Annotated in this window: 209 protein-coding genes and 2 pseudogenes (2 of these 211 only partly in view); 118 read left to right on the top strand and 93 right to left on the bottom strand. The window is 72.7% G+C overall.

Annotated elements, in window-relative coordinates:
• Positions 1–179: the 5' portion of a L,D-transpeptidase family protein gene (locus ACZ3IL_RS03550; protein WP_467386138.1), read on the bottom strand. 529 nt of this gene lie to the left of the window's left edge; the window shows 179 of its 708 coding nt (coding positions 1–179); it begins with the start codon at positions 177–179; the stop codon falls past the left edge of the window.
• 112 nt (positions 180–291) lie between these two features.
• Positions 292–1,551 (bottom strand): MFS transporter, encoded by a 1,260-nt coding sequence (locus ACZ3IL_RS03545; RefSeq protein WP_467386136.1) that lies wholly within the window; start codon positions 1,549–1,551, stop codon positions 292–294.
• Positions 1,552–1,613: 62 nt separating this feature from the next.
• Between ACZ3IL_RS03545 and ACZ3IL_RS03540 the strand changes: the two genes are divergently transcribed.
• Positions 1,614–2,585, top strand: coding sequence for a LysR family transcriptional regulator (locus ACZ3IL_RS03540; protein WP_467386134.1), 972 nt, complete (start codon positions 1,614–1,616; stop codon positions 2,583–2,585).
• Between the two features lie 46 nt (positions 2,586–2,631).
• Here the strand turns inward: ACZ3IL_RS03540 and ACZ3IL_RS03535 are convergent, their stop codons facing one another.
• The 3 genes from ACZ3IL_RS03535 to ACZ3IL_RS03525 form a co-directional block, all read right to left on the bottom strand.
• Entirely contained in the window at positions 2,632–3,405 is a 774-nt protein-coding gene (locus ACZ3IL_RS03535) for an alpha/beta hydrolase (protein WP_467386132.1), read from the bottom strand.
• Positions 3,406–3,493: 88 nt separating this feature from the next.
• A complete protein-coding gene (locus ACZ3IL_RS03530; protein ID WP_467386130.1) occupies positions 3,494–4,282 on the bottom strand; it encodes a GNAT family N-acetyltransferase in 789 nt (262 codons plus the stop codon).
• A 509-nt stretch (positions 4,283–4,791) separates the two neighbouring features.
• Entirely contained in the window at positions 4,792–5,523 is a 732-nt protein-coding gene (locus tag ACZ3IL_RS03525; protein ID WP_467386128.1) for a DUF7873 family protein, read from the bottom strand.
• A gap of 183 nt (positions 5,524–5,706) precedes the next feature.
• Between ACZ3IL_RS03525 and ACZ3IL_RS03520 the strand changes: the two genes are divergently transcribed.
• Both ACZ3IL_RS03520 and ACZ3IL_RS03515 read left to right on the top strand, forming a co-directional pair.
• On the top strand, positions 5,707–6,861 hold the full coding sequence (locus ACZ3IL_RS03520; protein WP_467386126.1) for an adenosine deaminase: 1,155 nt from the start codon (positions 5,707–5,709) through the stop codon (positions 6,859–6,861).
• A gap of 187 nt (positions 6,862–7,048) precedes the next feature.
• Positions 7,049–7,426 (top strand): hypothetical protein, encoded by a 378-nt coding sequence (locus ACZ3IL_RS03515; protein WP_467386125.1) that lies wholly within the window; start codon positions 7,049–7,051, stop codon positions 7,424–7,426.
• An 88-nt stretch (positions 7,427–7,514) separates the two neighbouring features.
• Here ACZ3IL_RS03515 and ACZ3IL_RS03510 read toward each other — a convergent pair whose 3' ends face one another.
• From ACZ3IL_RS03510 to afsQ1, 5 genes are all read right to left on the bottom strand, one after another.
• Positions 7,515–7,715 carry a PspC domain-containing protein gene (locus ACZ3IL_RS03510; RefSeq protein ID WP_467386123.1) on the bottom strand — a complete coding sequence of 67 codons (201 nt, stop codon included), beginning with the start codon at positions 7,713–7,715 and terminating at the stop codon, positions 7,515–7,517.
• A 90-nt stretch (positions 7,716–7,805) separates the two neighbouring features.
• Positions 7,806–8,387 carry a VanZ family protein gene (locus ACZ3IL_RS03505; protein ID WP_467386121.1) on the bottom strand — a complete coding sequence of 194 codons (582 nt, stop codon included), beginning with the start codon at positions 8,385–8,387 and terminating at the stop codon, positions 7,806–7,808.
• A 130-nt stretch (positions 8,388–8,517) separates the two neighbouring features.
• Entirely contained in the window at positions 8,518–9,177 is a 660-nt protein-coding gene (locus ACZ3IL_RS03500) for a hypothetical protein (protein WP_467386119.1), read from the bottom strand.
• Complete coding sequence (locus ACZ3IL_RS03495; RefSeq protein WP_467386117.1) at positions 9,174–10,703, bottom strand: ATP-binding protein; 1,530 nt, start codon at positions 10,701–10,703, stop codon at positions 9,174–9,176. The genes ACZ3IL_RS03500 and ACZ3IL_RS03495 overlap by 4 nt, the downstream gene beginning before the upstream one ends.
• The gene (gene afsQ1 / locus ACZ3IL_RS03490; protein WP_017239746.1) at positions 10,700–11,377 is read right to left on the bottom strand and encodes a two-component system response regulator AfsQ1; all 678 of its coding nucleotides are present in this window, start codon (positions 11,375–11,377) and stop codon (positions 10,700–10,702) included. Before afsQ1 ends, ACZ3IL_RS03495 begins: the two co-directional genes overlap by 4 nt.
• A 171-nt stretch (positions 11,378–11,548) precedes the next feature.
• On the opposite strand from afsQ1, the gene ACZ3IL_RS03485 reads away from it, so the two are divergent.
• A complete protein-coding gene (locus ACZ3IL_RS03485) occupies positions 11,549–12,295 on the top strand; it encodes a SigE family RNA polymerase sigma factor (RefSeq protein ID WP_467386115.1) in 747 nt (248 codons plus the stop codon).
• A gap of 155 nt (positions 12,296–12,450) precedes the next feature.
• Here the strand turns inward: ACZ3IL_RS03485 and ACZ3IL_RS03480 are convergent, their stop codons facing one another.
• Positions 12,451–13,083: a uridine kinase family protein gene (locus tag ACZ3IL_RS03480; RefSeq protein WP_467386113.1), complete on the bottom strand. Its 633-nt coding sequence runs from the start codon at positions 13,081–13,083 to the stop codon at positions 12,451–12,453.
• Between the two features lie 117 nt (positions 13,084–13,200).
• Here ACZ3IL_RS03480 and ACZ3IL_RS03475 point away from each other — a divergent pair, with 117 nt between their 5' ends.
• Positions 13,201–13,599: a hypothetical protein gene (locus tag ACZ3IL_RS03475; RefSeq protein ID WP_467386111.1), complete on the top strand. Its 399-nt coding sequence runs from the start codon at positions 13,201–13,203 to the stop codon at positions 13,597–13,599.
• A gap of 61 nt (positions 13,600–13,660) precedes the next feature.
• Here ACZ3IL_RS03475 and ACZ3IL_RS03470 read toward each other — a convergent pair whose 3' ends face one another.
• The 3 genes from ACZ3IL_RS03470 to deoC are packed head-to-tail and all read right to left on the bottom strand — an operon-like array spanning position 13,661 to position 16,951.
• The gene (locus ACZ3IL_RS03470; RefSeq protein ID WP_467386109.1) at positions 13,661–14,557 is read right to left on the bottom strand and encodes an aldehyde dehydrogenase family protein; all 897 of its coding nucleotides are present in this window, start codon (positions 14,555–14,557) and stop codon (positions 13,661–13,663) included.
• Positions 14,550–15,986, bottom strand: coding sequence for an aldehyde dehydrogenase family protein (locus ACZ3IL_RS03465; protein WP_467386107.1), 1,437 nt, complete (start codon positions 15,984–15,986; stop codon positions 14,550–14,552). Before ACZ3IL_RS03465 ends, ACZ3IL_RS03470 begins: the two co-directional genes overlap by 8 nt.
• A 5-nt stretch (positions 15,987–15,991) precedes the next feature.
• Positions 15,992–16,951: a deoxyribose-phosphate aldolase gene (gene deoC / locus ACZ3IL_RS03460; protein WP_467386105.1), complete on the bottom strand. Its 960-nt coding sequence runs from the start codon at positions 16,949–16,951 to the stop codon at positions 15,992–15,994.
• Positions 16,952–17,213: 262 nt separating this feature from the next.
• On the opposite strand from deoC, the gene ACZ3IL_RS03455 reads away from it, so the two are divergent.
• The 3 genes from ACZ3IL_RS03455 (at position 17,214) to ACZ3IL_RS03445 (ending at position 20,012) form a co-directional block, all read left to right on the top strand.
• A complete protein-coding gene (locus tag ACZ3IL_RS03455) occupies positions 17,214–18,476 on the top strand; it encodes a hypothetical protein (RefSeq protein ID WP_467386103.1) in 1,263 nt (420 codons plus the stop codon).
• Between the two features lie 194 nt (positions 18,477–18,670).
• The gene (locus ACZ3IL_RS03450; RefSeq protein WP_467386101.1) at positions 18,671–19,306 is read left to right on the top strand and encodes a class F sortase; all 636 of its coding nucleotides are present in this window, start codon (positions 18,671–18,673) and stop codon (positions 19,304–19,306) included.
• 34 nt (positions 19,307–19,340) lie between these two features.
• Positions 19,341–20,012: a PH domain-containing protein gene (locus tag ACZ3IL_RS03445; RefSeq protein ID WP_467386099.1), complete on the top strand. Its 672-nt coding sequence runs from the start codon at positions 19,341–19,343 to the stop codon at positions 20,010–20,012.
• A gap of 95 nt (positions 20,013–20,107) precedes the next feature.
• On the opposite strand, the gene ACZ3IL_RS03440 is transcribed toward ACZ3IL_RS03445, so the two are convergent.
• The 3 genes from ACZ3IL_RS03440 to ACZ3IL_RS03430 all read right to left on the bottom strand — a co-directional run bounded on the left by ACZ3IL_RS03440 (position 20,108) and on the right by ACZ3IL_RS03430 (position 23,363).
• Positions 20,108–21,769 (bottom strand): phospho-sugar mutase, encoded by a 1,662-nt coding sequence (locus ACZ3IL_RS03440; protein WP_467386097.1) that lies wholly within the window; start codon positions 21,767–21,769, stop codon positions 20,108–20,110.
• Positions 21,770–21,861: 92 nt separating this feature from the next.
• A complete protein-coding gene (locus ACZ3IL_RS03435) occupies positions 21,862–22,665 on the bottom strand; it encodes a purine-nucleoside phosphorylase (RefSeq protein ID WP_467386095.1) in 804 nt (267 codons plus the stop codon).
• A 260-nt stretch (positions 22,666–22,925) separates the two neighbouring features.
• Positions 22,926–23,363, bottom strand: a complete 438-nt coding sequence (locus ACZ3IL_RS03430) for a gamma-glutamylcyclotransferase family protein (protein ID WP_467386093.1) — start codon at positions 23,361–23,363, stop codon at positions 22,926–22,928.
• Between the two features lie 197 nt (positions 23,364–23,560).
• Here ACZ3IL_RS03430 and ACZ3IL_RS03425 point away from each other — a divergent pair, with 197 nt between their 5' ends.
• Together ACZ3IL_RS03425 and ACZ3IL_RS03420 are read left to right on the top strand one after the other, a co-directional pair.
• Complete coding sequence (locus ACZ3IL_RS03425) at positions 23,561–25,000, top strand: NAD(P)H-quinone dehydrogenase (protein WP_467386091.1); 1,440 nt, start codon at positions 23,561–23,563, stop codon at positions 24,998–25,000.
• A gap of 223 nt (positions 25,001–25,223) precedes the next feature.
• Positions 25,224–26,153 carry a DeoR/GlpR family DNA-binding transcription regulator gene (locus ACZ3IL_RS03420; RefSeq protein WP_467386795.1) on the top strand — a complete coding sequence of 310 codons (930 nt, stop codon included), beginning with the start codon at positions 25,224–25,226 and terminating at the stop codon, positions 26,151–26,153.
• A gap of 55 nt (positions 26,154–26,208) precedes the next feature.
• Here the strand turns inward: ACZ3IL_RS03420 and ACZ3IL_RS03415 are convergent, their stop codons facing one another.
• Together ACZ3IL_RS03415 and ACZ3IL_RS03410 are read right to left on the bottom strand one after the other, a co-directional pair.
• On the bottom strand, positions 26,209–26,754 hold the full coding sequence (locus tag ACZ3IL_RS03415) for a TetR/AcrR family transcriptional regulator (protein ID WP_467386089.1): 546 nt from the start codon (positions 26,752–26,754) through the stop codon (positions 26,209–26,211).
• 76 nt (positions 26,755–26,830) lie between these two features.
• On the bottom strand, positions 26,831–28,585 hold the full coding sequence (locus tag ACZ3IL_RS03410) for an acetyl/propionyl/methylcrotonyl-CoA carboxylase subunit alpha (RefSeq protein ID WP_467386087.1): 1,755 nt from the start codon (positions 28,583–28,585) through the stop codon (positions 26,831–26,833).
• A 372-nt stretch (positions 28,586–28,957) separates the two neighbouring features.
• Here ACZ3IL_RS03410 and ACZ3IL_RS03405 point away from each other — a divergent pair, with 372 nt between their 5' ends.
• Positions 28,958–29,455 carry a hypothetical protein gene (locus tag ACZ3IL_RS03405; RefSeq protein ID WP_467386085.1) on the top strand — a complete coding sequence of 166 codons (498 nt, stop codon included), beginning with the start codon at positions 28,958–28,960 and terminating at the stop codon, positions 29,453–29,455.
• A 141-nt stretch (positions 29,456–29,596) separates the two neighbouring features.
• Here ACZ3IL_RS03405 and ACZ3IL_RS03400 read toward each other — a convergent pair whose 3' ends face one another.
• The 3 genes from ACZ3IL_RS03400 to ACZ3IL_RS03390 form a co-directional block, all read right to left on the bottom strand.
• Entirely contained in the window at positions 29,597–30,202 is a 606-nt protein-coding gene (locus tag ACZ3IL_RS03400) for a nucleoside triphosphate pyrophosphatase (protein WP_467386083.1), read from the bottom strand.
• Positions 30,203–30,298: 96 nt separating this feature from the next.
• The gene (mmpB, locus tag ACZ3IL_RS03395) at positions 30,299–30,427 is read right to left on the bottom strand and encodes a morphogenic membrane protein MmpB (protein ID WP_467386081.1); all 129 of its coding nucleotides are present in this window, start codon (positions 30,425–30,427) and stop codon (positions 30,299–30,301) included.
• 202 nt (positions 30,428–30,629) lie between these two features.
• Positions 30,630–31,022, bottom strand: coding sequence for a TetR/AcrR family transcriptional regulator C-terminal ligand-binding domain-containing protein (locus ACZ3IL_RS03390; protein ID WP_467386079.1), 393 nt, complete (start codon positions 31,020–31,022; stop codon positions 30,630–30,632).
• Here ACZ3IL_RS03390 and ACZ3IL_RS03385 point away from each other — a divergent pair.
• Positions 31,021–31,299, top strand: a complete 279-nt coding sequence (locus tag ACZ3IL_RS03385; RefSeq protein ID WP_467386077.1) for a hypothetical protein — start codon at positions 31,021–31,023, stop codon at positions 31,297–31,299. The genes ACZ3IL_RS03390 and ACZ3IL_RS03385 overlap by 2 nt on opposite strands.
• A gap of 84 nt (positions 31,300–31,383) precedes the next feature.
• Here the strand turns inward: ACZ3IL_RS03385 and ACZ3IL_RS03380 are convergent, their stop codons facing one another.
• Positions 31,384–31,596, bottom strand: a complete 213-nt coding sequence (locus ACZ3IL_RS03380) for an acyl-CoA carboxylase epsilon subunit (RefSeq protein ID WP_467386075.1) — start codon at positions 31,594–31,596, stop codon at positions 31,384–31,386.
• A gap of 26 nt (positions 31,597–31,622) precedes the next feature.
• Entirely contained in the window at positions 31,623–33,224 is a 1,602-nt protein-coding gene (locus ACZ3IL_RS03375) for an acyl-CoA carboxylase subunit beta (protein WP_467386073.1), read from the bottom strand.
• A 134-nt stretch (positions 33,225–33,358) separates the two neighbouring features.
• Between ACZ3IL_RS03375 and ACZ3IL_RS03370 the strand changes: the two genes are divergently transcribed.
• The 5 genes from ACZ3IL_RS03370 to hutH all read left to right on the top strand — a co-directional run bounded on the left by ACZ3IL_RS03370 (position 33,359) and on the right by hutH (position 39,587).
• The gene (locus ACZ3IL_RS03370; protein ID WP_467386071.1) at positions 33,359–34,213 is read left to right on the top strand and encodes a biotin--[acetyl-CoA-carboxylase] ligase; all 855 of its coding nucleotides are present in this window, start codon (positions 33,359–33,361) and stop codon (positions 34,211–34,213) included.
• A 283-nt stretch (positions 34,214–34,496) separates the two neighbouring features.
• Positions 34,497–35,639, top strand: coding sequence for an adenylate/guanylate cyclase domain-containing protein (locus tag ACZ3IL_RS03365; RefSeq protein ID WP_467386069.1), 1,143 nt, complete (start codon positions 34,497–34,499; stop codon positions 35,637–35,639).
• A 68-nt stretch (positions 35,640–35,707) separates the two neighbouring features.
• Positions 35,708–36,496: an enoyl-CoA hydratase/isomerase family protein gene (locus tag ACZ3IL_RS03360; protein WP_467386067.1), complete on the top strand. Its 789-nt coding sequence runs from the start codon at positions 35,708–35,710 to the stop codon at positions 36,494–36,496.
• 92 nt (positions 36,497–36,588) lie between these two features.
• The gene (locus ACZ3IL_RS03355; RefSeq protein ID WP_467386065.1) at positions 36,589–37,782 is read left to right on the top strand and encodes a GGDEF domain-containing protein; all 1,194 of its coding nucleotides are present in this window, start codon (positions 36,589–36,591) and stop codon (positions 37,780–37,782) included.
• A gap of 263 nt (positions 37,783–38,045) precedes the next feature.
• Complete coding sequence (gene hutH, locus ACZ3IL_RS03350) at positions 38,046–39,587, top strand: histidine ammonia-lyase (RefSeq protein ID WP_467386793.1); 1,542 nt, start codon at positions 38,046–38,048, stop codon at positions 39,585–39,587.
• 211 nt (positions 39,588–39,798) lie between these two features.
• On the opposite strand, the gene ACZ3IL_RS03345 is transcribed toward hutH, so the two are convergent.
• The gene (locus ACZ3IL_RS03345) at positions 39,799–40,068 is read right to left on the bottom strand and encodes a hypothetical protein (protein ID WP_467386063.1); all 270 of its coding nucleotides are present in this window, start codon (positions 40,066–40,068) and stop codon (positions 39,799–39,801) included.
• A gap of 111 nt (positions 40,069–40,179) precedes the next feature.
• On the opposite strand from ACZ3IL_RS03345, the gene ACZ3IL_RS03340 reads away from it, so the two are divergent.
• On the top strand, positions 40,180–40,521 hold the full coding sequence (locus ACZ3IL_RS03340; protein ID WP_467386061.1) for a hypothetical protein: 342 nt from the start codon (positions 40,180–40,182) through the stop codon (positions 40,519–40,521).
• A 182-nt stretch (positions 40,522–40,703) separates the two neighbouring features.
• Positions 40,704–41,972 carry a L,D-transpeptidase gene (locus ACZ3IL_RS03335; protein WP_467386059.1) on the top strand — a complete coding sequence of 423 codons (1,269 nt, stop codon included), beginning with the start codon at positions 40,704–40,706 and terminating at the stop codon, positions 41,970–41,972.
• Between the two features lie 55 nt (positions 41,973–42,027).
• Here ACZ3IL_RS03335 and ACZ3IL_RS03330 read toward each other — a convergent pair whose 3' ends face one another.
• The gene (locus ACZ3IL_RS03330) at positions 42,028–42,894 is read right to left on the bottom strand and encodes a helix-turn-helix domain-containing protein (protein WP_467386057.1); all 867 of its coding nucleotides are present in this window, start codon (positions 42,892–42,894) and stop codon (positions 42,028–42,030) included.
• Positions 42,895–43,022: 128 nt separating this feature from the next.
• On the opposite strand from ACZ3IL_RS03330, the gene ACZ3IL_RS03325 reads away from it, so the two are divergent.
• Complete coding sequence (locus ACZ3IL_RS03325) at positions 43,023–44,075, top strand: NAD(P)-dependent alcohol dehydrogenase (RefSeq protein WP_467386055.1); 1,053 nt, start codon at positions 43,023–43,025, stop codon at positions 44,073–44,075.
• A 210-nt stretch (positions 44,076–44,285) separates the two neighbouring features.
• Positions 44,286–44,636, top strand: coding sequence for a DUF1330 domain-containing protein (locus ACZ3IL_RS03320; protein ID WP_467386053.1), 351 nt, complete (start codon positions 44,286–44,288; stop codon positions 44,634–44,636).
• A gap of 7 nt (positions 44,637–44,643) precedes the next feature.
• Here the strand turns inward: ACZ3IL_RS03320 and ACZ3IL_RS03315 are convergent, their stop codons facing one another.
• The 4 genes from ACZ3IL_RS03315 to ACZ3IL_RS03300 all read right to left on the bottom strand — a co-directional run bounded on the left by ACZ3IL_RS03315 (position 44,644) and on the right by ACZ3IL_RS03300 (position 49,166).
• Positions 44,644–45,954, bottom strand: a complete 1,311-nt coding sequence (locus ACZ3IL_RS03315) for an HNH endonuclease signature motif containing protein (protein WP_467386051.1) — start codon at positions 45,952–45,954, stop codon at positions 44,644–44,646.
• A gap of 39 nt (positions 45,955–45,993) precedes the next feature.
• Positions 45,994–47,193, bottom strand: a complete 1,200-nt coding sequence (locus tag ACZ3IL_RS03310; RefSeq protein ID WP_467386049.1) for a Shedu anti-phage system protein SduA domain-containing protein — start codon at positions 47,191–47,193, stop codon at positions 45,994–45,996.
• 132 nt (positions 47,194–47,325) lie between these two features.
• Positions 47,326–47,985, bottom strand: a complete 660-nt coding sequence (gene msrA / locus ACZ3IL_RS03305; RefSeq protein ID WP_467386047.1) for a peptide-methionine (S)-S-oxide reductase MsrA — start codon at positions 47,983–47,985, stop codon at positions 47,326–47,328.
• Positions 47,986–48,056: 71 nt separating this feature from the next.
• Positions 48,057–49,166 carry a hypothetical protein gene (locus tag ACZ3IL_RS03300; RefSeq protein ID WP_467386045.1) on the bottom strand — a complete coding sequence of 370 codons (1,110 nt, stop codon included), beginning with the start codon at positions 49,164–49,166 and terminating at the stop codon, positions 48,057–48,059.
• Positions 49,167–49,238: 72 nt separating this feature from the next.
• Here ACZ3IL_RS03300 and ACZ3IL_RS03295 point away from each other — a divergent pair, with 72 nt between their 5' ends.
• A complete protein-coding gene (locus ACZ3IL_RS03295; protein ID WP_467386043.1) occupies positions 49,239–50,393 on the top strand; it encodes a cystathionine gamma-synthase in 1,155 nt (384 codons plus the stop codon).
• Between the two features lie 108 nt (positions 50,394–50,501).
• Here the strand turns inward: ACZ3IL_RS03295 and ACZ3IL_RS03290 are convergent, their stop codons facing one another.
• Genes ACZ3IL_RS03290 through ACZ3IL_RS03275 form a run of 4 tightly spaced genes read right to left on the bottom strand, consistent with a single transcriptional unit; the run spans position 50,502 to position 52,011 of the window.
• Positions 50,502–50,690 (bottom strand): DUF1059 domain-containing protein, encoded by a 189-nt coding sequence (locus tag ACZ3IL_RS03290; RefSeq protein ID WP_467386041.1) that lies wholly within the window; start codon positions 50,688–50,690, stop codon positions 50,502–50,504.
• A gap of 55 nt (positions 50,691–50,745) precedes the next feature.
• Positions 50,746–50,997, bottom strand: a complete 252-nt coding sequence (locus tag ACZ3IL_RS03285) for a hypothetical protein (RefSeq protein WP_467386039.1) — start codon at positions 50,995–50,997, stop codon at positions 50,746–50,748.
• A complete protein-coding gene (locus ACZ3IL_RS03280) occupies positions 50,994–51,440 on the bottom strand; it encodes a sigma factor-like helix-turn-helix DNA-binding protein (protein ID WP_467386037.1) in 447 nt (148 codons plus the stop codon). Before ACZ3IL_RS03280 ends, ACZ3IL_RS03285 begins: the two co-directional genes overlap by 4 nt.
• Positions 51,441–51,471: 31 nt before the next feature.
• Complete coding sequence (locus ACZ3IL_RS03275) at positions 51,472–52,011, bottom strand: MarR family winged helix-turn-helix transcriptional regulator (RefSeq protein WP_467386035.1); 540 nt, start codon at positions 52,009–52,011, stop codon at positions 51,472–51,474.
• A 295-nt stretch (positions 52,012–52,306) separates the two neighbouring features.
• Here ACZ3IL_RS03275 and ilvA point away from each other — a divergent pair, with 295 nt between their 5' ends.
• The 3 genes from ilvA (at position 52,307) to ACZ3IL_RS03260 (ending at position 55,679) form a co-directional block, all read left to right on the top strand.
• Positions 52,307–53,536, top strand: coding sequence for a threonine ammonia-lyase (ilvA, locus tag ACZ3IL_RS03270; RefSeq protein ID WP_467386033.1), 1,230 nt, complete (start codon positions 52,307–52,309; stop codon positions 53,534–53,536).
• A gap of 212 nt (positions 53,537–53,748) precedes the next feature.
• Positions 53,749–54,825, top strand: coding sequence for an ATP-binding cassette domain-containing protein (locus ACZ3IL_RS03265; protein ID WP_467386031.1), 1,077 nt, complete (start codon positions 53,749–53,751; stop codon positions 54,823–54,825).
• Positions 54,822–55,679 (top strand): ABC transporter permease, encoded by an 858-nt coding sequence (locus tag ACZ3IL_RS03260; protein WP_467386029.1) that lies wholly within the window; start codon positions 54,822–54,824, stop codon positions 55,677–55,679. The genes ACZ3IL_RS03265 and ACZ3IL_RS03260 overlap by 4 nt, the downstream gene beginning before the upstream one ends.
• A gap of 109 nt (positions 55,680–55,788) precedes the next feature.
• Here the strand turns inward: ACZ3IL_RS03260 and greA are convergent, their stop codons facing one another.
• Positions 55,789–56,286 carry a transcription elongation factor GreA gene (greA, locus tag ACZ3IL_RS03255; protein WP_467386027.1) on the bottom strand — a complete coding sequence of 166 codons (498 nt, stop codon included), beginning with the start codon at positions 56,284–56,286 and terminating at the stop codon, positions 55,789–55,791.
• Between the two features lie 190 nt (positions 56,287–56,476).
• Complete coding sequence (locus ACZ3IL_RS03250) at positions 56,477–56,878, bottom strand: DUF4307 domain-containing protein (protein ID WP_467386025.1); 402 nt, start codon at positions 56,876–56,878, stop codon at positions 56,477–56,479.
• 107 nt (positions 56,879–56,985) lie between these two features.
• On the opposite strand from ACZ3IL_RS03250, the gene mca reads away from it, so the two are divergent.
• On the top strand, positions 56,986–57,867 hold the full coding sequence (gene mca / locus ACZ3IL_RS03245) for a mycothiol conjugate amidase Mca (RefSeq protein WP_467386791.1): 882 nt from the start codon (positions 56,986–56,988) through the stop codon (positions 57,865–57,867).
• Positions 57,860–58,102 carry a hypothetical protein gene (locus tag ACZ3IL_RS03240; RefSeq protein WP_467386023.1) on the top strand — a complete coding sequence of 81 codons (243 nt, stop codon included), beginning with the start codon at positions 57,860–57,862 and terminating at the stop codon, positions 58,100–58,102. Before mca ends, ACZ3IL_RS03240 begins: the two co-directional genes overlap by 8 nt.
• Before the next feature lie 191 nt (positions 58,103–58,293).
• Here the strand turns inward: ACZ3IL_RS03240 and ACZ3IL_RS03235 are convergent.
• From ACZ3IL_RS03235 to ACZ3IL_RS03205, 7 genes and pseudogenes are all read right to left on the bottom strand, one after another.
• A pseudogene (locus tag ACZ3IL_RS03235) lies at positions 58,294–58,475 on the bottom strand (hypothetical protein).
• Positions 58,476–58,702: 227 nt separating this feature from the next.
• Positions 58,703–59,449 carry a type I-E CRISPR-associated protein Cas6/Cse3/CasE gene (locus tag ACZ3IL_RS03230; protein WP_467386021.1) on the bottom strand — a complete coding sequence of 249 codons (747 nt, stop codon included), beginning with the start codon at positions 59,447–59,449 and terminating at the stop codon, positions 58,703–58,705.
• A complete protein-coding gene (gene cas5e, locus ACZ3IL_RS03225) occupies positions 59,446–60,330 on the bottom strand; it encodes a type I-E CRISPR-associated protein Cas5/CasD (RefSeq protein ID WP_467386019.1) in 885 nt (294 codons plus the stop codon). Before cas5e ends, ACZ3IL_RS03230 begins: the two co-directional genes overlap by 4 nt.
• Positions 60,327–61,688: a type I-E CRISPR-associated protein Cas7/Cse4/CasC gene (locus ACZ3IL_RS03220; protein WP_467386017.1), complete on the bottom strand. Its 1,362-nt coding sequence runs from the start codon at positions 61,686–61,688 to the stop codon at positions 60,327–60,329. The genes cas5e and ACZ3IL_RS03220 overlap by 4 nt, the downstream gene beginning before the upstream one ends.
• Before the next feature lie 55 nt (positions 61,689–61,743).
• Entirely contained in the window at positions 61,744–62,304 is a 561-nt protein-coding gene (gene casB / locus ACZ3IL_RS03215) for a type I-E CRISPR-associated protein Cse2/CasB (protein ID WP_467386015.1), read from the bottom strand.
• Positions 62,297–63,835: a type I-E CRISPR-associated protein Cse1/CasA gene (locus ACZ3IL_RS03210; RefSeq protein ID WP_467386013.1), complete on the bottom strand. Its 1,539-nt coding sequence runs from the start codon at positions 63,833–63,835 to the stop codon at positions 62,297–62,299. The genes casB and ACZ3IL_RS03210 overlap by 8 nt, the downstream gene beginning before the upstream one ends.
• A 771-nt stretch (positions 63,836–64,606) precedes the next feature.
• Positions 64,607–64,783 carry a hypothetical protein gene (locus ACZ3IL_RS03205; RefSeq protein WP_467386011.1) on the bottom strand — a complete coding sequence of 59 codons (177 nt, stop codon included), beginning with the start codon at positions 64,781–64,783 and terminating at the stop codon, positions 64,607–64,609.
• Positions 64,784–65,007: 224 nt separating this feature from the next.
• On the opposite strand from ACZ3IL_RS03205, the gene ACZ3IL_RS03200 reads away from it, so the two are divergent.
• From ACZ3IL_RS03200 to ACZ3IL_RS03185, 4 genes are all read left to right on the top strand, one after another.
• On the top strand, positions 65,008–68,925 hold the full coding sequence (locus ACZ3IL_RS03200; RefSeq protein WP_467386009.1) for a hypothetical protein: 3,918 nt from the start codon (positions 65,008–65,010) through the stop codon (positions 68,923–68,925).
• 121 nt (positions 68,926–69,046) lie between these two features.
• Positions 69,047–71,074, top strand: coding sequence for a thioredoxin domain-containing protein (locus ACZ3IL_RS03195; protein ID WP_467386007.1), 2,028 nt, complete (start codon positions 69,047–69,049; stop codon positions 71,072–71,074).
• An 862-nt stretch (positions 71,075–71,936) separates the two neighbouring features.
• The gene (locus ACZ3IL_RS03190; protein WP_467386005.1) at positions 71,937–72,170 is read left to right on the top strand and encodes a chaplin; all 234 of its coding nucleotides are present in this window, start codon (positions 71,937–71,939) and stop codon (positions 72,168–72,170) included.
• Positions 72,171–72,408: 238 nt separating this feature from the next.
• Positions 72,409–73,902 (top strand): glycoside hydrolase family 26 protein, encoded by a 1,494-nt coding sequence (locus tag ACZ3IL_RS03185; protein ID WP_467386003.1) that lies wholly within the window; start codon positions 72,409–72,411, stop codon positions 73,900–73,902.
• A gap of 60 nt (positions 73,903–73,962) precedes the next feature.
• On the opposite strand, the gene ACZ3IL_RS03180 is transcribed toward ACZ3IL_RS03185, so the two are convergent.
• From ACZ3IL_RS03180 to ACZ3IL_RS03145, 8 genes are all read right to left on the bottom strand, one after another.
• Positions 73,963–75,099 carry a GNAT family N-acetyltransferase gene (locus ACZ3IL_RS03180; RefSeq protein ID WP_467386001.1) on the bottom strand — a complete coding sequence of 379 codons (1,137 nt, stop codon included), beginning with the start codon at positions 75,097–75,099 and terminating at the stop codon, positions 73,963–73,965.
• A complete protein-coding gene (locus ACZ3IL_RS03175) occupies positions 75,096–75,758 on the bottom strand; it encodes a YveK family protein (RefSeq protein ID WP_467385999.1) in 663 nt (220 codons plus the stop codon). Before ACZ3IL_RS03175 ends, ACZ3IL_RS03180 begins: the two co-directional genes overlap by 4 nt.
• 30 nt (positions 75,759–75,788) lie before the next feature.
• Complete coding sequence (locus ACZ3IL_RS03170; protein ID WP_467385997.1) at positions 75,789–76,952, bottom strand: glycosyltransferase; 1,164 nt, start codon at positions 76,950–76,952, stop codon at positions 75,789–75,791.
• A complete protein-coding gene (locus tag ACZ3IL_RS03165; RefSeq protein ID WP_467385995.1) occupies positions 76,949–77,755 on the bottom strand; it encodes a polysaccharide deacetylase family protein in 807 nt (268 codons plus the stop codon). Before ACZ3IL_RS03165 ends, ACZ3IL_RS03170 begins: the two co-directional genes overlap by 4 nt.
• Positions 77,649–79,388 carry a murein biosynthesis integral membrane protein MurJ gene (gene murJ, locus ACZ3IL_RS03160; RefSeq protein WP_467385993.1) on the bottom strand — a complete coding sequence of 580 codons (1,740 nt, stop codon included), beginning with the start codon at positions 79,386–79,388 and terminating at the stop codon, positions 77,649–77,651. The genes ACZ3IL_RS03165 and murJ overlap by 107 nt, the downstream gene beginning before the upstream one ends.
• Before the next feature lie 415 nt (positions 79,389–79,803).
• The gene (locus tag ACZ3IL_RS03155) at positions 79,804–81,156 is read right to left on the bottom strand and encodes an O-antigen ligase family protein (protein WP_467385991.1); all 1,353 of its coding nucleotides are present in this window, start codon (positions 81,154–81,156) and stop codon (positions 79,804–79,806) included.
• A gap of 2 nt (positions 81,157–81,158) precedes the next feature.
• On the bottom strand, positions 81,159–82,607 hold the full coding sequence (locus ACZ3IL_RS03150; RefSeq protein WP_467385989.1) for an exopolysaccharide biosynthesis polyprenyl glycosylphosphotransferase: 1,449 nt from the start codon (positions 82,605–82,607) through the stop codon (positions 81,159–81,161).
• A complete protein-coding gene (locus ACZ3IL_RS03145) occupies positions 82,604–83,740 on the bottom strand; it encodes a glycosyltransferase (protein ID WP_467385987.1) in 1,137 nt (378 codons plus the stop codon). Before ACZ3IL_RS03145 ends, ACZ3IL_RS03150 begins: the two co-directional genes overlap by 4 nt.
• Before the next feature lie 452 nt (positions 83,741–84,192).
• On the opposite strand from ACZ3IL_RS03145, the gene ACZ3IL_RS03140 reads away from it, so the two are divergent.
• The 5 genes from ACZ3IL_RS03140 to ACZ3IL_RS03120 all read left to right on the top strand — a co-directional run bounded on the left by ACZ3IL_RS03140 (position 84,193) and on the right by ACZ3IL_RS03120 (position 87,491).
• Complete coding sequence (locus ACZ3IL_RS03140) at positions 84,193–84,432, top strand: chaplin (RefSeq protein WP_467385985.1); 240 nt, start codon at positions 84,193–84,195, stop codon at positions 84,430–84,432.
• 512 nt (positions 84,433–84,944) lie between these two features.
• Entirely contained in the window at positions 84,945–85,262 is a 318-nt protein-coding gene (locus ACZ3IL_RS03135) for a hypothetical protein (RefSeq protein WP_467385983.1), read from the top strand.
• Positions 85,263–85,490: 228 nt separating this feature from the next.
• Entirely contained in the window at positions 85,491–86,249 is a 759-nt protein-coding gene (locus tag ACZ3IL_RS03130) for a hypothetical protein (protein WP_467385981.1), read from the top strand.
• Positions 86,250–86,365: 116 nt separating this feature from the next.
• Positions 86,366–86,869, top strand: a complete 504-nt coding sequence (locus ACZ3IL_RS03125) for a hypothetical protein (RefSeq protein ID WP_467385979.1) — start codon at positions 86,366–86,368, stop codon at positions 86,867–86,869.
• Positions 86,870–87,209: 340 nt separating this feature from the next.
• On the top strand, positions 87,210–87,491 hold the full coding sequence (locus ACZ3IL_RS03120; RefSeq protein WP_467385977.1) for a chaplin: 282 nt from the start codon (positions 87,210–87,212) through the stop codon (positions 87,489–87,491).
• 66 nt (positions 87,492–87,557) lie between these two features.
• Here ACZ3IL_RS03120 and ACZ3IL_RS03115 read toward each other — a convergent pair whose 3' ends face one another.
• On the bottom strand, positions 87,558–88,424 hold the full coding sequence (locus ACZ3IL_RS03115; RefSeq protein WP_467385975.1) for a tyrosinase family protein: 867 nt from the start codon (positions 88,422–88,424) through the stop codon (positions 87,558–87,560).
• Positions 88,408–88,821 carry a tyrosinase family oxidase copper chaperone gene (locus tag ACZ3IL_RS03110; RefSeq protein WP_467385973.1) on the bottom strand — a complete coding sequence of 138 codons (414 nt, stop codon included), beginning with the start codon at positions 88,819–88,821 and terminating at the stop codon, positions 88,408–88,410. The genes ACZ3IL_RS03115 and ACZ3IL_RS03110 overlap by 17 nt, the downstream gene beginning before the upstream one ends.
• A gap of 174 nt (positions 88,822–88,995) precedes the next feature.
• On the opposite strand from ACZ3IL_RS03110, the gene ACZ3IL_RS03105 reads away from it, so the two are divergent.
• Genes ACZ3IL_RS03105 through ACZ3IL_RS03095 form a run of 3 tightly spaced genes read left to right on the top strand, consistent with a single transcriptional unit; the run spans position 88,996 to position 91,192 of the window.
• Positions 88,996–89,499, top strand: coding sequence for a DUF5949 family protein (locus ACZ3IL_RS03105; RefSeq protein WP_467385971.1), 504 nt, complete (start codon positions 88,996–88,998; stop codon positions 89,497–89,499).
• A 27-nt stretch (positions 89,500–89,526) separates the two neighbouring features.
• Positions 89,527–90,174 carry a vitamin K epoxide reductase family protein gene (locus tag ACZ3IL_RS03100; protein ID WP_467385969.1) on the top strand — a complete coding sequence of 216 codons (648 nt, stop codon included), beginning with the start codon at positions 89,527–89,529 and terminating at the stop codon, positions 90,172–90,174.
• Position 90,175: 1 nt separating this feature from the next.
• The gene (locus ACZ3IL_RS03095; RefSeq protein ID WP_467385967.1) at positions 90,176–91,192 is read left to right on the top strand and encodes a glycoside hydrolase family 26 protein; all 1,017 of its coding nucleotides are present in this window, start codon (positions 90,176–90,178) and stop codon (positions 91,190–91,192) included.
• Here ACZ3IL_RS03095 and ACZ3IL_RS03090 read toward each other — a convergent pair.
• Positions 91,158–91,772, bottom strand: coding sequence for a TetR/AcrR family transcriptional regulator (locus ACZ3IL_RS03090; RefSeq protein ID WP_467385965.1), 615 nt, complete (start codon positions 91,770–91,772; stop codon positions 91,158–91,160). The two genes, ACZ3IL_RS03095 and ACZ3IL_RS03090, sit on opposite strands and share 35 nt — an antisense overlap.
• 18 nt (positions 91,773–91,790) lie before the next feature.
• Positions 91,791–92,477, bottom strand: a complete 687-nt coding sequence (gene trhA, locus ACZ3IL_RS03085) for a PAQR family membrane homeostasis protein TrhA (protein WP_467385963.1) — start codon at positions 92,475–92,477, stop codon at positions 91,791–91,793.
• Positions 92,478–92,671: 194 nt separating this feature from the next.
• On the opposite strand from trhA, the gene ACZ3IL_RS03080 reads away from it, so the two are divergent.
• Positions 92,672–94,495: a phosphoenolpyruvate carboxykinase (GTP) gene (locus ACZ3IL_RS03080; protein WP_467385961.1), complete on the top strand. Its 1,824-nt coding sequence runs from the start codon at positions 92,672–92,674 to the stop codon at positions 94,493–94,495.
• Between the two features lie 346 nt (positions 94,496–94,841).
• Here the strand turns inward: ACZ3IL_RS03080 and ACZ3IL_RS03075 are convergent, their stop codons facing one another.
• The gene (locus tag ACZ3IL_RS03075) at positions 94,842–95,243 is read right to left on the bottom strand and encodes an SCO4983 family protein (protein ID WP_467385959.1); all 402 of its coding nucleotides are present in this window, start codon (positions 95,241–95,243) and stop codon (positions 94,842–94,844) included.
• Between the two features lie 123 nt (positions 95,244–95,366).
• Positions 95,367–96,578 carry a pyridoxal phosphate-dependent aminotransferase gene (locus tag ACZ3IL_RS03070; RefSeq protein ID WP_467385957.1) on the bottom strand — a complete coding sequence of 404 codons (1,212 nt, stop codon included), beginning with the start codon at positions 96,576–96,578 and terminating at the stop codon, positions 95,367–95,369.
• Positions 96,579–96,693: 115 nt separating this feature from the next.
• Here ACZ3IL_RS03070 and mptB point away from each other — a divergent pair, with 115 nt between their 5' ends.
• Together mptB and ACZ3IL_RS03060 are read left to right on the top strand one after the other, a co-directional pair.
• Positions 96,694–98,166, top strand: coding sequence for a polyprenol phosphomannose-dependent alpha 1,6 mannosyltransferase MptB (gene mptB / locus ACZ3IL_RS03065; RefSeq protein WP_467385955.1), 1,473 nt, complete (start codon positions 96,694–96,696; stop codon positions 98,164–98,166).
• Between the two features lie 11 nt (positions 98,167–98,177).
• Complete coding sequence (locus ACZ3IL_RS03060; RefSeq protein WP_467385953.1) at positions 98,178–98,621, top strand: glutaredoxin family protein; 444 nt, start codon at positions 98,178–98,180, stop codon at positions 98,619–98,621.
• A gap of 157 nt (positions 98,622–98,778) precedes the next feature.
• Here ACZ3IL_RS03060 and ACZ3IL_RS03055 read toward each other — a convergent pair whose 3' ends face one another.
• From ACZ3IL_RS03055 to ACZ3IL_RS03045, 3 genes and pseudogenes are all read right to left on the bottom strand, one after another.
• Complete coding sequence (locus ACZ3IL_RS03055) at positions 98,779–100,386, bottom strand: N-acyl-D-amino-acid deacylase family protein (RefSeq protein WP_467385951.1); 1,608 nt, start codon at positions 100,384–100,386, stop codon at positions 98,779–98,781.
• Between the two features lie 29 nt (positions 100,387–100,415).
• Positions 100,416–100,481, bottom strand: a pseudogene (locus tag ACZ3IL_RS03050) (hypothetical protein); the annotation flags it as partial.
• Positions 100,482–100,505: 24 nt separating this feature from the next.
• Positions 100,506–101,846, bottom strand: a complete 1,341-nt coding sequence (locus ACZ3IL_RS03045) for an alanine racemase (protein WP_467385949.1) — start codon at positions 101,844–101,846, stop codon at positions 100,506–100,508.
• Positions 101,847–101,969: 123 nt separating this feature from the next.
• On the opposite strand from ACZ3IL_RS03045, the gene ACZ3IL_RS03040 reads away from it, so the two are divergent.
• Genes ACZ3IL_RS03040 through ACZ3IL_RS03030 form a run of 3 tightly spaced genes read left to right on the top strand, consistent with a single transcriptional unit; the run spans position 101,970 to position 104,448 of the window.
• Positions 101,970–103,283 (top strand): sugar kinase, encoded by a 1,314-nt coding sequence (locus ACZ3IL_RS03040; protein ID WP_467385947.1) that lies wholly within the window; start codon positions 101,970–101,972, stop codon positions 103,281–103,283.
• Complete coding sequence (locus ACZ3IL_RS03035; protein ID WP_467385945.1) at positions 103,280–104,041, top strand: IclR family transcriptional regulator; 762 nt, start codon at positions 103,280–103,282, stop codon at positions 104,039–104,041. The genes ACZ3IL_RS03040 and ACZ3IL_RS03035 overlap by 4 nt, the downstream gene beginning before the upstream one ends.
• A complete protein-coding gene (locus ACZ3IL_RS03030; protein WP_467385943.1) occupies positions 104,038–104,448 on the top strand; it encodes a RidA family protein in 411 nt (136 codons plus the stop codon). Before ACZ3IL_RS03035 ends, ACZ3IL_RS03030 begins: the two co-directional genes overlap by 4 nt.
• Positions 104,449–104,569: 121 nt before the next feature.
• Here the strand turns inward: ACZ3IL_RS03030 and ACZ3IL_RS03025 are convergent, their stop codons facing one another.
• The gene (locus tag ACZ3IL_RS03025; protein ID WP_467385941.1) at positions 104,570–105,523 is read right to left on the bottom strand and encodes a helix-turn-helix domain-containing protein; all 954 of its coding nucleotides are present in this window, start codon (positions 105,521–105,523) and stop codon (positions 104,570–104,572) included.
• A 91-nt stretch (positions 105,524–105,614) separates the two neighbouring features.
• Here ACZ3IL_RS03025 and ACZ3IL_RS03020 point away from each other — a divergent pair, with 91 nt between their 5' ends.
• The gene (locus ACZ3IL_RS03020; protein WP_467385939.1) at positions 105,615–109,844 is read left to right on the top strand and encodes a S8 family serine peptidase; all 4,230 of its coding nucleotides are present in this window, start codon (positions 105,615–105,617) and stop codon (positions 109,842–109,844) included.
• 164 nt (positions 109,845–110,008) lie between these two features.
• Here ACZ3IL_RS03020 and ACZ3IL_RS03015 read toward each other — a convergent pair whose 3' ends face one another.
• Positions 110,009–111,364 carry a M14 family metallopeptidase gene (locus tag ACZ3IL_RS03015; RefSeq protein WP_467385937.1) on the bottom strand — a complete coding sequence of 452 codons (1,356 nt, stop codon included), beginning with the start codon at positions 111,362–111,364 and terminating at the stop codon, positions 110,009–110,011.
• 129 nt (positions 111,365–111,493) lie between these two features.
• On the opposite strand from ACZ3IL_RS03015, the gene ACZ3IL_RS03010 reads away from it, so the two are divergent.
• A complete protein-coding gene (locus ACZ3IL_RS03010; protein WP_467385935.1) occupies positions 111,494–113,023 on the top strand; it encodes a serine/threonine-protein kinase in 1,530 nt (509 codons plus the stop codon).
• A gap of 234 nt (positions 113,024–113,257) precedes the next feature.
• Here ACZ3IL_RS03010 and ACZ3IL_RS03005 read toward each other — a convergent pair whose 3' ends face one another.
• On the bottom strand, positions 113,258–114,976 hold the full coding sequence (locus tag ACZ3IL_RS03005) for a chitinase (protein ID WP_467385933.1): 1,719 nt from the start codon (positions 114,974–114,976) through the stop codon (positions 113,258–113,260).
• Positions 114,977–115,435: 459 nt separating this feature from the next.
• Here ACZ3IL_RS03005 and ACZ3IL_RS03000 point away from each other — a divergent pair, with 459 nt between their 5' ends.
• The 15 genes from ACZ3IL_RS03000 to ACZ3IL_RS02930 all read left to right on the top strand — a co-directional run bounded on the left by ACZ3IL_RS03000 (position 115,436) and on the right by ACZ3IL_RS02930 (position 128,374).
• Positions 115,436–116,569 (top strand): hypothetical protein, encoded by a 1,134-nt coding sequence (locus ACZ3IL_RS03000; protein WP_467385931.1) that lies wholly within the window; start codon positions 115,436–115,438, stop codon positions 116,567–116,569.
• Positions 116,570–116,681: 112 nt separating this feature from the next.
• Positions 116,682–117,389, top strand: coding sequence for a Flp pilus assembly protein CpaB (cpaB, locus tag ACZ3IL_RS02995; RefSeq protein WP_467385929.1), 708 nt, complete (start codon positions 116,682–116,684; stop codon positions 117,387–117,389).
• Positions 117,390–117,396: 7 nt separating this feature from the next.
• Positions 117,397–118,662, top strand: a complete 1,266-nt coding sequence (locus ACZ3IL_RS02990; RefSeq protein WP_467385927.1) for an AAA family ATPase — start codon at positions 117,397–117,399, stop codon at positions 118,660–118,662.
• Positions 118,663–118,665: 3 nt separating this feature from the next.
• A complete protein-coding gene (locus ACZ3IL_RS02985; protein ID WP_467385925.1) occupies positions 118,666–119,049 on the top strand; it encodes a TadE/TadG family type IV pilus assembly protein in 384 nt (127 codons plus the stop codon).
• Complete coding sequence (locus tag ACZ3IL_RS02980) at positions 119,046–119,606, top strand: TadE/TadG family type IV pilus assembly protein (protein WP_467385923.1); 561 nt, start codon at positions 119,046–119,048, stop codon at positions 119,604–119,606. The genes ACZ3IL_RS02985 and ACZ3IL_RS02980 overlap by 4 nt, the downstream gene beginning before the upstream one ends.
• Complete coding sequence (locus tag ACZ3IL_RS02975) at positions 119,603–120,946, top strand: CpaF family protein (RefSeq protein ID WP_467385921.1); 1,344 nt, start codon at positions 119,603–119,605, stop codon at positions 120,944–120,946. Before ACZ3IL_RS02980 ends, ACZ3IL_RS02975 begins: the two co-directional genes overlap by 4 nt.
• 28 nt (positions 120,947–120,974) lie before the next feature.
• Complete coding sequence (locus tag ACZ3IL_RS02970; protein WP_467385919.1) at positions 120,975–121,916, top strand: type II secretion system F family protein; 942 nt, start codon at positions 120,975–120,977, stop codon at positions 121,914–121,916.
• 11 nt (positions 121,917–121,927) lie between these two features.
• Positions 121,928–122,815 (top strand): DUF5936 domain-containing protein, encoded by an 888-nt coding sequence (locus ACZ3IL_RS02965; RefSeq protein WP_467385917.1) that lies wholly within the window; start codon positions 121,928–121,930, stop codon positions 122,813–122,815.
• Between the two features lie 327 nt (positions 122,816–123,142).
• Positions 123,143–123,361, top strand: coding sequence for a Flp family type IVb pilin (locus tag ACZ3IL_RS02960; RefSeq protein WP_467385915.1), 219 nt, complete (start codon positions 123,143–123,145; stop codon positions 123,359–123,361).
• A 14-nt stretch (positions 123,362–123,375) separates the two neighbouring features.
• Entirely contained in the window at positions 123,376–123,999 is a 624-nt protein-coding gene (locus tag ACZ3IL_RS02955; protein WP_467385913.1) for a pilus assembly protein TadG-related protein, read from the top strand.
• Between the two features lie 14 nt (positions 124,000–124,013).
• Positions 124,014–124,586, top strand: coding sequence for a hypothetical protein (locus tag ACZ3IL_RS02950; protein ID WP_467385911.1), 573 nt, complete (start codon positions 124,014–124,016; stop codon positions 124,584–124,586).
• A 9-nt stretch (positions 124,587–124,595) separates the two neighbouring features.
• Positions 124,596–125,228 carry an OmpA family protein gene (locus ACZ3IL_RS02945; protein ID WP_467385909.1) on the top strand — a complete coding sequence of 211 codons (633 nt, stop codon included), beginning with the start codon at positions 124,596–124,598 and terminating at the stop codon, positions 125,226–125,228.
• Between the two features lie 138 nt (positions 125,229–125,366).
• Positions 125,367–125,741 carry a DUF7674 family protein gene (locus tag ACZ3IL_RS02940; protein ID WP_467385907.1) on the top strand — a complete coding sequence of 125 codons (375 nt, stop codon included), beginning with the start codon at positions 125,367–125,369 and terminating at the stop codon, positions 125,739–125,741.
• A 195-nt stretch (positions 125,742–125,936) separates the two neighbouring features.
• A complete protein-coding gene (locus ACZ3IL_RS02935; protein ID WP_467385905.1) occupies positions 125,937–127,010 on the top strand; it encodes a hypothetical protein in 1,074 nt (357 codons plus the stop codon).
• Positions 127,011–127,183: 173 nt separating this feature from the next.
• Positions 127,184–128,374 carry a hypothetical protein gene (locus ACZ3IL_RS02930; RefSeq protein WP_467385903.1) on the top strand — a complete coding sequence of 397 codons (1,191 nt, stop codon included), beginning with the start codon at positions 127,184–127,186 and terminating at the stop codon, positions 128,372–128,374.
• Here the strand turns inward: ACZ3IL_RS02930 and ACZ3IL_RS02925 are convergent.
• The gene (locus tag ACZ3IL_RS02925) at positions 128,346–128,720 is read right to left on the bottom strand and encodes a DUF192 domain-containing protein (RefSeq protein WP_467385901.1); all 375 of its coding nucleotides are present in this window, start codon (positions 128,718–128,720) and stop codon (positions 128,346–128,348) included. The genes ACZ3IL_RS02930 and ACZ3IL_RS02925 overlap by 29 nt on opposite strands.
• Positions 128,721–128,761: 41 nt before the next feature.
• Between ACZ3IL_RS02925 and ACZ3IL_RS02920 the strand changes: the two genes are divergently transcribed.
• Positions 128,762–129,499, top strand: coding sequence for a prepilin peptidase (locus ACZ3IL_RS02920; protein ID WP_467385899.1), 738 nt, complete (start codon positions 128,762–128,764; stop codon positions 129,497–129,499).
• Between the two features lie 166 nt (positions 129,500–129,665).
• Here ACZ3IL_RS02920 and ACZ3IL_RS02915 read toward each other — a convergent pair whose 3' ends face one another.
• Both ACZ3IL_RS02915 and mgrA read right to left on the bottom strand, forming a co-directional pair.
• The gene (locus ACZ3IL_RS02915) at positions 129,666–130,262 is read right to left on the bottom strand and encodes an SMI1/KNR4 family protein (RefSeq protein ID WP_467385897.1); all 597 of its coding nucleotides are present in this window, start codon (positions 130,260–130,262) and stop codon (positions 129,666–129,668) included.
• Between the two features lie 764 nt (positions 130,263–131,026).
• On the bottom strand, positions 131,027–132,064 hold the full coding sequence (gene mgrA / locus ACZ3IL_RS02910; protein ID WP_467385895.1) for an L-glyceraldehyde 3-phosphate reductase: 1,038 nt from the start codon (positions 132,062–132,064) through the stop codon (positions 131,027–131,029).
• Positions 132,065–132,191: 127 nt separating this feature from the next.
• Between mgrA and ACZ3IL_RS02905 the strand changes: the two genes are divergently transcribed.
• From ACZ3IL_RS02905 to ACZ3IL_RS02885, 5 genes are all read left to right on the top strand, one after another.
• Positions 132,192–132,953, top strand: coding sequence for an isoprenyl transferase (locus tag ACZ3IL_RS02905; RefSeq protein WP_467385893.1), 762 nt, complete (start codon positions 132,192–132,194; stop codon positions 132,951–132,953).
• A gap of 397 nt (positions 132,954–133,350) precedes the next feature.
• Complete coding sequence (locus ACZ3IL_RS02900) at positions 133,351–134,676, top strand: PhoH family protein (protein ID WP_467385891.1); 1,326 nt, start codon at positions 133,351–133,353, stop codon at positions 134,674–134,676.
• Between the two features lie 373 nt (positions 134,677–135,049).
• Positions 135,050–135,772 carry an aggregation-promoting factor C-terminal-like domain-containing protein gene (locus ACZ3IL_RS02895; RefSeq protein WP_467385889.1) on the top strand — a complete coding sequence of 241 codons (723 nt, stop codon included), beginning with the start codon at positions 135,050–135,052 and terminating at the stop codon, positions 135,770–135,772.
• 149 nt (positions 135,773–135,921) lie between these two features.
• Complete coding sequence (locus ACZ3IL_RS02890; protein WP_467385887.1) at positions 135,922–137,289, top strand: AI-2E family transporter; 1,368 nt, start codon at positions 135,922–135,924, stop codon at positions 137,287–137,289.
• Positions 137,286–137,957: a hypothetical protein gene (locus ACZ3IL_RS02885; protein ID WP_467385885.1), complete on the top strand. Its 672-nt coding sequence runs from the start codon at positions 137,286–137,288 to the stop codon at positions 137,955–137,957. Before ACZ3IL_RS02890 ends, ACZ3IL_RS02885 begins: the two co-directional genes overlap by 4 nt.
• A gap of 105 nt (positions 137,958–138,062) precedes the next feature.
• On the opposite strand, the gene ACZ3IL_RS02880 is transcribed toward ACZ3IL_RS02885, so the two are convergent.
• Both ACZ3IL_RS02880 and ACZ3IL_RS02875 read right to left on the bottom strand, forming a co-directional pair.
• On the bottom strand, positions 138,063–138,596 hold the full coding sequence (locus ACZ3IL_RS02880) for an alkyl hydroperoxide reductase (protein ID WP_467385883.1): 534 nt from the start codon (positions 138,594–138,596) through the stop codon (positions 138,063–138,065).
• Between the two features lie 6 nt (positions 138,597–138,602).
• Positions 138,603–139,157, bottom strand: a complete 555-nt coding sequence (locus ACZ3IL_RS02875) for a peroxiredoxin (protein ID WP_388693357.1) — start codon at positions 139,155–139,157, stop codon at positions 138,603–138,605.
• Between the two features lie 134 nt (positions 139,158–139,291).
• On the opposite strand from ACZ3IL_RS02875, the gene ACZ3IL_RS02870 reads away from it, so the two are divergent.
• Positions 139,292–140,272 carry a hydrogen peroxide-inducible genes activator gene (locus ACZ3IL_RS02870; RefSeq protein ID WP_467385881.1) on the top strand — a complete coding sequence of 327 codons (981 nt, stop codon included), beginning with the start codon at positions 139,292–139,294 and terminating at the stop codon, positions 140,270–140,272.
• A 116-nt stretch (positions 140,273–140,388) separates the two neighbouring features.
• Here the strand turns inward: ACZ3IL_RS02870 and ACZ3IL_RS02865 are convergent, their stop codons facing one another.
• Genes ACZ3IL_RS02865 through ACZ3IL_RS02855 form a run of 3 tightly spaced genes read right to left on the bottom strand, consistent with a single transcriptional unit; the run spans position 140,389 to position 143,962 of the window.
• The gene (locus ACZ3IL_RS02865) at positions 140,389–142,761 is read right to left on the bottom strand and encodes an FtsX-like permease family protein (RefSeq protein WP_467385879.1); all 2,373 of its coding nucleotides are present in this window, start codon (positions 142,759–142,761) and stop codon (positions 140,389–140,391) included.
• A complete protein-coding gene (locus ACZ3IL_RS02860) occupies positions 142,758–143,441 on the bottom strand; it encodes an ABC transporter ATP-binding protein (protein ID WP_467385877.1) in 684 nt (227 codons plus the stop codon). The genes ACZ3IL_RS02865 and ACZ3IL_RS02860 overlap by 4 nt, the downstream gene beginning before the upstream one ends.
• Entirely contained in the window at positions 143,438–143,962 is a 525-nt protein-coding gene (locus ACZ3IL_RS02855; protein WP_467385875.1) for a PadR family transcriptional regulator, read from the bottom strand. Before ACZ3IL_RS02855 ends, ACZ3IL_RS02860 begins: the two co-directional genes overlap by 4 nt.
• A gap of 254 nt (positions 143,963–144,216) precedes the next feature.
• On the opposite strand from ACZ3IL_RS02855, the gene ACZ3IL_RS02850 reads away from it, so the two are divergent.
• On the top strand, positions 144,217–146,445 hold the full coding sequence (locus ACZ3IL_RS02850; RefSeq protein WP_467385873.1) for a transglycosylase domain-containing protein: 2,229 nt from the start codon (positions 144,217–144,219) through the stop codon (positions 146,443–146,445).
• A 144-nt stretch (positions 146,446–146,589) separates the two neighbouring features.
• Here the strand turns inward: ACZ3IL_RS02850 and ACZ3IL_RS02845 are convergent, their stop codons facing one another.
• The 3 genes from ACZ3IL_RS02845 to ACZ3IL_RS02835 all read right to left on the bottom strand — a co-directional run bounded on the left by ACZ3IL_RS02845 (position 146,590) and on the right by ACZ3IL_RS02835 (position 151,035).
• Complete coding sequence (locus tag ACZ3IL_RS02845; RefSeq protein WP_467385871.1) at positions 146,590–148,524, bottom strand: SpoIIE family protein phosphatase; 1,935 nt, start codon at positions 148,522–148,524, stop codon at positions 146,590–146,592.
• A 311-nt stretch (positions 148,525–148,835) separates the two neighbouring features.
• Entirely contained in the window at positions 148,836–149,501 is a 666-nt protein-coding gene (fomD, locus tag ACZ3IL_RS02840; protein WP_467385869.1) for a cytidylyl-2-hydroxypropylphosphonate hydrolase, read from the bottom strand.
• Between the two features lie 133 nt (positions 149,502–149,634).
• Complete coding sequence (locus ACZ3IL_RS02835; protein ID WP_467385867.1) at positions 149,635–151,035, bottom strand: class II fumarate hydratase; 1,401 nt, start codon at positions 151,033–151,035, stop codon at positions 149,635–149,637.
• A 106-nt stretch (positions 151,036–151,141) separates the two neighbouring features.
• Between ACZ3IL_RS02835 and ACZ3IL_RS02830 the strand changes: the two genes are divergently transcribed.
• On the top strand, positions 151,142–152,674 hold the full coding sequence (locus ACZ3IL_RS02830) for a ricin-type beta-trefoil lectin domain protein (RefSeq protein WP_467385865.1): 1,533 nt from the start codon (positions 151,142–151,144) through the stop codon (positions 152,672–152,674).
• A 66-nt stretch (positions 152,675–152,740) separates the two neighbouring features.
• On the opposite strand, the gene ACZ3IL_RS02825 is transcribed toward ACZ3IL_RS02830, so the two are convergent.
• Positions 152,741–153,376 (bottom strand): lipoprotein, encoded by a 636-nt coding sequence (locus ACZ3IL_RS02825; RefSeq protein ID WP_467385863.1) that lies wholly within the window; start codon positions 153,374–153,376, stop codon positions 152,741–152,743.
• A 191-nt stretch (positions 153,377–153,567) separates the two neighbouring features.
• Here ACZ3IL_RS02825 and ACZ3IL_RS02820 point away from each other — a divergent pair, with 191 nt between their 5' ends.
• Positions 153,568–154,119: an SRPBCC family protein gene (locus ACZ3IL_RS02820; protein WP_467385861.1), complete on the top strand. Its 552-nt coding sequence runs from the start codon at positions 153,568–153,570 to the stop codon at positions 154,117–154,119.
• Positions 154,120–154,236: 117 nt separating this feature from the next.
• Here the strand turns inward: ACZ3IL_RS02820 and ACZ3IL_RS02815 are convergent, their stop codons facing one another.
• The gene (locus ACZ3IL_RS02815) at positions 154,237–155,904 is read right to left on the bottom strand and encodes a fumarate hydratase (protein ID WP_467385859.1); all 1,668 of its coding nucleotides are present in this window, start codon (positions 155,902–155,904) and stop codon (positions 154,237–154,239) included.
• A 231-nt stretch (positions 155,905–156,135) separates the two neighbouring features.
• On the opposite strand from ACZ3IL_RS02815, the gene ACZ3IL_RS02810 reads away from it, so the two are divergent.
• Positions 156,136–156,858, top strand: coding sequence for a DUF1707 SHOCT-like domain-containing protein (locus tag ACZ3IL_RS02810; RefSeq protein ID WP_467385857.1), 723 nt, complete (start codon positions 156,136–156,138; stop codon positions 156,856–156,858).
• A gap of 165 nt (positions 156,859–157,023) precedes the next feature.
• Complete coding sequence (locus ACZ3IL_RS02805) at positions 157,024–157,395, top strand: WhiB family transcriptional regulator (protein WP_467385855.1); 372 nt, start codon at positions 157,024–157,026, stop codon at positions 157,393–157,395.
• A 126-nt stretch (positions 157,396–157,521) separates the two neighbouring features.
• On the opposite strand, the gene glpX is transcribed toward ACZ3IL_RS02805, so the two are convergent.
• Entirely contained in the window at positions 157,522–158,553 is a 1,032-nt protein-coding gene (gene glpX, locus ACZ3IL_RS02800) for a class II fructose-bisphosphatase (protein ID WP_467385853.1), read from the bottom strand.
• Positions 158,554–158,670: 117 nt separating this feature from the next.
• Between glpX and ACZ3IL_RS02795 the strand changes: the two genes are divergently transcribed.
• Complete coding sequence (locus ACZ3IL_RS02795) at positions 158,671–159,204, top strand: DUF4245 domain-containing protein (protein WP_467385851.1); 534 nt, start codon at positions 158,671–158,673, stop codon at positions 159,202–159,204.
• Positions 159,205–159,344: 140 nt separating this feature from the next.
• Here the strand turns inward: ACZ3IL_RS02795 and ACZ3IL_RS02790 are convergent, their stop codons facing one another.
• The 4 genes from ACZ3IL_RS02790 to ACZ3IL_RS02775 form a co-directional block, all read right to left on the bottom strand.
• Positions 159,345–159,935, bottom strand: a complete 591-nt coding sequence (locus ACZ3IL_RS02790) for a malonic semialdehyde reductase (RefSeq protein WP_467385849.1) — start codon at positions 159,933–159,935, stop codon at positions 159,345–159,347.
• Positions 159,936–160,138: 203 nt separating this feature from the next.
• The gene (locus ACZ3IL_RS02785; protein WP_467385847.1) at positions 160,139–160,411 is read right to left on the bottom strand and encodes an exodeoxyribonuclease VII small subunit; all 273 of its coding nucleotides are present in this window, start codon (positions 160,409–160,411) and stop codon (positions 160,139–160,141) included.
• A 142-nt stretch (positions 160,412–160,553) separates the two neighbouring features.
• Positions 160,554–161,771, bottom strand: a complete 1,218-nt coding sequence (gene xseA / locus ACZ3IL_RS02780; RefSeq protein ID WP_467385846.1) for an exodeoxyribonuclease VII large subunit — start codon at positions 161,769–161,771, stop codon at positions 160,554–160,556.
• 86 nt (positions 161,772–161,857) lie between these two features.
• On the bottom strand, positions 161,858–163,228 hold the full coding sequence (locus tag ACZ3IL_RS02775; RefSeq protein ID WP_467385844.1) for an APC family permease: 1,371 nt from the start codon (positions 163,226–163,228) through the stop codon (positions 161,858–161,860).
• A 105-nt stretch (positions 163,229–163,333) separates the two neighbouring features.
• Between ACZ3IL_RS02775 and ACZ3IL_RS02770 the strand changes: the two genes are divergently transcribed.
• Both ACZ3IL_RS02770 and ppgK read left to right on the top strand, forming a co-directional pair.
• Positions 163,334–164,380 (top strand): 4-hydroxy-3-methylbut-2-enyl diphosphate reductase, encoded by a 1,047-nt coding sequence (locus tag ACZ3IL_RS02770; protein ID WP_467385842.1) that lies wholly within the window; start codon positions 163,334–163,336, stop codon positions 164,378–164,380.
• Positions 164,381–164,546: 166 nt separating this feature from the next.
• Positions 164,547–165,299 carry a polyphosphate--glucose phosphotransferase gene (gene ppgK / locus ACZ3IL_RS02765; RefSeq protein WP_467385840.1) on the top strand — a complete coding sequence of 251 codons (753 nt, stop codon included), beginning with the start codon at positions 164,547–164,549 and terminating at the stop codon, positions 165,297–165,299.
• 175 nt (positions 165,300–165,474) lie between these two features.
• On the opposite strand, the gene ACZ3IL_RS02760 is transcribed toward ppgK, so the two are convergent.
• Positions 165,475–165,972 carry a DUF6542 domain-containing protein gene (locus ACZ3IL_RS02760; RefSeq protein WP_467385838.1) on the bottom strand — a complete coding sequence of 166 codons (498 nt, stop codon included), beginning with the start codon at positions 165,970–165,972 and terminating at the stop codon, positions 165,475–165,477.
• 422 nt (positions 165,973–166,394) lie between these two features.
• Here ACZ3IL_RS02760 and ychF point away from each other — a divergent pair, with 422 nt between their 5' ends.
• The 6 genes from ychF (at position 166,395) to ACZ3IL_RS02730 (ending at position 169,848) form a co-directional block, all read left to right on the top strand.
• The gene (gene ychF / locus ACZ3IL_RS02755; protein WP_467385836.1) at positions 166,395–167,483 is read left to right on the top strand and encodes a redox-regulated ATPase YchF; all 1,089 of its coding nucleotides are present in this window, start codon (positions 166,395–166,397) and stop codon (positions 167,481–167,483) included.
• 331 nt (positions 167,484–167,814) lie between these two features.
• The gene (locus tag ACZ3IL_RS02750; RefSeq protein ID WP_467385834.1) at positions 167,815–168,006 is read left to right on the top strand and encodes a hypothetical protein; all 192 of its coding nucleotides are present in this window, start codon (positions 167,815–167,817) and stop codon (positions 168,004–168,006) included.
• Positions 167,990–168,535 carry a DUF6879 family protein gene (locus ACZ3IL_RS02745; protein ID WP_467385832.1) on the top strand — a complete coding sequence of 182 codons (546 nt, stop codon included), beginning with the start codon at positions 167,990–167,992 and terminating at the stop codon, positions 168,533–168,535. The genes ACZ3IL_RS02750 and ACZ3IL_RS02745 overlap by 17 nt, the downstream gene beginning before the upstream one ends.
• Positions 168,532–169,362 carry a helix-turn-helix domain-containing protein gene (locus tag ACZ3IL_RS02740; RefSeq protein WP_467385830.1) on the top strand — a complete coding sequence of 277 codons (831 nt, stop codon included), beginning with the start codon at positions 168,532–168,534 and terminating at the stop codon, positions 169,360–169,362. The genes ACZ3IL_RS02745 and ACZ3IL_RS02740 overlap by 4 nt, the downstream gene beginning before the upstream one ends.
• A gap of 94 nt (positions 169,363–169,456) precedes the next feature.
• Entirely contained in the window at positions 169,457–169,627 is a 171-nt protein-coding gene (locus tag ACZ3IL_RS02735) for a hypothetical protein (RefSeq protein WP_467385828.1), read from the top strand.
• Positions 169,627–169,848, top strand: coding sequence for a DUF7848 domain-containing protein (locus tag ACZ3IL_RS02730; RefSeq protein ID WP_467385826.1), 222 nt, complete (start codon positions 169,627–169,629; stop codon positions 169,846–169,848). The genes ACZ3IL_RS02735 and ACZ3IL_RS02730 overlap by 1 nt, the downstream gene beginning before the upstream one ends.
• Here ACZ3IL_RS02730 and ACZ3IL_RS02725 read toward each other — a convergent pair.
• Together ACZ3IL_RS02725 and ACZ3IL_RS02720 are read right to left on the bottom strand one after the other, a co-directional pair.
• Complete coding sequence (locus tag ACZ3IL_RS02725) at positions 169,819–170,109, bottom strand: hypothetical protein (RefSeq protein ID WP_467386838.1); 291 nt, start codon at positions 170,107–170,109, stop codon at positions 169,819–169,821. The genes ACZ3IL_RS02730 and ACZ3IL_RS02725 overlap by 30 nt on opposite strands.
• A 232-nt stretch (positions 170,110–170,341) precedes the next feature.
• Positions 170,342–170,737 (bottom strand): hypothetical protein, encoded by a 396-nt coding sequence (locus tag ACZ3IL_RS02720; RefSeq protein WP_352095708.1) that lies wholly within the window; start codon positions 170,735–170,737, stop codon positions 170,342–170,344.
• A 318-nt stretch (positions 170,738–171,055) separates the two neighbouring features.
• Between ACZ3IL_RS02720 and ACZ3IL_RS02715 the strand changes: the two genes are divergently transcribed.
• The 5 genes from ACZ3IL_RS02715 to ACZ3IL_RS02695 all read left to right on the top strand — a co-directional run bounded on the left by ACZ3IL_RS02715 (position 171,056) and on the right by ACZ3IL_RS02695 (position 180,726).
• Entirely contained in the window at positions 171,056–173,491 is a 2,436-nt protein-coding gene (locus ACZ3IL_RS02715; RefSeq protein WP_467385823.1) for a type I restriction-modification system subunit M, read from the top strand.
• A gap of 281 nt (positions 173,492–173,772) precedes the next feature.
• Complete coding sequence (locus tag ACZ3IL_RS02710; RefSeq protein ID WP_467385821.1) at positions 173,773–174,720, top strand: restriction endonuclease subunit S; 948 nt, start codon at positions 173,773–173,775, stop codon at positions 174,718–174,720.
• Complete coding sequence (locus tag ACZ3IL_RS02705) at positions 174,717–177,809, top strand: type I restriction endonuclease subunit R (RefSeq protein WP_467385819.1); 3,093 nt, start codon at positions 174,717–174,719, stop codon at positions 177,807–177,809. The genes ACZ3IL_RS02710 and ACZ3IL_RS02705 overlap by 4 nt, the downstream gene beginning before the upstream one ends.
• Before the next feature lie 34 nt (positions 177,810–177,843).
• Entirely contained in the window at positions 177,844–178,524 is a 681-nt protein-coding gene (locus ACZ3IL_RS02700) for a M48 family metallopeptidase (RefSeq protein ID WP_223828493.1), read from the top strand.
• A 207-nt stretch (positions 178,525–178,731) separates the two neighbouring features.
• Positions 178,732–180,726 (top strand): ATP-binding protein, encoded by a 1,995-nt coding sequence (locus ACZ3IL_RS02695; RefSeq protein ID WP_467385816.1) that lies wholly within the window; start codon positions 178,732–178,734, stop codon positions 180,724–180,726.
• A gap of 169 nt (positions 180,727–180,895) precedes the next feature.
• On the opposite strand, the gene ACZ3IL_RS02690 is transcribed toward ACZ3IL_RS02695, so the two are convergent.
• The 3 genes from ACZ3IL_RS02690 to ACZ3IL_RS02680 all read right to left on the bottom strand — a co-directional run bounded on the left by ACZ3IL_RS02690 (position 180,896) and on the right by ACZ3IL_RS02680 (position 182,499).
• On the bottom strand, positions 180,896–181,036 hold the full coding sequence (locus ACZ3IL_RS02690; RefSeq protein ID WP_391901029.1) for a hypothetical protein: 141 nt from the start codon (positions 181,034–181,036) through the stop codon (positions 180,896–180,898).
• A gap of 222 nt (positions 181,037–181,258) precedes the next feature.
• Positions 181,259–182,218, bottom strand: a complete 960-nt coding sequence (locus ACZ3IL_RS02685) for an AAA family ATPase (RefSeq protein ID WP_467385813.1) — start codon at positions 182,216–182,218, stop codon at positions 181,259–181,261.
• Positions 182,219–182,334: 116 nt separating this feature from the next.
• The gene (locus ACZ3IL_RS02680; protein WP_159024987.1) at positions 182,335–182,499 is read right to left on the bottom strand and encodes a helix-turn-helix domain-containing protein; all 165 of its coding nucleotides are present in this window, start codon (positions 182,497–182,499) and stop codon (positions 182,335–182,337) included.
• 139 nt (positions 182,500–182,638) lie between these two features.
• Between ACZ3IL_RS02680 and ACZ3IL_RS02675 the strand changes: the two genes are divergently transcribed.
• Both ACZ3IL_RS02675 and ACZ3IL_RS02670 read left to right on the top strand, forming a co-directional pair.
• Positions 182,639–183,205 (top strand): hypothetical protein, encoded by a 567-nt coding sequence (locus ACZ3IL_RS02675; protein WP_150171767.1) that lies wholly within the window; start codon positions 182,639–182,641, stop codon positions 183,203–183,205.
• Positions 183,180–184,364 (top strand): tyrosine-type recombinase/integrase, encoded by a 1,185-nt coding sequence (locus ACZ3IL_RS02670; protein ID WP_467385811.1) that lies wholly within the window; start codon positions 183,180–183,182, stop codon positions 184,362–184,364. Before ACZ3IL_RS02675 ends, ACZ3IL_RS02670 begins: the two co-directional genes overlap by 26 nt.
• 254 nt (positions 184,365–184,618) lie before the next feature.
• On the opposite strand, the gene ACZ3IL_RS02665 is transcribed toward ACZ3IL_RS02670, so the two are convergent.
• The 3 genes from ACZ3IL_RS02665 to ACZ3IL_RS02655 all read right to left on the bottom strand — a co-directional run bounded on the left by ACZ3IL_RS02665 (position 184,619) and on the right by ACZ3IL_RS02655 (position 185,977).
• Complete coding sequence (locus ACZ3IL_RS02665; RefSeq protein ID WP_467385809.1) at positions 184,619–184,882, bottom strand: type II toxin-antitoxin system RelE family toxin; 264 nt, start codon at positions 184,880–184,882, stop codon at positions 184,619–184,621.
• Positions 184,875–185,144, bottom strand: a complete 270-nt coding sequence (locus ACZ3IL_RS02660) for a type II toxin-antitoxin system Phd/YefM family antitoxin (RefSeq protein ID WP_019434848.1) — start codon at positions 185,142–185,144, stop codon at positions 184,875–184,877. Before ACZ3IL_RS02660 ends, ACZ3IL_RS02665 begins: the two co-directional genes overlap by 8 nt.
• Positions 185,145–185,335: 191 nt before the next feature.
• Complete coding sequence (locus tag ACZ3IL_RS02655; protein WP_467385807.1) at positions 185,336–185,977, bottom strand: hypothetical protein; 642 nt, start codon at positions 185,975–185,977, stop codon at positions 185,336–185,338.
• A 340-nt stretch (positions 185,978–186,317) separates the two neighbouring features.
• Here ACZ3IL_RS02655 and ACZ3IL_RS02650 point away from each other — a divergent pair, with 340 nt between their 5' ends.
• The 9 genes from ACZ3IL_RS02650 to ACZ3IL_RS02610 all read left to right on the top strand — a co-directional run bounded on the left by ACZ3IL_RS02650 (position 186,318) and on the right by ACZ3IL_RS02610 (position 198,531).
• Positions 186,318–186,683, top strand: a complete 366-nt coding sequence (locus ACZ3IL_RS02650) for a VOC family protein (RefSeq protein ID WP_467385805.1) — start codon at positions 186,318–186,320, stop codon at positions 186,681–186,683.
• 391 nt (positions 186,684–187,074) lie between these two features.
• Positions 187,075–189,720, top strand: a complete 2,646-nt coding sequence (locus tag ACZ3IL_RS02645) for an AfsR/SARP family transcriptional regulator (RefSeq protein WP_467386789.1) — start codon at positions 187,075–187,077, stop codon at positions 189,718–189,720.
• Between the two features lie 144 nt (positions 189,721–189,864).
• Positions 189,865–190,638: a DUF4232 domain-containing protein gene (locus ACZ3IL_RS02640; RefSeq protein ID WP_467385803.1), complete on the top strand. Its 774-nt coding sequence runs from the start codon at positions 189,865–189,867 to the stop codon at positions 190,636–190,638.
• A gap of 959 nt (positions 190,639–191,597) precedes the next feature.
• Positions 191,598–193,172 (top strand): S8 family peptidase, encoded by a 1,575-nt coding sequence (locus ACZ3IL_RS02635; protein ID WP_467385801.1) that lies wholly within the window; start codon positions 191,598–191,600, stop codon positions 193,170–193,172.
• A gap of 221 nt (positions 193,173–193,393) precedes the next feature.
• A complete protein-coding gene (locus ACZ3IL_RS02630; protein ID WP_467385799.1) occupies positions 193,394–194,146 on the top strand; it encodes a GntR family transcriptional regulator in 753 nt (250 codons plus the stop codon).
• A gap of 283 nt (positions 194,147–194,429) precedes the next feature.
• Positions 194,430–194,609, top strand: a complete 180-nt coding sequence (locus ACZ3IL_RS02625; RefSeq protein ID WP_467385797.1) for an SPOR domain-containing protein — start codon at positions 194,430–194,432, stop codon at positions 194,607–194,609.
• Positions 194,610–194,749: 140 nt separating this feature from the next.
• Entirely contained in the window at positions 194,750–195,235 is a 486-nt protein-coding gene (locus ACZ3IL_RS02620) for a (deoxy)nucleoside triphosphate pyrophosphohydrolase (protein WP_467385795.1), read from the top strand.
• Between the two features lie 143 nt (positions 195,236–195,378).
• Positions 195,379–195,801: an ATP-binding protein gene (locus ACZ3IL_RS02615; RefSeq protein WP_467385793.1), complete on the top strand. Its 423-nt coding sequence runs from the start codon at positions 195,379–195,381 to the stop codon at positions 195,799–195,801.
• A gap of 144 nt (positions 195,802–195,945) precedes the next feature.
• Positions 195,946–198,531 carry a SpoIIE family protein phosphatase gene (locus ACZ3IL_RS02610; protein WP_467385791.1) on the top strand — a complete coding sequence of 862 codons (2,586 nt, stop codon included), beginning with the start codon at positions 195,946–195,948 and terminating at the stop codon, positions 198,529–198,531.
• Positions 198,532–198,569: 38 nt separating this feature from the next.
• On the opposite strand, the gene ACZ3IL_RS02605 is transcribed toward ACZ3IL_RS02610, so the two are convergent.
• Entirely contained in the window at positions 198,570–200,369 is a 1,800-nt protein-coding gene (locus tag ACZ3IL_RS02605; protein ID WP_467385789.1) for a TPM domain-containing protein, read from the bottom strand.
• A 504-nt stretch (positions 200,370–200,873) separates the two neighbouring features.
• On the opposite strand from ACZ3IL_RS02605, the gene ACZ3IL_RS02600 reads away from it, so the two are divergent.
• The 17 genes from ACZ3IL_RS02600 (at position 200,874) to ACZ3IL_RS02520 (ending at position 223,707) form a co-directional block, all read left to right on the top strand.
• Entirely contained in the window at positions 200,874–203,345 is a 2,472-nt protein-coding gene (locus tag ACZ3IL_RS02600; RefSeq protein ID WP_467385787.1) for an ABC transporter family substrate-binding protein, read from the top strand.
• A 272-nt stretch (positions 203,346–203,617) separates the two neighbouring features.
• Entirely contained in the window at positions 203,618–205,519 is a 1,902-nt protein-coding gene (gene typA, locus ACZ3IL_RS02595; RefSeq protein ID WP_388693474.1) for a translational GTPase TypA, read from the top strand.
• A 513-nt stretch (positions 205,520–206,032) separates the two neighbouring features.
• On the top strand, positions 206,033–207,673 hold the full coding sequence (locus tag ACZ3IL_RS02590) for a peptide ABC transporter substrate-binding protein (RefSeq protein WP_467385785.1): 1,641 nt from the start codon (positions 206,033–206,035) through the stop codon (positions 207,671–207,673).
• 170 nt (positions 207,674–207,843) lie between these two features.
• Positions 207,844–208,776: an ABC transporter permease gene (locus tag ACZ3IL_RS02585; RefSeq protein WP_467386787.1), complete on the top strand. Its 933-nt coding sequence runs from the start codon at positions 207,844–207,846 to the stop codon at positions 208,774–208,776.
• On the top strand, positions 208,769–209,722 hold the full coding sequence (locus ACZ3IL_RS02580; protein WP_467385783.1) for an ABC transporter permease: 954 nt from the start codon (positions 208,769–208,771) through the stop codon (positions 209,720–209,722). The genes ACZ3IL_RS02585 and ACZ3IL_RS02580 overlap by 8 nt, the downstream gene beginning before the upstream one ends.
• 14 nt (positions 209,723–209,736) lie before the next feature.
• Complete coding sequence (locus tag ACZ3IL_RS02575; protein WP_467385781.1) at positions 209,737–210,795, top strand: ABC transporter ATP-binding protein; 1,059 nt, start codon at positions 209,737–209,739, stop codon at positions 210,793–210,795.
• A complete protein-coding gene (locus ACZ3IL_RS02570; RefSeq protein ID WP_467385779.1) occupies positions 210,788–211,900 on the top strand; it encodes an ABC transporter ATP-binding protein in 1,113 nt (370 codons plus the stop codon). Before ACZ3IL_RS02575 ends, ACZ3IL_RS02570 begins: the two co-directional genes overlap by 8 nt.
• 221 nt (positions 211,901–212,121) lie before the next feature.
• A complete protein-coding gene (locus tag ACZ3IL_RS02565; protein ID WP_467385777.1) occupies positions 212,122–213,747 on the top strand; it encodes a peptide ABC transporter substrate-binding protein in 1,626 nt (541 codons plus the stop codon).
• A gap of 102 nt (positions 213,748–213,849) precedes the next feature.
• Complete coding sequence (locus ACZ3IL_RS02560) at positions 213,850–214,773, top strand: ABC transporter permease (RefSeq protein WP_467385775.1); 924 nt, start codon at positions 213,850–213,852, stop codon at positions 214,771–214,773.
• Entirely contained in the window at positions 214,766–215,752 is a 987-nt protein-coding gene (locus tag ACZ3IL_RS02555) for an ABC transporter permease (protein WP_467385773.1), read from the top strand. The genes ACZ3IL_RS02560 and ACZ3IL_RS02555 overlap by 8 nt, the downstream gene beginning before the upstream one ends.
• A 6-nt stretch (positions 215,753–215,758) precedes the next feature.
• Complete coding sequence (locus tag ACZ3IL_RS02550; RefSeq protein WP_467385771.1) at positions 215,759–216,742, top strand: ABC transporter ATP-binding protein; 984 nt, start codon at positions 215,759–215,761, stop codon at positions 216,740–216,742.
• Positions 216,735–218,132, top strand: a complete 1,398-nt coding sequence (locus ACZ3IL_RS02545; RefSeq protein WP_467385769.1) for an ABC transporter ATP-binding protein — start codon at positions 216,735–216,737, stop codon at positions 218,130–218,132. The genes ACZ3IL_RS02550 and ACZ3IL_RS02545 overlap by 8 nt, the downstream gene beginning before the upstream one ends.
• A gap of 177 nt (positions 218,133–218,309) precedes the next feature.
• Positions 218,310–219,242, top strand: a complete 933-nt coding sequence (locus tag ACZ3IL_RS02540) for a hypothetical protein (RefSeq protein ID WP_467385767.1) — start codon at positions 218,310–218,312, stop codon at positions 219,240–219,242.
• Positions 219,243–219,765: 523 nt separating this feature from the next.
• Entirely contained in the window at positions 219,766–219,960 is a 195-nt protein-coding gene (locus tag ACZ3IL_RS02535) for a hypothetical protein (RefSeq protein WP_384558319.1), read from the top strand.
• Positions 219,961–220,041: 81 nt separating this feature from the next.
• Positions 220,042–220,932, top strand: coding sequence for an N-acetyl-1-D-myo-inositol-2-amino-2-deoxy-alpha-D-glucopyranoside deacetylase (gene mshB / locus ACZ3IL_RS02530; protein ID WP_467385765.1), 891 nt, complete (start codon positions 220,042–220,044; stop codon positions 220,930–220,932).
• Positions 220,929–221,360, top strand: a complete 432-nt coding sequence (locus ACZ3IL_RS02525) for a DUF6113 family protein (protein ID WP_467385763.1) — start codon at positions 220,929–220,931, stop codon at positions 221,358–221,360. Before mshB ends, ACZ3IL_RS02525 begins: the two co-directional genes overlap by 4 nt.
• A 175-nt stretch (positions 221,361–221,535) precedes the next feature.
• Complete coding sequence (locus tag ACZ3IL_RS02520) at positions 221,536–223,707, top strand: peptidoglycan binding domain-containing protein (protein WP_467385761.1); 2,172 nt, start codon at positions 221,536–221,538, stop codon at positions 223,705–223,707.
• Between the two features lie 165 nt (positions 223,708–223,872).
• Here ACZ3IL_RS02520 and ACZ3IL_RS02515 read toward each other — a convergent pair whose 3' ends face one another.
• Entirely contained in the window at positions 223,873–224,838 is a 966-nt protein-coding gene (locus ACZ3IL_RS02515; protein WP_467385759.1) for a transglutaminase family protein, read from the bottom strand.
• Complete coding sequence (locus tag ACZ3IL_RS02510; protein WP_467385757.1) at positions 224,835–225,836, bottom strand: GNAT family N-acetyltransferase; 1,002 nt, start codon at positions 225,834–225,836, stop codon at positions 224,835–224,837. Before ACZ3IL_RS02510 ends, ACZ3IL_RS02515 begins: the two co-directional genes overlap by 4 nt.
• 112 nt (positions 225,837–225,948) lie before the next feature.
• Between ACZ3IL_RS02510 and fdxA the strand changes: the two genes are divergently transcribed.
• Positions 225,949–226,269, top strand: coding sequence for a ferredoxin (gene fdxA / locus ACZ3IL_RS02505; protein ID WP_351792596.1), 321 nt, complete (start codon positions 225,949–225,951; stop codon positions 226,267–226,269).
• Positions 226,270–226,386: 117 nt separating this feature from the next.
• Positions 226,387–226,399, top strand: the start of a protein-coding gene (dapC, locus tag ACZ3IL_RS02500; RefSeq protein ID WP_467385754.1) for a succinyldiaminopimelate transaminase. Its footprint extends 1,082 nt past the window's final position; only the first 13 of its 1,095 coding nucleotides appear in the window; the start codon lies at positions 226,387–226,389; its stop codon lies beyond the right edge, outside the window.

The following is a 226,399-nucleotide window of genomic DNA, read 5'->3' as shown; positions in this document are numbered from 1 at the left end:
CCGTCCACCGGCCGGCCCAGGAACTTCTCCACCTGCTTCTGGTACGGCCCGGTCGTCACGTTGCAGGACGCGGCCTCCGCCGTCCCCGCGCCGAGCGCCACCGTCAGCGGCACCACGAGCGCCGTCAGACCGGCCGTGACGGCCGCCCTCCGGCCCGTCCGCCGTATCGCTTCCTTCATGATCCTCAACACCCCCTGGAGTTCTGCCCGTGAAGACGTACGGGGGAGTCTCGCGGTTGCGGTCCGCCCGGGGAAAGGGGGCGGTTCCCGCCGCCCGGCACGGGACGGCGGGTCAGGCGGCCGCCGGACGGAGCCGCCGCGCCTCCACCCGCGCGCTGTGCGTGCCGTACAGGGTGACCGAGACGACGCCGAGGACCGCGACCAGGCCGACCAGGACCGTGCCCGCCCAGCCGCCGGCGTGGAAGGCCACCGCGCCGAGCGTGCCGCCCGCGCTGGAGCCGAGGTAGTACGCGGACTGGTAGAGCGCGGAGGCCTGCGCCCGGCCCGTCTTCGCCGTGCGGCTCACCGAGGAGGACGCGACCGCGTGGCCCGCGAAGAAGCCGGCCGTGATCAGGACCAGGCCCGCCAGGACCGCCGGCAGCGCGTCGGACAGCGAGAGCAGCAGACCCGCCGCCGTGGTGGAGACCGCCAGGTAGAGCGCCCCGCGCCGTCCGAGCCGCCCGACGAGCTTCCCGGCGGCGGCCGAGGAGACCGTGCCGACCAGGTACACCAGGAAGACCGAGCCGATCACGCCCTGCGGGAGCGAGAACGGGGCCTCCACCAGGCGGTAGCCGATCACCGTGTACACCGCGCCGAACACCGTCATGAACAGCGCGCCGATCACGTAGAGGCGCAGGAGCAGCGGGTCGGCGAGGTGGGCCCGCACGGTCCGGGCGAGGGCGTTCGGGTTCAGCGTGCCGGGCGTGAAGTGCCGGGCCTTCGGGAGGAGCGCGCGGAAGGCGAGCGCGCACACCAGGGAGGTCAGGCCGACGGCGGCCAGCCCCGCGCGCCAGCCCCACATCTGGGCGATCCAGCCGGACACGATCCGGCCGCTCATGCCGCCCACGGAGTTGCCCGCCACGAAGAGGCCGATCGCGCCGACCAGCGCCCGGGGCCGCACCTCCTCGGCGAGGTACGCCATCGCGGAGGCGGGGAGCCCGGCCAGCGCCGCGCCCTGGAGCGCGCGGAGGACGACCAGGGACTCCAGGTCCGGGGCGAACGGCACCAGGAGCGCCAGGGCGACCGCGACCGAGAGGGAGGCGGTCATCGTCGCGCGCCGGCCGAAGCGCTCCGAGAGGGCGCTGAACGGCAGGACGCACAGGGCCAGGGCGCCGGTCGCGGCGGAGACCGTCCACGAGGCGGCGGAGGCGGTGGCGCCGAACCCGGCGGAGATCGCCGGGAGGAGGGCCTGCGTGGAGTAGAGGAGGGTGAAGGCGGCCAGTCCGGCGGCGAAGAGCGCGAGGCTCATGCGGCGGTAGCCGGGGGCTCCGGGGGAGAGACGGGTGTCGGCGGACGCGGGGACGGCGGCCGCCCTGGTACTGGCGGAAGGCATGTCACGAACGTAGGACGGCGGCTTTCATGCGTCCAATGCACGAAACTGCTGTAATCGTTCCCATGGCGCATGAGTACAGGTCACAGCCCCGGCTGTCACCGAACAGTAACGAAGAAGACATGGGACCGCTGCTCGCGCCCCGGCTCGCCTACTTCGCGGCCGTCGCCCGGCACGAGCACGTGACCAGGGCGGCGGCCGAGATGGGCGTCCCGCAGTCCACGCTCTCGCGGGCGATGGTCCGGCTCGAACAGGACCTCGGCGTGGCCCTCTTCGCCCGCCGGGGCCGCACGGTCTCCCTCACCCCGGCGGGCCGCCGCTTCCTCGCCGCCGCCGAACGGGCCCTCGCGGAGGTGGAGCGGGCCGCCGACACCGTACGGGCCGACGCCGACCCGGCCGCCGGGCGGGTCGCCTTCGGCTTCCTGCACACCATGGGCTCCGAGACCGTCCCCGGGCTCATCCGCGCCTTCCGCGTCGACCATCCCCGCGTCCGCTTCACCCTGGTCCAGAACTACGGCGAGGCCATGATCGAACGGCTCCGGGCCGGGGACCTCGACCTCTGCCTGACCTCGCCGGTGCCGGACGCCCCCGACCTGGTGGCCCGGCGCCTCGACGAGCAGCGGCTGCGGCTCGTCGTGCCCGACGACCACCGGCTCGCCGGACGCAAACGGGTGCGGCTCGCGGAGGCCGCCGACGAGACCTTCGTGACCCTGGAGCCGGGGTACGGGCTGCGCCGCATCACCGACGACCTGTGCGCGGAGGCCGGGTTCAGGCCCCGGGTGGCCTTCGAGGGCGAGGAGGCCGAGACCCTGCGCGGCCTGGTCGCCGCCGGCCTCGGCGTCGCGCTGCTGCCCCCGCCGGCCGTCCCCCGCCCCGGTGTCGTCGAACTGACCGTCACCGCCCCGCGCGCGGTCCGCGAGATCGGCGTCGCCTGGCTCGACGGCCACCCGGACACGACCCCGGTGGCCGCCTTCAAGAAGTTCCTGCTCGGCAGGCGCGGCCACCTGCTGCCGAAGGAGCCCCCGCCGCCCCCGTGAGCGGACGCCCCGGCTCACCGCCGCTTCCGTGAGCGGACGCCCCGGCTCACCGCCGCCGCGCGCTCCCGAACCCCGCCGCCAGCGGCATCCGCAGGCCGAGCGGCGGGGGCGCCGCCATCGCGTCGGTCAGCGGCCGGGCGACCGGCCGGGCGAAGAGGGAACCGAGGACGAAGTCCGTGGCCAGGGCCCGTACCTCGGCCGCGTACTGGCGCAGCGCGTGGCCGTCCGCGTGCACCTCGAAGCGGCAGGTTTCCCGGTTCGCCTTCTTGGCCCGCTCGGCGAACCGGAACGACAGCTCCGGGTCCCTCCGCGCGTCGTTCGTGCCGTGCACCAGCAGCACCCGGCGTCCCACCAGCTGCCGCACCGGTTCGGGCTCCGCCGCCACGTCGTCCTCCGGCAGCCACGGCGCGAGCGCCAGGACCGCGCCGACCGCCTCCTGTCCGGCCGCCCGCAGCGCCGCCCGGCCGCCGAGCCCGTGCCCGGCGAGGCAGACCGGGACGTCGCCGTAGAGCCGTACCGCCTCCGCGACCGCCCAGGCGGCGTCCGCCGCGAGGTCCGCGTCCGCGCCGTTCCAGCCGCGCGCCCGGTAGCGCACCACGTGCGCGGCCAGCCCCTCGGACCGGCCGGCCCGCACCAGGGCCCGCCCGAGCGGGAGCATCGCCGCGTGGGCCCGTACGGAGGCCCGCCGCCCCGACGCCGGCTCGCCGTCCGGCAGGAGCAGCACCACGCCGCCCACCGCCGACGTGCGGGAACCTCCAACAGGCCGTCCGAGCCGGGGTCTCCGTGCGTCGGGCGGCCCCACGAGTGCGAAGTGCGCCATGACAGAACAGTCTCAGAATCGGAGGTGTACGCCAGTGGTACGCGCGATCTCTGTTACGTATCGTCCGGAGAGCGAACGCCCGTGCGCCTCAGTCCCGTTCGAAGACGGAGACGCGGCCGATCGTCCCGAACCCCCTCCGGGCGTACCAGCGGTGCGGCCAGTCGTCCGGACGCGCGGTCAGGAAGCGGAGGGCGCAGCCCGCCCCGGCGGCGAGGTGCAGCGCCGTGTCCAGGACGGCCCGGGCGTGCCCCCGTCCGAGGTGGTCCCCGTCGGTGACCAGGTCCTCGATCTGCGCCACCCCGGCCGCCGGTTCGAGGTAGAGGTCGGCCCAGCCGGCCACCGCGCCGTCCGCGCCGCGCGAGGCGAGGAACCGGACGTCCTCCGCGCCCCGCCGCCGGGCGGCCCGCCGCTCCACCAGATCCCGGACGTGCGCGGCGGAGGCGTGCGGGGCGAGGCGGTGCCAGGACGCGGTGACCGGCCCGCGCAGCGCGTCCAGGTCCACCTCGCGGGCCCCGCCGTGCTCCGGCACGGGGCCGGTGTGGCCCATGAGCAGCGAGACCGAGTGCCGGTACCCCGCCCGGGCCATCGGCTCCCGGCAGGCGGCGGCGACCTCCTCGCGCAGGACGTGGACGCTGCGGTACGGGAGGTGGCCCATCAGCGCCTCGACCCGGGCGGGCAGCGCCCCGGGGTCGGTCTCCCCGTCGACCAGCACGTGGTTGTTGCCCCGGGACAGCGCGTACGCGTCGTCGAACACGGCGAAGCCGCCGGGGAAGGCGGCGGTGCGGGCCGCCTGGCGGCGGTGGAAACCGGACAGGAAGGCGTGGACGCGGTGCGGTGCGGCGCGGTGGGCCCCGGAGGCCGGTATCGGGGTGGTCATGGACGCAGGCTAGTGCCGTGACCGGGAGGGCTTCTCCGGCTCCGGCTACGGCTCCGGCTCCGTCGCCGGGCCGGCCGGGTACGCGCCCGACGCGCGGCACGGGTCGCGGGCCGGGACGTGACGGAGCCCGGGAGCATGTCCAGCTCCCGGGCTCCAGTTTGCCACCCATGTGCGCACACCGGACGCGTTCAAGACCGCGGGTCATCTTGAGATCGACGTGCTCTGCCTTTGAGCTACAGCGCCACGGGAGAGGCGCCGGAGGGACTTGAACCCCCATCCGTGGATGTCCGCCCGCGTTCGGTCGTTCCGGTGTTCGGCGGCGAATACTGAGACTGGAGCGAGAATCTGAGATTCACGGGGGCCGCCTCCGCCGGGCCCGGGTCCTCCCCCGCACCTGGTGCGGGGGAGGGGTCCGGACCCCCGGCTGCCACCCCTCCGTCAGCTTCGGCATCAGTTTCAGCCTGCGCTCATCGCGCACCCTCCGCTCGCGACGGAGGGCGTGTGTGGGGCTACCGGAAGAGGTAGCCGAACACCGCGTCGCCGACCCGCTGGTCGGTGACCTCGGTGCCGTTCGCCTCCTCGCGGGCGAACTTGACGGCCTGCTGGAGCTTCTCGACGCGGTCGAGGATCTCGTTGACCCGCCGGGCGGGCAGCGCGCCGGAGAACTTCACCGTGGTCCAGTAACCGACCGGGACGTCCTCGTAGTACACCTCGACCTGAGCCGGGTGCTTCTCCGTCGCCTCGGCCTTCACGTGGTTGCGCGGAACCTTCTTCGTGCGGATGGTCCGCACCGGGTCCGTCTTCCACGAGTCCGTCGAGGGGTCCAGGTTCCACGACTCGGAGGCGTCGAGCACCGGCAGCTTGCGCACGAAGGCGTGCAGATCGGTGAGCTGCTTCTCCAGGAACAACAGGTACGGGACGGGCACCTGGGGCAGCAGCACCGCACCGTCGACCACCACGTCCGCCGCCGCGGACCGGTTCGCCCAGTCCTTCGTCGCGGTCACGTCGAAGAGCCGCGTCAGCGTCCCGGCGGTCGCCCGCAGGGCGTCCTCGGCCTTGATCTGCACCCGCGTGGACTCGGGCGGCAGCTGCTCGCCCTCCTCGTCCTTGGGCTGGTAGGTCCGGGAGATGCCGGCCAGCAGGGCGGGCTTCTGCACGTCCTGGTGCGCCTGGGCGAGCTCCTGGAGGGCCCTGGACTTGACGCCCTTTTCGACGGCGATGATCTGATTCAGCTTCGGCACACGGCGAACCTAACAACCCCGCGCCGTACGCACATCCGATTAAACGTCCACCCGCCCCCCTTCCCTTCCGGCCGGAAAAAGGGCGGGCGCGCGCGAGCCCGGGCCGGGACGCACCGCCGGGAAACCGCTACGGGCCCGGCGCCGCGAGGCGCTCTCTACGCGCGTAGGGGCTAGAGTGCCGAAATGACGAGCCAGACCCCCAACGTCCCCACCGCGGACCAGATCCGCCGTGCCCCGAAGGTGCTGCTCCACGACCACCTCGACGGCGGACTGCGCCCCGGCACGATCATCGAACTCGCCCGGGAGCAGGGCTACGGACAGCTCCCCGAGACGGAGCCCGACAAGCTCGGCGCCTGGTTCCGCGAAGCCGCCGACTCCGGGTCCCTGGAGCGGTACCTGGAGACCTTCGCGCACACCTGCGCCGTCATGCAGACCCGGGAGGCCCTCTTCCGCGTCGCCGCCGAGTGCGCCGTCGACCTCGCCGAGGACGGCGTGGTGTACGCGGAGGTGCGCTACGCCCCCGAGCAGCACCTGGAGGGCGGCCTCACCCTCGAAGAGGTCGTGGAGGCCGTCAACGACGGGTTCCGCGAGGGCGAGCGGCGGGCCAGGGCCGACGGGCACCGCATCCGGATCGGCGCCCTGCTCACCGCCATGCGGCACGCGGCCCGCTCCCTGGAGATCGCCGAACTCGCCAACCGTCACCGGGACTCCGGCGTCGTCGGCTTCGACATCGCGGGCGCCGAGGCCGGTTACCCGCCCACCCGCCACCTCGACGCCTTCGAGTACCTCAAGCGGGAGAACAACCACTTCACGATCCACGCCGGAGAGGCCTTCGGGCTCCCCTCCATCTGGCAGGCGCTCCAGTGGTGCGGGGCCGACCGCCTCGGCCACGGCGTCCGGATCATCGACGACATCGAGGTCGCCGGCGACGGCTCGGTGCGCCTCGGCCGCCTCGCCGCCTACGTCCGCGACAAGCGCGTCCCCCTGGAGATGTGCCCCTCCTCCAACCTCCAGACCGGCGCCGCCGCGTCGATCGCGGAGCACCCCATCGGCCTGCTCCGCACCCTGCACTTCCGCGCCACGGTCAACACCGACAACCGCCTCATGAGCGGGACCAGCATGAGCCGTGAATTCGAGCTGCTGACCGAGGCGTTCGATTACACGCTCGACGACATGCAATGGTTTTCTGTCAATGCGATGAAGTCGGCGTTCATTCCTTTCGATGAAAGACTCGCCATGATCAACGAGGTCATCAAGCCCGGATACGCCGAGCTGAAGTCCGAATGGCTGTTCCAGGGAACCGCGCTGACCAGTGGGTCTTCCCGTACGGAGGACTGAGCGAATCCCCCTGGAGGGGGCGGGAGCGGCCGGGTCGGCACGGGACCCGGCCGCTTTCCGGTGTTTGCGGAGGTGTCGGGCGGTGGTTAGGTTGCTAAGCCGCTCTGCATTCCCGATTCTCCGGATTTCCCCTCCCGGCTTTCCCGGCCCGTCCGGAAGCCCACGGATTCCCAAGGAAGTTTTACAGATGAAGCAGTCCGCCAAGAAGCTCGGTGTCGCCGCCCTCGGTGCCGCTTTCGCCGCCGCCGCCGCGGGCACGGCCTCCGCGGCCCCGGCCGCGCCCGCCCTCCCCGACGCGCTCGGCACGGTCACCCAGACCGTCCCGCTGGGAGACGGCCTCACCGAGCTCCCCGACGGTGCCGCCGAGTCCCTCGGTGCCGGGCAGGGCGCCCTCGGCCAGGGCCTGGACCAGGGGGTGAAGACCCTCCCGGCCGCCGCCGGCCAGGCCACCCAGAACCTGCCGCTCGACACCGCGGCCGGCGGCCTCGGCGCCACCCCGCTCGGCGGCCTCCTCGGCGGCCTTCCGCTGGGCGGCCTCCCGCTGAACGGCCTGCCCCTCGGCTGACCCGGCCCGTACGGTCCCGTACGGCACGGAAGGGGCGCGCACCCGGATCTCTCCGGGCGCGCGCCCCTTCGCGTGCGCGGGCCGCCGCCTACCAGGCGGCGCTCGGCGTCTTCTCCGCCGGCATCAGCACCCACAGCGCCAGGTACAGCAGGAACTGCGGTCCCGGCAGCAGGCACGAGACCAGGAAGATCAGGCGCATCGTCGTCGCGGAGGTGCCGAAGCGCCGTGCCAGCGCCGCGCACACCCCGCCGATCACGCGTCCGTCACGGGGGCGGATCAGTGCGGCCATGGTGGGCTCCTTCGGAGTCGGTCCGGGAACCGCTCCTCCGGGTTCCCGACATCTCCCATCCTGCCGCCGCAAAGAGGACGAAGCGTCGGTCTACCGGGCGATCGGGACCCTGGTAATCGTCGGGGTCGCACCCTGAGATCCCCCGCTCCGGGGCAGGGCGGAACCCCGGCCCCTCCCCGTTCCCCCGGAGGGGCCCGCACGGCCCGTCTCCGTCCTGCGGCGCAGTCGGGCCCGCCCCGCCGGGACCACCAGGAGGTGCGCGAGCGCCACCCCGGCCGTGTTCAGGAGCACCGAGTCCACGTCCACGACCTGGCCCGGCACCGCGGTCTGGAGCAGCTCCACCGCGAGCGACACCAGCGCCCCGGCGGCGGTCGTCCGCGCCAGCGAGGCCCAGCCGGAGACGCGGAGCCGTCCGTCGGCCATCGGGAGCAGCACCCCGAGCGGGGCGAGGAACACCAGGCCCTCGCCGATCAGCCGGGCCGCCTCGGCGCCGCCGAGCGCGAGATCGGCCCGCAGGCCGTCCAGCGGGACCGTGTTCGGCGGGGTCACCCAGGCCACGTCGCGTGGCCGCAGGGCGGTCCAGGCGACGAGCAGCAGATGCGCGAGGAGGAGGACGGACCCCACCACGCGGACGACCACGGCGGCACTGCCGCCCGAACCTTGACGCTGCACGCACCCCAAGACGTGTCCGCGAGCGGAATCGGTTCCGCCGGGCGCCGCCCCGGCCGCCGGATCAGCCGCGCGGGGGCGCAGACCCGGCCACCGGATCAGTCCCGCGGGGGGCGCCGCCCCGGCCGCCGGGTCAGTCCCGCGGGGGCGCCGACCCGGGCGCCGCGGCGGACTCCGGGGCCGCCGGGACCGGGGCCGTCGGCGGGGCGGACTGCGGGCGCTCGCGCAGCCCCGTCGTGCAGCGGTAGCGCTTCGGGGCGTACGGGCCCGGGCCGCCGAGCAGGACCGTGTGGCCGCCCGCGCCCGCCGCGCTCTCCCCGAAGGAGCAGACCAGCTGCGCCAGCGCGGTCGGCGCCAGGTCCTCCGGCTGCCGGCTCAGCCGCAGCGTGCCCGCCGGGTCGCCCCGGCGCCCGCCGGCCACCGTCAGCGGGCCGCGCACCGCGGTCGTGAAACCGGCCCGCCGCTCGTCCTCGGAGGGCTCCGCGAGCGACTGCGCCAGCAGTTCGCGGGCCGTCCGCACCGGGTCGGCGTCCGTCTTCTCCTCGGGCAGCGACGACCGTCGCTCCACCGCCTCCAGCTGCGAGCCGCAGACCAGGAACACCCGGACCGGCACGCCCCGCGCCGGGCCGTCCGCGACCGCGCTGCACGGCACCCGGGACGGGGCCGGGCCCGCGTCCACCGGGACCGACGTCGTCCTGATCCCGCAGCCGGCGGCGAGCACGGCGAACACGGCCGCCAGGGCACCCCTGCCCGCCGCACGACCCGCCGCACGACCCACGGCACGGCGCCTCACGCTTCCTCCTCGCCCTGGTCGCTGCGGGTCCGCACCCCGCGCGTGATCTCCGAGGCGTCCAGCGGCAGCCGCAGCTCGAACACCGCGCCGTCGACGGCCCCGTCCTCGCCGACCGAGTTCGAGGCCGTGATCGAACCGCCGTGGATCAGCGCGTTCTCCCGCGCGATCGACAGGCCGAGCCCGCTGCCGTCGGACCGGGGCCGGGACGCGCTCGCCTTGTAGAAGCGGTCGAAGACGTGCGGCAGCACCTCCTCGGGGATGCCGGGCCCGTGGTCGCGCACCGCGATGACCAGCTCCTCGTCCTCCGTGCGCACCGAGACCCGCACCGGCGAACCGCCGTGCTTCAGCGCGTTCCCGATCAGGTTCGCCAGGATCACGTCGAGCCGGCGCGGATCGAGCGGCACCACGATCCCGCGCTCCGCGTCCAGGTCCACCGCGTCCAGCCACGCCCGCGCGTCGATGCACGCGGTGATCTGGTCCGCGATGTCCACGTCGTCCAGGACGAGCCGGGCGGTGCCCGCGTCGAAGCGGGTCACCTCCATCAGGTTCTCCACCAGGTCGTTGAGGCGCCGGGTCTCGCTCACCACGAGGGCCACCGCCGGGGCGATCATCGGGTCGAGGGAGTCCTGTTCGTCCTCCAGGACCTCCGTGACGGCCGTCAGCGCGGTCAGCGGGGTGCGCAGCTCGTGCGACATGTCGGCCACGAAGCGCCGGCTGGACTCCTCCCGCGCGCTCATGTCCGCGACCTTCTTCTGCAGGGACTCGGCCGCGCTGTTGAAGGTGCGGGACAGATCGGCCAGTTCGTCCGTGCCCGACACCTCCAGCCGGGTGTCCAGCTTGCCCTCCCCGAGCTGCCGCGCGGCCACGCCGAGCCGGTGCACCGGCCGCAGCACGGTCGTCGCCGCGACCTGCGCGAGGAGCACCGAACCGACCACCGCGAGCGCGGTGGCGATCCCGAGCGACCAGGCCAGCGAGTTCAGGTCGGCCTTCTCCGCCGCCAGCGACTTGAACAGGTAGCCGGCGGGCCCGCCGCCGTCGATCCGCGCCCCGCCGACCAGGTACGGCGTCCCGTCCCGCTCGGTGCGCTGCCAGAACAGGTGGTACGGGTACCGGTTGGCGTCCGTCACCGGCCGCCGGGTGTCCACGGCCTCCCGCAGCGTGTGCGGCACGTCGGCCAGGGTGAAGTGGTCCGGGTCCGAGACGCCCACGATCGGCTTGCCCTCGTCCCGCTCGCCGAGCAGCAGCACCTGGTAGCCGGCGCTGCCGCTCGCCATCTGCTCCGCGGCCCGCCGCAGTTCGTCCGGCGAGGGCCGCAGCGGCATGGCCGCCACCCGGTTCTGCATCTCCTGCCGGAAGTCGTTGAGCGCCCCGTCCTGGGTGCGGGTGAGCACCGCCTCGCGGTTGAGCCAGTACGCGATCCCGGAGGCGGCGACGGCCGCGGTGAGGGCGACGAGGGCGAAGACGACGACGAGCCGCAGCCGCAGGCTGGAGAGCCGCAGCCGTGCGAGCACCCCCCTGCCGCTCACGCAGGGACGTCCAGCCGGTAGCCGACACCGCGCACGGTACGGATCAGGGTCGGCGAGGACGGCACGTCCTCCACCTTGGCGCGCAGCCGCTGCACACAGGCGTCGACGAGCCGCGAGTCGCCCAGGTAGTCGTGCTCCCAGACGAGCCGCAGCAACTGCTGCCGGGACAGCGCCTGTCCGGGCCGCCGGCTCAGCTCCAGGAGCAGCCGCAGCTCGGTCGGGGTGAGCTGGAGGTCCTCGCCGTTCTTGGTGACCGTCATCGCGGACCGGTCGATGACGAGCGAGCCGTACGTCGCGGAGTCCGTCGACTCCCGCTCGCCGCGCCGCAGCACGGCCCGGATGCGGGCGTCCAGGACCCGGCCCTGCACGGGCTTCACCACGTAGTCGTCGGCCCCCGACTCCAGGCCCACGACCACGTCGATGTCGTCGCTGCGCGCGGTCAGCAGGATGATCGGCAGCTGGTCGGTCCGGCGGATGCGCCGGCACACCTCGAAACCGTCGATGCCGGGCAGCATGACGTCGAGCACGACCAGGTCCGGCCGCTGCTCGCGCAGCAGCTGGAGGCCGTCCTCGCCCGTGGCGGCGGTGGCCACCCGGTGTCCCTGCCGGGACAGGGACAGTTCGAGGGCCGTGCGGATGGCGTCGTCGTCCTCGATCAGCAACAGAAAAGGCACGGGCAGCATTCTGTCTCATTCGGCCGTCCGAGTTCGACCGGCCGGAGGCGCGCCCCCGCCGCGGGGGCCTGTGACACGGCTGTGACAGTCGGCGGACAGCGCCATGAAGTCCCGGCGGCAAGCTTCTTGGCACACGGACCGAAACACACTCCAGCCGACGGGGGGCGCGAGATGAACGCACTGCACAGCACCGCTTCCAGCGCAGTTGTCACGCGTCTCCACGACGTCGTACGGAGCACGGAGAAGTCCGGCGCGATGACCGGAGGCACCTCCCCGCTCGGGGGAGGACGGGGGTGCGTCCGCGGCGTCGGACGTCAGCGCAAGGCGCCGTACATGGTGGCCGTCGCTGACGGGGGAGCGGTGTACGGGGAGGCCACGGGGGAGCGCCCCGGCTGTTCGGAGGCCGAGTTCACGGCCTACGTCCAGGAGCGCCGGGCCTCCCTGTACGCCACCGCCTACCACCTCACCGGTGACCGCTTCGAGGCCGAGGACCTGCTCCAGAGCGCGCTGTTCTCCACGTACCGCGCCTGGGACCGGATCAGCGACAAGGCCGCGGTCGGCGGGTACCTCCGCCGCACCATGACCAATCTGCACATCAGCGCCTGGCGCCGGCGCAAGCTCAACGAGTACCCCACCGAGGAGCTGCCGGAGACGGTCGGCGAGACGGACGCGATGCGGGGCACGGAGCTGCGCGCGGTCCTGTGGCAGGCGCTGGCCCGGCTGCCGGAGCTCCAGCGCACGATGCTGGTGCTGCGGTACTACGAGGGCCGAACCGATCCGGAGATCTCGGAGATCCTGGACATCAGTGTCGGCACGGTGAAGTCGAGCATCTGGCGCTCGCTGCGGCGACTGCGCGAGGACGAGGTGCTGAGCTTCGGCCGTGACGAGGAGGAGTCCTTCGGCGAGCTGGTGGCCTGAAGGCGGGGGAAACGGGGGAAGGACCCGCGGGGGCCACGGGGGAAACGGGCTCACGGGGGACCGTACGGGGGTACGGGGGATACGGGGAAAGGGAACGGGTCGTACGGGCCGGGGGGGCTCGTACGACCCGTTTCCGTCGTGTCCGGGGTCCGGCGCTACGGGCGGGCGGCCGGGGCGCGGTGGCGGCCCGCCGCCGCGGCGGCCAGCCGGCCCAGGGCCTCCGGCTTCGCGCAGGGGTGGGCGCCCAGCTCCGTCTGGCGGGCCACGATCGTCCGCTCGGCCCGCATCAGGCGCCAGCCGCGGCGCAGCAGGAACGGCACCGACTTGCGGCCCTCCCTGAGGTCCCGCACGAGACGGCGGCGGAACGTGGTCGAGGGGCGGCCGCGCAGACAGATCGCGTCGGCCAGGACGCCGAGGTCGCGGCAGCGGGTCACGATCTCGGCCGCGAAGATCCCCTCCGCCACGAACAGCGGTGTCCGCCCGATGTCCAGCCCCTCCCGGCCCGTCCGGGAGCTGGTGGCGATGTCGTACACGGGGACGTCGGTCCGCCCCGTGCGGCACAGCTCGACGACGGCGGAGACCGCGGCGTCCGCGTCCCAGGACCGGGGCGAGTCCCAGTCGATGTCCGAACCGCCGTCGACGAGCGGGAGCGACGGGTCGTCGTGCTCCTTGTAGAAGTCGTCGAGGCGCAGGACCGGGAGGCCGGAGGCGGCGGCGAGGGACGACTTGCCGGAGCCGGAGGGGCCCGCGAGCAGGACGACCCGGATCGGGATCGGTTGGGAACTCACGGAACACCAGTGTGAGGCATTCCCCCGTGCAGGGGACCCCGGGGACGGGCATTGGTATCGGGCATCACACCTCCACTACTGTCGGTGGCCGCCCGAACACCCCGTGGAAGGAACGTCATGGCGCGTCACGCAGCACCCCGCACCTCCCGTCGCAGCGCCCTGCTCAAGGCCGGACTCACCGTCACGGCGGCGGGTGCCGCGCTGGCCGGCGCGGGGGCAGGGGCCCAGGCCGCCGCGCCCCTGCCGCTGCCCGTCGACTCGCTGACCAGGACGGACGCGGGCGCGGCCGGCGCGGGCGCGCTCTCCGGCGTCGCCCACGGCGCCGGCCCGCTGACCCGGCTCCAGCTCGACCCGCTGGCCAACACCGGCGTCGACCCGCTCGACAACGGAGTCGGCACCCAGGTCGCCGACTTCAGGCCGGTCGGCACGAACCTCGTCACCGACCACCTCACGAAGGGCGGGGCCGTGGCGGACCTGCCGGTGGTCGGCCCGCTGTCGCAGGGGCTCCTCCCGTGACGCGGGCGCACGCGTGAGAGGGCCCCCGGGTTCGCCCCGGGGGCCCTCTCGCGCGCGGCGGCTAGTACGAGGAGCCGGAGGCGCCCAGGCTGCCCGTCGGGTGCCAGACGGTCTTCGTCTCCAGGAAGGCGGTCATGCGGTCCGTGCCCGGGGACTCCGTGAAGTCCTCGGCGCGGCGGCGCAGGACGCGCTTCAGGTTGTCCGCCGCCGCGATCTCCAGCTCGCGGGCGAGGGCGTCGTCGGCCGCGCCCGTCAGGTCGATGGCGTTGACGTCCTGGTGGGCCGCCAGGTGCGGGCCCATCTCGGAGGCCTTGCCGGAGAGGATGTTGACCACGCCGCCCGGGAGGTCGGAGGTGGCGAGCACCTCGCCCAGGGAGAGCGCGGGCAGCGGGTGCTTCTCGCTCGCGACCACCACGGCCGTGTTGCCCGTCGCGATCACCGGGGCGATCACCGAGACCAGGCCCAGGAAGGACGAGTCCTGCGGGGCCAGGACCGTGACGACACCGGTCGGCTCGGGGGTGGAGAGGTTGAAGTACGGGCCCGCGACCGGGTTGGCGCCGCCCACGACCTGGGCGATCTTGTCCGTCCAGCCCGCGTACCAGACCCAGCGGTCGATCGCGGCCTCGACGACCTCGGCCGCCTTGTTCTTGGACAGGCCCTCCGCGTGCGCGACCTCGTGCGTGAACTGGCCCCTGCGGCCCTCCAGCATCTCGGCGACGCGGTAGAGGATCTGGCCGCGGTTGTACGCGGTCGCGCCCGCCCAGCCGCCGAAGGCCTTGCGGGCGGCGACGACCGCGTCACGGGCGTCCTTGCGGGAGGAGAGCGGGGCGTTCGCCAGCCACTTGCCCTTCGAGTCCGTCACCTCGTACACCCGGCCGCTCTCGGAGCGGGGGAACTTGCCCCCGACGTACAGCTTGTAGGTCTTGAAGACGCTCAGTCGCGCGGTCGTCTCAGACATCGAGGTAGGCCTCCAGACCGTGACGGCCGCCCTCGCGGCCGAAGCCCGACTCCTTGTAGCCGCCGAAGGGCGAGGCCGGGTCGAACTTGTTGAACGTGTTGGCCCAGACGACGCCGGCGCGGAGCTTGTTCGCCACCGCGAGGATGCGGGAGCCCTTCTCCGTCCAGATGCCCGCCGACAGGCCGTACTGGCTGTTGTTGGCCTTCGCCACGGCCTCGTCGGGCGTGCGGAAGGTCAGCACCGACAGGACGGGGCCGAAGATCTCGTCGCGGGCGACGGTGTGCGCCTGGGTGACGTTCGTGAAGAGCGTCGGGGCGAACCAGTAACCGGCGGACGGGAGGTCGCAGGCGGCGGTCCAGCGCTCGGCGCCCTCCGCCTCGCCCTGCTCGACCAGGGTCGTGATGCGGGCCAGCTGCTCGGAGGAGTTGATGGCGCCGATGTCGGTGTTCTTGTCCAGCGGGTCGCCGAGGCGGAGCGTGGACAGGCGGCGCTTGAGCGCGTCGAGCACCTCGTCCTGGACCGACTCCTGGACCAGGAGGCGCGAGCCCGCGCAGCAGACCTGGCCCTGGTTGAAGAAGATGCCGTTGACGATGCCCTCGACGGCCTGGTCGACCGGGGCGTCGTCGAAGACGATGTTGGCGCCCTTGCCGCCCAGTTCCAGGGTCAGCTTCTTGTCCGTGCCCGCGACCGAACGCGCGATGGCCTTGCCGACGGCGGTCGAGCCGGTGAAGGCGACCTTGTTCACGCCGGGGTGCTCGACGAGCGCGGCACCGGCATCCCCGTAGCCGGGGAGGATGTTGACGACGCCCCTCGGCAGCCCGGCCTGGCGGCAGACGTCCGCGAAGAACAGGGCGGAGAGCGGGGTCGTCTCGGCCGGCTTCAGGACGACCGTGTTGCCGGTGGCGAGCGCCGGGGCGATCTTCCACGCCAGCATGAGCAGCGGGAAGTTCCACGGGATGACCTGGCCGGCCACGCCCAGCGGGCGCGGGTTCGCGCCGTAGCCGGCGTGGTCGAGCTTGTCGGCCCAGCCCGCGTAGTAGAAGAAGTGCGCGGCGACCAGGGGGAGGTCCGCGTCGCGGGTCTCCCTGATCGGCTTGCCGTTGTCCAGGGTCTCCAGGACGGCCAGCTCGCGGCTGCGCTCCTGGATGATCCGGGCGATCCGGAAGAGGTACTTGGCGCGCTCGGAACCGGGCAGCGCGGACCACTTCTCGAAGGCCTTGCGGGCGGCCCCCACCGCGCGGTCGACGTCCTCGGCGCCCGCGCGGGCCACCTCGGACAGGACCTCCTCGGTGGAGGGGGAGACGGTCTTGAAGACCCTGCCGTCGGCCGCGTCGACGAACTCGCCGTCGATGAACAGGCCGTAGTTCGGCGCGATGTCGACGACGGACCGGGACTCGGGCGCCGGCGCGTACTCGAATGCAGATGCCATGTTGATCAGTCCACCGTCACGTAATCGGGGCCGGAGTAGCGGCCGGTCGCCAGCTTCTGGCGCTGCATCAGCAGGTCGTTGAGCAGGCTGGAGGCGCCGAAGCGGAACCAGTGGTTGTCCAGCCAGTCCTCGCCCACGGTCTCGTTGACCAGCACCAGGAACTTGATCGCTTCCTTGGTGTTGCGGATGCCGCCGGCCGGCTTCACGCCCACCTGCACGCCGGTCTGCGCGCGGAAGTCGCGCACGGCCTCCAGCATGAGGAGCGTGTTCGCCGGGGTGGCGTTGACCGCGACCTTGCCGGTCGAGGTCTTGATGAAGTCCGCGCCGGCCATCATGCCGAGCCAGGAGGCGCGGCGGATGTTGTCGTACGTGGACAGCTCGCCGGTCTCGAAGATCACCTTGAGGCGGGCGCGGTCGCCGCACTCCGCCCTGATCGCGGCGATCTGCTCGAAGACCTCCAGGTAGCGGCCGGCGAGGAAGGCGCCGCGGTCGATGACCATGTCGATCTCGTCGGCCCCGGCGGCGATGGCGTCGGCCGTGTCGGCGAGCTTCACGGGGAGCGCGGCGCGGCCGGCCGGGAAGGCGGTGGCGACCGAGGCGACCTTGACGTCCGAGCCCGCGAGGGCGGCCTTGGCGGTGGCCACCATGTCGGGGTAGACGCAGACGGCGGCGGTCGTCGGAGCGGTGCGGTCGGTCGGGTCGGGGTGGACGGCCTTGGCGGCGAGCGCCCGGACCTTGCCCGGGGTGTCCGCGCCTTCGAGCGTCGTCAGGTCGATCATGGAGATGGCCAGGTCGATGGCGTAGGCCTTGGCCGTGGTCTTGATCGAGCGGGTGCCGAGGGACGCGGCGCGCGCCTCCAGGCCGACGGCGTCGACGCCGGGCAGCCCGTGGAGGAAGCGGCGCAGCGCACTGTCGGACGTGGTCACGTCGGCGAATGCGAGAGCTGCGGGTGCAGTGGTGGGCATGGTCACCAGTCGAGCATATCTACGCGCGTAGCGGCCTGTACAGGGGAGCCGGGCCACAGAGCCCGAGGTCACACGGGGAACGGCGGCGGGTGCGGAGTGGGTGACCTCTGTCACACACCCGTGACACGGAGCGGACCAGTCCCGAATACAAGATCATTAGATTTTTTCTCGCAGCCAGCCAGACCTCACCGGAAACAGTCGGACCGAGAAAAAGCGGCATGCGGCTCTCCACCCACCACCCATCCGAACCACAGGAGTCGTTATGCGCACCGCCCTTCGCACCGCCGTCGCCACCGCGCTCGTCGCGGGCGTCGCGGTCGTCACCCCGGCCCTCACGGCCGGCGCCGCTTTCGCCGCCGCCGGCCCGGCCGCCGTCACGCCCGCGCCGACCGCCACGGCAGCTCCGGACGCCACGCCCGCGCCGACCGCCACGGCCGGTGCGAAGAGCACGGCCGCTACGCCCGGTCCGAAGGCCACCACCGGGACGCCCGGTCCGAAGGCCACCACCGGGACGCCCGGCGCGAAGGGCACCCTCGTCCGCACCCAGACCCTCCTCAACGGCACCGTCGCCAAGATCTACAAGGTCAGGGAGCTGAACCACCGCGCCGAGCTCTTCTACCGGGGCAACCCGGTCGGCGTCCTGGAGGCGGTCACCCGCTCCGTCGCCGGCAACGACAACGGCGAGTTCTTCGTCCTCAACCCGGACGGCACCACCTACAACTGGGACCGCAACTACCTCCCCGGCGCCGCCCCCGGCCTCTACCGGCTCGCCGACGGAACCGTCCTCGAACTCGCCCGGAAGAACGGCCGCTTCGGCCTCCAGCTCATCGAGAACGGCAAGGGCCGCGGCTTCACGTACGTGACCGGCGGCCGCTCGGTCTGGACGTACGGCAGGGCCGTCGTCGTCCTGGAGCAGGACGGCGGATTCGCCGCCTACGTCCCCGGTTCCGCGCAGCAGGCGGCCCCGAAGCCCGTCAAGAACACGGCGTCCCCCGGCGCCTCCGTCCCCCACGGCACGTGCACGGTCAGCAGGACCGTGAGCATCGGCGCCGGCACCCGGGCCGAGCTGTTCATGTCGCCGCGCGGACCCGTGGCCGAGTTCAGCGCCGCCGGTGAGGACAAGGTCTTCGCCCTCCTCGACCGGGCGCACCCCTCGCTGCCGGCGAGCGTCGGCTTCATCGGCCGGATCATCGCCCCGAACAGCGCCACGCCGTCGCTCTACACCAAGGTCGAGGGCGGCGGCGCCAAGGGCGCCACGCACTCCTTCCCGAAGCTGCCGGCGGGCTGCGCGCTCGAAACGGCCCCGGCCGCCACCCCGGACGGCGACTCCTCGAACGGCGCCCCCGGTGCCCCCCGGACGGGCCAGACCTCCGTCGTCCCCAAGGGCGGTGTCGCCGCCGGCGCCGAGTTCGCGGCCGGGGACGGCTCCACCGCCCTGATGGCCACCGGCGCGGGCGCGGCCTCGCTCGCCGCCGCCGGCCTGGGCTTCGTCGTCCTGCGCCGCCGGTCCGCCGCCCGCGCCTGAGTCCCCCTCCCGGCCCCCGGGCCGGGAGGCCGGTTCCCTCCCCGACCCGAGCGGAACACACCCCCGGCCGGCCGCCGCGTTCCGCGCGGCGGCCGGCCGCACCCCGTACGCCGGCCGCATCCCGCACCCCGTACGCACCCCGCACCCCGCATCCCGTACGCCCGCCACCCCCCCCGCCCGCCCGGAGCCGCCCCGTGGACCGCCGCACCCGCGCCCGTACCGTTCCCGTCCTTCTCCTCCTCGCCCCCCTGGCCGCGCTCACCGGCTGCTCGTCCGGGGCCGGGGCGGCGCCCGCCGCCCCGCCCGCCCGGATCACCGCGACCGCCGCGCCCGCGCCGGAGGCGAGCGCCGCCCCCGTCCGGCCGCTGGGCCGGTCGCTGCCCGTCCGGGTCCGGGTGCCCGCCGCCGGGGTCGACACCGGCCCCGTCCTGCGGCTCGGACTCGCCGCCGACGGGACCGTGGAGGTGCCGTCGGTCGCCGACGCCGACCGGATCGGCTGGTACGACAAGGGGGTCACGCCCGGGGAGACCGGCCCCGCCGTCCTCATCGGGCACTTCGACACCGTGCGCGGACCGGCCGTCCTCAAGAACGTCTCCCGGGTCCGGCCCGGCGACGGGATCACCGTGACCCGGGCCGACGGCGGGACCGCCGTCTTCCGCGTCCGGGAGCTGGAGCAGGTCGACAAGGACGCCTTCCCGACCGCCAAGGTGTACGGCGACACCACCCGTCCCGAGCTGCGCCTGATCACCTGCGGCGGCGAGCTGACCGACGGCCACCGCCCCGACAACATCATTCTGTACGCCGACCTCGTGGCCACGCGGGCCGCCTGAGTCCCGGCCGGTCCCCTGAGGCACAATCGGCGGCATGACGACCCCCGAGCCGACCCCCGAGCCCCGCCCCGAGCCGGGCCCCGGATCGACCCCCGCGCAGCCGTCCCCCGACCGCGTCTTCCGGTCGCCCCTCGGAATCGCGAGCGGGGTGTTCCTGCTCGTGCTCGCGGTCGTCTTCGCCGGGGACGCGGTGCTGCGCGGCGAGGGCCGGGCCCCCTGGCTCGCGCTCGCGGGACTCGTCCTGGCGGCGTCGATGATCGTCGCCTTCACGATCCGGCCCGCCGTGTACGCGAACGACCGGCGGCTCCGGGTCCGCAACCCGTTCCGGACGATCACGCTGCCCTGGGCCTCCGTCGCCGACGTCCGCGCCGGCTACTCCAGCGAGGTCTTCACCCAGGAGGGCGCCAAGTACCAGCTCTGGGCCGTCCCCGTCTCGCTGCGCCAGCGGAAGAGGGCCTCCCGGCAGGCCGCCCGCGCCTCCCAGGACGACCCGCACGGCCGCACCTCCGTCCATGCCGACGTCCGGCAGAGCGCCTCCCGCACCGCGCCCACCGACCAGACCGTCGCCGATCTGCGCGAACTCGCCGAGCGCCACGCCGGGAGCCCGGACGCGCAGGGCGAGCCGCGGGTGCGCTGGGCGTACGGGATCGTCGTCCCCGCCGTCGCCGGGCTGCTGCTCCTGGTGGTCCTGGCCGCGACGGGCTGAACCGCGCCCGGGTACGGGAGGGGACCGGTACGGGAGAGGGCCGGCACGGGGGTGTGAACCCTCCGTACCGGCCCTCCGGCGTCCGTACGGCCGCCCTACAGCCCCGCGGCCGCCGCCAGGTCCCGCTTGAGCGCGCCGAGCAGCTCCGCGGCCGCGGCCCGTGCCGCCGGCAGCCCGTCCGCGCCGGCGACCGGCACCACGACCTCCAGGTAGCACTTGAGCTTGGGCTCGGTTCCGCTGGGGCGCACGATCACCCGGGCCCGGTGGTCGCCCTCCAGGTGGTAGCGCAGCCCGTCCGTGGGCGGCAGCGTCTCCGTGCCCTTCGTCAGGTCCTCCGCCGAGACGACCGTCAGGCCGGCCAGGGAGACCGGCGGCCGCTCGCGCAGCGCGGCCATCGCCCGCGCGATGATCCCCAGGTCCTCGACCCGCACCGACAGCTGGTCCGTGGCGTGCAGCCCGTGCTCCACGGCCAGGTCGTCCAGGAGGCCGGTCAGGGTCCGGCCCTCCTCCTTGAGGACCGAGGCCAGCTCGGTGACGAGCAGCGCGGCCGTGATGCCGTCCTTGTCGCGGACGCCGTCCGGGTCGACGCAGTAGCCCAGCGCCTCCTCGTAGCCGTACCGCAGGCCCTCGACGCGGGCGATCCACTTGAAGCCGGTCAGGGTCTCCTCGTACCCGACGCCCGCCGCCGCCGCGATCCGTTCCAGCAGCGAGGACGAGACGATCGACTCGGCGAAGACGCCCGTGACGCCCCGGCGCACCAGGTGCGCGGCGAGCAGCGCGCCCACCTCGTCGCCCCGGAGCATCCGCCAGCCGCCCTCGGCGTCCGCGTCCGGCACGGCCACCGCGCAGCGGTCGGCGTCCGGGTCGTTGGCGATCACCAGGTCGGGGTCCACGGCGCGGGCCGCCTCGAAGGCGAGGTCCATGGCGCCCGGCTCCTCCGGGTTGGGGAAGGCGACCGTCGGGAAGTCCGGGTCCGGGTCGGCCTGCGCGGCGACGAGCGCGGGCGGCGGGAAGCCGGCGCGCGCGAAGGCGGCCGTCAGGACGTCCTTGCCGACGCCGTGCATGGCCGTGTAGACGGTCCGCGCGGTGCGGGGCGATCCGGGGGTCAGGACGGCGTCCGTGCGCTCCAGGTAGGCGTCGAGCACCTCGTCGCCCAGGACCTCCCAGCCGTCCTCCGGGCGCGGCACGTCGTGCAGCGAGCGGACGGCGGCGATCTCGGCGGCGATCTCCGCGTCGGCGGGCGGCACGATCTGCGAGCCGTCGCCCAGGTAGACCTTGTAGCCGTTGTCGCGCGGCGGGTTGTGACTGGCGGTCACCTCCACGCCGGCGACGGCGCCCAGGTGCCTTATGGCGTACGCGAGGACGGGCGTCGGCAGCGGGCGGGGGAGCAGCGCGGCGCGCAGCCCGGCGCCGGTCATCACGGCGGCGGTGTCGCGGGCGAAGTCGGCGGACTTGTGGCGCGCGTCGTAGCCGATGACGACGAGTCCGCCCTCCCGGCCCCCGGCCTTCAGGTACGCGGCGAGGCCGGCGGCGGCGCGGACGACCACCGAGCGGTTCATCCGCATGGGTCCGGCGCCCAGCTCGCCCCGGAGTCCGGCGGTGCCGAACTGGAGGGTGCCGGCGAACCGGGCGGCGAGTTCGTCCGTCGTGCCGGCCGCGGCGGCCTCGATGAGTCGCGCGAGCTCCTCGCGGGTCTCCTGGTCGGGGTCCTCGTCGAGCCAGGCCTGGGCCCGGGTGAGGAGGTCGTCCTGCGTCACGGTGTGCCTTTCGGGAGAGCGGGCGGGTGCGGGCGGGGGAGCGCGCCGCCGCGCGGAGCCCTTCCCCGCTCCGCGCGGCGGTACGCCGGCCGTCAGATCCGGTCGAGGACCCGGGTCAGCAGTTCGCCCATCCGCGCGGCCGAGTCCCGCCCCGCCTGGAGGACCTCCTCGTGGTTCAGCGGCTCGCCCGAGAGGCCCGCCGCCAGGTTGGTGACGAGCGAGATGCCCAGCACCTCGGCGCCGGCCTCGCGGGCCGCGATGGCCTCCAGGACGGTGGACATGCCGACGAGGTCGCCGCCCAGGACGCGGACCATGTTGATCTCGGCCGGGGTCTCGTAGTGCGGGCCGGGGAACTGCACGTAGACGCCCTCTTCGAGGGTCTCGTCGATCTCCTTGCACAGCGCGCGCAGCCGCGGCGAGTACAGGTCGGTGAGGTCCACGAAGTTGGCGCCGACGATCGGGGAGGCGGCCGTCAGGTTGATGTGGTCGCTGATCAGGACCGGCTGGCCGGGGCGCATGCCGTCGCGCAGGCCGCCGCAGCCGTTGGTCAGGACGACGGTCCCGCAGCCCGCGGCGACGGCGGTGCGGACGCCGTGGGCCACGGAGGCGACGCCCCGGCCCTCGTAGAAGTGGGTGCGGCCGAGGAAGACGAGGGCGCGCTTCTCGCCGATCCGGTACGAGCGGATCGTGCCGCCGTGGCCCTCGACGACCGGCGGCGGGAAGCCGGGGAGCTCGGTCACCGGGAACTCGGCCTCGGGGGAGCCGAGGGCGTCGACGGCGGGCGCCCAGCCCGAACCCATGACCAGGGCGACGTCGTGCTTCTCGACTCCGGTCAGCTCGCGGAGACGTGCGGCGGCGGCCTCGGCGGCCTCGTACGGGGTGGCAGTTGCGTTCACTGGGTCTCTCGCCTCGGGGAGGGGTCCGGAGGCGGGCCCCGGACGGATTTGATACGCGCAGCAGCGTAACCGGATAATCCCTACGCGCGTAGATGACGGCGCTGACGGACATGCGATCGTTGTCTTGTCGTTTCCCACGAGAGCGGTTCCCCCGGGGCCGCGCGGGGACGGTCCCGCGCCGGCGGACCCCCGGAGCGCGCCCCCGCGGAAACGGGCCGCCGGAGGGCCGGTTCCCGGCACGGCCGGGCGCCGCCCGCCGCTTAGCACGGACGCTTGCGCAACTCCATCACGTAGTCGTGCGGCGCGCCCGCCGACTCGGCCGCGTCCGCGACCTCGCCCAGGTAACGGGCGGACGGCAGGCCGCCCTCGTACCCGTCGAGCACGTACGCCCAGGCGGCCTCCTCGCCGTCCAGGGTGTGCGCCCGCACCCGCACGCGCCGGTAGACGCCGAGCCCCACGCCCTCCCAGCGGTCCATGGACTCCTCGTCCATCGGGGCGATGTCGTACAGCGCCACGAAGACCTGGGAGCCGGGGTCCTCCACGATGGTGGCCAGCGCGCCCTCCCAGCCCATCTGCTCGCCGCCGAAGGTGAGCCGCCAGCCGTTCAGCCAGCCGGTGCCGCGCAGCGGGGAGTGCGGTGCGCGCCGGCTCATCAGCCGTGCGTCGAGGTTGCCGGCGAAAGCGGCGTAGAGCGACATGGGACCGAGGGTACGGGAGGGGCGGGGCGCCCGCCGGTCTCCCGGCCGTCCCGCCCGTCCGGAGGCCCCGGCGCGAGACCGCGCCGGACGTGCGGGACAATGGGGTACGCACCCGAGGCGTGCGGGACAATGGCGTACGCACTGCATCCCAGCGGGGGGACCCCCCGGCAGAACGAGAGCGCGAGGCGTAGATCCCAGTGACCCGGATCGTGATCATCGGCGGCGGACCCGGCGGATACGAGGCGGCCCTGGTGGGCGCCCAACTCGGCGCGGAGGTGACCGTCGTCGACGCCGACGGCCTCGGCGGCGCGTCCGTCCTGACCGACTGCGTCCCCTCCAAGACCCTCATCGCCACGGCCGAGGTGATGACCACCTTCGACTCCTCGTACGAGGAGCTGGGCATCATCGTCGCGGACGACACCCCGCACATCGACCGGCCCGCCCGGGTCGTGGGCGTCGACCTCGGCAAGGTCAACCGGCGGGTGAAGCGCCTCGCGCTCGCCCAGTCGCACGACATCACCGCCTCCGTCACCCGGGCCGGCGCCCGCGTGCTGCGCGGCCGGGGACGGCTCTCCGGCCGGCAGGCCGTGGACGGCTCCCGCCAGGTGGTCGTGACCGCCGCCGACGGCACCGAGGAGACGCTGACCGCCGACGCCGTGCTGATCGCGACCGGCGGCCACCCGCGCGAGCTGCCCGACGCCCAGCCGGACGGCGAGCGCATCCTGAACTGGACCCAGGTCTACGACCTCAAGGAGCTCCCCGAGGAGCTGATCGTGGTCGGTTCCGGCGTCACCGGCGCCGAGTTCGCCGGCGCCTACCAGGCGCTCGGCTCCCGGGTCACCCTGGTCTCCTCCCGCGACCGGGTGCTCCCGGGCGAGGACCCGGACGCGGCGGCCGTCCTGGAGGACGTCTTCCGCCGCCGGGGCATGAACGTCATGGCCCGCTCCCGCGCCGAGTCCGCCAAACGGGTCGGCGACCGGGTCGAGGTGACCCTCGCGGACGGCCGGGTCATCACCGGCACCCACTGCCTGATGGCCGTCGGCGCGATCCCGAACTCGGCCGGCATGGGCCTGGAGGAGGCGGGCGTCCGCCTGAAGGACTCCGGGCACATCTGGACCGACCGGGTCTCCCGCACCTCCGCCCCCGGCGTCTACGCGGCCGGCGACGTCACGGGCGTCTTCGCGCTCGCCTCGGTCGCCGCCATGCAGGGCCGGATCGCGATGTACCACTTCCTCGGCGACGCGGTGACCCCGCTCGACCTGAAGACGGTCTCCTCCAACGTCTTCACCGACCCCGAGATCGCCACCGTCGGCTACACCCAGGCCGACGTGGACGCGGGCAGGATCGACGCCAAGGTCGTCAAGCTGCCGCTGCTGCGCAACCCGCGCGCCAAGATGCAGGGCATCCGGGACGGCTTCGTCAAGATCTTCTGCCGTCCGGGCACCGGGATCGTCGTCGGCGGCTGCGTCGTCGCCCCGAAGGCGAGCGAGCTGATCCACCCGATCTCGATCGCGGTCGACAACAACCTGACGGTCGAACAGATCGCGAACGCCTTCACCGTGTACCCCTCCCTGTCGGGTTCGATCGCGGAAGTGGCACGACAGTTGCAGACCCGGAAGTCGGCGGGCGACGCGTAACGCCCGGCCCGGTCCGGCTCCCGCCTGGGGAAACGGTTCACCGATCCGGACAACCCCCGGCAAGCCGGGGCACGGAACGACGACGGGCGGGGCCCCCATACCACTGGGAGGCCCCGCCCGTGCGCATCTTCTGCAATTCGGCGCATACTGCTGAAAACCCGCGCGCGGCCACGTTACTGTCAGTTTCGTGTTCGCTGCAGAACGTCGTCAGTTGATCCTCGAAATGGTGCGCGCCAACGGGGCCGTGTCGCTCCGTGAGCTCGCCCGCGTCGTCCAGACCTCCGAGGTGACCGTACGGAGAGACGTACGGGCCCTCGAGGCAGAAGGACTCCTCGACCGCCGCCACGGCGGTGCGGTGTTGCCGGGCGGATTCACGCGAGAATCCGGCTTCCCGCAGAAATCCCATCTCGCCACCGCGGAGAAGACGGCCATCGCCGACCTCGCGGCGAGCCTCGTCGAAGAGGGCGAGGCCATCGTCGTCGGCGCCGGGACGACCACGCAGGAGCTGGCCCGCCGGCTCGCCCGCGTGCCCGGGCTGACCGTGGTGACCAACTCCCTGCTCGTCGCCCAGGCCCTCGCCCACGCCAACCGGGTGGAGGTCGTCATGACCGGCGGCACCCTGCGCGGCTCCAACTACGCCCTCGTGGGCAGCGGGGCCGAGCAGTCCCTCCAGGGACTGAGGGTCTCCCGCGCCTTCCTCTCCGGCAGCGGCCTGACCGCCGAACGGGGCCTGTCCACCTCCAACATGCTCTCCGCGAGCGTGGACCGGGCCCTGGTGCAGGCGGCGGCGGAGGTCGTGGTCCTCGCGGACCACACCAAGCTGGGCTCCGACACCATGTTCCAGACGGTGCCCACGGACGTGATCACCCGCCTGGTCACCGACGAGCCGCCCGCCCACGACGACCGGGCCGCCACCGAGCTCCAGGCCCTCGCCGACCAGGGCGTCCAGATCGCGGTCGCGGGCACGGGCGCCGGAAGCGGCCCCGCGGGCGGTGACCACCAGGTCCCCCCGGGCGCCCGGCCCCGCCGTGACCTGCCGCTCCCGGTCCAGCGCGGCCGGATGGCGCCGGGCCAGTTCCGGGGACCGGGCGGGCCGGTGGCGGCGGAGACGCTGGAGCGCACGGCCCGGGTCGCGGACCTGCGCCGCCGCTGAGGAGCCGCCCGCGGACCCTCCCCCGGGGGTCCCGCGCGCACCGGCCCCACGTTCCTCAGTCCTTGATCCCCCGCAGCGTCAGCGCGAGCAGGCGGTCCGCCAGCTCCGGGTCCTCGGGGCTCTGCTCCGCCGCCAGCGCGATCGCGTTGGTCAGCTGCATCAGGTCGCCCACCGACACGTCCGCGCGCACCTGGCCCGCCTCCCGGGCCCGCGCCAGCAGCCGGTCGCCCGCCGCGCGCAACGGGTCGCTGCACCGCGAGAGGGCCGAACTCCGGTCGTACGAGGCGGACATCAGCGCGTGCGCGAGACCCCGGTACTCGCCCGCGTGGGCGATCAGGGCCCTCAGCCACTCCACGAGCGCCCGGCAGGGCGCATCGGAGCCGGACAACTCCTCGGAGAGCTCCAGGAGTTCGCCCAGGGCCTCCTGGAAGACCGCGTACAGCAGCTCGGCCCGGGTGGGGAAGTGGCGGTAGAGGGTGCCGATGCCCACGCCCGCGCGGCGCGCGATCTCCTCCAGGGGAGCGCCGGACCCCTGGGCGGCGAAGGCGGCACGGGCTTCGGTGAGCAGCCGCTCGTGGTTGCGGCGCGCGTCGGCACGCATGAGAAGAAGGGCCCCCTCGGCGAAGGGCCCGCGAACGGCTGTCCGCGGGCCCTCCGTACCGTACTGGGTGCGACGGTCAGTCCTTGATGTCGCAGATGGTGGCGCCGGAGGTGACGGAGGCGCCGACCTCGGCGTTCAGGCTCTTGACGGTGCCGGAACGGTGGGCGTTGAGGGGCTGCTCCATCTTCATGGCCTCCAGGACGACGATCAGGTCGCCCTCCTTGACCTCCTGGCCCTCCTCGACCGCGACCTTCACGATCGTGCCCTGCATCGGGGAGGCGAGGGTGTCGCCCGAGGCGGCCGGACCGGACTTCTTCGCCGCCCGGCGCTTCGGCCGGGCGCCCGCCGCCAGCCCCGTACGGGCCAGGGACATGCCCAGCGAGGACGGCAGGGAGACCTCCAGGCGCTTGCCGCCGACCTCGACCACGATCGTCTCGCGGCCCGTCTCGTCCTCCTCGGCCTCGCCGCCGGCCGGGGCGAAGGGCGGGATCTCGTTGACGAACTCGGTCTCGATCCACCGCGTGTGCACCCGGAACGGGTCGGCGGTGAAGTCGGGGTCGACCACGACGGCCCGGTGGAAGGGGATGGCGGTGGCCATGCCCTCGACCTTGAACTCCGCCAGGGCGCGCGCGGCGCGCTGGAGGGCCTGCTCGCGGGTCGCGCCGGTGACGACCAGCTTCGCCAGGAGCGAGTCCCAGGCCGGGCCGATGACCGAGCCGGACTCCACGCCCGCGTCCAGGCGGACGCCCGGGCCGGACGGCGGCTGGAAGAGGGTGACGGTGCCGGGGGCCGGCAGGAAGTTGCGGCCCGGGTCCTCGCCGTTGATGCGGAACTCGAAGGAGTGACCGCGCACGGCCGGGTCGCCGTAGCCCAGCTCCTCGCCGTCCGCGATCCGGAACATCTCGCGCACCAGGTCGAGGCCGGTGACCTCCTCGGTCACCGGGTGCTCGACCTGGAGGCGGGTGTTGACCTCCAGGAAGGAGATCGTGCCGTCCATGCCGACGAGGAACTCGACCGTGCCGGCGCCGACGTAGCCGGCCTCCTTCAGGATGGCCTTCGACGCGGAGTACAGCTGCGCGTTCTGCTCGTCCGTCAGGAACGGCGCGGGGGCCTCCTCGACCAGCTTCTGGTGGCGGCGCTGGAGCGAGCAGTCACGGGTGGAGACCACGACCACGTTGCCGTGCTTGTCGGCCAGGCACTGGGTCTCCACGTGGCGCGGCTTGTCCAGGTAGCGCTCGACGAAGCACTCGCCCCGGCCGAAGGCCGCGACGGCCTCGCGGACGGCGGAGTCGTACAGCTCCGGCACCTCTTCGAGGGTGCGGGCGACCTTCAGGCCGCGCCCGCCACCGCCGAAGGCGGCCTTGATCGCGATCGGCAGGCCGTGCTCCTTCGCGAAGGCCACGACCTCGTCGGCGCCCGACACCGGGTCCGGCGTGCCGGCGACCAGCGGGGCTCCGGCGCGCTGCGCGATGTGACGGGCCGCCACCTTGTCGCCCAGGTCGCGGATCGCCTGCGGCGGCGGGCCGATCCAGATCAGGCCCGCGTCCAGGACCGCCTGCGCGAACTCGGCGTTCTCCGAGAGGAAGCCGTAGCCCGGATGGACCGCGTCCGCGCCGGAGTCCGCCGCCGCCTGGAGGACCTTGGCGATGTCCAGGTAACTGGTGGCCGGAGTGTCACCGCCCAGGGCGAACGCCTCGTCGGCCGCCCGGACGTGCAGGGCGTCCCGGTCCGGCTCGGCGTACACGGCCACGCTGCCGATACCCGCGTCCCGGCACGCCCGGGCCACACGGACAGCGATTTCGCCACGGTTGGCGATGAGCACCTTGCGCACGATGGCTCCCTCCTTGAAACAAGCTGAGTTTAGGGACTGCCGACACGGCCTTTCGACCCGTCCCCAGTGGTGAGCTTTCCCACACGGAGGGTGACCCAGGGCCTGCTCGGATCGTGAATTCCCTTGTCGCACCACGGTACGCAGGGTTCCTTTACGGCACAGTAGCTCCGGGGTGTGGCGCAGGTCTCTGTTCGTGCGGCCAGTCGCCGTTCGGGTTTCTTTGTCGGGACCCTACGAACGCTCCGTCAATTCTTTGCCCGGTCCTCAGGCGTCGTCCGCCGTGCGCACTCCCTTGTCCAGAGGTTTACCGGCCAGTAGCCTGCCCGCTGTCGAACGTACTGCCGGTAACGGGCGGATTCAGGGGGTGGCGGGATGGCACGCAGGGCGACGGCTCTCGTGACGGCGGTGGTGCTCCTCCTGGAGGCCCCCGGCATCGTCGCGGTCAACGCCGTGATGGCGCACTTCCTGGAGGCCCAGTCGATGTCGCTCGACGGCATGGACCCCGGAGTCATGGCGACCGGGACCCGGGTGCTCGGCTTCGTCTCCGGCGCGGCCCTCCTCCTCTGCGGCCTGGTCGCCCTCGTCGCGGGCGTCCGCGACCGCCGTCCGGGACGGTTCGGCCGGGCCCTCCTCGTCGGCTGCGCGGTCGTGCACGGGGTCCTCGGCGCGGTCGCCGTCGGTCTCCTCGGCTGGCAGGCCTTCGCCTTCCTGATGACCGTGTTCGGCCTGATCGTCCTCACCCTGGTGGCCTACGGGAAGGACGCCGGGCGGAAGGCCGGGAAGGGCGCCGGAGAGCCGGCCGGGGAGCCCTCGGAGGACCCCGGCCCCGCCGGGAAGCCCCTCGCGGGAGAGGCCCCGGCGCCCGCCTAGGGGGTCCGGCATCCGCCTAGGGGGTCCGGCCGGAGCCCGGAGCCCGGAGCCCGGAGCCCGGAGCCCGCCTCGGCCCCGGGCGGGACCGGACCGGGCGGCCGGAGGGGGCGGATCGGCCGGGCCGGCCGCCCGGTCGGACGCTCAGGCCCAGAGGTCCGTGATCCGCACGTCCAGCTTCGCGAGGAGCCGGCGCAGCAGCGGCAGGGACAGGCCGATCACGTTGCCCGGGTCCCCGTCGATGCCGTCGATGAACGGCGCCGAACGCCCGTCCAGGGTGAACGCGCCCGCCACGTGCAGCGGTTCGCCGCTCGCCACGTACGCCGCGACCTCCTCGTCCGTCGGCTCGCCGAACCGGACCACGGTGGAGGCGGTCGCGGACTCGAAGCGCTTGGCGGCCGTGTCGTACACGCAGTGACCCGTCTGCAGGACGCCGACCCGGCCCCGCATCGCCTTCCAGCGGGCCGTGGCCTCCTCGGCGTCGGCCGGCTTGCCCAGCGCCTTCCCGTCCAGCTCCAGGACCGAGTCGCAGCCGATGACGAGCGCGCCGAACACCCCGGGGCGGGCGGCCACATGGGCGGCCTTCGCCTCCGCGAGGGCGAGCGCGAGCGCGGCCGGGGTCGGCGCGTGGACCTTGTCCTCGTCGACGCCGCTCACGATCACCTCGGGAACGATGCCGGCCTGCCGCAGCAGACCGAGCCGGGCGGGGGAGGCGGAGGCGAGCACGACACGGCGCGGATCAGCAGTCATGGGGGCAGCGTAGCCAGTGCGGCGGAACCGGACCCACCGGACCGCCGGGGCGCGCGCGGCCCGCCCCGCGGAGTACGGGCTCCCGGAACCGCGCGGTCAGCGCACGCCGACGGCGAACATCGCCACCACCATCGCCAGGGCCAGCAGCACGCCCGCGCGGCGGATCATCGCCTGCATGTCGCGCATGAACTTCGGCGGCTGATTCTTCGGGTCCGACCACAGCATGCCTTCGATCCTGCGGCCGGGACGGGCGGGGGCGCCTGAGTACGGATACTCAGGCGCCCCCGCACCGAAGGACTATTCGGGGAGGGGCGCGCCCTGCCGCGTCCCCGTCCCGCGCTCCCGCGAACGTCCCGCGCCCCGCGCCGTCCCCGTTCCACGACCTCGCGGGCGGCCCCCGTTCCCCGTCCCGCGAACGCCCCCCGTCCTACGCCCCCGCGAACGCCCCGTCCCGCGCGGCCGCGAGCGCCGCCACCGCCCGTTCCGCGACGTCCGCGCCGAGTTCCTCCCGGGTGACCGCGAAGCGGTGGTGGAGCGGCGCGGAGACGGCACGGAGCAGTTCCACCGGGTCCGTGCCCGCCGGGGCCCCGCCGCGCGCCGCGCCCCTGGCGACGGCGGGGGCCCATGCGGCGAGCCGGGTCCGGTGGAACCCGGCGAGCGCGCGGGCGCGCTCCTCGTCGCGGGCCGCGGCGGCGATGACCGCGCGGAAGGCGGCGCCCGTCCGGGGGCCGGCGAGGGCGGTCCGGACGAGTTCGGCGTTGGCCCGCGGGCCGTCCGCGAGGCTGCCGGTGTCGGAGGCGGGGAGCGACTGCTCGGCCATGTCGCGCAGGAGGTCGGCGACCAGGCCGGCGGGGGAGCCCCAGCGGCGGTGGACGGTGGTCTCCTTCGGCGTCCTCGGCGCCGGCACGGTCCTCGCCGGAGCGGCCGCCTCCCGCTTCATCGGCCGCTCCGGCGCCCGCGCCGCCCTCGTCGCCGGCGGGCTCCTCCAGGCCGCCGCCACGCTCGCCCTGTACGGTCTCGGCCGCGCGGTCCTCGTCAACGCCGTGATCGCCGCCGCCGGAGCCGTCCTCTCCGGCCTCTTCCTGCGCCGTGCGTGACCGGCGCCGTGCGTGACCTGCGCCGGGCACGCGAAAGGCCGGACCTCCCGCACAAGGGGCCCGGCCCTTCCCGTACCGCGACGGCTACACGGGCCAGTACGACCGCGCCCAGGCCCGCGGGCCCGGCCGGTGCCGCACGGCCCGTGCGAGACGGGAGGGGTCCGACCACCCCTCCGGCACCGCCGGGCCGCCGTCCCCGGCGGACGCCGCCGCCGTGGCCGCGGCCCGCGCCCGGACGACCGCCAGCGCGGCGGCCAGCTCCTCCGGGGTCGGGTTTCCTCGTACGACCTTGATCATGTCGGCTCCCTGGGGGTCCGGAGGGGCTAGAGCGGGATGTTGCCGTGCTTCTTCGGAGGGAGGGATTCCCGCTTGGTGCGGAGCTGACGCAGGCCCTTGACGATCTGCGGGCGCGTGTCGGACGGCATCACCACGCCGTCGATGTAGCCGCGCTCGGCCGCCGTGTACGGGTTGAGCAGGGCGTCCTCGTACTCCTGGATCAGCCGCGCCCGCACGGCCTCGGTCTCGTCGGCGTCCCCCGCCTCCGCGATCGCGCGGCGGTGGAGGATGTTGACCGCGCCCTGCGCGCCCATGACCGCGATCTGCGCCGTCGGCCACGCCAGGTTCAGGTCCGCGCCCAGGTGCTTGGAGCCCATCACGTCGTACGCGCCGCCGAAGGCCTTGCGCGTGATGACCGTGATCAGCGGGACCGTGGCCTCCGCGTACGCGTAGATCAGCTTCGCGCCGCGCCGGATGATGCCGCCGTACTCCTGGTCCACGCCCGGCAGGAAGCCCGGCACGTCCACGAAGGTCAGGACCGGGATGTTGAAGGCGTCGCAGGTGCGCACGAACCGCGCGGCCTTCTCGGAGGCGTCGATGTCCAGGCAGCCCGCGAACTGCATCGGCTGGTTGGCGACCACGCCGACCGGGAAGCCCTCGACCCGGCCGAAACCGGTCAGGATGTTCGGCGCGAACAGCGCCTGCGTCTCCAGGAACTCACCGTCGTCGAGAACGTGTTCGATGACCTTGTGCATGTCGTACGGCTGGTTCGCCGAGTCCGGGATCAGCGCGTCCAGCTCGCGGTCCTCGTCCGTCACCTCGGTGTCCGCCGTCTCCGGGAAGGCCGGCGGCTCGGAGAGGTTGTTCGACGGCAGGTAGGAGAGGAGGGACTTCACGTACTCGATGGCGTCCTTCTCGTCCCCCGCCATGTGGTGCGCCACGCCCGAGGTCGCGTTGTGCGTCCGGGCGCCGCCCAGCTCCTCGAAGCCCACGTCCTCGCCGGTCACCGTCTTGATGACGTCGGGACCCGTGATGAACATGTGCGACGTCCGGTCCACCATCACCGTGAAGTCGGTGATCGCCGGGGAGTACACCGCCCCGCCCGCGCAGGGGCCGACCACCAGGGAGATCTGCGGGATCACCCCGGAGGCGTGGGTGTTGCGGCGGAAGATCTCGCCGTACATGCCGAGCGCGCTCACGCCCTCCTGGATGCGGGCGCCGCCGGAGTCGTTGATGCCGATGACCGGGCAGCCGGTCTTCAGGGCGAAGTCCATCACCTTGATGATCTTCTGTCCGTACGTCTCGCCGAGCGCGCCGCCGAAGACCGTGAAGTCCTGCGAGAACACCGCCACCGGACGCCCGTCGACCGTGCCGTAGCCGGTGACGACCCCGTCGCCGTACGGACGGTTCTTCTCCAGGCCGAAGCTGGTGGAACGGTGCCGGGCCAGCTCGTCCAGCTCGACGAACGAACCCTCGTCGAGGAGGAGGGCGATCCGCTCGCGCGCGGTCAGCTTCCCCTTCGCGTGCTGCTTCTCCACCGCCCGCTCCGAGCCGGCGTGGGTGGCCTCGTCGATGCGGCGCCTGAGATCCGCGATCTTGCCCGCGGTCGTGTGAATGTCGATCTCGTACTGCTCTGCCGGCTCGGACATCGGGATGCGGCTCCCTGCCTGGTCACGGGGGGTTCGTTGACTACGAATGGGCTACTGCTGGCCTACTGCCCCGTAGCGTATCGACGCCGATACCGTTCGGCACTGCGGTCTTTGCCACACCTAGTCTGGCTTGCATGACGTCCTCCCAAGGCTCCGGCGGACGCTGGTCCGACCTCGACCGGCCCCCGCTGAACGCTTCCGCGCTGCGCCGCGCGCTCGTCCTGCCCGACGCCCTGTGGACCTCGCTCGACGTGGTCGACGCCACCGGGTCCACCAACACCGACCTCGCCGCCCGCGCCGGTGAACTCCCCGAGGGCGCGGTGCTCGTCGCCGAGGAGCAGACCGCGGGCCGGGGCCGGCTCGACCGGAGCTGGACCGCGCCCGCCCGCTCCGGCCTCTTCTTCTCCGTGCTGCTCAAGCCGGACGTCCCCGCCCACCGCTGGGGCTGGCTCCCGCTGCTCGCCGGAGTGGCGGCCGCGACCGGCCTCGCGAGGGCGGCGGGCGTGGACACGTCCCTCAAATGGCCCAACGACCTCCTGGTTCCGGTCGCGGGCGAGGAGCGCAAGGCCGGCGGCATCCTCGCCGAACGGGCCGGCGCGGACGGCGTCGTCATCGGCCTCGGCGTCAACGTCACCCTCCGCGAGGACGAACTCCCCGTCCCCGCCGCCGGTTCCCTCCTCCTCGCCGACGCGGTCTCCACCGACCGCGACACCCTCCTGCGGGCCGTCCTGCGCTCCCTCGACCGGTGGTACGGGGAGTGGGCGGGGGCCGGCGGCGACCCCGTCGCCTCCGGGCTCCAGGAGGCCTACACGGCCGGCTGCGCGACCCTGGGCCGCCGCGTCAGGGCCGAGCTGCCCGGCGAGCGGACCCTGGAGGGCGAGGCCCTCTCCCTCGACGGCGACGGACGGCTCGTGGTCGCCACGGAGGGCGGCGGCACGGAGGCGGTGGGGGCGGGCGACATCGTCCACCTGCGGACGCCGGGCGTCTGACGCCGGCGCGCTTTCCGGCGGGGCGGGGCGGGGCGGAACGGGCGGGACGGAGCGGGTGGGGCGGAACGGGCGGGCGCGCGCCCGTCCTCCCGCCGTTCTCCCGCCGTCCTCCCCGCCGTCCGCGCCGGGGAGCCCGCGCGTCCGGGAGCCCGTCCGCCCGCGCCCCGGGACACGGCCGTCGGCCGTCAGGGCGTGAGCCATCCCACACCTGCCGTATCGTGGAGCGCGATCCAGGCGACAGATCGGCAGGACAAGTGGGCAGGGAACGGGCAGGAGGCGGCCGGTGACCGTCGACGACGCGAACGCGGACGGCGGGGAAGAGCAGCCGTCCGCGTATCCCACCCCCCACCACGAGGTCGACCACACGGCCGAACCGACCGACGACCCCCTCGCCATCCGCCTCGAACAGCTCATCCTCGGCGCGGACCGCCGCTACACCCCCTTCCAGGCCGCCCGCACGGCGGGCGTCTCCATGGAACTGGCCTCCCGCTTCTGGAGGGCCATGGGCTTCGCCGACATCGGACAGGCCAAGGCGCTCACCGAGGCCGACGTGCTGGCCCTGCGGCGGCTCGCGGGCCTGGTCGAGGCGGGACTGCTCAGCGAGCCGATGGCCGTACAGGTCGCCCGTTCCACCGGGCAGACCACCGCCCGGCTCGCCGAATGGCAGATCGACTCCTTCCTGGAGGGGCTCACCGAGCCGCCCGAGCCCGGCATGACCCGCACCGAGGTGACGTACCCCCTGGTCGAACTGCTCCTCCCCGAGCTGGAGGAGTTCCTGATCTACGTGTGGCGCCGGCAGCTCGCCGCCGCCACCGGGCGGGTCGTGCAGGCCGCCGACGACGAGGAGATGGTCGACCGTCGGCTCGCCGTCGGCTTCGCGGACCTCGTCGGCTTCACCCGGCTCACCCGCCGCCTGGAGGAGGAGGAGCTGGGCGAGCTGGTCGAGGCGTTCGAGACGACCTGTGCCGACCTCGTCGCCGCGCACGGCGGCCGGCTCATCAAGACCCTCGGCGACGAGGTGCTGTACGCGGCGGACGACCCCGGCACCGCCTCCGAGATCGCGCTCCGGCTGATCGAGACCCTCGGCCACGACGAGACGATGCCCGCGCTGCGCGTCGGCATCGCCTTCGGCACCGTGACGACGCGGATGGGCGACGTCTTCGGCACCACCGTGAACCTCGCCAGCCGGCTCACCTCGATAGCCCCCAAGGACGCCGTCCTGGTCGACGGGGCGTTCGCGGCCGAGCTGATCAGGAACGGCGAGGCGCCCGGCTCGGAGGCGGAGGCGGCCGAGGAGGCGGCCCGCGCCGAGAAGGAGGGCCGCGCGCCCGCCGCGTACCGCTTCGCGCTCCAGCCGATGTGGCAGCGTCCGGTCCGCGGCCTCGGCGTCGTCGAGCCCTGGCTCCTGGGCCGCCGTCCGTCCTAGGATCTCCCGCGAACCCCCGTTAACAGCCGTTAACGGGAGGGCGTCCGGTGTCGGGAGGGTGTGCGGTCATGTCCGAGCAGCGCTTCGGTGAGTTCGTGGTGGTCCGGCGGGAGGGGCACGTCGCGGAGCTGGTCCTCGACCGCCCCAAGGCGATGAACGCCGTCTCCACGGAGATGGCCCGCTCCCTGGCGGCGGCCTGCGACGCGCTCGCCGCCGACCCCTCGGCCCGCGTCACCGTCCTCACCTCCTCGCACGACCGCGCCTTCTGCGTCGGCGCCGACCTCAAGGAGCGCAACTCCCTCACCGACGCCGAACTGGTCCGCCAGCGCCCGACCGCCCGCGCCGCCTACACCGGCGTCCTCGAACTGCCGATGCCGACCGTCGCGGCCGTGCACGGCTTCGCCCTCGGCGGCGGCTTCGAGCTGGCGCTCGCCTGCGACGTGATCGTGGCCGACGCGACCGCCGTCGTCGGTCTCCCCGAGGTCTCCGTGGGCGTCATCCCCGGGGGAGGCGGCACCCAGCTCCTCCCGCGCCGGGTGGGCGCGGCGCGCGCCGCCGAGCTGGTCTTCACGGCCCGCCGGGTCGAGGCGGCCGAGGCCCGCGAGCTGGGGCTCGTGGACCAGCTGGTGGAGGACGCGCGGACGGGCGCCCTGGAGCTGGCCGGACGGATCGCGGCCAACTCGCCGGTCGGGCTGCGCGCCGCGAAGAGGGCCATGCGGCTGGGTCATGGCCTGGACCTGCGGGCCGGGCTGGAGGTCGAGGACGCGGCCTGGCGCTCGGTGGCCTTCTCGGGCGACCGGGCCGAGGGGGTGGCGGCCTTCAACGAGAAGCGGAGGCCGGAGTGGCCGGGGGAGTGATCCGACGCACAAAGCCTTCCGATTTGTACCAAATATGACTTTCCGTGACGTCTCCGAGGGGAAAACTGATCAAACCTCCCTAAGCTGGAGGAATGGGTGAGGACGGGCGGCTGCGGGCCGTAGTGGCGCTGGCGCAGGCGATGGCGGCGGCGCACACTCCACGGGAGTTCTGGCGGGCGGCGGCGCTCGGGGCCCGCGACGGGCTCGACGGGAGCTTCGCCGCCCTGTCCGTCTGGGAGCGGGACCACGGCCGGCTCAAGGTCCTGGTCAACGCCGGGGAGCGGGCCGAGGGGGAGGAGGAGTTCCCGGACGCGGAGACCTATCCGGTGCACCAGTACCCCGAGATCACCGAGTTCCTGCACGACCAGTGGGCGGGCGGGGGCGAGCCCGACGCCTGGGTGGAGACCGCCGGCGATCCCGTCCCGACCGGCCGGGTGGCCGGTCTGCGGCGGCGCGGACGGGGCTGCTGCGTGGTCGCCCCGATCGTGCTGCACGGGCGGGCCTGGGGTGAGCTGTACGTTGCCCGGCCGCCCCAGAAGAAACCTTTCACCAGGGCGGACGCGGGCTTCGCGACCGTCCTCGCGGCGGTCGTCGCGTCCGGCATCGCCCAGGCCGAACGCCTGGAGGAGGTCCGCAAGCTCGCCTTCACCGACCCGCTGACCGGCCTCGCCAACCGGCGGGCCGTGGACACCCGCCTCGACGAGGCGATCGAGCGCTACCGCGCGGACGGCTCCGTGGTGAGCCTGCTGGTCTGCGACCTCAACGGCCTCAAGCGGGTCAACGACACCCACGGCCACGCGGTCGGCGACCGCCTCCTCGAACGCTTCGGCTCCGTCCTCTCCCGCTGTGGCGCCAAGCTCCCCGGCGCCCTCGCGGCCCGCCTCGGCGGCGACGAGTTCTGCCTCCTGACGGTCGGCCCGGCGGCGGACGAGGTGGTCGCCGTCGCGGAGGAGCTGTGCGTACGGGCGGCCGAACTGGAGCTGGGCGAGGGCGTCGCCTGCGGGGTGGCGTCCACCGGCGACCCGATCGGGCCGCTCAGATCGGCCCGCCGCCTCTTCCGGCTCGCGGACGCCGCCCAGTACCAGGCCAAGGCCGAGCGCTCCGCGAAACCCGTCGTGGCGGGCCGCGACGGCACCGTCGTCCAGCTCGCCGACGCCCCGCCGGGCAGCCGCGACCGCCGCCGCTTCAGGGACGCGCCGGTGGCGGAGCCGCCGGACGGCGGAGGACCGGGGGAGCGGGCGCGCCGCCCGGGACCCGGCCCGGACCCGGCCGCTCCGGGGGAGTGAGCCCACGTGCCACGCGCCACGCGCCACGCGCCCGGCGCCCGGCTCCCGGCGACAGACGGCGGACGACAGACGGCGGGCGACGGACGACAGGCGGCGGGTGACGGACGGCGGTGGCGGTTGCGGTCGTGGCGGCGGGTGACGGCGGCGGCAGTGCCAGTGCCAGTGGCGGGAGGCAGCCGGTAAGGGGCCGTGCCCGGCCGGGCCCGTGACGGAATCAGCTAGTGACAGGTCGGTCTTCAATCCGTAGGGTGCTGAATATGGATATGCAGACAGTCGTCCTCGGCACGTCCGGCACGACCCCGCAGGACGTCATCGACGTCGCCCGGCACGGCGCCCGCGTCGAGCTGTCGACCGAGGCCGTGCGCGCCCTCGCCGCCGCCCGGGAGGTCGTCGACGCCCTCGCCGCCAAGCCCGAGCCCGTCTACGGGGTCTCCACCGGTTTCGGCGCCCTCGCCACCCGGCACATCGGCCCGGAGCTGCGCGCCCGGCTCCAGCGCAACATCGTCCGCTCGCACGCCGCCGGCATGGGCCCCCGCGTCGAGCGCGAGGTCGTGCGCGCCCTGATGTTCCTGCGCCTGAAGACCGTCGCCTCCGGCCACACCGGCGTCCGCCCCGAGGTCGCCCGGACCATGGCCGACGTCCTCAACGCCGGCATCACCCCGGTCGTGCACGAGTACGGCTCCCTCGGCTGCTCCGGCGACCTCGCCCCGCTCTCCCACTGCGCCCTGGCCCTCATGGGCGAGGGCGACGCCGAGGGCCCGGACGGCGAGGTCCGCCCCGCCGGCGAACTGCTCGCCGCCGCCGGCATCGCCCCCGTCGAACTGAGGGAGAAGGAGGGCCTCGCCCTCCTCAACGGCACCGACGGCATGCTCGGCATGCTGATCATGGCCCTCGCCGACCTCGACACCCTCTACAAGACGGCCGACGTCACCGCCGCGCTCTCCCTCGAAGCCCTCCTCGGCACCGAGAAGGTCCTCGAACCCGAACTGCACGCCGTCCGCCCGCACCCCGGCCAGGCCGCCTCCGCCGCCAACATGCTGGCCGTCCTCAAGGACTCCGGCCTCACCGGCCACTTCCAGGCGGGCGAGGCCCCCCGCGTCCAGGACGCCTACTCGGTGCGCTGCGCCCCCCAGGTCGCCGGCGCCGGCCGCGACACCCTGGCCCACGCCCGCCTCGTCGCCGAGCGCGAACTGGCCGCCGCCGTCGACAACCCGGTGGTCCTGGCGGACGGCCAGGTGCGCTCCAACGGCAACTTCCACGGCGCCCCCGTCGCGTACGTCCTCGACTTCCTCGCCATCGCCGCCGCCGACCTCGGCTCCATCGCGGAACGCCGCACCGACCGGCTCCTCGACAAGAACCGCTCGCACGGCCTGCCGCCCTTCCTCGCCGAGGACGCCGGTGTCGACTCGGGCCTGATGATCGCCCAGTACACGCAGGCCGCCCTGGTCAGCGAGATGAAGCGGCTCGCCGTCCCGGCCTCCGCCGACTCCATCCCGTCCTCCGCGATGCAGGAGGACCACGTCTCCATGGGCTGGTCCGCCGCCCGCAAGCTGCGCACCGCGATCGGCAACCTCAACCGGGTCCTCGCGGTCGAGCTGTACGCCGCCACCCGGGGCATCGAACTGCGCGAGGGCCTGACCCCCGCCCCCGCCTCGCGGGCCGTCATCGCGGCCCTGCGCGCGGCCGGCGTCGAGGGACCCGGCCCGGACCGGTTCCTCGCCCCCGACCTGGCCGCGGTCGACGCCTTCGTACGGGAGGGGAAAGTGGTCGCCGCCGTGGAGCCGGTCACCGGACCGCTGGCCTAGGTCCGTCCCGCGAGCCCGTCGTCCGGATCGCCGGCCCAGGTCCGTCCCGCGAACCCCGTCGTCCGGGCCGCCGGCCCAGGCCCGTTCCGCGAGTCCCGTCGTCCGGGCCGCCCGGCACGGGCGGGGGCCCGTCCCCGCCGGACCGCTCCGGCGGGGACGGGCCCCCTCGTACGCGCGCCGTCCGGCGCCGCCCGGCCCGGGGGCGGGTGCTTCAGGAGGCCCGGCCCCGGCGGCGCATCGCGAACGCCACGAACCCCGCGCCGACCCCCAGGAACCCCGTCCCGCCGAGCACGTACGCCGTCGTGTCCGGCCCGCCGGTCTCCGCCAGGCTCCCGCCGTCCGCGGCGGGGGCGCTCCGGGACACCCCGGCCGGCGCCCCTCCGGGCGGGCCGGCGGCACTCGCGGACGGCACGAACCACAGGGCGCACAGCAGCGTTCCGGCGACGGCGGCGGTCAGCAGGAGACGGCGGGCGGTGGGCACGGAAATGTCGATCCTCCTTGCGGGACCCCCGAATTGGTCGGTGTGCCGATGCTAGTGAACACAGCGGGTCGTGGGAAAGCCGAGGGGCCCCGGCCCCCTACGCTCCGGACCATGAGCACTTCTGACACCGCACGCTATGTACGCCTTCGCGTCGACGTGGTCCTGGAGATCGACGGACCGACCGAGCTGGTCGAGGCCGCCGAGGCACGGATCGAGGCCGACGAGTTCATGCCGGAGGAGGAGCGGGCGCACGCCCGCGCCGCCGTCCGCGAGGACGAGGCCGAAGCCCTCGCCCACCTCGTCGAGCCCTTCGACCTGATCCGCGACGTCCCCGGGATCGAGATGGTCCAGGCCTCCTGGAGCAGCGAGGAGATCGAGTACGACCCCGATGCCCTGGAGTGGGACCTCGGGGAGGAAGATGGGACGGAGGACGACGAGGACGACCGGCCGTAGGTCCGGGCTTCCACCCTGTTCGCGGGCCCCGGGACGTCGTCCCGGGGCCCTTCCGCGACGTCGGGAACCGGAAACCCCGCCGACGCGTGTCGATCAGTGTTGTTCCCCACAAACCGTACGGTTACGGAACCGAACGAGTTGTCATGGGTATGGAAGTAAGCGTTCACAGGGAACCGGCGACGATGGAGATGCGTGTGATGACGGACGGCAAGCGCCGCAGGAGCCTGGCCACCGCGGCCGTCGTGCTGAGCGGCGTACTGGTGCTCTCGGCGTGCGACGACGGCGACAAGGGCGGCAAGGCCACCGGCACCGCGACCCCCCAGTCCCAGGCCCAGGTCGACGAGGCGGCCGCGCAGAAGACCTCCAAGGCGCAGATCACCATCGCGCCGAAGAACGGCGCGCAGAACGCCTCCATCAACAACGACGCCAAGGTCACGGTCGCCCAGGGCAAGCTCACCGAGGTCGTCATGACCTCCGCCGAGGGCACCCGCGTGAAGGGCGAGATAGCGGCCGACGGCCTGAGCTGGAAGCCGAGCGGCCCCCTCAAGCGGGCGACGCTCTACAAGATCGCCGCCACCGCCACGGACGCGGAGGGCCTGGAGGCCCACGAGAACTCCTCGTTCACCACCGTCTCCCAGGCCAACAGCTTCATCGGCAGCTTCACGCCCGAGGACGGCTCGACCGTCGGCGTCGGCATGCCGGTCTCGATCACCTTCAACAAGGCGATCACCCGCAAGAAGGCCGTCCAGAGCGGCATCACCGTCACCTCCAGCTCCGGCCAGGAGGTCGTCGGGCACTGGTTCAGCTCCCAGCGCATCGACTTCCGCCCCGACGACTACTGGACCGAGGGCTCGACCGTCACCCTGAAGCTGAACCTCGACGGCGTCGAGGGCGCCGACGGCGTCTTCGGCGTCCAGCAGAAGACCGTCACCTTCAAGATCGGCCGCAACCAGGTCTCCACCGTCGACGTCGCCACCAAGACCATGACGGTCACGCAGGACGGCAAGACGATCAAGACCATCCCGATCTCCGCCGGCTCCCCGGAGAACCCGACCTACAACGGCAAGATGGTGATCTCCGAGAAGTTCAAGGAGACCCGGATGAACGGCGCCACCGTCGGCTTCACCGACGACGACGGCAAGGGCGAGTACGACATCAAGGACGTGCCGCACGCCATGCGCCTGTCCAACTCGGGCACCTTCATCCACGGCAACTACTGGGGCCCGGACTCGATCTTCGGCTCCGTGAACACCAGCCACGGCTGCGTGGGCCTCAACGACGTCAAGGGCGCCGGCGACCCCAAGCAGTCCGCCGCCTGGTTCTACGACCACTCCCTCATCGGTGACGTCGTGATCGTCAAGAACTCCAAGGACAAGACGATCGCCCCCGACAACGGCCTCAACGGCTGGAACCTGAGCTGGTCGCAGTGGAAGGCCAAGTCGGCCCTCTGACCCGGTCCGCGCGGAAGGGCCCCTCCGTCCGGAGGGGCCCTTCCGCGTTCCCGTCCTACTCCCGCACGTCCACGGGCTCGTCCACGCCCCACTGCGCGAGCAGCCGCAGCGCCTCCGCCGAGGGCGTCCCCGGCTCCGCCTGGTACGTCACGAGCACCAGGTCCGGATCGGCGCCGGACACCTTCAGCGTCTCGTACGACAGCGTCATCTCGCCCACCAGCGGGTGGCGCATCCGCTTCGCGCCGTGCCCCTTGTCCGCCACCGTGTGCGCCGCCCACAACGAACGGAACTCCTCGCTCCGCACCGACAGTTCGCCCACCAGCGCGAGCAGCAGCGGATCGTCCGGATAACACCCCGCGTACAGCCGCAGCACGCTCACCACCTCGGTCGCCTTGCACTCCCAGTCGAGGTACAGGGAGCGCGCGTTCGGATCGAGGAAGACCATCCGGGCCATGTTCCGCTCGTGCGGCTCCCAGGTCGTGAAGTCGCCGAGCAGCGCCCGCGCCATCCGGTTCCAGGCGAGCAGGTCGAGCCGGCGGCCCAGGACGACGGCGGGCACCCCGTCCATCGAGTCGAGCAGGTGCAGGAGACCCGGCCGCACCTGCTGGGGCCGGGAGATCGCCGCCCGCTGCCGCTTCTTCACCGTCGGCTTCGCCAGGTGCGTCAGATGCGCCCGCTCGGTGTCGCTCAGCCGCAGCGCCCGCGCGATCGAGTCCAGGACCTCCAGGGACACGTTCCGGCCGTTGCCCTGCTCCAGCCGCGTGTAGTACGCCACCGAGACCCCGGCCAGCTGCGCCAGCTCCTCCCGGCGCAGCCCCGGCACCCGCCGGTGCCGCCCGAACTCGGGCAGCCCCACGTCCCCCGGCTTCAGCCGGGCTCTGCGGGAGCGCAGGAATTCACTGAGTTCGGCACTGGGGTCCATTCGCCCCATTATCGCCGCCGGGGCGCGGCGGCGTGCCCGCGTTCCTGTCCCTGCCAGTGGTAGGCACAGCGGTCGTAGGCAGGACAGGTGGCTGGGTGACACCGGCGTTCCCGGGCAGGCTCGGAACCATGACCACGAACGTGACCACCGTCCCCGCCTACGCCGCCCCCGCCGCCAACGCCCCGCTGGAGCGCACCACCGTGCCGCGCCGCCCCGTCGGCGAACACGACGTCCTCATCGAGATCGCGTACGCGGGCATCTGCCACTCCGACATCCACCAGGCCCGCGACGGCTGGGGCAAGGGCATCTACCCGATGGTCCCCGGCCACGAGATCGCCGGCGTCGTCGCCGCGACCGGCTCCGGCGTGACCAGGTTCCGGGTCGGCGACCGGGTCGGCGTCGGCTGCTTCGTGGACTCCTGCCGGGAGTGCGCGTACTGCCGGCAGGGCCTGGAGCAGTACTGCGTGGAAGGCGGGACCGGTACGTACAACGCCCTCGACAAGAACGGCGAGCCGACCTACGGCGGCTACTCCACCCACATCGTCGTGGACGAGAACTACACCCTGCGCATTCCCGAGGGCATCGGCCTGGACGAGGCCGCCCCGCTGCTCTGCGCCGGCATCACCCTCTACTCGCCGCTCGCCCACTGGCAGGCCGGCCCCGGCAAGAAGGTCGCGATCGTCGGCCTCGGCGGCCTCGGCCACATGGGCGTCAAGATCGCCCACGCGCTCGGCGCCGAGGTGACCGTCCTCAGCCAGTCCCTGAAGAAGCGGGAGGACGCCCTGGAACTGGGCGCCGACCACTACTACGCGACGAACGACCCGGAGACCTTCACCACCCTGGCCGGCACCTTCGACCTGGTGATCTCCACCGTCTCGGCACCGCTGGACTTCGACGCCTACCTGAGCCTGGTGCGCACGGACGGCGCCCTGGTGAACGTGGGCGCGCCCGAGGAGCCGGTCAAGGTCGGCCTGTTCTCCCTGATCGGCGGTCGCAAGACGCTCGCGGGCTCGATGATCGGCTCCATCGCCGAGACGCAGGAGATGCTCGACTTCTGCGCGGAGCACGGCCTGGGCGCGGAGATCGAGGTGATCGCGGCGGACCGGATCAACGAGGCGTACGAGCGGGTCGTCGCGAGCGACGTCCGCTACCGCTTCGTGATCGACACGTCGACGATCTGACGACCGCGGGGGCCGGGCACGCGCCCGGCCCCGCCTCTGCTTCTGCCTCGGGCCCGTGCCCGGACCGGGACGGCGACGCCCGGAGCACGGCACCCGGGCGCGAGGCCCGGGGCGAGAAGACCGGGGCCGGGACACGGCGTCCAGGGCCGGGGCCGGGGCATGACGTCCGGGGTAATCGACCCGTACGCCGCGCCCCGGCACGCTGTCCCCATGACCGCATACGCCCTCGGAAACCTGCGTCCGAAGCCCGTCCTCGACGAAGAGGTCCTCACCTACATGGAGCGCGTCCGGGCCACCCTGGACCCCTACGGCGGACGCTTCCTCGTCCACGGCGCCCCCGCCCGCGAGGTCCCGGAGGGCACCTGGCCCGGCGCCCTCGTGATCATCGCCTTCCCGGCGTACGAGGACGCCCGCGCCTGGTACGCCTCCGAGCCCTACCAGGCCCTGATCCCCCTCCGCACCCGCCACATGGCGGGCGACGTCCTCCTGATCGACGGAGTCCCCGAGGACTACGACCCGGCGGCCACGGCGGCGGCCCTGCGGGCGGCGCGGACGGGGTGAGGGACGGCTACGACGGGAGCGGACCCCGCCGGTGCCGTTCCAGGGCCACCTCCAGCAGGACCTCGCGCAGCCGCTCCCGGCTCCGGCCCCGCGTCTTCACCGCGTGGCAGTTCGGGCACAGCGCGACCATCTGGCTCGGGTGGTCCCGCCCGCCCGCCGCCAGCTCCACCACGTGGTCGACCTCGAGCAGGGGCCTTCCCCGGTCGGTCAGGTCGTCCGGCTGCCCCCGGCACCCCGGGTTCTCGCACCGGCCGAGGCAGCGTTCGAGAACGGCCTCGCGGGCGGCGGCCGACCGGTAGGGGTCCCGCACGGTCCGCTCGCGGTACCGGTCCTCGCCCCGGGCCTCGCGCCGCTCCACGAGCGCGCACCACTTCTCGTACCGCGCGGCGGCGGCCACCGGGTCCACGGGAACACCACCGCCGCCGGCATCCGGGGCCGGGGGAGCGTCACCGCCGCCGGCCGCCGGATCGTCGCCGACCGAGTCGTCGTAGAGCCCGACCTCTTCCAGGAGCGGGACCTCGTCCAGGCCGTCGAAGAACCGCTCGACGACCGCCTCGACGACGGCGACCCGCGCCCGCCCCGATCCGGCGACCAGCGCGTGCACGGGGGCGGCCAGTCCGTTCCTGGGCCGCTGCTCGGAGAACCAGCGGCGGAGAGCCGTGTCGCCGTGGGCGGCCGGGACCCCGCCCGTGTGGCCCTCCAGGGACCACAGCCCGGCGCGGTGGAGGGCGAGGACGGGATAGTCCGGACGCGGCCGTTCGCCGCGCAGTCCGTGGCGCGCGAGCAGCTTCTCCAGGGCGCCGGCCGTCTCCTCCCAGGAGACCAGCCGGGACTCACCGCGCCGGGCGCGTCCGACGGCCCACAACAGGGCGACCGGCTGATAGAGGCGCGGTCCGCCGGCCGCCGTGGCGACCCGCAGCTTCCCGACCGCCCCGACGAGCCGGTCGGCGGGGGACGCCCCGGGGGCCACGAACGGCGCGCGGTCCTCGCCGGACGCCTCACCGCCCGGAAGCCCGCCGGACCCGGCGGCCGGGACGTCCGGCGCGCACGTCACGCGGAAACCCAGGCCGGTCAGCAACCGCACCGCGTGGTCGCGGCCGCCGGAGAACTCCCCGGGCTTCAGCGGCCGGCGCCCCGGAAGGTACCCGTGGGCCGCTCCCACGATCGCCTTCGAGTCGTAGGACCGGCCGCCGACCACCAGGCGGTACGTCCGCGACGGCCCGAATCCGTACCGTTCGAGGAACGCCCGGCGGCCGATCCGGTCGAACTCCTCGACGGCCCGCACCACCTGCGCGGCACCTATGTCAGTCAGCGTCACGGGCCCGACGGTAACCGAGGGGCCCGCCTCCCGGCCCTCTCACCAGCCGCTCAGCGCACGCTCCGCGTTGTCGACCAACTCCTTGTAGGTCATCACCTCGACACGGGCCATGTGCGTGTTGAGGGTGCGCAGGGCTTCATTGATGTCCTCCTCGGCCACGTCCGGCTGTACAGCCGGGTGCCCGACCAGTACGAGAGCGCTCGCACGGCGGGTCTCGATGCCCAGCTCGTCCCGGAGGCGGAGCCGGTGCTCGTCCAGGCCGACGAGGTAGTTCACCGCCTGACCGACCGCGTCGTGTACTTCCGCCGTCGGCACCCAGCGCCCCCGATGCCTTTTGACGAGAGAACCGCGGAGGCTCATGGAACGCTTCAGCTCGACGACGTGCAGGACGCCGTCCCCGCGTATCAACGGGATGTCGACCTCTTCTCCGGGGACCAGCCTGCGCCGCACCGCCTGACTCGCGAATTGCCCGCCGAAGATCCAGTGCTGTCCGTTCAGCGCGCGCTGCAGGTCCGCTTCCCCCGCTCCGGGGTCCTCCACCGCCTTACGCAGAGCCTTGAGGCCCCGGCGCCGCCGCTGGACCTCCGCGGCCCGCAGAAGCAGCTGCCCTTCCTCGTCGGCAGCCAAGAGCGCCAGGGAGTCGGGGGACATCACAATGCGACGGGCCGACCGCTCCGGGTCCTCGACGTCGACCCGCTCGTGGAACACCTGCTCCAGCCATGCGGCCACCTCGGCGCTTCCACGAAGGATCCGGTAACGTCCGGGCCGCTCCTGCGACTGCTGCATGTACCGCGCGTCCCGGCCGACCCCTTCCACATGGGCGAGCACCTCGCACGGACTCGCCCCGGGATGCTGATCCAGGTAGTCATGGCCGAGTTGCGCGAAGAACGCCAGACTCGCGGAGAGCGTCCGTGCCAGGTAGTCCTGGTGGGAACTCAGCGGTTCCGTCGACCGCTGGAAGAGCCGGTAACGCTCCTCGAACTCGGGCCGCAGGATCCGTCCCTCGGCGTAGTCCAGCGAGTCCTGGACGAGTCGCACGACCGGCCACTCGTCCGCCGTCGCCGCGGCGGCCCGCGCCTTTTCCAGCAGGGTGACGAGCGTCCTGCCGCCTCTACGGTTACGGCCCCGACCGCCGGTCATGTGCTCGGCCACCGCTCCGAGCGCGTCCTTGACCCGGGGGTCCACCGCGCGCCCGGCGACGTGCTCCAGCTGCAACTGCAGCGCGAAATCAGATCTCACATCCACGGGTACGAGTGTGGTGCCCGGCACTGACACGGAGCCGAGCCCGAATGCCGAGGACCCCGCCGGCCGGGTGTGAACCGGTGAGCAGGGTCCTGGGCGTCGCCCCTCCGGCTGGCGGGGCGGGACGCCCTACTCCGCCTTCGCCACCCCGATCGGGCACGAGACGCCCGTGCCGCCGATGCCGCAGTAGCCCCCCGGGTTCTTGGCCAGGTACTGCTGGTGGTGGGCCTCCGCCGGGTAGAACGGGCGGTCCGCCGCCGGCAGGACGTGGGTGGTGATCTCGCCGTGGCCCGAACCCGTCAGGACCTTCTGGTAGGCCTCGCGGGAGGCCTCGGCCGTCGCCGTCTGGGCCGGGGAGTGGGTGTAGAGCGCCGAACGGTACTGGGTGCCCACGTCGTTGCCCTGGCGGAAGCCCTGGGTCGGGTCGTGGGACTCCCAGAACAGCTTCAGGAGCGACTCGTACGAGACCTTCGCCGGGTCGAAGACCACCCGGACGACCTCCGCGTGGCCGGTCAGGCCCGAGCAGACCTCCTCGTAGGACGGGTTCTCCGTGGAACCGCCCTGGTAGCCGACGAGCGTCGTCCAGACGCCCTCGGTCTGCCAGAACTTGCGCTCGGCGCCCCAGAAGCAGCCCAGGGCGAAGTCGGCGACCTCCAGGCCCTCCGGGTACGGGCCGAGGAGCGGGTTGCCGAGGACGGTGTGGCGCTCCGGCACGGAGAACAACGGCTCGGCGCGGCCGGGCAGCGCCTGCTCGGGGGTGGGGAGGACGGGGGTGCGGGACAGGAACATGCTGCATCTCTCCTCGACGGTCGGCAGTCGGCACAACACCGGCGGCTCCCCGGGGATTCCCGCCCGCCGGGTCAGCGCGGCAGCGTCAGCGGGCTGCCGCCGTTCGCCTCGTACCCCGCCACCGCCAGGTTCCGGAAGAGCGTGTACTCCGCCGCCGGGTCCGCGCCCAGCGTCCACGGCACCGCGCCCACGTGCCCGTCCACCCGGACCAGCTGGTGCATGGCCTCCGCCCAGCGCTCGCCCCGCACCAGGAACCAGACGAGCAGATGGCGGACGTGCGCCTGCGTCGGGTCGTCGGCGCGGGCGGAGTGCACCGCGTACAGCGCGCCCTCGACCGCCCTGGACACCACCTCCGTGCGGAAGAAGTCCTGCACGAGCACCACGTCCGGCACGTGCTCGTACACCGCGAACAGCGGCAGCGCGGCGAGCAGCGAGCCGCGCGGGGCGCGCGCCGCGGCCGTCGTCGCGAAGTGGTCGGCCTCCTCGCGCGAACCGTGCCACTTCTCGCACCAGTAGTGCAGCGCCGCCAGGTGCGCCCCCATGTGCTGCGGCGCGCGGTCGATCACCCGCGCCCACTCCTGGTCGAACCGCTCGTGCCCGTAGCCGAGTCCGCGCGCCACGGCCAGCCGCGTGATGTACGGGACGGGGTCGCCCGGAGCGAGCAGCGCGGCCTCCTCGGTGACCTTCAGCGCCTCCTCCAGGATGATCCGGAAGTCGTCGGTCCCGGCCGCCGAGGAGCGCCAGGCCTGCTGCACCAGGAACTCGGCGTGCACGGCCGCCCCGCCCGGGTCCTTCGGCGCGTCCGCCCGCCAGGCCCGCAGCCACGCCCCGCCGGCGCCCGGCCGCTCCCGGAGCTCCAGGGAGGCCGCGCCCGCGAACGCCTGCACGCGCTGCCAGCGCAGCTCGCCCTCCTCGCCGGTGTCGGCGAGGAGCCGCGAGGCCGCCCGCCAGTCCTGGGTGGCCTGGACGACGCCGAGCACGTCGAGCAGGTCCTCGTCGGCCCCCGGCAGACGCACGTCCTGCTCCTCCTGCGGCAGGAACCCGTACGCCAGCGGGTCCGCCGCGTCCGGCTCCCCCGGCGCGGCCAGCCTGATGCCGCCACCGCCCCTGCGGCGCAGCACGTAGGGGCCGAGGACGCCGAACAGCAGCCCCATCGCGATGAGGAACCAGAGAATCTCCATCTGTCCATTGTCCAGGACAGGCCGTGAGACGAACGCGGCGGCGGCCACCCCGCGGCACTACGCTCCTGACCCATGAGCGACCAGCACACCCACCAGAGCTTCGAGACCCGCGCGATCCACGCGGGCAACACGGCCGACCCGCTGACCGGCGCGGTCGTCCCGCCCATCTACCAGGTGTCCACGTACAAGCAGGACGGCGTGGGCGGGCTGCGCGGCGGCTACGAGTACAGCCGCAGCGCCAACCCCACCCGCACCGCCCTGGAGGAGAACCTGGCGGCCCTGGAGGGCGGCCGGCGCGGTCTCGCCTTCGCCTCCGGACTCGCCGCCGAGGACTGCCTGCTGCGCACCCTGCTGGTCCCCGGCGACCACGTCGTCATCCCGAACGACGCCTACGGCGGCACCTTCCGGCTCTTCGCCAAGGTCGTGCGGCGCTGGGGCGTGGACTTCTCGGTCGCGGACACCTCCGACACCGCCGCCGTGCGCGCCGCCGTCAACGACCGCACCAAGCTGATCTGGGTCGAGACCCCCTCGAACCCGCTCCTCGGCATCACCGACATCGAGGCCGTCGCGGGCGTCGCCCGCCAGGCCGGCGTGAAGCTCGTCGTCGACAACACCTTCGCCTCGCCCTACCTCCAGCAGCCGCTGGCGCTCGGCGCGGACGTGGTGGTGCACTCGCTCACCAAGTACATGGGCGGCCACTCGGACGTCGTCGGCGGCGCCCTGGTGACGGCCGACGCGGAGCTCGGCGAGGAACTGGCCTACCACCAGAACGCGATGGGCGCGGTCGCCGGGCCCTTCGACTCCTGGATCGTGCTGCGCGGCATCAAGACCCTCGCCGTGCGCATGGACCGCCACGGCGAGAACGCGGCGAAGGTCGCCGAGATGCTGACCCAGCACCCCAAGGTCACCCGCGTCCTCTACCCGGGGCTTCCCGAGCACCCGGGCCACGAGGTCGCCGCCAAGCAGATGCGGTCCTTCGGCGGCATGATCTCCTTCCGCGTGGAGGGCGGCGAGGAGGCGGCCGTCGAGGTCTGCAACCGTACGGAGCTCTTCACCCTAGGCGAGTCCCTGGGCGGCGTCGAGTCCCTCATCGAGCACCCGGGCCGGATGACGCACGCGAGCGTCGCGGGTTCCGCGCTGGAGGTCCCGGGCGACCTCGTGCGCCTCTCCGTGGGCATCGAGAACGCCGACGACCTGCTTGCCGACCTGCGGCAGGCGCTGGGCTAGACCGGCTGGACCGGCGGACGTACGACGGCCGGGCGCGGCCCCGAGGGGGCGCGCCCGGCCGTTCCCGTGTTCCCGTGTTCCCGTGTTCTCGCGTGCTCCCGTGTGCCCTCAGGCCGGGACCTTCTCGTCCTCCAGCTCCGGGCGGACCGCGGCCCGCAGCTCGGGGGTGTCCTCGTGGCCGTGGACGGAGACCGCGTGCTCGGCGGCCCGCACCACTTCCTCCTCCTCACCGGTGAGGAGGAGGGGGCAGTTCATGACGCTCGGCGCCTTGCGGCAGTCGGCGACCTTCCTGGTCATGACGGCCTCCTCGGCACCCGTACGCGTGCCGTCTCCCTCCGGCGCAGAACCGTCCTCACCAGGCTTCGAGCGGCGGCGTCGTCCCCGCCGGCGGGACCTCCCACGGGCGGGCCGCCGACGCCCACACCACGAAGGCCAGGAGGGCGAGCGCGGTCAGGGTCCACAGCAGGCGCCGGACCCGGCGGGCCCGGCGGAGCCGCCTCGCGCCGAGGGCCGCCGCCCGTGGCGCGAGGTCGCGGGGGACCGGCGGGTGCGGGGTGTCGAGCAGCCGCCGGACCGCCGCCTCCCTGTCCTCGTACCGGCTCACGCCGCCGCCCCGAGCGCCGCGACCGAGCGGGCGCAGACGGCGCGGACCCGGGCCTCGGGAAGGCCGAGCAGGGCCGCGAGCTGTTCCTCGGCGACCCCCTCGTACAGCCGCAGGACGACCACGAGCCGTTCCTCCGGGCCCAGCGCGGAGAGCACCCCGCCGTGTCCGCCGCGGTGACGGCGGGCGGTGCGCGCGAAGCGGACGGCCAGGTCGCGGCGCGCGCACGCGTACGGGTCGTCGTCGCGCAGCCGGTCCCACACCGCGTACGTGTGCGCGAGGGTGTCGGTCAGCAGGGTCCGCGCGTGCGGGTTGCGGGCCCGCGTCTCGGCCGTCAGCAGGGTCGCGGTGTGCAGCAGCCGTCCCGCCGCCCCGGCCACGAACGCGTCGAACTCCCGGGCGCGGGAGGCGTGCCGGGCTCTCCGTACGCTCCGTCGCTCTCGCACCTCCTCATCTGAGGACAGCGCGGGGGCGGGGTCAAGACTCCGGCGCGGACTCGCTTCCCGAAGGGGCCCCGGACTCCGCCGGGGACTGGCCCGCGTGCGCCGACTGGCGTGCGGACAGGGCGGTGTTGAAGCGCGTGAGCAGGGAGCAGAAGGACTCGCGCTCCTCCTGGGTCCAGCCCTCCGTGACCTCGGCCATCAGCCGGCGGCGCGAGACGCGGACCTCCTCCAGGCGCGCGAGGCCGCGCGGCGAGAGCTGGAGGACGACCGCCCGGCCGTCCTCCGGGTGCGACGTGCGCTTCACCAGGCCGGTGTCCACGAGCGGGGCGACCTGCCGGGTGACCGTGGAGGAGTCGATGCCCATGCCCGCCGCGAGCGCCTTGACGCCCATCGGGCCCTCCTGGTCGAGGCGGTTGAGGAGGAGGTACGCGGCCCGGTCCATGGAGTTGCGGAGCTGGCCGGTGCCGCCGAGGCGGGTCTGTTCGGCCCGGCGGGCGAAGACGGCCACCTGGTGCTGGAGGGCGTCGAGGAGACCGGGGTCGAACGCGGTCGTCATGTCCTGAGATGTGGGCATGGCCGGGGGTCTCTCTCGTGCGGGAGCGGTCGGTCGGTGGGGGACAGAGTACGCGGACCCGCCGAGGTCCGTACCTGGCCCGTCCAAACCCGTTCGCCGGTCCGCCCGCCGCCGTTCGCCGGCCCGCCGACCGCAGGAGACCGGCCCGCCTGCCGCCGGACACCGGCCCGCCGGGCATCCCCGCCGGCCGCCCCCGCCGGACCGGCCGCCGGGCCCCTCCCGCGCCGGCCGTCCGTCCGCCGGCCGCCCGTCCGCCGGACGGCCACCGGGACCGTGGGCTGCGAGACTTGCCGTCATGAGCTTCCGTACGTCACACCCCCCGCACCGGCTGATGCTCGACGACGTGCGCGGGGCGCAGAAGATGCTGTCCGGGGTGGCCCGGACCACGGCGATGGAGGGCAGCCGCCACCTGTCCTCGCTGGTGGGGGCCCCGGTCCACTTCAAGTGCGAGAACCTGCAGCGCACCGGTTCCTTCAAACTGCGCGGGGCGTACGTACGGATCGCCGGGCTGCGGCCCGAGGAGAAGGCCGCCGGGGTCGTCGCCGCCTCCGCCGGGAACCACGCCCAGGGCGTCGCGCTCGCCTCCCGGCTGCTCGGCGTGCGCGCCACCGTCTTCATGCCGGCCGGCGCCCCGCTGCCGAAGGTCGCCGCGACCCGGGAGTACGGCGCCGAGGTCCGCCTCCGGGGCCAGGTCGTCGACGAGACCCTCGCGGCGGCGGAGGAGTACTCCCGGGAGACCGGCGCCGTGCTCATCCACCCCTTCGACCACCCCGACGTCATCGTGGGACAGGGCACGGTCGGCCTGGAGATCCTGGAACAGTGCCCGGAGGTCCGCACGATCGTGGTCGGCGTCGGCGGCGGCGGGCTCGCGGCCGGCATCGGGCTCGCGGTGAAGTCGGTCCGCCCGGACGTGAGGGTGATCGGCGTCCAGGCGGAGGGCGCCGCCGCCTACCCGCCCTCGCTCGCCGCCGGTCACCCGGTGTCCGTCGAGGCACCCGTCACGATGGCCGACGGCATCAGGGTGGGCCGCCCCGGCGACGTGCCGTTCGCCCTGGTCCGGGAGTACGTGGACGAGGTCCGCACGGTCTCCGAGGACGCGCTCTCCTCCGCCCTGCTGCTCTGCCTGGAGCGCGCCAAGCTGGTCGTGGAACCGGCGGGCGCCAGCCCGGTCGCGGCCCTGCTCGCCGACCCGGGGTCCTTCCGGGGCCCGGTGGTCGCGGTCCTCTCCGGCGGGAACGTCGACCCGCTGCTCCTCCAGCGCGTGCTGCGGCACGGCATGGCCGCCGGGGGCCGCTACCTGAGCCTGCGGCTGCGGGTGACGGACCGGCCGGGGGTGCTCGCGTCGCTCCTCACGGCCCTGACGGCGGTCGACGCCAACGTCCTGGACATCAGCCACGTACGGACCGACCCGAGGCTCGGCCTGACCGAGGCGGAGGTCGAACTGCACCTGGAGACGAAGGGCCCGGAGCACTGCCGGGAGGTCACGGAGACGCTGCGGGAGGCGGGGTACACGGTCCTGGACTGACCGCCGTGCGCCCCCCGGCCCCGGGCCGTGGCGCGGCCGTGCGCCCCCCGGCCCCGGGCCGTGGCGCGGCCGCCCGCCCCTGGGCCCCGGACCGTGGCGCGGCCGTGCGCCCCCGGTCCCGGACCGTGGCGCGGCCGCCCGCCCGGCGGGCGCGGACCGGCCCCGAAACCTAGGATCGGTGGGAAAGGCCCCGACCCACCGGGAGGACCCCCATGCCGGGCGCGATCCACGCCGAGGGCCTGGTGAAGACCTTCGGCGACGTACGAGCCCTGGACGGAGTGGACCTCGACGTGCCCGAGGGCACCGTCCTGGGCCTCCTCGGCCCGAACGGCGCGGGGAAGACCACCGCCGTGCGCGTGCTCACGACCCTCCTCCGGCCCGACAGCGGGCGGGCCGTCGTCGCCGGGATCGACGTCCTGGAACGCCCCGACGAGGTGCGCCGCTCGATCGGCCTCTCCGGCCAGTTCGCGGCCGTCGACGAGTACCTCACCGGCCGGGAGAACCTCCGCATGGTCGGGCAGCTCTACCAGATGAAGGGGAAGGCCGCGAAGGCGCGGGCGGACGAACTCCTCGAACGGTTCCACCTCGCCGAGGCGGCCGACCGGCCCGCCAGGACGTACTCGGGGGGCATGCGCCGCCGCCTCGACCTCGCGGCCGCCCTCGTCGTCTCCCCGCCCGTCATGTTCATGGACGAGCCCACCACCGGCCTCGACCCGCGCAACCGCCAGGAGCTCTGGGAGGTCATCAGGGAACTCGTCGCCGGCGGCACGACCCTGCTCCTCACCACCCAGTACCTGGAGGAGGCCGACCACCTCGCCCACGACATCTGCGTGGTCGACCACGGCCGGGTCATCGCCCGGGGCACCTCCGACCGGCTGAAGGCCCGGACCGGCGGCGAGCGCGTCGAGGTCGTCGTCCGCGAGCGGTCCATGCTCACCGGCGCGCGGAACGTCCTGGCCCGCTACGGCACCGCGAGCCCCGCCGCCGGAGCCGCGGACGCCGTCGGAGCCGCGGACGCCGACCGGGGCGAGGTCTCCGTCGAGGAGCACACCCGCCGGCTGACCGTCCCCGTCACCGGCGGGGCCAAGCTGCTCGCCGAGGTCATCCGCGACCTGGACGCGGCCGGCATCGGGATCGACGACATCGGACTGCGCCGCCCCACCCTCGACGACGTCTTCATCTCCCTCACCGGCCACGCGGCCGAGCAGGAGGAGGGGGAGGACGGGAACGGCACACCGGACCGGCCGGGCGGCCGGAAGCGCAGGCGGACGAAGGAGCGGACGAAGTGAGCACCACGACCGGCGCCTCCCGCGCCCCGCGGCCGCGCGGCGTCGTCGCCCGGTCCGCCGGCGACTCCCTCGTCGTCGCCCGGCGGAACCTGATCCGGATGACCCGGATTCCCGAGATGATCCTCTTCGGGGTCATCCAGCCGGTGATGTTCGTGGTCCTCTTCACGTACGTCTTCGGCGGCTCCATGACGATCGGCGGCACCACCGACCCGGACGTCTACAAGGACTTCCTGATGGCGGGCATCTTCGCCCAGACCGTCACCTTCGCCACGGCGGGATCGGCGGCCGGCATCGCGGACGACATGCAGAAGGGGATCATCGACCGCTTCCGCTCCCTGCCGATGGCGCGGGGCGCCGTCCTCACCGGCCGTACCGTCGCGGACCTCGTGCAGACGTCCGTCACGCTGCTCGTCCTCGCCGTCGTCGCGCTGCTCGTGGGCTGGCGCACCGGTTCCGCCGAGCCGACGAACGCCGGCCGGGTGCTGGCCGCCTTCGGCCTGCTGCTGCTCCTCGGCTACGCCTTCACCTGGATCGGGGCCCTGATCGGCCTCTCCGTCCGCACCCCGGAGGCGGCCACCTCGGGCGGGATCATCTGGCTCTTCCCGGTGACGTTCGTCTCGAACGCGTTCGTGGACTCGGACCGGATGACGCCCTGGCTGCGCCACATCGCCGAGTGGAACCCCTTCAGCGCCACCGTCCAGGCGTGCCGGGAGCTGTTCGGCAATCCCGGCGTCTCGACCTCGGACGCCTGGCCGATGCAGCACGCGGTGTGGGCGTCGGTCATCTGGTCGGTGCTGATCGTCGCGGTCTTCCGGACCCTGGCCGTCCGCAAGTACCGCTCGGCGGCCGTGTGACCGTCCGGCCCCCGTCCGGCGACCGGGCGGGAGCCGGGGCCGCCGCGCGTGCGCGCGAAGGAGGGCCGGACCCCGCACGGGTCCGGCCCTCCTCGGGAAAGCGGGCGCCTCAGCCGGTGTACGGCTTCGCGCTGAGGATCTTCACCTTGGCCTTCTTGCCGTTCGGCAGCTCGTACTCGGCGTCGTCACCGGCCTTCTTGCCGTTGAGCCCGATGCCCAGCGGCGACTGCGGCGAGTAGGTCTCGATGTCACCGCTCGCGTACTCGCGGGAGGCGAGGAGGAAGGTCAGGGTGTCGTCCTCGTCGCCGTCGAACGCGATCGTGACGACCATGCCGGGCTCGACGATGCCGTCGTCCGCCGGGGCCTCGCCCACCTTGGCGTGTTGGAGCAGCTGGGTGAGCTGACGGACGCGGAGCTCCTGCTTGCCCTGCTCCTCCTTGGCCGCGTGGTACCCGCCGTTCTCGCGCAGGTCGCCCTCTTCGCGCGCCGCGGCGATCTTGGCGGCGATCTCGGTACGCGCGGGACCAGACAGGTACTCAAGCTCGTCCTTGAGCTTGTTGTACGCCTCCTGGGTGAGCCAGGTGACGTTGTCGCTGGTCTGGGTCACAGGTGCTCCTCGTAGGTACTGGGTATACAAAGCATCGCCCTACACGGGAATGCTGTGCTGTCCCGGGTGGGCGAAACCACGAGCCTAACAATGAGTGGCGGAAAGCGGGAGGACATAAACCATCGGGATGGCGTCACCCCAGGTCACCGTGGTGACCGATCAGGACTCGCGCTCCGTTCCCTACCCACCGCTACCGCGTCGTACACCCGATCAGTTCGGCGCTCGTCGCACGGGCCGTGGTGCGGAGGGAGAAGACCTGGTCGACCCGGGAGGCCGGGTCGTCGACCCGGACGTCCTTGCGGGCCACCTCGGTGCCGTCCTCGGAACGCGAACGCAGGGTGCAGACGCCCCGGACGCCCTCGTCCTTCCGGATCTCCAGGTGCACCTGGACCTCGGAGGCGCTCACCACGTCGAACTTGATCAGCTCGGCGCTGATGCGGCTCTCGACGACGTAGTGCCAGCCGAACCAGCCCATCAGGCCGAGGAAGAGGACCCCGAGCACCGCTCCGGCGACCTTGAGCTTGTGGTCGGCCCGCTCGTCCGCGGAGCGGCCGTAACGCCCTTCGGGAAGCCGCTCTCGCACCGCGCTCATGATCGATCCTCTCGAAGCAGGGGGTGGCGGAATTTTCGACCCCCCGATTCCGTCACTATAGAGACCTCCCTCCGCGACGAATCACCGAGGACCACGTCTTGACTGTCTTGACTGAGCAGCTGCGCCTGATGGCCGTACACGCCCACCCCGACGACGAGTCGAGCAAGGGTGCGGCCACGATGGCCAAGTACGTGTCCGAGGGGGTGGACGTCCTGGTCGTGACGTGCACGGGCGGCGAGCGCGGCTCGGTCCTCAACCCCAAGCTCCAGGGCCGGCCCGAGATCGAGGAGAACATCCACGAGGTCCGCCGCAAGGAGATGGACAGGGCCCGCGAGATCCTGGGCGTCTCCCAGGAGTGGCTGGGCTTCGTCGACTCCGGCCTGCCCGAGGGCGACCCGCTCCCCCCGCTGCCCCAGGGCTGCTTCGCCCTGGAGGACGTCGACACGGCGGCCGGGGAGCTGGTCCGCAAGATCCGCGCCTTCCGTCCCCAGGTCATCACGACCTACGACGAGAACGGCGGGTACCCGCACCCCGACCACATCATGACCCACAAGATCTCCATGGTGGCCTTCGACGGCGCGAACGACGCCGTGAAGTACCCGGAGGACGAGTTCGGTCCGCTCTGGCAGCCCCTGAAGCTCTACTACAACCAGGGCTTCAACCGCCCCCGCACCGAGGCCCTGCACCAGGCGCTCCTGGACCAGGGCCTGGAGTCCCCCTACGGGGAGTGGCTGGAGCGCTGGAAGGAGTTCGAGCGCACGGAACGCACGCTGACCACCTTCGTGCCCTGCGCCGACTTCTTCGAGACCCGCGACCGGGCGCTGATCGCCCACGCCACCCAGATCGACCCCGACGGCGGATGGTTCCGGGTCCCGATGGAGATCCAGAAGAAGGTCTGGCCGACGGAGGAGTACGAGCTCAGCAAGTCGCTGGTGCCGACCTCCCTCCCCGAGGAAGATCTCTTCGCGGGCATCCGCGACAATGCCTGACATGAGCGCACACCTGGCACTGACCCAGCTTGTCCCCTTCGCCGCCGAAGAGCTGGACAAGAACAAGGTGACCCCCGGCGTCCTCGGCTTCGTCGTCTTCGCCGTCCTGGCCCTGGCGGTCTGGCTGCTGATGAAGTCGATGAACCGCCACATGGGCAAGGTCTCCTTCGAGGAGGCCCCGGACCCGGCGGCCGCCCCGGACGCCCCGGCGGCGGCCGGCACCGGCAAGAAGTAGCCCCGGGAGCGACCGCCGGAGGGAGTTCCCCCGGAGGGAACTTCCGCCCCCGGCCCGTACGCGGACGGCGTACGGGCCGGGGCGCTTCCGCGCGCCTGCCGGTCGTACAGGGGGCGGGGACCGGACCACGTGAACCCGGTTGGCCGGGACGACCTCGCCGTAAAACCCGCGAGCCCCGTGGTGTGCGGCGCTCACACCTCTCTGATGATCACGCGCGTCCCGCAGAGCTTCGACCAGTCGTCACGGTCGGAGGTCAGAACGATCACGGGGGCCGGGACGCCTCGATGCGAGCCGCCATCTTGCGGTCGCTGCGCAGGAGCAGGGAGAACGCCTCGGAGTCGAGCACCAGCGAGCGGGCCGGCAGCTCCTTCACGCGGCGCCCCGCTCGGTGTTCCCGTCGCCGAACAGCTCGCGACGAGCGGCTTCGATCTCCTGCTCCGTGAGCGCGCCGTGCTCCTCCTCGTGGGACGCCACGATCTCGGCGAGCCCGTTGAGCGCTGTGTCCAGACCGCTCGTGTGGGGAGAGCCCTGCCGTCGGTGTCGAACGCCGACGGCAGGGTCAGCGAGAGAAAGCTCGCCTCCGGTCGGTCTTTAAGCGACTCAGCGTACGAGGATCAGCCCGCAGCTGTACGCGCGCGCGTGGCCGATGCCCTGAGCGAGGGCCGCGACGAAGGTCTTGGGGTCGGTGACCGTGAGCGTGCCTTTTATCTCCGCACGGGCGATGCGCAGGCCCTTGTGCGATGCCGGGCTGGAGACGACCGGAAGCATGCGAACGGCGATCCGGTCGGTGTCGGTGTCCGCTCCGATACGGGTCACGCCGTCCGGTGCGACCGCGGGTTCGCCGAACGGCTGGAGACGGCGTGTGAACCACCCCTTCACGTGTTCGGGGCGAGTGTGAGGGACGCGGGTGCCGCGGCTCTTCGGTGGAGAACCGGCCGGGGGCGGAACGGCCCGCACGGGATTGACGACTGTGCGGAAGGCGACCTGTTCACCGGCCCGGAAGGTGCGGTCGATGGTGAGGGGCTCCGGCTTTTCGGCCAGGGCGGCCGAGGGGATGTTGCTCCAGTCGGCGGCAAGTGACGACTGGACCACCAGGTTGAGCCGCGCCTGACGGAGGTCGACGGTCCAGGTCGACAGGATGCCCATCTGGGATCGCGGGCTCTGGGCGCCGTCCTCCAGCCAGCCGAGGAAACCGCTCATGACGGTCCGGTGCATGTCCTGTGCGTCGATGAGCATTTTGCCGACGAAGGGGTGCCGGGCATCCAGGGTCAGCAGGGTCTGCGCGGCGACGAACCTGGCGGCCCGGCCCCCCGGAGGCGCGTCCGACGCGGTGGTGGTCGTGTTCACAGGATGATGTCCCATCCACGGGCTTGTGCGGCGATGGTGATGCGGTGACGGGTCTCCCAGCGGAGGCTGTGGGTACCTCCGTCCGATCCGAAACACACGGGCTGGTCGGACAGGGGGCCGACACCGGGAATCGGCTGAGGGGCTTCGATCCAGGCCCACGGGCGCCCGCGCGCCACGCCGGCCTGCGGCTCGCCTTCATGGCCGACGGCGTCGGGAAGCAGCGCATGCGTCTCGAACGCCTTCTTGAGAGGGCCGGGAACGACGCCGAGGGCGAGGTCCCCCGAAGGGGGACAGGCTTTCCGGCCGAGCCAGAGGAGGCGCTTCGGGTGCTCCAGGGCGTGGGCGACGCGTCTCAGGAGGGCCTGGTCCGGATGCTCGAGGCCCACGAGGAACGCGGCGTCGGCGAGGTACCAGCGCTCGGTGATCAGGCTGTGACGGCGCACCTCTTTGGAAACGAGGTTCCCAGATTCCGGATCGGCGGTGACGTACTTCGGCGAGCCATACCATGCTGTCAGCTCCTCGCGGCCGAACGGACCGGGCTGCGACGGGTCCGGCAGCGGGGCGGAAGTCGCCTTGGCGGCTCGCTGGTGGTCGGTGATGAGATCACGGGGGCGCAGAGGATACCGTCCGCCGCCGACGGTCTGGTAGTCGCGAAGCGGCGTGCCGGGCCGATCGGCCCGCACTCCGAAGAGCACCTCGGCCAGCTCCCCGAGGGGTTCTTCCCGGGGCAGTCCGAGGGCAGCGGCGCACAGGCCGATCACACCTGATTTCGTGGGACGGCCATGGGTGTCGCGGCGGGCGAACCTGCCGGTGATGCCCCAGGACTGCAGGGGGCCGGCCAGCCGGACGAGCAGGACGTGCGTGTCGGTGGCGACGGTCACGGGACGAGATCCTCCGCCCGCTCCACCACGGACAGCGACTCCGGCAGTCCCAGTTCCTCCAGGAGCAGGTCGATCTCGGGATCGTACGTGAGCACGTGCGCGGCGCGTAGATCGTCGCGGCGGCGGCTGACGAAGGTGTGGTGACGCAGCAGCCTGCGTACGGCGGCCGGACCCGCCGGCCCTTCCCCGCCCTCGGACAAGGGCGTCTCGTCGACCGGCTTCTGGAAGGCGGACGCATAGTTGTAGGGACGTTCGCCCTCGAACGCGAGGACGAGTGCAGGGAGTGAACCGGTGGACGCAGTGGAGTTCTTCTTTGCTTCCGGAAAGGCTTCGACGAAGGAGTTCACGAACTCTTTCTCGGCCTCGCGGGCGACCTCCTCGGTCTCGGCTTCGTCCATGCTGGCTGCTCGCAGATTGGTGCGGAGCTGTGTCCGGTCGAGGACGGCGTGCCGGTAGAAGGTACCGGAGATCAGAGATTGATAACCGGTCATGCCTGCGCCCGCGTCGTCCGCGGCGTCGAGGAAGTCGAGGGCGTTGCGCTTCCGCTCCAGTTTCGCGTCGTCGGCAGCGGCGTAGAAATCCTCGATCTGTTCCGACTCGTGAACAGTGAAGGCGTGTCCGGTCTGGACGGCGCCGTCGACATTCGGCGAGTCGGGGATCTCGGCGAGGAAACGACCGTAAAGAGCGATGTCCACGGCGTCGCGAGGAGCGAGGGCCAGGAGGACGGCGTCGCGTGTGGCTTTGGGCAACGGGGGAAGTTCGACGGCCACGGTCGCGGCTGCTTCCGTCGTGGTTCCTTCTGCCTCCTCCGGTGGTGTCGCAACCTTTTTGCCGGCTCCGCGACGCGTCTTCTTCGCCGCCTCGGCGCGGGCCTGAGCGTCGAGATACGCATCGCGCCACTCCTCGACCTCGGCCGCCCGGTCGGCGATGTGCTGTGCGATCTTCGCCCCGGCGTCGGACGGCGCGAAGATGAGCACTTTGGTCAGGTTGGCCACGGTCTTCTTCTTCGGGTCGCCGAACTTGAGGCCGGTTCCCTCCAGGACCGCACGGGCGGTGACGAGGGCCTTGTCCCGTTCCCACCCATGAGCGGACTCGAGTTCCCGACCGGTGAGGAGCGCCCACTCCCGGGTACGGATACCCATGCTCCGCCCCTTCAGCGCACCCCGGCCGGCGTTGGCCCGGTTCCGGGCATGGACCCGTTCCGCACGCCTGCGGGCCTGACTGGTGATCATGTGCCGTTCCACCCCGCCGAAGACAAGGGTTTTGGGCTGGGCGTTCTCGTCGCGCACGGGGAGGACCGCCGCCAGGGTCTCGATGAGGTGCAGGGAGAGGAACTGGCTTCGGGACGACTCGGTCATGAGGTGATGCCCTTCCGTGTCTTCGGTCGAATCGATGGCGGGTACGCCGGGCGCCTCACCGGCCCGCCCGACGCCTGCCGGCCGCTTCCGGCGGGGTGTGGAACTCGATGGACCACTGGTAGGCGACGCGCGCCTTGCGGTCGTTCCACTTGATGAGGTCCTCGACCAGGCCGGACCAGGAGGGCGGGGGCTGTTCGCAGGACCGGAGCCGGGTGACCGCATGCTGGAGATGACGCCAGGGCACGCGCCGACTGCTGACCACACGGTCCAGAAGGCGTTGGGCGCCGGGGTTGTCCGGCCCACGCCCGACTCCGTCCCCGATCCTGCGGGCCGCGGCGCCGAGGCTGCCGTGGCCGTACGAGGGTGTGGCGCGTCCCTGGTGGTAGATCGCGAAGAGGAAGGCCACCCGCTCGAAGAGGTCGCGGTGGTCGTCCCCCCCGAACCAGCCCGCGCGGATGTGCGCCTGGGTGCGGACACGGGATCGCCGGAGCTCGGCGAGGGCTCCGTACTCGCGGTTGTGTACGAGGGCGGTGAGCCAGGAAGTGAGCGCCGCGCTGTCGTGTGGGAAGAGGGATTCTTCGCCTTCCGTTCCGGTCGACGGTTTCTGCTCAGTCAACGGAGGTCTCCCCTCGGAGTTCGGCCGGAGCCCGCTTCCCGGACACGGCCTCTTCGAAAAGCCTCACGGCCCGGGCGCGTGCACGGTTGTTGCGGTCGCCGGGCGGCAGGGTGTCGAGACGCTGGAACAGCTGGGTGCGGGCCGTGCCCGTCAACTCCAGCGCGTAGGCGACCAAGGGCGCCGAGACCGGGTCGTCCTCGTCGTCGAATCCCCGGTCGATCACTTCGTCCAGCAGTCCTGCGAAGGGATCTTCGGCGGCGGGCCAGAAGGAGTACCGGGCGTCGAGCCGCGCCACCTGACCGCTTTCGTCCGCGGTGCACATGGCTGGGAAGGCGGTTTCGGCGGCTACGGTCGCCGCCCTCTTCAGGACCAGCGCGATGTACTCGGCGATGACAGAGCCCCGGCGGGACGCCCGGTAGAGGTGTGCGGCCATACCGGGGGCGTAGGGGTAGGAGCCGTGCGTCCAGGCGACCGGCAGGGTCTTGTTCGCCAGCAGCCCCACGGCCCACAGATGATAAGGAGCGCCCGGACTGGTGCGCTCGTACGGGAGCAGAGACCGCAGTCGCGCGTACATCCCGGTCCTGTCGTCCATGACGGCGCTGTAGAGGGCGTGGGCCTGTTGCCAGAGGGCCCTGCTGGGGGAGGCCCACAGGGGTTTCCGCAAGCCGCTCGTCGTCTCGCTGTACACGGCGTCCTGGAGGTGGCGCGTCGGGTCGAGTTCCAGTACCTCCCCGGCCCCGATCAGGACCCGGTCGACCATGACCTGACCGTGCGGCCCGTGTGCCGGGCGCAGGAGCACGGAACGGCCCAGGGAGCTGTGCAGGTCCGCGGAGCTCCGCGGCAGCCGGGGCTCCGCCTTCTTGTCGAATTTCCGCCGCTCGAAGCCGGGGGTGTTCCAGGACGTGTTGAGGGGTTCTCCCGGCCCATCGGGCGGATACAGGTTCAGACGCAGCGTCTCGCCCAGAGTCTTCCCCAGGGCGACGACCCGGATGCGTCCCGTCAGCCGGCCTGCGGCAAGGTTCGTGACCTTGGCACCGAGTCGCTGTCCCGGCATACGGGCCCGTCCATAGGGTGCGTAGGCGTGTTGCGTGAGCGTGGCGAGGAAGGCGTGCGCCGCCGGGAGCGGGTTGTCGCGTTCGAGGTGGTGGTGGTCGAAGTGCTGGTTGTAGTCGCCGGCGTGCTCGATGATCAGCTGAGCTGTTCCGGTGCCGCTCTCGCGGAGATCCTCAAGGAGGCACGCGTTCTGTGCGAGCGGTTCTGTGGGGTGGAACAGGTCCCAGGAATCGGCGGGCTGCTGCCTCAGCCAGGCGCCGGCCGGCGCGAGGCTCCTCCCTTCGCGGATCCAGGAACGCCACTCCTCGTCGGAAGACGGACAGGTGCCCGACGCGAAGCAGATGGCGAGGAGGTACTCGATGGCGGCGACGGTCTCGCCCGGTGAGCTGCAATCGAGAGCGGCCAGTTCATCGGCCTGCTCGAGGACCCCGCACAGGGAGTGATGGGCGGTGGCGCCGACGAGGCTGACGGTCGGCAAGCAGGGTTTGAAACGAGGATCCCAGCTGGGGCGCTGCCCGGCAGGGTCCGACGGACGATAGTCGTGCAATCTGTGTCACCGCCTCCTGGGGGAAGGGCTTGGGGGTGGGCGCGGGGAGACATCCCCACCTACGTGGGGAGCAGGCCTGTAGAGGGCCCTTAGGGCTTCCGACGGGTCATTCCCGCTTTCCGCGGGACGGTGCTTTCGCGGGTTGACGCTCTCCGTTCGACCGACAGGCACCAGCCTGGGAATTAGTCTGGGAGACTGCCGATTCTTTCGGCATCCTGGCACTCACCGGCAGTGCGGTGAGGTGTGGACGGTTCTTGTCCCGTGGACGCGGAGCAAGAACCATCCACTGCCGGGGAAGGCCGTTCTCGACGCACTGGAGGCGTCGAGAACGGCCGTCTACCAGAGGTGACCGATCGCTTCGGTCACCACGGCAGCAACCACGAGGAGGATCAGCTCCCCTCCGTGGCGCTCCAGCCACTCGCGCGCTGCTTTGCCCATGCCACTCCTTCTTTCGGGATCACCGGCTCCGCGACTGCGGAATCGGGGCGTCGTCATGGCATGGCGATCAGCAGCTCGTAGGCCTTTGTACATGACGCCTCGCACCCGACCGGTTACTTTCAGCCATGCGGGAGCTCTCGATGGCACAGGCGAGGAGAGCACCCTGTGGTCCTATTAGGTGCCCTCTGGGCATCCGAGTTCCCTCGGTGAACCGTTCAGCTGAACCGTGCGATCGGAATGCCGCTGAGGAACGGATCGCCGACCTCAACGCGACCGCCTGCGCACGAGGATGCTGAGCGTCGTTCGCGCGTCCTTACGGCGCTCGGGCGTGGGGGCCAGGACGGAGACGAGGGCCACGAAGAACAGGACGCTGGTGTAGAGCAGGCCGGCGCCCCCGCCCAAGGTGGCGGCGTACGTGAGCAGCTGGGGAAGGTCGAGCATGGTCCATCCTTTTGTCGAGAGCCGGGTCCGGCTGTTGCGGTGGTGGACTCAGACTCGCGTCGGCGCGAGACGCGGTGAAGTTGCGCCGACCCCCGCATCGCGGTTTTCGCAGGTCAGCCATGCCGAAGTAGTACGAGGGCGGCAGCGTTTTCGGGTAGTGGGCCAGGAATGGGAGTGGAGCGGTGGCGGCTTCGTCGAGAGACGCGCGTGACGAGTTGCGAAACATGCTGAAGACGGCGGGGGAGGAAGCCGTAGGCCGACCGCTCCTCGTGGAAGCGATCGAGGAGTCAGGGATCGCTCCCTCGACGTGGCGGGGCTGGTGTCAGGGGAGAACGGTGCCCTCACCGGAGCTGGCAGATCGCTTCCTGGCCGCCGTGGGGAGGCTTCGGGGCGCGTCGGGCTCCTCGGTGTACCCGATCACGAGGTGGGAGGCTGTCCTGCGCGCAGCGCGGGAGGAGGCGAGAGGCGCGCGAGCCGGCCAGATTCTCGCGAACCGGCGGGAGGCGGAGCCAGGCCTCCGCTTCGTTCGGCTCCACGGACCGGCCTTGGAGGCCGCCGGCCTCGAGGTTCGCGGCCGGACGGACGAGCGTACGGAGATGAACTCGTTCGTCCGGGACTCCCGGGCTGAGGCGCCGTCCTATCTCTGCTGGTACGCCGACGCACCCGTCGGCAAGACCCTGCTGCTTGCCGACTATGTCAGCCGACGGCCCCCCGCCTGCATCGACATCCTGACCTTCTTCGTCTCCGCGGAACACGGCACGAACACGCGGGCCGAGTTCGAGAGGGAAGTCGCCCGTCAGATCGATGACTTCCTCGGTGGACGGGGGAGTCCCGTTCCGGGAAGCGTCCGGGAGTGGCGCGAGCGCTTCGCCGAGGCAGCCGCGAAGAGCGCCGGCCTCGGTCGGAGGCTCCTGCTCGTGATCGACGGACTTGACGACGATGTGGCCTGGGCGGGCACCGGGGCGAAGAACGCGCCGAGCATCGCCGCTCTCCTGCCCGAACGCCCGCCATCCGGCATGCGCGTCATCGTCTCCCTCCGGCGCTGGGGACGGTTCCCCGATGACTTCCCTCCAGTGAGGCACCCGCTGCACCGGCGCCGATGCCTGCGGGCCCTTTCCCCCGTTGCGGGGGTGCGGCTGGTCCGCCGGCCAGAGCCAGACCCAATTGCGTTGGGCGAACGGACCGCGGGGCTGCTGGCTGTGGCGGGCGGTGGCCTCCGCGTGGCGGACCTCGCGGAGCTGACCGGACTCCCCGTGGATCACCTCGACCGCTTGGTGCACGGTCCGGCGGGACGCGCCCTCGTGGCCGATGATCCGGTGTCCGGGACGTATGCCCTGGCCGACCCTTCCCTTGCTCGTGCGGTCCGCGAGGCCCTGGGGGAGGAGGGGGTCCAGCGGTACAGCCGTCAACTGCTGGCCTGGTCGCAGCGATACCGTGCGGCCGGCTGGCCGGACGGTACGCCTCCGTACCCCTTGGAGCACCAGCTCCGTCTGCTGGCCGATGCCGGCGAACGCGCCGCGTACATCGTCGACGTCCCACGATTGCGGCGGCTCGCCCACACGGCTGGTCCGGATGCCGCGCTCGCCCAACTAGAGGAGTTCGAAACGGAAGCCGGAGGACCGAAGGGTACCGATTCGGAAGATCTCTCCGCCGCCGCGTTGGCGGCCCTCGCCTCTCTCTGCGCCGCGCGGTGCCTCCTGCGTCAGGAATCGTATGAAGTCCCTGACGGGGGCCCCTCCCTCTTGGTCAGACTGGGATACGAGGAGCGCGCACGCGGCCTGGCTCGTTCGGCGTCCACGGCGATCGCCAGAGCTGTTCACCTGGCAGACGTGGCGGTGGAACTGGCTTACGCGGGACGAGGCGAGCCGGAAGTCGCCGCCGTAGTGCGGGAGTCGGCCGGGTTGCTGATCGGTGATCAGGCCCAAGAGGGATTTCCCGGCAACCTCCGAGACCCCGAGTCGCACACACGGCTCCTGGCCGCCGCCCGCACGCTGACGACGCTGAACGGCCCTGATGTTGCCGGGCCCTTGCTCCGTGCGGTGCTCCAGGACCCGGCGGCGGGGACGGAGACGCTCGTCGAGGCGGCAAGGATGCTGGACCCGGAGCGAGATCGAGACGTGGTGAAGACACTGATGGACCGCGCGGAGGCGTTGAGCGAGGGCACCATGCGCGCCCGGGCGGCTGCGGTGGATCTGTGGGGCGCGCTGGCGCGGGCGGCTCCTTCTTCGGTCCCGGACGCCGGTGACCGTATCGAAGCCGTCTGCGAGGGGATCGACGACACGGACGGGCTGGCCTCCGTGGACGTCCTGGCCTCTGCGGCGTCGGCGCTCGCGGCTCTTCCCGCCAAGCGGCCTCGCGCGGCCCCCAAACTGATGCGGAGGGCCCTGGCCTCGACGCGCAGCACGATCGTGGCGCTGAAGAACCCCGCTTCTCCGTCCGTCGGCTCCTTGTCCGAAGAGGACAGGGCTCATCTGCGTCGCGAACTGGCGGGAACTCTGGCACACCTTGCCAAGTCAGTGGCCGACAGTGGCGCCATGAAGGCCGACCTCGACGACATGACACAGCTGATGGAGACCCTGCCGGAAGGACTGCGCATCGGGAATCTCGGAGATGACCTGGTGGAACGGGCGCAGTGGGTCATGGAGGTGACGGAGGACGACAAGAAGCGACGGGACAGCGCGGCGGACGTCGATGCCGAGGAAAGACGGAGAGCGAAGCGCAGGAGCAAGGACGCCGAGCGCCACTCCCGGCACATGGAACGCGAAAGGCATGCCGAGGCGAAGGCAGGACGAGCTGCACCACGGGAGCCCGAGGGCGCACGGAGGGCGTCGAAGGCCAGACGCGGAGCCGCAGCCCCGCGCTTGCGCGCGCACCGGAGGTCGGTCGGCCTGCCTTCCCCCGGCGACGGTCCCCGAGTCGATGATCCCCCCTCCCTTCTCCTCCTGGAAGCAGAAGCCCAGCTCGCCGCAGGCGACCCCTCGCGAAGCCGAGAGCTTGTGGAGACGGCCCTGCGAGAGCGACAGGCCACACGGCCGGCGACGTCCTTGGGCGCCCCGCCCCTCTCGGGAGACTGGACCGTGGACCTCTGCCAGGCCATGGGCGCGGCAGGCTTGTCGGACGAGGCCGAAGCGCTCGCGCACGGCGCGCTCGACACCCATGACCGTGCGCGCCGCCTGGCTGCCCTCTCCCTGGGCTGCTCTCTCGTCGGCCACGACGGCCCGGCTGCCCGCCACGCCCGAGCGGCGGCCGACCTAGTCCCCGACGACGCCGCGCCCGAGTTCACGAACGCGGTGGCCCAGGCAGTCGCCCACACCGGGGACGAGTACCTGGCCTCGGCGCTGGTGAAGGGCCGCACCTCTGCGCGGAGGCAGGCGCTGACGGCCGTCGCCGCCGGGCTCGTACGCCACTGCCCCGAGGGGGCGGCACGAGTCGCCAGGCCCTTGACAGAGGCCCTGGCGCGACGGATCGACGCGGGGGTGCAGGGCAACCCACTCAGCCTGCTCCCTGAACTGGCGGCTCTGCTCCTGGCCTTCCCCGACCCTCGGCGCCCCGATCCGCTACTGACCGGCGCACTCCATCGCACCGCTCTGCACATGACGGCTCCCGCCATGCCGCAACCGACACCGTCGATGGCCGTTCTTGCCCTGCTGGAACGGCTCGGCTGCCTTCCCGACGAAGTCGCGGAGGCCGCCGGAAGCCGGATCGACAGATGGCGACGCTCACTCCGCCCGGAACAGGGGGCCCCCGCGGAACTGGCCCTGCTGGCTGCGGTGGAGGGCGACATCTCCGCCGTATGGCGTCACGCCGACGCCGCGAACACCCCGGAGACCCGGCGGACAGCTCTCTGCGCTGCCGCCGCCCACCTGGCTCGTGCCCGGTTGCCCCTGGCCACGGACACCCGTACCGGGGACCGAACGGTCCGGACCTGCCTGACACTCGCCCGGGCCTCTGACGGCAGCAGCCGTTGCGGAGAGTACACAGCACGGCGCATCGCGTTGGGACTGTTGAGGTCGGACGCGTGGGCCCACACGATCCCCCTGCTCCCACAACTCGCTCCCGAGGCGCTGGGCCACCTGGGTGCGATCGCGGTGGACGCGGGCCCGCGCTCAGGGGGACCCGCGGGTCGAGACGCATGCCCCTGAAAGTGACGCCCTCGACGACGAGGGCACCGGCGAGCGTCTGCTGGATCTGCCGATTCGACCAAGCACGGCGGGCACGTGAGGGTTTCGTCGATAGCGGGGGGCCCTGTGAGAGGCTGGATTCATGAACCGGTTGGCCGGCACGACCTCGCCCTATCTGCTTCAGCACGCCGACAACCCCGTCGACTGGTGGCCGTGGGGACCCGAGGCGTTCGAGGAGGCGAAGCGGCGTGACGTGCCCGTGTTGCTGTCGGTCGGGTACTCCGCGTGCCACTGGTGCCACGTCATGGCGCACGAGTCCTTCGAGGACGACGACACCGCCGCGTACCTGAACGAGCACTTCGTGTCCGTCAAGGTGGACCGCGAGGAGCGGCCCGACGTGGACGCCGTCTACATGGAGGCCGTGCAGGCCGCCACGGGGCAGGGCGGCTGGCCCATGACCGTCTTCATGACGCCGGAAGGGCGGCCGTTCTACTTCGGCACGTACTTCCCGCCCGAGCCCCGCCACGGCATGCCGTCCTTCCGTCAGGTGCTCGAAGGCGTCCGCAGCGCGTGGACGACCCGGCGCGACGAGGTGGGCGAGGTCGCCGCGAAGATCACCGGGGAACTCGCGGAGCGGGAGCCGGTCGTCGGGGCCGGGGGGCCGCCCACCGGGGAGACCCAGGCCATGGCCCTCCTCCGGCTGAGCCGGGACGTCGATCCCGCGACCGGCTGGTTCGAGGGGAGCACCAAGTTCCCGCCCTCGATGGTGGTCGAGTTCCTGCTGCGCCACCACGAGCGGGCCGGTTCCGTGGCGGCGCTGGAGATGGCGGAGGGCCTGTGCGACGCGATGGCCCGTTCGAGCCTGTACGACCAGGTGGGCGGCGGCTTCCACCGGTACGTGCTCACGCCGGGGACCGGCGGGCCCCTGGTGCCCCACTTCGAGAAGATGCTGTACGACAACGCCCTGCTCTGCCGGGTGTACGCCCACCTGTGGAAGGCGACCGGCAGCGACCGGGCCCGCCGGATCGCCCTGGAGACCGCCGACTTCCTGGTCCGTGAACTGCGCACCCCCGAGGGCGGATTCGCCTCCGCGCTCGACGCGGACTCCGACGACGGGACCGGCAGGCACGTCGAGGGCGCCTACTACGTGTGGACCCCCGGGCAGCTCGCCGGGGTCCTCGGCCCGGAGGACGCCGCCGTCGCCGCCGCCCACTACGGCGTCACCGAGGACGGCACCTTCGAGGAGGGCAGCTCCGTCCTCCGGCTCCCGCAGGACGCGGGCGTGGCCGACGCCGAGCGGATCGCGTCGATCGCCGCCCGGCTCCTCGCGGCCCGGGAGGAGCGCGAGCGTCCCGGCCGGGACGACAAGGTCGTCGCCGCCTGGAACGGCCTCGCCGTCGCCGCGCTCGCCGAGACCGGCGCCCTCTTCGACCGCCCCGACCTGGTCGAGCGCGCGACCGAGGCCGCCGACCTGCTCGTCCGGGTCCACCTGGACGAGGGCGCCCGGCTCGCCCGCACCTCCAGGGACGGCCGCGCCGGCGCCAACGCCGGGGTCCTGGAGGACTACGCCGACGTCGCCGAGGGATTCCTCGCCCTCGCCGCCGTCACCGGGGAGGGCGCCTGGCTGGAGTTCGCCGGGTTCCTCCTGGACGTCGTCCTCGACCGCTTCACCGCCGGCGGCGGCGCGCTGTACGACACGGCCGACGACGCCGAAGTCCTCATCCGGCGCCCCCAGGACCCCACCGACAACGCCACCCCGTCCGGCTGGACCGCCGCCGCCGGAGCCCTGCTCTCGTACGCGGCCCACACCGGTTCCGAAGCCCACCGGGCCGCCGCCGAGGGGGCCCTCGGCGTCGTCAGGGCCCTCGGCCCCCGCGCGCCCCGGTTCATCGGCTGGGGCCTGGCCGTCGCCGAGGCCCTCCTCGACGGCCCCCGGGAGATCGCCGTCGTGGGCGACCCCGGTGACGAGGCCTTCCGGGAGCTGCGCCGTACCGCCCTCCTGGCCAACGCCCCCGGCGCGGTCCTCGCCGCCGGGACCCCCGGGAGCGAGGAGTTCCCGCTCCTGAGGGACCGGCCGCTGGTGGCCGGGGGAGCGGCCGCGTACGTCTGCCGGCGGTTCACCTGCGACGCGCCGGTCACCGATCCGGACGAGCTGAGCCGCGCGCTCTGAACCCGGCGCGGAACGGCCGAGGCCCGCCATCCCTTCCCGGAGGGGTGGCGGGCCTCGACCGTGGCGGGCCTCATCCCTGGCCGGCCCGCCGGACGCCGCGCCGCGCCGATCGGACGACCGGCGGCACGACGTGGCGCGGCACGACGCGGCGCCCGACGGCCGGAACGCGGGGCGTTCCGGCGGGTCCACCGGACGGACGACGAGCGTATGAGCGAAAACCCTTCTTCCGTACCGCGCTTCGACTCTTTCGCGCGGGAGCGCGCGACGCGGGAACGGGGATGGAACGCTCTTCCGGGGCCCCTGTGCCATGATGCGGGAATCGCAGCGGAAGGAGCGAAAATGGCGCCCGATCCCGGGAAATGGGAACGGATGGCCTTCATTCCGAGGAGCCGGTACACGAGCGACCCGCCCCCCGCCGACCGCTTTCCCACCCCGGTCTATTCCGCCCTGGTGAGCCGGTGGACACAGGCGGGCCGGACGGTTCCGGGGATGCCGGACCGGGAGTGGGAGCGCCTGATGACGACGCCGGTGTGGCCGCGCTGAGACGGGCGGTCCGGGGCGGAACCGGGCGGATGGACGAGGACGGGACCGGACGGACGGGGGCGGAGGTGTCCGCCCCCGGGGGCGGCTTCCGGGGCGTGGCGGCGGTCGTGCCCGGGTGGGCCGGCCGCTGCCGCGCATGACGCCGTGCGGGCGGTTCCGTGCGGGCAATGGAGTGAAACGAAGCACTCCGCCGTTATCCCGGTTTCCTTTGTGCGGAATGTTCGTTGTGTTGTGTACAGCGGAGGCCGGGAGAACTTCCTTCTCCCGGGCATCACGAGATCCGTGAGAATTCTTCCGCCGAGGAAAGGATCCAGACGAAATGAACTGTAAGAAGGCTGCGGCCGTCGTCGCCGGTATCGTCCTGGCCATGGGTGTGGCGTCGCCCGCCTTCGCGGACGCCGACGCGCAGGGCGCGGCCGTCGGCTCGCCCGGCGTCCTGTCCGGCAACGTCATCCAGGTTCCCATCCACATCCCGGTCAACCTCTGCGGCAACAGCGTGAACGTCATCGCCCTGCTGAACCCGACGGCCGGCAACATCTGCGTCAACGACTGACCCGACGCGGTACGCGGACACACACGGGGCCGGCCCCGGAGAGCACCCGCTCTCCGGGGCCGGCCCTTTTCGCGTCACGGGTCGGGTCCGTTCCGCGTGAATGACCCAAAGGGGCGATCAAATCCACCAATGGGTCATCGATCGGGGGGAAGCAGGGCTCACGAACGGCTCATCATGAATATTTTCGGAGAAACATACCGACGACATCCCGCATGACACTCGACATGGAGGAGCGGCCGTGGCAGTCGTACACCGGAGAACACCGAGAACATGGCTGGGGGTGTTCACCGCCGCCCTCCTCGCCGCGGGTCCGGCCGTCCTGTCGTCCCCCGCCCCCGCCCACGCCTCCGCGCCCGTGTCCGGGACGGCGCGGGACCCGGGGCCGTCGCCGCTCGCCGGCGCCATGGGCGCCTTCCTCTCCTCCGGCGCGCACGGGGTCGCCCGCATCGCCGAACTCGAACGCTGGCTCGGCGGCCGCGAACTCCGCGTCGGCCACACCTACCTGCCGGGCGACCGCTGGAAGAACATCGAGGGCCCTCCCGGCTTCCTCGACGCCTGGGCGGACTGGCGCAACGAGAAGGCCGACCGCCTCTTCGTCCTCAACGTCCCCATGCTGGAACGCAACGAGGCCCGCCTCCCCGACGCCGAGGTCCGCAGACAGCTCGGCCTCGGCGCGTCCGGCCGCTACGACCACCACTTCAGGACCCTGGCCGAGCGGCTCGTCGCGCTGGGGGCGAAGGACACCGTCATCGTCCTCGGCTGGGAGATGAACGGCACCACCTACACCCACCGGTGCGGTCCCGACCCCGCCGCGTGGAAGGAGTACTGGAACCGCATCGTCACCGCCATGCGCTCCGTGCCGGGCCAGGAGTTCCGCTTCGACTTCAACCCGAGCCGCGGCCTCGACGCCGTGCCGTGGACCGAGTGCTATCCGGGCGACGGCGTCGTCGACATCATCGGCATGGACTCGTACGACCAGCCGCCGGGAAGCAGTTTCGACCAGCACGTCAACGAGCCGTACGGGCTCCGGAAGCAGGTCGATTTCGCGGCCGAGCACGGAAAGCTGATCTCGTACCCCGAATGGGGCCTCTTCCGCAACGGGGACAACCCGGAATACATGCGGCGCATGCTCGAATGGATGAACCAGCACAAGCCGCTTTACCACACGATCACCGATTACTGTCCGCACGGCGTCTGGCAGTGCGACGACAATCCGGAGTCGTCGCTGGTGTTCCGCGAAATGCTGTACGGGAAGGAACCGGAACTCCCGACCGAGCCCGAGCCGAAGCCGGAGCCCAAGCCGGAGCCGAAGCCGGAGCCCAAGCCGGAGCCGAAGCCCGAGCCGAAGCCGGAGCCCGAGCCGAAGCCGGAGCCCAAACCGGAGCCCAAGCCGGAGCCCGAACCGGAGCCGAAGCCCGAGCCCGAGCCCAAACCGGAGCCGAAGCCGGAGCCCAAGCCCGAGCCGAAGCCCGAGCCGAAGCCCGAGCCGAAGCCCGAGCCCAAGCCGGAGCCGAAACCGGAGCCCGAACCGGAGCCGGAGCCCGAGCCGAAGCCCGAGCCCAAGCCCGAGCCGAAACCGGAGCCCAAGCCCCCGGCCGCCTGCTGGACCGTGGGGCTCGGTTCCTGGGTGGAGAGCTGGCTCGGCGGGTCCGTCTGCCTGCCGGAGGACATCTGGAAGAGCGGGACGGACTCCGGCTGGAAGGACGCGTTCACGAGCGCCTGGCCCTTCTGACCGGCCCGGTCCCCCGGCCGGACGGGCCGGGGGACCGTTCCCCGCGACGGCGGCGGGAACTCACCCGCCGCGCGGCACGTGCTTCCCCGCGCGGGCGAGCAGCCGTCCCGCCCAGGCGCGTTCCCGTGCCTGCCGCGCCGCCCAGCGCCGCGCGCCGGCCGCGCCCGCCCGCAGCCGGAGCAGCGGAGCCGCGCCGGGACCGGCGAGGAGCAGCCGCCGGTTGTGGACGGGTTCCGGACGCCAGTGGTGCTTGTACGGTTCGCTGCCCCGCAGCATGCTCAGGGTGGCCCGCCCGCCCGCGCCGGCCTCGCGCGCCCCGTGCCGCAGCAGCATCGCCGCCACGTCCACCTTGCGGGCGCGCAGCTCCGGGTCGGCCCCGTACAGGTATCCGCCGGCCAGCCGGGGCGACATCAGGGTCAGGTCGGCGGCGACCACGTCCCCGGCGAGCCGGAACTCGGTGACCATCGCGTCCCCGCGCTCCACCATGGGCCGCACGGCCCGGACGAGGTGCTGGGCGAACCGCTCGCTGGTGTGCTCGGCGGTCACGCCCCGCCCCTGCCACTGGAGCCGGTGGAGCCGCAGGAGCCGGTCCAGGGCGGCCGGGACCTCCTCGCCGGTCACCACCCGCGCGTCGATGCCGAGCGCGTCCACCTTGCGCAGCTTGGCACGGACCCGCTGGGCCTTTCCGGAGGGGATGCGGGCGAGGAGCCCCTCCATCGGTACGGCGGGCAGCTCCAGGCACAGCGAGTCGGGCAGCTCCCGGCGCGGACCGGGCCACCGGGCGAAGAGCCGTTCGCTGGCCGCGCCCGGCCGGACCTCCCTCAGGTCGACCACCGCGCCCCGGGCGGCCCGCGCGACCCCCCGGACCAGGGCGGGCACCGCCTCCGGACAGCCGTCGTCGAGGAGCACGTCCGTGAAGTCGCTGATCGGGCCGCCGAGCGGGGTGAGGACGGGCAGCGGCCCCCGGGCCCGCATCAGGGGCGCGGCGGCCACGAGCCCGCCGTCCTCCCGCCGTACGAGCACCACCCGCAGCGCGCCGGGCCGCCCGTACGAGAGCCACCAGGAGTGCAGCCAGGAGTGGGACTGGAAGGGGGTGGCGGAGGAGCAGCGCCGGTACAGCGCCGTCCACTCGGCCGCGAGCCGCCCGAAGGCCTCCCCGTCGCGGCAGACCTCGGTCCGCGGGGCCCCCGGGGTCACGCCGTCTCCGGCTGGTGCGCGGCGGCCGCCGGGGCGGGCACGGCGGCCCCGGCCTGGCGGGAGTGGCGGGCCTCGCCGTGCGCGGCGGCGCGCTTCGGGCGGACGAGGAGGGCCAGACCGCCGAGGAGTCCGCCCGCGCAGCCGCCGACGAGCGCGGAGAGCGGCGCGGACGGCGAGACCGGGTCCGCGGGCTTCGCGGCGCGGGAGAACCGCACGACCTTCACGCCCGTGCTGTCCGCCACGTGCGCGCTGTCGAGGACCAGCGCGCGGGCCACCCCGTCGGCCATGGCGACCGCCTCGGCGGGCTTCGCGGACCGGGCGGTGATCGAGATCATCGGGGCGTCCGGGGAGGTCTCCGCCGTCACGCTCCTCCGCAGCTCGCCGGCGGTCACCCCGGCCCACACCTGGGCGTCGCCGGTCACCGCGATGTCGGTGGCGACCCGCCCGTACGCCTGGGCGAAGCCGACCGTCCCCGCCGGGTCGGACTTTCCGGCCGGCACGACGATGACGTGGCTGGTCGCCGCGTACTCCGGGGTCTTCAGCGCCCCGTAGCCGCCGCCGAGGGCGGCCCCGGCGAGGACGGCGGCGGGCAGCACCGCCCAGCGGCCGGGGAGGCGCGGCCCGGCGGGCGGGAAGGGGCGGAAGGGTGTGGTCTTCACGGGTCGGGTTTCTCCCACTTCACGGATGCTTCACGGGGACGGGGACGGAGGTCGGGACGGGGACCGGGGCCGGGGCGGGACGCCGTGCACGGTCTGCTCGTAGAGGGACGCCAGCCGGCGGGCGCTGTGCGCGATGTCGTAGTGGCGGGCGGCCTCCGGCACCGGCAGCCGGGCGGTCCGGGCGTCCCGGAGGCCGTGCAGGGCGTCGGCCAGCCCGGACACGGAGCCGGTGATCCGGCGTGCGCCCGGGGCCGCCTCCGGCGGCAGGTCCTCGACCGCCGGACAGGCCGCGTACAGGACGGGAAGGCCCGCCGCCAGCGCCTCCACGACCGCGAGCCCGAAGGTCTCGTCGGGGGAGGCCGACACGAAGACGTCCATCGCGGCGAGCAGACCGGGCAGCGCGGGCCCGGCCGAACCGGGGGCCGGGGGGTCCTCGCAGGCTCCGGTGAGGAGCACCCGGCCGGCCGCCCCGAGGTCGCCGGCCAGCCGCAGCAGCGCCTCCCGTTCAGCGCCCTCGCCGACGAGGAGCAGCCGGGCCTCCGGCACCGCCGCCACCGCCCGTACGAGCAGGTCGAACCGTTTCCCGGGCGCCAGCCGTCCCACCCCGCCGACGACGTACGCGTCCGCCGGGAGGCCGAGGGCGGCCCGGGTGCGCCGGCGGGCCTCCGCGTCGAAGGCGAACCGGCCCGTCTCGATGCCGTTCGGCACCACCCGGACGCGGTCCCCGGGCACGCCCCAGCCGGCGAGCCGGCGGGCCACGCCGGCCGAGACGGCGACCGTGGACGTGCCGAGCCGCTCCGACGCCAGGTACAGGGCGCGGGTGCCCGCCGACAGCGGCCGGCCCTCGATCTGGGTCTCGCCGAGGGAGTGCTCGGTGGCGACGATCCGGCGCACCCCGGCGATCCGGGCCGCCGCCCTGCCGTACACGCACGCCCGGTACAGGTGCGTGTGGACGAGGTCGTAGCGGCCCCGCCGGACGATCCGGACGAGCCGGGGCAGCGCGCCGAGGTCACGGTTCCCGGTCATGCCGAGGTGGATGACGGGGGTGCCGTCCGCCTCGATGCCCGCCGCGACCGGGCCCGGGTTGGTGAGCGTCACCACCTCGCTCCGCACGGGCAGGTGGCGCAGCAGGAGCCGCAGCTGCTGCTCGGCGCCGCCGATGCCGAGGCCGGTGATGACGTGCAGGACCCTCACCGGGCACCGACCACGGCCGGACCGTACCGGGCGGGGGCCGCCAGGTCGGCGGGGCGACGGCGGCGCAGCGGGTGCAGGAGGCGCTTGGCCGCGAGCCGCCAGGAGGTGTCGTTCTCGCCGATGTGGACGCGGGGCAGGGCGTACGTGCCGGTGTACGGGCCCGGGTCGATCGCGCAGGCGTAGCGGTAGCCGGCCTCGCGCACGGCCCGCATGGCGCGCCGGTCGACCCGCCCGTACGGGTAGCAGAAGCCCTCCACCGGGCCGCCCGTCAGCTCCTCCAGGAGCTCGCGGCTGTGCAGGGTCTCGGCGGCCAGCGTCCGGTCGTCGGCCTCGGGGAGCGGAACGTGCGTGAGGCCGTGCGAGCCGATCTCCATCCCGGCGCGGGCGATCCGCCGGACGGCGTCCCCGGAGAGCAGCCGCTTGCGCGGTCCCGCCGCGTCCCAGCCGTTCTCGCCGCCGAGCCGGCCCGGCAGGACGTAGACCGTGGCCGTGAAGCCGTACCGGCGGAGCAGCGGCAGCGCCGAGTCCGCGAAGTCCGCGTAGCCGTCGTCGAAGGTCAGGCCCACCAGGCTCCTGGCGCGCCCCTGGGCGGCGGCCGTGAGCAGTTCCCCGACCGACACCCCGCGCAGCCCGCGCTCGCCCAGCCAGCGGAGCTGCCGGGCGAAGCGCACCGGGGAGACGGTCACCCGGTACGGGTCATCGGCGGTGTCCGTGATCGAGTGGTACATCGCCACCCACAGGGGCGGTCCTCCCCACGGGGGCGGCTTCGGCAGCAGACGGCTCGGCGCGGTGACGGCGGGCATGGGGGGTCCTCCGGTGGGCGGAGCTGGACAGGGGTGGAAGGCCGGGCGCCTCGGGGGCGCAGACGAGGAACAGCAGGAAGACGCCGGCGACGGCGAGGGCGGCGACGGCGACGGCGAGGGCGGCGGGGCCGATCGCGACCGAGCAGACCCAGCCGGCGCCGGTGGCCCCGGCGCCCGCGCCCGCGAGGCGGAACAGCCCCGCGCCGAGCCGGCCGGCCCGGACCGGGACGGCCTGGCGGTGCGCGCCCCGCAGCAGCAGGACGGCGGTGAGCGTGATGCCGAACGCGTTGGCGCCGGCGATGCCGACCGCGCCCCAGCACCGGGCGCCGGGCACGCCCGCGACGGCGGTCGCGGCGAGCCCCGCGCCCATGGCGAGGGCCGGGTACCACAGCGGGCGTGCGGCGGAGAAGTAGCAGCGGACCAGGGCGCCGACCATCGTCTGGCCCAGCAGGCCGAGGGCGTACACCCGCATGACGGCGGCGGTGGCGGTGGTGTCCGCCCTGCCGAACTCGCCGCGCTCGAAGAGAAGTTCGACGATCCGGGGGGCGGTGGCGATCACCGTCGAGGCGCCGGCCAGTACGACGACGGCGGCGAGCAGCAGATCCCGTTCGACCCGGTGCCGGGCCCCCTCCGCGTCGCCCGCCGCGAGGGCGCGGGCGACCACCGGGAAGCTGACCGTGCACAGCATCAGCGACAGGATCATCGGCATCTGCGCGACCTTCTGCGCGTAGTTCAGGTGCGAGATGGCGCCGGCGGGCAGCGGCGCGGCGAGGAACCGCTCGATCAGGGTCTGGGACTGGCGGCAGAGCGAGAACGCGACGACGGGCGCGATCAGCCCCAGCACCAGAATCCGCCCGTCCCGCCCGTCCTGTCCGTCCCGGCCGTCCTGCCCGTCCTGTCCGTCCCGGCTGTCCCGGCCGTCCGTGGGTGCCGCCGCGTCCGGTGCCGGTACGCTCCCGGAGCGCAGCTTCCGGACCAGGGAGGGGGCCTGTACGAGGACCATCAGGACCCCGCCGACCGCGACCCCGACGGCGGCCGAGCGCACCCCCCAGGGCTCGCGCAGCACCAGGACGGTGCCGATGATCCCCACGTTGTACGCCACGTAGATCGCCGCCGGGGGCAGGAAGCTGCCGTGCGCGCGCAGCGCGGCCGAGCAGTAGCCGACCAGGGCGAAGGAGAGCACGCAGGTCGCGGTGAGCCGGGTGCAGTCGACGGCGAGCGCCGGGTCGGGGAGGCCCGGCGCGAGGGCGGCGACGAGCAGCGGGGCGGCGACCACGAGGACGGCGGCGGCGACGGCGGCGGTGAGGGTGAGCCGGGGGAGCGTGCCGCGCACGAGCGCGCGCACCGGGTCGGCGAGTTCGCCGGACGCGCCGCCGGAGCGATGCGCCAGGGCGCGGGAGAAGGCGGGCACCAGGATCAGCGCCATCGCGTCCTCGATGAGCAGCGTCGAGGCGAACTCGGGCACGGTCCACGCCACCAGGAACGCGTCGGTCGCGACCCCGGCCCCGAAGTACCCGGCCAGGATCTGGTCCCGTACGAGGCCGAGCACCGCGCCGACGGCGGTGAGCCCGGCGGTCACGGCCGCCGCCCTGGCCAGGAACCCCCGTCCCCGCGGCCCGTCGTCCCGCACCACGCGCGCGCGTGCGCGGGCCCGGTGCCGGGGGCGGAGGCGGGGGGACGGCGGGGGGACGGCGTCCGGCGCGGGCGCGGTCTTCGGCGCGGGGGCGGCCTCCGGTACGGGTGTCTCCGGTACGGGCGTCCGGGGCGCGGGCGCCTCCGGCGCGGGGACGCCGGACCGGGCGGGCGCGGACACGGCGGGCGTCCCGGGCGCGACCGGCGGGGCGGGCGTCCCCGGGGCCTCCGGCGAGCCCGTCGGCGCCGTGGCCGCCCACGGATCGGCCGCCCACGGACCGGCGGACCACGGGTCGGCCGTCCACGGGCCGGCCGTCCACGGATCGCCCGGCGGGACGTCGCGCGGCGGACGGGGCGCGGGGGAGGGCTCCCCGCCCCACGGCGCGTCGGTGGGCCGGAGTTCCCCGGCCCACGGGTCACGCACGCCTCACCCCCACCAGCGACCACCAGGCCACCAGGCCCAGCACGACCGACATCAGCACCGTCGAGGGGCCGCCGATGTCCGCGTAGAAGAAGTCCACGAGCTGCCAGACGAGCAGGCCCGTCGCCACGAGCGCGCAGTCCGCGCCGGGACCGGAGCCCGGACCGGAGCCCGCGCCGGGCCGCCGCCGCAGCGCGCCGGCCAGCAGCGCCGTCCAGCTGCCCACCAGGGCCAGCAGTCCCACCAGCCCCTGCTCGCTCAGGACGAGCAGGTACATGTTGTGCGGGGAGAGCAGCGGCTGGCGGTGGAAGCCGGCGCCCGCGCCCGCCGTGTCGCTGCCGGAGGACAGCGCGACCGAGGCGTGCGCGTCGCGGTAGCGGGGGAAGCCCTTCAGGCCGACGCCCGTGAGGGGTTCCGCGCGCCACATCTCCCCGGCCGCCGCCCACATCGTGTACCGGTCCGTCACCGACTGGTCCGGCGCCGCCGTCACCCGGGTGATGCTGGCGACCCGCTCCTCCACCAGCTCCGAGCCGATTCCCAGGCCGCCGACGAGGACGACCCCGAGCGCGCCCGCCGCGAGGGCGACCCGGACCGCCCGGAGCGGCCCCGCGAGGAGCAGCTGGAACGCGCAGGCGAGCACGGTCGCGATCCACGCGCCCCGGCTGAAGGACAGCACGAGCGGGAGGAACAGGAGCCCCGCGCAGACCAGCGCGGCCGTCCGCGCCCGCCCCGGGCCGCGGCCCAGCGCGATCCCGGTGACGACGACCAGGCCGTACGAGACGGCCGTCGCCATGCCCATCACGTCGGTCGCCCCGAAGGTGCCGACGGCCCGGATGTCCTCGCCCTGGTACGAGGCGCCCGTACCGGTCAGGTACTGGCCGACGCCCACCGCGCCCTGGAGCAGCGCGAGCCCGGCCAGGCCCCAGGCGACCACGGCGAAGTCCCGCCGGTCGCGGACCGTCAGGAGCACGGCGGCCGGGACGAGGACGAAGACCTGGACGTAGCGGGCGACGCCCGGCAGGCTCGACGCGGGGTCGTTCGAGGTGATCGCGGCCAGACAGATCCCCAGCACCGGCAGGCCGAGGACGACGGCCGCCGTCCGGGTCAGCGGCCGGGCCCGGCCGCGCACCACCCGCACCAGGCAGATCAGGACGAGGAGGCCGGAGGCCGCGTCCGCGACCGTCCCCGAGCCGCCGGTGCCGCCGGTGCCGTCCCCCGTGCCGCCGGGGACGAGCAGCAGCGCGACCACGGCGAGGACCGGGGCGAGCGGCGCGGCCCGGCGCAGCCGGTCCCGCGCCGCCGGGGCCGCCGCGGGCGGTGACACGGGCGGCGACACGGCCGTGGCCATCCTCAGCTCCCCGTGGGCCGGACGAACTCGCCCGCCGTGCGCAGCAGGATGCAGACGTCCTGCCAGAGCGACCAGTGGTCGATGTAGTGGTTGTCGAAGCGGCAGCGGTCCTCGATCGAGGTGTCGCCGCGCAGCCCGTGCACCTGCGCGAGCCCGGTCAGCCCCACCGGCATCCGGTGGCGGTCCGCGTAACCGGCGTGGACCTTGCTGAACTGGGCGACGAAGTGCGGGCGTTCGGGACGCGGACCGACCAGGCTCATGTCGCCGCGCAGCACGTTCCAGAGCTGCGGCAGCTCGTCCAGGGAGGTCTTCCGCAGGAAGCTCCCGGCCGCGCTCATCCGCAGGTCGCCCGCCACGTTCCAGCGGGTGGCCGCCTCGGTGTCGTCGGAGGGGCGGAGCGTACGGAACTTGAGCAGGGTGAAGTGGCGCCCGTGCCGGCCCACCCGCTCCTGCCGGAACAGGACCCCGGGGCCGTCCGAGAGGCGGACCGCGAGCGCGCAGAGCAGCAGCACGGGCAGCGCGGCCACGAGCGCGGGCGCGGCGAGGGCGACGTCCAGGACCCGCTTGGCGACCAGTCCGCGCCGCTCGTCCAGGGGGACGATCCGGTGCCAGGCGTACCCCCACATGTGCTCGCCCATCGGGCCGGGCCGGTGCCGGTCGCCGACCCGCCAGGTGGTGCAGCCGTACTGCTGGAAGAGCGCCACCAGGCCCGGGGCGTCGTCCAGGAACACCGCGTCGCACACGGTGTTCTGGATGACGGCCCGGTGGATCTCCTCGGTCGTGGTGAGCACCGGGAGCCCGGTCTCCCCGGCCGGCCGGGCACCGCCCTGCTCCGGCACGCCGACGATCCCGACCGGCCGCAGTCCGTACTCGGGGTGCCGGGCGGCGGCCGCCGCGAACCGGCGCGCGGCCGCCGCCCCGCCGACGACGAGCGCCGACCGGGGGTGGGCCCGCGCGATCCGGCGGCGCCGGGCGAGGAGCAGCGCGCGGAGCAGGCACACGACGAGGACGTGGACCCCGTACGCGGCGCAGAGCCGTGCCGGGCCGATCGCCGGGCCCGGGGAGTACGCGGCGGCCCCGGCCGCCGCCAGGCACCAGGCCACCCCGGCACGGGAGGCGAGCGCGGGCAGCTCGTCCAGGGCCCGGACGTACGCGGCCGGGCGGTGCAGCCCGGCCCACCCGTCGAGCACCAGGACGACCGCCAGGACCGGCAGCACGAAACGGACGTCGTGGTGTGCCGCGCTCAGCACGGAGGTGCCGGCGACGACCGCCAGGCAGTCGGCCGCCACCGGCGCCGCCGCGCCGGACCGGGCGCGGACGCGGCGGCCGTGCGGCGGCGCGAGCCGGCCGGGCGCGCCGCGGGGCGGCGCGAGGGGGGCGAGGCCGAGGGTCCGGTCCGCCGCGGGCCGGGGGCCCGGCGAGGAGGGAACGCTGGTGCTTTCCGTGGTCACTGCGCAATCGGCTCTCTGTGCTCGTCCCCCCGCGCACCGGCCAGCTCGCGGTAGACGTCCGCGACGGCCGCGCCGGTGCGCCGGACATCGAATCTGCTGAGTACGTGTGCGTGGGCCTCGCGGCCCAGGCGGTGCCGCAGCTCCGGCCTGCCGAGGAGGCGGCCCAGGGCGGCGGCGAGCGCGGCCGGGTCCCCGGGCGGGACCAGGCACAGGGTTTCGTGGCCCGGCGGCAGGCTCTCCCGGGCCCCGTCCACGTCGCTGACGACGACGGGCCGGCCGCTCGCCATGGCCTCCAGGGGCGCGAGCGCCATGCCCTCCCAGCGGGACGGCAGGACGACCACGTCGGCGGCCCGGTACCAGGGGGCGGTGTCCCCGACGGCCCCGGTGAACCGCACCGAGGGGCCGGCGGCGGCCCGCAGCGCCTCTTCGTCCGGGCCGTCGCCGACCAGGACGAGCCGGGCCGTGGGCACCTCCGCGAGGACGGCGGGCCAGGCGGCGAGGAGCACGTCCTGGCCCTTCTGGCGGCAGAGCCGGCCCACGCAGACGACGGTGGGGGCGGGGTTGCGGGACGGTCCGCCGCCGGCGAACCGGGCCACGTCCACGCCGTTGTGGACGACCGACCAGTCCGCCTCGACCCCGGCCGCCTCGCCGGTGCGCCGCTCGGCCTCGCTCACGCAGAGGACGCGGTCCGTCCAGCGGGCGCCGAAGCGCTCCCAGCGCCGGGCGAGCGCGGCGGTCACGCCCCCGACCGCGGCGAAGGACCAGGCGTGCGGCTGGTACACGGTGGGAACGCGCCCCCGCACGGCGAGCCGGGCGCACAGCCCGGCCTTGGCGCTGTGCGCGTGGACGAGGCCGGGCCGGACGGCGCGGACGAGCCGGGCCAGGTCCCACGTCTCGCGGACGACGGAGGGCCCGGGGGCGCGGCCGGCCCGCCAGGCGTGGACCTCGGCCCCCTCGGCGCGGACGGCGGCGGCGAGGCCGGTGCCGGGCGGGCAGGCGACCGCGACCCGCAGGCCGGCGGCGCGCTGGGCGCGGACGAGGTCGGCGACGACGCGGGCGACCCCGCCGTCGCCGGGCTGGACCGCGTGCAGGACGGTGACGGACCCGGAGTCCGTGTCGCTCGGTGACAGCACGTCAGCGCCGGACGTCCGCCCGGGCGGACGCCGCGCCGCGGGGCACGGCAGGAACCGCTGAATTCCGCATACAGGTTCTCCGCTTTGATGAGAGAAGGAAGGGAAGACCCGCGAAGGCCGGGAGGGGAGAAGGTGTCGTCCACACGAAATGAGTGAACGCGCGGCAGGCCCGGAAGCAACGTTCGGGAACGTTATAACCCCGACGGGGGGAGATAACGGGCATTAGCCGCCCGGCGACACCAACTGTCTTTTCCGGGCGCACCGTTCTCCACCGCGCGTGTCGCGTCCTATCGCGTCCGGCGGGCCCGGTGCGGCCCACGCGGCCCGGCGCCGGGGCGAACATCACCCGTTCGGGAGAGCAACCGATGGAAATCCGGCGCGTTGTTGAGAGAGTCGGGTCGCACAGTCCGCGCGGTCCGAGTCGCACGTATTCGATCGAGGAGCACTTCCCCATGTCCCGTATCGCCAAGGCCGTTGTCCTCACCGCGGGTGCCGCCGCCGCCGTCGCCGGTGCCGCCGGTGCCGCCGTCGCCGACTCGGGCGCCGAGGCCGTCGCCGCCCACTCGCCCGGCGTCCTGTCCGGCAACGTCATCCAGCTCCCGATCCACATCCCGGTCAACCTCTGCGGCAACACCGTGGACGTCATCGGCGTGCTGAACCCCGCCTTCGGCAACACCTGCATCAACGCCTGATCAAGCACTTCCGCTCGGTCCTTCCGAAGCCGGTGCGCCCACCCGTCGGGGTGGGCGCACCGGCTTTTTCTCGTCGTCACGGGATCGGTACGCCCCCGAACGCGCCTTCGCGCGCCGCCCGGTGCAACGGCGCACGCCCCTCCGGAGGGCGGGGCCGAAGGGTGGATTCACTCGAACGGATGCGTGACGCTCGGTAGTTCCACGACTGCGGAGGGCTATGTCCGCAGGTGCTCCGGGAGGACGGTGGACCGGCGGCCGGGAGGGGGGAACGGGTGTGCGCCCCGGGGGCCGCCCCTTCCGGCCGTTCCGGCGAAACCGCACGCATGTGCGGCCGACGCGCGGGAACCGGTCCCGCCGGTCGGGCGCGGTGCCGAGAAAACCGGCCGTCCGGAGTTTCCGGCGGGCGCACTCCTCGTTACAGAGAGAGAACGCCGCGCGGCATTTCCCCCGGGAACTCCCCGGGAACTCCGCGCGGAACGTCACGTGAAAGCGCAGAGGAAGGACTCACCCCCATGAAGCCCACCAAGGTCGCCGCGGTCGTCGCCGGTTCGCTGATGGCCCTGGGTGCCGCCGCACCCGCCATGGCCACGGAGGCGCTGACCCCCGCCGGCCCGCACGCCGGTCTGGAGGCGATCACCGCCAACGGGCTGAAGACGGACATGCTGAGCAACACCACGGAGGGCTCCCCGGTGAAGACCGTCACGGACACCGCGGAACGGCTGAACGAGACCGCCAAGGGCACCCCGCTGCTCGGTGGTCTCCCGGTCCCCGGCGGTCTCCCGGTCCCCGGCGGCCTTCCGGTCCCGGGCGGCCTCCCGCTGGGCGGCTGACGGCACATCAGAGGCGTGCCCGCCACGGGCATGCGCGGCGGGCCGGAGAGTCGCCCGCGGTCGGCTGATCGAATGATTTTCTGATCGGCTGCCGTGTGGCCCCCGCTCCGCGGGACGCCCCGCCTCCTACTGTCGCGCCAGCCCCACGGGAACGACGGTGGGTACCGGGCCGGACGGAGCGAGGGGGGAATCCTCGCCGGCCCTCCTTTTCTCCAGAGGAAGAGCGGTATGCGGTCGATCATCAGCAGGAAAGTACTCACCGCGGCGGCAGCGACCGGCATCCTGTCGCTGAGCGGCGGATTCGCCCTTGCCGCGGGCTCTCCCCCCGGCGGGAGCGACGGACCGGGGTACGGCGCGCCCGGTCATGTCCAGGCCCCCCTTCCGGCGGACGTCTGCGGCAAGACCATGGCCATGGGCGGCGCCGTCGCGGCGGCCCTCGGCAACCTGTGCGCGCCCGGGGAGGGGCCGGGCGGCTACGGCGAAGAGCCGGGCGGCTACGGCGAGGAACCCTCGCACCCGCCGACGACGCCTCCCACCAAGCCGCCGACGACGCCTCCCGCGCACCCGCCCACCACGCCTCCCACGCACCCGCCGACGCACCCGCCGACGACGCCTCCCACGCACCCGCCGACGACGCCTCCCACCAAGCCGCCGACGACGCCTCCCACGCACCCGCCGACGACGCCTCCCACGACGCCGCCGACCACGCACCCGCCGACGACGCCTCCGGTGACCTACCCGCCGAAGCCCGGTGAGTGCGAGGAGCCCGACCCCTGCGGGCCCACCACCCCGCCGGCGACGACCCCTCCGGTGACGCACCCGCCGACGACCCACCCGCCGGTCACGCCGCCCACCACGACCCCGCCCCACCTCCCCGAGACCGGCAGTGAGGCCGAGCTCATGGGGGCGGCCGCGATCAGCGCCGCCCTGATCGTCGGCGGCACCGTCCTGTACCTCCGCGGCGGACGCGCCGCCCGCCGCCACTGACCCTCCGTACCGTCACGGCGTCAACCGAGGCCCTCGCCTTCACCGGTGAGGGCCTCGTGCGTTGCTGCACACAGGGGAAACCCGCCACGTTCCCCCGGGGGCCTCGTTGTCAGGGCATGACTCTGCGTTCTCGCGCCGGCATGGGACTCCTCATGACCGCGCTCGCCTCCGCCGCCCTGGCCGCACCGGCCTCCGCCGTCGAAGCGCCGGTGGTCGTCCCGCTCGAGGGACTCGAACCGGTCCTCCCGATGGACGCCCCCACCGTGACCACCGGCGTTCCCGTCCCGGTGCCCGGCGCGCCCACCGGCTTCCAGGAGGGCACCGACTCCCTCCCCGGCGTCACCCTGCCCAGCGTGCCGCTCGTCGGCGCCCTCCCGAAGACCGTGGTGGACGCCCCCCTGCCCGAACTCCTGAGGGGCGGCGACCCCGGTCACGCGCTCCTCGCCGCCCCGGGCTCGGAGATGCTGGCGACCACCCCGGGCGCCACCCTCGGCAACCCGGTGGCCACGCCGCGCGGCGCCGGCCTGCCGGACCTCACCCCGCCCCGGGCCGGTCTGCTCGCCCCCACGGCGAACGGCACCCTGGACTCCACGCTCGGCGTGACGCCCGAAGGACGCTGACCGCCCGGCGCGCGAACGGAGGCGCCCCGCCCCGTTCTCCCGCGCCTCCGCACCACCGTTCTCCTGTGCGAATGGTGACCGGGCGGGTGAAGGGACGATTCTTCCCCGCCACCCCAAGGGATTTCGGTCGTTGCAAGAGAAGGCTTGTCGCATGGCCACGGTCCGCGGACCGGAGCCGTCCCGTCGCATCCGGCGGCGGACGGAATTCCGGTCCGCGGGCCATTTTTCCCTTTTCTCTCCTCGTTCGGCCCAATGGCCGTGACCCCTTCCCCCGGCCCGCGTTGAACGGGCATGACGGCCGTGATTCCTGCGGTCGCTATCCACGTCCAAGGAGTTCTTGATGTCTCGCATCGCGAAGGCTGCCGTTGTCCTCGCCGGCACGGGTGCCGTTGCCCTCAGCGGAGCCGGCCTGGCCGTCGCCGACTCGGGCGCCGAGGCCGTCGCCGCCCACTCGCCCGGTGTCGCCTCCGGCAACGTCCTCCAGGTCCCGGTCCACATCCCGGTCAACCTCTGCGGCAACACCGTCAACGTCATCGGCGTGCTGAACCCCGCGTTCGGCAACACCTGCATCAACGCCGACGTCGACGACGACAAGCACGAGGACGGCGGCTACGGCGGCTGATCCCCCTCGTTCCCCCACGTGTCCCCCCGGTCCCTCCGGACCGGGGGGACACGTGCGCGCGGGGCCTCAGGCGTACCGGTAGATCCGGCTGTGGTCGAACATCGAGGCCGGGGTCACGCCCCAGGGCGCCATCGCCTCGTGCCGGGCGACGACCTTGCGGTGCTGCCCGTCACCCATCGGCGGCGGCTCCGCCGGCAGATAGGCGGCCCCCGGGTTGCGCTGCTGCCAGCGCGACCAGATCAGGTCCACGAAGGAGTGGTGCAGCCAGAAGACCGGGTCGTTCACCGAACCGCCGCCGAGCATCAGCCCGCCGACCCAGCGGTGCACCCGGTTGTGGATGCGGAACCGGTCGTTGCCCTGCCCCGACCCCCAGCCCTCCAGCCGGTTCCGGAAGCCGGAGGGGCTGGTCGAGTTCCAGGGCGCCACGTCGTAGACCCGCTCCCGCATCACCTCTTCCAGCTGGGCCTGGGTGGGGAGCGCGATCGGGTCGCGGGGGCGCCCGAAGTCCCTGGTCAGGAAGCGGCCCTGGGTCATCGAGTGGACGATGTTCCAGCGTCCCGAGGAGTGCGCGAAGGGCCCCGTCATCACCTGGAGGTCGGACCGGCGCCCGTTGCCGCCCATGAAGTCCTCGCCCCAGATGGACGAGGCCGGACTGTTGTCACGGGTCCAGTCCCAGTACGGGACGGTCACCGCCGGATCGACCCGGCGCAGCGCCGTCTCGAACTCCAGCAGGAACTTGCGGTGCCAGGGCAGGAAGCTCGGCGCCATGTGGGCGACCCGCAGCCTGCCCTCCCCGTCGGCGACGTAGTGGTCGATGTGGGTGCGGACGAACCGGTCGTACGTGCCGTCGCGCTTGAGCTCCAGGACGGCGGCGACGAACCGGCGGCGCTCGGCGGCGGTCAGGTCGCGCTGGTTCTTACGCGTGTACACCACGCGGGCCCCCTCGCATCGGGTCGGCGGGGACGCCGTGGGCGCCGGCGAGGGGGGACAGCGGGGCTCCGCCCAGCTCGTCCACGGCCGCGCGGGTCGCCGCCAGGGGCGTCGGACAGGACTCGTAGTGGTCGACCGGCGTGACGTAACCGCCGTCGGCGCAGCGCATCAGGTGCAGGGGCCGGCCGTCGACCAGGGCCACGGGCTCGCCCCCGGGGCCGGAGAAGCCCAGGATGCGGTGGCCCCCGTACATCTCGTCGAAGGCGTGCGGGTCGTCCGGACCCTCCTCCGGGCTCCCGTCCGGCCCGCGGAGCGCGACACGGCCGAGGGCACCCCCCGTGAAGGCGGTGACGGCCAGGGCGAAGAGGGACCGCAGTGCGACGCGGCGCGGGACGCTCATCGGTGATCTCCAGGTGGCTGGCTGGGGGTCCCCCCGCCGCAGGTAGGGGGAGCCTTCAGGGCACAACGATGAAAACCCGGGTTCGTTGCGGCGGAAATGCCAGCGGTGTGAATATCGGCCGTTCGGGTGGAAGGAGCACGGGAAAAGGGTGGTTGGAGCATTAGCATCCGATTCATGACCGCTTCCCACGCCGCTTCCCCGGCTCGCAGCGCCTCCCCGCTGGGAACCCTCACGGTGATCCCGTGGTCCAGCGAGCCCTCCGCCGGCTCTGCGGGCACGCCGTTCCTCATGGCGTACTCGCTCGGCGACGGCAGGGACGGGCCGGAAGCCGGCCGGCGGGCGATGCGGACGGCCCTGGAGAACATGGGCCTCTCGGTCGGCGACCGGCTCTTCGACCTGGAGCGGGACGCCGGGATCAGCGCCTCGCTGCTCGTGGAGGGCGGTTCGGCCGTGCTCAACCTGCCCTTCCTGAAGGCGCGGTGCCCGGTGCCGGACGAGTGGCGGGACGCCGCCCGCGAGAGCGGCAAGGCCTATCTGATCTGCTCGGCGCGCCCCTGGCCCGAGGCCGTTCCGGGCCGGCCGGTGGAGGAGGAGCGGCTGCGCGCCTTCGTCTCGGACGAGGAGATGCTCGCGGACAGCGCCCACGTCCTGGTGCCGGTCCGGGAACTCCGGGGCTGAGCGGAAGAAGCGGAGAGAGGGCGCGCCATGACGACGACGGACGTACGGGGCGGGGTGCCGGGGCAGCGGCGCGAGGAGGCCCCCGGGGGGACCGGCGGCCCGGTCGGGGCGGGCCGGGCCCTCGCCTGGCTGCTCGTGGTCACCGGGGCGGCGGGTGTCCTCGCCGCCTGGGTGATCACGCTCGACAAGTTCAGGCTCCTGGAGGACCCGGGCTTCACCCCCGGGTGCAGCCTCAACCCGGTGGTGTCCTGCGGCAGCGTCATGAAGAGCGAGCAGGCGGCGGTCTTCGGCTTCCCCAACCCGATGCTCGGGCTCGTCGCGTACGGCGTGGTGATCGCGGTCGGCGCCGGTCTGCTCGCGGGTGCCCGCTACCGCCGCTGGCACTGGCTCGGCCTCCAGGCGGGGACCCTCTTCGGCGTCGGCTTCTGCGCCTGGCTGACCTACCAGTCGCTGTACGAGATCAACGCCCTCTGCCTGTGGTGCTGCCTCGCCTGGACCGCCACGATCCTCATGTTCTGGTGCGTCACCGCGCACAACGTGCGGACCGGCGTCCTGCCCGCCCCGGCGGGGGCGCGGACCTTCTTCGGCGAGTTCGCCTTCGCCCCTCCCGTCCTGCACATCGGGGTGATCGGGATGCTGGTCCTGACCCGCTGGTGGGACTTCTGGACGAGCTGACGTGGGCCGCCGCCCCCTGCGGTCCTCCCGGCCGCGCGCCGCGCCGGTCCTGCTGCTCGCGGCCCTCCTCGTCCTCCTCCCGCTGCTCCTGCCGGACGGCCGGATCGCGCCGGACCGCCGGCACACCGGGGAACGACCGCCGCCGGTGGTGCCGGCGGGGTTCTTCACCGGTTCCGACGAGGCCGGGGTGCGGCGGATCGCCCGGGTGGAGGAGTGGCTCGGCGGCGAGCCGCTGACCGTGGGACACACGTACCTCCCCGGCGACCGCTGGTCCAACATCGAGGGACATCCCGCCCTCTTCGGGCCCTGGGCCCGCTGGAAGGAGGAGCGGCCCGGGCGGCTCTTCGTGCTCAACGTGCCGCTGCTCGACCGCAGCGAGGCGGGGCTCCCGGACGCCGAGGTGCGGGCGGAGCTGCGGCGGGGCGCGGAGGGCGCGTACGACCGGCACTTCCGGACCCTGGGGGAGCGGCTGGTGGCGCACCGGCTGGCGGACGCGGTCCTGGTCCTCGGCTGGGAGATGAACGGCACCACGTACAGCCACCGTTGCGGTCCGGACCCGGAGGCGTGGAAGGCGCACTGGCGGCGGACGGCGGAGGTGCTGCGGGCGGTGCCGGGGCAGCGGTTCCGCTTCGACTTCACGCCGAGCCGGGGCCGCGACGCCGTGCCGTGGCCGCGCTGCTACCCCGGGGACGACGTCGTGGACATCATCGGGATGGACGCCTACGACCAGCCCGAGGGGCTCCCCTTCGAGGGCCAGGTGGACGAGGAGTACGGCCTCGCCCACCACGTGCGGTTCGCGGCGGAGCACGGCAAGCCGGTCTCCTATCCGGAGTGGGGGCTCTTCCGCAACGGCGACAACCCGGCGTACGTACGGGGGATGCTCGACTGGTTCGCCGCGCACCGGCCGGTCTACCAGACGGTGACGGACTACTGCCCGCACGGGGTGTGGGAGTGCCCGGACAACCCGGCGTCGGCGCGGGTCGTCAGGGGCGCGCTGGGAGCGCCGGGCCGCCCTTGAGGGTGTCGACCGTGCGGTCGAGGAGGGACACCAGGTCGTCGCCCAGGCCGTGTTCGGCCCAGTGGACGGTGGTCTCGCGCAGCGCCCCGAGGACGGCGGCGGTGAAGACCCGCACCTCCAGGTCGCCGGGGGAGCGGCCGGTGCGGTCGGCCAGGGCGCGGGCGAGGCGGCGCCCGGTCTCGGCGGTGGTCTCGGTGAGCCGGGCGCGCACGGCGGGGATCTCGACCATGAGCCGGGCGCGCAGCCGGGTCTCCTCCGGTTCCTCCGCGAGGGCGGCGCGGACCGCGTCGAGGAGGACCGCGCGCAGGGACTCCAGCGGTTCCTCGTCCGCGGGGCGGGCGCGCAGCCGGGCTTCGAGGAGGGCGTCGTCCTCGTCGGTGAGGAGGATGTCCTCGCGGACGGGGAAGTAGCGCACGACGGTGGACGGGGAGACCTCGGCCGCCGCCGCGATCCGGTCGGTGGTCGCGGCCTCCCAGCCGTGCTCGGCGGCGAGCCGGTAGGTGGCCTTCCGGATCGCGGCGCGGGTCTTCGCCTTCTTGCGTTCGCGCAGGCCGGGGCGGGTGGGGGGTTCGGCAGCCATGGCCACCATGGTCCCAGGTCAGGCGTGCTGGTACACCACCAGCGAGATGCCGACGTAGTGGGCGACGAAGGCGGCGAGGGTCAGCGTGTGGAAGACCTCGTGGAAGCCGAACCAGCGCGGGGAGGGGTTCGGGCGCTTGATGCCGTAGATGATCCCGCCCGCGCTGTAGAGCAGACCGCCGACGACGACCAGGACGAGGACGGCGACGCCGCCCGCGCGCAGGAAGTCGGGCAGGAAGAAGACGGCGGCCCAGCCCATCGCGATGTAGCAGGGGGTGTAGAGCCAGCGGGGCGCGCCGACCCAGAAGACGCGGAAGGCGATGCCGGCGAGGGCGGCCGCCCAGACCGCCCACATGAGCGGCTTCGCCGTGGAGTCGGGGAGCAGGAGCAGGGTGAGCGGGGTGTAGGTGCCCGCGATGATCAGGAAGATGTTGGCGTGGTCGAGGCGCCGGAGCACGGCCTCGCCGCGCGGGCCCCAGGTGCCGCGGTGGTAGAGCGCGCTGACGCCGAAGAGCAGACACGCGGTCAGGACGTAGATCCCGCAGGCGATGCGGGCGCGGGACGAGTCGGCGAGGGCGACCAGGACGAGGCCCGCGACGATCACGGCGGGGAACATGCCCGCGTGCAGCCAGCCCCGCAGCAGGGGCTTCAGCGGGAGCGCCGGGGAGGAGTCGGCCGGGTTCACTTCCGGAGGAGCTGCAGTCATGTACGGAATCGTACCTACGCTCCCGTAGGTCCCGTATACGAGTGGCGATGCTCACATGTGCGGCCCTCTGGACATATGGGCAGTTCCATCGGATGATCAAATGAGTGCGGTCGGCACCGGATGAGCGGCTACGAAGCATCCGGGTCGCGGCCCCCACGGGGCATACACCAAAAAACCCCTCAAAAGGAGCAATCGTGGCGCGCGACAACGCGGCTCCCACCGCCGTCCCCACCCAGCACCGTGAACTGGTCTCCTGGGTGAACGAGATCGCCGAGATCACCCAGCCCGACGCCATCGTCTGGTGCGACGGCTCCGAGGCCGAGTACGAGCGCCTGTGCGAGGAGCTCGTCGCCAAGGGGACGTTCAGGAAGCTCGACCCGGTCAAGCGCCCGAACTCCTACTACGCCGCCTCCGACCCCTCCGACGTCGCGCGCGTCGAGGACCGCACCTTCATCTGCTCCGAGAAGGAGGAGGACGCGGGCCCGACCAACCACTGGAAGGCCCCGGCGGAGATGAAGGAGATCTTCGCGGGCGAGGACGGCATCTTCCGCGGTTCCATGAAGGGCCGCACCATGTACGTCGTGCCCTTCTGCATGGGCCCCGTCGGCTCCCCGCTCTCCGCCATCGGCGTCGAGATCACCGACTCCGCGTACGTCGCCGTCTCCATGCGCACCATGACCCGCATGGGACAGGCCGTCCTCGACGAGCTGGGCGACGACGGCTTCTTCGTCAAGGCCGTCCACACCCTCGGCGCCCCCCTCGCGGAGGGCCAGGAGGACGTGCCGTGGCCCTGCAACTCCACCAAGTACATCTCGCACTTCCCCGAGACCCGCGAGATCTGGTCGTACGGCTCCGGGTACGGCGGCAACGCCCTGCTCGGCAAGAAGTGCTACGCGCTCCGCATCGCCTCCGTCATGGCGCGCGACGAGGGCTGGCTCGCCGAGCACATGCTGATCCTGAAGCTGACGCCGCCGCAGGGCGAGTCGAAGTACGTCGCCGCGGCCTTCCCGTCGGCGTGCGGCAAGACCAACCTGGCCATGCTGGAGCCCACGATCCCCGGCTGGACCGTCGAGACCATCGGTGACGACATCGCCTGGATGCGCTTCGGCGAGGACGGCCGCCTCTACGCGATCAACCCCGAGGCCGGTTTCTTCGGCGTCGCGCCCGGCACCGGCGAGCACACCAACGCCAACGCCATGAAGACCCTCTGGGGCAACTCCGTCTTCACCAACGTCGCCCTCACCGACGACGGCGACGTGTGGTGGGAGGGCATGACCGAGGAGGCCCCGGCCCACCTCACGGACTGGAAGGGCAACGACTGGACCCCCGAGTCCGGCACGCCCGCCGCCCACCCCAACGCCCGCTTCACCGTTCCCGCCGGGCAGTGCCCGACCATCGCGCCGGAGTGGGAGGACCCGAAGGGCGTGCCGATCTCGGCCATCCTCTTCGGCGGCCGCCGCGCCTCCGCCGTCCCGCTGGTCACCGAGTCCTTCGACTGGAACCACGGCGTCTTCCTCGGCGCCAACGTCGCCTCCGAGAAGACCGCCGCCGCCGAGGGCAAGGTCGGCGAGCTGCGCCGCGACCCCTTCGCCATGCTGCCGTTCTGCGGTTACAACATGGGCGACTACATGGCCCACTGGGTCAAGGTGGGCGCCGGCGCCGACCAGGCGAAGCTGCCGAAGATCTACTACGTGAACTGGTTCCGCAAGAACGACGCCGGCAAGTTCGTCTGGCCCGGCTTCGGCGAGAACAGCCGCGTCCTGAAGTGGATCGTCGAGCGCCTGGAGGGGAAGGCGGAGGGCGTCGAGACGCCGATCGGCATCCTGCCGACCCCGGAGTCCCTCGACACCGACGGCCTGGACCTGCCGGCCGAGGACCTGGAGTTCCTCCTGAAGGTCGACCGCGACGTGTGGCGCGAGGAGGCCGCCCTGGTCCCCGACCACCTGAACACCTTCGGCGACCACACGCCGAAGGAGCTGTGGGACGAGCACCGCGCGCTGGTCGAGCGCCTGGGCTGATCCCGCCCCCCGAACTCGTGGTGGGTTGCCCCGACATTCCGCCCTGACCAGTGGGGTCACGACGGCCCACCACGATCCGCCCGGCCCCCGGAGCCCCCTCAGGCTCCGGGGGCCGGCGCATGTCCGGGGCGCTCCGGGCCCGGGTCTCGTGCGACGGGCAGACGGGCAGACGGGCAGACGGGCAGACGGGCAGACGGGTAGACGGGCAGACGGAAAGCCAGAAAGACGGGAAGGCGAGAGGGCGCGGGCGCGGCGGGACGGCGGCGCGCGGAAAGGGGCCCGGCCGTGTCCGGGAGGGGTGGGTGGCACCCGGCCCGCGCGGTTCGTGGCGCGCGGGCCGGGGCCGTCAGGGGGCGGCGGTCGCGGCCAGGGTGGGTTCCCCGGCCAGTGCCGCGGCGTGCGCGTCCATGCGCCCGGCGGTGAGGATCGCGGCGGCCGTGTCGGCCCGGGAGGCGGCGACGACCAGGGCGCGGCCCGCGAGGGCGTGCGCCTTGCGGTGCAGTTCCCGCGGGGGCGTACCGCTCAGGGCCGCGTGGCGCGCGGGCGGTGCGCCGCGCAACCGTGCCACTTGCCGGGCGATGAGTTCGCCGGCCTCCGTGTCGCCCAGTTCGTCGGTGACGGCGAGCAGGGCGGCGAGGTGTCCGGCGAGCTGGATGTCCAGCTCCTCCTCGCGGGAGCGGTGCGGGTACGCGTCGTGGTCGTCGTCGGCCATCCGGTGGACCGACTTGGCGCGGATCGGTTCGTACATGGGGATGGCCTCCTGGGGTGCTCGGGAGCCATCCTAGCTTAGATCGTGTCTAAAGTTGAGTCACGTCCGGAAGTGGGCGCGGAACGCCGGGGCGGCGGCCGGAGGGGCCGTCGGCGCCGGCCGTCAGAACTGGGCGTAACCGTCCAGGAACCGCCCGATCCGCGTCACCGCGTCCGCCAGGTCCGCCGCGGCCGGCAGCGTGACGATCCGGAAGTGGTCCGGCTCGTGCCAGTTGAAGCCCGTCCCGTGCACGACCATGATCTTCTCGGCCCGCAGCAGGTCGAGGACCATCTGCCGGTCGTCCTTGATCTTGTAGACGTTCGGGTCGAGCCGGGGGAAGAGGTACAGCGCCCCCTTCGGCTTCACGCACGTCACGCCCGGGATCTGCGTCAGCAGCTCGTAGGCCGTGTCCCGCTGCTCCAGGAGCCGCCCGCCCGGCCGCACCAGTTCCTCTATCGACTGCCGGCCCTGGAGGGCGGCGGCCACCGCGTGCTGCGCCGGCATGTTCGCGCAGAGGCGCATGTTGGCGAGGATCGTCAGCCCCTCGATGTAGGAGGAGGCGTGGTGCTTCGGGCCGCAGACCGCCAGCCAGCCCGAACGGAAGCCCGCCACCCGGTAGTTCTTGCTCATCCCGTTGAAGGTGAGGCAGAGCAGGTCGGGGGCGACGGCGGCGGTCGGGGTGTGCGTGGTGCCGTCGTAGAGGATCTTGTCGTAGATCTCGTCCGAGCAGACGACCAGGTTGTGCCGCCGGGCGATCTCCGTCAGGGAGCGCAGCATGTCGTCGTCGTAGACGGCGCCCGTCGGGTTGTTCGGGTTGATGATCACGATCGCCTTGGTGCGGTCGGTGATCTTCCGCTCGATGTCCGCGAGGTCGGGCATCCAGTCGGCCTGCTCGTCGCAGCGGTAGTGCACGGCCGTACCGCCCGCCAGCGAGACCGAGGCCGTCCACAGCGGGTAGTCGGGCGCCGGGACGAGGACCTCGTCGCCGTCGTCGAGGAGCGCCTGCATCGCCATCTGGATCAGCTCGGAGACGCCGTTGCCGAGGTAGATGTCCTCGACGGAGAGCGGAATGCCCTTCGTCTCGTAGTGGCTCATCACCGCCCGGCGGGCCGAGAGCAGCCCCTTCGCGTCGCCGTAACCGTGCGCGTGCGAGAGGTTGCGCAGCACGTCCTCGAGGATGGCGGGCGGGCACTCGAAGCCGAAGGCGGCCGGGTTGCCCGTGTTGAGCTTGAGGATGCGATGACCCGCGGCTTCGAGCCGCATCGCCTCTTCGAGCACCGGACCCCGGATTTCGTAACAGACGTTGGCGAGCTTCGTGGACTGGATCACCTGCATGACGCGAGCTTACGGCCGGGACGGCCGGGACGCCCCGTGTTTTGGGCCACGTCGGGGCGCCGGCCCGGGGACCGGGCGCGGGAGGACGCGGCACGGCCGGATAGGTTGGCGCGTCATGTGGAGTATCAGCGCCTCCGGATGCCGGTGGCTGGGAGCGGGCGGGTCGCTCGCCGTCGCCGCGGGCGGATGGTTCGCCGGGACGCTGCCGGTGCGCGGCGGCCGGGGCCTGTGGGAGCCGCACGGCCCGGCCCCCACGGCCGCCGGGGCCGTCCTCGCGTACCTCGGCCTGACCCTGCTCGTCGCCGCGTGGTGGCGGTACGGCGTCCTGCTCGCCCGGGAGACCGGGGACGACGCGCGGGACGGAACGGCCCCGGACCGCCCCGCGCGGAACGGGGTCCTCGCGGCCCTCGCCTGCTGGACCGCGCCGCTGCTCCTCGCCCCGCCGCTGTACAGCGCGGACGTCTACAGCTACGTCGCCCAGGGCGCGATGGTCCTCGGAGGACACGACGTGTACGGCGCCGGGCCCTCCGTCCTCGGACCCGGCGACCTCGGCGCCGAGGCCGCGGCGAGCGTCGGCGGGCACTGGACCGACACCCCCGCCCCGTACGGCCCGGCCTTCCTGCTCCTCGCGGCGGCGGTCGTGAAGCTCACCGGCGGGGCGGTCGTGCCCGCCGTCCTCGGCATGCGCCTGATCGCCCTCGGCGCCCTCGCGCTCGTCGTGTGGGCGGTGCGCGGGCTCGGCGGCGGACCCGGCGGCCGGGCGGGCGCGCTGTGGCTGGCCGTCCTCAACCCGCTCTTCCTGATCCACGTCGTCGGCGGCACGCACAACGACGGCCTGACGGCCGGGCTCGTGCTCGGCGGCGTCCTGCTGGCCACGCGGGGCCGGTGGGTCCTCGGCTGCGTCCTCGTCGGCTGCGCCGTGATGGTGAAGTCCCCGGCGGCGGTCGCCCTGCTCTTCATCGGCGTCGTGGTCGCCCGCCGGGCCGGAGGCGGCGCACGGGGCCTGGCGAAGGGCCTCCTGCTGCCCGGGGCCGTCGCGGGGGCCGTGGCGGCGGGGGCGACGGTGCTCGCCGGAACCGGGTTCGGATGGCTGCGGACCCAGAGCGTGGCCGGGACCATCCACACCGCCCTGTCGCTCTCCAGCGACCTCGGCCTCGGGCTCGGGCTGCTCCTCGGGGACGACCCCGACCCGGTGAAGGGCGCCGTGCAGAAACTGGGGCTCGCCGCCGCGCTCGCCCTCGTCGCGCTGCTCGCGTGGCGGTCGTGGCGGGGAGCCCTCGACCCGGTCCTCGGACTCGGGCTCTCCCTGGTGGCCCTCGTCGCGCTCTCGCCCATGGTGCAGCCCTGGTACCTGCTGTGGGGGACGGCCGTCGTCGCGTCGGTGGCGTGGCACAGCCGGGCGGGCCAGGTCCTCGCGGTCCTCTCGGGCGCGCTGGTGTACGAGACGGCGCCGTCCGGGCGCACGCCCTGGTACGGCTTCGCGCTGGCGGGCGTGGTGGCCGCGCTCGGCGCGGCGTGGGCGCGGCGCGAGCCGTGGCCCGCCTCCGTACCGGCCGGCCCGTCCCCGGACCGGGTCCCGCCCCGGTAGCCTCCGGCAGCATGACGCGTACCTGGGTTCCGCCGGTGGTGCTGCTGCTCTGCGGTTCGTTCGCCGCGACCGGGCGGGCCCTCGGCGGGAGCCCCGCCGGAGCCGCGGTCGTCCTGCTGCTGTTCGCGCTGCTCGCGGCCGCCGTCTCCCCCCTGGTCTTCCCGCGGTCGACCGGTGCGGCGGAGGCCCGGCGCCGCGCCGGGGCCGACGGCCGCCCCGTCGTCTACTGGCGGCCGGGCTGCGTGTACTGCCTGCGCCTGCGCGTCCGGCTGGGCACCCGCGCCCGCCGGGCGCACTGGGTCGACATCTGGCGCGATCCGGAGGCGGCCGCGGCGGTGCGGGAGGCCACCGGCGGCGACGAGACCGTGCCGACCGTCGTCGTGGCGGGACGCGCCCACGTGAACCCGGACCCCGCCCGGGTCCGCGAGTGGCTGGCGCCCGGGACGGGTGCTTAGGGCGTGTGCCGGAAGCGGCGTCGTCCGCCCGGAGGGCAGGCGGGGCTTCCGGCATGTGCTCTGGGTCGTCGTCCGCCCGGCGGGCGGCGGAGCTTCCGGCACCCCCCCCCGGGGGCATCGTCCGCCCGGCGGGCGGACGGGGCTTCCGGCACGCGCCCTACGGGCGGGACACCGGCGTCCGCCTGATCGCCTTCCCCGCCAGCACGTCCGTCCGCCTGCCGTCCTCGATCACGAACCTCCCCCCGATCAGGACGTGCGGGATGCCCGTCGGCGGGGTCCGCGGGGACGCGTACGTCGCGCCCGCCGCGACCGTCGCCGGGTCGAAGAGGACCAGGTCGGCCACGTACCCCTCGCGCACCAGGCCCCGGTCGGGGAGGCGGAGGCGGGCGGCCGGGCGGGAGGTGAGGTGGGCGACGCACTCCTCCAGGGAGAGGACGCCCAGGTCGCGCGCGTACCGCCCCAGGTACTCCGGGAACGTGCCGTACGCGCGCGGGTGCGGCTTGAGGCCCTGGAGGATGCCGTCCGAGCCGCCGGTGTGCACCCGGTGGCGCATGATCGCCCGGACGTTCTCCTCGTGGCCGACGTGCTGCAGGATCGTGGTGCCGAGCCGGTCCTCGACCAGGAGCCGGCGGGCCGTGGCCCAGCCGTCGACGCGGCGGCCCACGAACCCCGCGAGCGCGGGCTCGCCCACCCCCGCGACCTCGATCGTGTCCCAGTCGACGGGGACGCCGTGGCAGCCGTCCGAGCCGACCACCTCCAGGTGGTGCCCGATCCGCCCGGCCGTCGCGTCGTCCCGGAGCCGCGCGAGCACCGCCTCCGGGCCGCCCTCGCTCGCCCAGCTCGGCAGCAGGGCCGCCAGGGTCGTGCAGCCGGACGTGTACGGGTACGTGTCGAGGCTGATGTCCGCGCCCGCGTCCAGGGCCCCGTCCAGGAGCGCGAGCAGCTCGGCGGCCCTGCCCCCGTTCACGCCGAAGTTCATGGTGGCGTGCGCCAGGTGCAGGGCGCACCCGGCCTCGCGGGCGAGGGCGACCACCTCCGCGTAGGCGTCGAGGGCCCCGGCGCCGTACGAGCGGTGGTGCGGGCAGTAGTAGCCGCCGTACTCCGCGACGACCCGGCACAGTTCGGTCAGCTCGGCGGCCGGCGCGTACATCCCCGGGGCGTACGTCAGGCCGGAGGACATGCCGACCGCGCCCTGCTCCAGGCCCTCCGCGACGAGCCGCCGCATCCGGTCCAGCTCGGCCTCCGTCGCCGGGCGGTCCTCCCAGCCGACCGCCAGGGCGCGGACCGTCCCCTGGGGGACGAGATAGGCGGCGTTGACGGCGATGCCCCGGCCGCCGTGCGCGCGGTCGAGCCGGTCCAGGTACTCGCCGACCGTGCGCCAGTCCGTGTCGAGGCCGGAACCGTCGCCGTTCCAGCCGGCGATCGCCCGGCGCACCTCCGCGAGCGTGCGGTCGTCCACCGGGGCGTACGACAGGCCGTCCTGGCCCAGGACCTCCAGGGTCACGCCCTGCGCGGCCTTCGCGGAGTGGTCCGGGTCGCGGAGCAGCGCGAGGTCGCTGTGGGCGTGCATGTCGACGAAGCCGGGGGAGAGGACCAGCCCCTCGGCGTCCATGATCCGGCGGCCGGTGGGCCGCTGGCAGCCCGCGGCGGCGGCCTCCTGGACGATCGTGGTGATCCGGCCCCCCTCGACGCCGACGTCGGCCCGGTAGGAGGGTCCGCCGCCGCCGTCCACGACCTCGGCGTCACGGATGACGAGTTCCAGCACTGTTCCGGCTCCTCCGCTCTCGGACGGTTTCAGAAGGTGGTGCCCCGTAAGGCCGCGCCCCGTAAGGCCGCGCCCCGTAAGGCCGCGCCCCGTAAGGGCGCGTCCCGTAAGGGCGTGCCTCAGAAGAACGTGCGGATGTGGTCGACCACCGTGCCGTCGGCCTCGACGAGCGGGATGAGCTGCCACTTGTCGAACGACGTGCACGGGTGGGAGAGGCCCATGCCCACCCAGTCCCCGACCTCCAGGTCCGCCCCCGGCTCCGTGCGGAGCCAGGCGTGCTGGTCGGAGAGGCCCGTGACGGTGATGCCCTCCGCGGCCCGGATCTCGCCCGTGCGGGCGTCGCGGACCACCTGGGCCTCCGGAAGGTGCAGGTCGTGGGCGGCGTCCCGCTTGCCCGCGTTGGTGAAGGCCTGCCCGCCGGTGGGGCGGGAGACGACCTGCGACCACAGCCGGAACGCGGGCCGGAGGGAGCCCTCCTCCGGAACCCGGTTGAAGGGGGTGAGCGTCCGGTAGTGGCCGTCGTCGTGCGAGACGTACGCGCCGGAGCGCAGCAGCTTCAGGACCGGGAGCGAGAGGGCGGGCAGCTCCGCGAAGACCTCCGCGACCGTGTCGAACCAGGCGCTGCCGCCCGCGCTCACCACGATCTCCCCGACTCCGGCGCCGAAGCGGCCCTCCGCGTCGAAGGCGGCGGCGAGGCCGGTCAGGCGCAGCAGCCAGGCCCGGACCCGCTCGGGGTCCGCCCGCGGCACCTCCCCCTCGTAGCCGGCGACGCCGACGAGCCGCAGGGTGCCGACGGCGGCGACCGCGTCCGCGACGGCGGCGCACTCGGCCTCCGTACGGGCGCCGGTGCGGGCCTCTTCGCCCGCGCCCAGCTCGACCACGACGTCCACCGGGCGGGACGCCCCGGCCGCGCGCAGGGCCCCGTCCATCAGCTCGACGCCGCGCACGGAGTCCACGTAGCAGACGAAGCGGAAGTCCGGGTCGGCGTCCAGCTCGGCGGCGAGCCAGCGCAGGGCGGCGGGGTCGACCAGCTCGTTGGCGAGGAAGATCCGGGCGATGCCGTGGGCGCGGTAGACCCGGGCCTGGTGGGGGACGGCGGCGGTGATGCCCCAGGCGCCGTGTTCCAGCTGCCGGTCGAAGAGCTGGGGGGCCATGGAGGTCTTGCCGTGCGGGGCGAAGGCGAGGCCGTGCCGCTCGGCGTAGGCCTTCAGGAGGCGCAGGTTGTGTGCGACGGCCTCGGCGGAGAGGGCGAGGACGGGGGTGGTGTAGCCGCCGGTGAACAGGTCGCGCCGCTGGGCCGAGAGCTCCCCGACGGTCAGGCCCTCGGCGTCCGGGGGGAGGGCCTTGAAACGGTGGTCGACGCGCTCGGCGGCGGGGTCGGGGGCGCGGCGGGCCGGGCCGGCCGGCGTTCCCGCCCGCGCGGGCGTCTGGTCCACCGGGGCGTTCGCCGGGTCGGGCATGGGGCCTCCTCCTCATGGGCGTTGCGGCGTGTGCAACGCTCATTGCGCATCTTGCTCGTGGTTGTCTAACATCCGGGCCGAGGCCGGGTCAATGGACCCGCGGGAGTCGCAGGGAGCACGAGAGTGAGCGGAGACGCGCCCGTGGACGCGGCCCCGGACGTCGTCTGCCTCGGCGAGACCATGGTCACCTTCCTCCCCTCCCGGCCGGGCCGCCTCGCGGACGTCCCCTCCTTCACCCGCGCGATCGGCGGCGCCGAGTCCAACGTCGCCTGCGCCCTGGCCGCCGCGGGCCACCGCGCCCGATGGGTCGGCCGCGTCGGCCGCGACGGCTTCGGCGACCACGTCCTCGACGTCCTCGGCCGCCACGGCGTGGACGTCACCGCCGCCGCCCGCGACCCGCACCGGCCGACCGGCGTCTACTTCCGCACGGACCAGGACCGGGCCACCGGCGACCACGAGGTCGTCTACTACCGGGCCGGTTCCGCCGCCTCGGCCATGTCCCCGGCGACCGTCCCGTACGAGACCGTCGCCGGCGCCCGGATCCTGCACCTCACCGGCATCACCGCCGCCCTCTCCGAGGACTGCCTCGCCCTGACGAGGGACCTCACCGCCCCGCGCCCCGGCCGGCCGCTCGTCTCCTTCGACGTCAACCACCGGCCGGCCCTGTGGCGCGACGGCGGCGCGCCCGGGACGCTGCTCGCGCTCGCCCGCCGCGCCGACGTCGTCTTCGTCGGCGCCGACGAGGCCGAACGGCTCTGGGGCCTGAGGAGCCCCCGCGCCGTCTTCGCCGCCCTCCCCGAACCGGGGGTCGTCGTCGTCAAGCTCGGCGCGGACGGGGCCGTCGCCGTCGACCGCCGCCCCGGGGACCGCGCGGCCCCGCCGGCGCCCGCCCCCGGCCGGGACCGCGCGGCGCGCGCGGGGGACGCGGGGGACGCGGGGGACGGCGGTCCCCGCGAGGGCCGTGTGGTCTCCGAGGGCGGCGGCTCCCGCGAGAGCCGTGCGGTCCCCGAGGAGGGTGGCTCCCGCGAGAGCCGTGCGGTCCCCGAGGACGGCGGTCTCCGCGAGAGCCGTGCGGTTCCCGAAGGCGGCGGCTCCCGCGAGGGCCGTGCGGTCCCCGAGGACGGCACCTTCGTCGCCGCCCCCCGCGTCGACGTCGTCTCCCCGATCGGCGCCGGGGACGCCTTCGCCGCCGGTTTCCTCTCCGCCACCCTCCGCGGCCTCGCCCTCCGGGACCGGCTCCGCCACGGCCACCTCATGGCCGCCGCCGTCCTCACCGTCCCCGGCGACCTGGCCGCCGCACCGGGCACGGGCGCCGCGCGGCGCCCCTCCTGGACCGGCCGCGCCGACCGCCTGGCGGCGCTCGACGACGCGGCCTGGGGGACACTTCACCTCGGCCCCGGCTGGACGGAGGCCGATCAGGAGGTACACACGCCATGAGCCAGACCGTCGACCGGGCGCTCAGCATCCTGCCGCTGCTCGCACGGGGCCCCGCCGACCTCGGGCAGGTCGCCGAACGGCTCGGCGTCCACAAGTCCACGGCCCTGCGCCTGCTCCGCACCCTGCACGAGCACGGCCTCGTCCACCGCCAGCAGGACCAGCGCTACCGCCTCGGCGCCCGGCTCTTCGCCCTCGCGCAGGAGGCCGTCGAGAACCTCGACGTCCGCGAGGTCGCCCACCCCTACCTCGTCGCCCTCAACGAGCGCACCGGGCACACGGTCCACCTCGCGGTGTACGAGGAGGGAGAGGTCCTCTACATCGACAAGGTCGAGAGCCGCTACCCGGTCCGCATGTACTCGCGCATCGGCCGGCCCGTCGCGATCACCGTCGCCGCCGTCGCCAAGCTGCTCCTCGCCGACCTGCCCGAGGCCGAACGGCGCGCGGTCGCCGCGAAGCTCGACTACCCCCCGTACACGCCCCGTTCGACGCCGAACGCCACCGCCTTCCTCGAAGAGCTGGAGACCGTGCGCGCACAGGGGTGGGCCACCGACCTCGGCGGCCACGAGGAGTCCATCAACTGCGTCGGCGCCCCCGTGCGCGGCGCGGACGGGCGGGTCGTCGCCGCCCTGTCCGTCTCGGCGCCCAACGTGGTGGTCACGGCCGACGAACTCCTCACCCTCCTCCCGCAGGTGCGCCGCACCGCGGACGCCATCAGCCGGGAGTACTCCGGCACCGCCCCGACCAAGGACACCGCATGACCGAGAAGACCGCGCTCACCCCCGCCACCCACACCACGCCGCCCGCGAGGTTCTCGCACGGCGTGCGGAAGGGCGACATCCTCCAGGTCGCCGGCCAGGTCGGCTTCCTGCCCGCCGTGGAGGGACAGGCGCCGGCGGTCGCGGGCCCGACCCTGCGCGAGCAGACCCTCCAGACCTTCGCCAACGTCAAGGCGATCCTGGAGGAGGGCGGCGCGACCTGGGACGACGTGATGATGATGCGCGTCTACCTGACGGACGTGGACCACTTCGCCGAGATGAACGAGATCTACGACCGGTACTTCGAGGAGCAGGGCCTCCAGGCCCCCGCCGCCGCCCGCACCACCGTCTACGTCGGGCTCCCGCCCGGCCTCCTCGTCGAGATCGACGCGCTGGCCGTCCTGGGCTGAGCCGGGCCCCGGCCGCACCGCCCGGACCCTCCTGGACCGCGCGCGTCCGGGAGGGAGGGGCGATCCGTGCCCGCCGGGGGAGAACTCCCCCGCGGGCGCGGTCCCGGGCGCCGCCGCCGGCTCAGATCCAGCCGCGGCGGGCCGCGACGACACCGGCCTGGAAGCGGTTCACCGCGCCCAGGAGGTCGTGGAGCCGGCTCATGCGCCGGCGCATGGTGCGGACCGACCAGCCGAGCTGACGGGCTATCGCCTCGTCCTTCAGTCCGCTGACCAGCAGGGTCAGCACCAGCCGGTCCTCCTCGCCGAGCGGGTCCTCGGCGGGGACGTCGAGCGGCAGGGCCTGCTTCCAGCACAGCTCCCAGTAGTCGGTGAGGGCGTCCAGGAGGGTGGAGGGACGGATGACCGCGGCGCGCACGCCGTCGAGGTCCAGGGAGAGCGGCATCAGCGCCAGCCGGCGGTCCGCGATGGCCAGTTTGATCCGCAGGCCCGGCATCACCCGGGCCTGTTCGCCGCGGCGCACGAGCCCGCGGATGTCCTCCAGCACCCCCGGCCACTCCAGCGCCTCGGGGGCGTAGACCGCGCGGTAGCGCACGCCGCGCCCCAGCGCCGTGCTCTCCACCGGGTTGGAGGTGGTCAGGGCGTACGGGGGCCGGTCCAGCGTCATGACGTCCTCGCGCGCCTCCTGCTGGAGGCGCACGAACCAGCGGCCGAGCGCCTCGCGGCCGGTGGCGATCTCCACCTCGTCCTCCCCGGCGGCGCCGGCCTGGGCCGCCGCGAAGAGACGGGACAGCTCGCCCGCCGCCGAACGGACCCGGTCCAGCTCCTCGGCCCTGGCCCGCACCAGGGACTCCACCGCCGCCTCCGGCTCGATCGCCGCGTACCGGCGGCGGACGCCCGCGAGCCGCCCGACCAGACCGTGGTCGTGCAGCCGGTCCAGCGCCCTGGCGGCGCGGACGGGGGAGCAGCCGAGGTCGGCGGCGAGTTCGGCCGGGGCCGCCGTACGCCGGGTCAGCACGGCCCGGTAGACGTTCTCGTCGAACGGGTCGATCCCTGCGGCGGTGAGCTCGGTCGTCATATGCGGATACTGGCCCACTTGTGCCAGCGGCAGCAATGGGCCGCCGGAATCCGTTGTACGGAGAGTGACTTCGGCACTAGGACCTTTGTCCATGGCCAAGAAACCACGAAGAAGCCGGCGCCTGGTGGCCGTCACGGTCACCACCGTGGCGCTCGCCGGGACGCTCACCGCGATGCCCGGCGCCACGACCGCCACCGCGAAGTCACCCGACCCGAACCGGCGGGTCATCGTCGAACTGTCCGGGGACGCCGCCGTCGCCGCCGCGCCCGGCGGTTCCCTCACGTCCCCGGCCGCCGCCGCGGCCTCCGCCGTCGGCACCGCCCGGCGGGCCCTGGCGGCACGGCAGGACGCCCTCGTCGCGACCGCGCGGAACGCCGGACTGCACCCCGCCTCGCCCCGCAAACTCGGCCTGCTCGTCAACGCCGTGGCCATGACGGTGCCCGCCTCCGAGACGGCGCGGCTGGCCGCGCTGCCGGGCGTCGCCGCCGTCCTGCCCGACACCCGGATACAGGTGAGCACGGACGCCAGTGTGCCGCTGACCGGCGCGCCCGAGGTGTGGAAGCGCGAGGACCCGTCCGGGGCGAAGGCCACCGGCGAGGGCACCGTCGTGGCGGTCCTGGACAGCGGCGTGGACTACGGCCACCCGGACCTGGGCGGCGGCTTCGGCGAGGGCCACAAGGTCATCGGCGGCTACGACTTCGCCAACGGCGACGGCGACCCGATGGACGACAACGGCCACGGCACCCACGTCGCGGGCATCATCGCGGGCAAGGCGGCCCGGAAGGGGGGCGTCACCGGCATGGCGCCCGACGCGCGCCTGCTGGCCTACAAGGTCACCGACGCGGGCGGCAGCGGCTACACCTCCGACATCATCGCCGGCATCGAGGCGGCGGCCGACCCGGCCAACCCCCACCGGGCCGACGTCGTCAACATGAGCCTCGGCGGCCCCGGCGACGGCACCGACCCGCTGGGCCGCGCGGCGACCGCCGCCGTGCGGGCCGGCGTGGTCGTCGTCGCGGCGGCGGGCAACTCCGGGCCCGGCAGCGGCACCGTCAACACCCCGGCCTCGGCCGACGGCGTCATCGCGGTGGGCGCCTCCACCAGCGGACTGCGGACGCCCAGCGCGTACCTGGCGGGCAAGGAGCCCGAACTGATCCAGACGTACCGGGGCATCCTGTCCGCCAACCCGCCCCCGGAGCCGGTCACCGCCCCGCTCGTGGACGTCGGCGCGGGCACCGCAGAGGACTGGAAGCGGGTCGGCGACGTACGGGGCAAGATCCTCCGGGCCGACATCCTCGTCGCGCCCGGCACGGACGTCCTGAGCCAGAGCGACATCGACTGGGCGCGCGAGGCCGAGGAGCGCGGCGCGCTCGCCGTGCTCGGCGGCCTCCCGTCCCACGCCGGGCCCGTGCTCGCCGCCGCCCCGGGAACGGTCGGGGTCCCGGCGACCCCCGCCCGCCCCGACATCGCGCGGACCGCCGCCTCCGGCGACTCGCTGCGCATGGACCGCCTGGTCGTCATGGGCATCGACACCACCCAGTACGCCCAGCTGAGCCGCGCGCTGGCCGCCGGGAAGGTGCTCGTCACCCTGCGCGGCACCGACTCCACCGACGAGATCGCCTCGTTCTCCTCGCGCGGCCCCGGCACCGGCTTCGGCCTCAAGCCCGACCTGGTCGCACCCGGCGTGGAGATCCGCTCCACGATCCCCACCTCGATGTACGGACCCGGCGTCTACCGCATGTCGGGCACCTCGATGGCGAGCCCGCACGTCGCCGGGGCCGCCGCCCTGCTGCGCCAGCTGCGCCCGGACCGGGACCCCGACGGGATCAGGTCCGCGCTGGTCGGCACCGCGAAGCAGCTCACCGGCCCCGGCCCCACCGTCGCGGGCGGCGGACGGCTCGACGTGGCCGCCGCGGCGTCCGCCACCCTCGCCGCGTCCCCGGCGTCCGTCTCGTTCGGCCTCGCCGACCTGGCGGACAGGACCGTCGGCGGCACCGCGACGGTGCGCCTGACCAACCCGGGCAAGGAGCCGCTGACCACCACCCTCGGCAGCACCGGGCCCGCCACCGTCTCCCCGGCGCGCGTCACCGTCCCCGCCGGGGGGAGCACGACCGTCACCGTCACCCTGCGCGCCGACCGCCCGGCCGCCGACACGGAGATCAGCGGCCGGATCACGGCCACCCCCGCGCACGGCCCGGCCCTCCGGGTGCCGTACCTGCTCGTCGTCCGGCACCTGGTCGTCCAGGCGTCCCCCGACCCGAGCGACGGCCGTTCCACCGTGCACGTCGCCGCCCCGGCCGCCCTGAAGGCGCCGCCGGAGATCACCGTCACGCCGCCGCGCGGCAGGGCCTTCACGCTGGCCACCACCATGAACGGCGCCGGCTACTACCAGGCCGACGTGACCGGGAAGGCGGCCGGCGCCCACCTGCTGTCCGTGCGGGCCACGACCGCCGACGGCCGGCGGATCACCGGTACCGGCGCCTTCGAGGTCACCCCCGTCGGCGGCCGCGGCGACCGCTGGGAGCCCATCGGCCCGAACAGCGAGGCCGGACACGTCGCGCTCTCGCCCGCCCGGCCGAAGCAGGCCGTCATGACCCAGTACGGCAAGGCCGCCCCCTGGCTGACCACCGACGGCGGCGCCCACTGGCGCCAGGTCGGCCGGCTGCCGGTCGCCGACGGCAACGGCACCGGGCCGGTCGTGGTCGACGCCCGCCGCCCCGACCGCTGGTGGTACGCCGTGAACTCGGCCGGCGACCCCACCCGCCGGGGCACGATCCTGCGCACCGACGACAACGGCCGCACCTGGCGCGAGCTCGACGTGCCCGACGTCCGCGTCGACGAGTTCGTCGCGGACGAGGAGACCCGCACCCTCGCCGCCGTGACCGGCGACACGCTGAGGGTCAGCACGGACGCGGGCGACAGCTGGACCGCGTACCCCACCGGCGTGTCCGGTCCCGTCCGCGAGGCCGCCCTCGTCGGCGACACCCTGTACCTGGCGACCTTCAACGACGTCTGGCGGATCGACGGCGTCGGCAAGGGCGACCCCGGCGCGGCGCGCCTGATCCTCGACGAGCCGTCGGCCGGCGTCTACGGCATGGCGGCCGACTCCACCGTGGTGGCGACCTACGTCCCCGGCACGGGCGTCCGCGGCTCCTACGACAAGGGCCGCACCTGGTCCACCCTGCTTCCCCTGGAGGAAGGCGGCCACGGACTGTCCGCCTCCGGCGGCGACCTGTACCTGCGCACGCTGTTCGGCGCCGGACAGGTGAGCCACGACCACGGCAGGACCTGGAAGCCCGCGCCCGCCCCCTCCAGGGCGGCCATCGCGATGGACTACGACCGCTGGGCCGACGGCTCGGTGACCGTGTCCAGCGAACAGGACGGCCTGTACCGCGGCTCGGCCGACGGCACCGGCTACCGGAGGATCGGCGTCCAGGGCCTGTCCGTCCTCGCCCTCGCGGTCGGCGGCGACCGGCTGCTCGCCGGAACGGTGAGCGGCACCTACCGCACCGCGATCCCCGTCGCGAGCCCCGAGTGGGGCCCGTCCGGCGGCGAGGGCATGACCGGCCGCCTCACCTCGCACATCGCCGTCCCGGCCGGGGGCGGCACGGTGGTGTGGCAGGTCCGCCGCACCGCGACCGGCCTCTTCGAGGTCTCCCGCAGCGGTGACGCCGGCCGGACCTGGCAGGTGAAGGGCACGTCGTCGGAGGTCCCGACCTCGCTCCTGGTCCACCCGGCCGACCCGGACCGGGTGACGGTCGGCTTCAGGAGCATCATGGGCCACGGGCTGTTCTCGACCCTCGACGGCGGCAGGACCTGGAAGAACCTCTTCCACGAGAAGGCCTTCGAGGCCATGGCCGGGGACCCGCGCGACCCGCGGCGCCTCTGGCTGGGCAACACCTCGGGCCTCTACCGCTCGGACGACGGCGGCGTCACCGTGACCAGGGTCGCCGGGGGGCCCGTCTCCGCGATCGCGACGGACGGCCGGAGCCTGATCGTCGGCGGTTCGTCCGTCCGGGTCAGCACCGACGGCGGCAGGACCTTCCGCACCGCCGACACCGGTCCGCTCGCGGTCCACGTCTCGGACCTGCTGCGGGTCGGCGGAGCGCTCTACGCGGCCACCGCCCGCTCGACGGCGTCCGGACTCGTCCAGGGCGGCCGGGGCGTACTGCGCAGCACCGACAACGGCCTGACGTGGGAGAACGTTTCGAGCGGCCTGCAGAACACCGACACCACCAAGCTGGCCGCCGCCCCCGACGGCCGCACGCTCTACGTGGGCACGGTCGACGGAGGGGTGCACCGCCTGAAGCTGCGCCGCTGACCCGTTCGCGGGGGCGCGTCCGCGCGAACGGCGCGCCCCCGCGAACGCGCGACCGCGCGACCGGAACGAGCGCCGGCCGGACCCGGGAACACCGGGCCCGGCCGGCGCCCGCGCGTGCGGCCGGCGGGAGCGCCTCCCGCCGGCCACGGCTTCCGTTCAGGGGGTCAGGACGCGCAGTACTGCCCCTGCTTCCCGATCGAGCGGTACATGCAGTCCGCGTTCTCCAGGAGCTGGAGCACCGCGTCCCGGTTGCGGGCCGTCTCGCGCTCGATGACCTCGTCGGGCGGGTAGAAGCCGCCGCCGGAGGACGAGGACGGGTACATCTCGAAGGTGTACGCGAAGATCTTCTGCGCACCCCACAGGTAGTCGTCGATCGAGCCGTCCGTGACGTACAGGTCGCTGGACTGCTCGGGCGTGTAGCCGTTGCTCGCCGCCATCTTCTTCCCCACGGCCGCGAAGGCGTTCCGGTCGTCGGCGGTCATGCCGGTGGTGGTGTCGGCGGTGGTCCAGCCGAAGGGCCAGAGGACCAGTTCGCTGTACGTGTGGAAGTCGATGGCCGCCTTGACCTGCTGCTTCCCGCCGACCACCCGGGAGCGGACGAAGTCGGCGACGACCTTCACCTCGGGGGCGGACTCGGGGGCCGCGCCCCGGTAGGTCTCGGAGCTCTTGGAGCCGGACGAGCCGCCGCAGCAGCCCCACTTGTAGTCCCAGTTCCGGTTGAGGTCCGTGCCGACGTACGAGGAGCCGGAGTTGGGCTGCCTGTTCTTGCGCCAGCTCCGGTACGAGCCGGAGGCGATGTCGTACTCGCCGCCGTCCGGGTTGAGGTCCGGGACGATCCAGATCTCGCGCCCGTTCACGGCGTTGGTGATCCTGCTGTCCGTGCCGTAGCCCGCGCCGAGTTCGCGCAGCAGGTAGAGCGCCATCTCGACGGTGAGGTGCTCGCGGGCGTGCTGGTGGTGGGTGAAGAGGACCTCGGGCTCGTTCTCGTCGGCGGCCACGTTGTCGCTGATCTTGATCGCGACGATGTCCCGGCCCTGGTACGACTTCCCGATCACGCGCTTGCTCATGATCGACGGGTACTGGGCGATCCGCTGGTCGATCTCCGCGTTCGCCTCGGCGTAGTTGTGGTAGCGGGAGTCCGCCGACGGGAAGTCCAGCGGGCCGAGCGCCGACCGGGCGGCCCCGCCCCGGTCCGGCGGGCCGGGCAGGGCGACGGGTTCGTGGCCCAGGGCCCTGAGGCGCCCGAGCTGTTCGGCGTTCGCGCTGACCACGACCGAGCGGGCGTCGGCCTCGTCGATCGAGACGCCGGTGGCGGTGAGCGCGGTGCGGGCGGCGGGGGTGGAGGGCCCGGCGATCTCGTACTGCCGGATCACCTCCCCGGCCCCGGCGGCGCGGGCGGTGCCGGCCGGTGCGGGGTCGGCCCCGGCGGGGGTCGGGAGCGCGGAGAGGGGCGCCGCGAGGGCGAGTGCCACGAGGGCCGCCAGACCGGCGGACCTCCTGCCGCGGAGGGGACGTCGCATGCTGTCTCCTGGGTGGGGGGTGGGGTGCGACAACGACAACGACGGAGCGAAGTGGAGCGGCGTGCCCGGCACATGGTGGTCTCATGTCATGGACGGGTCAAGATGGGGAGTTCGGTCATACTGTCCCGCGTGGGGACCCTCATCGGCAGATACGTCATCGAGAACAAGCTGGGCGAAGGCGGCATGGGCACCGTGTACCTCGCCCGTTCGCGCGGCGGACGCGCCGTCGCCGTCAAAGTGGCGCGGCCGGAACTCGCCTCCGACCCCTCCTTCCGCGCGCGCTTCCGCGCCGAGGTCGCCGCGGCCCGGCGGGTCGGCGGCTTCCACACCGCGCAGGTCGTCGACGCCGACCCCGACGCCGAGGCGCCCTGGCTCGCCACCGCCTACGTCCCCGGACCCACGCTCGCCGGACTCGTCGCCGCCGAGGGCCCGATGGACGAGGCGCGGCTGCGCGCGCTCGGGGCCGCGCTCGCGGAGGCCCTGGAGGCCATCCACGCCTGCGGGCTCGTCCACCGCGACCTCAAGCCCGGCAACATCGTCATGGCGTCCGACGGGCCGCGCGTCCTCGACTTCGGGATCGCCCGCGCGGTCGAGTCGACCCGGCTCACCGCCACCGGCTCCGCCTTCGGCACCCCCGGCTACCTCGCCCCCGAACAGGCCCTCGGCGAGGAGGTGACGGGCGCCGCCGACGTCTTCGCCCTCGGCGCCGTCCTCGTCGCCGCCGCGGGCGGACGCCCCTTCGGCGAGGGCACGCCCATGGGCCTCATGTACCGCTCCGTCCACGAGGCCCCGGACCTCGGCGCCGTCCCGGAGGCCCTGCGCGGCCTCGTGGCGCGCTGCCTCGCCAAGAACCCGGCCGAACGGCCGACACCGGACGAGATCCTGGACGTGCTGGGGGATACGGGAGCGGGGGCGGGAGCCGGAGCGGGGACGGGAGCCGGGGCGGGGACGGGGACGCCGCCCGCCACGGTGGCCGTACCGGGGGCGGGGGCCGGAGCGCCCGCGACACCCGGCGGTTCCGCGACTCCTCCCGGTTCCGTGGTCCCCACCGGCCCGGCGGCTCCTGCCGGTTCCGCGAACCCGGCCGGCCCGGCGTTCCCTCCTGGTTCCGCGACCCCTGCCGGTTCCGCGCCCTCTCCCGGGCTCGCGGCTCCTGCCGGTTCCGCGCCCCCTCCCGGTTCCGTGCCGCCCGCCGGTGCCGACGCGGCGGCCGTGGCCGGTTTCGTGACGGTCCCCGCGCCCGTGGCCCCGCCGGGGTACGGCTACCCGCCCGCGCCCGCAGCGGGTTTCGGGCCCCCGGCCGGCACCGTGCCCGTCCCGGGCTACGGACCCCCCGCCGCCTTCGACGTCCCCCCGCCGCCCTCCTCGGCGCCGGAGGACCCGTCCGTCTTCGTGGCCGCCGACCGGGTGTCCGGGGTCGTCGTGGACCGTTCCGGGGTGCACCTCCAGCTCTACGGAGAGGAGGTGGAGTTCTCCTGGGAGGAGATCGCGGGCGTGGACCTGCTGCGGACCCGGCGCGGCCGGGGACTGCGCGTCGTGGTCGCGCTCCGCGAGGGCGGCGCGTACACGTGCGAACTCGACGGCCGCCGCGCCGCCCGCGTCGACGCGTGGATGGTCCGGCTCGACGCGGTCCTGGCCGGATTCCTGCCCCGCCGCTGAAGACGCCCCCTCCCGCGGCCCGGGACACCGCTCCCGAAACGGAGCAGCGCCGCCGGGGGAGCGGCGGCGCTGCGGGTTCCGTACGCGCGGGGGAAGGGCGTACGCGTACGGGGAAGGGCTCGTACGGGGAAGGGCCTCACGCGGGGAGGCCCTGCGCGCGCGGACCCCTCCCGGCTGCGGGGCCCCTCCCCGCCGGGGGAAGGACCCCGGCCGCGGGAAGGACCCCGGCGCCCGTTACGGGAGGCCGTGCACGTGCGGGCCGACCGCGTTCGACCAGGCGTTCCCGGCCGTCGCGTCCCAGTTGGTCGACCAGGTCATCGCGCCGCGCAGCGTCGGCCAGGCCTGGGCCGGCTTGAAGGTGCCGCAGCCGGTGAGCTTCGTCAGGCAGTCGAGGGCGTTGTTCACGACCTGCGGGGAGACGTAGCCGCTGCCCGCGCCCCGGGTGGAGGCGGGGACGCCCAGGCCGACCTGGGACGGGTCGAGGCCGCCCTGGATCTGGATGCAGGCGAGCGCGGTGAGGAAGTCCACCGAGCCCTGGCTGTAGACCTTGCCGTCGCAGCCCAGCATCGAACCGCTGTTGTAGTACTGGGTGTTGACGACCGTGAGGATGTCCTTCACGGCGAGCGCGGTCTTGAAGTACTCCGTGCCCGTGGACTGCATGTCGATGGTCTGCGGGGCCATCGTGATCACCAGGCCCGGTCCCGCCTTCGCGGAGAGCCGGCGCAGCGCCTTGGTGAGGTAGGTGGAGTTGATGCCGTGTTCGAGGTCGATGTCGACGCCGTTGAAGCCGTACTCCTGCATCAGGGCGTACGCGCTGTCGGCGAAGGCGGTCGCGCTCGCGTCGCTGTTGACCGTGACGTTGCCCTTCTCGCCGCCGACGGAGATGATCACCGACTTGCCGGCCGCCTTCTTGGCCGCGACGTCGGCCTTGAAGTCGGCGACCGAGGCGTAGCCGACGGCGGGGTCGAGGGTGAAGGTGATCTGCCCGGGCGTGGCGGTCGAGTCGGCGAAGGAGACGGCGATGATGTCGTACGCCGCCTGCACGTCCCGCAGCTTCTGCTTGGCCGCGCCGTTGTCGAAGTTCTGCCAGTAGCCGGTCACGGCGTGCTTGGGCACGGACGGGCCGGGGCCGGTCTGGTTCTTGGCGGTGCGCGCCGTCACGGCGGCGGACTTCGCGGACTCGCCCGCCGCGTTCGTCGCGGACACCTGGAACTGGTAGGCGGTGTCGGCGGTGAGCCCGGTGACCGTCGTGGAGGTGCCGCTCACGGCCTGCGGGGCGGCGCCGTCCCGGTACACCTTGTAGCCCGTCGCGCCGGAGACCGCGCCCCAGCTCAGGCTCACGGAGGAGGAGGTGACGGTGCCCGCCGCGAGGCCGGCCGGGGTGGACGGGACGACCGGGTCGGGGTCCGGGACGCCGCCCCCGTCGGGCCCGAAGACGCTCACGTCGTCGACGAGGTAGGGGGAGGTGCCGTACCAGCCGTGGGTGTAGATCTCGACCGAGGTGGTGGAGGCGCCCGTGGTGAAGGTGGTGGTGAGCTGCTTCCAGGACGGGGAGTCCGGCGTCCAGGTGGAGACCGAGCCGGTGCCGGTTCCGGTGCCGTTCGCGCCGAGGTAGGCGTAACCGCCCTGGACCCAGGCGCTCAGCGTGTACGTGGAGTTGGGCTTCACCGTCACGGTCTGCGCGCACTTGGCGTTGTCGAGGCCGGCGGGGGCCGCCCTGAGGGCGCCGGTGCCGGTGCGGACCGGTGAGGAGACGGCGGTGCCGCTCCCGGCGGAACAGGACCAGTTGGCCAGTCCGTTCTCGAAGCCCGCGTTCCTGGCGACGTTGACGTCCGCCGCCTGGGCGGTGCCGGCGCCGCCGACGAGGACGAGCCCGGAGCCGACGGCGAGCGCGAGGGCTCCGCCGAGCCATCTGCCTCCGCGCGGGCGGGTGGTGGTGCGGTCCACGTGCATCCTCCGTGGGGGAGTTGGGGATGTGGAGGGGGCCGTACGGCGCCGTACGGAGGGGGCGTACGGGGGTACGGGTTTCGGACGGTGGCCACCGTTGTGGGAACAAGCTGGTCCAGACCAATCGCCTTGTCAAGGCCTCCGACGGCAAGTGGCCCCCGTCCGCGCGGCCGTGGCGGGAGGAACGGCGGGCCCCGGAGCGGCGGGACTCCACCCGGGCACTCCACCCGGCCACCCCGCGCGGCCACCCCGCGCGGCCACCCCGCGCGGGCACCCCACCCGGGCGGTCGTGCCGGGGCCCGGCACGACCGAATAAATGGAGGGAGCTTGGCGGATTGTGTGTTCACCACCCCGGGGCACGCGGATAAGGTGCAGAGGCGGCGGCACCCCGGTGTGACGCCGTGAACGCGGTAGGTGAGCCGTGACTCCCGGGACACCGGGAGCCGGAGGGGACGGGGGGCCGACGTGCCGACAGCGATCGCGGTCACCAGCGCCGATCTGGTGCTGCCTCCGGCCGATCCCGGAACCCCGCAGGCCGCCGTGTTACCCCCGCCCGAGGGCCGGCCGCTCGACGCCTCGGTCGCGGACATGCGCCAGCTGCTCGCCCGGTACGGGCACGTGGTCGTCGTCTGCCCCACCTCCGACCCCGCCCCCGTCGCACGCCGCCTCCACGCCGTCCGCTCCCTCCTGGAGAGCGACCGGATCGCCCTGGTCAGGACCGACCTGCCACCCCTGGGCGCGGCCGTGCTCGTCCGCCAGCTCCGCCAGCTCGCCGGCTGCGACTTCAGCCCCGGCGTGCTCGCCTCCGCCGCCCGGCTGCTCGCCCACTACATCTACGCGGGCGCCGTCCTCGGCTCCGTCTCCCGGCTCGACCGCGTCCCCGTCGGCCTCGGTTCCCACCTCAAGAGCTGGCTGCCCGGCGCCCACTTCGCCGTCCTCGCCGGCCCCACCCCGCAGATCGTGCGCGCCGGCAACGGGGGGGAGGCCCTCGCGGGGCCGGAGTTCACCACCGAGCTCCTCGTCGCCCGCGGCCGGTTCCAGACCGACTGGCCCACCACCGTCCTCGTGCCCCGGTGGCGCGTCCCGGGCCCCGTCCAGGAGGCCCCGCTGCCCGCCGCCTCACCGGGCTGGTGGGGCACTGGCAAGCTCGTCGAGTTCGCCGCGTACCTCCCCGACCTGCCGGTCCTCCACCAACTCGTCTCCTCCGTACGGCGCGAGACCTGCCACTGGTGCGGCATGGACCTCATCGGCGACCGCTGCGGCTTCTGCGCGGCCCCGCTGACCGTTCCCGGGCAAGGGGAGCGCGGGACGCACACGGCCCCGTACGCCGGCGGACACGGGGAACCGCCCGCGGGCGCCCACCGGGAACGGCCGTACGCGGACGCGTACGGAGAACCTCGCACCGGCGCGTACGGGGAGCCCTACACCGGCGCGTACGGGAAACCCCACACCGGCGCGTACGGGGAGCCGCACACCGGCCCGGTCGCCGTCCACGGGCCGGGCACCGCCCCCCACGCCCTGGGCCCCGCCGGACGGACGGCCCCGCCGGCCTCCCACGCCCTCGGCCCCGGCCCGCACGACCCCCGTGCCCTGCCGTGAACGGTTCCCCGGGCCCCTTCCCCGCCCCGTCGCCGGCCCCGCGCCACCGGCCGGCCGCCCGCCAGCCCGCCCGTCCGCCCGGACCCACGTCTCCGATCGAGGTAGTACGGCCATGAACTCCCGCCAGCGCCGCGGCGTCGTCCTGCTGCTGCTGTCCGTCCTGTGCGCCCTCGGCGCCTTCGCCGGCGTCCTCGCCGTCATCAGCGACGTGAACACCAAGGTCGGCCCGGAGACCACCGCGTACCGGATCAAGAAGGACGTGGCCCCCTACACCACCCTGAACCCGGGGCAGTTCGAGAAGATCACCATGCCGAAGCGCTGGCTCTCCGGGACCGCCGTCACCGACCTCGGCCGGCTCCGGGGCAAGATCGCCGTCACCGAACTCAAGGCGGGCTCCCTCCTCCAGGAGGACATGATCGTCGACCGCCCGGCGCTCCAGCCGGGCCAGCAGGAGATCGCCATCATGATCGACGCCGCCACCGGCGTCGCGGGCAAGATCACCGCCGGCGCCACCGTCAACATCTACGCCACCTTCGCGGGGGACAAGAAGGGCGACCCCGACCAGTCCCGGATGATCGTCGCCAACGCCCGCGTCCTCGACGTCGGCAGGCTCACCCCGGTCTCCGACCGCTCCGACCGCTCCGACCGCGCCACCTCCACCGTCCCCATCACCTTCGCGCTCTCGACCCTCGACACCCAGCGCGTCGCGTACGCCGAGTCCTTCGCCGAGCACGTACGCCTCGCCCTCGTCGCCCCCACCGGCGGCGGCGCCCCGGCCGACCAGCGCGACCGCACCTACACGCTCGACAAGGACAAGTGAGGCCGGTATGACCACGAGGATCCTGCCGGCCGTCGGCGACCCCGACGCGGCCCGGTCCGTCGTCACGCTGCTCAGCCAGCTCCCCGACGCCGAACCCGCTCCGCCGGTCGCCGACTCCACCCAGCTGGTCGACACCCTCGCCCGTCTCGCCGCCGCCTCCCTGGACGAACTCCCCGAGGTCGTCCTCGTCCACGAGCGGATCGGACCCGTCCCCGCGCTCGAACTCGTCCGCGAGGTGGCCCTCCGCTTCCCCGCCGTCGGCGTCGTCCTCATCACCGCCGACGCCAGCCCCGTCCTCTTCTCCGCCGCCATGGACTCCGGCGCCCGGGGCCTGGTCACCCTCCCCCTCGGCTACGAGGAGCTGGCCAGCCGCGTCCAGGCCGCCGCCCAGTGGTCCGCCGGCGTCCGCCGCCACCTCGGCACCGGCCCCGACCGGGCCACCGGCCCCGGCGGCACCGTCGTCACCGTCAGCGGCGCCAAGGGCGGCGTCGGCACCACCGTCGCCGCCGTCCAGCTCGCCCTCGCCGCCCGCGCCTCCGGCCGGAGCGTCGCCCTGGTCGACATGGACCTCCAGAACGGCGACGTCGCCTCGTACCTCGACGTCCAGTTCCGGCGCTCCGTCGCCGACCTCGCCACCATCACCGACATCTCGCCCCGCGTCCTCCAGGACGCCGTCTACGTCCACGAGACCGGGCTCTCACTGCTGCTCTCCCCGGCCGAGGGCGAACGCGGCGAGGAGGTCACCGACCGCGCCGCCCGCCAGGTCGTCAGCGCCCTGCGCGGCCGCCACGAGGTCGTCGTGGTCGACTGCGGCTCCCGCCTCGACGGCGCCAACGCCGCCGCGATCGAGATGGCCGACACCGCCCTCCTCGTCACCACCCCCGACGTCGTCGCCGTCCGGGCCGCCAAACGGACCGTCCGCATGTGGGAACGGCTCCAGGTCCGCAAGGCCGAGGAGACCGTCACCCTCGTCAACCGGCAGCACCGCTCCAGCGAGATCCAGCCCTCCCTCGTCCAGAAGATCACCGGGACCCGCGTCGCCGGCGTCTCCGTCCCCGCGCACTTCAAGGAGCTCCAGGCCGTCGTCGACGCCGGCCGCCTCCACGAACTCGACGCCAGGTCCACCGTCAAGCAGGCCCTGTGGGCCCTCGCCGGCGAACTGGGCCTCGTCGGGACGGCCCAGGACCGGGCGGCGGAACAGCCCGGCAAGCAGCTCGCCCGCGCCGGCGACCGGGGCTCCCTCGGCCTGCGCCGCCGCACCGGGGGCCGCTGACCGATGCGCGCCCACCGGGACGGCGCCAGGGGCGCCGGGAGCGACAGGGGACAGGTGGCCGTCGAGTTCGCCGGCATGGTGCCGCTGATCCTGCTCACCCTCGCCCTGCTCTGGCAGGTCGTCCTGGTCGGCTACGCGTACACCCTGGCGGGGAACGCGGCGGACGAGGCGGCGCGGGCGTGCGCGGTCGACGACGACGGACCGGCCGCCGCCCGCCGCCACATCGACGGAGCCTGGGGCGTCTCCGGCGGGGACTGCCTGCCGGGCGGCGGAATGGTCCGCGTCCGGGTCGGGGTCCAGGTCCCGGCCCTCGTCCCGGGCCTGGGAGGACTCTTCCGGGTCACGGCCGAGGCGGGCGCGGTGAAGGAGGAGGACCCGGCACCATGACCATCCACCCCACCCCCGGGACGGCACGCCGACGGGGGAACACCCGGACGGCCCGCCCCCACGCGCGGGCCCGGACGGCCGGTTGGTACGGACGGACCCGGACGGCCCGCCCGGCCCGCCCCCACGTGCAGACCCGGTCGGCCGGTTCGTACGGGCGGACCCGCGACGCCCGGCGGCGCCGCAACGGCCGCCCGCGCGACCGCGGCCAGGTCGCCGTCGAGTACCTGGGCTTCCTCCCGATCCTGCTCCTCGTCGGCCTCGCGGGCCTCCAGCTCGGCATCGCCGCGTACGCCGCCCAGCAGGCGGGCACGGCCGCCCGCGCGGCGGCACGGGCCGCGAGCAGCGACGCGGAGGACGCGCCGAGCGCCGCCGAGGCCGCCGCCGCGGCCGCGAGCGACTGGCTCCGCCCCACCGTCTCGGGACCCCACCGGGACGGCGACGGGGTCACCGTCACCGTCACCGTCCGCATCCCCTCCGTCGTCCCCTTCTGGAACGACTTCGGCGACGCGAAGAAGACCGTCACCATGCCGGCGCCCGACGAGGAGGACCTGCCATGAGCCTGCGCTCCCGGATCAGCACCCCCGAGGAGAAGGGCGCGGTCACGGCCAGGGAGGACGGCCACCTCGTCGCCTCCTTCCGCGCCAAGCTCCTGGAGGAGATCGACCTCACCGAGATGTCCGCGCTCGCGGCCGCCGAGCGGCGGGCGCGCCTGGAACGCGTCCTCGGCCACATCATCAGCCGCGAGGGCCCGGTCCTCTCCACCGCCGAACGCTCCCGGCTGATCCGCCGGGTCGTGGACGAGGCCCTGGGGCTCGGCGTCCTGGAACCCCTCCTCGAAGACGCCTCGATCACCGAGATCATGGTCAACGGTCCCGACCAGATCTTCATCGAGCGCGGCGGCCGCGTCGAACTCCTGCCCCTCCGCTTCGCCTCCCACGACCAGCTCATGCAGACGATCGAGCGGATCGTGTCGACCGTCAACCGCCGCGTGGACGAGTCGAACCCGATGGTCGACGCCCGCCTCCCCTCCGGCGAACGCGTCAACGTGATCATCCCGCCGCTCTCCCTCACCGGCGCGACCCTCACCATCCGCCGCTTCCCGCGCGCGTACACGCTCCACGAGATGCTCGGCCTCGGCTCCCTCGACGAACAGATGCTGCTCCTGCTCTCCGGACTCGTGCAGGCCAAGTTCAACCTGATCGTCTCCGGGGCCACCGGCACCGGGAAGACGACCCTCCTCAACGCCCTCTCCGGCCTCGTCCCGGACGGCGAACGGATCATCACCATCGAGGACTCGGCCGAACTCCAGCTCCAGCAGTCCCACGTCATCCGCCTGGAGGCCCGGCCGCCCAACATCGAGGGCCGGGGAGCCGTCACCATCCGCGACCTCGTCCGCAACTCCCTCCGCATGCGCCCCGACCGGATCATCGTCGGAGAGGTCCGCGGCGGCGAGACCCTCGACATGCTCCAGGCGATGTCCACCGGCCACGACGGCTCGCTCGCCACCGTCCACGCCAACTCCGCCGAGGACGCCCTGATGCGGCTCCAGACCCTCGCCTCCATGTCGGAGGTGAAGGTGCCGTTCGAGGCCCTGCGCGACCAGATCAACAGCGCGGTCGACGTCCTCGTCCAGCTCACCCGGCACCCCGACGGCACCCGGCGGATCACCGAGATCGCCGTCCTCGCCTCGCACGGCCGCGAACGCTTCCTGCTCGCCACCGTCTGCCGCTTCCACGCCCAGCCGCTCGCCGCCGACGGACGCGTCCACGGGCAGTTCACGTACCACCCGCTGCCCCGCCGGGTCGCCGAACGGCTCTACCTGGCCGGACAGCCCGTCCCGCAGGCCTTCGGCGTGGCCGTCACCGACGCCCACCTGACCACCCGCGAAGCCGTCTAGGCCCCGCACGACCGAGGAAGCAAGGGCCATGACCGACCCCTTCTGGCTGACGACCGGCGCCGCGCTGCTCTGCTGCGTCCTGGCCGTGACCGGCGTCCAGCTGTACGCGAGCGGGGCCCGCCGGCACGCCGCCCTCGTCGCCCGCCTGGACGAGACGGGCGAGCCCGCGGCCGCCGGCCGCCGCAGGCGCCGCTTCCGGGGCATCGACCGGCGGGTGCGCCGGACCGCCCCGGGCCGGCGGCTGGAGCTGCGGATCGCGGCCACCGGCCTCGACGTCACCCCGGGGGAGTTCACGGTGGCCCTCGCGGCGACCGTGGCGGTCCTCTGGGCGGTGGGGCAGGCGGCGCTGTCGCCGTTCTTCGGCCCGATCTGCGGCCTCCTGGGCGTCTGGGTCGCCCTCGGATACCTGAACTGGCAGCGCCAGAAGCGCATCGAGAAGTTCATCAACCAGCTCCCCGAACTCTCCCGCATCCTGGCCAACGCCACCCAGGCCGGACTCGCCCTCCGCATGGCCCTCGGCCTCGCCGCCGAAGAGCTGGAGGCCCCGGCCGGCGACGAACTGGAGAAGGTCGCCCAGCAACTCGCCGTCGGCACCTCCCTGGACGACGCCCTCGGCGAACTCGCCGAACGCCTGCCCTCCCGCGAACTCGTCGTCCTCGTCACGACCCTCGTCCTCGCCAACCGGGCCGGCGGCACCGTCGTCTCCTCCCTGCGCAACCTCACCGAGACCCTGGAGGAGCGCAAGGAGACCCGGCGCGAGGTCCGCACCCAGCTCTCGCAGGTGAGCATGACCGCGTACTCCGTGCCCGTCATCGGCGTCGGCTCCCTGCTGCTCATCGACAACCTGCAGCCCGGGGCCCTGGACCGCATGACCGGTTCGGGCCTCGGGCAGCTCGCCGTCGTCGTCGCCCTCGCCCTGTACGGGGTCGGCTTCGCCGCCATCCGCCGCTTCTCGAAGATCGACGTGTAGGGACGGCCGCCGTGGACCTCCTCCTCGCCCTCCTGGCCGGACTCGCCGTGGCCGGCGCCTGCTACGGGACGCGCCTCTACCGGGCCGACGCCAAGCTCCCCGACGACCTCCGGCTCGCCCTGGAGGTCGGCGCGACCCGCACGGGCGCCGTCGACTCGGCGGTGGACCGCCTGGGCATGCGCTGGTCGCCGGCGGTCCTGCGCCTGATGGGCCCCGCCCGCGTCAACGCGGTGCGCCGCCGCATCGACCTGGCCGGAAACCCCGGCGGTCTCACCATCGACCGGTACGGGGCGCGCAGGGCGGTCTACGGCTTCCTGGGGGCCCTGGGCGCCCTGGTCATGCTGAGCAGGGGCTCGTACACGACGGCCCTGCTGCTCCTCGCCTTCGGGGCGTTCTGGACGGAGGTGGGCATCTGGTCGGCGGTCCGCATCCGCAAGGACCAGATCGAACGCACCCTTCCGGACTTCCTGGACGTCCTCGCCGTCGTCGTCTCGGCGGGCCTCGGCTTCCGCCAGGCGCTGGAACGGGTCGCGGAGAAGTACGAGGGCCCGTGGTCCGACGAACTCCGCATCACCCTGCGCCAGATGGACATGGGCGTCAGCCGCCGCCAGGCCTTCGACGAACTGCGCCGCCGCAACGACTCGGAGCAGGTCGCCCAGTTCGTCACCGCCCTCCAGCAGGGCGAGGAACTGGGCGCCCCGATCGTGGACACCCTCATCCAGATCGCCAACGACATGCGCCGCACCGACGCCCAGAACGCCCGCCGCAAGGCCGCGAAGGCGGTCCCGAAGGCGACGATGGTCATCACGACCCTGATGGTTCCGGCGACGATCATCCTCCTGGGCGCGGGCCTGTTCCTGGGCACGGGAACGGACTTCGGGGCGGTGGCGGGCAAATGAACCGTCGACTTCCGGCCACATTCCCGTCTTTCGTTCGTACGGCATTTCGACGGAATGCCTTCGCGGCTGCAACCGGATGTGGGACAGTGCGGAAGGAGTGCGAGGGAGGCGGAGATGAGGGACCCGAGCGGCCGGCGTTCCACCGGGAGGACGCCCGTCTTCCCCGAACCGCCCACCCACACCCGCACCGAGGCCATAACCTCCTGCCAGGGCACCGGGCCCGCCCGATGAACGAGGCCCACGAACGGACCTCCGGCCCCTGTCCGCCGACCCGCCCGTCGGCGTACGGTGCCCGTGCGGAGGCGTCCGAACGCGGAGGGGACCACGATGAACGACGCGATGCTGAAGGCCCTGACCAAGGCCAAGATCGAACTCACCGACCACACGACCTCCCGGGACCGCGGGCAGACGGCGGTGGAGTACCTGGGGATCATCGTGGTGGTGGTGGCGATCGTGGTGGCGATCACGGGGACGGACATCGGGCAGTCGATCAAGAACGCGATTTCCCAGAAGATCACAGAACTGACCGGTGGTGGCGGCGAGTAAATGCGGGTCGCGATTTGCCGGACGCAGGGCAGGCGTTTCCCGTCTATGTTGCCGCCATTGCGGGCCTGCTGTTCTTGGCCTTTGTTTACTTTGCCGTCGGTCAGGCCGCCGCCACTCGTAACAGCGCCCAGACGGCCGCAGACGCAGCGGCACTCGCAGCCGCCCAGGATGTGCGGGATCAGCTGCGAGCGGGGTGGTTGGGTGTAATCTCCGACCCTACGCAATGGGGCAGATTCGTCGAGGGGAAAGATTATCTCGTTTCCCCCGCCTGTCGACAGGCATCTGTCTTCGCTGCCAGGAATGGTGCGAAAATCTCAAGTGCCGGTTGTGTTCGTTTGCCCGGCGAGGGCGAGGTCTTCAAGGTCACGGTGGATACGGCAGGAGCGGAAGCGCGGCATGCCACCGCGTCTGCCAAAGCTGTGATCGAGCCGAAGTGCGGCTTCGTGCCAACGGGAGTGCCGACGCCAGAGGAAAGCGAGCCAAGCGCCGGACCGACGGGTCCAGGGGAGGAGTCGGAGCCTGAGTTGATCACTGGTCTCATCTGTGGCGACATTGACTGGACGATTGATCCCGAAGATCCAATGCTGCCCAGTGCCGCCGACCTCTTCACTGTCCGACTGGTTGGCGACGACGAGTAAAGGAAGCGCTTTTCATGAAAGTTCAGTGCGCGCGAAGAGGGCTGGCCTCCCTCGCTGTCGCATCGGTAGCTCTTTTCGCGGTCGGCTGTGGCGCGGAGGGCAAGCCGAAATCGGACAAACCTTCTGCGACGGCGAACCCTTCCCAGAAGAGTGCGGCGACACGGGATCCGCAACAGCCTGAAGAGTCGACGGAGACCCTGGCCGTACTCAAGGGGCAGAGAGGTCTGGAACTCGCTATCAGTTCGGCGGATCGAGACCAAGGCGGGTTCCTCACCGTCAAGGGCCGGCTGAAAAACAGCTCGGACAAAGCAAGCATCATTCCGGCTCAGATGAGTGGCGATGAGACCGAGGTCGTGAAGCACGGAAACTCCTTGGGCGGTGCCACACTCGTCGACTCGGTCGGCAAGAAGCGCTATTACGTCCTTCGTGACACGGACGGTCGCCCTCTCACTACGTCGGCGCTCGACAGCCTCGGCCCCGGCAAGACAACCGCCGTCTTCATGCAGTTCCCCGCCCCCCCCGCCTCCACCACCGAAGTCTCCTTCCAGCTCCCCACCTTCGAACCCGCCACCCTCAAACTCTCCTGAGGCGACGCCATGACGACGACACCCCGCCGCCTCGCCGCCCTCGCCCTCGTCTCCGTGGTCCTGTGGCCGGCCACCGTCACCGCCACCGCGTCGGCCGCCCGCGCCGACGATCCGCCCGGTTCCGCCGGCAGTGCTTCTCCCGCGCCCGTCATCGACGAGAGCGCGCCGGGGCTGATGCTGCCCGACGGTGCCGTGCTCGCGCCCGCGAAGGTCCTCGACATCAAGCAGATCGTCGAGGAGGAGGGTGGCGCGCAGCGGCGGCAGGACACCAACGTGGACGTGACCTTCGCGCTCCAGGCCGAAGTCCTGTTCCCGAAGGACAGCGCCAAGCTGGGCGCCGCCGCCACCAGCCGGATCGCCGCGGTCGCCGCCGAGATCAACAAGCAGGGGTCGGGGCGGGTCCGGGTCTTCGGGTTCACCGACAACCTCGGGACGTACGAGCACGGCCTGACGCTCTCGAAGCAGCGTGCCGTGGCCGTGCAGCAGGTGCTCGCCCGGGTCCTCGATCCCGGGACGACCTTCGACATCCGCGGTTACAGCGAGGATTACCCGATCGCCGACAACGCCACCGAGGAGGGCCGCAAGAAGAACCGGCGGGTCGAGATCTCCTTCCCGCGCACCACGCCGCCCGCCGCGCCCTGAGCTGCCGCTCTCGTGGTGCCGGGCGGCGCCCGTCCCGTCGTGCCGTACGGCGGGCGGGCGGACCGGCGTACCCGGGGGTGTTCTCCGAAAAAGCGGAAGCGGCGGTGTCCGTCCGTCGGTCGCGGGCATCCTGAACGGATGACGACGACGCAGAGCGTGACACCGGGTGCGCAGTTGGTCAGTGACCTCGTCACCCGGATTCCCGAGTTCCGCGAGGCCTACGAGGCCCATGTGCTCGATCAGGGCGGTGTGCTGCCCCACGTGTTCTTCTGGGACGTCGTCCAGGACACCGTCCGCTCCTTCCTCGGTGAGGACCCGGCCGCGCCCGACTGGCGCCGCACGCTCGCCTTCCTGGAGGAGGAGAGCCGTCGCGGGGTCCACGACGTCGACGAGGTCATCGTCACCTCGTTCCTGGGCGACCTGCCCTCCCCGAACGAGCCCGGGCACGCGATCGTCCACCGGCTCGGCCCCGTCATGGCCGCCAGGTTCGCCCGCATGAGGTCCCTCGGCTGATTCCCCGGCCCCGGCCCCGGCCCCGAACGCCCGGTTTCCGATTCTCGATTTCCGATTCCCGGCCCCGGGCGCCCGCTCTCCCCGCCCCGTGGCTCGTACCGGCTCCAACCCCCTTGCGCCACAGGGTGGTTGGGTATCGTTCCGCGTACACGCCAGGGGTGACGCGCTCCGGCGCGGACCGGGGGTGGCGGAAGCGTGCTGAGTGACGAGGAGGTCCTGGCGGCCGTACGGCGCGATGTCGGGCGGCGCGGCCGGGACGGCCGCACACCCGTGGGGAAGGCCGAGATCACCCGGCACCTCCTCCTCGAAGGGGAGATCCTGCGCTGCGTGGAGACCCGCGAGGAGAAGGAGCGGTTCCACCGGGGCGCCCTGGACCTGTCGGACCGGCCCGTGTACGGCTCCGACCTCCACCGGTACCGGATGCCGCCGCCCGAGGACCCCGCTTCCGAGACGGTCCTGCGGCTGGTGCGGCGCGGTTCGGTGGACGACCGGTCCTGCGAGTGCGGCAACGGCCGGGTGGCCTGTGACCGCTGCGGCGGAGCCGGTGAGGTGCCGTGCGCACCCGCCAAGGCCTGTGACGAGTGCCAGGGGGTCGCCTGCTGTTCGTGGTGCGACGGCACGGGGCGCCGTGCGTACCGGCCGCGCGACCGGGCGGACGGAGCCGGGCGGGGGAGCGCGGGACGCGTCACGTGCCGGGAGTGCGGCACCCGGGAGGCGGCCTGCGCCGGATGCCGCGGACGCGGCAAGAGCACCTGTGCCCGGTGCGCCGGGTCGGGGGCCCGCGCCTGCCCCGACTGCGATCGCACGGGCACCGTGCTCCACGGGCGCTGCGGGGGCACCGCGAGGACCGTGACGTGGACCGAGGGCGTCATCACCAGGCGCCCGAGCGTCGAGAGGATCAGGTTCGCCTTCCCCGCCCTGACGTACTGGGCGTGGAGGAGCGCCCTCAAACGCGGGGACTGGACCCCGGTCCACGCGGTCGGCGAGAGGGCCGTTCCGACGTACGGCGTCGACAAGAGGACGGCCGAGCTCATGGCGCCCCGGCTCCTCCCGCGCGAGGGGGAGATAAGCCGCCGGATCACGCTGCGCCGCCTGTCGCTGGCGCGCGTCACCCTCGCCTCGCACCCCCACCGGGTGTACTTCGTCGTTCCCGCGCCCGGAGGACCGCACGTCGCCGTGCTGCCTTCCGAGGGGCGGGCCCGGCTGATCGCCGCCGTCGCGCTGGCGGTGCTGGTGGTCCTCCTCGGCGTGGGACGCCTCCTCGTCTGAGCCGGCCGGAACGGAGACCCCGCCCCCCGACCACCCGCGTCCCGCACCACCCGCGCCCCGCCCCACGACCGCCCGCACCCCCGAAGCACGCGCACCCCGTCCCCGCACCCCCGAAGCACGCGCACCCCGCACCCCCGAGAGCCGTCTCCCGCCCGCCCGGGACAATCGACCCCATGCCCCCGCCCCACCCCGTTCGCCCCAGCAACCCCGTTCGCCCCAGCAACCCCGGCCGTCCCGACAACCCCGGCCGTCCCGACAACACCGGCAGCCCCTGCCACCCCCGCCGCCCCGTCCTCCTCGCCCTCGGCGGCTACGCCGCCACCCGTGTGCTCGGTCTCCTCGTCCTCCTGATCGCGGCCGCCGCGACCGGCGAGGACGGGCCGCACCGGCTGAAGGGCCGCTGGGACTCCGTCTGGTACGCGCGGATCGCCGAGCACGGCTACGGGTACGAGGTCGCCCTCCCGAACGGCGACGTCCACTCCGACCTGGCCTTCTTCCCGCTCTTCCCCGCCCTGGAGCGCGTCCTCTCCGCGGTGCTCCCCCTCGACGCGGCCACCGCCGGGCTCCTCGTCTCCTGGTCGGCCGGGCTCGCCGCCGCCTGGGGCATCCTCATGTGCGGCGCGCACGCCTTCGGGCCGGCCACGGGGGTCGTGCTCGCCGTCCTGTGGGGCGTGTACCCGACCGCGTTCGTCCAGTCGATGGCGTACACGGAGACGCTCTTCACCGCCCTCGCCGCCTGGTCCCTGTACGCCGTCCTGCGCGGCCGCTGGATCTCCGCCGGACTGCTCTGCGCCGCCGCCGGGCTCACCCGCCCCACGGCCGTCGCCCTGATCGCCGCCCTCGCGGTCACCGCCCTCGTCACCCTCGTACGGGACCGGCGGCCGCCCCTCCGGACGGTGACGGGGGTGCTGATCGCCCCCCTCGGCTGGCTCGGGTACGTCGTGTACGTCGGCGTCCGCGAGCACAGCCCCACCGCCTACTTCGAGGTCCAGGCCGCCTGGGGCAACTCCGTCGACGGCGGCCTCGCGCTCGCCCGGTTCATCGCGGGACTGCCGTGGCCCGCCGCCCTCGGCCTGACCGCGGCCCTCGCCCTCCTGGACGGGCTCGTCGTCCTGTGCGTGCGCCAGGGGCAGCCGCTGCCCCTGCTCGTCCACACGGTCGGCGTCGTCCTCGTCTCCCTCGTCGGCGCCGCCTACTTCGGATCGCGCCCGCGCCTGATGATGCCCGCGTTCGGGCTGTTGCTCCCGCCCGCCGCGGCCCTCGCGGGGCGCGGGCCCCGCACCGCCGTCCCCGTCCTCGCCGGGCTCGCCCTCGCCTCCGCCGCGTACGGCGCCTTCACCCTGCTCGGCCCGGGTCCCCCGTAGCGGCCACGTCCAGGCGGACCCCCCGCCGCACCCCCCAGCCGGCCATCGCGCCCGCCTCCGCCTCCAGGACGTGCCGGCCGCGTGGGCGGACCATGCCGAGCCGGCCCGGCCGCATCGTGACCACCGACAGGACCCGGAACGAGCGGTCCAGGTGGGCCACGTCGATCGCGAACCGCATCCCGAAGGTGTGCACGCTGTTGGTCCGGACGATCAGCAGGGCTCCCGCGACCCCGTCCCGCCCGAGCAGCCCCCGCCGCCGCGCCCGGTACGACGCCGCCACCTCCAGGGGCACCGGGGGGCCCTCCGGCACCGTCAGGGTCCCCGTTCCGTCCGTCCATTTCGCCATGTGCCAGACCGTAGCCGCGCCGACTGCCTAGGGTCGGCCCCGTGTACGTCTCGCTGATCACCGCCGCCGCCCTGTGGGGGGCCGCCGCGGGGCTGCTCGTTCCGCGCGCCGCGTACCGGCTCTCCGTGGAGCCGGGCGAGCCGTGGCGGGACCGCTGTCCCGCCGGGCACGTGCTCGCGGGGCCCGGCCGCGGCTGGCTCGGCGGCCCCGGCCGGGGCGCCTGCGCCACCGCCGCCGTCCCGGCCGCCGCCCCCGTCCTCACGCTCCTGGTCTGCGCCGCGCTCGCCGCCGCCACGGGTCCCCGGCCCGAACTGACGGTCTGGCTGCTCGCCGCCCCCCTCGCGGTCCTCCTGGCCTGCGTCGACGCCCGCGTCCACCGGCTGCCCGACGGACTGACCCTGCCGCTCGCCGCCGCCGTGCCGCTGCTCCTGGGGGTCGCGGCGCTCCTGCCGCGCGGCGCCGGCTCCTGGCCCCACGCGCTGCTCGGCGCGGCCGTCCTCGGCGGCTCCTACCTGGTGCTCTTCCTGGTCAACCCGCGCGGTCTCGGCTTCGGCGACGTGAAGCTCGCGCTCCCGCTGGGCGCGGCCCTCGGCTGGTACGGCTGGGAGGTCCTCTTCGCCGGGGCCTTCGCGGGGTTCCTCCTCGGCGCGGTGTACGGCCTCGGCCTGGTCCTGGTCCGGCGGGCGGGCCGCTCCTCGGCGATCCCCTTCGGGCCCTTCATGCTCGCGGGCGGTCTCCTCGGCCTCCTCCTCGGCGCGTCTGTGGGTTCCGGTTCCTGATGCCCTTTCCGCATAAGGGTGTCCCCTGTCCGGCCCATGGGGCGCGAATGCCGGACATGCACCCCTTCGGGGTGGTTCTTCGATCCGGAACCGAGGGCCGAGCCGTCACCCCGGAGGCAGGGGGCCGGGCGGTGTGCGGGGCGGTCCCGGCTGCTCGACGAAGGTCTCAGAACGGCTCGAAGCTCGGCCGCACCGGGCCGATCTCGCCGGCGGCGACCAGTTCCTCCAGATCCTCCGGCTCCAGGAACTCCAGATCCTCCGGTGCGATGCCGTGGTACCGGTCAACGTCGAGCAGCCGCCGCACGAACGCCAGGGCGAAGCCCGAGAACGGGCCGTCGAAGGTCTCACAGCCCTCTTCGTGGGCCATCGTGACGATCTTCCACCGGTCCGGGTCCGGGTCGCAGGGCAGGAAGAAGTGCTCGTCCCCGCCGTGGTCGTAACCCCAGGAGATCAGCCCGCCGGGCTCGGGGTGGAAAGGGTGCGGAACGCGTTCGGAGTCTCCGTCGCCGAGAGCCCGGTCCCGACGCTCGGTGAACATCGCGTGCGTCCTGCGCATGCGCTCGAGCAACGGGCTCGACCCACGAGGGTGGAAGACGACGAGCTCGCCGGAGAGGGCCCCGCTGCCGTACTCGTCGAGGAACAGCTTGAAGTCGCCGGGCAACGCGGTGCCGATGTGTTGCTCGATCTCGTCCCAGTCGCCGGGGTCCGATTGCCGGTCCGCGGGCTTGCCCAGCAGGGCCCGCAACTCATCCAACGAAGACATGCACTGCTCCAGGCCGGTCAGCGGAGATCTGTGGCGCCACCATAGCCCTGCTCATTCCGGGCCCGGAGCCGCCCCTGCGGTGAGGGGACGCAGGCACGCCCCGTCGCACGGGTGCTCGCCGAACCGGCGAGCCTCATCGGTTTCCAGTCCGGCGGTGTGTTTCCACAGAGCTGGAAACAAGTGAAAGCCGGAGACGTTTCCTTGATCGCCGTGGCCGCGAGGGACCGATCACGAGGGACATGAGACCTGGACGACGCCGTGGGCCGGTCCGCCGGACGCCCCACGGGTGCCCGGGTCACGCTGACCCCAGGAGTCAGAAAACCCCGGAGCCCACACGCGTCCACCGCCGCACCCTGAACCGCCGGGAGCCGGGGCCCCGGGCCCCCGCGTCAACGCCGCGCCCTTCCCCGCCCGTCCCCCCTGGGAGGGACGGAACCCCGCCGCCACGCCGGGGCGCGAATCCGCCACGGGCCCTCGGAGCCCTTGTCCCGCTTGGGCTCCGGCCGCGCCGGGGCGGCTCGCCCGGCCGACGTGGCGCGCACCACGACCACCGAAGGGTTATGGTGGAAACCCCCCCTCGGGCCGGTCCGTATCCCCCCCACGGACCGGCCCGTTTTCTTTCCCGGACGCCGCCCCGGACGGCAGCCCGGAGAACATCCCGGACCGCGCCCCGACTCCCGGCCCGAACTGCGCTCGCGCCCCGGCCCCCGGCCCCGGGTCACGGCCCGGATCCCGGGCCGCGCCCTATTCCCCCGTCCGGGTCCTCAGCCCCGGTCGGCCCAGATGTTGGTCCCCGCGGTGTCCACCGCGAACGAGTCGATCTCCACCAGCTCGGCGTCCGTCAGCGGCGCGCCGCCGAGCGCGGCCACGTTCTCCTCCAGCTGGGCGACGCCGGACGCGCCGATCAGCGCCGAGGTCATCCGCTCGTCCCGCAGCACCCACGACAGCGCGAGCTGGGCCAGGGACTGCCCGCGCCGCTCCGCGATGTCCGCGAGGCCGCGCAGGCGCCGCAGCACCTCGTCGGAGAGCAGGCCCGGGTCGAGGGACTTGCCCTGGGTGGCCCGGGAGCCCTCCGGAATGCCCTTCAGGTACTTGTTGGTCAGCAGTCCCTGCGCCAGCGGCACGAAGGAGATGCAGCCCATGCCGGCCGCCTCCAGGGTGTCCAGGAGGCCGTCCTCCTCGGTCCAGCGGTTGATCATCGAGTACGAGGGCTGGTGGATCAGGGCCGGGACGCCCATCTCCCGCAGGATGCGCGCGGCCTCGGCGGTCTGCTCGCTGTTGTACGAGGAGACGCCGACGTACAGCGCCTTGCCCTGCTGCACGGCGGAGGCCAGGGCCCCCATCGTCTCCTCCAGCGGGGTCTCCGGGTCGAAGCGGTGCGAGTAGAAGATGTCGACGTGGTCGAGGCCCATCCGCTTCAGGGAGGCGTCGAGGGAGGACAGCAGGTACTTGCGGGAGCCCCACTCGCCGTACGGGCCGGGGTGCATCAGATAGCCGGCCTTGGTGGAGACGACCAGCTCGTCGCGGTAGGGCGCGAAGTCCTGCGCGAAGATCTTGCCGAAGTTCAGCTCGGCCGAGCCGGGCGGCGGACCGTAGTTGTTCGCGAGGTCGAAGTGGGTGACGCCCAGGTCGAAGGCGTGGCGCAGGATCGCCCGCTGGGAGTCCAGCGTGCGGTCGTCGCCGAAGTTGTGCCAGAGGCCGAGCGAGATCGCCGGCAGCTTGAGGCCGCTGCGGCCGGCGCGGCGGTACTCCATGGCGTCGTAGCGGTCCGCGGAGGCGCGGTACAAGGGGGAATCAGTCACGTATCTCTGCTTATCACGGACTTGTGACCGTCCCGGGCTGGGAGCCCGCACCCCCCGCGCAGTAGTGTGGCGGCTTGCGGACCGCCGATGCCTGGGGGTCCGTCGCTGCACGGAGGGGTAAAGAACAGTGAACCTGCGCGACCTGGTGTACGGGCTCTACGCACGCCGGGTGGAGGGCCGTCTCGACCACGCCCAGGTGCCCAAGCACATCGGGGTCATTCTCGACGGGAACCGGCGCTGGGCCAAGGCGTCCGGCGGGACCCCCGAGCAGGGACACAAGGCCGGCGCGGACAAGATCCAGGAGCTGCTCGGCTGGTGCGCCGAGACCGACGTCGAGGTCGTCACGCTCTGGATGCTCTCCACGGACAACCTGAACCGGCCCGAGGAGCAGCTCGTGCCGCTGCTCGGCATCATCGAGAACGCCGTGCGCGCGCTGGCCGCCGACGGCCGCTGGCGGGTCCACCACGTCGGCACGATGGACCTGCTGCCCGCCCGCACCCAGTCCGTGCTCAAGGAGGCCCAGGAGGCCACCCGGGCCAACACGGGGATACTCGTCAACGTCGCCGTGGGATACGGCGGGCGCCAGGAGATCGCCGACGCGGTCCGCTCGCTCCTCCTGGAGCACGCCGAGCGGGGCACGAGCTTCGAGGAGCTCGCCGAGATCGTCGACGTCGAGCACATCTCGGAACACCTCTACACGCGCGGCCAGCCCGACCCCGACCTGGTGATCCGCACCAGCGGCGAGCAGCGGCTCTCCGGGTTCATGCTGTGGCAGAGCGCCCACTCGGAGTACTACTTCTGCGAGGTCCACTGGCCGGCCTTCCGCAAGGTCGACTTCCTGCGGGCCCTGCGCGACTACGCGGCCCGGCACCGGCGCTACGGGACCTGAACCGCCCGGACGGAACCCGGCGGACACCGGCACGGCGCCCGGAGGGAATCCGCGCGACGCCCCGGCACGGCGCCCTGAGGGGACCCGTGCGACGTCCCGGCGGGAACGGGGCGGGCGCCCGGACGGAACCGATCACCGCGTGTTCACGCACACGTCGCCGTGCCCTCCGGCATGGCCGCCCCCGTTCGAGGGCATATCCCTGGTGAAGTGAGCGGCACGGAGACCGCCACCCGGGAGGCCCCTTGCACCAGGACGACCGTGCGGGACACGCACGGAAGAAGCGGAGGGCCGTGGTACGGCCCGCGCAGCGCGGCCCGATCCCGGTCCCATCCCGCAGCGACACCGGTTCCGTCGCGCCCCGACCTCACAGGGGTCTTCAGAGGGGGTCTGTCCTTCCGTGGTGACCAGCACGAAGCGCCGCCTTTCCGACCGGCGCACCTATGTTCTCGACACCAGCGTCCTGCTGGCCGACCCCAACGCCGTCTCCCGCTTCGAGGAGCACGAGGTGGTGCTCCCGATCGTCGTGGTGACGGAGCTGGAGGCCAAGCGGCACCACCCGGAGCTCGGCTACTTCGCCCGGCAGGCCCTGCGCCTGCTGGACGACTTCCGGGTCCGGTACGGACGCCTCGACGCCCCGCTCCCCATCGGGGACCTGGGCGGCACCCTGCGTGTCGAACTCAACCATTCCGACCCCGGCGTCCTGCCCGCCGGCTACCGGTTGGGGGACAACGACTCACGGATCCTCGCGGTCGCGCGCAACCTCCAGGCCGAGGGGTACGACGTCACGGTCGTCTCCAAGGACCTGCCGCTGCGCATCAAGGCCTCCTCGGTCGGGCTCCTCGCCGAGGAGTACCGCGCCGAACTCGCCGTCACGGACTCCAGCGGCTGGACCGGGATGGCCGAACTGGCCCTCTCCGCCGACCAGGTGGACCTGCTCTACGACCAGGAGACGCTGTACGCGCCGGAGGCCGCCGAGCTTCCGGTCCACACCGGCCTGGTGCTCCAGTCCGAGCGCGGCAAGGCGCTCGGCCGGGTCACCGCCGAGGGGAACGTGCGCCTCGTCCGGGGCGACCGGGAGGCCTTCGGGCTGCGCGGCCGCAGCGCCGAGCAGCGGATCGCGCTCGATCTGCTGCTCGACCCGGACGTCGGCATCGTCTCCATGGGCGGCCGGGCCGGCACCGGCAAGTCCGCGCTCGCCCTCTGCGCCGGCCTGGAGGCGGTCCTGGAGCGCCGCCAGCACCAGAAGGTGATGGTCTTCCGCCCGCTGTACGCGGTCGGCGGCCAGGAGCTGGGGTACCTGCCGGGCAGCGAGGCCGAGAAGATGAGCCCGTGGGCGCAGGCCGTCTTCGACACGCTGTCCTCGGTCGCGAGCCGCGAGGTCGTCGAAGAGGTCCTCGGCCGGGGGATGCTGGAGGTCCTCCCGCTCACCCACATCCGGGGCCGTTCCCTCCACGACGCCTTCGTCATCGTGGACGAGGCCCAGTCCCTGGAACGGAACGTCCTGCTGACCGTCCTGTCCCGGATCGGGGCGAACTCGCGGGTCGTGCTGACCCATGACGTCGCCCAGCGCGACAACCTCCGGGTCGGCCGGTACGACGGAGTCGTCGCCGTGATCGAGAAGCTGAAGGGGCATCCGCTCTTCGCCCACGTCACCCTCACCCGTTCCGAGCGCTCCCCGATCGCCGCGCTCGTGACGGAGATGCTGGAGGACGTTCAGATCTGACCGTTTCGTACGTGTCCGTACGCGTACGACAGTGGGCGCCGCCCGGCGAAGCGAAGGATCATAGCCGGGCGGCGCCCTTCTGTCCGCAACATCGCCCGGAACGCTTGCTCCTGTCGGGGTGTGAGCTTTCCCACGCATCACAGAATTGCCTTGCGGTGGCGCCGTCCGGCAGAGTCTTGCTTCCGTCAGGCCCCGCATACGGCACACGTGCATCCTCAGGGGTGCCCACCGCACAACTCAACAGCCGTCCGCCGTATGCCGCCCACAGCACCACGGGCCCGTGTCTCCTGTGACCCCGTACGTCGGAGACCAGTGCCAGGGGCAAGATTTCGCCCGCGTGGTCACCTGTGCGGGCGTGCTGGAAGGAAACCGTGTGAGCCGGATCTCGGTCCGGGGATTCGCGGTGGCTTCGGCCACCGCGGTCACCACCGTCGGCGCCGTCGTCGGCGTCGCGTCGGGCAACGCCGCCCAGTCCGCTGACGACAACTTCGAGGCCGCCGCGGCCGACACCACCCTCCTCGCGGACATTCCCGCGGGCGAGCAGGCCCAGGTGCAGGTCTCGTCCCTCTCCGAGCAGGCCGACGTCCAGGCCGCCGCGGCCGACTCGGTCGCGAGGAAGTCGGCGGAGGAGGCGGCCCGCATCCGCGCCGCCCAGGACGCCGAGGCGAAGAAGCAGGCCGCCGACAAGGCGGCCGCCGAGGCCAAGGCCAAGGCCGAGAAGGAGCGCAAGGAGAAGGAGGAGAGCGAGCGGGCCAGCCGTTCCGCGATCCGCGAGTCCGTCTCCCTCGTCGCCCAGAGCTCGTACACCGTCGCCGAGGTCAAGGCGATCGCCCGCCAGATCGTCCCGGCCGGGCAGTTCCAGTGCTTCAGCAACATCGTGGACCACGAGTCCACCTGGAACTACCGCGCGACCAACCCCTCCTCGGGCGCCTACGGTCTCGTGCAGGCCTACCCGGGCTCGAAGATGGCCTCGGTCGGCGCCGACTGGCGGACCAACCCCGCCACCCAGATCAAGTGGGGCCTCAACTACATGAACGAGCGCTACGGCAGCCCGTGCGACGCCTGGTCGTACTGGCTGACGCACCGCTCGTACTAGTACCTAGTACCGGCCGGCACCGCCGCCTCAACCCCGGGAAGCCCCCCGTCGTCCTGCGACGGGGGGCTTCCCGCGCGTGGACGTGTAGGTTCGGAGCTCAGGGGCACCCGGGGAGCTGACGGGAAGAGCGGGCGGGGAAGAGGGAAGAGATGTCGAGAGTGCCAGGGTGGCTGAACCGGCTGGGCGAGAGCCTGAGCCGCGTGGGTGAACGTCTCGACGAGCGCAGGGCGGAGGCGGAACGGGACGACGAACTGGACCCGCCGTACGGAAGACCCGGGGACCGCTCCCGCGCGGAGGGGGCCGCCGAGGACACCGGCCTCTCCGTGCCCGCGCCCCCCTCGTACGCGCCGGCCGTCGCCGCCCGCCCCGACCCCGCCGCCGCGATCCCCTGGGGCATGCGCGTGGCCGCCGAGGCGGGCTGGCGGCTGCTCGTCCTCGCCGGCACGGTCTGGGTCCTGATGAAGGTGATCAGCTCCGTCCAGCTGGTCGTCCTCGCCTTCGTCGCCGCGCTCCTCGTCACCGCCCTGCTCCAGCCCACCGTGGCCATGCTGCGGCGCAGGGGCCTGCCCCGGGGACTCGCCACCGCCGTCACCGCCGTCTCCGGCTTCGTCGTGATGGGCCTGGTCGGCTGGTTCGTGGTCTGGCAGGTGATGGACAACATCGACAACCTGTCCGACCAGGTCAAGGGCGGCATCGAGGAGCTCAAGCGCTGGCTCCTCAACAGCCCCTTCCACGTGACCGAACAGCAGATCAACGGCATCGCGCAGAACCTCAGCGACTCCGTCGGCGCCAACGCCGAACAGATCACCCAGGTCGGCCTCCAGGGCGTCACCGTCGTCGTCGAGACGATGACCGGCGTCCTGCTCGCCATGTTCTCGACGCTCTTCCTCCTCTACGACGGGAGGAAGGTCTGGGAGTGGGTGCTCAAGCTGGTCCCCGCCCAGGCCCGGCCGGGCGTCGCCGGCGCGGGACCGCGCGCCTGGCGCACCCTTACCGCCTATGTGCGGGGCACGGTCCTCGTCGCCCTCATCGACGCCGTCTTCATCGGCATCGGCCTCTACTTCCTCGACGTGCCGATGGCCGTGCCGCTCGCCGTCTTCATCTTCCTCTTCGCCTTCATCCCGCTGGTCGGCGCCGTCGTCTCCGGCGCCCTCGCGGTCGTCGTCGCCCTCGTCACCAACGGCGTGTTCACCGCCCTGATGGTGCTGGTCGTCGTCCTCGCCGTCCAGCAGATCGAGGGCCACGTCCTCCAGCCGTTCATCCTCGGCCGGGCCGTGCGGGTCCACCCGCTGGCCGTCGTCCTCGCGGTCGCGGCCGGCGGCCTGACCGCCGGCATCGGCGGCGCCGTCGTCGCCGTCCCCCTGGTCGCCGTCACCAACACGGCGGTCGGCTACCTCCGGGCCTACAGCACCGAACAGGCCCTGCGCAGGACACCGGAACCGCGCGGGGCGACCGCGTACGAGATCGCCCCCACCCCGGCGCCCGGCGCGGCGCCCGCCGGGGAGGACGGGGCGTGATCTCGGAGCCGGAACTGGAGGGCGAGGAGGGGCCGGAGGACCCCGGGGTGCTCACCGGGGCCCCGGCGCCCCGGCCGCCCCGGGCCCGCCGCCCCTGGTTATGGGCGCTCGGCGGCGCGGTCGCGGCCTCGGCCCTCTGGGGCGCCGGCCTCTCCGCGTACGCGCAGCGCGCACCCTCCGGCCCGGACCTGGGCGGGTACAAGGAGGTGAAGGGCCTCTGCGGGACGGCGCGACTGGAGGCGCTCACCGGTGTGCTGGGCAGGCGGAGCGGGGAAGGCACCTTCCCCCTGATGGACGACGCGGCGGTCCACGAGTCGCAGTGCACGGTCGGCTTCGGCCCGCCGGAGGCCGGGCAGGGCGTCAGGATCACGTACACCCTGCACAAGGTGGTCGACCCCGGCCCCGAGTTCGAGGCGCGGTGCCGGCAGGCCGGGCTGCCGCAGAGGATCGACGGGATCGGCGAGCAGGCGTTCTTCGGGGACATGGGGGAGGGCGGCGGCCGGCTCCGGGTCCTCGACGGCCAGGCCGAGATCGACGTCGTCCTCTACCAGCAGAGCGAAGTGGTGGACGGGAAGCCGGTCGTGACCGACCCCCGGACGGACCTCTCCGGGATCGAGACCCCGATGACCGAGGACGTCCTCGCCCTGATGGCGGCCCTCAAGAAGTGACGGGGGCCGAAGAGGGGGGCACGGAGCCTCCCGAAGGGCCCGGGAACGGCGGAAGGACCCCGGGGCGGGTGCCCCGGGGTCCTTCCCGTGCGGTGGGACCGCGCCCTACTCGGCGAGGACCGCTTCCGCGTCGAGGGTGACGCCGACCGCCTGGATCACGGCGGCGATCTTGACGGCCTCCTGGATCGTGGCGCGGTCGAGGCCGGACTGGCGCAGGACCTGCTCGTGCGAGTCCAGGCACTGGCCGCAGCCGTTGATCGCGGAGACGGCCAGCGACCACAGCTCGAAGTCGACCTTCTCGACGCCCGGGTTGCCGATGACGTTCATCCGCAGGCCGGCGCGCAGCGTCCCGTACTCGGGGTCCGACAGCAGGTGCCGGGTCCGGTAGAAGACGTTGTTCATCGCCATGATCGCGGCGGCGGACTTGGCGGCCTGGTACGCCTCGGGCTTCAGGTTCTCCCGGGCCTCCGGCTCCAGCTCCCTGAGCACCTTCGGCGAGCGCGAGGCGATCGCGCAGGCGAGGACGGTGCCCCACAGCTGCTGCTGCGGAAGTTCGCTGTTGCCGATGACCGAGCCGAGGTTGAGCTTCAGGTCCTTGGCGAAGTCCGGTATGGCCGCCTTGAGTTCATCGAGAGCCATGCCGGATCACTCGCCCGAGAGGAGCTTGACCGGGTCGAGCGTGGTCTCGCCCTTGGTCCAGTTGCAGGGGCACAGCTCGTCGGTCTGCAGGGCGTCGAGCACCCGCAGGACCTCCTTGGGGTTACGGCCGACGGAGCCGGCGGTCACCATGGTGAACTGGATCTCGTTGTTCGGGTCCACGATGAAGACGGCGCGCTGGGCGAAGCCGTCCTCGCCCTCGACGCCACAGTCCCGCATCAGCTCGTGCTTGGAGTCCGCCAGCATCGGGAAGGGCAGGTCGCGCAGGTCGTCGTGGTCCTTGCGCCAGGCGTGGTGCACGAACTCGGAGTCGCCCGAGACGCCGAGGATCTGGGCGTCGCGGTCCGCGAACTCGTCGTTCAGCTTGCCGAACGCGGCGATCTCGGTCGGGCAGACGAAGGTGAAGTCCTTCGGCCAGAAGAACACCACGCGCCACTTGCCCTCGTAGGCCTTGTGGTCGATCTGCTCGAACTCCTTGCCGCTCTCCAGCGACACGCAGGCGGTCAGGTCGTAGGTGGGGAACTGGTCACCGACAGTGAGCACGCGCTCTCCTTGCTGCGGGGAAGCGCCCCTTTTGGGGGTCTTCCGTGGGGGTTGGACGGATCACCAGCATGGCACGGAGTGCATTGATCAGGGAAATAGCTAGAGTGGGTCGCGTTGATCGAAGGTGGTTATCAGTGGCATTCCCGTACAGCCCCCAGCCCGGACCCCACCGGGGCAAACAGCCCAGCCTTTCGCAGCTCAGAGCGTTCGCGGCGGTCGCGGAGCACCTGCACTTCCGGGACGCGGCGACCGCCATCGGCATGAGCCAGCCCGCGCTCTCGGGCGCGGTTTCGGCCCTCGAAGAGACACTCGGTGTCCAGCTCCTCGAGCGTACGACGCGCAAGGTGCTGCTCTCGCCCGCCGGGGAACGGCTCGCCGTGCGCGCGCGGGCCGTCCTCGACGCGGTGGCGGAGCTGATGGAGGAGGCGGAGGCGGCGCAGGCCCCGTTCACCGGGGTGCTGCGGCTCGGGGTGATCCCGACCGTCGCCCCCTACCTGCTGCCGACGGTCCTGCGCCTGGTCCACCGGCGCTACCCCGACCTCGACCTCCAGGTCCACGAGGAGCAGACCTCCTCGCTCCTGGAGGGGCTGGCGGCCGGGCGGCTGGACCTGCTCCTCCTCGCCGTGCCGCTCGGGGTCCCCGGGGTCACCGAGCTTCCCCTCTTCGACGAGGACTTCGTCCTGGTCACCCCCGCCGGGCACCCGCTGGCCGGACGGGACGACATCCCGCGCGAGGCGCTCAGGGAGCAGCGGCTGCTCCTCCTCGACGAGGGGCACTGCCTGCGCGACCAGGCCCTGGACATCTGCCGCGAGGCCGGGCGCACGGACGGTGCCGAGGTCACCACCACCGCCGCGGGGCTCGCCACCCTGGTCCAGCTGGTGGCCGGCGGACTCGGGGTGACGCTGCTGCCGCGCACCGCCGTCACCGTCGAGACCGCCCGTAACGACGCCCTGTGGACCGGGTTCTTCGCCGGACCCGCCCCGGCCCGGCGGGTCGCCCTCGCGATGCGGACGGGCGCGGCCCGGCAGGCCGAGTTCGAGGAGCTGGCCGGGGCGCTGCGGGAGGCCATGGGGGAACTTCCGGTACGGGTGCTGGACGCGACGGCGGGTTCCTGAGCCGCGCGTACGGCGGAGGGAGGCCGCCGGGCGCCGTGCACCGGGAGGGGCCGGCGGCTCCTGAGACCCTCGGTCCCGGGAACCGCCGCCCCTCCCTCGTACACGCGCCCGGAGGGTTACTCCGTGCGCAGGCCGTCCGCGCGCATGAACCGCCACAGGACCGGCATGCTCAGCAGCGTCACGGCCGCGATCAGCGCGAGTCCGATCCCCACGACGGGCAGGAAGACCCACCAGTCGGTGACCGGCTGCCCGCCCATCCCGAGGAGGACCGCCCCGAGGCCGAGCCCGCCCGCCACGGCGAGGACGAGACCGAGGACGATCGGCACCGCCGTCTGCCACAGCACCGACCAGCTCAGGGTGGAGCGCCGGGTGCCGAAGGCGACGAGGGAGGAGAGCAGCCGCTTGCGGTCCCTGAGCTGCTCCAGGGTCGTCACCAGGAGCGAGGCCGCCACCAGGAGCATCGTCAGGGTGGAGCCGACCAGGATGCCGGTGCGGACGCTGGAGAACGCCGCGTCCCGCTCGGTCTCCTTCAGGTCGCGGACCCAGGACGTCGGGTCGATGGCGGCCGCCGTGTTCCGTACGTTGTCGGCGGCGTCGGGCACCGTCGGGTCGAGCCGGATCATGGCCTGCGCGTCGGGCTCGTCGAGCCGCGCGGCGTCGATCGCCGACGGGGTCGCGAGGACGCCGTACTCGTACATGCCCGTCGGGTCGGGGCGGGAGTCCACGATCCGGGCGGTGGCAGGGAGGCGCCACTGCGGCGGCGGAGTGCCCTCGGGGCGCTTCGGTTCGCCCGGGTGCGGATGCGGGTCGCGCAGGGCGACCGCGGCACCGGGCCGGGCGGCCGCGGTGACCCGGGCGTCGTCCGGGGTGCCCTGAGCGCCGTGCGAGAGGAAGACGAACACGTCGCCGTCCTCGCAGGAGGGCAGGACGGCGAACTCCGCGAGGGAGGCGCAGTCGCCGACCCTGAGCGAGGCCATCGGGGCGAATTCCTCGCCCTTCTCGAGGGGGCCGGGCCGCCACACGCGCGACTCGATGACGCCGATCACCCCGCTGACGCCCTCGGTCCGCTCGAAGCGGTCGATCATCCCGCGGGCCTCGTCCGCGGTCCTGGCATCGGTGCCGAACGCGATCTGGGCGCGGGACGCGTCCTCGCCCGTGGCCTGCGTGAAGTCGTTCTCCATCGCCTGGAAGAGCATCTGCAGGGCGATCGCCCCGGTGGCCGCGACGACGATGCCGCTGACGGCGCGGGCCGCGGTGCCGCTGCTCAGCTGGAGCCTGCGGACGGCGAGCTGCCAGGCCACCGGGCCCCCGCGCAGCCGCTTCACACATGCCTCCACCAGCCACGGCAGGAGTGTGGTGAGGCCGGTCAGGGCGAGGGCGGTCCCTGTCGCGACGCCCACGGTGTCGATGCTGGTGTCGGTCACCCGGACGTCGCCCATGAGCGGGACGAGGAGGGCCACGCCGGCCGCGACGAGCAGGACCCGCCACCACAGCCGGCGGCGGCGCGGAGCCGAGGCCCTGACGACCCCGAGCGGTTCGATCGCCACCCCGCGCAGCGCGAAGAGGGTGACCACGACCGAGGAGACCGGGACCGTGACGAGGACGAGGACGGCGAGCACGGGCATCGGCGCGACGTCGGAGGGATAGGCGTTGACGTCCCAGACGGTGAAGGTTCCGGCGAACTCCCGGGCCGCCGCGAAGAGTCCGATGCCCACGAGCAGGCCGAGCAGCGCGCCCGCGAGGGATTCGCCGGCCGCGATCCGCCGGGTCGTGGCGGTGTCGGCGCCGACGAGCCGGAGCGCGGCGAGCCGCTGGTCACGCTGCTCGCCGCCGAAGCGGACGGCGGTCGCGACGAAGACGAGTACCGGGAGGAGCAGGACGACACAGGCGACGACGACGAGGAGGATCAGGAACGCGTTCATCGGTTCCTCGGGCACGGACCAGCCGTACCGTATGCCGCGCCCGTCGAAGTTCTCGGTGTCGAGGAAGTCGACGTGGGCGACGTACCGCAGCTCGGCCGGCCCGATGAGTCCGGCCTCGCCGATCGTGCCGACGGCCCTGTAGGGGATCCGCTCCTTGAGCAGCGCGCCCCCGGGGGAGTCGAGCAGTGCGGCGAGCGCGGGGGAGACCAGCATCTCGCCGGTCCCGGGGAACGTCGTGGCGCCCGGCGGGACCGGGGGCGCGTCGCCCTCGGGGCGCAGCAGCAGTCCGCTGATGACGTCGTCCCGGTAGACGGTGTTCCGGCCGAGGTGGAGAAAGGAGTCGGGCCGGGGGGAGATGACCCGCGCACTGCCGTCGACGGCCCGGACCGCCTCCCGCACCTCCCGCTGGAAGAGCATGTTCGGGAAGGAGGAGGCGAGCAGCAGCAGGGCCGTGCCGAAGCCGACGCCGGTCGCGGTCAGCAGGGTGCGGAGGAGGCCGGAGCGGCCGCCGGCCACCGCGAACCGGGCGCCGAACGCCAGGTCGCGGGCCCAGGCGCGGAGCTTCATGCCGCCCACTCCGCGTCCCGCACCCTGCCGTCGCGCACGACGACCTCGCGGTCCGAGTAGGCGGCGACCCGGGCCTCGTGGGTGACGAGGACGACGGCGGCGCCGGTGTCCCGGGAGGCGTCGGTGAGCAGGCGCATGACCCGCTCGCCGTTGAGGGAGTCCAGGGCGCCGGTCGGTTCGTCGGCGAAGATCACGCGGGGTGCGGTGACGAGCGCGCGGGCGACGGCGGCGCGCTGGCCCTGGCCGCCGGATATCTCGCCGGGGCGCTTGTCCGCGACGGAGTCGACCTCCAGGCGGGCCAGCCATTCGAGGGCCCGGGCCTCGGCGGTCTTCCGCTTCTCGCCGTTGAGGCGCAGGGGGAGGGCCACGTTCTCGACGCAGGTCAGCTCGGGTACGAGCCGGCCGAACTGGAAGACGAAGCCGAAGTCGGTGCGGCGCAGGGAGCTGCGGGCACTGTCGGAGAGCGCGGTGAGGTCGCGTCCGTCGTAGGTGAGGGTGCCCGCGTCGGGGCGCACGATTCCGGCCAGGCAGTGCAGCAGCGTGGACTTGCCGGAACCGGAGGGGCCCATGACGGCGACGACCTCGCCGGCCCGGAGGGAGAAGTCGGCGCCCGCGAGCGCCGGGGTCGGTCCGTAGGCCTTGTCGAGGCCGGTGGCCCGCAGGAGCGGGGAGGAGGTCATCGGCGGATCTCCTCGGCGAGCCGGTCGAGCCGGGCGGCGGTCAGTTCCAGCCAGCGCAGGTCCGCCTCCAGGTGGAAGAGGGCGTGGTCGCAGATGAGCTGGTCGGCGAGGTCGCCGTCCTTCTTGCGCCGGGTGAGCTCGCGCATCAGGCGCAGGTGCTCGGAGCGCTGGGTGTCGAGGAGCTCGGCGGCCCCGCGCCCGGTGAGCAGGGCCAGGACGACCTTGGTGTAGAGCGTGGACTGGAGGTAGGGCTCCGGCTTCTCCGGGGTGGCGAGCCACCGGGCGACGTCGGTGACGCCCGCCTCGGTGATGGCGTACCGCTTCCGTTCGGGGCCGCCGCCCGCCTCGACGCCGTCGACGACCACGAGGCCGTTCTTCAGGAGCCGGGACATGGTCGAGTAGACCTGCCCGTAGTGGAGCGGCCGGTCGTGGCCGAACTTCTCGTCGAAGGCGCGCTTGAGGTCGTAACCGTGGCGCGGGCCGGACTCCAGGAGTCCGAGGAGGGTGTGACCGATGGACATGCGCGTCACTGTACATGGGGTGTATACGCACTATGTATAGCGGCGCGGCAGTAAGCGGAACGCCTCCTTCGCGCAACCGTCCGGTCCGCCCGGGCGTCGGTTCCTCTGGGTACGGGTGCTGATTCTCACGTCCGGAAAAGACGTGATCGGTCTCCTTTGTCCACCTCGTCGGTGTTAGCTTGCTGAGCCGGTCCGGCGGGTACGGGCACAGCGCCGGGGCGCGGGGACACACGACGAGCGGAGCGACGGAACACATGGGCCGACCTGACACGGGCAAGGCGAAGAAGGGCGGCATACGCCGCCTCTTCTCCCCGAAGAAGCTCCTGGGCACGTTCCTCATGCTCTGCCTGATCGGCGCGGGCGCCCTGTACGTCGTCTACCTCATGGTCCCGGTGCCGACGGCCAACGCCGAGGCGACGATGCAGAGCAACATCTACAAGTACGCCAACGGCAAGATCCTCGCCCGCACCGGCAAGGTCAACCGCGAGATCGTCGGCCTGGACAAGATCCCGGAGAAGGTCCAGAAGGCCTTCGTCGCCGCCGAGAACAAGAGCTTCTACCGGGACAACGGCGTCGACATCAAGGGCACCACCCGCGCCGTCTGGTCCACCCTCACCGGCAAGGGCAAACAGGGCGGCTCGACCATCACCCAGCAGTACGTCAAGAACTACTACCTGAGCCAGGACCGGACGGCGAGCCGCAAGCTCAAGGAGATGGTCATCGCCGTCAAGGTGGACCAGAGGATGGACAAGAGCGACATCCTCGCCGGGTACATGAACACCAGCTACTACGGGCGCGGCGCCTACGGCATACAGGCCGCCGCCCGCTCGTACTACGGCGTCGACGCCACCCGGCTCACCACCGCCCAGGGCGCCTACCTCGCCGCCCTGCTCCAGGCGCCCAACCAGTACGACTGGACCGCCGCCAACGCCACCGGCCGCAAGCTGGTCGAGGACCGCTGGAACTACGTCCTCGACAACATGGTCGGCGAGGGCTGGCTCTCGCCCGCCGAGCGCGCCGGCACCAGGTTCCCCGTACCGCAGAAGCCCAGGCCCCTGCCCGGCATGGAGGGCCAGACCGGCTACATCGTCGAGGCCGCGAACGAGGAGCTGGCCCGCCAGGGCGTCAGCGAGGAGGACATCCGGGCCGGCGGCTGGACGATCACCCTCAACATCGACGAGAAGCGGCAGAAGGACCTCGTCAAGGCCGTCGAGAAGCAGCTGGAGTCCAAGCTCGACCGCAAGGGCAACGCGAAGCACGCCACCGTCCAGGCCGGCGCCACCTCCGTCGACCCGAAGACCGGCGCGGTCGTCGCGATGTACGGCGGCGTCGGCGCCACCGAGCACTGGATCTCCAACGCCACCCGCCGCGACTACCAGCCCGCCTCCACCTTCAAGCCGATCGTCCTCGCCGGCGCCCTGGAGAACGGGTCGACCACCCAGGACGGACGCACGATCGGCCTCGGCACGGTCTACGACGGCACCAGCAAGCGGAAGGTCGTCGGCAGCGACATCCCCTTCGCCCCGGAGAACGAGGACGACCGCGACTACGGCTCCGTCTCCGTCCAGCGGGCCGTCAACAGCTCCATCAACTCGGTCTTCGCGCAGATGATCGTGGACGTCGGCCCCGGCAAGGTCAAGCGCACCGCCCTCGCGCTCGGCATGAAGGACGGCAAGGACTTCCCCGAGGCCCCCGCCATGTCCCTCGGCACCATGAACGCCTCCACCCTGGACATGGCCGGCGTCTACGCCACGCTCGACAACCACGGCAGGAAGGTCACCCCCACCCTGGTGAAGGCCGCCGAGCACCGGGACCGCAAGGTCCGGGGCGGGAACGCGATCGGCGGACAGGCCGTCAGCCGCGAGACCGCCGACACCGTCACCAAGGCCATGACGGGCGTCGTGAAGCCCGGGGGCTCCGGCTTCCGCGCCGCCGGCGACTACGCGGCCGCCGGCAAGACCGGCACCTCCGAGAACAACCGCTCCGCCTGGTTCGTGGGCTACACGCCCGAACTCGTCACCGCCGTCGGCCTCTTCGGCGAGAGCCCCAAGGGCCGCCAGGTCACCCTCACCGACACCATCAACGAGGGCCGCGCCAACGGAGGCCGCACGCCCGCCCAGATCTGGGGCGACTACACGACCCGCGCCCTCGACGGCGGCTCCGACGCGGAGTTCGACCTGGAGACCAAGGACTCCGACGAGGTCGAGCCCGACCCCACCCGGACCACCGAGGCCCCCGAGGAACCGACCCGGGAGCCGTCCACGACCCCTCCGGCCCCCCCGACGCCGACGCGGACCCCGGTGACCACCCCGCCGACGCCGACGCGCACGCCGGTCACCACCCCGCCGACGCCCACCCGGGAGCCGACGACCGGGGAGCCGTCCCCGCCGCCCTCGATCGAACCGCCGGACGGCGGCGACACCGAACCGGGCCAGGACCCCACCCGGCCCGGCCGCCCCGGCACCCCGCCGTCCCGGCAGTGACGGAAACGGCCGGGCCCCCGCGCGGGGGACCCGGCCGTGCGCGGGCCCGCGCGCGACGCGCACGGACCCGGCGGTGGAGCGGATGGGCTCGCCGGCGCCCCCGGACCGCGCGCGACGCGCACGGACCCGGTGCCCGCCCCGGTCTCAGGTGCGGGTCGCCAGCTCGAACCAGACCACCTTGCCGCCCGAGAGCCGGGTCGCCCCCCACCGCCGGGCCAGCCGGTTCACCAGGAAGAGGCCGCGACCGCCCTCGTCCGTGTCCCGCGCCCGCCGCTGCCGGGGCAGCTGCGGGGAGTCGTCGCCGACCTCGCAGCGCAGCACGTCCGTCCGGAGCAGCCGCAGGGTCACCGGCCGCTCCGCGTACCGCACGGCGTTCGTCACGACCTCGCTGATCAGCAGTTCGACCGAGTCGGTCAGCTCCTCCAGGTCCCAGCGGGCGAGCGCCCGCCGGGCGAGGCGCCGGGCCCGTCCCGGGGCCTCGTCCTCCGGTTCCAGGAACCAGTACGCCACGTCACTCGGCGCGATCCCGTCGAAGCGGGCCGCGAGCAGCGCGATGTCGTCGTCCCGGTCGCCCGGACCCAGCATGTCCAGGACGTCGTCGCAGAGCGCCTCCAGCGGCGGCGAGTGGTCCGGACCGGTCAGCTGCGCGGCCGCGGCCAGCCGCTCCCGCAACTGCTCGATCCCGGTCCACACGTCCCGCACCCGGGACTCCACCAGACCGTCCGTGTACAGCAGCAGCGTGGCACCGGCCGGGGCGTCCAGCTCGACCGCCTCGAAGTCCACCCCGCCCACCCCGATCGGGGCGCCCGACGGCACCCGCAGGACCTCCGCGCGCCCGCCGAGGTGGAGCAGTATCGGCGGCGGGTGGCCCGCGTTCGCCACGGTGATCCGGTGCGAGACCGGGTCGTACACCGCGTACATGCAGGTCGCCATCCGGTTCTCGCCCAACCGCTGCGCCTGCTCGTCCAGGTGGTGCAGGACCTCCTGCGGCGGCAGGTCGAGCCCGGCCAGGGTCTGCGCGGTGGTGCGCAGCTGGCCCATGATCGCCGCCGACGTCATGGAGTGGCCCATGACGTCGCCCACGACGAGGGCGACCCGGCTGCCGGGCAGCGGGATCGCGTCGTACCAGTCGCCGCCGACCCGCGCGGTCTCGGCGGCCGGCAGGTAGCGCGACGCCAGCCTGACCCCGGTCGGCTGCGGCAGCGAGTCCGGCAGCATCGTCCGCTGGAGCTCGTCCGCGATGTACGCCTCGCGCCCGTACAGCACGGCCTTGTCGATGCCGAGCGCGGTGTGCGTCGCGAGCTGCGCCGCCACCAGCAGGTCGTTCGGGTCGAAACCGGCCCGCTCGGGGCGGCGCAGGAACACGGCGGCGCCGATCACCCGGCGCCGGCCGCGCAGCGGGGCCAGTATCGCCCGCGTCCCGCCGGGCAGCGGATGTCCGGTGCCGAGCAGTTCGGCCAGCGCGGCCCGGGCGGCGGGGGAGTCGCCGAAGACGGGCCGGACCCCGCGCAGCACCTCGGCGAGGGCTCCGCCGGACCGCACCTCGCAGAGTTCGGCCGCGAGGGTCGGTTCCGGATCGGGGACGAGGACCGGCTCCTCGGACTCCGGGTCCGTTAAACGCAGCCGGTCCGACCGGCGCAGCCGCAGCACGAACGGCGCCGCCGGCCGCTCGTCGCCCACCGGCAGCGGGTCGCGGAGGTGGACCAGGATCTCGTCCGAGAAGGTGGGCACGCTGGCCCGGCACAGGCCGAGCACGATCTCGTCCAGGTCGATGCCGCGCGCGATGCGCCGGGTCGCCGCCCCGACGAACCGCAGCCGCTCGCCCTCGCGCCGGACGGTGGTGTCCCCGGCCCCGCCGGAGGGCTGCGCGGAGACGGCGACGGCCACGGCACCCGGTCCGCCGGCCCCGCGGGGCGGCGCGGGCGCTCCGGCCGCCGCGGGGGTCTCCGTACCGGGAAGCGCCGCCCCGCCCGGCCGGTCGGGCAGGCCGGCCACCGCCTCCTGGCGGGGGCGCGCGCGTTCCTGCGGCCGGGCAACCAGGGGCTGCCGTCCTTCGTGGGAGGTGGGATGCTCCGTCACGCGTGGGGTTCCGTCCGTCCGGGCCGGTGGTGCGATGCACTCGCTCTTCTCGCCGATGCCGCGCCCGCGACGGGGATAAACCCCTCGCGCGCGGCGGATGCGGAGACTCCGGGAGTCGCGGGGACGACGGGGGTCGCGTCACCCGGGCAGACGTCCGGCACTGCTCTCCCCCTCGTGGGTGACTGGCGGTCAGGCCCCGCGGCGCACACGGCCGCTGTCGTACTGTTCGGTAGCTCTGACGTGCTGTTCGTTCCGTTTCCGTCGTGCGGAGGACGATCCTACGTTTGACCCCCTGGGGCGCGACAAGGGTCTCACGGAGCCGTGTGGGCCGAAGTGCGGTCCCAGTCCGCCGGCAGCTCCGGAACCCGCCACGCCGGATCGGGCCGCCAGTGCTCCCAGCCGTCCGAGAACGGCGCCCCCCAGGCCCGGACGCGCTCCACCGCCAGCTCCCCGGCGGCCCGCACCCGGGCCGCCTGCTCCGGGCCCATCAGGCCGGACCGCTGGGCCTGCGCGAACTCGTCCTCGTCCCGCCACACCCAGCTGCGGTCGGGGTAGACGGAGATGTCGAGGAAGTGGTCCTCGGAGTCGACGCCGCCGGACCACCGCGTCCGGGGCTCCTCCAGGTTCACGTACCAGCTGCGGAAGCGCCAGCCGCGCTCCCAGAACAGCCACACCGACCACGGCTCGCCGGGCCGCGCCAGCTTCAGCACCCCGGTGCCGGACCAGCGCGCCCGGTCCGTGGTGCGGGGAGCGGTGTAGCGGGTGGCGAGCGGCTCCTCGTGGACGGGGGTGCCGTCGGCGAGCACGGGCCGCACGCACTCGGTGCCGGGGGCCATCCAGACCGCGAGGAGATCGGGCGCGTCCCGGACGACCGTCACGGGCCGGCAGATGTGCACCGCTCCGGTGCCGTTGCCGCGGTAGCGCCAGAGGATGTGATCCCCCGGCGCCCAGTGCTGGGAGCCGTCCGATCCTGTCATGCGCAGATCTTAGGGCGTGTGCCGGAGGTCCCGTCCGCCCGGAGGGCGGACGGCGCCGCTTCCGGCACGCGCCCCGGGGGCGTGCTCCCGGCGGCGCCGCGGCGCGGGGCACGGACGGCGGGCCGCCACCGCCCTACGGGTGCGTCATCCGCAGGACGTCGAGGGCCTCGTCCAGCTGCTCCAGGGTGAGGTCGCCCCGCTCGACGTACCCGGACTCGACGACCACCTCGCGGATCGTCTTCCGCTCGGCGAGGGACTTCTTGGCGACCTTGGCGGCCTCCTCGTAGCCGATGTACTTGTTCAGCGGGGTGACCACGGACGGCGAGGACTCGGCGTACTCGCGGGCGCGCTCCGCGTTGGCCGTGACGCCGTCGACCGTGCGGTCCGCGAGCAGCCGGGAGGCGTTGGCCAGAAGCCGTACGGACTCCAGCAGGTTCTTGGCCATGACCGGCAGCATCACGTTGAGTTCGAAGTTCCCGGCGGCGCCGGCCACCGCCACCGCCGTGTCGTTCCCGGTCACCTGCGCGGCGACCATCAGGACCGCCTCGGGGATCACCGGGTTCACCTTGCCCGGCATGATCGAGGAGCCCGGCTGGAGGTCGGGGAGGTTGATCTCCGCGAGGCCCGTGCGCGGTCCGCTGGCCATCCAGCGCAGATCGTTGGCGATCTTGGTGAGGGAGACGGCGATGGTCCTGAGCTGCCCGGACGTCTCCACCAGGCCGTCGCGGGCGCCCTGCGCCTCGAAGTGGTCGCGGGCCTCGGTCAGCGGCAGTCCGGTCGTGCGGGCGACCTCCTCGATGACGGCCGCCGAGAAGCCGGCCGGGGTGTTGATGCCGGTGCCGACCGCCGTGCCGCCGAGGGGAAGCTCCGCGAGCCGGGGGAGCACGGCCCGCAACCGCTCGACCCCGTACCTGACCTGGGCCGCGTACCCGCCGAACTCCTGGCCGAGGGTGACCGGGGTGGCGTCCATCAGGTGCGTGCGGCCGGACTTCACGACCTCCGCGAACGCGGACGACTTCCGCTCCAGGGCGGCGGCCAGGTGCTCCAGGGCGGGGATCAGGTCGCGGGTGACGGCGCCGGTGGCCGCGATGTGGATGGAGGAGGGGAAGACGTCGTTGGAGGACTGCGAGGCGTTCACGTGGTCGTTGGGGTGGACCTCCCGGCCCTCCGGCAGCCGCTCGGTGGCGAGGGTGGCGATCACCTCGTTGGCGTTCATGTTGGACGAGGTGCCCGAACCGGTCTGGAAGACGTCCACGGGGAAGTGCTCGTCCCAGCGCCCCTCCGCGACCTCCTCGGCCGCCGCGGCGATCGCCTCCGCGCGGTCCCGGTCGATCACCCCGAGCCCGGCGTTGACCCGGGCGGCGGCGGCCTTGATCCGGGCCAGCGCCTCGATGTGGGCGCGCTCCAGGCGCTGGCCCGACACCGGGAAGTTCTCCACCGCCCGCTGGGTCTGCGCCCGCCACTTGGCGTGGGCGGGAACCCGCACCTCACCCATGGAATCGTGCTCGATCCGGTACGTCTCACGGTCGTTCATCTTCTTCAACCTCCCGAAAAAGCTGAGCAGTTGTCTTGTTCGATGTATTCCCAAGCCGCTTACCGGCCAGTAAAAACCGTGGGTAACCCCACTTCCAGGAGGCGCCATGACGCGCACCAGGTACAGATTCCGCCGGTCCTCGGCGGCCGTGGCCACGGCCGCCGCGATCCTCGGAACGATCATCGCGGCCACCGCACCCGCCGGCGCGGCCGACACGACCACCGCGGCCGCCACCGCTTCCGTACCGCTCCCGCCCGCGCTGGAGGCGATCAGAGCGGCCGAGGCCACCAAGATCTACGGCAGCCCCGAGGAGCGCCCGCTCGACCGGCGCAAGACCGGGCTGGTCTCGCTCGGCGACAGCGAGATCTCCGGCGAGGGCGTCGGCACCTACGAGCCCCCGACCAACGGCCCCACCAACTGGTGCCACCGCTCGCCCGACGCCGCCATCCACCGCACCGGAATCCCCGCGGACCTCACGTTCAACGTGTCCTGCTCCGGCGCGTACAGCGGCAACATCCGCATCGGCGGCTCCCCGCAGTACGCCGACGAACTCGTCCAGAGCGACAACCTCGCCGTCAAGGCGCGCAACACCCGCGTCAAGATGGTCCTCCTCGTCGCCGGCGCCAACGACGACCTCCAGTTCGGCCCCGTCATGACCGACTGCGTCACCCGCTACCTCCTCAGCCAGGGCGCCTGCGAACCCAAGTACGCCCCCGGCTGGCAGGCCCGCGTCGACGGACTCGTCCCCAAGGTCGAACAGACCGTCCGCGACCTGAGGACCGTCATGCGCGACGCCGGATACGCCGACGGCGACTACAAACTCGTCCTCATGGGCTACCCCAGCCCGATCGGCCCCGACTTCCGCGACAACCCGAACTTCCCCGGCAAACTGGTCTGCGGCGGCCTGGGCTACGACTCCGACACCGTCTGGGGCCGCAACACCGCCGTACCCGCCTTCGAGCGCGGCATGCGGAAGGCCGCCGCGAGCACCGGCGCCACCTACCTCGACAACTCCCGCCTCTTCCACGGCCACGAGGTCTGCACGGAGGACCCCTGGGCCCGGGGCCTCTACATCGACCTCTCCAAGCCCGGCCTGCCGGACGAGAACTCGGTCCGCCAGTCCTTCCACCCCAACGCGCGCGGACACGCCGCCTTCGCCTCCTGCCTCACCCAGCTCTACACGTCCGGCCTGCGCGAGGCGAGCTGCGCCGACGTGAACTCCACCGGTAGGCCCACCCTCTTCCCGCTCGCCTGGGACGACGCCTACCGGCCCCTGAAGAACCAGGGGACCGGCAACTGCCTGGACGTGGACGCGGCCAGCAGCTCCAACGGCACCCGCGTCCTCGGCTGGGACTGCCACGACGGACGCAACCAGACCTGGTGGTACGACTCCGCCCGGCAGACCGTCCACACCGGCCTCACCCAGGACCGCTGCCTCGACGTGCCCGACCTCCAGTACCGGGCGGGCACGGCCCTGCTCCTCTGGAACTGCCACGGCGGCGCCAACCAGAAGTTCGTCCGCGACGGCGCCACCATCCGGCCCGCCGCCGCGACCGGCGTCTGCCTCACCCAGAGCGCGGCGAAGGAGCCCATCAGGCTCCAGGCCTGCGACGGCTCCGCGCACCAGAAGTTCGCGTAGCCCGTACCCCGCGGGGAACGCCGCGGCCCCCGTCCGGTGCGGGACGGGGGCCGCGGTACGCCCGGATCAGGAGCCCTTCAGGGTCGTACGGGCCAGTTCGTACGCCGGGAGCATCGCCCGGTGCTCCCCGGTGTCCGACCCGCCGAGATCGACCACGACCACCCCGCGCGGGGTGGCGACGGCGAAGGCGCGCGCCTCCTTGTCCCCGCCGGACAGCTCGCTCCGCACCGTGTAGGACGCCTCCACGGCGGGCAGCGCGCCCGCCGTCGTCTCCCGGTAGGAGGCGCCCGGACTCTTTCCTCCCGCCGTCACGAAACCTTCGAGCACGGCCCGCGCGGACCCCTTCTCCGCCGTCCACACCCGCAGGAAGCCCAGGTGCCCGGCCGGTTTGGCGTCGATCTCGCAGCGCATGACGGCCGGCCCCCGGCGGGTGAGCTCCGCGAGGTCGGAGTCCTCGGGGACCACGACCGCCTTCGGCCTCCACTCCGCCGCGAGCGTGAAGGAGACCGGCAGGACGCAGGCCGTCCCCGGGCCGCCGAGGGAGGCCCCGGCGGCGGGCGCGGCCGGGGCCCCGCCCCCCGGTGTTCCTGCGGACGGCCGCGCCCCGCCGGTGACCTCCGGCAGCGGCTCGGGACCGCAGCCGGTCAGCAGCGTTCCCGCCGCGAGGAGGACGGGGAGCAGAAGCCGTGCCGGGGGTCTCATGACCGGCAGCGTAACCGTCCGGGTCCCGCGCGGAACCGGGAGCCCGCCGTCGCGGCCGGGAGCCGGAGGGGGCCCGGCGGGGTCGCGCCCCGGTCCCGGGCGGGAGTGACCGACGTCCCGTTGTGGAGGCGGACCGGTCCCCGGGATGATCGGTTCCCGGGACGGCAGGGGGCCGGGACGGAGGGAGCGCCATGAGGTACGCCGAGGGGCCGAGCGCACACTGCGACATCCACGTCGGGGCGGCCGTGCCGCTGGTCTGGGAGCTGGTGACCGACATCCTGCTGCCCGCCCGGTTCAGCCCCGAACTGCGGCGCGCCGCCTGGCTCGACGGGGCGGACGGCCCCCGGGTGGGCGCGCGCTTCGAGGGGTACAACCACCACCGGCTGCTCGGCGAGTGGCGGACCGTCTCGCACGTGACGGAGCTGGTGGAGGGACGGGTGTTCGCCTGGGCCGTCACGGACGCCGACGGCCTCTTCGGGGAGCCGGTTCCGGACCCGGCGGGAGCCCTGGCGGCCTGGCGCTACGAGCTGGCCCCCGAGGACGGGGGCACCCGGCTGCGGCAGTCGGCCCGCCTCGGCCCGGGCCGCAGCGGCGTCACCCTGACCCTCGAACGGTGGCCGGACCGCGAGGAGGAGATCGTCGCCGCCCGGCTGGGAGAGCTGCGCGCGGGGATGGAGGCGACGCTCGCGGGCGTCAAGTCCCTCGCCGAGCAGGGCGGCCGGCGGACCGGCACGGACGGCTGACGGACCGGCACGGGCGGCCGGCGGGAAGGACCCCGGCCGGTGACGGCCGGGGCCCCTCAGGGAGTACCGCTCCGGGTCGGGTGAGGCCGGGGTCCCTCCGGGGGTACCGCTCCGGGGTCAGGCCAGGCCGGGGCCCCGCACCGGGATGTGGGTGAACGTCGGCTCCGGCGCCGGGTTCTGGAAGAAGTCGTTGCCCTTGTCGTCCACGACGACGAAGGCCGGGAAGTCCTCGACCTCGATCTTCCAGACCGCCTCCATGCCGAGCTCCTCGTACTCGACGACCTCGACCTTCTTGATGCAGTCCTGCGCGAGCCGGGCCGCCGGGCCGCCGATCGAACCGAGGTAGAAGCCGCCGTGCGTGCCGCACGCGTCGGTGACCTGCCGCGAGCGGTTGCCCTTGGCCAGCATGACCTTCGAGCCGCCCGCCGCCTGGAACTGCTCGACGTAGCTGTCCATGCGACCGGCCGTCGTCGGGCCGAAGGAACCGGAGGCGTAGCCCTCGGGGGTCTTCGCCGGGCCCGCGTAGTACACCGGGTGGTCCTTCAGGTACTGCGGCATCTCCTCGCCCGCGTCCAGCCGTTCCTTGATCTTGGCGTGCGCGATGTCGCGCGCCACGACCAGCGGGCCGGTCAGGGAGAGGCGGGTCTTGACCGGGTGCTTGGTCAGCTCGGCGAGGATGTCGTCCATCGGCTGGTTGAGGTCGATCCGCACGACCTCGCCGGCCTCCAGGTCGGTGTCCTCCGTCTCCGGCAGGAACCGCGCCGGGTCCGTCTCCAGCTGCTCCAGGAAGACGCCCTCGGCGGTGATCTTCGCGACGGCCTGGCGGTCGGCCGAGCAGGAGACGGCGATCGCGACGGGCAGCGAGGCGCCGTGGCGCGGCAGGCGCACCACGCGCACGTCGTGGCAGAAGTACTTGCCGCCGAACTGCGCGCCGATGCCGATCCTCTGCGTCAGCTCGAAGACCTTCTCCTCCAGCTCCTTGTCCCGGAAGCCGTGGCCGGTCGCGGCGTCGCCCCCGGTGGGCAGCTCGTCCAGGTAGTGCGCGGAGGCGTACTTGGCGGTCTTCAGGGCGAACTCGGCGCTGGTGCCGCCGACGACGATCGCCAGGTGGTACGGCGGGCAGGCGGCCGTGCCGAGCGAGCGGATCTTCTCCTCCAGGAACTTCATCATGCTCGCCTCGTTGAGGACGGCCTTCGTCTCCTGGTAGAGGAAGGACTTGTTGGCGGAGCCGCCGCCCTTGGCCATGAAGAGGAACTTGTACGCGCCGCCGTCGGTCGCGTACAGCTCGATCTGCGCGGGCAGGTTCGAGCCGGTGTTCTTCTCCTCCCACATGGTGACCGGGGCCATCTGCGAGTACCGCAGGTTGAGCTCGGTGTACGCGTCGTAGATGCCCTTGGACAGGGCCTCCTCGTCGCGGCCCGAGGTCAGCACGTTCTGGCCGCGCTTGCCCATGACGATCGCGGTGCCGGTGTCCTGGCACATCGGGAGGACGCCGGCGGCGGCGATGTTCGCGTTCTTCAGGAGGTCGAGCGCGACGAACTTGTCGTTGCCCGACGCCTCCGGGTCGTCGATGATCCGGCGCAGCTGGGCCAGGTGGGCCGGGCGCAGGAAGTGCTGGATGTCGTGGATCGCCTCGGCGGCCAGCTTGCGCAGCGCCTCCGGCTCGACCTTGAGGAACGTACGGCCGTCGGCCTCGAAGGTGGAGACGCCTTCGGAGGTCACCAGGCGGTAGGGCGTGGTGTCCTCTCCCAGGGGGAGCAGATCGGAGTACGAAAACTCTGGCATGACGGCGGTCATTCCTCACTCGGCGGACGGCTGCGCCGCCTCCGTTGGCGGCGCGTCCTCCAGCGTAGAACGCGCCCGTTCCGGCGTTCCTGTGAGGTAGGGCTCACCCGCGCCGCCGCGCGGGCCGGTGCCGGGTCCCCGCACCGGGCGGCCCCGGTCCGGCCGATTCCGTCCGCGCCTTCCGGCCCCGCCCCCTGGTCGCGATCTATCGCGTTTCGCTAGGCTGGCTCCGTGGACCTCGAAAAGCAGCCCGAACCCGAGAAGCAGGCGCGGCCGCAGCGGTCGGCCGCCCCCGCCGAGACCGCCCCCGCGGCGCCCGCCCCCGCCGATCCGCAGGGCTCGCTGCGGGCCTCGGACGCGGACCGGGACCGGATCGCGGACATCCTCAGGGACGCCCTGGCCGAGGGGCGGCTCGACGCCGAGGAGCACTCGGACCGGATCGACGCGGTCTACCGGGCCAAGACGGTCGGGGAACTGGAGCCGATCGTCCGCGACCTGCCGGCGGCCCGGACCTCCCGGCCGGAGCCCGGGCAGGCGTACGCCTACGGTCCCGACGATCCGGAGGGCGCCCCGGACAACCTCGTCGCGGTCTTCTCCAGCACCACCCGCAAGGGCCGCTGGCGGGTGGGCCGCCGGACGAACGCGTTCGCCCTCTTCGGCAACATCGAGATCGACCTGACCGAGGCGATCTTCGCCCAGCGCCTCACCACCATCAACGCCACCTCCGTCTTCGGCAACGTCGAGGTGCGCGTCCCGGAGAACATCAGCCTGCGCGGCAACGGCAGCGGGATCTTCGGCAACTTCGAGGTCGTGACCCTGGAGGGCGTCGACCCGCAGGCCCCGGTCGTCGTCGTCAACGGCTACTCGGTCTTCGGGAACGTCGAGGCGCGGCCCAAGCGCGGCAAGTGGGTCACGGACCTCCAGGGCAGGATGCGCAAGCACCTGGGCCACTGACGGACACCGGGTGCGGGCGGCGGGGTCTTCGGCCACGAGGTGACCGGAATGCGCCGTCCGGCGTCCGCGGGGCGGTGTGCCGCGGCACCCAGTGCATAGGCGCACGCACAGTGGGTAAGCCTCGGGCATCGCCCTCGCCCGCGAAGCCGTCGTCAGGAGTAGACCGTGCTGCAACTGCCGCATCAGCCCCTCCAGGCCGTCGCCGTCCCCCCGCCGCGCACCCCCGCCCGGGAGGACGAGGGCGGCCCGTGGCACGCGGAGGCGGTGTGCCGCAGGGACGAGGCGGGACTCTTCTTCGCCCCCTCCAAGGAGCCGACGGCCGCGCGCCTCGCGCGCGAGGAGGCCGCCAAGCGGGTCTGCGCGCGCTGTCCGGTGATGGTCGAGTGCCGCGAGCACGCGCTGCTCCAGCCGGAGCCGTACGGGGTGTGGGGCGGGCTCACGGCGGCGGAGCGCCGCGTCGTGCTCGCCCGGCGCCGGCGGCGCGAGGTGGAACTGAGGAAGGCGGCCCCGGCCGAGCGGATCGCCAAGGCGGGCTGACCGGGCCCCGGCGGGGCGCGGCCCGTCCCGCGCGGGCCCGTACGGGGAGGGGCGCCCCCACCGCACATGGGGGCGCCCCTCTTCGTGCCGTCCGGCGGTCTCCGCCGGACCCGGCTCCGGACCGGCTCAGTTGGCCCGGTCGAAGTCGATCTTGCTGTACGCGCGCAGCTTCGAGAGCCGGTGCGTGGAGTCGATCTGGCGGATCGTGCCCGACTTCGAGCGCATGACCAGGGACTGCGTGGTCGCCGTCTCGGCGCGGTAGCGCACCCCGCGCAGCAGCTCGCCGTCGGTGATGCCGGTGGCGACGAAGAAGACGTTGTCCCCGCTGACCAGGTCGTCGGTGGAGAGCACCCGGTCCAGGTCGTGGCCCGCGTCGAGGGCCTTCTGCCGCTCGGCCTCGTCCTTCGGCCACAGCTTGCCCTGGATGACTCCGCCGAGGCACTTGATGGCGCAGGCGGAGATGATGCCCTCGGGGGTGCCGCCGACGCCCATGAGCATGTCGACGCCGGTGCCCTCGCGGACGGCCATGATCGAACCGGCGACGTCGCCGTCCGAGATGAACTTGATCCGGGCCCCGGTCTCGCGGATCTCCCGGACGATGCCCTCGTGGCGGGGACGGTCCAGGATGACGACCGTGATGTCCTCGGGGGAGGAGTTCTTCGCCTTGGCGACCCGGCGGATGTTGACCGAGACGGGGGCGTTGATGTCGACGAAGTCGGCGGCCTCCGGGCCGGTGACCAGCTTGTCCATGTAGAAGACCGCGGACGGGTCGAACATGGTGCCGCGGTCGGCGGCGGCCAGGACGGCGATCGCGTTGGGCATGCCCTTGGCGTTGAGCGTGGTGCCGTCGATCGGGTCGACCGCGATGTCGACCTCGGCGCCGGTGCCGTCGCCGACCCGCTCGCCGTTGAAGAGCATGGGGGCTTCGTCCTTCTCGCCCTCGCCGATGACGACGACGCCGTCCATCGAGACGGTGGAGATCAGGGTGCGCATGGCGTTGACCGCCGCGCCGTCCGCGCCGATCTTGTCGCCGCGGCCGACCCACCGTCCGGCGGCCATGGCGGCGGCCTCGGTCACGCGGACCAGTTCGAGGGCGAGGTTGCGGTCGGGGGCCTCGGGGGAGACCTCCAGTTCGGGCGGGAGGGTGTGCTCGGTCATCGGGGCGCACCTTTCTGTACGGCGACGGCCGGGGAAAAGAGGGTGCTGCGACTCTATCGTCAGGTCGACAAAATGAGCAGGGGGGCCTACGTATGAGCACGGGACCGTGATGCGACCATGGGGGGCGTGGCAGGTATGCGAGGCAGGCAGACGGTACGCGGGATGTTCCAGTCCCTCGGGGTGATCATGGTCGCCGCGGGTGTGATGTATCTCTTCATCCCGCACGACGAGGGCGCGGAGCCGGTCAAGGCGAAGGACTACCGGGTCGAGCTCCTCACGGCCCAGCGGGCGGCGCCGTACCCGGTGCTGGCCCCCCGGGGCCTCGGCGAGGGCTGGAAGGCGACGGTCGTCTCGTACGAGCGCGAGAACGCCGACGCCTGGCAGCTCGGCTTCCTCTCCCCGGACACGCAGTACGTGGTGATCCACCAGTCGACGGCGGCGCCGGGCACGTTCGTGCCCGAGGTGACCCACAAGGCGAAGAACACCGGGAAGACCCAGACGGTGGCCGGGGAGGTCTGGCAGCGCTGGGAGGGCCCGAAGTACGACGCCCTCGTGCGGACGGACGACGGCGCGACGACCGTGGTCACCGGCACGGCGTCCTTCGAGCGGCTCGCCGAGATGGCGGGCTCGCTGCGGTCGGAGAAGGTCTGAGGTCCGGAGCGGTCCTCCCGGGGCGGCCTCCGAGGCGCTCCTCCGGGGCCGTCCGGGAGGGGCCGGAAACGCCGGGACCCACGGGAAGGGCCCCGCACTCGTGGAGTGCGGGGCCCTTCCCGTGGGTGCGGTCACCGGTCTCAGACGGTGGTGACGACCTCGTCGTAGGACAGGCGCGGAGAGCGCGGGAACCAGGCGTCCTCGCCCGGCTTGCCGATGTTGACGACCATCAGCGGGGTGTGGTCGTCGTCGAGGAACTCCTTCTGGACGCCGGCGAAGTCCAGGCCGGTCATCGGGCCGGCGGCCAGGCCGGCGGCGCGGACGCCGACGATGAAGTACGCGGCCTGGAGGGCGGCGTTCAGCAGGGCGGACTGCTCGCGGACCGGGCGCTCGCCGAAGAACATGTCCTTGGCCTGCGGGAAGTGCGGGAGCAGGGCCGGCAGGTCCTCGTGGAACTCGTTGTCGGCGGAGAGGATCGCGACGAGCGGCGCGGTGGCGGTCTTCGGCCGGTTGCCCTCGGCCATGTGCTTGACCAGGCGCTCGCGGGCCTCGGGGGAGCGGACCAGGGTGATGCGCAGCGGGGTCTGGTTGAAGGCGGTGGGGCCGTACTTCACCAGGTCGTAGATCGCCCGGACCTGCTCGTCGGTCACCGGCTCGTCGGTGAACGTGTTGGCGGTGCGGGCCTCGCGGAAGAGGAGGTCCTGGGCGGCGGGGTCAAGGGCGAGGGACATGCTGCGTACCTTCCGGACTGCGCGGGGTTGCGCAAAAGTGCACAAGGGGATCGCTCGTACGGAGTTCAAGCGACGTCCCCGACACTACGCCCTTGATTGGTGAAAGTTCAACTAACTCATCCGGATAGTGATCCGCTTCACTCGTGAGTCTACGCCCGGACCGGACCGGAGCGGACCGGACCGGACCGGACCGGACCGGAGGATCACCCTTCCCGGCCGTCCCCGTCTCCGGCTCCTTCCCCGTCCTCGCCACCGTCCGCCTCCGACGCGAGGGCCGCGTCCAGACGGGCCCGCGCCCCTTCGAGCCGGAGCCGGCACACCTTCGCCAGCTCCTCGCCGCGCTCCCACAGCGCGAGGGACTCCTCCAGGGTCGTCCCGCCCGTCTCGAGCCGCCGGACGACCTCGATCAGCTCGTCCCGCGCCTGCTCGTACCCGAGGGCCGCCCCGTCCGTGCCCGTGCCCGTGCTCGCTGCCATGTCCTGTCCTCTGTCTTCTGCCGGTGGTCGGTGGCCGGTGTGATGGGTGTGATGGGTGGGGTCGATGGTGAGTGGCCGGTGGCCGTGTGCGGCGCCGTTCCCTCCGTCCTGAGCGCTCGTCCTGAGCTCTCGGCCGGAGCGTTCAGCCGGAGTCCGCCACGCGCCGCACCGCGAACTCGCCCTCCGCGACCCGGGCGCGCAGCTCCTCGTCCCCGGCGACCTCCCCGGGGGAGCGGACCACCGTGCCGTCCGCCCGCTGGAGCACCGCGTACCCCCGCTCCAGCGTCGCGGCGGGCGACAGCGCCCGGACCCGCGCCCGGGTGTGCGAGAGCTCCGAGTCGGCCCGGTCGAGGAGGTGGCCGAGGACCCGCCGGCTCCGGGCGAGCAGCGCGGACACCTCGTCCTCGCGGACCTCGACCATGCGCAGCGGCCGCTCCATGGCGGGCCGCGCGAGGGCGTGCGCCAGACCGCGCTCCTCCCGGTCCAGCAGCCCCCGCACGGTCCGCAGCGCCCGGTCCCGGAGCCCGCGCACCCGCTCCAGCTCCTCCCCGACGTCCGGGACGACCTTCTTGGCCGCGTCCGTCGGCGTCGAGGCGCGCAGGTCGGCCACCAGGTCGAGCAGGGGCGAGTCCGGCTCGTGCCCGATCGCGGAGACCACCGGCGTACGGCAGTCCGCCACCGCCCGGACGAGCTGCTCGTCCGAGAACGGCAGCAGGTCCTCAACGCTTCCGCCGCCCCGGGCCACGACGATCACGTCCACGTCCGGGTCCGCGTCCAGCTCCCGGACCGCCCCCACGACCTGCGGCACCGCCTTCACGCCCTGCACCGCGACGTTCCGCACCTCGAAGCGGACGGCGGGCCAGCGGCGGCGCGCGTTCTCCAGGACGTCCCGCTCGGCGGCCGACGCGCGTCCGCAGACGAGGCCGATCCGGTGCGGCAGGAACGGCAGCGGCTTCTTCCGGGCGGCCGCGAACAGTCCCTCGGCGGCCAGGGTCCGCTTCAGCTGCTCCAGCCGGGCGAGCAGCTCCCCGATCCCGACCGGTTTGATCTCGGCGGCCCGCAGCGACAGCTGCCCGCGCGGCGCGTACCACTCGGGCTTGGCGTGCACGACGACCCTGGCCCCCTCCGACACGACGTCCGCGACCGCGTCGAACACCTGCCGGTAGCAGGTGACGCCGACGGAGACGTCGTGCGAGGGGTCGCGCAGCGTCAGGAAGACGACCCCGGCGCCGGGGCGCCGCGACAGCTGCGTGATCTGCCCCTCGACCCAGACCGCCCCGAGCCGGTCGATCCACCCGCCGATCAGCCGGGAGACCTCACCGACGGGAAGCGGTGCTTCTGCGGACGTAGTCAGAGCCATGGACCGAGCGTAACGGCGCGGTACGACAACGTCAGGACGCCGCGGGGCGGGGCACGGCGTCCCGGCGCCCCTCCTCCCGGAGCCCTCTACTCCCGCCGGGGCTCCCGGCGCACCCCCTGGACCGCCAGCACCGCGAGCCCCACGCCCAGCCACACCACGCCCACCACCTGGGCCGCCGGCGAGGCCTCCACGATCACCGCGACCAGGATCGCCGCGCCCACGACCGGGACCACCACGTGCTTGAACACGTTCGGCGGCCCCTCCCCCCTCCGTACGGCGAACCAGCCCACCACGCTCGCGTGCAGCAGGACGAAGGCCGTCAGGGCGCCGACGTCGACCACCGACACCAGGTGGTCGAGGCCGTCGTCCCGCCGCGCCGCCCACACCGCCGCGACCATCGTCACCGCCGCCGCCACGACCAGCGCCACGCGCGGCACGCCGCCGTCCGTCCGGGCCAGGAGACGGGGCAGCCGCCGGTCGCGGCCCATCGCGAAGAGCAGCCGCCCCCCGGCCGCCTGCCCGGCGAGCGCCGCGAAGGCCGCTCCGATCGCCTTCGAGACGGCCACCAGGTCGTGCAGCCAGCCGCCGACCGAGGTGTCCACGGCGTCGTAGAAGGCGGAGCCCTGCTTCCCGGGGTCGGCGGCGAGGTCGGCGGAGGAGACCGGTTCGAGCAGCGCCACCAGCCAGGTCTGCGCCACGAAGAGCACGCCCGCGAGGGCCAGGCAGAACAGCAGCGCCCGCGCCACCTTCCCCGAACCCCCGGTGACCTCCTCGGCGAAGGAGGCGATGGCGTCGAAGCCCAGGTAGGAGAGGACGGCGATCGAGACCGCGCCGAGCACCGCCGCGAGCGAGAAGGAGACGTCCCCGGTCAGCGGCGACCACACGTCGCGCTGCGCCCCGTCCCGTACGAGCGTCACCACGGCCGAGACGACGAAGACCAGCAGGACGACGATCTCCATCGCGAGCACGACGAAGCCGACCCGGGCGGCCGCCCGCACGCCCCACAGGTTGAGCAGGGTGGTGAGGACCACCGCGATCCCGGTCCACACCCACCGGTCCACCTCCGGGACCAGCGCCTCCATGGCGATGCCCGCGAAGAGGTAGGCGACGGCGGGGATCAGCAGGTAGTCGAGCATCGCCATCCATCCGGCGACGAACCCCGGCCCCTCCCCGAGCCCCTTGCGCGCGTACGTGAAGACGGAGCCCGCCCGGGGGGCGACCCGCACCATCTGGGCGTAGCTGAACGCCGTGAACGCCATGGCGACCGTCGCCACGACGTACACGAGCGCGACCGCGCCGTGCGACGTGGCGTCGAGCGTCCCGAAGACGCCGACCGGCGCCATGGGCGCGATGAAGAGCAGCCCGTACACCACCAGGTCACGGAACCCGAGGCTCCGCCGGAGCCCCGTGTGGTTCCCGCCGTCCGTACCCGCCGTCACCCGCGCTTCCTCGGCCATGGGCCCAGTTTCGGCCACGACGGCGGCCGAACCGCTGACCGACGCGGCCGTGCGGAACGCGGCCTTCCGCCGACCCGCGCGGCCGCGGGGGAGCGCGGCCTTACGATGGGACGCATGACTGCAACGCCCGCGCCGACGCCCGATTCCGCCTCCGCGACGAACCGCCCGAAGCGTGTCCTGCTCGCCGCTCCCCGCGGCTACTGCGCGGGCGTGGACCGTGCCGTGATCGCGGTGGAGAAGGCCCTGGAGCAGTACGGGGCCCCGATCTACGTCCGGCACGAGATCGTCCACAACAAGTACGTCGTCCAGACCCTGGAGCGGAAGGGCGCGATCTTCGTCGACCAGGCGACCGAGGTGCCGCCGGGCAACATCGTGATGTTCTCCGCGCACGGCGTCGCCCCGACCGTCCACGAGGAGGCCCGGCAGGGCCGGCTCGCGACCATCGACGCCACCTGCCCGCTGGTCACCAAGGTCCACAAGGAGGCCGTCCGCTTCGCCAAGGACGACTTCGACATCCTCCTCATCGGCCACGAGGGCCACGAGGAGGTCATCGGCACCTCCGGAGAGGCCCCGGACCACATCCAGCTCGTCGACGGCCCCGAGGACGTGGCGAAGATCGAGGTCCGCGACCCCTCCCGCGTCGTCTGGCTGTCCCAGACCACGCTCTCGGTCGACGAGACGATGGAGACGGTCGACGCGCTGAAGGAGAAGTTCCCGCAGCTGATCTCCCCGCCGTCCGACGACATCTGCTACGCCACGCAGAACCGCCAGACCGCGATCAAGGAGCTGGCCGGCCAGGCCGAGCTGGTGATCGTCGTCGGCTCGAAGAACTCCTCCAACTCGATCCGCATGGTCGAGGTCGCCAAGCAGGCCGGCGTCCCCGCCGCGTACCTCGTGGACTTCGCGAGCGAGATCGACGAGGCCTGGCTGGAGGGCGTCACCAGCGTCGGCCTCTCCTCCGGCGCCTCCGTCCCGGACGTCCTGGTGCAGGAGGTCCTGGAGTGGCTCGCCGAGCGCGGTTACGCGGACGTCGAGATCGTCAAGACGGCCGACGAGTCCCTGACCTTCTCGCTTCCCAAGGAACTCCGCAACAAGGACCTGCGGGCCGAGGCCGAGAAGCTGCGCGCGGCGGCGGCCCCGGTCCAGGAGTGACCCGGCCGGTCGTCCCCGGCGGGCGGACGCCCCGGGCCGGGGACGACCGGGCCGGGGACGACCGGGCCGGGGACGACCGGGGCGGGAGCGACGCGGCCGAGGGCGACCGGGCCGGGAGCGGCTTGGCCGAGGAGTAACTCGGCGCCCCAGCCTTTACGGTGGGTCCATGAACGTCTTCGGAGTGGACATCGGCGGCTCGGGCATCAAGGGCGCTCCCGTGGACCTGGAGCGCGGCGCGCTCACCGCGGAGCGCCACAAGGTACTGACTCCGCAGCCCTCCACACCCGACGGTGTGGCGGACTGCGTCGCGGAGGTCGTGGAGAACTTCGGCTGGACGGGACCGGTGGGAGTGACCTTCCCCGGCGTGGTGACCGGCTCCACGATCCGTACGGCCGCCAACGTCGACGCGTCGTGGATCGGCGTCGACGCGGGCGCGCTCCTCGGCACCCGCCTCGGGGGCCTTCCCGTGACCGTCCTGAACGACGCGGACGCGGCCGGGATCGCGGAGATGACCTTCGGCGCCGGCCGGGGCCGCAAGGGCACCGTGATCATGCTGACCCTCGGCACGGGCATCGGCTCCGCCCTCTTCGTCGACGGCCGGCTCGTCCCCAACACGGAGCTGGGCCACCTGGAGCTGAAGGGCCACGACGCGGAGAAGCGGGCCTCCACGAAGGCCAAGGAGGACGAGGACCTCTCCTGGGAGCACTGGGCGACCCGCAGGGTGCGGAAGTACCTGGAGCACGTGGAGATGCTGTTCTCGCCGGAACTCTTCATCATCGGCGGCGGCGTCAGCCGCAAGGCGGACAAGTTCCTGCCGCTCATCGAGGGCGTCCGCGCGGAGATCGTCCCGGCGGAACTCCAGAACAACGCGGGCATCGTGGGAGCGGCGATGGCCGCCGCGGCGGCGGACAAGGCCTGAGGACGGGTACGGCGGCGGGTGACGGCGGGCAGCAAGGCCTGAGGACGGGCAACGGGGACGGGAGACCGTACGGAAGGCCGTACGAGAGGTGCGGGCCGCACGGCCGCCCACCGTACGGCCCGCCCGGCGGCCCGTCGCCCACCACCGGCACGTCCGGCTCACCCCCGCGCCCGTCTCACCGGGCCTTGGCGGGCCTGGTGGTCTTCGGAGCCGGGCCCGGGGCCGACGTCGGGGCCGGAGGGCCGGCCGGTCCCGGGCCCGGCCGGGGGCGCCGCTGCCGCCGCCCCATGTCCCGCACCTTGCGGACGCTCGTGATGACGCCGGCGATCAGGGTGCCGCCGTACAGCCACCCGGCCTGCACGGCCAGGGCGGTCACGACGGCCATGGCCTGCCCGCCGAGCCCCCCCGTACCGCCCGCGACGGGGACGATGCCGACGGCGAAGGCGATGGGGACGCCGATGGGGGCGGTGACCAGGTCGGCGGTACGGACCCAGAGCGCCGTCAGGGCGCTGACCAGCAGGAACAGCAGTCCGTAGACGGTGGGGGAGGCGTCGAGGAGCAGCAGGTCGAGGAGGCCGGCGGCCAGCATGGCCGCGGAGGCGAAGAGCCCGCCGCCGAGACCGGTGAGCCGGGGCGCGGGGAGCCGCCGCAGGGCCAGGACGACGGGGGGCACGGACCGGCCGCCGGGCCGCCGGGCGGGAGCGCGGTCCGGGGCGCGGCCGGGAACGCCGGGAGACCCGGTCCGCTCGACGCGGGCACCGCCGGGGGGCCGCCCGGAGCCGCGGGCCACGCGGTGGGCGGAGGAGCCCTCCGCGAGCGGGCCGGAACCGGAAGGGGCGGCGTGCGGTGCGGCGGAGGGCGGGGCGACGGGCGGTTTGCCGGGGGATTTCGGCCGTCGGCGCCCTGGGGGCCGGCTTGTCCTGTGCTGCTCCATTCGACCAACGTAGGTCGGGAAGGGGCGGGAACCGGGTCCGGGACACGCGCTTTGGGCGACCTTGCGCCCGAGAACGGCCGAAGGCCGACGTCACCGGCCGGTTCGCCCCGCCCGTAAACTGGGGAACCGGCCCCCCGTCCACACTTCAGGAAGTCGCCACCGTGTCGCTCACGATCGGAATCGTCGGTCTGCCGAATGTCGGCAAGTCGACCCTGTTCAACGCCCTGACCAAGAACGACGTGCTGGCGGCCAACTACCCGTTCGCCACGATCGAGCCCAACGTCGGCGTCGTCGGCGTCCCCGACGCCCGCCTCACCAAGCTCGCCGAGATCTTCGGCTCGCAGCGCATCCTCCCGGCGACGGTCGACTTCGTCGACATCGCGGGCATCGTGCGCGGCGCGAGCGAGGGCGAGGGCCTGGGCAACAAGTTCCTGGCGAACATCCGCGAGTCGGACGCCATCTGCCAGGTCATCCGCGCCTTCAAGGACGAGAACGTCGTCCACGTCGACGGCAAGGTCTCGCCGAAGGACGACATCGAGACGATCAACACGGAGCTGATCCTCGCGGACCTCCAGACGATCGAGAAGGTCCTGCCGCGCCTCCAGAAGGAGTCCCGGATCAAGAAGGACGTGGCGCCGAAGGTCGCGGCGGTCGAGGCGGCCCAGGCGATCCTGGAACGCGGCGACACCCTCTTCTCGCAGGGTATCGTCCAGGGCTCGGAGAAGGCGGAACTCCTCCACGACCTGCACCTGCTCACCGCGAAGCCGTTCCTCTACGTCTTCAACGTGGACGAGGACGAGCTGACCGACGACGCCTTCAAGGCGGAGCAGAGCGCCCTGGTCGCCCCGGCGGAGGCGATCTTCCTCAACGCCAAGCTGGAGCAGGACCTCGCCGAGCTGGACGAGGAGGACGCCATGGAGCTCCTCCAGTCCGTAGGCGCCGAGGAGCCCGGCCTCGCCACCCTCGCCCGCGTCGGCTTCGACACCCTGGGCCTCCAGACCTACCTGACGGCAGGCCCCAAGGAGTCCCGCGCCTGGACCATCAAGAAGGGCGCGACGGCCCCCGAGGCGGCCGGTGTCATCCACACCGACTTCCAGAAGGGCTTCATCAAGGCCGAGGTCATCTCCTTCGCCGACCTCGTGGAGACGGGCTCGGTCGCCGACGCCCGCGCGGCCGGCAAGGCGCGCATGGAGGGCAAGGAGTACGTGATGCAGGACGGGGACGTCGTGGAGTTCCGCTTCAACGTGTAGTGCCTGATTCCTTGATCGGCTGAAGTGGCTGGTCAGAGCAAGAAACCCCAGGTCAGGGGCCAGATCTTCGGATCTGGCCCCTTCCTGTTTTCTCCTGCGGATTCAGGCTGTTTCCGGGTCGTGTGCTGACTTGGTGCTGACCCTGGCGGCGGGTATCGGGGGCTCTGACCTGGGGCTCCGGCGGGGGAGGGGAGGGCAGCCGAAGGGATTGACCCGGACGAAGCGACGGCAGACCGGTTTCCCGTTCTGGAAATCCGAACCTCTTGTTGTGCAGGCCGCCGACTGGGAACGATGAACGGGACACCGGAGCACGGGAACGAGGGGGCACCGTATGAGGCTGACGAAGCTGGCTACGACCTGTGAGAACGGGGACTGTCCCACCCTGTACGCGACCGACAAGGGAACCCTGATCGTGCAGGGAGGCGTGCCGACGGGACACAGTCTCGACGTGCCGGAGGGCGAAGCCCTGGTGGAAATCCCGATGGACCTCATTCGGAAGGCAATTCGTGATCAGCGCATCTAACGACCTGGCCGCCCGGTTCTCCACCTTCCAGGAGGAGGCGTTCCGGCTGGAGACCCTCGACGACTACAGCAACTCGGGAAACCCCGCAGCCTTCCGCGCCTTCCTTGCGGGGGAGCCCAAGCCCGAGGACTACAACGCGGGCTGGTTGGAGACTGTGCGCAAGGCGACGGAGAGCGCGAAGCGCATGGTGCGCGTCCACATCCTGTCCCGCCCGCTCACGCCGTACCTCCACTACGAGCTGGGCTGGGGCTACCAGACGAACATGACGGCGGGCGAGGAGTTCCACATCCTCGACACGACCGACCGCCCGAATCCGTTGGAAGGTGTGCCCGACTTCTGGCTCTTCGACGGGCGCGAGCCCGTCGTGCTCAACTACGACGAGAACGGGGCGTTCACCGGGCCGACCTTTGTCCCGGCACAGGGGGCGTTGCCCACGGGCGAGGAGTTCGAGTACGCGACGCATCGAAGCGTCGCCCTGGCCATGTCGGTGCCCTTCGCCGAGTGGTGGGAGAAGCACGGAGCAGCGTGAATCAGGCAGAACTGGGCGCCGCTCTGCGGGCGCTACGGCAGGCGTCCGGCAAGGAGGCCAAGGCCGTCGCCCGCAGCGCTGTCATGTCGACGGCCAAGTTGTCGAAGATCGAGAACGGCCGTGTCGCCCCGGCGGCAGCGGACGTAGAGCGCATTCTCACGGCCTTGGATGTGTCCCCGGAGATCAAGGCCGAGTACCTCGCCGTAGCCCGTGCACAGGCCACCGAGGCGACTGCATGGCGACTCTTCCGGCGCATGGGCTACCACAAGAAGCAGGAGCAGATCAGGGCGCTGGAGTCCTCGATGACGCTCCTGCGCCTCTTCCAGCCGTCCCTGGTTCCCGGTCTGCTCCAGACGCCCGAGTACATCCGGGCCGTGCTGGAGCCGAAGGGCCTCACGGACGAGCAGCTCTCCCGTACGGCTTCTGTCCGGATCGAGCGGCAACGCGTCCTGTACGACACCGGAAAAGTCCTCCACTTCGTGGTGACGGAACCTGTCCTGCGCTGGCGTCTCCTCCCGCCCGCGATGATGGCGGGCCAGCTGGATCGCATCGTGTCGGTGTCCCGCCTGCCGAACGTGGACGTGCGCGTGGTTCCCCTCGACGCGCCGCAGCGCGACGTGCCCGGTCACTCCTTCGTCATCCGGGACGACCGCGTGGTGACGGTCGAGACGACACACGCCGAGGTGGTCGTCACCGACCCACGGGACGTCTCCCTGTACGTCGAGAAGTTCGACCGCTTCGTCTCCGTGTCCCTTGCTGGGGACGCAATGCGCGACCTAGTCGAGGGCATCCGGGACGCGTTCTTGCGCGAACGGGAAACGCCCTAGCTCCGGCCCCTCGGACCGGCTGACCATGGCCTTCTCGACGAGATGCGGGGAGGCGTACGAGATGCACGGAGAACCGTCGACGCTGCCGGAGCCGGTGGCTTCTTCCCTACCGCCGGCACGGCCGGAACCCGTCCCGGGCTGCCGGGACTGCCTCGGCCTCGCGGTACAACGGGCCAACGCCGGGTCGGTCTGGGACTACTCCAAGGTGTCCGACATGAACGTGACCCTGCGCGCGCACCTGCGGGACGCGCACGGGGGCGGGTAATGCCCCGCGCTGTGCTGCGCTACGTCACGCACCGGATCACCCAGTACCCGGACACCGACGTGACATTCGAGGCCGAGTGCCTCCACTGCGACTGGTCAGCGACGCCTTCCGAAGACGGGGCGGCTGTGGACATCGAGTGCATGGGGCACACGGGACGCACCGGCCACGAGGGCTTCAGGCGCGTGTGTACGTCATTCGCTCTGGTGGTGCGGACGGGGTGACGGAAGAGGCGCACGCCAGGAACGGTCCGGCGGCCTTGCTCCACGACTCGCCCCTGGCAAGGGCTGCCGCCCCTTCTGTACGGATGTGACCACCGGAGCAAGGAAGTCGGCACGCCAGTGCTGCACGGTCTCCGACTTCATGCCGCTCGCGTCGACCACAGCACCCACCCTCGCTTCGAGGACGGCTGCACCCTGCGATGCGTCGTCGCCGGTCCACTCGTCTACGTGCTGGGCTATCAGCGCCCACGTCAGCTTGATCATGGGCGGATCGTAGGGGTGGCGACGGAGAACCGGGAGAGGGCGAAGGGGGTGGGGTATGACCCCTTGGCCCTGTGCTCCAGTCCGCCGCGTCTTAGCAGCTCGGGTTCTGCCACGGTTCCAGGGTCGACGAGGGCTTCGCGCCCACGCGGTCAAGCGGGCGCATCTCCGCAGGTCAGCGGCAGCGCGAGCGTTCTGCAGGGCCTCCGCCGGCACTGCACAGGAATGAGAGGCGTCAGGCCGCAGCTTCGCCAGGGTTCTCGTCCTCGTCCTCCGAGGAGCCGCCCCGCTCGTAGCCCGACACGTCGATCTCGCGGCCGTCCTTAAGTCGCCTCTTGTGCGGGACGACGTTGTGCTTGTCGGGCGATTTCCGCTGCTCGGTCTCCTGTGTGGAGTCGGCGGCCGACTCGGCGTCCTCCGCGTCTGCGGCGCCCTCGGCTTGCCCGGCGAACTCGGCTTCGTCTTCTGTCATACCGCGCGGTGTGAGGACCCCGACCACGACAGCCATGCCTACAGTCGCCACCGCGGCTTTGGCGAGGCGGATCGTCCTGGGGTGCTTCTCGGCCCAGTCCTTTGCCTTCTCGCGGAAGGTGGTGGGCTCGCCGTCCTCGGGGGGCGTGGAGTCAGTCACGAGCACAGATCTACCGGACCCATCCCTCGCCTGTCAGGCAATCATCTGACATCGCCCGATCAGGTTTCGTGGCGCTCGTACGGCTTCGCTCTGTGGCCTGCCCGCCGGGCGGCTCTGTTTGGCGTTGGCCGCGAGGTGCCTCTCTTCCCATACAGGGCAGCTCGGCCGCTTTCTCCACTACGCTTCCCGCGTGGACTCGGCTGCCGCTTGCGTGGAACTCGCATCGACGGCTGGAAACGGCCGCGCGACGTGCGTCACGCCGCAGGCATCAGGGTTGGCGGCCCGCGCGACCGCCATGACTTACCGGGAAGAAGAGCCTTGGCCCTCAAGAAGACAGACCTTTACAGCTCGCTCTGGAAGAGCTGCGACGAGCTGCGCGGCGGGATGGACGCCGGCCAGTACAAGGACTACATCCTCACGCTGCTCTTCGTGAAGTACGTCTCCGACAAGGCCAAAGCGGACCCCGACAGCCTCATCGACGTCCCGCCCGGCGGCTCCTTCGACGACATGGTTGCCGCCAAGGGGGACAAGGAGATCGGCGACCGCTTCAACAAGATCATCAGTCGTCTCGCCGAGGCGAACGACCTGCGCAACGTCATCGACCTCGCTGACTTCAACGATGAGGAGAAGCTCGGCAAGGCCAAGGAGATCCAGGACCGGCTCTCCACGCTGGTCACGATCTTCAGTGACCTGGACTTTCGAGGCTCTCGTGCTGAGGGTGACGACCTCCTTGGTGACGCCTACGAGTACCTGATGCGCCACTTCGCCACGGAGTCCGGCAAGAGCAAAGGTCAGTTCTACACACCCGCCGAGGTCTCCCGGGTTCTGGCCAAGGTGGTTGGCATTACCAAGGACACCCGCCAGGACCAGACGGTCTACGACCCGACCTGTGGCTCCGGCTCGCTCCTCCTGAAGGTCGCCGCCGAGACCTCGCGCGGCATCACGATCTACGGCCAGGAGAAGGACAACGCCACGTGGGCGCTGTCCAAGATGAACATGATCCTGCACGGGCACGAGGACGCTGAGATCCTCAAGGGCGACACGATCACCAGCCCTCAGTTCACCAACGGCAGCGCACTCCAGACGTTCGACTTCGCCGTGGCCAACCCGCCGTTCTCGATCAAGTCCTGGAGCAACGGACTGGAGCAGGAGTACGGCCGCTTCGAGTACGGCCGGCCCCCGGAGAAGAACGGCGACTACGCCTTCCTGCTGCACATCCTTAAGTCACTCAAGAGCACGGGCAAGGCGGCGGTCATCCTCCCGCACGGAGTGCTCTTCCGAGGCAACGCCGAAGCCGACATCCGTCAGCGCTTGCTGAAGCAAGGGTTCATCAAGGGCATCATCGGTCTCCCCGCGAACCTCTTCTACGGAACCACTATCCCCGCCTGCATCATCATCCTGGACAAGGAGAACGCTGTCGGCCGTACCGGAGTCTTCATGATCGACGCCTCCAAGGGCTTTATCAAGGACGGCCCCAAGAACCGGCTGCGCAGTCAGGACATCCACAAGATTGTCGATGTCTTCACGCGGCAGACCACGCTCGAGCGTTACTCACGCATGGTCCCGCTGTCGGAGATCGCTGATCCAAAGAACGGTTACAACCTCAGTATCTCCCGCTACATCGACTCCTCTGAGCCTGAGGACGTCCAGGACCTTCACGCGCATCTGCACGGGGGAATCCCCGACCGGGACCTCGACGCGCTCAGCGGCTACTGGGACGCCTTTCCGCAGCTACGCGACCAGCTGTTCCAGCTAGACCGCCCTGGTTACAGCAACCTGACCATCGATGTAGGTCAAGTTCAGGAGAAGATCCTGGACTCACCCGAGTTCCAGACATTCATCGACGCGGCCCGCGATCTCGTCGCCGAGTGGTTCGGTGCCCATCGTGAATGCTTCGAGGGCATTGACGCCGACACCCTGCCGAACGACCTCATCGCCACTCTCGGCGATGCCCTGCTCTCGCGCTTCAAGCCAGTGCCGCTTCTGGACGAGTACGACGTCTACGAGCAGCTCATGACGTACTGGCACGACGTCATGCACGACGATGTTTTCATGATCATGAATGACGGCTGGCTCGACGCCGTCAAGCCACGCATGATCACAGTGGACAAGGATCGCAAGCTCTCCGAGGCGCCCGACCTCGTCGTGGGCTCGGGCCGCAGTGCCGTCAAGTACAAGATGGATCTCATCCCGCCAGCCCTGATCATTGCCCGCTATTTCGCGATGGAGCAGGCCGAGGTGGACGAACTCACGACGGCGGCAGACGAGGCCAGCCGTGCGGTCGAGGAGTACGTCGAGGAACACGCCGTCGAGGACGGGCTCCTGGCGGAGGCCATGGACGACGGCAAGATCAACAAGGCACTTACGTCGGCTCGCTTGAAGGCTGCTCGACACGAACGAGCAGATGCTGCCGAGATCGAGGCCCTGGCCTACTTGATTAAGCTCTACAACGCCGAGGCCGTGGCCAAGAAGGCCGCCAAGGAAGCGGAAGCGGCGCTCGGTCTTGCCACCCTGAAGAAGTACGGCGACCTCAAGGAGGCCGACGTACGGTCGCTCGTACTAGACGACAAATGGAAGGCGACGGTCAGGAGTCGTGTGGTGTCGGAAGTAGAGGGCCTGACGCTCGCACTAGTGAACCGAATTCAGGAGCTCGGCAATCGCTACGCGGCGACCGTGAGCTACCTGGATGCGGAGTTGATCGCTGCCAAGGCGCGAGTGGCCCGACACCTCGCATCGATGGGGGTCGAGTCGTGACCGGGTCCACAGTTCGCCTCATCGATGTCACCACACGCCTCGGCAGCGGGATCACCCCACGGGGGGGCGCCGCGGCATACAAGACGTCAGGAAGGCCCTTCGTTCGCAGTCAGAACGTCGGGTGGGGCGAGTTGAGGCTTGCGGACCTGGCCTATATCGACGATGCGACGCATGGAACGTTTGCATCAACGGAGGTCCGCGAGGGCGACGTTCTCCTGAACATCACCGGGGCATCGATCGGCCGGTGCGCAGTCGCGACGGCCGAGCTGGACGGTGGGAACGTGAACCAGCACGTCTGCGAGATTCGGCTCAAGCCCGGTGTTATGGATCCGTACTTTGTGAATGCCGTCCTCCTCTCGCGCATCGGACAGGACCAGATCGCCGCTTTTCAAGCGGGCGGCAATCGTCAGGGGCTCAACTTTCAGCAGGTCGGATCGATTCGAATTCCGGACATTAGTATTGAGCAGCAGCGAATGATCGGAGCTGCACTCCGGGACGCCGACCATTCCGTCGCTGCCTTGGAGCGCCTGATTGTCAAGAAGAGGGCGATTAAGAAAGGGCTCGTGCAGCAACTTCTCACAGGTGTGGCACATTTGCCTGGATGTGCGGACGATATGTGGAAAGAATGGAGCTTGAGTGAGCTGCTCCGCCGTCCGCCTCGATACGGAATTAATGCAGCTGCATCGCCTCTGACCTCAGGGTTTCCCACTTACATTCGCATCACCGACATCGATGACTCGGGCAAATTCTCTCCCAAGCCAAAAGTTGGGGTGAAGCATCCTAGGAGCTCGGACTATAAGCTCGGTGATGGTGAGTTGGTATTTGCGCGAACGGGGGCCAGTGTTGGGAAGTCGTACCTTTACGACCCTCGGGACGGTGAACTCGTATACGCAGGGTTTCTGATCAATATCGCCCCTGATCCGCAGAGGCTTAACCCGAAATACTTTTCACTCTTTGCGCAGACCAAGGAGTATTGGAACTGGGTGGCGCGTACGTCCGTTCGAAGCGGACAGCCCGGTATTAACGGTCGGGAGTACGCGCAGCTCACGTTCTCTGCTCCTGGTATCGAGACCCAGAGCGCAATTGCGGATGTGGTCAGTGGTATCGACGACGAGATCGATGCCCTGGGGCGGTGCTTGTCGAAGGCTCAACTCGTCAGGCTGGGGATGATGCAGGAGCTCCTCAGTGGACGGGTGTGCCTGCCTGTTCAGGGGGAGGGCAGTGAATGAGTGACGTCGGGCAGGTCGAGCGCGAGGCCCAGAACCGGGTTGTGCGGCTGTTCAAGGAGAATCTGGGGTACCGCTATCTCGGTAGCTGGGAGCGTCGCGTCGGCAACGCGAACATCGAGGTCGAGCTGCTGGAGTCGAACCTCCGTGCCCGCGGTTACGACAGCACCCTCGTGAGCAAAGCGATCGACCACCTAAAGAAGGCCGCCGCACTCGGCGGCGGCCGTGACCTGTACGAGGCGAACCGCGCCGTCTATGAGTTGCTGCGCTACGGCGTCAAGGTAAAACCGGGTGCCGGCGAGCAGTACGAGACGGTCTGGCTCATCGACTGGAACGACCCGCAGGCCAATGACTTGGTCGTCGTTGAGGAGGTGACGATTGTCGGGAAGCAGACGAAGCGACCCGACATCGTGCTCTACGTCAACGGCCTGGCTCTAGTGACTCTGGAACTCAAGCGCTCCAGGGTGGCGGTGAGCGAGGGCATCCGGCAGACCATCGGGAATCAGAAGCCCGGGTTCATCCGGTCGTTCTTCTCCACCGTCCAGCTCGTGCTCGCCGGCAACGACGTGGAGGGCCTGCGCTACGGCGTCATCGATACGCCTGAGAAGTACTGGTTGCAGTGGAAGGAGCCCTCTGACGTCGAGGAGCCGCTGGACCGGGCTCTGCTTCAGATGTGCGGTAAGGAGCGGCTGCTTGAACTGATCCATGACTTCACCGTTTTCGACTCCGGTGTCCGTAAGGCGTGCCGTCACAACCAGTACTTCGGCGTCAAGGCCGCGCAGGAACGTATCGGTCGTCGCGAGGGCGGCATCATCTGGCACACCCAGGGTTCGGGGAAGTCACTCACGATGGTGTGGCTGGCGAAGTGGATCCGGGAGCACCAAGACGACGCCCGAGTCCTGCTGATCACCGATCGCACCGAGCTGGACGAGCAGATCGAGAACGTCTTCAACGGCGTCAACGAGCAGATCTATCGCACCAGTAGTGGCGTGGACCTCCTGGGCACTCTGAATAAGTCTGCCGAGTGGCTCATCTGCTCTCTCGTGCACAAGTTCGGTAGCTCGGCGGATGGTAAGGACGGATCCAAGGCCGACAACGAGTTCATCAAGGAGCTCAAGGCCAGGATCCCCAAGGGCTTCAAGGCCAAGGGCAACCTCTTCGTCTTCGTCGACGAGGCCCACCGCACTCAGTCCGGCAAGATGCACGACGCGATGAAGGACCTGCTGCCGGGCGCCATGTTCATCGGGTTCACGGGGACACCGCTGCTCAAGGCGGACAAGGCCACCAGTATGGAGAAATTTGGGTCGTTCATCCACACCTACAAGTTCGACGAGGCCGTCGAGGACGGCGTCGTGCTCGACCTCTGCTACGAAGCCCGCTCCATCGACCAGCACTTGACATCGCCCGCGCAGGTGGACAAGTGGTTCGAGGCCAAGACCCGGGGCATGACCGACCTGTCGAAGGCGGAGCTGAAGAAGCGCTGGGGCACGATGCAGAAGGTCGTTTCCTCCGAGCCTCGGGCGAAGCAGATCGTGCAGGACATCCTGCTCGACATGGAGACCAAGCCCCGCCTGATGGACGGGCGCGGTAACGCCATGCTCGTGGGCGAGAGCATCTACCAGGCATGCAAGTTCTACGAGCTGTTCTGCAACGCGGGCTTCCGAGGGAAGTGCGCCATCGTCACAAGTTACGCCCCGAGTCCCGGAGATATCTCCAAGGAGGACTCCGGCGCAGGCCAGACGGAGAAGCTGCGTCAGTACGACATCTATCGAAGGATGCTCGCCGGCCACTTCGGAGAGTCCGAAGACGCTGCCATGACGAAGGTTGACGAGTTCGAGAAAGAGGTCAAGCGACAGTTTGTCGAGGAGCCTGGCCGGATGCGCCTGCTCATCGTGGTCGACAAGCTTCTGACCGGGTTCGATGCGCCGAGCGCCACGTACCTTTACATCGACAAGAAGATGAGCGATCACGGCCTGTTCCAGGCGATCTGCCGGGTCAACCGACTCGACGGAGACGACAAGGAGTTCGGCTGTATCGTCGACTACCGCGACCTGTTCAACTCCCTACAGGACGCCATCACCGACTACACGTCCGGGGCACTCGACGGGTACGAACCACAGGACATCGAGGGCCTGCTGACTGACCGGATCGAGAAGGGGCGAGAGGCTCTCGACGAAGCGCTGGAACGAATCCGCGCGCTCTGCGAGGTGGTTGCGCAGCCCCGGAACACGCTCCAGTACCAGCAGTACTTCTGTGCGGCTGATCCCGGCAACGCCGAGCAGCTCAAGGCCAACGAGCCCAAGCGTGTCGAGCTCTACAAGGCCGTTGCCGCGGTCACGCGGGCCTTCGCCAACCTGGCCAACGACATGGAAGCCGCCGGATACACCAGCCAGGAGGCCGAGGACATCCGCGCTGAGATCCGGCATTACACGGATGTCCGCGACGAGGTGAAGCTCGGAGCCGGCGAGGACGTTGACTTCAAGCAGTACGAGGCCGGTATGCGGTTCCTTCTGGACACCTACATCCAGGCGGACGCGTCCGAGACCGTGTCCGACTTCGAGGACACCGGCCTCGTTCAACTCATCGTCGAACTGGGCGCCGGGGCCCTCGACAAGCTGCCGAAGGGAATCAAGAGCAGCCCTGAAGCCGTCGCCGAGACGGTCGCTAACAACATGCGCAAGCTGATCATTGAAGAGCATGCGACGAATCCGAAGTACTTCGACAAGATGTCGGAGCTGCTCGACGCCATAATCGAGGAGCGGCGCCAGGGCGCGATCGAGTACCAGGACTACCTCGCCAAATTGCTGGAGACTGCCGCGCAGCTCGGTAGGGGAGAGTCCGACGACACGTACAAGTACCCCACCTGGGCCAACAACGGGGCGAAGCGGGCCTTGGTCGACTTCTTCCTCCCTGATGAGCGACTGGCTGTCGAGGTCGACACCGCGGTGCTCCACTCGAAGCCGCATGCATGGGTGGGTAACCCGTTAAGGGAGCGGAAGGTTCGGAACGCGCTGAAGCGAGCGCTGCCCGACGATTTCGACCGGCTTGATGAGCTCCTTGAACTGGTGAAGGCAAGGCATGAGTACCACTAGCGCCCGTCTCGCGGTCCGGGGCATTGACGTCCACGTGGTCTACAAGGACATCAAGAACCTGCACATCGGTGTGTACCCCCCCATAGGGCGCGTTCGGGTGGCCGCGCCTCAGCAGCTGGATGACGATCAGGTTCGCCTGGCCGTCATCCAGCGGTTGCCGTGGATCAAGCGTCAGCAGGATCAACTGCGCTCGGCGGAGCGTCAGTCAGTGCGCGAGATGGTCAGCGGAGAGTCCCACTACGTGTGGGGTGTGCGACGACGCCTGAAGGTCATCGAGCGGCCCGGACGCCCGCATGTAGAACTCGACGGCGACCGAATGGTGCTCTACGTGCCGAGCGGGACGAGTGAGGAGCGCCGGCGCGACCTGCTCGACCGGTGGTGTCGTGAGCAACTCCGTCAGGCGATCCCTGCGCTCATCGAGCGCTGGGAGACCAAGCTCGGGGTTTCGGTGCCGTGGTGGGGTATCCGCCGGATGAAGACCAAGTGGGGCTCCTGCAACCGGGAGACCCGCCGCCTGTGGTTCAACTCCGAACTGGCCAAGAAGCATCCAGAGTGCCTTGAGTACGTCGTCGTTCACGAGATGGTCCATTATCTCGAACGGGGACACGGCCAGCGCTTCGCCCAGCTGATGGATGGCTTCCTGCCGGACTGGCGTAGTCGCCGTGATCGCCTGAATGACGCACCGCTCTCTGACGAGCTATGGACGGGGCGTTGAGTGCAGCGAGGACTACTTGTGTCCGACGCGGCCTTCTCCACGGCAACAGCCCCATGTCTGCCCTGAAGCCCATAGGGACAGTGGACGCATTTCCGTTGCTCGAAAATATCGAGTGACGTTTATCAGCTATGCGAGTTAAAAATGGGGGAGGCGTCCAGCTTCCCCTCAGTCCCATCAGATGACGATGACGCGGAAGGTGCTGACCCCATGGCGAAGCTTCGGTTGACCGTAGGGCGGGGGCACGTCGAGGAGCTGGCACGCCTGCGCCATCCCGTCGGAGCCGTCGAGGAGCTGATATGGAACTCTCTCGACGCGGACGCCGAGACTGTCACCGTCGTGCTTGAGCGCAACGACTTTGGTGGAGTCGACCGGGTTGCCGTGATCGACGACGGCACTGGTATCGCGGCGGAGAAGTGCGGCGACTACTTCGAGCAGATCGGTACGTCCTGGAAGAAGCGCACGCAGGTCAGCGAGGTCAAGAAGCGCGTGCTGCACGGGAAGAACGGGCGAGGCCGAGTCCGGGCCTTCGCGCTCGGCAGCGAGGTGCGCTGGACCAGCGTGAGCGGAATGCAGGGGATCCGCCGTCGTGTGGTCATCGAGTCCGATCGCGGCTCCATGGACGAGTTCGACGTCAGCGATCCCGAGCCGACGGCCGACGTGACGGGGACGATCTTCGAGGCGTTCGGTGGGGAAGACCTCCAGAAGCTGACCGAGGACGCCGCCCGTACGGCGCTGACTGCCGCCTTCGCCCTCCATTTGGAGGCGTACCCGGACATCTGCATCACCTACGACGGGACGCGGCTGGACCCGGCGTCTGAGCAGGTTCACGTCGAGACGTACGAGGTGGCGGCTCCGCCGGACAGTTCTCACCCGTCGGCCCAGTTGAAGATCATCGAATGGTCGCGTCCGTACTCCCGGGCTTTGTTCCTCTGCGACGGCCGAGGTATGTCCTTGGCGCAGCTGAAGCCGGAGATCCAGGCTCCGGGCTTCCACTTCACGGCGTACCTGTCCTGGTCGGGGTTCGAGGATGATTCAGTCGGCGACCTCGCCTTCGCCGATTGGACACCGGAGGGGCCCGCTGCCGAGGTGCTGGCCGAAGCCCGAGAGCGTATGCGTGAGCACTTCCGTTCCCGAGCCGATGAGCGCCGTCGTGAGCTCGTCGACTCGTGGCGTGCGGAAGGCTTCTACCCGTATGCAGGCGAGCCCGCCAACGACCAGGAGCGCGCGGAGCGCGAGACCTTTGACGCCGTGGCGACCGCGGTCGTCCGGCACTTGCCGGCGAGCAAGAGGGCCCAGAAGGTGTCCTTCGCGCTTCTGCGCTCCGTCTTGACCCACGAACCGGGCGAAGTGCTGCGCATCGCCGAGGAGCTATTCGCGCTTTCCAAGCAGGAGCAGACAGAACTCAGTCGGCTGCTGGATCGTACGCCGCTGTCCGCCCTGATCAAGGCGTCGACCGCGACAACCGGACGCCTCGATTTCCTGTCTGCCCTGGAGCACCTCGTCTTCGACCCCGCGGCCAAGGGACGGGTCAAGGAACGGACGGAGCTGCACCGGATCCTGGAGAACGAGTGCTGGATCTTCGGCGAGGAGTACGGACTGCACGTCAGCGACCGCAGTCTGAACGAGGTACTGAGACAGCACTGTCGTCTTCTTGATCGGGACACACCTGCACCGGCCCCCGTTCTGAGGGAGGACGGGAGTCGGGGGATCGTCGACCTGATGCTGTCCCGTGCTGCCCGGCAGCGGAAAGGGGAGCGTCACCACCTCGTGATCGAACTCAAGAGGTCGAGTGTCACCCTCGGCATGTCCGAGTTCACGCAGATCAACAGCTATGCGCAAGCGGTTATGAACGACGACCGGTTCCGGGACCCCAAGGTGACCTGGGACTTCTGGCTCGTCGGCAATGCCATGGACGACGGTCTTCGCCAACTTGCCCACCAGCAGGACCGGATGCCTGGATGTGCTGTCAACCAGCCCACGTACCGGATCTGGGTACGCACCTGGGGCGAGATCATCGAGGACGCGCAGGAGCGGCTTCGCTTCTACAGCGAGCAGCTTGAGTATCAGTCGTCGACCGAGCACGCCATGGACTATCTGATCAGGGAACACACTGACGCGGTCATGGATCTGGTGGGCGACGGTACGGTGCCCGCGGCCAGGGCGGGGGACAGCGGAACGATCGGAGCTGCCGCCACCTCGTGAGGCCCCATCCCTACGGCGGTGAAGGGCAACGGCGGAAGGGCATGGGTAGGGAGCAACGGCGTCAGAAACTGGACGTGAGCCTCACCGACTCCTGACGAGTGGGCCGCATCCGCGGCCCCGAGGAAGGCAGCGGCGAGAGCAAGTACGCAAGTCGAGCCTCGTAAGTCGTCTACGTGAAGAACGGCCGATAGGCCGCTTCCTGGTTGGGCTTCTTCACGGCTTCACGTACTTGCTCTTCGCCGCTGCACAGGCTTACGGCTTCGCCGCTGGACGCAATCGTGTACTTGTGTAAGTCGTCTTGCTCGTTCAACAGCTCCTTCGGGGAGCCGCTGCCTTTGTCTGGCGGGCTTCGAGGCCTCGGGCTTTCGTAGTCCCCCAGTGGCCTGCGTGCTGGTCGGCCACAGGCCGCCAGTGTCCAGAGATCCTGACGTACTTACGTAAGCAGAAGGAGGAGCGAGGCTTGCCGAGCGGAGCGAGGTAGCTGGTGGTGGTGACACTTCCTGTCAGGGGGCTGCATCACCACCACCACGGATCAGGCGGGCTCGGAGCGCCTCCGGGTCCAGCGCCCGTCGACGTACTCCAGGGCATCCCTGAGCTTGGGGCGAATGGTCTCCACGCTCTTGCCGACCGTCGGGGCGTACCGCTGGGCAAGCGGCCTGTAGTTCGTCTCCTCCGGCTGCTCCTCGATGATCCGCGCTGCGAGCACTTCGTCCCAGGGCTTCGCCTTCGGCATGTCGACGGCCTTGATCTGGGGCCTCGCCCGCTCCCAGACAGGGACCTCGCTGGTCGCGCTGGCCCGGTGCACGGTGACGTCGAGGTTGAGGTCTTCCCGGGCGCGATTCATCTTGACTTCGATGCGCCGCCCGCGCTTGCCGGAGTTCCTCAAGGTGATGATGCCGCGAGCGCCGGCCGCGATGGCCCGTCCGCCGATGGGCGAGGATGCGACGCTCATTCCCTCCGCCGTTCCCTTCGGGGTGTGCGTCACCACCAGCACGGGGATGCCCATGTCCGTGATCGGACGCAAGCTGTGCCCGAACCGTTGCGCTGTCACCGGGGATGAGATGTCCTCACCCGGTGCGAGCGCGCCGAGCATGTTGTCCAGGACGAACAGGCCCGGCCTGATGTCCGCGAGATCTTCGTAGATGCCCTTCCAGTAGCCGGAGTCCCCCGCGTCCCGGACGGGGAAGATGGTCACAGAGTCGTCCGGTACGGCACCGCCCAGCCGCTCCTTCAATTCCTCCGCCGCGCCGTCGTCGGTCAGGCCGTAGACGATGTGGTCGATTCTTCGATGTACCGGCAGGCCGAGGAACGTCGGCTCGCCGTTGAGCAGGGCTATGCCCATGCCCGCGCTGAGCAGTGTCTTGCCCGCCTTGGGCTCGCCCGCCAGCAATGTTGTCCGGGTGGTGAGGAGGTCGCCGATCAGGAACGCGTCCTCGTACGGGACCCGCTCGATCTCGTGGAGCTGCTGCCCCTTGTCCTTGATGGCTCCCACCGTGCGTGGCCGTCCTTCCTTTGAGCGGAGCGGCACAGGTGTGCGCCGCTGTCTCCCGCCGGGTGGCGGGATCATGTGACCTCCATTCGGTCGGGTACGGGTGAGAGGACCGCAGGTCAGGCCGAGGCCGGGCACTCCCGGTCGAGCCAGCGGTCGACCTCGGACATGCGGAAGCGCAGGCTGCCGCCGACCTTCCGGGACGGGAGGCCGAGTATCCGGTGGTTGTTGTAGATCCAGGCGGGCTTCTTGCCCAGGTACTCAGCCAGTTCGTCAACGGTCATCAGGCGGTTGTGGTGCAAAGGCGGATCTCCTTCGGTTCGTCGTACCGGCATCATCCTGAGCAATGCGTCTGGTTCTGTCAAAGCCGGATGCGTCACATCTAGACTTGACTGGGGCTGAATGGGCTCGTACGTTCCTCGCATGGAGATCACACGTAGCCCTGACGGTCCGCCGTCGCGTGCGGGCATCGAGATTCACCGGCGCATTGGCTCATGGAAGGTGACGATGTGGCGGCCAGCCGACTCCGTGGGCGGTGGGCCGCAGGAGATTCGGATCGAGCCTCACGAAGACGGCGACCCGCAGGAGATCGCCCGCGGCCTGTCCAGCACGGTGCTCCGGCAGATCGACACCAGATCGTTCGTGGAGATGCTCGACGCAGCTCCGACCGGTATTGACCAGGCCGTGGAGGAGGAAGCAGGACTCCTGCGTGGGTGGCTCGCCGACGCGCCCAGAGGGGTCACCGATAGGTACCTGGCCATGCTCTCGGCGGTCTATGTGCGGGTCGTCGAGATCGGCGAGCGGGCCCCGATCCAGGCGCTTGAGGAGATTACGAACATCAAGCAGGCCACGCTCAAGGGGCACCTGCGCGCTGCACGGAAGCGCGGCTTCCTGACCAAGGTCGAGGGCAAGGCGGGCGGACAGCTGACGGAGAAGGCCGACGAGGTGCTCAGGGGGATGAAGAGTGGCGCAGGTACTGAAGAAGTGTGACTGCCGGAACAAGACCCGGTGCGCGCACCTGTGGACAGTCCGGTACCGCGAGCCCGGTGGGCGGACGGGGCGTCAGCGGGAGAAGTCGTTCCCCACGAAGCGGGAGGCCGAGAGCTTCGGCGTCAAGGCGGAGAACGACAAGCGGGCCGGGGTCTACATCGACCACCAGCTCGGGCAGATCTCCATGCGCAAGTGGGCGGAACAGTGGCTCGCGCAGCACCAGGTGAACGAGTCGACCCGACGGAACTACCAGGGCTTCATCTCGAACCACCTGGTTCCCGCGCTCGGTGCCCGCGCCCTCGCCAGCGTCACCATCCCGGATGTGAAGAAGCTTCAGACGGCCATGGTGAACGGCGGGTTGGCGGCATCGACAGTCAACGACCGCATGAACATCCTGCGCGCCATGATGGCGACGGCCGTCAAGGAACGGCGCATATACGAGAGCCCGTGCGACGGGGTGCCGCCGATCAAGACGGCAGGCGCCGCCGTCGACCCGGACGAGATACCGACGCTCGCGGAGGTGTACGCCATCGCCGCCGCCATGTCCGATCAGTACCGGCTCACGGTGTGGCTCCAGGCGGGTGCTGGGCTGCGTATCAGCGAGGCTCTCGGGCTGACCTCCGACTGCCAGCGAGAGGGCTTCCTGCGGCTGCGCCGGCAGATCAGCGCCAAGGCGAATCAGGGTGACTGCGTGACCCGCTTCGTGCCGCTCAAGCACCGTACGGCGGACGAGTACCGGGACGTGCCCACGCCGACGTTCCTTGACCAGGAGATCGGCAACCACCTGAAGCGCTGGGGCACGGTCGAGGTCGACGGCGTAGAGGCGCTGTTCGCACCGCGTGAGCGGGGCAAGGGGAAGATGCCCACGGCGTCGACGTACGGCTACCACTGGCGGAAGGCGTGCACGGCGGCGGGCGTGGTCACCCCGGACATGAAGCCGAAGTACACCCCTCACTCGCTGCGCCACTTCTTCGCCTCGACGGCGCTCGCGAACGGCGTTCCGATCCACGAAGTGAGCCGCTGGCTCGGTCACCGGAACATCAAGACGACCGTCGACACGTACGGGCACCTGGTGCCGGAGGCGTGGGACCGGTGCCGGGACGTGATGCAGCAGGCGCTTCGGCCGTCGCCGGTACGCGCCGTTGCCGTGGCGGCATGACGTGCTGACTCGGCGACACGGTGCTGACTTGGTGCTGACCCTGTGCCTCTTCGAGGGGCGGAAACCCTTGGGAACACTAGGCAGGAGGAAATCCCATGAACGTTCCGCTTCAATGTCTGAGCGGATGAAATAACACCACGTCGCTGACGCGGCAAACATGCAGGTCAGGAGGGGTTGGGCTCTGTCGAGTCCAACCCCTTCGTCGTCACCGTGCTGGATGGGTGCTGGATATTCTGACGGTGGGTCAGCGGCGATCAGGTCTCATAAACGGTGGACCGGTGTCCCACATGAACGACCCAGACCACCAGCTCCCCGTTGTCGATCGTGTAGACGACGCGGTAGTCGCCGACGCGTAGACGGCGTCGCTCGGGCTGGGACACGAGGGCGGTGGTGTTGAAGCCGAGGGGGTCGGTCTCCAGCTCGGTGAGCTTGGCCAGGATGCGCAGTGTCATGTTGCGAGGGATCTTCCGAAGCTCGGCCTGTGCCTCGGGGCGGAAGACGGTTCGGTACTCACTCACCGCGCGCCAGCGTCTCCCTCATGATGTCCTCGATCGGGATGCCGGGGGCCGGGTTGGCCATGCGCTCGTCGATGATCCGGTTGATCTCGCGCTCTTCCCACTCCTGGTACTTGCGCAGCACCTCGATGGAGACGACGGCGGCGACTTCTTTCCCTCGGCGCGTGATGACCGTGGGCACGTCGTCGCGGTCGGCGCGCTCCACGACTTCCGCCAGGTGGGCGCGCACATCGCGGATGGACTCTATGGGCAGGGGCTGCGTCATGCGCCCAAGCGTACCGAGTGTGCCATGTGTACACAATGTGTCTGTGGTGCTCGATGGGCTGGATGAACTCGCACCGTGCTGGAGAGGACGCCTACTCGGAAGGGGGCCACCTCTCCGGAGGCGGGCCCCTGGCCTTTTCTCGCGCGGGAGGGGTGCTGGATTTCCTCGCGTACGGCCACCCAGTCACCCGGTCAATCGTTCAAGGTCGACGCGGCCGGTCCGAGGGCCGTGGCGATCACCGGGGTGAGGGGCCGTCCGGCGAGGACGTGGCGGACGGCGTCGAGGGGAACGGGGCGCTCGTAGTAGTCCTCGAAGTGGGCATGGACCGCCTCGGGGGAGCGGTCGGTGAGCAGGTGGAACAGGAAGGCGGAGCCGTCCGGGTTCTCGGCGCCCGAGGGGAAGTCGATGGCCGAGCCGGCCCGCCACGCGGTGTCGGCGGTCTCCCGCCACAGGCAGACGGTGACCCGGGGGACGTCGATCCCCTCGTCGCGGAAGGCGGGCCGGTCCAGGAGGGGGCGGAGGGCGGCGGGGACCTCGTCGATGACCCCGGGCCACACCTGCTCGTCGTCCGTCCCGTACGGGCTCATCTCCGACTCGTGGTCGAAGCCGCGTATGAGCACGCCCGCCGGGGTGAACAGGACGCAGAAGTCGTCTCCCGAGCCGTTGTCCATCAGGGCCGCTTCCTCGGCGGGCCCCCAGGCGGCGTCGAAGGTGTAGCGGCGGAACCGCGGATCGTCGCCGATCATGGCGTCCAGGGCGGCCAACGCGCGCAGGTGGGAGCGGAGTTCCGCGGGCTCGGGGAGAAGGGCGGCAGTCTCGTACACGGTGCTCATGACGCCATGGAAGCAGGGGACACCGACAGTCCGAGCCGTCGGCCCGTCGTCGACCGTGTCGCCCCGTGCTCTCCCACGGGACGCCCGACGCCCGTCCGGCCCCGGACGGGCAGCCCGTCCGGGGCCGGATCGGACGGCGGGAGGACGCGGGACGGCCCGAAAGGGCGGGACACGCGGGGGCGTGGCGAGCGGACCCGGACGCCGCCGCGCTCGTCACGGCCCCGCCGGGCGGCACTCGCCCCGTCGACGGGTCCCGTCCGTCCGGATGTCGTGGCCGGCGATGAGTTTCCCCGCCCGCCGCCGTCCTACCTGGTGAACGCCGAGGGCTGGGAGGCCGGGTATGAGCGGGAGCACGCGCATCACACAGGTGGCCACGGTCGGAATCCGTGTGTCCGACCAGCGGAAGGCGGTCGAGTTCTACGTCGGTGAGTTCGGTTTCGACGTACGCCGGGACGTGCCCTTCGGCGACGGGCGCTGGATCGAGGTGGCGCCGCCGGGGGCGACGACGACCGTCGCGCTCGTCCCCGAAGGGGTCTCCGCCGGCATCCGTTTCACGACCCGGGACGCCGAGGCCGACCACGCCGCCCTGCGCGCACGCGGCGTCGACGCGGACGCGGAGATCCTGCGGGCCGGGCCCGGGGTTCCGCCGATGTTCACGGTGCGCGACCCGGACGGCAACGACCTCGTCCTCGTCGAAGGCACCTGATCGGGCGGTGCCCCCATGGGCGAGCGGTCCACCGCGACCGTGCGGAAGAGCCCGGCCGGGGCGGCCGGACCTGTGCCGTCCGGCCCGGTTCGGCGGATGGCGGGCGGGGCCGTACCGAATGCCCCGGGGGCCGGGGCGTCGCCGCGCGGCGGTGGCGCGTCGGAGGAGCGCACGGGACTCCACCGGACATCCGCGCCACCCGGACATCCGCGCCACCCGGACATCCGCGCCACCCGGACATCCGCGCCACCCGGCCCCCCCCGCGCCACCCCCGTCGTGGTTTCGGTCACCTTCGTCGCCGTGGGCCCTCGCTCCGTGCGATCCGTGGCCGTGCCCCACGTATCCTCGACTGCCGGGGACAACGGGGAGAGTGACAGCGGAGGTACGCAAGGTGGAGTTCCGGCTGCTCGGCTCCGTCGCGATGGTGACGGAGGACGGGGAGGTAGCCCTGGGACCCGCCAAGCGGTCCAGTCTCCTCGCCATGCTTCTCCTGAGGCCCAACAGCGCCGTGAACGTGGGGCAGTTGATCGACGCCCTGTGGGAGGAAGAGCCGCCCGTCCACGCCAAGACCGTCCTCCAGGGGCACGTCTCGCGGCTGCGGGCCCTGCTCGCCGAGCACGGGGCCGACGCGTACGGGGTCGAGCTGGCCACGCAGGGTTCGGCGTACGTGCTGCGGATGCCGGAGTCGCTGGTGGACGTGCACCGGTTCGAGGAGCTGGTGGGGCTCGCCGGGGTGCAGCGGCAGCCCGCCGACACGGTGCGGATGCTGCGGGAGGCGCTGTCGTACTGGCAGGGCCCGGCGCTCACCGGCACCGTCCACAGCCGCCCCCTGGAAGCGGCCGCCGGCGGGCTCGAGGAGCTGCGGCTCGCCTCCGTGGAGGCGCTGGCGCAGGCGTACGGGCAGCTCGGCGAGCACGCCAGGGCCGCCGCCGTGCTCCGCACCGAGGCCGTCGCCCACCCCCTGCGCGAGTCCCTGGCGGCCGCCCTGATGCTGGCCCTCGGCCGCTCCGGCCGCCAGTCGGACGCCATCGACTGGTACCACAGGACCCGCCGGCTGCTCGCCGAGGAGCTGGGCGTCGATCCCGGTGAGGCGCTCTGCGCGGCGTACGCCACCCTGCTGCGCTCCGCCGAGCCCGCCGCCGCGCCGCGCCCCGTCGCCCCCGCCCGGGTCCCGGTGCCGGAGGGCCTGCCGCGCGCGCCGCGCGGCTTCACGGGGCGCGGCGCCGAGCTGGCCGCGCTCGACCGGGCGGTGCGCGGCGGGGACGGGCCGGTCTGTCTCGTCACCGGGCCAGCGGGCGTCGGCAAGACCTCCTTCGCGATCCACTGGGCGTACGAGCGGCGCGCGGACTTCCCGGACGGGCGGCTCTTCGCCGACCTGAAGGGCTTCAGCGAGACGCCCGCTCCGGAGACCGCCGCCGTCCTGCGCGACTTCCTGCTCGCGCTCGGCGTCGCGGCGCAGCGGATGCCGGAGGGCGTCGAGGCGCGCGGCGCGCTGTTCCGCTCCCTGACCGCCGAGCGCAGGCTGCTCGTCGTCCTCGACAACGCCCGCTCCTCCGAGCAGGTCCGGCCGCTGCTGCCCGGCGGCGACCACTGCGCGACGCTCGTCACCAGCCGCGACCGGCTCGGCGGTCTCATCGCCTCCGACGCCGCCCGCCCGGTGCCGCTCGGCCATCTGCCGGAGGCCGACGGCGCCGCCCTCCTCGCCACCGTCCTCGGCGAGGACCGGATCGCCGCCGAGCCCGCCGCCGCCGCGCGGCTGGCCGGGCTCTGCGACGGGCTGCCGCTCGCGCTGCGGGTGACGGCGGCCCGGCTCGCCGAGCGGCCGGGCTGGACCCTCGGTGCGATGGTCGGCGAACTCGCCGACGAGCAGGGCAGGCTGAGCCTGCTCGACGTGGAGGACCGGGGCGTCTCCGCCGCGCTCCGCCTCACCGTGCAGCAACTGCCCGACTCCGCCGCCCGCATGTTCCGCGCGATCGGCCTGCACACGGGGGCCGACCTGGACCGGTTCGCGGCGGGCGCGCTCGCCGGGACCTCGCCGGCGCAGGCCGCCGCCGACCTGGAACGGCTCGCCGCCGCGCACCTGCTCACCGAGTCCGTCCCCGGCCGCTGGACCCCGCACGACCTGGTGCGCCTCTACGCCCGCCACCTCGCCCCGCAGGCCGACCCCGAGGGGCTGATCCGCCTCCTCGACCACTACCTCTACACGGGCCTGGCGGCCGACGCCGCGGCGGAGCCGGGCTCCCAGCCCTGCTACGCGCTGCCCGCCGACGCCCGGCGGCCCGCCGGGGTCCGGGAGTTCGAGGACCGTACGGCGGCCCTGGACTGGTACGCGGCGGAGCGCGCCGCGCTGGAGGGCGCGGTCACCGCCGCGGCGGCCCTCGGGCTGCACGACCGGGCCTGGCGGCTCGCCCTGGTGCAGTGGCCGCTGACGCTGTCGCGGATCGGGGACGGCTGGACACCGGTCCTGGAGGCCGGGCTCGCCTCCGCCGAGCGGGTGGGCGACGCCGACGCGCAGTCCCGGGCCCGGGCCCTGCTCGGCTGGGTGCTGCACGCGGAGGGCCGGAACGCCGAGGCGCTCGTCCACCTGGAGAAGGCGCCCGGTCTGGCGGCCCGGGCGGGCGACGCGATCAGCGAGGCGATCGCCTACGTCAACCACGCCGCCGTCCTGGACGCGACCGGCGAGCACGAGCGGGCCGGCCTGCTCATGCTGCACGCGGTCTCCCTCGCCGACCGCACCGGCCACCCCTCCACCCAGGTGCTGACCCTCCAGCACCTGGCGGGCCACTGCCTGAAGGCGGAGGAGTACGAGGCGGCGCTCGCGCACGCCCTCCGCGCGGAGGAGCTCGCCGCACCCGACGCGGTCGTCGTACGGGCCAACCTCCAGATCGTCCGGGGCGAGGCGCTGGCCGGGATCGGGCGCCTCGAAGAGGCCGCCGACCAGCTGGAACGTGCCATCGCGGCGTCCGACGCGGCCGGTTTCACCGAGGGTTCGGCGCGGGCCGCGGCCCGTCTCTCGCGCCTGTCAGCGGATCGTTAGCGGCGCGTAAGCGGGACGGCAGTACGGGGCGGGAAGCTGGATACAGCACCGAACGACGAACCGGTGCGAAGGCACCGGAAGGGTGCCCCGGCGGGCGAGTACCGAGCGCCCGTCGTCCGACCGCGTTTACGGGGGAGAACCACCATGCGCAACCACCGCAGGAACACCGTCCTGGCCGCCGCCGCCATCGCCGCCCTCTCGCTGGGCCTGACCGCCTGCGGCGGTTCCGACACCGGGGCCAAGGACGCGGGGAGCGCCGCCTCCACCCAGGCGTCCGCCGCGGGGACCACCGCCGGGGGCACGGCCGCCCAGACCGGCACCACGGGCGGCTCCTCCGCCCCGGACGCGGGCTCCGCGGGCGGTTCCGCCGGCGGCTCCACGAGCGGTGGTTCCACGGGCGGCTCCACGACCGGCGGTTCCACGGGCGGCGGCAAGGGCACCAACGCCTCGACCGGTTCCACCGGCGGCGGCATGTCCTCCACCAAGGCCCCGGCCTGCGCCCACGGCGACATCAAGGTCACGGCGGCGAAGGGCGACGAGGGCCCGACCGAGCACATCGTCCTCACCGCCACCAACACCTCCGGCCGCACCTGCACCCTCCTCAAGTACCCGCTGCTCGCCTTCGGCCCGATCCAGACCGCCAAGGACATCCCGGCCGTCGCGAAGAGCAAGCCGGCCGCCCCGGTCGTCCTGAAGGCCGGCCAGCCCGCGTACGCCAACGTGCGCATCACCCTCGGCGGCGCCCACGAGGACACCAAGGTCGTGACGGAGTTCAACGTGAACCTCTTCGCCTCCGACGGCCCGGCCGAGGGCAGCATCGTCGTCAAGGCCCCGGCCGGCGGCCTCGCGGTCAACGAGGCCGCCTCGAAGACGGGCTACTGGACGCACGAGCTGCGCAACGGCGCCGACGAGTTCTGACCGGACCGGGACGGAAGGGCCCCGGACGAGAGGGCCCTCCGGGCGGAAGGGCCCTCTCGGGCCGTGAGCCCCGTCCCGTCCCGCGCGGCGGCACCACGGCGGTCCCGGGACGGGGCCGGGCCGGGACCGCCGTCGCCCGGCAGGCCGTTCCCGGCCACCACGAAGAGACCGCGCCGCACCGGGTTCCCCGGGCGGCGCGGACCTGTTCCTCCGGCGGCACCGGCACAACGCCGCCCGCCATGCCGCCCACCGGGCGGGACCGGGCGCGGGGCCGGGCGGGCGCGAAGCCGAGTGCGTGGGGGAGCCGGGCCCGGAGTCGAGTACGGGCGGGGAGCCGAGTACGTGGGGGAAGCCCGGCGCGGGTGCGGGCCGGACCGGCACGGAACCGGGCGCGGGTGGGGAGCCGCGCCGGCACGGAACCGGGCGCGGGTGGGGAGCCGCGCCGGCACGGAGCCGGGGGCGCACGGCCACGGCGTCGACGGCAACGCCCTTTCCGTGACGGCACGATGAATTCGGCCGTGTGGCGGGGGACGGGAGGGCGGCCGGTTCGTCCGTGAGGCCGGAGGCCTCCGGGGCCCCGGTGTTCCGGACCGTGCCAGGTGAGCGCGGTCGCGGGCCTCCCGATCCGGCGACGGGGGCGCGCGTGGACGGGAGCGGGACCGGCACGACGGCCGTGTGGCACGCGTGTTGCGGGAAACCGGGCACCCTTGTGCGATTCCTGTGGATCGGCCAATCTTTCGCTCGACGGCCGGACGTTCGGGACGGCGTGGACCTCTCACGCTGTCTTGTCATGTCCATGCCGTACCCGTCGTGGCGGCACGCCCCGCGACGGCGCCCCCCACGGAAATACGCCCCCCACACCCCCCCACAACCCCCCACACCGCCACACCGACCCCACGGCACCCCCCACAGAAGCGCGCCCCCCACAGCGGCGCGCCCCGATGAGGAGGACCCCTCACATGTCAGTGATGCGTGACTCGCGTCGCAGAATCACCGCCGCCTCGGCCATCGCCGTCGCCGCCCTCGCCCTCGGCTCCCTCTCCGCCCTCCCGGCCACCGCCGCTCCGGCCGCACCCGAAGGCGTCATCGAGAACGCCGGGGCCGAAGGGACCGTCCCCGGCAGCTACATCGTCACCCTCGACGAGTCGGCGCCGGCGGAGACGGCCGAGGGCCGCGCGGTCGCCGCCCGGTTCGGCGCGAAGATCAAGCGGACGTACACCTCGGCGGTCAACGGCTACTCCGTGCAGCTCTCCGAGGCGCAGGCGAGGAAGCTCGCGGCCGACCCGGCCGTGAAGTCCGTCGTCCAGAACCGGGTCTTCACGATCGACGCCACGCAGCCCTCCCCGCCGTCCTGGGGCCTCGACCGGATCGACCAGAGGGCCCTTCCGCTGAACCAGGGCTACACCTACCCGGACGCCGCGGGCCAGGGCGTCACCGCGTACGTCATCGACACCGGCGTGCGCATCAGCCACGGCGACTTCGGCGGACGCGCCGCCAACGGCTACGACGCCATCGACAACGACAACGTCGCCCAGGACGGCCACGGCCACGGCACCCACGTCGCCGGCACCGTCGGGGGCAGCTCCTACGGCGTCGCCAAGAAGGCGAAGATCGTCGGCGTCCGCGTCCTCGACAACTCCGGCTCCGGCACGACCGAGCAGGTCGTCGCGGGCATCGACTGGGTGACGAAGAACGCCGTCAAGCCGGCCGTCGCCAACATGAGCCTCGGCGGCGGCGTGGACAGCGTCCTCGACGAGGCCGTCCGCACCTCCATCGCCTCCGGCATCACCTACGCGGTCGCGGCGGGCAACGACGGCGCCAACGCCTCCAACTACTCGCCGGCGCGGGTCGCGGAGGCCATCACGGTCGGCGCCACCACGAGCTCCGACGCCCGGGCGAGCTACTCCAACTACGGTTCGGTCCTCGACGTCTTCGCCCCGGGCTCCTCCATCACCTCGGCCTGGAACTCCGGCGACTCCGCCACCAACACCATCTCCGGCACGTCCATGGCGTCCCCCCACGTCGCCGGTGCCGCCGCGCTGTACCTCGCCTCCAACCCGACGGCGACCCCGGCCCAGGTCTCCGCGGCCCTGACGACCGCCGCCACCCCGAACGTCGTCACCAACCCGGGCACCGGTTCCCCGAACCGGCTCCTGTACGTCGGTGACGGCGGCACCACCCCGCCCCCCGGCAAGAGCTTCGAGAACGCCACGGACTACACCATCGCCGACCGGGCGACCGTCGAGTCCCCGATCACCGTCACCGGCGTCACCGGCAACGCCCCCGCCACCCTCAAGGTGCCGGTGAACATCGTCCACACCTACATCGGTGACCTCCAGGTCCAGCTCGTCGCCCCCGACGGCTCGGCGTACACGCTGAAGGCCTTCGGCACCGGCGGCAGCGCGGACAACATCGCCACCACGTACACCGTGAACGCCTCCTCGGAGGTCGCCAACGGCACGTGGAAGCTGAGGGTCACGGACAACGCGACCTACGACACCGGAAGGATCGACTCCTGGGGACTGCAGTTCTGACCGGGACCGGTCCCGGTCCGCGCCGGGTGCGCGGAGCGTGAGGCACGAGAGGGCGGCCGCCGGCGGGCGGCCGCCCCCTCCGCGACGCCGGGGGAGGCGGCTCCGGCGGGCGGGGCGGGCACCTCGCTTCATCACTTCGAGTGAAACTCTGGCCCATGCTTGCGGTTCGCGACCCTCGGTTGTCAGGCTGTAGCTGACAGTCAACCTGAGGGGAGTGTCCAGTGACGTTCGGTGAGCAGCCCGCCTACCTGCGCGTGGCGAGCGATCTGAGGGAGAAGATCGCCAACGGCTCGCTTCCGCCTCATACCCGTCTCCCCTCGCAGGCACGCATCCGCGAGGAGTACGGGGTGTCGGACACCGTCGCACTGGAAGCCCGCAAGGTGCTGATGGCCGAAGGTCTCGTGGAGGGCCGCTCGGGCTCGGGGACGTACGTGCGGGAGCGCCCGGTGCCGCGCCGGATCGCCCGCTCCGGCTACCGTCCCGCCTCCGGTGCCAGCCCCTTCCGCCAGGAACAGGCGGCCGAAGGGGCCCGGGGCACCTGGGAGTCGAGCAGCGAGCAGGAACCCGCGAGCGCCGAGGTGGCCGACCGGCTCGGCATCGAGCGGGGGGAGCGGGTGATGCGCACGCGGTACGTGTACCGGGACGGCGGCGAGCCCATGATGGTCTCCACCTCCTGGGAGCCCCTGGCCGTCACCGGCCGGACCCCGGTCATGCTGCCGGAGGAGGGCCCCCTGGGCGGCTGTGGCGTCGTCGAGCGGATGGCCGCCATCGACGTGGTCGTGGACAACGTGGTGGAGGAGGTCGGCGCCCGGCCGGGCCTCGCGGAGGAACTCCTGGCGCTCGGCGGGGTCCCGGGCCACGTGGTGATGGTCGTGGAGCGGACCTATTACGCGTCGGGCCGCGCCGTCGAGACGGCGGACGTCGTGGTCCCGGCCGACCGCTACCGCATCGCCTACCACTTGCCGGTGAAGTGAAGTGAAGTGAAGTGGGCCGGGGCGCGGAGCGGTCGGGCGGCCCGAGAGGCCGGCCCGTCCCGGCCCTTCCCTTTCCTTTTCTTTCCTTCCGTCCGCACCGACGGCCCCGGGGGCGCGTCCGTGGCACGGCTTCGGCCTCCCGACGTCGGTAACCGGCCGATCCATGCCTCTTCGTGAAAACGCGTATCCGCTGTGTGAAGGTCAGGCGTAAGCTTCGGCATATGCGGATCGCGGTTTCCCGCAGATCCTCGGAGACGCCCGGAGCGGCGGAGGGAGAAGCCTGATGACCGACAGCGGCCCTGTCCTCCCCTGGCACGTCATACGGCAGGACGACAACGGCAACCGCTACCGGGTGGGGCGGTACGCGACCCGGGACGAGGCCCAGAAGGTGGCGGACAGCCTCGACGACCGCGGCCACCGGCAGCTCTACTCCATCGAACGGGTCGGCAGCCCCGCCCTCTGAGCGCGACGGCCCGTCCGGCCCCCGTGCCGGCCGTCCGTCCCCGGCCCTGCGGGTGCCGCCCAGGCCCGTTCCCGGTCCCGGTGCGGGCCGCCCGTCCCCGGCCCCGCGGGCGCCGTCCGTCCCCGGCTACGCTCGCGTCCATGACGGAACGTGCCACCGGCCCCGCCGCGCCCCCCGAGTCCCGCCGCACCTCCGGCCCCGGCCGGGAGGCCGGGACCGTGGTCGTCGTCGCGGCCGCCCTGTACGACCGGGGACGTCTGCTCGCCGCGCGGCGCAGCGCCCCCGCCGACCTGGCCGGCCGCTGGGAACTGCCCGGCGGCAAGGTCGAGCCGGGCGAGACCCCGGAAGAGGCCCTGGTCCGGGAGCTCCGCGAGGAGCTGGGCGTGGAGGCCGAACCGGGGGAGCGGGTCCCCGGCGAGTGGCCGCTGAAGCCCGGCTACGTCCTGCGGGTGTGGACCGCCCGTCTGCTCTCCGGCGAGCCGCGTCCCCTGGAGGACCACGACGAACTGCGCTGGCTCGCCCGGTCCGAGGTGGACTCGGTCGACTGGCTCGATCAGGACCGTCCCGCCGTCGCGGAGGCCGCGCTGAGGCTCCCGGCCGTGCCCTCCCGCGAAGCACGGAACTGAGTTCCTACGCCGTTCGTGCCACCGTGCGCCCGCAGCCGCCCCCCAGTGGGATAACTTGCGCTGAATGGTGGGTATGTACCCATTGATCCCTCGGAAGAGGACGTGGGCCCTCCGCTGCCGTACGGCTGGGGAAGTGATCGGGTGTGATCGGCACCGACGGCCACCGCGCCGAGTGGAACTTCCCGGCGGAGGCGGACGCCGTGCGCACGGCCCGCCACGCGGTGCGCGAGACCCTGCGGGCCTGGGAACTCGACACCGCCCTCGGTGACGTGACCGTCCTGCTGGTCAGCGAGCTGGTGACCAACTCCCTGCGGTACGCCTCCGGTCCCATCGGGGTCCGTCTGGTCCGGCTCCCCCCGGACGGAACCGGCGCGGCGCGCGCGCCCGCCCTCCTCGTGGAGGTCTCCGATCCGCTTCCGGAACCGCCGACCACCCGGGCCCCGGGGCCCGACGACGAAGGGGGGCGGGGCCTCGGGCTCGTGGCCTGCACCGCGCGCCGCTGGGGCACCCGCAGGGGGGCGGCCGGCAAAACCGTATGGTTCGAGCTGGCTCTCCCTGGTGAGTAAAGAGGGTGGGACAACGATCACCGGTACTCGGAGCGGGACGAACGAGACCACCCTGTGATCGTGAACGTCGTACCACCGGAAACCGCCGTATTGAATACTGCGGGGATGGCCGGTCCGGTGCGGTGAGCTGGAGGGGACGGTCGCGTGAGCGAAATACCTGGGACGGCGGACGGCGGCGTCGTGTGGCAGAGCAGCACGCCCGGCTCCCTCTACGACTACATCCGGGTGGCCTCCTTCTCGATCGGGCCGGACGGGCTGGTCGAGCAGTGGAGCCGGAGGGCCGTGGACCTCTTCGGGGTCACCGCGGAAGAGGCCAGGGGCAAGGACCCCGTGGAGGCCTTCATGCCCGCCGGCCTGCGTGAACGCGGCCACCAGCGCGTCAAGGAGATCCTCGACGGCAAGGAGTGGACGGGCCTCGTCCCCTTCCGCGCGCCCGGTGAGGAGGAGCCCCGCGGCATGGCCGAGATGTACGTCATGCCGAGCGAGACCCGGACCGGGGAACGGGCCGCGCTGTGCATCGTCGTCGACGTGCGCGCCCTCCGCCGCATCGAGACCGACCTCGCCGCCTCCCAGGCGATATTCGGCCAGTCCCCCTTCGGTTTCCTCCTCTTCGACACGGACCTCACCGTGAAGCGGGCCAACCGGCGCTTCGCCACCGTCTTCGGCGGCGAGGCCGACGACCACCGGGGCCGCACCGTCCACGACTACCTCGGCCGGCCCGAGGCCGAACGGATGACCGCCGCCCTCCGGCGGGTCCTGGAGACCGGCGAATCCGTCACCGACCTCCGGATCGTCGGCGCCGCCCCCGGCGCCAGGGACCGCCGCCACTGGTCCGTCAACCTCTACCGGGTGCACAGCGGCTCCGGCCGCCCGATCGGCGTCGCGGGCCTCGGCATCGACATCACCCGCCGCCACAACGCGGCCAGGGAGGCCGCCAACGCCCGGCGCAACCTGGCCCTCCTCAACCAGGCCGGCGCCCGCATCGGCAACTCCCTCGACCTGGAGGCCACCGCCCGCGAACTCCTCGACGTCGCCGTCCCCGGCTTCTGCGACCTCGCGTCCGTCGACCTCTACCAGACCCTGCTGACCGGCGACGAGGCGCCGCCCGGCCGGTGGGGCGGCCCCCACGACGCCGTGCACGGCGCCGGAAGCGCCGAACTCCGCCGGGTCGCCTTCGCCAGCGCCGTCTCCGACACCCCCTTCCGGGGCGACGGGGGGCACGTCCCGGACGCCGGCCGCCCCGGGGCCGCACCGGCCGGGGCCGGGTCCGTCGAGGTCGGGTCCGTCCACCGCTACCCCTTCAACTCCCCGTACGCCGGAGCCCTCCGCACGGGCCGCGTCCGCACGGTGCCGGGCACCGACGCCGACCTCGCGCAGTCCACCCTCGTCGTCCCGATGACCGCCCACGACACGGTCATCGGCCTCGTCCAGTTCTCCCGCGCCAAGGGCAGCGAGCCCTTCGGGCAGCGCGACCGGGCCCTCGCCGCCGAACTCGTCGCCCGCGCCGCCGTCTGCATCGACAACGCCCGCCTCTACCGCCGCGAGCACGAACGGGCCCTGATCCTCCAGCGCAGCCTGCTCCCGCCCGGCGACCCCGAGGCCGCGGGCCTCGACATCGCCTGCCGCTACCTCCCCGGCGCCGACGCCACCGAGGTCGGCGGCGACTGGTTCGACGTCATCGAACTCCCCGGCCACCGCACCGCCCTCGTCATCGGGGACGTCATGGGACGCGGCCTGCGCGCCGCCGTCGCCATGGGCGAACTGCGCACCGCCGTACGGACCCTCGCCCAGCTCGACCTGGAACCGGCCGAGGTCCTCTCCCACCTGGACGAGATCGCCTGCGGCCTCGGCGCGCCCATCGGCGCCCAGCAGTCCCGCGCGCACAAGTCGCGCGGCCCCGAACTCTCCGAGGTCTACCTCGCCACCTGCGTCTACGCCGTCTACGACCCGGTCACCCGCCGCTGCACCTTCGCCAACGCCGGGCACCTGCCGCCGGTTCTCGTGGAGCCCGGCAAGGGGGCCGTCCTGGTCGACGTGCCCCCCGGGGTGCCGCTCGGGGTCGGCGGCGAGCCCTTCGAGGAGGTCGAGGTCGAGCTGCCGGAGGGCGCCCTCCTCGCCCTCTACACCGACGGACTGGTCGAGTCCCGCGACCACCCCCTGGACGAGGGCCTCAGCGCCTTCCGGCGCGTCCTCACCGACCCCGCCCGCCCCCTGGAGGACGTCTGCGACCGGGTCCTCACCAGCCTGAACACCAGACACGGCGAGGACGACATCGCCCTCCTCATGGCCAGGGTCCAGGGACTGCCCGGCGAGGCGGTCGGCGACTGGCGGCTGCCCAGGGAGCCCCGCTCGGTCGGCCGGGCCCGCGAACTCGCCCGCGCCCAGCTCGCGTCCTGGGGCCTCGAACCGCTCGTCGACACCGTCGAACTCCTCGTCAGCGAACTCGTCACCAACGCGCTGCGCTACGGCGAGGGCGAGATCCGGCTGCGCCTGCTGCGCGACCGCACCCTGGTCTGCGAGGTCTGGGACGCGGGCCTGGTCCAGCCCCGCCGCCGCCGGGCCCGCGACACCGACGAGGGCGGCCGGGGCCTCCAGCTGGTCGGGCTGCTCAGCTCCTCCTGGGGCGCGCGCCGCACCCCGCGCGGCAAGACCGTCTGGTTCGAACTGGCCCTGCCGGACGGCGAGGGAGACACGGAGCCGACGGTGGAACAGCTCCTCAGCATGTTCTGAGCGTTCCGGCGGGTACGCGGGCGGGGGCCGGTCCGTCGTCAGAAGCGCCCGCCGCCCGGCCCGCCACGTGGTCGGCCGCCCAGCCGGCCGCGCGTGCCGCCGCCGAAGCTGCCGGGCCCGCCGGACCCCCCGACCGGACCGTCCCCGGACGCGCCGTCCCTTCCCCCTCCGGCCGGTCCGCCGAGGACGACGCCGCCGAGCACCGCCCCGCCCCGCCGGCCGCCGGAGCTCCCTCCCGTGCCTGCCACCCCTCCCGGGCCCGCCGTCCCGCCCGGGTTCCCGTAGGCGCGGACGTCCCGCTCGGCGAGGTCCCGCGCGCACCGGGCGAGCGCGTCCGCCCGCCGGGCCTCCGCGAGGGCGGCCCGGGGGTCGCCGGCCGCGAGCCCCCGCGCCCCCTCCCAGCGGCGCCGCGCCTCGGCCAGACGCGTGCGGGCCTCGCCGCCCACCGCTCCCCGGCGGGTGGTGACGTAGTCGGACGCCGCCCCGATCGCCGAACGGGCCGTCAGCATCGTCCGGTCCAGGAGCGCGCGGGCCCGCCCCGCGTCCGCCTCGCGTCCCCGCACGCCCTCCAGGGCCTCGTCGAGCGCCGCGCCGGCCTCCCCGATCCGGCGCAGGGCCCCGATCGGGTCGTACCGCCCGGCCTCCACGCTCCGGCGCACCTCCGCGACCGCCGTCCCGGCGCGGGCGATCCGCTCCCGGAGGGCGGCCGTGGACATCCCGGCGGCGGTCCCCTCCAGCAGGCCCCGGGCGTCCGCGAGGTCCGCGTCCGCCTCCGTGAGGGCGTCCGGCAGCCTGTCCGCCGCCCCGGCCAGTTCCCGCGCCCGCCGGTCCACCGCCCCGATCAGCCGGGCCGCCTGGACCACGGCGCCCTCGGCGGCCCGGATGTGCACGGCGGCCCCGCCGTTGTCGCCCGCGCCGATCAGCCGGCGGGCCCGGCCGACGCGGTCGGACGCGAAGGCCAGCAGGTCCTCCGCCTGTCCGGCGTCGGCGGCGACCGGCGAGACCGCCGTCGCGGCGTACCGCTCCCGCAGGGCGGCCAGCGTGCTCCCGGCGGTGCCCATCCGCGCGGTCTGCTCCCGGAACGCGGCCTCGACCGAGGCCAGCGCCTCCGGGGCGGCCCGCTCCAGGGCCCGCAGCCGGTCGAAGACCCCGGCCTGGGCGTCGAGCCGCTCGTTCGCCTCCTCGCACCGCCGGACGATCTCCTCCAGCAGGGCCCGGCGGGTCGCGTCGTCCCCGGGGGAGGCGTCGTCCAGTCCCTGCCGCAGCCGGAACGAGGCGGTGAGCCGTTCCCCGGCGAAGTCGACGGACTCGACGAACGGCCGGACCGCCTCCTCGCCGAACCGCGCCGACACGAAGCCCAGCTCCTCCCGGCTGGTGAGGACGGCGTCGTCGGTGGCGACCAGGAGCCGGCGGGCCCGTTCGTCCAGCGCGTCCAGGTCCGGCGGCGCGGGCTCCTCCGGCGGTCCCCAGCCCTGCCCGTTCCCCGGGGTGGTCCGGGTCCGGGTCCGCCGGCGCCGTTCGGCGTGCGTCCGGGCCGCCACGACCCCGGCGCCCCCGGCCAGCAGCACGGGCAGGACCGGAACGGAGGCGGAGGTGCCGCCCGTGCCGCCGGCGCCGGGGGCGGCCCGGGGGAGGGGGACGGGCGGCCCGGCGGGGACGGCGCCATGACCGTCATGGGCGCCGGGTCCGTCGCGCGGCGCGTCCACCCGGACGGTGACCCGGCCGTCCCGGGACGGGACGACGGGGTCGTCGGCGCGGGCACCGGGCGCGGCGGGGACGGCGAGCCACCACACCGCCGCCAGTGCCACGAGGAGGACTCGGGCGACTGTTCGCGTCACACAAGTGAGGTTATGTCGGGGTATGTCGTCCCGCGATCGGGTGGGAAGCCGCTCGGGGCCGGCGCCGGAGGGGGCCGTACGGCCGGGGCATCCACCCGGGCCCGTCCTTCCGGGACCCTGCCTGCCCTCCCGGGGCCCCGCCCGTCCGGACGGACCCCCGCCCGTCCGGACGGACCCCCGCCCGTCCGGACGGACCCCCGCCCGTCCGGACGGGCCCCCGCCCGTTCGGTCGGGGGCGCGTGGTCGGGCCCGGGGTCCGAGCCTCGGGCTCCGCGTCCGACCGCCCGTCCGGCCGGAGCCCCGCGCGGCCGGCGATCCGGGGCCCCGCCCCCCCCGGACTCCGTCTCCCGGTGGCCGGTCCGGGCCCCGCTCCGCCGCACGGGTGGCGTTTTCCGGCCACCCGGCCCTGCCTTCCTGGCCGGATCTCCCCCTTCCTTTTCAGTGGATGAGCAGGAGGTGTGATCATCTCCAAATGGAATGAATCTGGACGAAGGGGTACAAGTCATGTCCCAGATCGGCGCCCCTCGCGGGGGGACATGCCCCAGGAGCCCCCGCTCCCGCACGCTCCGTACCGCCGCCGCCCTCACCGGCGCCGTCCTCGCCGTCACCGCCCTCGCCGGATGCAGCTCCGACGACGAGGCCGACGGGGTCCCGGCAGCCGCCCAGGACAACGCGCCCGCCGCCCGCGACCTCGTCGCCGACGGCGGCACCCTGCGCTGGGCCGTCGACACGGCCCCCGCCACCCTCAACGCCTTCCAGGCCGACGCCGACGGCACCACCTCCCGCGTCGCCGGGGCCGTGCTCCCCGCCCTCTACACCCTCGACCAGCGGGGCAGGCCGCAGCGGAACCCCGACTACCTGGAGTCCGCGCAGGTCGTCGAGACCGAGCCCAAACAGGTCGTCCTCTACAAGCTCAACCAGCAGGCGGTGTGGAGCGACGGCCGCGAGATCGGGGCACCCGACTTCGTCGCCCAGTGGCGGGCCCTGAGCGGCCGCGACACCGCGTACTGGACCGCCCGGAACTCCGGCTACGAGCGGATCGAGAAGATCGAGCGCGGCAAGAACGACCTGGAGGTCCGGGTCACCTTCTCCAAGCCGTACGCCGACTGGCAGTCCCTCTTCACCCCCCTCTACCCGAAGCAGGTGATGGGGTCCCCGGAGTCCTTCAACGACGGGGCGCGCACCGCCCTGAAGGCCACCGCGGGACCGTTTCTGCTGAAGTCGGTCGACCGCGAGAGCGGCGACGTCACCCTCGCCCGCAACCCCCGCTGGTGGGGACAGCCCGCCAAGCTCGACGCCGTCGTCCTCAGGGCCGTCCCCCGCGCCGAACGCGCGGACGCCCTCGCGGCCGGCGCGCTCGACCTGGCCGACGTCGACCGCGCCACGGCCGAGCGGATCTCCCTCGCGCTCCGGGACGCCCGCGCCGGACGGAACGGCGCGCAGGCCGCCCTCGCCCACGGCCCCGGTTCCTCGATCACCCCCTCCCAGGCCCTGAGGTCCTGGGCCCTCGCCCACGGCTCCGACGAGGAGAGGGCCGAGGAGGTCAGGGCCGCCCGCAAGAAGAACCAGGAGGCGATCGCCCGGTACGCGAGCGCGCAGGACGGCCTGGCGAAGTACGTGGTCCGCAAGTCCCTGGAGCCCGCCTACACCCAGCTCTCCCTGAACGGCGAGTCCGGACCGCTCTCCGACGAACGGGTCCGGCGCGCGGTGGCCCGGGCCATCGACCGCCGGGAGCTGGCCGAGACCGTGCTCAAGCCCCTCGGCCTCCCGGCGGAACCCCCCGGCAGCCACCTGGCCCTCGCCGGCCAGGCGGCGTACGCGGACGGCAGCGACGCCCTCGGCGGCCAGGACGTCCAGGAGGCACGGGCGCTCCTCGCCGACGCGGGCTGGGTCCCGGGCGGGGCGGCCAGGAAGCCGGCCGGCACGAAGGCGGGCAGCGAGGCCGAGAAGAAGGCGGCGGAGAAGGCCCGCCAGGACGCGGCGGAGAAGGCCCGCGAGGACGCGGCGGAGAAGACCGGCGGAGACGCGGCGGAGAAGGCCGGCGGGGACAGGGCCGCCGGCACCGTCACCGCCACCCCGGCCGGCGCCGGGAAGAAGGGCGACGACGTCCCCTCCGACGAGGGCCTCTACATCGTCGGCGACGACAAGCCGGGCGGCCTCCGGGCCGCCCCCGCCCCCGGGGGCCCCGCAGGCGAGGGCCCCGGGAGCGGCACCCACGTCCTCGCCCCCGCTCCCGCCGCCGCCCGCCAGAGCGCCGCGCTCTACGCCCGGGCCGAGGCGCTCGACACCGGTACGGGCTCCGCGGCCCGGGCCGGGGCCCGGCCGGCCGCCGGCTCCGACCGGGGGGTGGCCGGGGCCTACGCCCCGCGCGGCACCGCCGCGCCCGCGGCCGTGCCCGGGGCCGGGCAGGCCCTCGGCAAGGACGGCAAGGCGCTCAGCCTCCGCTTCGTCCTGCCGTCCGGGCCGGGCTCCGAGCCGCTGCGGGCGGTCGGGGACCGGGTCGTGCGGATGCTCGACGCGGTCGGCATCCGGACCGTGGTCACCAAGGTCTCCGACGAGAGCTTCTTCAAGGACCACATCGCCTCGGGCGACTACGACCTCGCCCTCTACTCCTGGCCGGCCTCCGCCTTCCCGGCGACCGACGCCCGGCCGATCTTCGCCAAGCCCGAGCCGGCCTCGGACGGCTCGCTCGTGGTCGAGCAGAACTACTCCCGCGTCGGCACCGACCGCATCGACCAGCTCTTCGACCAGGCGGCGGGCACCCTCGACGAGGAGGAGGCCCGGGAGCTCGTGCGCCAGGCCGACGCCCGGATCTGGGCCGCGGCCGGCTCCCTCCCCCTCTACCAGCGCCCGCAGCTGGTGGCCGCCAGGGCCGATCTGGTGAACGCCGGGGCCTGGGGGTTCGCCGCCCCCCGCTACCAGGACATCGGCTTCAAGAAGAAGGAAACGTCCAAGGGCGCCGAACGAAACCGCTGAAAGCGGTGGAACCGCAGGTCAGTACCTCAGAACCAGCTCAACTTCCTTGCCCGCCGGCGACCCCGGCGGGCAGGATCGCGTCGGCCCCTTGACCCGGTCGCACGCCCTCCCCCACCTCCACGAGACCCCCCGTTGAACCCTCTCGGATTCCGGGCGGGGAAGCCCCTTGCGCGGCGGCCCCGTACCATGGACAGAGCCGTGGCGCGTCCGCCCGGCGGGCGTAAGAGGAACTGACGCCGATTCCCCCGAGCTGAGAGAAGCGCAAGCCACCCATGCCCACGCGCCACGACATCCGTAACGTCGCCATCGTCGCCCACGTCGACCACGGCAAGACGACCATCGTCGACGCCATGCTCAAGCAGGCCGGTGCCTTCGCCGCCCACCAGCAGCTCGACGACCGCATGATGGACTCGAACGACCTGGAGCGTGAGAAGGGCATCACGATCCTCGCCAAGAACACGGCGGTGAAGTACCACCCCAAGGACGGCGGGGCCCCGATCACGATCAACATCATCGACACCCCCGGCCACGCCGACTTCGGCGGCGAGGTCGAGCGCGGCCTGTCGATGGTGGACGCGGTCGTCCTCCTCGTGGACGCCTCCGAGGGGCCGCTCCCGCAGACCCGCTTCGTGCTGCGCAAGGCCCTCCAGCAGCGCCTGCCCGTCATCCTCTGCATCAACAAGACGGACCGCCCGGACTCCCGGATCGACGAGGTCGTCAACGAGACCTACGACCTGTTCCTGGACCTGGACGCGGACGAGGACCAGATCGAGTTCCCGATCGTCTACGCCTGCGGCCGTGACGGCGTCGCCTCGCTGACCAAGCCGGAGGACGGCACCGTCCCCGCCGACAGCGACAACCTGGAGCCGTTCTTCTCCACCATCCTGGAGCACGTCCCGGCCCCGACGTACGAGGAGGACGCGCCGCTCCAGGCCCACGTCACCAACCTCGACGCCGACAACTTCCTCGGCCGCATCGCGCTGCTCCGCGTCGAGCAGGGCGAGCTGCGCAAGGGCCAGACGGTCGCGTGGATCAAGCGGGACGGCACGATCTCCAACGTCCGCATCACCGAGCTGATGATGACCGAGGCGCTCACCCGCAAGCCGGCCGAGGTGGCGGGCCCCGGTGACATCTGCGCCGTCGCCGGCATCCCCGACATCATGATCGGCGAGACCCTGGCCGACCCGGAGAACCCGGTCGCGCTGCCGCTGATCACGGTCGACCAGCCGGCCATCTCCATGACGATCGGCACCAACACCTCGCCGCTCGTCGGCCGCGGCGGCACCGGCAAGGGCGCGGACGCCAAGTCCGCCGTCAAGGACCGCAAGGTCACCGCCCGCCAGGTGAAGGACCGCCTGGACCGCGAGCTCATCGGCAACGTCTCGCTCCGCGTCCTGGAGACCGAGCGTCCCGACGCCTGGGAGGTCCAGGGCCGCGGTGAGCTCGCGCTCGCCATCCTGGTCGAGCAGATGCGCCGCGAGGGCTTCGAGCTGACCATCGGCAAGCCGCAGGTCGTCACCAAGATGGTCGACGGCAAGGTCCACGAGCCCGTCGAGCGCCTCACGGTCGACGTCCCCGAGGAGCACATGGGCGCGGTCACGCAGCTCATGGGCGTCCGCAAGGGCCGCATGGACAACATGTCGAACCACGGCTCCGGCTGGGTCCGCATGGAGTTCGTCGTCCCGTCGCGCGGCCTCATCGGCTTCCGCACGGAGTTCCTGACGCAGACCCGCGGCACGGGCATCGCCCACTCCATCCACGAGGGCCACGAGCCCTGGTTCGGCACGCTGACGACCCGCAACAACGGCTCGCTGGTCGCCGACCGGGCCGGCGCGGTCACCGGTTTCGCGATGACCAACCTGCAGGAGCGCGGCGTCCTGTTCGTCGAGCCCGGCACCGAGGTGTACGAGGGCATGATCGTCGGCGAGAACTCCCGCTCCGACGACATGGACGTCAACATCACCAAGGAGAAGAAGCTCACCAACATGCGCTCCTCCTCGGCCGACTCCTTCGAGGCGATCGTGCCGCCGCGCAAGCTCTCCCTGGAGCAGTCGCTGGAGTTCTGCCGCGACGACGAGTGCGTCGAGGTCACCCCGGAGGCCGTGCGCATCCGCAAGGTCGTCCTGGACCAGAAGGAGCGCGGCCGCTCGGCCTCGCGCGCCAAGAACGCCTGAACCAGGCCGGTTCGGCGTACCGGAAACGGACGCGACCGGATGCGTGCGGCCGGTGACGGCGGGGTAGGTCACGGGCGTCCGTGATCCGCGCCACTTCCGTCCGGCACGCCGTCGGCGACGGAGCCCGGACCCCCACGAAAGGTGTGGGGGTCCGGGCTTTTCGTCAACTCCCGTCAAGCCCATTTCGGCGGCCCGGTGTCCGGATACCGGTCATCGCTCTCCGGTACGTGTGTTAACGGTCCGTTTCGGGGGTGTCTGTCTGTGCTCTGTTTGTCCGGATTTCGGTATCCGGACAGATGGTGATGTTGTCAAACCGAGACCACTTAAGTGTGGTTTACGGCCCGGACGTACTTAATAGTTGGCTCCATTGAGCTCGGGTCAATGGGTCACGCACTGTGGGGAGTGCCGACTCACGAGCACACTCGGGGTACTGGGTGCGAAGCCGTCAGGGGTGTCGGCGAAACCTGGAGTACCCCTCTTGTAGTGACAAAGTGGACTCATGAGGAGGAACCCATGCGCGGTGCCAAGAGCGCCAAGTGGGTAACGGGCGCGATCATCGTTGCCCTTGCTGCGACCGCCTGTGGCGGGGGGAAGAGCGACGGCGGCAGTGACGCCAAGGGCGCTGTTGACCCGAACGGAATCTTCTCGGTGGAGCTGGGCGAGCCCGAGAAGCCGCTGTACACCGGCGACACGATGGAGTCCAACGGCGCCGCCGTCATGGCCGGCCTGTTCTCGACCCTGGTCGACTACAAGGCCGACGGCTCCCTGCAGATGATCAACGCCGAGTCGGTCTCCACGACGGACTCGAAGACCTGGACCGTCAAGCTCAAGCCCGGCTGGACCTTCCACGACGGCACCCCGGTGACCGCCAAGTCCTACGTGGACGCGTGGAACTGGAACGCCAACATCAAGAACGCCATGGGTCTGAACTCGTGGTTCGCCGACATCAAGGGCTTCGAGAAGGTCAGCCCGGCCGAGGAGGGCGCCAAGCCCACCGCGGACAAGCTGGACGGTCTGAAGGTCGTCGACGAGAACACCTTCACCATCGAGCTGGCCAAGCCGGTTCCGTACTTCTCGCACAAGCTCGCCTACATCGTCTTCGCGCCGCTCCCGGAGTCCTTCTACAAGGACACCAAGGCCGCGGGTCAGAAGCCGGTCGGCAACGGTCCCTACAAGTTCAAGAGCTGGGACCACAAGAAGAAGATCGAGATCGTCCGCTTCGACGGCTACAAGGGCCCGAACAAGGCGAAGAACGGCGGTGTGGTCTTCAAGAACTACACCACCCTCGAGGCCGCGTACGAGGACCTGAAGTCGGGCAACGTCGACGTCCTGCGCCAGCTGGCCCCGAAGGACCTGCCGGTCTACCGCCAGGACCTCGGCAACCGCGCCGTGGACCAGGCGTACTCCGCCGTCCAGACCATGGCCGTCGCGTTCTACGCCGACCAGTGGAGCAAGCCGAAGCCGATCGACCCGAAGGTCATCCAGGGCCTGTCCATGGGCATCGACCGCGCCACGATCACCAAGACGGTGCTCCAGGGCACGCGCGAGCCCGCGACGGGCTGGGTCGCGAAGGGCGTCCTGGGCTTCCAGGAGAACGCCGCGGGCGACGTCACCAAGTTCAACCCGGCGAAGGCCAAGGAGCTCATCGCGGCCGGCGGCGGCGTCCCCGGCAACAAGATCTCCATCCAGTTCAACGCCGACGGCGGCCACAAGGAGTGGGTGGACGCGGTCTGCAACTCCATCACCCAGTCCACGGGCGTCGCCTGTGTCGGTGACGGCAAGCCGGACTTCCAGGCCGACCTGACCGCTCGCAAGACGAAGCAGGTCAAGTCGTTCTACCGCTCCGGCTGGGTGCTCGACTACCCGGTGAACGCCAACTTCATCTCGGACCTGTTCCGCACGGGTGCGGCGGGCAACCAGGGCGGCTTCTCGAACAAGGAGCTGGACGCGAAGATCGCCAAGGCGGACTCCGCTCCGACCCTCGACCAGTCGGTCAAGGAGTTCCAGGCCATCGAGAAGGACCTGGTCAACTACATGCCGTCCATCCCGCTCTGGTACTACAAGGTCAACGCGGGCTACTCCGAGAAGGTCTCGGGCGTGGCTTACGGTCAGGACGGCGACCCGATCCTGACCGGCGTCGAGGTCAAGAAGTAACCGTCCGAGCGTAGTCCGCACGCCGTCACGGGACTGACCGTCCGTCAGTCCCGTTCCGGCGCCTTACGCAGCGGCTGGGGGGCCCTTCCACGGCATCGTGCTGCCCGAATCCGGGCGGCACGTCGCGGGAGGGCCCTCGGCTGCGGCCGTCACATCTCAACGGAGGCATGATGGGGCGCTATGTCGCACGACGACTGCTCCAGATGATCCCGGTCTTCTTCGGGACAACCCTGCTGATCTTCCTCATGGTCTACAGCCTGCCCGGCGACCCCGTGGCCGGTCTGTTCGGCGACAAGGGGGCGTCCCCCGCGACCATCGCGGAGATCAGACACAAGCTCGGTCTCGACCAGCCGCTCCTGAAGCAGTACTGGGACTACATCAGTGGAATCGTCTTCCACTTCGACTTCGGTACGCAGATCCGCAACGACCGGCCTGTGACCGAGGTACTGGGCGACGCGTTCCCCGTCACGATCCAGCTGGCGGCCCTCGCCTTCGCCTTCGAGCTCGTCTTCGGCCTCGGCCTCGGCATCATCTCCGGCCTCCGGGCCGGCCGCCTGGCCGACAACGCCGTCCTGATCTTCACCCTGCTGATCATGTCGATCCCGGTCTTCGTGCTGGGCTTCCTCATCAAGCTGGTGTTCGCCTTCCAGCTCGGCTGGATCGCGCCGAACGTCAGCAACGACCAGCTGATATCCGAGATGATCGCCCCCGCCATCGTCCTCGGTGGTCTCTCCCTCGCCTATGTGGCGCGGCTCACCCGCACCTCCATGGCGGAGAACCTGCGGGCCGACTACATGCGGACCGCCGTCGCCAAGGGCCTGCCGCGGCGCCGCGTCATCGGCGTCCACCTCATGCGCAACTCGATGATCCCGGTCGTCACCTTCCTCGGCACGGACATCGGCGCCCTGATGGGCGGCGCGGTCGTGACCGAGAGCATCTTCAACGTCAAGGGTGTCGGTGGTCTGATCGCCGAGTCGATCACCCGCCGCGAGGGCAGCACCCTCGTCGGCCTCGTCACCGTCCTGGTGGTCGTCTACCTGGTCACCAGCCTGCTCATCGACCTGCTGTACGCGGTCCTGGACCCGAGGATCCGGTATGCCTGACGTGACCAAGACCGCAGCCCCGGCGCCGGCGGACGCCGTCGCCCCCCCGGCGGACGCGTCCGCCCCGCAGGAGAAGCGGGAGAAGCCCCGTTCGCTCTGGGGCGACGCCTGGCGGGACCTGCGCCGCAACCCGTACTTCCTCGTGTCGTCGGTGCTGATCTTCTTCCTGCTGCTCATCGCCGCCTTCCCGGGGATGTTCACGAGCGCCTCGCCCACGGCGGGCGACCTCGTCAAGCACTACCTCGGGAAGCCCGAACTCGGTGACGTCGGTTCCGCCGGCTGGCTCGGCTACGACGGACAGGGCCGTTCCGTCTACGCCCGCCTGATCCACGGCACCCGTGCCTCGATCATCGTCGGCATCTGCGTCACCGTGATCGTCACGGTGATCGGCGGCGCCATGGGCATGATCGCCGGCTACTTCGGCGGCTGGGTGGACGCGGTCCTCTCCCGCCTCACCGACGTCTTCTTCGGCATCCCCTTCCTGCTCGGCGCGATGGTCATCCTGCAGGCGTTCGTCGAGCGGACCGTCTGGGTCGTCGTCTTCGCCCTCGCCTTCCTCGGCTGGACGCAGATGACCCGCGTCATGCGCGGCGCCGTGATCACGGTCAAGCAGGCCGACTACGTGCACGCCGCCAAGGCCCTCGGCGCCGGCACCGGCCGGATCCTCTTCCGGCACATCCTGCCCAACGCCATGGCGCCCGTGATCGTCGTCGCCACCATCGCGCTCGGCGGTTACATCTCGGCCGAGGCCACCCTGTCCTACCTGGGCCTGGGCCTCGCCGCCCCGACCATCTCGTGGGGCGTCGACATCTCCGCCGGTGTCCAGCAGATCCGTACGGCGCAGCACATCCTGCTGTACCCGTCGATCATGCTGAGCCTCACCGTTCTGGCGTTCATCATGCTCGGCGAAGCCGTCCGCAACGCCCTCGACCCCAAGCTGCGCTGAGGAGGGCGTAAAAGATGAGCATCATCGACAAGACCGCGGCCGTCCCCGCGCCACGCGACGGCGGCGACCACAACGGTCCGCTGCTCGAAGTGAAGGACCTTCACGTCGAGTTCCACACCCGCGACGGTGTGGCCAAGGCGGTCAACGGCGTCAACTACGCGGTGAACGCCGGCGAGACCCTCGCCGTCCTCGGCGAGTCCGGCTCCGGCAAGTCCGTCACCGCCCAGGCCGTCATGGGCATCCTCGACATGCCGCCCGGCAAGATCCCGCAGGGCGAGATCCTGTTCCGCGGCCAGGACATGCTGAAGATGTCCGAGGAGGAGCGGCGGCAGATCCGCGGCCAGAAGATCGCCATGATCTTCCAGGACGCGCTGTCCTCCCTCAACCCCGTCCTCAGCGTCGGCTACCAGCTCGGCGAGATGTTCCGGGTGCACCAGGGCCTGTCCAAGAAGGACGCCAAGGCCAAGGCCGTCGAGCTGATGGACAAGGTCAAGATCCCCGCCGCCAAGGCGCGGGTCGGCGACTACCCCCACCAGTTCTCCGGCGGCATGCGCCAGCGCATCATGATCGCCATGGCGCTCGCCCTGGAGCCGGACCTGATCATCGCCGACGAGCCCACCACGGCTCTCGACGTGACCGTCCAGGCCCAGGTCATGGACCTCCTCGCGGAGCTCCAGCGGGAATACAACATGGGCCTGATCCTGATCACCCACGACCTCGGCGTCGTCGCCGACGTCGCGGACAAGATCGCCGTGATGTACGCCGGCCGGATCGTCGAGCAGGCGCCCGTGCACGAGCTGTACAAGCGCCCGGCCCACCCGTACACCCGCGGTCTGCTGGACTCGATCCCGCGTCTGGACCAGAAGGGCCAGGAGCTCTACGCGATCAAGGGCCTGCCGCCCAACCTGCTGCGCGTTCCCACCGGTTGCGCCTTCAACCCGCGCTGCCCCAGGGCCGAGGACATCTGCCGCACGGAGGTCCCGCCCCTGGCCCCGGTCACCGAGCAGGACGGCACGGACCTCCCGGGCCGCAAGAGCGCCTGCCACTTCTGGAAGGAGACGATCCATGGCTGACATCGGCAAGAACGAAGAGGCCGTGGCCGCCGCCAACGAAGAGGCCGTGGTCGCCGCCCTCGGGACCCCCGTCGAACGCGGTGAGCCCATCCTCCAGGTCCGCGGCCTGAAGAAGCACTTCCCGCTGACGCAGGGCATCGTGTTCAAGAAGAACGTCGGTGCGGTCAAGGCCGTGGACGGGGTCTCCTTCGACCTCTACCAGGGCGAGACCCTCGGCATCGTGGGCGAGTCCGGCTGCGGCAAGTCCACGGTCGCCAAGCTCCTGATGAACCTGGAGCGGGCCACCGCCGGCGAGGTGTTCTACAAGGGCCAGGACATCACCAGGCTGTCCGGGCGCGCCCTGAAGGCCGTCCGCCGCAACATCCAGATGGTGTTCCAGGACCCGTACACCTCGCTCAACCCGCGCATGACGGTCGGCGACATCATCGGGGAGCCCTTCGACATCCACCCCGAGGCCGCCCCGAAGGGCGACCGGCGCCGCAAGGTGCAGGACCTCCTGGACGTCGTCGGCCTGAACCCCGAGTACATCAACCGCTACCCGCACCAGTTCTCCGGCGGCCAGCGCCAGCGCATCGGCATCGCCCGCGGCCTCGCGCTCAACCCGGAGATCATCATCTGCGACGAGCCGGTCTCGGCCCTGGACGTCTCCGTCCAGGCGCAGGTCATCAACCTGATGGAGAAGCTCCAGGACGAGTTCAACCTCTCCTACCTCTTCATCGCGCACGACCTGTCGATCGTCCGGCACATCTCCGACCGCGTCGGCGTCATGTACCTCGGCAAGATGGCCGAGATCGGTACGGACGAGGAGATCTACGACCACCCGACGCACCCGTACACCCAGGCGCTGCTCTCCGCGGTACCGGTGCCGGACCCGGACGCCCGCGCGCACCGCGAGCGGATCATCCTCACCGGTGACGTCCCCTCGCCGGCGAACCCGCCGTCGGGCTGCAGCTTCCGCACCCGCTGCTGGAAGGCGCAGGAGAAGTGCGCCCAGGAGGTTCCCCTCCTCGCGGTTCCGGAGCGTTTCCAGGGCCAGGACACCCCGGCCGCCCACTTCTCGGCGTGCCACTTCGCCGAGGAGAAGCAGGTCGTCCCGGCGCACTGACACCCCCACTCGCTCCTCGCGGCCGGCCCCCGGCGCCCCCCCGGCGCCGGGGGCCGGCCGTTTCGCGTCCCCTCCCCGCGCCCGTCGCCCGCGCCCGCCCGGAACGCTCCGGGCGGGCGCGGGCGGCCGTCGCACCGATGGACGCCGACAACGTGCAGGCGTACGGCCATGGGGTGATATTGGGTTTCTCAGTCTGAATCCGGACACACGGGAGGCACTCCATGCGCGGAGCCACGCACGCCAAGTGGGCCGCTCTGGCCACCGCGGTCGCCCTCGCGGCGACGGCCTGCGGCGGTGGCGACAGCGGTGGCGGCGGAGGCGCCGACGGCATCGTGTCCTCCTCGTGGGGCGACCCGCAGAACCCGCTGGAGCCCGCCAACACCAACGAGGTCCAGGGCGGCAAGGTCCTGTCGATGATCTTCCGGGGGCTCAAGCAGTACGACCCCAAGACCGGCGAGGCCAAGGACATGCTCGCCGAGAAGATCGAGACCACCGACTCGACCCACTTCACCATCACGGTCAAGGACGGCTGGACCTTCTCCAACGGCGAGAAGGTCACCGCCAAGTCCTTCGTGGACGCCTGGAACTACGGCGCCCACCTGAAGAACAACCAGAAGAACGCCTACTTCTTCGGCCAGATCGAGGGCTACGACAAGGTCCACCCCGACAAGGGCGAACCCACCGCCGCGACCCTGTCCGGCCTCAAGGTCACCGGCGACCGCACCTTCACGGTCAAGCTCACCCAGAAGTTCTCCACCTGGCCGGTCACCCTCGGCTACGCCGCCTTCGCGCCCCTGCCGAAGGCCTTCTTCGACGATCACGCCGGCTGGCTCGCGAAGCCGGTCGGCAACGGCCCGTACACCGTCGACTCCTACACCAAGGGCTCCCAGATGGCCCTGAGGAAGTGGGACGGCTACCCCGGCGACGACAAGGCGCGGAACGGCGGCGTGACCCTCAAGGTCTACACCGACAACAACACCGCCTACACCGACCTGATCGCCGGCAACCTCGACCTGGTCGACGACGTGCCCGCCGCCCAGCTCAAGAACGTCAAGGCCGACCTCGGCGACCGCTACATCAACGTCCCCGCCGGCATCATCCAGACCCTCTCCTTCCCGTTCTACGACGCGAACTGGAACAAGCCCGGCCAGGAGAAGCTGCGCCAGGGCCTGTCACGGGCGATCGACCGCGACCAGATCACGCGGACGATCTTCCAGCAGACCCGCACCCCCGCCGTCGACTGGACCTCGCCCGTCCTCGGCGAGGACGGCGGCTACAAGAACGTCTGCGGCGACCTCTGCAGGTACGACGCGGCCGAGGCGAAGAAGCTCGTCGCCGAGGGCGGCGGCATCCCCGGCGGCACCCTGCGGATCACGTACAACGCCGACACCGGCAGCCACAAGGAGTGGGTGGACGCCGTCTGCAACTCCATCAACCGCGCCCTCGGCAACGACCGCGCCTGCGTCGGCAACCCCGTCGGCACCTTCGCCGACTACCGCAACCAGGTCACCACGCAGAAGCTCACCGGCCCCTTCCGGGCCGGCTGGCAGATGGACTACCCGCTCATCCAGAACTTCCTCCAGCCGCTGTACTACACCAACGCCTCCTCCAACGACGGCAAGTACACGAACCCCGAGTTCGACAAGCTGGTGAACCAGGCCAACGCCGAGACCGACACCGCCAAGGCCGTCGGGCTCTTCCAGAAGGCGGAGGAGGTCCTCCGCGACGACATGGGGGCCATCCCGCTCTGGTACCAGAACGGCAGCGCCGGCTACTCGGAGCGCCTGGGCAACGTGGCCCTGAACCCCTTCAGCGTCCCGGTCTACGACCGGATCACGGTCGACTGACGCCGCAACGGGCCGGAGGCGTACGGGCCCGGCCCCAGATCCCCGCGCCGGGCCGTACGCCATCCCGGAACCCCTTCCCGGAGCCAACCCCCGGAGTCCCCCATGGGTCGTTATGTGATCCGGCGACTGCTGCAGATGATCCCGGTCTTCTTCGGCGCCACGCTGCTGATCTTCCTGATGGTGAACGTGATGGGCGACCCGATCGCCGGCCTGTGCGGCGACCGCCAGTGCGACCCGGCGACCGCCGCCCAGCTCAAGAAGGAGTACGGCCTCGACAAGCCGGTCTGGCAGCAGTACCTGACCTACATGGGCCACGTCTTCACCGGCGACTTCGGCACGGCCTTCAACGGCCAGGAGGTCACCGAGCTGATGGCCGACGCCTTCCCGGTCACCATCCGCCTCACCGTCGTCGCCATCGTCTTCGAGATCGTCATCGGCATCAGCCTCGGCGTCCTCACCGGCCTCAGGCGCGGCCGCCCCGTCGACACCACGGTGCTGCTGCTCACCCTGGTCGTCATCTCCGTCCCGACCTTCGTCACCGGCCTGCTCGTCCAGCTCCTCCTCGGCGTCAAGTGGAACTGGATCAACCCCTCGGTCTCCGGCGAGGCCCCCTTCGACGAACTGATCGTCCCCGGCCTGGTCCTCGCCTCCGTGTCGCTGGCCTACGTCACCCGGCTCACCCGGACCTCCATCGCCGAGAACAAACGCGCCGACTACGTCCGCACCGCCGTCGCCAAGGGCCTGCCCCGCCGCCGGGTCATCACCCGCCACCTGCTGCGCAACAGCCTCATCCCCGTGGTCACCTTCATCGGCACCGACGTCGGCGCGCTCATGGGCGGCGCCATCGTCACCGAGCGGATCTTCAACATCCACGGGGTCGGCTACCAGCTCTACCAGGGCATCCTGCGCCAGAACACCCAGACCGTGGTCGGCTTCGTGACCGTCCTCGTCCTGGTCTTCCTGGTGGCCAACCTGCTCGTCGACCTCCTGTACGCCGTCCTTGACCCGAGGATCCGCTATGCCTGAGCTGCCCGAGCACCACGACGACGGGTCGGCCATCGCCTCGACCGGGGCCGGAGGCGCCACCGACCTCGCGATGTCCGAGGCCGAGACCCTGGAGAGGGTCCCCGGCGGCCCCGACGGCACCGGGCCCGACAAGAAGGCCCGCTCCCTCTGGTCCGACGCCTGGCACGACCTGCGCCGGAACCCGGTCTTCATCGTCTCCGGCCTGGTCATCGTCTTCCTGGTGGTCATCGCGATCTGGCCGCAGCTCATCGCCGGCGGCAACCCGCTCGACTGCGACCTCTCCAAGGCCCAGGAGGGCTCCCAGCCCGGCCACCCCTTCGGCTTCAACGGCCAGGGCTGCGACGTCTACACCCGCACCGTCTACGGAGCCAGGGCCTCCATCGAGGTCGGCGTGCTCTCCACCCTGGGCGTCACCCTCCTCGGCTCCGTCCTCGGCGGCCTCGCCGGCTTCTACGGCGGCGCCTGGGACGGCTTCCTCTCCCGGATCACCGACATCTTCTTCGCCATCCCCGTCGTCCTCGGCGGCCTGGTCCTCCTCTCCGTCGTCAGCAACAACACCGTCTGGCCCGTCATCGGCTTCATGGTGCTGCTCGGCTGGCCGCAGATCTCCCGCATCGCCCGCGGCTCCGTCATCACCGCCAAGCAGAACGACTACGTCCAGGCGGCCCGCGCGCTCGGCGCCTCCGACTCCCGGATGCTCCTCCGGCACATCACGCCCAACGCCGTCGCCCCCGTGATCGTCGTCGCCACCATCGCCCTCGGCACGTACATCTCCCTGGAGGCGACGCTCTCCTTCCTCGGCGTCGGCCTCAAGCCCCCCACCGTCTCCTGGGGCATCGACATCTCCGCGGCCTCGCCGTACATCCGCAACGCCCCGCACATGCTGCTCTGGCCGGCCGGCGCGCTCGCCGTCACGGTGCTCGCCTTCATCATGCTCGGCGACGCCGTCCGCGACGCCCTCGACCCCAAGCTGAGGTAGGGACCCATGCTGCTCGAAGTGCGCGACCTGCACGTGGAGTTCCACACCCGGGACGGGGTGGCCAAGGCGGTCAACGGCGTCGACTACTCCGTCGACGCGGGCGAGACCCTCGCCGTCCTCGGCGAGTCCGGCTCCGGCAAGTCCGTCACCGCCCAGGCCGTCATGGGCATCCTCGACGTGCCGCCGGGGAGGATCACCCGGGGCGAGATCCTCTTCCAGGGCCAGGACCTGCTGAAGCTCAAGGAGGAGGAGCGGCGCAGGGTCAGGGGCGCCAGGATGGCGATGGTCTTCCAGGACGCGCTGTCCTCCCTCAACCCCGTCCTCAGCGTCGGCGACCAGCTCGGCGAGATGTTCCAGGTCCACCGGGGGATGTCGCGGAAGGACTCCCGGGCCAAGGCCGTCGAGCTGATGGACCGGGTCCGCATCCCCGGCGCCAAGGAACGCGTCGGCCAGTACCCCCACCAGTTCTCCGGCGGCATGCGCCAGCGCATCATGATCGCCATGGCGCTCGCCCTGGAGCCGGACCTGATCATCGCCGACGAGCCCACCACGGCCCTCGACGTGACCGTCCAGGCCCAGGTCATGGACCTCCTCGCCGAGCTCCAGCGCGAACTCGACATGGGCCTCATCCTCATCACCCACGACCTCGGCGTCGTCGCCGACGTCGCGGACAAGATCGCCGTGATGTACGCCGGCCGGATCGTCGAACAGGCCCCCGTCCACGAGATCTACAAGGCCCCCGCCCACCCCTACACCAGGGGCCTCCTCGAATCGATCCCGCGCCTGGACCAGAAGGGCCGGGAGCTCTACGCCATCAAGGGCCTGCCGCCCAACCTGCTGCACATCCCGCCCGGCTGCGCCTTCAACCCGCGCTGCCCGATGGCCCGGGACGTCTGCCGGACCGACGTGCCCCCGCTGTACGGGGTGACCGACTCCCCGGTGCCGCGCGCCAGCGCCTGCCACTTCTGGAAGGAGTGCCTCCATGGCTGAGCCGGCCGAGGCGATTCTCGAAGTCCGGGACCTGCACAAGCACTACCCCCTCACCCGGGGCATCCTCTTCAAGAAGCAGGTCGGCGCCGTCAAGGCCGTGGACGGGGTCGACTTCGACCTCGCCGCCGGCGAGACCCTCGGCATCGTCGGCGAGTCCGGCTGCGGCAAGTCGACCGTCGCGAAGATGCTGGTCAACCTGGAACGGCCGACGTCCGGCACGATCCGCTACAAGGGCGAGGACCTCACCGCCCTCTCGCCGCGCGCCCTGAAGGCCGTCCGCCGCAACATCCAGATGGTGTTCCAGGACCCGTACACCTCGCTCAACCCGCGCATGACGGTCGGCGACATCATCGGGGAGCCGTACGAGATCCACCCCGAGGTCGCCCCCAAGGGCTCCCGCCGCAAGAAGGTCCAGGACCTCCTGGACGTCGTCGGCCTGAACCCCGAGTACATCAACCGCTACCCGCACCAGTTCTCCGGCGGCCAGCGCCAGCGCATCGGCATCGCCCGCGGCCTCGCCCTCCAGCCCGAGATCATCGTCGCGGACGAACCGGTCTCGGCCCTCGACGTCTCCGTCCAGGCGCAGGTCATCAACCTCCTGGACCGCCTCCAGTCCGAGTTCTCCCTGTCGTACGTGTTCATCGCCCACGACCTGTCCATCGTGCGGCACATCTCCGACCGGGTCGGCGTCATGTACCTCGGCCGGATCGTCGAGATCGGCTCCGACGCCGAGATCTACGACCACCCCACCCACCCGTACACCCAGGCGCTGCTCTCCGCCGTCCCCGTCCCCGACCCCGAGGCGCGCGCCCGCCGCGAGCGGATCATCCTCACCGGCGACGTGCCCTCCCCGGCCGCCGTCCCCTCCGGCTGCCGCTTCCGCACCCGCTGCTGGAAGGCCCGGGAACGCTGCGCCCTGGAGGTCCCCCTCCTGGCCGTCCCGGCCGTCTTCCGGCTCGTCGACACCCCGGCCCACCACGACTCCGCCTGCCACTTCGCGGAGGAGAAGCACGTGGTGCCCGAGGAGAACCGGGCGGTACCCGGCGAGGAGCCGGAGGGCTTCGGAGCGGGGACGGGGACCGGGGGGAGCCACGAGGTCCCGCCGGAGGGCGGCGCCCCGGCCCCCGGAACGGGCCGGGACGCCCCGCGCGGCGGGGAGGGCGGCGGCACCCCGCGCGGCGGGGAGGACGGCGATACCCCGCGCGGCGGGAAGGACGGCGGCACCCCGCGCGGCGGGGAGGACGGCGATACCCCGCGCGGCGGGAAGGACGGCGGCACCCCGCGCGGCGGGGAGGACGGCGGCACCCGGCGTGCCGGGGAGCCCCCGCGTCCCGGGGGCAGCCACAGGATCTCGCCGGAGGACGACGCCCCGAACCGCGAGGTCCCCTGACGACCGCCCGTCCGGTACGGCCCGTTCCGCCTGATCCGCCTGATCCGCCCGGTCCGGCCGGTCCGCCCGGCCCGGACCCGGCGCGCGGGTGCGACGCGCCGCGCGCCGTCCGGACCCGGCCGCCCGGATGCGCGGAACCGCTTGTTTCGGCGGGCCGCGACCGTGAGTATCGGGGCCGTGACTGCGACACGCCCGGCACGTCCCACCGGCGCCGCGCTCTGCGCCGCGCTCGCCCTCGTCACCGCCGCGTGGATCGTCGAGGACCTCGCCGCGCTCGGCTCGCCGGCCGCCCTGGCGCGGCACTGGACAGGCGACGCCTCCGTCCCCCTCCGGGGCCGGCCCGCCACCTCTCCGGTCGACCCGGTGCTCCTCGCCGCCTCGGCGGCCGCGGCCGTCACCGCCCTCCGGTCGCGGCACGCCGCCCCCGCGCTCGCCGCCACCGGGGCCGTCACCTTCGCCCTGCGCCTGCCCGGCCTCTGGGCGCCCGGGAACGGGGCGTTCGTCACCGCCCTCCTCGAACTGGTCCTCGCGGCCGGGCTGGTCGCCACCGCCCTCGCCGGCCACCCGGAGGACGCCCCGGACGCGCCGCCCCCCGCCCGGCCCCGCACCGCCGCCGCGGTCACCGCCGGGCTCCTGCTCCTGGCCGCCGCCCTCGCGACGGCCCTCCGGGAGCTGTACCGGGCCGTCGCACTGCCCCCGGAGGCCACCGTCGACCGGTTCACCGGCGGCCGGTCCGTCATCGGGCCGGTCCTGGCGCCGCCCCCGGGCTGGCTGGCGGCGGTCCTCGCCGCGCTGTGCGCCACGGCCGCCGTCACCGTCCTCGTGCGGCCCCGGCGCGGACGCGCCCCCGCGCTGCTCGCCGGGGCGCTCCTGGCCGCCGACGGTCTCGGCGGAGCCGTACGGGCCGTCCGGACCGGGACGCTCGCCCACCTCGCGGACCTCCCCGCCGCGCACCGGGCGGACGCCCCTGCCTCCGTCCTCGGGCTGTGCGCCGGTCTCGCCGTGCTCGTCCTCCTCGCCGGGCGCGGCGTCCCCGCCGTCTCCGAGCCGCACCCGCGGGCCGGGGCGCCGCACCCGGCCCCGCCGCATCCGCCGCCGCCCGGCTGGTGAGCCGCCCCGGCGGCCGTCCCCTCCCCGGGCGGGCCGGGTCCGTGATCCGCCGTGTCCTCACGGTCCGTCCCTGCTCCCGCCCGCCCGTCGTCCCGGTGCCGTTCGCGGCCCCGATACCGCCCGGCCGCCCCGCAGGTGAGGAATTCGGCCAATCCGCGACGGGCGCGAACGGCGCCCGCCGGAGGCGGAACCGGCGGGCGCCGGGTGCTTCCCGCCCGGAAAGACCGGGAAACGGCGCGCAACCCCGGGCCCGCCGCCGGGGGCGAGCGGCCCGCCGGGAGAGGAGCGACGTCCCGGCCGGGGTGATGAGCCGCCGCCGGGGCGCGCGAACGCGGCCGAAACCAGCGCTGTGCGCCCCCCTCGTGCCTCCGTCCGCCGATCGATGCGATGGCACGGATAGTTATGATCCGTAGCACTGGGTGGGTATGCATCCGACCGGTGCGTGCTCTCTGCTTCTCGCCCGAACCGCTCCGAACGAACCGACCGAAGAAGTCCGACCGAAGAAGTGTGGAGGTGAACCGCCGTGGCACTCTCGATTTCGGCGGTGGTGCTGCTGGCGATCGTCGTCTTCCTGCTGATCCGGAAATCCGGACTCAAGGCTGGACACGCGGCGATCTGCGCGCTCCTGGGCTTCTACCTGGCGAGCTCGTCCATCGCTCCGTCCATCAGCACGCTCACGACGAACGTGGCGGGCATGATCGGCGGCCTCAAGTTCTGAGCCCCGCGCCCGCCGGTCCCGGCGCGCGGGCCCTCCGCACGTGACGGACCTCCTCCCGGTCCGACCTCGTAGGGTGGGGGCATGTCCGATCTCCCCGCCCGCCGTCTGCTGCTGGTGCACGCGCACCCGGACGACGAGTCGATCAACAACGGCGTCACCATGGCCAGATACGCGGCCGAGGGCGCCCTCGTCACCCTCGTCACCTGCACGCTCGGCGAGGAGGGCGAGGTCATCCCGCCCGGCCTCGCCCATCTGGCCCCCGACCGGGAGGACCGGCTCGGCCCGCACCGCGTCGGCGAACTCGCCGCCGCCATGGCCGAGCTGGGCGTCACCGACCACCGCTTCCTCGGCGGCCCCGGGCGCTTCCGCGACTCCGGGATGATGGGCGCCGAGCAGAACGGCCGGGACGGCGCCTTCTGGAACACGGACGTCGACACCGCCGCCCCGTACCTCGTGGAAGTGATCCGCGAGACCCGCCCCCAGGTCCTCGTCACCTACGACCCCGACGGCGGCTACGGACACCCCGACCACATCCAGGCCCACCGGGTCGCCACCCGCGCCGCCGATCTGGCCGCCGACCCCGCGTACCGCCCCGACCTCGGCCCGGCCCACCCGATCGCCAAGGTCTACTGGAACCGCGTCCCGCGCCCCGTCGTCGAGGAGGGCTTCGCCCGGCTGCGCGCCCGGGGCTCCGCCTTCCCGGCCGTCGCCGCCGTCGAGGACGTCCCCGGCGTCGTCGGCGAGGACCGGATCACCGCCGAGATCGCCGGGACCCCGGAGCAGGCGGCCCGCAAGAGCGCCGCGATGGCCGCGCACGCCACCCAAGTCGCGGTCGACGGCCCCTTCTTCGCCCTCTCCAACGACCTGGCGCAGCCGATCCTCACCACCGAGTACTACGAGCTGGTCCGGGGCGTCCCCGGCGCCCCCGCGGGCGAGCGCGAGACGGACCTCTTCGCGGGGGTGGCGGAATGAGCGCCCCGGGGAGGGGCCGCGCGGCGTCGCCCGGCGGGCCCGCCGCTCCCGCCGGCCCCCCGCCCGCCGCTTTCCCGGACTCCCGCGCCGCCCGGTACGCCTGGTACGGCCTCCTCCTCGTCCTCGGTCTCCTCGTCGGGACCGCCGGCACCCTCGTCCAGGCCGCCTGGCTCCCCGGCGGCCTGCTCCTCGCGCTCCTCGCCGCCACCAGCCTCTTCTACGGAGGGCTGCGCGCCACCGGCACCCAGGCCGGCGTGGTCTGCGCGGGCGCCGGCTGGCTCCTCGCCGTCGTCCTGCTCGGCTTCGGACGCCCCGAGGGCGACGGGGTGTTCGGCGGAGGCGTCGGCGAGCTGCTGTTCCTCTTCGGGGGCATGGGCATCGCTGTGATGTGCGCCACGCTGTCCCGGCTGCCGCGACCTCCCCGGTGAACAGGAGGAGTTGAGGGCGGAGACGTCCCGACTTCGGCCGTATTGACCGCCGTCAGCGCCCCGGGGGCCGGGTGGGGGACGACGGGGGACAGTATGGTGGTGCGCGCCGCCGAACCGCCCGGGACACACGAGCATCAGCAAGAGCGGGCGGTGGAGCCAACCGGGAGATCCTGCTTTGAGTCGTGAAACTGGTCGAGAGACTGACAGTTCGTCCTCCGGCGCCCAGGGGCGCGGTGGAGCCGCGTACCCCTCGGGCACCCCGCCGTACGGAGCCCGCCAGTATCCGTCGCTCCACCCCTCGCAGGACGCGCCGGAGGAGACCGCCGCGTCCGCTCCTCCGGAGGAGCCCAAGACCGAGACGACCCTGACGACCCGCATCCGGATCAACATCCCGGGTTCGCGTCCGATCCCGCCGGTCGTGGTCCGCAAGACGGTCAACGAGACGCCCGCCCCGGCCGCCGAGCCGGAGCCCGCTCCCGCCCCGGAACCGGCGCCCGCCCCGGCCCCGGAGCCGCCGAGGGCCGAGGAGGCCCCGAAGGCCCCGAAGGCGAAGGAGACGAGCGACTGGTTCGCTCCCCGCAAGGCTCCCGCCCCGGCTCCCGCGCCGTCCCCCGCGCCCGCCCCGGCCCCGGCCCCGAAGCAGGCGGCTCCCGGTCCGGACGTCCCGGGCACGGGCTTCGCGGGCTCCGCGACCTCGGGCGTCCCCGCGGTCGGCAACGCCCCGTCGAGCCGTCCGGTCACCCCGGCCCCGCCCGCCCCGGGCAACCCGCTGTACGAGACCGGCACTCCGGCGGGCGGCACGCCGGTGTACGACGGGACCCCGGCGGGCGGCACGCCGCTGTACGACGGGGGGCCGGACGGCGGTGCGTCCCTCCACGGTGGCACTCCGGCGGGCGGCACGCCGCTGTACGACGGCACCCCGGCGGGCGGCACGCCCGCGTACGACGGCACCCCCGCCGGCGGCACCCCCGCGTACCGGGGCCCGGCGGCCCCCAGCGGGCCGACCACCGGCCCGGTCAGCGGCATCGCCTCGCTCGGCGCCCCCGCCGCCGCCCAGGGCCCCTTCCCGGGGCAGCAGGGCCAGGGCCGGCCGGGGCCCGGCCCCGGCGGCCGGCCGGAACCGGCGGGCCCCGGCCCGGACCGGGGCACCGGCTCCCCGTTCCCCGGCGGCGCCCCCCGCATGTCCGACGACACCGCGATCCTGACGCCCCAGCAGCCCGCCCCGGCCCCCGGCCGGGGGCCCGAGGGCGGCGGCCACGTCTCCGGCGACACGCTCACCAGCGGCGTCCCCGTGGTCCCGCCGTCGGCGGCCCGCCCGGACCCCGCCCCGGGCACCGAGGAGCGGCCGGCCCCGGCCCCCGCCGGGCGCGAGGCCCCCGCCGGCCGGGCCCCGGCGAAGAAGGGCCGCTCCAAGCTGATCCTCGCCGCCGCCGCGATCGTCGGCCTCCTCGGCGTCGCCTACGGCGCCGGGCTGCTCCTCAACCACTCCGACGTCCCCAAGGGCACCACCGTGCTCGGCGTGGACATCGGCGGCGGTACGAAGGAGGAGGGCGTCAACAAGCTGGAGAGGGCCCTCGGCAAGCGCGCCCACACCCCGCTCCAGCTCGGCGTCGGCGGCAAGAGGGTCCAGCTCGCCCCGGAGAAGGCGGGCCTGTCCCTCGACAGCCAGGAGACCGTCCGCGCCGCCGCCGGCAGCGACTACAACCCCGTCTCGGTCATCGGCTCCCTCTTCGGCGGCGAGCGGGTCGCCAAGCCGGTCTTCCCGGTCGACAAGGAGAAGCTGGCCGTCGCCCTGACCGACCTGGCGGGCTCCTCCGCCTCCGCGACCGAGGGCACGATCCTCTTCGCTCCGAACAAGGTGACCGCGGTCGAGGGCAGGCCCGGCAAGGGCCTGGACGTCCGGCGCTCGATGATCTCGGTCCAGGACGCGTTCCGCGCCCAGGTCGAGACGGGCCGGTCCAACCTCGTCGACCTGCCGGTCACCACGCTCCGTCCCTCGGTCACCAAGGCCGAACTGGACCGGGCGATGAAGGAGTTCGCCGAGCCCGCCATGTCCGACCGGATCACGATCAAGGCGGGCGGGAAGCAGATCCAGTTCGGCCCGGCGCGGTCGCTGCCGCAGATCCTCTCCATGAAGGCCGTCGGCGGCCGCCTGGTCGAGGTCTACGACAAGAAGGCGATCGAGCGGCTCCTGGACGGCGCCTTCGACGGCATCATGATCACCGGGGCCGACGGCACCCGGCACGAGGTGTCCGCCGACGACGTGGCCCTCGTGATGGGCGAGGCCCTGAAGGGCAGGACCGCCGCCGAACGCACCAGGACGATCGACCTGAACGGCAAGGGCTGACCACCGCCCGCCCCGTCCCGGGCCCCCGGCCGGCAGCCCGCCGGCCGGGGGCCCGGCGCGTCTCCCGGAAGTCCCGCCCGGCCCGCGCCCCCTCCGGGGAACGCCCCGGGACGCGTGCCGGAAGCCCCGCCCTCCGGACGGACGGCGCCGCTTCCGGCACCCGCCCTAGTTGAGCCGGGCCCTCGCCGCCAGGGCCCGGCGGCGGATCAGGGTCGCCGACTCCGGGTCCACCGCGTCCATCACCCGGGCGTACGCCTCCATCTCCGCCGCCCCCGTCAGGAAGTCCCCGCGCCCGACCAGCAGCTCGGCGCGCTCGTAGCGGAGCTTCGCCGGATGCGAGGGGAGGAGCAGGGAGAGCTCCACCGCCCACAGGGCGACGTCGGAGCGTTCGGGGCGGAGGGCCGCCCAGGCGCGGATGTTGTTGAGGACGCGCAGCACGATCGCGCCGGGCTCGGCCGGCCGGAGCATCGAGCGGTCGAGGGCCTCGCCGGTCGCGCTCGTCACCAGCAGTTCGGCGTCCGCGCCCGTCATGGCGCGCCCGCCCGAGAACGGGTCCGCGAGGTTCAGGTCGGCCGGGTCGCCGAAGCCGACGACGAAGTGGCCGGGCAGCCCGAGCCCGTACACGGGGGCGCCGGCCCGCCGGGCGACCTCCATCCAGACGACCGAGAGCAGGATGGGCAGGCCCCGGCGCCGCCGGAGCACCTCGTGGAGCAGCGAGGACTCCAGGCGCTGGTAGTCGGCGGGCACCCCCTCGAAGCCCTCCCGGCGGCCCAGGAGCGCGGCGAGCGCCCCGGCCCAGTCGCCGGTGCTCCGGGTCGTGTACGGGACGAGCCCGGCGAGGCGGTCGAGTTCGACCTCGGCCCCGTCGAGGTCGTGCCGGGTGACGGCGGGATCGGCCACCGCTCCGATGAGCAGGCAGAGCCGCGCCAGGTCGGGCCGCTCGGCCCGTGCCTCCTCCGCGAACTCCCGCCGCCAGTCGGGCGCGTCACCGGCTCCGCGGTCCGCGTCACCGGCTCCGTGCTCCGTGTCTCCGTGCTCCGGGTCTCCCCGGTCCCCGGGACCGCGGCGGTCGCCGTGACCGCCGTGACCGCCGTGATCGTCGTGGGGACCGCGGGGGGCTTCCTCCGTCACGCCTCCGCCCATCGGTAGTGGTGGTAGTGGTGATGGGTCGCGAAACCCATCCCGTCGTACAGGGCCCGTGCGCCGCCGTTGTCCGTCTCCACCTGGAGCCAGGCCGCCGACGCGCCCTCGTCGAGGGCCCGGCGGGCGAGCGCGGTCATGACGGACGTGGCCAGGCCCCGGCGCCGGTGGGCCGGGTCGACCTCGACCGCCATGAAACCGGCCCAGCGGCCGTCCACGACGCAGCGGCCGATGGCCGCCGGCACCTCACCCGTGCCCGCCACGGAGGCGAACCACACGCTCGGGCCGGAGGCGAGGACCGCCCGCGCCGCCGGACCCGGCTCACCGGTGCGCCCGTAGCGGCGCAGCCACGGCTCGTCCGCGTCGCGGGAGAGGCGCACGGCGGAGACGTCGGCGTCCAGGTCCCCGACCGGGGCGAGCGCCCCGGTCCGCAGCTCGGCCGACACCTCGCGCCGCCAGCCGAGCCGTTCGAGGTCGGCGCACAGCAGTTCCTGGGTGCCCTCGGCACCGGTCGCGGTCTGCACGTACGGGGGGAGCCCCCGGTCCGCGTACCACTCCCGCACGCGGGCCAGCGCCTCGGCGACCGGGAGCCCCGGATCGCCGAGGGGGAGCACGGAGTTGGCGCGGCGGGTGAAGCCGCCGGCGGCCCTCAGGGTCCACTCGCCGAGCCGCTCGCTCTCGACCGGCCGCCACGCGCGCGCGGCGGCCCGCGCGAGCTCGGGGAAGGAGGCGGCGGGGCCCCGGCGGCGGGCCGGGGCCGCCGGCACGACCTTCCCGGCCGCCAGCGCGGATTCCGCGATCCGGACGCGCTCACCACTCTTCCGTGTGATCAGCAGCACACCGGCGTCCCATGATGTGAGAACCCCGACCGCGTCGGTGAATCGCCCGTCCGTCGCGGGCGCTTCCGTCACGTACCGAACGGAGACGCGTTTTCCCACGTCAGCGCCGGTGATTCGGACCTCAAGGCGCCCACCGCCGGTGAATTCCACAGCTTCTCCGCCCCTCCTGTTCGGATCGCCCCCGAGAACGGAGATACTAGGTGCGGGCATCGACGACGCCGCGCTCCCGCGCAGACCAGCCCTATCGAGGAGGAACGACAGCGTGACCTACGTCATCGCGCAGCCTTGTGTCGACGTCAAGGACAAGGCGTGCATCGAGGAGTGCCCCGTCGACTGCATCTACGAGGGCAAGAGGTCCTTGTACATCCACCCGGACGAATGCGTCGACTGCGGGGCCTGTGAGCCGGTCTGCCCGGTCGAGGCGATCTTCTACGAGGACGACACCCCGGAGGAGTGGAAGGAGTACTACAAGGCGAACGTCGAGTTCTTCGACGAGCTCGGTTCGCCCGGTGGTGCCTCCAAGCTCGGCGAGATCGAGCGCGACCACCCCTTCATCGCCGCCCTGCCGCCGCAGAACGGCTGATCGACCGCGTCCGGTCCCGTACGGCTCCGCCCGCCGTGCGGGGCCGACGCGTTTTCCCGACACGTTTCCCGACGCGTTCCCGCGTCCGGCCGTTCGCACGAGGAAGTGAGACAACCCGTGAGCACAGTCT

The organism is Streptomyces sp. NPDC014907, assembly GCF_055562975.1.
This window is presented reverse-complemented; position numbering and strand designations above follow the sequence as displayed.

Coding starts and splice junctions, on each gene's coding strand:
- ACZ3IL_RS02930 (WP_467385903.1), top strand. CDS start 127,184: ATGCCCCCGCCCCACCCCGTTCGCCCCAGCAACCCCGTTCGCCCCAGC.
- hutH (WP_467386793.1), top strand. CDS start 38,046: ATGCAGACAGTCGTCCTCGGCACGTCCGGCACGACCCCGCAGGACGTC.
- trhA (WP_467385963.1), bottom strand. CDS start 92,477: ATGACTGCAGCTCCTCCGGAAGTGAACCCGGCCGACTCCTCCCCGGCG.
- ACZ3IL_RS02655 (WP_467385807.1), bottom strand. CDS start 185,977: ATGAGCACCGTGTACGAGACTGCCGCCCTTCTCCCCGAGCCCGCGGAA.
- ACZ3IL_RS03545 (WP_467386136.1), bottom strand. CDS start 1,551: ATGCCTTCCGCCAGTACCAGGGCGGCCGCCGTCCCCGCGTCCGCCGAC.
- ACZ3IL_RS03355 (WP_467386065.1), top strand. CDS start 36,589: ATGGGTGAGGACGGGCGGCTGCGGGCCGTAGTGGCGCTGGCGCAGGCG.
- ACZ3IL_RS03520 (WP_467386126.1), top strand. CDS start 5,707: ATGACGAGCCAGACCCCCAACGTCCCCACCGCGGACCAGATCCGCCGT.
- ACZ3IL_RS03535 (WP_467386132.1), bottom strand. CDS start 3,405: ATGGCGCACTTCGCACTCGTGGGGCCGCCCGACGCACGGAGACCCCGG.
- ACZ3IL_RS02970 (WP_467385919.1), top strand. CDS start 120,975: ATGACCGACCCCTTCTGGCTGACGACCGGCGCCGCGCTGCTCTGCTGC.
- ACZ3IL_RS02580 (WP_467385783.1), top strand. CDS start 208,769: ATGCCTGACGTGACCAAGACCGCAGCCCCGGCGCCGGCGGACGCCGTC.
- ACZ3IL_RS03360 (WP_467386067.1), top strand. CDS start 35,708: ATGTCCGAGCAGCGCTTCGGTGAGTTCGTGGTGGTCCGGCGGGAGGGG.
- ACZ3IL_RS03035 (WP_467385945.1), top strand. CDS start 103,280: ATGAGCCAGACCGTCGACCGGGCGCTCAGCATCCTGCCGCTGCTCGCA.
- ACZ3IL_RS03075 (WP_467385959.1), bottom strand. CDS start 95,243: ATGTACGAACCGATCCGCGCCAAGTCGGTCCACCGGATGGCCGACGAC.
- ACZ3IL_RS02635 (WP_467385801.1), top strand. CDS start 191,598: ATGTCAGTGATGCGTGACTCGCGTCGCAGAATCACCGCCGCCTCGGCC.
- ACZ3IL_RS03200 (WP_467386009.1), top strand. CDS start 65,008: ATGCTGAAGACGGCGGGGGAGGAAGCCGTAGGCCGACCGCTCCTCGTG.
- ACZ3IL_RS02865 (WP_467385879.1), bottom strand. CDS start 142,761: ATGAAGCTCCGCGCCTGGGCCCGCGACCTGGCGTTCGGCGCCCGGTTC.
- ACZ3IL_RS03045 (WP_467385949.1), bottom strand. CDS start 101,846: ATGCCCGACCCGGCGAACGCCCCGGTGGACCAGACGCCCGCGCGGGCG.
- ACZ3IL_RS02695 (WP_467385816.1), top strand. CDS start 178,732: ATGGCGAAGCTTCGGTTGACCGTAGGGCGGGGGCACGTCGAGGAGCTG.
- ACZ3IL_RS03540 (WP_467386134.1), top strand. CDS start 1,614: ATGGCGCATGAGTACAGGTCACAGCCCCGGCTGTCACCGAACAGTAAC.
- ACZ3IL_RS02575 (WP_467385781.1), top strand. CDS start 209,737: ATGAGCATCATCGACAAGACCGCGGCCGTCCCCGCGCCACGCGACGGC.
- ACZ3IL_RS03375 (WP_467386073.1), bottom strand. CDS start 33,224: ATGTCCGAGCCGGCAGAGCAGTACGAGATCGACATTCACACGACCGCG.
- ACZ3IL_RS02795 (WP_467385851.1), top strand. CDS start 158,671: ATGGGGGGCGTGGCAGGTATGCGAGGCAGGCAGACGGTACGCGGGATG.
- glpX (WP_467385853.1), bottom strand. CDS start 158,553: ATGACCGAGCACACCCTCCCGCCCGAACTGGAGGTCTCCCCCGAGGCC.
- ACZ3IL_RS02985 (WP_467385925.1), top strand. CDS start 118,666: ATGCGCGCCCACCGGGACGGCGCCAGGGGCGCCGGGAGCGACAGGGGA.
- ACZ3IL_RS03335 (WP_467386059.1), top strand. CDS start 40,704: ATGGAGATGCGTGTGATGACGGACGGCAAGCGCCGCAGGAGCCTGGCC.
- ACZ3IL_RS03190 (WP_467386005.1), top strand. CDS start 71,937: ATGAACTGTAAGAAGGCTGCGGCCGTCGTCGCCGGTATCGTCCTGGCC.
- ACZ3IL_RS03445 (WP_467386099.1), top strand. CDS start 19,341: ATGACGACCCCCGAGCCGACCCCCGAGCCCCGCCCCGAGCCGGGCCCC.
- ACZ3IL_RS02815 (WP_467385859.1), bottom strand. CDS start 155,904: ATGCCAGAGTTTTCGTACTCCGATCTGCTCCCCCTGGGAGAGGACACC.
- ACZ3IL_RS03110 (WP_467385973.1), bottom strand. CDS start 88,821: ATGAGCGTCCCGCGCCGCGTCGCACTGCGGTCCCTCTTCGCCCTGGCC.
- ACZ3IL_RS02950 (WP_467385911.1), top strand. CDS start 124,014: ATGAAAGTTCAGTGCGCGCGAAGAGGGCTGGCCTCCCTCGCTGTCGCA.
- ACZ3IL_RS02945 (WP_467385909.1), top strand. CDS start 124,596: ATGACGACGACACCCCGCCGCCTCGCCGCCCTCGCCCTCGTCTCCGTG.
- ACZ3IL_RS03090 (WP_467385965.1), bottom strand. CDS start 91,772: ATGGCTGCCGAACCCCCCACCCGCCCCGGCCTGCGCGAACGCAAGAAG.
- ACZ3IL_RS03475 (WP_467386111.1), top strand. CDS start 13,201: ATGGCGCGTCACGCAGCACCCCGCACCTCCCGTCGCAGCGCCCTGCTC.
- ACZ3IL_RS02680 (WP_159024987.1), bottom strand. CDS start 182,499: ATGACCGTTGACGAACTGGCTGAGTACCTGGGCAAGAAGCCCGCCTGG.
- ACZ3IL_RS03340 (WP_467386061.1), top strand. CDS start 40,180: ATGAGCACTTCTGACACCGCACGCTATGTACGCCTTCGCGTCGACGTG.
- ACZ3IL_RS02600 (WP_467385787.1), top strand. CDS start 200,874: ATGTCCCAGATCGGCGCCCCTCGCGGGGGGACATGCCCCAGGAGCCCC.
- ACZ3IL_RS03385 (WP_467386077.1), top strand. CDS start 31,021: ATGTCGCGCAGGAGGTCGGCGACCAGGCCGGCGGGGGAGCCCCAGCGG.
- ACZ3IL_RS03020 (WP_467385939.1), top strand. CDS start 105,615: ATGGCCAAGAAACCACGAAGAAGCCGGCGCCTGGTGGCCGTCACGGTC.
- ACZ3IL_RS02890 (WP_467385887.1), top strand. CDS start 135,922: ATGTCGAGAGTGCCAGGGTGGCTGAACCGGCTGGGCGAGAGCCTGAGC.
- ACZ3IL_RS03130 (WP_467385981.1), top strand. CDS start 85,491: ATGCGGTCGATCATCAGCAGGAAAGTACTCACCGCGGCGGCAGCGACC.
- ACZ3IL_RS02730 (WP_467385826.1), top strand. CDS start 169,627: ATGCCCCGCGCTGTGCTGCGCTACGTCACGCACCGGATCACCCAGTAC.
- ACZ3IL_RS03015 (WP_467385937.1), bottom strand. CDS start 111,364: ATGCGACGTCCCCTCCGCGGCAGGAGGTCCGCCGGTCTGGCGGCCCTC.
- ACZ3IL_RS02590 (WP_467385785.1), top strand. CDS start 206,033: ATGCGCGGTGCCAAGAGCGCCAAGTGGGTAACGGGCGCGATCATCGTT.
- ACZ3IL_RS02880 (WP_467385883.1), bottom strand. CDS start 138,596: ATGGCTCTCGATGAACTCAAGGCGGCCATACCGGACTTCGCCAAGGAC.
- ACZ3IL_RS03140 (WP_467385985.1), top strand. CDS start 84,193: ATGTCCCGTATCGCCAAGGCCGTTGTCCTCACCGCGGGTGCCGCCGCC.
- ACZ3IL_RS03325 (WP_467386055.1), top strand. CDS start 43,023: ATGACCACGAACGTGACCACCGTCCCCGCCTACGCCGCCCCCGCCGCC.
- ACZ3IL_RS03105 (WP_467385971.1), top strand. CDS start 88,996: ATGACCGCTTCCCACGCCGCTTCCCCGGCTCGCAGCGCCTCCCCGCTG.
- ppgK (WP_467385840.1), top strand. CDS start 164,547: ATGAACGTCTTCGGAGTGGACATCGGCGGCTCGGGCATCAAGGGCGCT.
- ACZ3IL_RS02550 (WP_467385771.1), top strand. CDS start 215,759: ATGCTGCTCGAAGTGCGCGACCTGCACGTGGAGTTCCACACCCGGGAC.
- ACZ3IL_RS02770 (WP_467385842.1), top strand. CDS start 163,334: ATGGGACGCATGACTGCAACGCCCGCGCCGACGCCCGATTCCGCCTCC.
- ACZ3IL_RS03135 (WP_467385983.1), top strand. CDS start 84,945: ATGAAGCCCACCAAGGTCGCCGCGGTCGTCGCCGGTTCGCTGATGGCC.
- ACZ3IL_RS02975 (WP_467385921.1), top strand. CDS start 119,603: ATGAGCCTGCGCTCCCGGATCAGCACCCCCGAGGAGAAGGGCGCGGTC.
- ACZ3IL_RS03295 (WP_467386043.1), top strand. CDS start 49,239: ATGAGCGACCAGCACACCCACCAGAGCTTCGAGACCCGCGCGATCCAC.
- ACZ3IL_RS02980 (WP_467385923.1), top strand. CDS start 119,046: ATGACCATCCACCCCACCCCCGGGACGGCACGCCGACGGGGGAACACC.
- ACZ3IL_RS03030 (WP_467385943.1), top strand. CDS start 104,038: ATGACCGAGAAGACCGCGCTCACCCCCGCCACCCACACCACGCCGCCC.
- ACZ3IL_RS03300 (WP_467386045.1), bottom strand. CDS start 49,166: ATGGAGATTCTCTGGTTCCTCATCGCGATGGGGCTGCTGTTCGGCGTC.
- ACZ3IL_RS03265 (WP_467386031.1), top strand. CDS start 53,749: ATGCCGGGCGCGATCCACGCCGAGGGCCTGGTGAAGACCTTCGGCGAC.
- ACZ3IL_RS02925 (WP_467385901.1), bottom strand. CDS start 128,720: ATGGCGAAATGGACGGACGGAACGGGGACCCTGACGGTGCCGGAGGGC.
- ACZ3IL_RS02830 (WP_467385865.1), top strand. CDS start 151,142: ATGACGCGCACCAGGTACAGATTCCGCCGGTCCTCGGCGGCCGTGGCC.
- ACZ3IL_RS03330 (WP_467386057.1), bottom strand. CDS start 42,894: ATGGACCCCAGTGCCGAACTCAGTGAATTCCTGCGCTCCCGCAGAGCC.
- ACZ3IL_RS02990 (WP_467385927.1), top strand. CDS start 117,397: ATGACCACGAGGATCCTGCCGGCCGTCGGCGACCCCGACGCGGCCCGG.
- ACZ3IL_RS02570 (WP_467385779.1), top strand. CDS start 210,788: ATGGCTGACATCGGCAAGAACGAAGAGGCCGTGGCCGCCGCCAACGAA.
- ACZ3IL_RS03100 (WP_467385969.1), top strand. CDS start 89,527: ATGACGACGACGGACGTACGGGGCGGGGTGCCGGGGCAGCGGCGCGAG.
- ACZ3IL_RS03025 (WP_467385941.1), bottom strand. CDS start 105,523: ATGACGACCGAGCTCACCGCCGCAGGGATCGACCCGTTCGACGAGAAC.
- ACZ3IL_RS03005 (WP_467385933.1), bottom strand. CDS start 114,976: ATGCACGTGGACCGCACCACCACCCGCCCGCGCGGAGGCAGATGGCTC.
- cpaB (WP_467385929.1), top strand. CDS start 116,682: ATGAACTCCCGCCAGCGCCGCGGCGTCGTCCTGCTGCTGCTGTCCGTC.
- ACZ3IL_RS02820 (WP_467385861.1), top strand. CDS start 153,568: ATGAGGTACGCCGAGGGGCCGAGCGCACACTGCGACATCCACGTCGGG.
- msrA (WP_467386047.1), bottom strand. CDS start 47,985: ATGTTCCTGTCCCGCACCCCCGTCCTCCCCACCCCCGAGCAGGCGCTG.
- ACZ3IL_RS02835 (WP_467385867.1), bottom strand. CDS start 151,035: ATGAACGACCGTGAGACGTACCGGATCGAGCACGATTCCATGGGTGAG.
- mptB (WP_467385955.1), top strand. CDS start 96,694: ATGTGGAGTATCAGCGCCTCCGGATGCCGGTGGCTGGGAGCGGGCGGG.
- ACZ3IL_RS02855 (WP_467385875.1), bottom strand. CDS start 143,962: ATGTCCATCGGTCACACCCTCCTCGGACTCCTGGAGTCCGGCCCGCGC.
- ACZ3IL_RS03455 (WP_467386103.1), top strand. CDS start 17,214: ATGCGCACCGCCCTTCGCACCGCCGTCGCCACCGCGCTCGTCGCGGGC.
- ilvA (WP_467386033.1), top strand. CDS start 52,307: ATGAGCTTCCGTACGTCACACCCCCCGCACCGGCTGATGCTCGACGAC.
- ACZ3IL_RS02565 (WP_467385777.1), top strand. CDS start 212,122: ATGCGCGGAGCCACGCACGCCAAGTGGGCCGCTCTGGCCACCGCGGTC.
- ACZ3IL_RS03120 (WP_467385977.1), top strand. CDS start 87,210: ATGTCTCGCATCGCGAAGGCTGCCGTTGTCCTCGCCGGCACGGGTGCC.
- ACZ3IL_RS02585 (WP_467386787.1), top strand. CDS start 207,844: ATGGGGCGCTATGTCGCACGACGACTGCTCCAGATGATCCCGGTCTTC.
- ACZ3IL_RS03390 (WP_467386079.1), bottom strand. CDS start 31,022: ATGGCCGAGCAGTCGCTCCCCGCCTCCGACACCGGCAGCCTCGCGGAC.
- ACZ3IL_RS03470 (WP_467386109.1), bottom strand. CDS start 14,557: ATGTCTGAGACGACCGCGCGACTGAGCGTCTTCAAGACCTACAAGCTG.
- mmpB (WP_467386081.1), bottom strand. CDS start 30,427: ATGCTGTGGTCGGACCCGAAGAATCAGCCGCCGAAGTTCATGCGCGAC.
- ACZ3IL_RS03415 (WP_467386089.1), bottom strand. CDS start 26,754: ATGCGTGCCGACGCGCGCCGCAACCACGAGCGGCTGCTCACCGAAGCC.
- ACZ3IL_RS03290 (WP_467386041.1), bottom strand. CDS start 50,690: ATGACCAGGAAGGTCGCCGACTGCCGCAAGGCGCCGAGCGTCATGAAC.
- ACZ3IL_RS03320 (WP_467386053.1), top strand. CDS start 44,286: ATGACCGCATACGCCCTCGGAAACCTGCGTCCGAAGCCCGTCCTCGAC.
- ACZ3IL_RS02660 (WP_019434848.1), bottom strand. CDS start 185,144: ATGACGCAGCCCCTGCCCATAGAGTCCATCCGCGATGTGCGCGCCCAC.
- ACZ3IL_RS03205 (WP_467386011.1), bottom strand. CDS start 64,783: ATGCTCGACCTTCCCCAGCTGCTCACGTACGCCGCCACCTTGGGCGGG.
- ACZ3IL_RS03070 (WP_467385957.1), bottom strand. CDS start 96,578: ATGCAGGTGATCCAGTCCACGAAGCTCGCCAACGTCTGTTACGAAATC.
- ACZ3IL_RS03125 (WP_467385979.1), top strand. CDS start 86,366: ATGACTCTGCGTTCTCGCGCCGGCATGGGACTCCTCATGACCGCGCTC.
- fomD (WP_467385869.1), bottom strand. CDS start 149,501: ATGACAGGATCGGACGGCTCCCAGCACTGGGCGCCGGGGGATCACATC.
- ACZ3IL_RS02560 (WP_467385775.1), top strand. CDS start 213,850: ATGGGTCGTTATGTGATCCGGCGACTGCTGCAGATGATCCCGGTCTTC.
- ACZ3IL_RS02785 (WP_467385847.1), bottom strand. CDS start 160,411: ATGGCAGCGAGCACGGGCACGGGCACGGACGGGGCGGCCCTCGGGTAC.
- ACZ3IL_RS02650 (WP_467385805.1), top strand. CDS start 186,318: ATGAGCGGGAGCACGCGCATCACACAGGTGGCCACGGTCGGAATCCGT.
- ACZ3IL_RS02775 (WP_467385844.1), bottom strand. CDS start 163,228: ATGGCCGAGGAAGCGCGGGTGACGGCGGGTACGGACGGCGGGAACCAC.
- ACZ3IL_RS03250 (WP_467386025.1), bottom strand. CDS start 56,878: ATGAGCGCGGTGCGAGAGCGGCTTCCCGAAGGGCGTTACGGCCGCTCC.
- ACZ3IL_RS02620 (WP_467385795.1), top strand. CDS start 194,750: ATGACGGAACGTGCCACCGGCCCCGCCGCGCCCCCCGAGTCCCGCCGC.
- ACZ3IL_RS02960 (WP_467385915.1), top strand. CDS start 123,143: ATGAACGACGCGATGCTGAAGGCCCTGACCAAGGCCAAGATCGAACTC.
- ACZ3IL_RS02555 (WP_467385773.1), top strand. CDS start 214,766: ATGCCTGAGCTGCCCGAGCACCACGACGACGGGTCGGCCATCGCCTCG.
- ACZ3IL_RS03510 (WP_467386123.1), bottom strand. CDS start 7,715: ATGGCCGCACTGATCCGCCCCCGTGACGGACGCGTGATCGGCGGGGTG.
- ACZ3IL_RS02640 (WP_467385803.1), top strand. CDS start 189,865: ATGCGCAACCACCGCAGGAACACCGTCCTGGCCGCCGCCGCCATCGCC.
- ACZ3IL_RS02625 (WP_467385797.1), top strand. CDS start 194,430: ATGACCGACAGCGGCCCTGTCCTCCCCTGGCACGTCATACGGCAGGAC.
- ACZ3IL_RS02525 (WP_467385763.1), top strand. CDS start 220,929: ATGAGCGCCCCGGGGAGGGGCCGCGCGGCGTCGCCCGGCGGGCCCGCC.
- ACZ3IL_RS02545 (WP_467385769.1), top strand. CDS start 216,735: ATGGCTGAGCCGGCCGAGGCGATTCTCGAAGTCCGGGACCTGCACAAG.
- ACZ3IL_RS03195 (WP_467386007.1), top strand. CDS start 69,047: ATGAACCGGTTGGCCGGCACGACCTCGCCCTATCTGCTTCAGCACGCC.
- ACZ3IL_RS02750 (WP_467385834.1), top strand. CDS start 167,815: ATGAGGCTGACGAAGCTGGCTACGACCTGTGAGAACGGGGACTGTCCC.
- ACZ3IL_RS02825 (WP_467385863.1), bottom strand. CDS start 153,376: ATGAGACCCCCGGCACGGCTTCTGCTCCCCGTCCTCCTCGCGGCGGGA.
- ACZ3IL_RS03465 (WP_467386107.1), bottom strand. CDS start 15,986: ATGGCATCTGCATTCGAGTACGCGCCGGCGCCCGAGTCCCGGTCCGTC.
- ACZ3IL_RS02860 (WP_467385877.1), bottom strand. CDS start 143,441: ATGACCTCCTCCCCGCTCCTGCGGGCCACCGGCCTCGACAAGGCCTAC.
- ACZ3IL_RS03485 (WP_467386115.1), top strand. CDS start 11,549: ATGAACGCACTGCACAGCACCGCTTCCAGCGCAGTTGTCACGCGTCTC.
- ACZ3IL_RS02725 (WP_467386838.1), bottom strand. CDS start 170,109: ATGATCAAGCTGACGTGGGCGCTGATAGCCCAGCACGTAGACGAGTGG.
- ACZ3IL_RS02675 (WP_150171767.1), top strand. CDS start 182,639: ATGGAGATCACACGTAGCCCTGACGGTCCGCCGTCGCGTGCGGGCATC.
- ACZ3IL_RS02850 (WP_467385873.1), top strand. CDS start 144,217: ATGGGCCGACCTGACACGGGCAAGGCGAAGAAGGGCGGCATACGCCGC.
- typA (WP_388693474.1), top strand. CDS start 203,618: ATGCCCACGCGCCACGACATCCGTAACGTCGCCATCGTCGCCCACGTC.
- ACZ3IL_RS03275 (WP_467386035.1), bottom strand. CDS start 52,011: ATGCCCACATCTCAGGACATGACGACCGCGTTCGACCCCGGTCTCCTC.
- ACZ3IL_RS03530 (WP_467386130.1), bottom strand. CDS start 4,282: ATGACCACCCCGATACCGGCCTCCGGGGCCCACCGCGCCGCACCGCAC.
- ACZ3IL_RS03405 (WP_467386085.1), top strand. CDS start 28,958: ATGGCACGCAGGGCGACGGCTCTCGTGACGGCGGTGGTGCTCCTCCTG.
- mshB (WP_467385765.1), top strand. CDS start 220,042: ATGTCCGATCTCCCCGCCCGCCGTCTGCTGCTGGTGCACGCGCACCCG.
- ACZ3IL_RS03370 (WP_467386071.1), top strand. CDS start 33,359: ATGACGTCCTCCCAAGGCTCCGGCGGACGCTGGTCCGACCTCGACCGG.
- ACZ3IL_RS02705 (WP_467385819.1), top strand. CDS start 174,717: ATGAGTGACGTCGGGCAGGTCGAGCGCGAGGCCCAGAACCGGGTTGTG.
- xseA (WP_467385846.1), bottom strand. CDS start 161,771: ATGGCTCTGACTACGTCCGCAGAAGCACCGCTTCCCGTCGGTGAGGTC.
- ACZ3IL_RS03430 (WP_467386093.1), bottom strand. CDS start 23,363: ATGTCGCTCTACGCCGCTTTCGCCGGCAACCTCGACGCACGGCTGATG.
- ACZ3IL_RS03400 (WP_467386083.1), bottom strand. CDS start 30,202: ATGACTGCTGATCCGCGCCGTGTCGTGCTCGCCTCCGCCTCCCCCGCC.
- ACZ3IL_RS03420 (WP_467386795.1), top strand. CDS start 25,224: ATGGTGCGCGCCAACGGGGCCGTGTCGCTCCGTGAGCTCGCCCGCGTC.
- ACZ3IL_RS02790 (WP_467385849.1), bottom strand. CDS start 159,935: ATGTCCCTCGCCCTTGACCCCGCCGCCCAGGACCTCCTCTTCCGCGAG.
- ACZ3IL_RS03380 (WP_467386075.1), bottom strand. CDS start 31,596: ATGATCAAGGTCGTACGAGGAAACCCGACCCCGGAGGAGCTGGCCGCC.
- ACZ3IL_RS03515 (WP_467386125.1), top strand. CDS start 7,049: ATGAAGCAGTCCGCCAAGAAGCTCGGTGTCGCCGCCCTCGGTGCCGCT.
- ACZ3IL_RS03060 (WP_467385953.1), top strand. CDS start 98,178: ATGACGCGTACCTGGGTTCCGCCGGTGGTGCTGCTGCTCTGCGGTTCG.
- deoC (WP_467386105.1), bottom strand. CDS start 16,951: ATGCCCACCACTGCACCCGCAGCTCTCGCATTCGCCGACGTGACCACG.
- ACZ3IL_RS03165 (WP_467385995.1), bottom strand. CDS start 77,755: ATGCCCGCCGTCACCGCGCCGAGCCGTCTGCTGCCGAAGCCGCCCCCG.
- ACZ3IL_RS03155 (WP_467385991.1), bottom strand. CDS start 81,156: ATGGCCACGGCCGTGTCGCCGCCCGTGTCACCGCCCGCGGCGGCCCCG.
- ACZ3IL_RS02940 (WP_467385907.1), top strand. CDS start 125,367: ATGACGACGACGCAGAGCGTGACACCGGGTGCGCAGTTGGTCAGTGAC.
- ACZ3IL_RS03220 (WP_467386017.1), bottom strand. CDS start 61,688: ATGACCGAGTCGTCCCGAAGCCAGTTCCTCTCCCTGCACCTCATCGAG.
- ACZ3IL_RS02915 (WP_467385897.1), bottom strand. CDS start 130,262: ATGTCTTCGTTGGATGAGTTGCGGGCCCTGCTGGGCAAGCCCGCGGAC.
- ACZ3IL_RS03240 (WP_467386023.1), top strand. CDS start 57,860: ATGCCTGACATGAGCGCACACCTGGCACTGACCCAGCTTGTCCCCTTC.